We start from the raw sequence: 190301 nt of genomic DNA, 5'->3' as shown, positions 1-190301 counted from the left end.
CGCCGTGGCGTGATACCGCCACCCCTGCTCGAACAACGCGACAACCGCACCACGCTGCCCCTCGGTCAACGAACTACGAGGATGCAAAAAAGTACTCCCCAGAACAAGGAACTGAACTTCTCAGTCCAACTTCTGGGGAGCACTTCAGAGTTGGGGGTTTTCGCGTCTCGCGGACCGCCAAAGAAATACATACCCACCTGCGGGTTTCAGGAATATATTGAAAGAGTGACCAGGGGCTGCAGCGCCAGGTATGACGTCACGGACCGGCAGTCTGCCGGCCCCTCCTCCATCTCTTGCGTCACCGGACCATTCGAGATTCGGAGGACAGGATGAAGCGCTATCTGACACTGGGTTACGGCGTGCTGTGTTACGCGGTGTTCCTGGTCTCGTTCCTCTACGCGATCGGCTTCGTGGGCAACGTGGTGGTGCCCCGCACCGTCGACCACGGGATCGCCGCATCGGTCGGCGAGGCGGTGGTGGTCAATCTGGTGCTGCTCGGCCTGTTCGCGGGGCAACACAGCGTGATGGCGCGGCCGGCGTTCAAACAGATGTGGACCCGTTTCGTGCCGCAGTCCATCGAACGCAGCACCTACGTCCTGATGTCGAGTCTGCTGTTGGGCCTGCTGTTCTGGCAGTGGCGGACCATGCCACAGGTCGTTTGGCACGTCAGCGCGCCGGCCGGGCGCTACGCGCTGCTCACGCTGTTCTGGGCGGGCTGGGCGATCGTGCTGATGTCGACATTCATGATCAGCCACTTCGATCTGTTCGGGCTGCGCCAGGTGTACCTGGCGTGGCGCGGAAAACCCTACCGCGACTTGCCTTTCCGGACCACGCTGTTCTACCGGGTGGTGCGGCACCCGATCATGGTGGGATTCCTCATCGCCTTCTGGGCCACCCCGACGATGACCGCGGGGCATCTGATGTTCGCGCTCGCCACCACCGGATACATCCTGATCGCGATCCAGCTCGAGGAGCACGACCTGACTGCGAGTCTCGGTGACTCGTACCGGAATTACCGTGCCGAGGTACCCATGATGATCCCCGGGCTACACCACCACGGCGGTCACTCCGCCGGCCCGCACCACGCGGTCTGACTCCACGGGCGTGGGCCGCTAATTTCCTTGTCCCCCACGCCCGAACGCGGCGAAGTCCGGCACCGGATCGGTGCCGTTGATCAGGTGATCGCCCAGGATGCGCGCCTTGTACACCCGCGGGTTGTGCGAGGCCAGCGTGCGAGCGTTGCGCCAATGCCGGTCCAGGCCACGCTCTTCGGACACCCCGGATGCGCCGAGCGCGTCGAAGACGTTCGTGGTGGCACGCAGGGCCGCCGCGATGATCACCAGCTGCGCCTGGGCCACGGCCACCTCGGCCGCGATCAGCCTGCGCTGGGCACCGTCGGGGTCTCCGGCAATCCGGTCCAGCGCTTCGCCGGCCTTGGCAAGCGCGGCCTCTGCGGCGAACGCATCGGCGGACACCTCACCGATGACGGCCAGCAATTGCGCGTCCTGAGCGGGCACCTCGGTCAGCCCCTGCGGGTAGTTGCGCTTGCGGCCGACCAAGGCCGCCGATCCGTCCCGCAGTGCCGCCCTGGTGATTCCGGTCAGCACCGACAACATCGCCGTCTGATAGAAGTGCCCTTGATAGGCGAACCGCTCGGCGGCCGGGAACACGTCTCCGCGTTCGGCCCGCACTCGCTCATAGCGGGCGGTCCCGCTGGCCGTGGTGCGCTGGCCGAATCCGTCCCAGTCGTCGACCAAGGTGACCCCGGGACCATCGGCGCGCACCAGTGCGGTGAGCAGTTCGCCGTCGGCACCGCGACCGAGCACATCGAGCCAGTCGGCGTAAAGACTGCCGGTGGCATAGAATTTCGCGCCGGTCACCCGGTAGTGGTCCCCCTCGGCGGCGACGGTGGTGACCAGGTTGGCCAGTGTGACATTGTTGGCTTCCGTCCACCCGCCCCCGACGAACTCACCGGCGCGGAACCGATTGATCCAGGCGTCATTGGTATCCGATACCGGCGCATTCAGCCGGTCTTCGACGAAGGCCAGATGGTTACGCCAGATGTGCGAAACGTTGGCGTCGGCCTCGCCCAGATCCGCGAGCAGTAGGAACACCTGCTGCAGTGAGGCGCCGAAACCACCGCGATCCAACGGGATTCGCAATGTGCCGAACGCCGCTTCGTTGAGCAGGCTCACCTGTTCATGTGGGAAGGTGCGGGTGCGTTCGCGTTCCAGATTCGCCTCGGCGATCTTGGCGAAGACCGGGGCGAAGTGCGCTCGCAGGTCGTCGAGATCGGCGGTGGCGGTCTGTAGATAGTTTGTGGTGGAACTCATTTGGCGGATCCTTCGGAGTCGATGCGGTACGCGGACTGGTGTTCGACTGCGACATATCCCAGTCGGGCATACAGCAGATGCGCCTTGCTCGCGTTGTTGACATCGGTGCCCAGTGACGCGATCGACAGGCCGCGGCGCAGCGCCGCCAGCCAGATCTTGCGCAGCAAGAACTCACCGATACCGTGCTTACGCTGATCTGCGCGCACCCCGATGTAATCGGTGTGGGCGCTGCGTTCCTCGGCACCGCCGATCAGATGTGTGTAGGTCGAGCCCAGCACATACCCGACCACCTCGCCCGCTTGGTTGACCACCGCGTTACTGAAATCCGGTGTGAAAGAACGGCTCTCGATGTGGTGGGCGAAGCTCTCCGGCGTCTTGGACATGTTGCCGAAGTGTTCGAGGAACGTGTCGAACTGCAGGCTGCGCACCTGCTCGGCCAGGCCCCGCTCGATCACTTCCGGCCAACTCAGCAAGGTGAACCCGGGCAGCGTGAGGGCCTGCAGGTACTCGGCATCCTCGTCCTCCAGGGACTTGCGGGTCCGGATGAACCTGCCTTCTTCGGTGGCACCGCGTCGGATGAGGGCGTCGAGGGCGGTCTGCTGCGTGGGCCCGATGAAGCTGCGCAGGAACGCTTTCGGGATCGTGGCGGCTTCCCTTTCGAACCGGGCCAATACCGCCGTAACGGTGTCGTCGACGACGTAGTGCGCGGCGGCCGGGTCGAAGACGAAATCGGCCAGGAACTCCGGGGCCAGCCCGTGCGGCTCATGTAGTGCCGCATAACCCCTTACGCGCTGCGCTTCGTCGCGCACCACCACCAGCGCGCCGGGAAGGACGTCGTCGAATTGTTCAGCGATATCGCGAGAATCGGCCGCGAACTTGCGCCCACTGATGCCGACAGTGGTGGCCAGGAAATCGGCGATCTGCGGATGATCGATCGGCGTCGCGGGTGTCACCGTCCAGCTGGCGACGCTGCGTTCTGCTTCCAGTGTCATGGCGCCACCGGCTCCTTGTCTCGGCGCGGCTCGAGGTCGTCATCAGCACTCGACTGCTCAGCCCGGTCATCGAGCACTTCGAGGATGCCTTCGTCGATCAGCCGCTGCTGCTCGGACTCGGACAAGGTTTGGATAGAGCCGATCCGGCGCGCCACCTCGGGGCGGGTGCGCTTGAGGTACCAGTACCAGGCCAGCCCGGCCAGCAGGATTCCCCCGTAGATGAGCGGCAGGATGTTGAACGGGAACTTCGGTGCGGGGTAGAAGTTGCTGAAGATGACGTACCCGATGGCCAGTGTCGCGGCCACGGACACGATGAGCCGCAGCGGGGTGAGGGCCCGAATCTTGTACAGCCAGATCGGCGTTGCGACGACGACGAGAAGGTAACTGATCAGAAAGCCCCAGTTGGAGACGTAGCCGCCGTAGACGTCGAACACCACGCGGCCCGCCGAGCTCACGGTGGCCACCACCGAGAAGGCGAAGGACAGCACGCCGATGAAGGCGATGCCGACCCACGGCGTCTTGTACTTGGGATGCACCTTGGTCAACGCGGCCGGCAGCGCGCCCTCGTGGGCGAAGGTGAACAGCGACCGCGCCGCGGCGGTGGTCACCGCGGTGACGAACACGATGAACGCAATCGCAACGGTTCCGCTGACGAGCTGGTTCACCCAGTGCACGCCGGTGGAATCCGCGAGCTGCGGCAGGATCGCCTTGTCACCGTCGATGGAGTTGAAGTGCAGGATCTGCGGGTAGGTCGACACGACGTAGAGCACACCCAGTAGCAGCACCACCCGTAGCAGCGAGCGGGCGATATTGCGGTGTGCGTCTTTGGCTTCCGCGCCGAGCGAGGCGACGCTCTCGAAGCCGGCGTATGAACCGACGGCGGATACCGCGGCGATGAAGGTGGCACTGCTGCCCAGATGCGCCGGGTTCCACTGATCCCAATCGACGCGGAATCCGTATCCGAGATACGAGGCGACGATGATCACCAGAATCGACGCGATCGCGATCAGTTCGAAGACCAACTCGTACTTGGCTGCGATGGACGCACCGCGGAACGGCAGGTAGGTCCCGACGCCGACGATGACCACCACCAGCAGCAGACGGAACCACGTTGCCTGCGAACCCAATCCGATGGATTCCAGGAACGAGTCGAGGTAGACGACGCCGCCCAGGGTGCCGGTGGTGGCGAAGCCGATGTAACCGATCAGCAGGCTGAAACCGGCGGTGTAGGCGAACCCCGGCCCGAGCCCATTACCGGTGTAGGTGCCCAGTGAGCCGGATGACACGGTGCGCTTGGCCTGGAAGCTGATGGTGGTGGCGATCAGCACGGTGATGCCCAAGCCGACGAGCACCGCCCAGGTCGCTCCACTACCGGCGGCCACGAAAAGCGCGAAGGGCACCGACGCCAGCGCGACGCTGGGTGCGGCAGCCGCCAGGCCCTGTGCGAAGACCCCCCAGAATCCCAGCGCGTCTTTCTGCAACCCGTGGCCTTGCGCGGAGGCCAGTGCGCGGCCGGCCAGCTCTACGCGATTCGGTGCGGACACATTGCCTGCCTTTCCACCCTGCGTAATGCTTTGCCGCACAGGTATTTACCGATCCATTACCGTGATGTTCACTGTCCCGCAGTCACGGCCGATACGGCAGCGATCAAATCGACGGGATTCTTTGATGCCGGAACGCGGTACCGGGATGATCGTCGGGCAGCAGTGCGGACCCGCCGCCGAAAACTCGCTGGCGCAACGTCTGCGAATGGCCGGCCTCACGCGCCCGCCCCCGCCGGCGCAGTTCGGGGATCAGGTATTCGGCGACGTCGACGAAGCTGCCGGGGGTGATGTGATACGCGATGTTGAAGCCGTCGACGCCGGTGTGCTCCGCGTAACGTTCCAGGTCGTCGGCGACGGTACGGCCCGAGCCGACGAACAATGCGCCGCCGAAGCCGCCGAGCCCACCGGCATAGTCACGCAACGTAAGACGCTGGCGCGCATCGGGATCGGCGACGGCCGCCAGGATCGACCGGCTGGCGTCGGTGTCGAACTGCTCGATCGGCCGGTCCACCCCGTAGTCGGACCAGTCGACACCCGAGAGCGCCGACAACAGCACCAGACCGGCCTCGAGATCGTGGTAACCCGCCAGCTCGTCGGCCTTCGCCCGTGCCGCGGTATCGGTGCTGTCGGTGACGACCTCGATCGAGGTCAGAAATTTGATGGCGTCCGGGCGCCGCCCGTATTGCACTGCGCGGCGCCGGATATCGGTGATGTTGGCGCGCAACACATCTGGCCTGGGATCGCTGGCGAATACCAACTCGGCATTGCGCGCCGCGAATTCTCTTCCCGCCGACGATGTTCCGGCCTGGAACAGCACGGGAGTGCGTTGCGGGGACGGTTCGACCAGATGCGCACCCGGCACGCTGAAGTAGCGGCCTTGATGCCCGATGGGGTGGACCTTGTCGGCGTCGGTGTAGACACCGCGGTCACGGTCGCGCAGTATCGCGTCGGGTTCCCAGGACCCTTCCCACAGCTTGTAGGTGACCTCGAGGAATTCTTGCGCCATCGCGTACCGCTCATCGTGCGGGATCTGCCGGTCGCGTCCGATGATGTTGCGGGCCGCGCTGTCCAGTAGTGAGGTGACGATGTTCCACCCGATCCGCCCACCGGTGAGGTGGTCGAGCGTACTGAACTTGCGCGCCAACAGATATGGACTCTCATAGGTGGTGGAGACGGTGATGCCGAACCCGAGATGCTCGGTGGCGGCCGCCATCGCCGAGACGGCGAGCATGGGGTCGGTGACCGGTGTCTGTACCGCGCCGGTGAGCGCCGCCTGCGCGCTGCCACCGAAGACATCGAGCTGTCCGACCGCATCGGCGATGAAGAGCAGATCGAAGCCACCGGCCTCCAATAGCTGTGCGAGCTCCACCCAGTACCGGAGGTCGGTGTATCGAGACGTCTGGTCCTGCGGGTGACGCCACATACCGAAGTTGCCGTGCGACACCGTCGACATGGTGAAACCGGCGAGGACGAAAGGCTCCGTCATCGGGCACCCGGCGAAGAAAGCGACGGAGACCGAGTCGGGATCTCCAGCCCGAGATGCGACCGCAGGGTGGTGCCCGCGTATTCGTGGCGGAACAGGCCGCGCTTGCGCAGCAGCGGCACAACCTGATCGACGAACAACTCGACCTGACCGGGCAATCCCGAGTCCCGCAGGACGAAACCGTCTGCGGCGCCTTCGGTGAACCATTCCTCGAGCTCATCGGCTATCTGTTCCGGCGTGCCGACGACCCCGGCGCCCCAGCCGTTGACGGTGCGATACAGGAAGTCCCGCACCGTCGGGCTTTCCGCGGCCAGCGCGCGATATCCGGCCAGCGCGGTCTGGTGCGTCTGAGTGAATTCGGGAAATGCCGAGGCGGGCACGGGTCCGTCGAGATCGGCGCCGACAACGTCGACCTCGACCTCGAGCAACCAGGCGGCTTGATATTCGGGACTGAAGTACTCGTACTCGTCACGTTCGGCACGGCGCGCCTCGTCTTCGGTCGAGCCGATGACGTAGCGGAAGGACGGGGTGATCAGCGGTGGTCCCACACGACCGAGACGCCGCGCCTCTTGGTCGATCTGTCGATAGAACTCTTGCGCCCGGCCGCGATTGCCATGACTGGTGAAGATGACCTCGGCGTGCTTGGCCGCGAAAGTCCTTCCGGTAGTTGATGCTCCGGCCTGGAATATCACCGGCTGGCCCTGCGCGGAGCGCGAGGCACCCAACGGGCCTGTCACGTCGAAGTACTTTCCGTGATGGTCTGCCGCGCGAATCTTGTTGACGTCGTGGAACACCCCTGCTGCCCGGTCCTCGATGATCGTGTCCTCGCCCCAGCCATCCCACAGCTTGCGAACCACATCGAGCGCTTCTTCGGCGATCTGGTAGCGCTCGTCGTGATCGACCACGCCTTGCGCACTGAAATTGTCCGCCGCCGCGCGCGCGAAGCTGGTCACCAGATTCCAGCCGGCACGCCCACCACTGAGGTGATCGAGCGAAAGCAGTTGCCGCGCCAGGTGGAAAGGATGCTGCAGCGTCGCCGAGCCCGTGACCACCAATCCGATGTGGTCGGTTACCGACGACAACGCGGCCGTCGCGGTCAACGGTTCGAAATCCTCGGGAATCTTGTAGGCCCAGGTGGCCTGCGGCCCGTAGTTCAACCCGTCGGCGAAGAACAGCGCGTCGAAGGTACCTGCTTCCGCCGTCTGCGCGTGCTTGATGAGCCGGCGACGCACACCGGCAGTGCTGTTGTCCGCATCGGGATGCCGCCACGGTCCGGCAGATCGGGTGTTGCCGAAGGCGAGCAGATGAAGTTCTTTCGACACAGGGAGCAAGCTACGACTCGACGTGCCAGGCGCCCACAGTTGCGCTCAGAACGATGCGATGGGAACAACCCGCCGCGTCGATCAGTCGTGTGCTATTGCCGCTCAACGGGTTTGCCCTTGAGGACACGTCCCTGTGCGCCACGGTGTCCGAATACCGGGAATACGGGAATACCTTCCGGGGTTGGCCTGTTCGTGCGCGCTCTCGTCTATGCCCCCGACGCCCCTGCCAATCTCCGGTTCGACGAGGTGGCCGAACCTTCACCCACCGAGTCCCAGGCGCTGATCGACGTGCATGCGATTGCACTGAACTTCGGCGAGCTGCACTTCATCGACCAGATGCGCCGTCCGGGCGAAGTTCCGGGGTGGGACAGTGCCGGCGTCGTGGTTCGGGCCGCCGCCGACGGCTCGGGGCCTCAGGTGGGGGCACGCGTGGTCGGATTCGGCGGTGAGGCCGGCTGGGCGGAACGACGTGTCGTGTCGACCGACAATATGGCCGAGCTGCCCGAGTTCGTCGAGTTCGAGGATGCCGCCGCCCTTCCGGTGGCCGGCGTCACCGCACTGCAGGCACTGCGCGCTCTCGGCCCGGTCGTCGGCCGCCGGGTTTTGGTCACCGGTGCCTCCGGCGGGGTCGGACGGTTCGCCGTGCAACTGGCGGCTCGGGCCGGCGCCCATGTGGTCGCCGCGGTCGGAAGCGCACCCCGCGGCGAAGGCCTGGCGGAACTGGGCGCGGCCGAAGTGGTGGTCGGGCTCGATGCGGTAACCGAGCCGGTGTTCGGGGTGCTCGACAACGTCGGCGGCAAGCTCTTGGCACAGGCCTTCAGCCTGGTGTCCGACGGTGGCTCGGTGCAGTCCATCGGGATGGCCTCCAATGAGCCCACCACGATCAACTTCGAGGCCGAACGGCGCACCGGTGCTCGGAAACGCTTGGAGCCGTTCACAGTCCGGGCACCATTTCGCGCCGATCTGGATTACCTGCTGACGCTGCTGGCCGACTGCGAAATCGATGCGCAGATCGGACTGCGGGACTCGTGGGAGAACATCGCCGATGCCGCGCAGGCGTTGTTGGGGCGCACCGTCGCGGGCAAGGCCGTGCTGCGGGTCGTCTGACCTCTGGATTTGTGCACGATCATCCGCGGTCACCGCGGAAAATCGTGCACAAATTCACTACTTCTTGGGCTTGTCGCTCGCCGCATCGGAGGACAGCGCGGCCACGAAGGCTTCCTGCGGAACTTCCACCCGGCCAATGGTTTTCATGCGCTTCTTGCCCTCCTTCTGCTTCTCGAGCAGCTTGCGCTTACGGGTGATGTCACCGCCGTAGCACTTGGAGAGCACGTCCTTGCGGATGGCCCGAATATTCTCGCGCGCAATGATTCTCGACCCGATGGCAGCCTGCACCGGCACCTCGAACTGCTGGCGCGGGATCAGTTCCTTGAGCTTGGTGGTCATCTTGTTGCCGTATGCGGCCGCACCGTCCTTGTGCACGATGGCACTGAACGCGTCGACGGCCTCGCCCTGCAGCAGGATGTCGACCTTCACCAGGTCGGCTTCCTGCTCGCCGGCCTCTTCGTAATCGAGGCTGGCATAGCCGCGCGTGCGCGACTTCAGCGAGTCGAAGAAGTCGAAGATGATCTCACCGAGCGGCATCGTGTAGCGCAGCTCGACGCGCTCCGGGGACAGGTAGTCCATCCCGCCCAGCTCGCCGCGACGCTGCTGGCACAGCTCCATGATGGTGCCGATGAACTCGCTGGGCGCGATCACCGTCGTCTTCACGACGGGCTCAAAGACGCTGCGCACCTTGCCTTCTGGCCAGATGGACGGGTTCGTCACGATCAGCTCGCTGTTGTCGTCTTTGACCACGCGGTACACCACGTTGGGCGCCGTGGAGATGAGATCGAGGTTGAATTCCCGTTCCAGGCGCTCGCGGGTGATCTCCATGTGCAGCAGGCCCAGAAAGCCGCAGCGGAAACCGAAGCCGAGCGCCACGGAGGTTTCCGGCTCGTAGGTCAGCGCGGCGTCGTTGAGCTGCAGCTTGTCCAAGGCCTCGCGCAGCACGGGATAGTCCGAGCCATCCACGGGATACAGGCCTGAGTAGACCATCGGCCGCGGTTCGCGGTAGCCGGTCAGGGCCTCGGTCGCGCCGTGCCTGGCCGAGGTGACGGTGTCACCGACCTTGGACTGGCGGACGTCCTTCACGCCGGTGATCAGGTAGCCGACCTCACCGACGCCGAGACCGTCGGAGGCCTTCGGCTCCGGCGAGACGATGCCGACCTCGAGCAACTCGTGTGTCGCGCCCGTGGACATCATCTTGATCTTCTCGCGCGGGTTGAGCTTGCCGTCCACCACGCGCACGTAGGTGACCACACCGCGGTAGATGTCGTAGACCGAGTCGAAGATCATCGCCCGCGCGGGTGCGTCGGCGTCGCCGACGGGCGCCGGGATCAGTCGCACCACCTCGTCGAGAAGCTCGCGCACCCCCTCGCCCGTCTTGCCGGAGACGCGGAGCACATCGGACGGCTCGCAGCCGATGATGTGCGCGATCTCGCCGGCGTAGCGGTCCGGGTCGGCGGCGGGCAGATCGATCTTGTTGAGCACCGGGATGATGGTCAGGTCCCGGTCCAGTGCCAGGTACAGGTTGGCCAGCGTCTGCGCCTCGATGCCCTGTGCGGCGTCCACGAGCAGCACCGCGCCCTCGCAAGCCTCCAGCGCGCGGGACACCTCGTAGGTGAAGTCGACGTGGCCTGGGGTGTCGATGAGGTGCAGCACGAAATCCTCACCGTTCACCTGCCACGGCAGCCGCACGTTCTGGGCCTTGATGGTGATACCGCGCTCACGCTCGATGTCCATCCGGTCCAGGTACTGGGCCCGCATATCGCGGTCGGCGACGACACCGGTGATCCCCAGCATCCGGTCGGCCAACGTCGACTTGCCGTGGTCGATGTGGGCGATGATGCAGAAGTTCCGAATCTGCGCCGGCGCAGTGAACGTCTTGTCGGCGAAACTGCTGATGGGAATCTCCTGATAAAGGTCGGTCTGCGCACCGTCATATGCCGCGACGCGCAGCTACCAGGGTATCGAGCCTGGACCCCGGCGACTAAATCGCGGCCCGGAAACTCCCCTATGCTCGAACACATGGCGTCGCAGTGGAGGACGTTCCAGCGTCTGGCGGAACAACTGGTGTTCAACGAGGCGCCGCGACTCATCCGTAACTTGCAGCAGCCTGACGGGCTGTCACGGACCATCCAGCAGGGCATCCGGTTCGGTATCGAGGTGGGTCTGACGGCGCTCGGCGCTGTGCCGACGGAGTCGCAGGCGGCCATCACCGCGGGGCGCCCCGTCACCGAGAACATGGTCCCGACAGCCCACCGCGCCCGTCGCGTCGTCTATGCACCCGACCTGGACGGCCAGGCCGACCCTGGCGAGATCGTCTGGACCTGGGTCGTCTACGAAGACGACCCGACCCGCGGCAAGGACCGTCCCGTGCTGGTCGTGGGCCGCGACCGCACCACCCTGCTGGGGCTGATGCTGTCCAGCCAGGACCACCACCAGAGCGACCCCGACTGGGTGGGCATCGGATCGGGCAGCTGGGACTACGAAGGACGCGCCAGCTGGGTGCGCCTCGATCGTGTGCTCGACGTGCCGGAGGAAGGCATCCGCCGCGAGGGCGCGATCCTCGAACGCGAGAAGTTCGAGCTCATCGCCGCCCGCCTGCGGGCCGGCTACTCCTGGAGCTGAGCCCTCTACCGGGGCTGCCGCCACATCGGAATCAGGCTCGGTCCGCCGTTGGGCAGCTTCATCTCGCCGGTGACCTCGAACCCGAACCGCTCGTAGTACGGCACGTTCACCGGATTGCTCGACTCCAGGTAGGCGGGCGCGTGCTCGGCGTCGCAGCGGTCCAGCCCGGATCGCATCAGGGCCTGCCCGAAACCGCCGCCGCGCACCGTCGGGTCGCTACCGATCACCGCGAGATACCAGTGCGGCTCCTCCGGGTGATGCTTCTTCATCAACTCCGCGGCCGCCTGTCCGCGCAACACCGCGGTGCCGAACGTCAGCAGCATCATGGGCACGGCCCGCAGCTCGGCGCTGCGCGACTGCTGCCACTTGCCCGGCGGATCCCACAGTGCCGCCGCACCGATGCCGTCCGCCGACGAGGCGATCTCGACGCCACCGTGATCGAAGTGCTGGTACTTGGTGAGCGCCGCGAACAAGCGCGGCAATCGGCGCCGACGCAGTCCGTCGTCGGGAAGCATCCATTTCATGACGGGGTCGTCGGCGAATGCGCCGGCCAAGGTGTGCGATATGCCACCGATGTCGGAACGAGTGGCCGCCCGGGTCTGAATTTCACGCATGCCGCCAGCTTGCCCGAATTGTGCGCCGAAACCGGCGTGTCGCCGTACAGACTCCCCCGCTCGCGGGAAAAGCTAACCGCCTTGGGTGATGTAGTCCTGCAGGCGCTGCTGCTCGGTCTCGAGCTCTTCCATGCGGGTCTTGACGACGTCGCCGATGCTGACGATGCCGGCCAGCCGGCCGTCGTCGAGGACGGGTACGTGCCGCACCCGGTTCTGGGTCATCAGCACCACGAGGTGGTCGACGGTGTCGCGCGGCGTACAGGTCGCCAGGACGGTCGTCATGATCTCCGAAACCGGCTGGCCCAGTAGGCCACCGCCGCGCTTGTGCAGCTCACGCACCACGTCGCGTTCGGACACGATGCCGGCCAAGCCGTCCGGCCCGACCACCACCATGGCACCGATGTTCAGCGCCGAGAGGCTGGCCAACAATTGGGACACCGTGGTCTCCGGGGCGATGGTCGCTACCGCGGCACCCTTGTTACTCAGCACGTCCGCGATCCGCATCGCCCGCCTCCGATCGTGATCTCCCTCACACCATGGTAGTCGGCGCCGGACGGTACGACGGGAAAGTCAAGCGAGCCGGGTGATTTCCACGACGACATCCAGATCGGTGGACCCCTCGCCCGAGTAGATGCCCTTCAGCGGCGTGACGTCCGAATAGTCCCGTCCGACAGCGACGGTCACGTACTGCTCGTTGATCTCGACGTCGTTGGTCGGGTCGTAGTCCCACCAGCCGCCGGTCCAGGCCTGCACCCAGGCGTGACTCTGCCCTTCGATGGTGTCGCCGACCTCCGCCCGGCGCTGCGGGTGCAGGTAACCGGAGACATACCGGCCCGGAATCCCCATGCTGCGCAACAAGATCAGTGTGAGGTGCGCGAAGTCCTGACAGACGCCCTTGCCTTCGCGCAGCGCATCCAGTCCTGACGAGTGCACACCCGTGGTACCCGGGACGTAGTCCAGCTCGGTGTTGACCCAGTTCGCCGCGGCGATTACCGCTTCCTGCGGGTCGTAGTACTTCATGATCCGCTGACCGACGCGCTGCAGCCGCTTGCTGATGGGCGTGTACGCGGTCGGGACGAGGAGTTCGTCGAACCGGTCGCGGACGCCGGCACCCGCCAGGTCGTCCCAGGTGACCAGTTCCGCGGGCATTTCACCTTTGTCGGTTTCGACGACCGACGACGACGTCACCTCCAGCTCGGTGTGCGGCGCGTGCAGATCGAAGGCCGTCACCGCTGTGCCCCAGTAGTCGATGTACCGGTAGGAGCGGGTGGCCGGCGCGGTCTCCACCCGGTTGAGGACGACGTTCTGCCGCGAGTCCGAGCGCGGCGTCAACCGGGCCTCGTTGAACGACGCCGTCACCGGCGACTTGTAGGCATACCCGGTGGCATGGACAACTCTGAGCCGCCACATATCAGATTTCACCTTCTTCGATAACCGACACCGGGTGGCCCGCGTCCGTCCATGCGACCCACGGCGCCGCGTGAAAGTACTCCAGCGCCAATGCTTCTCCGATTTCCCGGCAGCTGCGCTGCAGACCCGCCAGACGATCCTCCAGGGAGTCCAACAGCAGGCCCGGCTGCAGGAACTCCAGCTCGCTGCGCGCCCGGCCCAGGAGGCGTTGCGCCTCACCGGTGGCACCAATGCGGTCGTGCGGCCTGTTGTGCAGCTCGTCCAGATGCCGCTCGGCCAGCCGCAGTGAATAGAACACCGACCGCGGAAACAGCCGGTCCAGCAACATGAATTCGACGACGCGGCCGGCGTCGAGCACACCGCGGTAGGTCCGCAGGTAGGTGTCGTGCGCGCCGGCCGAGCGCAGCACCGTCACCCATGCCGGCGACGACGCACTGTCACCGACGCGGGCCAGCAGCAGACGCACCGTCATGTCGACACGCTCGATCGCCCGGCCCAGCATCATGAAGCGGTAGCCGTCGTCGCGCGACAGCGTCGAGTCGGCCAGACCGGCGAACATCGCCGCCCGGCCTTCCACGAAGCTCAAGAACTCATGCGGCCCAAGCCTTCTCGCCGCCCGCTCGCGCTCGGCCAGGGCGTTGTAGGTGGTGTTGAGGCACTCCCACATCTCGGTGGACGTGACTTCGCGTGCGCCGCGGGCATTTTCGCGGGCCGCCGAGATCGACTCGACGATCGAATTCTGCCCGTCACCGCGGCCGAACGCGACCAGGTCGGTCAACGACCACATGTCCAGCGGGGCCGCCGGCGGCTCGATCCCGAGGACCCGCAACAACGTTCGCGATGCCAGGTCCGGGTCGACGCTCGAGTCCTCCAACAACTGGTGCACAGTGACGTCCAGGATGCGGGCGGTGTCGTCGGCCCGCTCGACGTAGCGGCCGATCCAGTACAGCGATTCCGCGTTGCGCGCCAACATCAGTACATCACCGCCTGTTGCTGTTGCTGCTGCTGTTGCTGGGCAGTTTGGACGGCCTGCTGCGGTGGTCCCTCGTCAGCGGCCTGGCCGGCCGACGGCAGGGAGCGGACGACTTCGGCGGCGCCGAGCTCGTGCGTGGCGGTCGAAGCCCGCGACGCCAGCACCCAGGTGTCCTTCGAGCCGCCACCCTGACTGGAGTTGACCACCAGCGAGCCCTCCGGCAGCGCTACGCGGGTCAGCCCGCCGGGCAGCACCCAGACGTCGTCACCGTCGTTGACCGCGAACGGCCGTAGATCGACGTGCCGCGGAGCCAGCTTGTCTCCGATCCGCGTCGGCACCGTCGACAGCTGCACCACCGGTTGGGCGATCCAGCCGCGCGGGTCGGCGCGGACCTTCTTCGAGATCGTGGCGATCTCCTTCTCCGAGGCGTCCGGCCCGAAGACGATGCCGTAGCCGCCGGAACCCTCGACCGGTTTGATCACCAGCTCGCGGATCCGGTCGAGCACTTCCTCGCACTCCTCTTCGAGCCAGCAGCGGTACGTGTCGACGTTCGCCAGCAGCGGCTTCTCGCCCAGGTAGTACTCGATGATGGTCGGCACGTACGTGTAGACCAGCTTGTCGTCGCCGACCCCGTTGCCTACCGCGCTGGAGATGACGACGTTGCCCGCCCGCGCCGCGTTGAGCAGGCCGGCGACGCCGAGCACGGTGTCGGGCCGGAACTGCATGGGGTCCAGATATATGTCGTCGATCCGCCGGTAGATGACGTCCACCTGGCGCTCGCCTTCGGTGGTCCGCATGTAGACGACGTTGTCGCGACAGAACAGGTCGCGGCCCTCGACGAGCTCGACGCCCATCTGCCGGGCCAGCAGCGAGTGCTCGAAGTAGGCGGAGTTGTAGACACCCGGGGTGAGAACCACCACGGTCGGGTCGGCTTCGTTGGACGCCGCCGCGTTGCGCAGCGCCCGCAGCAGGTGCGACGAGTAGTCGCCGACGGCCCGGACCCGGTGCGTGGCGAACAGGTTGGGGAAGACGCGGGCCATGGTGCGCCGGTTCTCCATCACGTAGGACACCCCCGACGGCGAGCGCAGGTTGTCCTCGAGCACCCGGAAGTCGCCCTTGTCGTCGCGAACCAGGTCGATGCCCGCGACGTGGATGCGGACGCCGTTGGGCGGGGCGATGCCGACCGCCTCGCGGTGGAAGTGCTCGCACGAGGTCACCAACCGGCGCGGGATCACCCCGTCACGCAGGATCTCCTGATCGCCGTAGACGTCGTCGAGGTACATCTCCAGCGCCTTGACCCGCTGCTTGATGCCCTTTTCGAGCTTCGCCCACTCGGCGGCCGCGATGACTCGGGGCACCAGGTCCAGCGGGAACGGCCGTTCCTGACCGGACAGCGAGAACGTGATGCCCTGATCGGTGAACGCGCGGCCGAGTGCTTCGGACCGAGCCGCCAACTCGGACGTGTCCGACGGCGCCAGCTCGGCGAAGACGCCTTTGTAGAGGCCGCGCACGACGCCCTGGGCGTCGAACATCTCGTCGTACGCCTCGGCATAACTGTCGACGTCGTCGTAGCCATTGAAGACGCCGTCGTAGCGATTCCCTGGGGTGGTTGGCCGCGACCGTACGGGTCCACTGCGCGATGTCCGTGGGCTCATGCCAGACATGCTGCATCAACCTGGCGGTTTCGGCAGGGCAAGTTGATATTCACCGATATGCTCAGGGTCGTCGCCAGCCAGTGCGCGCACTCCGCGCTTTGGGGTTTTCGCGTGGACGCTGGTAACCTGAACAGTCGCTGCCCGTTGACGGGCGAAGAGCGCAGACTTAAGACCGAGCATGCTCCTCCGGAGAACATGCCCAAAATGAGATTTAGAAGGAACGACACGCGTGGCCAACATCAAGTCGCAGGAAAAGCGCATCCGCACCAACGAGATTGCCCGTCTGCGTAACCAGTCGGTGAAGTCCGCGCTGCGTACCGCCATCCGCGGCTTCCGTGAGGCCGTCGACGCGGGCGAGAAGGACAAGGCCGGCGAGCTGCTCGCCGCCACCAACCGCAAGCTGGACAAGGCCGCCACCAAGGGTGTCATCCACAAGAACCAGGCCGCCAACAAGAAGTCGGCGCTGACCCTGGCCTTCAACAAGCTCTGAGCTCAGCCTCGTAGTTTTCGCGAAACCGCGGCCCGATGATCGGGCCGCGGTTTTGTTGTGTTCGCCTCAGTTGTCGGCCAGCTCGGCGACGCGACGCACCGCCGATTCCAGCGCGTAGTCGGCACTGGCCGCGGCGCCTTTGACGTCGGCGTTCAACGCCGCGACCACCCGCAGCGCCTCGGCCACGGTGTCCCGGGACCAGCGCCGGGCCTGCTTCTGTGCTTTCTGCACCCGCCACGGCGGCATGCCCAGCTCCCCCGCCAACCGGTACGGGTCCCCCGACTGTCCACCGACCCGCGCGATCGAATGCACCGCCTCGGCCAGCGCATCGGCCAGCACCACGTGCGGCACCCCGCCGGCCATCGCCCAGCGCAGCGCCTCGGCGACGCCGCTGACGTCACCCGAGACGGCCTTGTCGGCGATGTCGAAGCCGTTCACCTCCGCCTTGCCGGAGTGGTAGCGACGCACTGCGGCGACATCGATCTGACCACCGGTGTCGGCCACCAGCTGCGAGCAGGCAGCGGCGAGTTCGCGGATGTCTGAGCCGACCGAGTCGAGCACGGCGTTGATCGCGTCGTCGCTGACCTTCACCTTCAACGACCGGAATTCCTTGCGCACGAAGTCGGCGCGCTCGGCGGGCTTGGCGATCTTCGCGCACAGATGCACCTCGGCGCCAAGCTTTTTCAGCTGATCAGCCAGCGCCTTGGCGCGGCCGCCACCGGAATGCACGACGACGAGCATGGTGCCGCCGGGCAGGTCAGTCGCGGCATCGGCGATGAGAGCGACGGCGTCCTTGCCCGCTTCGGCGGCGGACTCCAGGACCACCACGCGTTCCTCGGCGAACAGCGACGGGCTCAGCAGTTCGGCGAGCTCACTGGTGGACACATCACCGGCCCTCAGCCGGTCGACCGGCACGTTGTCGTTGCCGGCCAGCTTGCGTGCAGCCCGCAACACGTCGGCCACGGCCCGCTCGACCAGCAGTTCCTCGTCGCCCAACACCAGATGCAACGCCTCGGTCGATCCACTCACCCGTTGATCGTTTCATGGCGAGCAGACAATCAGCGCAGTGCGGGTTGCCAAGTCTGCCTTAGGGTTGAAATGCGCGATTGCCGATGCCGCCGCATGCCCGGCACAGGTGGCTCCACTGGCTCCGAGAGGCGGTACCAACCATGGCTGGCATCGATGAGGAAACTCTCATTGCCGCAGTCGCGGACTGGCAATTGAATGAGGTTCGGATTCTTGAACCGGGAGCAACGACGCGGCAGCTCATTCCCGAAGCCTGGTGGCCCGTGGCCGAATCTACTGACCCCGACGAACGCAAACGCGCGGCCCTGGAATTGTGGAATGAGGACTTCCTCGCATTGATCCCCCACTATGCGCACGCGCTGCAGACTGCGCTCGTCGACGTTCGGGTGGCCAAGCACAGGTACTACAGCGCACCATCACTCGACTATGTCCTGCGCACCGACGAAGGCGAACTACGCGTATGGGCGGGCGACGATCCTCGAACCTTCGGAGACATCGACCCCCCACTCTTCGATGCTGTCCCCACACCAGTACAAACATTCCTGCGTCAGGTTCACGCCGGCTACGCCACATTCGACGGCGAAACCCACGGATTAGTTGCGCCTTCTGGCATGGTCACCCTCGCGGCACGCTGGTTTCAGGCGCCCGACACGAACGAGATCATCGAGTGGTTCGAAGACGTTCCGTTTCCCGGTACTCAGCGATTGCTGTTCCTCACCGGCAATGGAGATGACATCGCGCTCTATGTCTCACCAGACCTCCCACCAGGCCAGGCAATCACCTACTACGAACCTGACTTCGAAATCGCGCCGTTCGGTGAAGCTCTGGACGACTTCATCACCAGGCCGTTGGATAACTGAGCCATGACCAATCCCGGTCCGTAGCTGTGGAACCTGTGCTTGGACGCCCGCTGACCTACGCGCGCTCGCGAGGCTGACCTCAGGGTGATTTCTGAGCTGATTTTCCGCCGTGCAGTCAGGCTCGGGAGGCTGAACCCTCACACGCTCCAGGCCAACCGGAACTTCTCGGCCAGTTCGGTGTCGGACAGGTCGCCGTAGTTCTGCTGCTCGTAGCCACGCACGCCCAGGACGGCGTCGACGGCCGCGTCCCCGAGGATGTCGCGGACCACGGCGCTGGCGCGCAGCGCGTCGAGCACCTCGGTCTGCTTCGCCGGCAGCGTCGTCACGCCGGCGTGCTCGCGTTGTGCTTCCGTCAGGGACCCCGGGTCGACGGTCACTTCGGGTGGCAGCGGCAGTTCCCGGCTGATGCCGTCGAGCGCCAACCCGAGGATGGTCGCCGAGGCGAGGTACGGATTGGCCGACGGGTCGACGATCTTCACCTCGGCGTTGGCGCCGTAAGGATTTCCGGACGCGGCGCTGACGAACCGGACGGCGGCCTCCCGGTTCTCGGTGCCCCAACAGACGGTGGCACCCGACCAGCTCCCCGGTTGGATGCGCAGCCCCGACACGATTGAGCCACACAGGACACCCTGCGCACCGGGCAGACCGGCCAGCAGTCCCGCGACCGCCGACTCACCGGCCGCCGTCATCCCGCGGGCTCCCGAACCGCCGGAGAACACCGGCACCCCGTCGCGGCACAGCGAAAAGTGTTGATGCGCACCAGAACCCACGCTGCCGGCGAAAGGAACCGGCGACAGGCTGATGCGCAGACCATGGCGGCGGGCCACCCGGCTGATGATGATCCGGGCCAGCACCAGCTGGTCGGCGGCAGCCACCGGATCACGAGGCACCAGCGAGAATTCGAATTGGTTGGCCCCGTATTCGGGATGGAACTGTTCGATCGCCACGCCCGCGGCGGCGGACGCGTCCATCACGTCGCGGACAAATCCCTCGAATTCGAGCACGCCGGCCAGCCCGTACTGCGCCCACATCGCGGACGGCAGCTGAGCGCCATCAGGGCCGACGAGCACGAACTCGACCTCATGTCCGACGGTGGCCGTCGAACCGGCCGCTGCCAATCTTTGCGTAACTCGTTGCAGCACACCGCGACCGCAGTGCGGGTCGGGGTTGCCGTCCTGCGTGAAGAACGCGCCGGGCGCCCAAGCGAGTCCGTCACCGAGCATGCGGAGTCCCGCCAGGTCGACGCGTACCCGCCGATCCCCGACCACGCCAGTCTGGTCGCCGAACACGATGCCGGTCTGATCGATGGCGAACACATGCCACGTCGGGCTGGTGCCGAGCCCGTGTTCGGCGAATCCCGCCACCCGGTTCAGCGGAACCACCTTGACCTGCGTCAGTCCTGCGGCGTTGACCACCGTGCCGATCAGGGTCCCCACGCCGGCCGCTTCGAGCGCCGCAACCGCCGCTGCCACGGACCCGGCCGGATCGTCATTCACGTCAATAATTCTGCATCGCGCCGCGGGGGTTCATGGGCGTATCGCATTTCCTCGTCGCCGGCGCCACACGGCCACCAACAGCGCGCCTCCCACTGTCGTCGCGCCAAGCAGCAGCGCGCCACCCCAGCCCGACGGAACACTGACCGCCGCTCCCGGAACCGCGGCACTCCACCGCGCCACGTGCAACAGCCACCACAGTTCGGGTCCGGTGAACCTGATCAACAGCTGCGCCGCAGCGGGCCAGCACCACGCCATAGCCGCAGCCGCGGTGCCGAGGATCGTGATAGGCGGAATAACCGGAGCAACAAGGAGATTGGCTGCCACCGCGACCAGACTCAGACTGCCCGATATCGCCGCAACCAACGGCGCCGTGACGAGTTGCGCGGCGACGGCCACGCAAACGGCGTCAGCGATCAACTTCGGCCAGCCGCGACCCACCAGGCGGCGCGACCACCCCGGCGCGATGACCACGAGTCCCGCCGTCGCCACCACCGACAGCGCGAATCCGGCGTCCACCGCGAGCGCCGGCGAAATGACCATCAGTACCAGCACACTGGCCGACAACGCCGGGATGGCCTGCCGCCGTCGATGCACCAGCATCCCCATCAACATCACCGAACCCATTGCTGCGGCGCGCAATACGCTCGGCGACGGTTGCACGATGACGACGAACGCGAACAGCGTCACCGCAGCCAACCCGACAGCGATCCGAGGTCCGACCAGTGCCGCGCTCAGCAGCACCGCGCCGCACACGATCGTCACGTTCGCGCCCGACACCGCGGTCAGGTGCGTCAGCCCAGCGCGCCGGAACGCGGCCGCGGTGTCCGACTCGACCGCCGACACGTCGCCCAGCACGAGTCCCGGGAGCATCGCCGCCTGATCCGGCGGCAGCGACAGCCGTGCGGCCTCGCCGAATTCAGCCCGCATGTGTGCCGCCGCGCGCTGCCCGGTCGACGCCGTCCCGAATCGGGGCGCGCCCACCGCGGCCAGCACTGCCACCGACAGGTCCCGCCGCTTCGGCCGGATGACCCTGGCCCGGAACGCCATCGGGCGACCCACGCCGACCTCCGAATAGCCGATGGCCGGAGCGAAAACCATGACCCGACCGGATGATTCGGTGTCCTGGAGCCGCTGCAACGATGCTGTGAACATCAGCCGACCACCCTGGATGGTCTTCGGGGACTCGGCCGGCGTGACGGTCACCGTCACCGTCGTGCCGAACCTTGTCGCCAGAGGATGGGTGTCGACGGCGTGCACGCGCACCGTCGCGACGATCGCGAACGCCGCACCCACCGCCGCCACTGCGAGCACCGCGGGCCAGCGCACCGAACCCACCCACAGACCGACGCCCACGACGGCCGCCACCGCGACGACGACCGCTGCCAGCGCTGCCCACGGACCCCACCACACGCCGACCGCGGTCACCGTCCAGCACGTCAGTGCGGCCGGCACCAATCTCAGGTCGATGCCCGGGACGTCCGGCGCGGGAGCTCCCGTCACACCTTGACCAGCTCACGCAGTTTCTCCAGCCGACTCGGCCCGATGCCGTCGACCTCACCCAGCTGGTCAACGCTCGCGAACCGACCGTTGGCGGTACGCCACGCCACAATCGCTTTCGCCATGACGGGGCCGATACCGGGCAGGCCGTCGAGTTGCTCCTCTGTCGCGGTGTTCAGATCGACCGGCCCTTTGGGATCCTTGCCCCCATCGGGCGGCCCCTTCTCCGGCGCGGTGGACGTCGCGCCGGCCGAACTGCGCATCACCGCCGGCGCACCCACCGGCGCGGTGATGCCGACCAGAATCTGCTCGCCGTCGGCCACCTTGCGGGCCATGTTCAGGCCGACCAGGTCGGCACCGGCCAGCGCTCCCCCGGCGGCCGTCACCGCGTCGGCGATGCGAGCGCCGGCGGGAAGCGTCACCAAACCCGGCTTGTGCACCAGGCCCGCCACGCTGACCACGACGTCCTCGGCCTTCCCCGGTGGCGCAGGTGGCCCCGGCGCGGAGGACGAAACCATCTGCACCGGAGGCAGTTTCGCCGCGGTCACCGGCGGCTTGTCATCACCGAGCACCGCGATCACCGTCACCAGGACCGCGACCACGCCGACCACCGCGAGCGCGATCACCCCGGCGCGCCCAGGATCGGCCCGCACCGACGCGAGCCACCCTGGGCTGCCGGGTACCGCGTCGGGCAGCCAGCGTGACAGCGAGGTGTCGTCGTTCGCGTCGGATTCGCTGTCTGGATCCGTCGTGTCTCCCGGCTGTGCGGTCAGTCGCCGCTGGGTCCGGTCGATCGGTGTCTGCGTGACCATGTCCGCGACGTTAGGCACCGTCACCGACCAAGACGCCGCGAAAATGCGGCCGAATGCGCCGCCTGTGGATCAATCGCGTTCTGTGGATGAATCGTCCAACCACCCGTCAAAGGTACGCAGCCAGCGTCATCGTTGGCTTGCACAGTCGAGTAGTGACCTACGCATGTGCCACGGGGCCGCCGAAGCGACGATGGGTTCGGTATTCCATCCGTCGCAGCGGGGTCAAGCGTGCAGGCACTGACCCCGAATGCATCCAACGGTAGGCGGTGCTCCGCGATGACTCACTCAGTTCAAACCTCCGATGCCGGCCAGACCCCGCAGCACAGTGATGCCCCCCAGCACAGCGACATGTCCGCGAGCGCGGCAGTCCCGCCGGACCCTCGGCAGTTACGAGGGCAGCCCAGAGACGAACGCATCTTCTACGACGAATTGGTCCGCGTTGTCGACGGCAGCGCCGTGCCCCAGGTCGTGAAAAACCGCATCTACGACGAGTACTCGAGAGATCGAACCGGTTTCGCGCAGTGGCTCATGGCGAATACCAGCGCCCCTCGTGCACCGCAACGGTCCTCGCGGCGCACTGTGACGCACGTTGTGCGTGCGCTCCTGCTGGGACTGGCCGCCCTTCTGTTGGTTTCATTTTCAGCGACCGCGATAGACGGAATTGTCACCGGCAACTTCCGAGCCGCCACCCTGGTCGCGGCGGGAGTCTCATTGAGTGGTTGGCTATTGCTCGCCTGGGTCATCCGCAAGCGACGGCTTTCTATGTCGTCGATCTCGTCGCGGCTGAACGACTCACAAGACACAGAGGCTCGGTATCGCGATATCACCAGGATTCAGATCACCGAATACCTGAATGTCCTGTGGAACAAGCTCCACGCGGAATCACTTGCGGCCGAGGAGGAGAAGCGTCGCCGGGCCGAAGAAGAGTCCGCAGAAGTGGTGCTGTCGACGACAGAAGCGCCACGGCTCGTCGAGTTGGAGAGTCAGGATCCGGTCCGTGTCAGGGCCTTACGAGATCTGGACGAATTCATCAGGTCACACGTGACGTCCGCCATCGGAATCAGCGGACCTCGTGGCATCGGTAAGACGACCATCATGCGGGTGCTGTGCACGCGCCATCAAAACCATTGTGTGGGTGTGTATGTGCCGGCGCCGGTCAAGTACTCGCCGGCCGACTTCGTGCGGACGATCCATCAGCGCACGGCCGAAGAGATTCTTCAGGCCCACGGCGCAACGCGGCCCGAGCCACTATTGGCGCAGCGAAACCGCGTGCTATCCGTTCGAGTGATTGCCGCGATAGGGCTATTGGTCTGCGCCGCAGCCGTTTTCCTCCTCGAAGGCAACGTCTCGCTGAGTTGGCGGCAGGTGGAGCGATGGGGACTGGTCGCGGTGGCTATCGCGCTGGCGACCGTCTTGTTCCTGTCCTACAACACACTGCGGGTGCAGCGGCGCCGCGACAAGAGTCCCGTATCACTCGCCCGGGCAGAGCTGGAGCGGCTCGCCTGGAGCACCAGGACACAGACGTCGTCGAAGAATGCGTTGGCATTGCGCGGGCTGTCTCTCGAGGACAGCAGCATGACCGAACTGGTCGAACGGGAGGTTTCACATCTGCAGCGGGTGGACGCATTCCAGAAGTTCGCGGCGCTCTATCGCACGGTGAGTGACCGCACCATCGTCGTCGCCGTCGACGAGCTGGACAAGATCTCAACCCCGGAGGAAGCGATCGACGTGATCAACGGTCTGAAAGATCTGATGCACAGCGAAGGCATACATTTTCTGGTCTCCGTCTCCGAAGACGCCCTCGCGAGGTTCGCACTACGCGGCATCCCGTTGCGCGATGCGTTCGACTCGACCTTCGACGCGATCGCAGAGGTCGATCGGTTCAGCGTCGAGGACGCCAGCGAGCTGCTTGAGCGCCGGGTCGTGGGAATGCCGCAGGTGCTCGCCTATTACTGCCACGCACTCAGTGGTGGCATTCCGCGTGACCTCATCCGATTCAGCCGCCATTGCGTCGATGTCGGGCGTCAGACGCCGACAAGCACACCGACGTCGACTGTCGTCGCCGCGGTCGCTCGAGACCATGTCACGGGCCTGCTGAATGGCGGTGCGATCCGCGCACGACAGGACCGGTCGGATCACCTCCGATCTCTACTGGAAGTGCGAGACGCCGTACACAACGCGCCCGACGAGGCCCTGTTCGGACTGCTTGATCAGGCGGCGACGTTCTTGTGGAAGGAGCGGGTGCCCGACGAACGATTTGATCTCGTCCCCGCCCTGCCGGTGGTGTTGGGAGTCATCAGCGCAGCCGGCTGTTACTTCGGCCGTAGCTGGACGGCGGCGTCGTGGCGAGCAGAAGTTGCGAGCGGCAACGCGAAGCGAGTAACCAATGGCGCCGCTGCGTGCATGGCCGAGGCCAGTGTTGACACGACAGTCGCCATCGAGCACTTGGACTCGTTGCGGCAATCGCTGCGGCTAACGCCCCTCGACATGGCTGTTCGCTGATTGTGTCGCTGCCCTGACTGTCGCCACGGCGAGTGGGGCGGGACGGACAGCACGTGTCGAGATGCAACGAAGATTGACAAGACATGCCTGACTACTTTGGCAAAAGTCGGGCGTGCCGCGGGAGCCTGTCAATCTATCTTGCAAAAGCCGAGGTCAAGGTAGTCCATGTCGGACCGGTCAGAAGCGCGGCAAACGTATGGGAATCCGTTGCTTCGGCGAGGAGCGAGGCCGAGACGGGATCTGGTCAGCCTCGATGAGACAGCGGATGATCTGTGATTTGCAGTGCCCGTTGATAGCGCACTTCGTGAACGAGATGGTTACCGATGGAGTCGGTGCGTTGTGTGCCGTCGAAGCACCACCCCGTCGATTCGTAGAAGCGACGGGCACGGTCGTTCCCCGATAGAACCCACAGTGAGGCCATTTCATAGCCGAGACCACGCATGTACGCGCAACCAGCGGTCATGAGGCGGCATCCGATCCCGCCGCCCCACCTGGGCGGGTCGACGTAGATCGCCCAGATCTCTCCACCGCCTTGCAGATCCGCATCTCGGCAACGACCCGTGGTGACGTGACCGCAGATCGTGTCGCCGTCGACAGCGACCTGGGTGAAAGGACCTTGGGGGTTCATCTGTTCGAAGGCATACCGACGAGCCCTGTCTTCGGGTCGCAAGGCATCAAGGTAAGAAGCCGGAAGCAGGCCGCGGTAGCCGACTTGCCATGACCGCACGTGGGCCTCCGCAACAGCCATCGCGTCCGCAGCTACGGCTTCCCTGATGTTGACGGGCATGGGCAATCGTGACAGCACGGCTGCACTGGAATCAAAGGAATTTCATCGTTGAGACAGAACCTGATCTGTCTTGTTTCTCTAGAAACGAGAATTATTTGGCGGTGGTGGTCTAATCGCGGGTATGTCTGAGCTGGTTTTCGCAGATGTCTCGTCGGGCGCGTTGGAGGCCGGGCAGTCACGGGCGGTCAGCCCACTGGCCCGCGTCATCCTGCCGCGCCCGGGTGAGCCGCTCGACGTTCGCAAGGTCTATATAGAGGAATCGGAGACCAACGCGCGGCGGGCCCACGCGCCCACCCGGACGACGTTGGAGATCGGCGCCGAGTCCGAGGTCTCGTTCGCGACGTACTTCAACGCGTTCCCTGCCAGCTACTGGCGGCGCTGGTCGATCCTGGAATCGGTCGTGCTGCGCGTCGAGTTGACCGGCAGTGCCCGCGTCGACGTCTACCGCTCCAAGTCCACCGGCGCCCGGATCACCGTCGGCGGCGCCCCGATCCACAGCGCGACCGAGGGTGAGCCCGCGGTGCTCGAGTTCGAGATCGAGCTGACCCCGTTCGAGGACGGCGGCTGGATCTGGTTCGACATCACCACCGACGCGAAGTCCACGCTGCACCAGGCAGGCTGGTACGCGCCGATCGCCGCGCCCGGGAGGGCGAACATCGCCGTCGGCATCCCGACGTTCAACCGGCCGTCGGACGCCGTCAACGCACTCGCCGCACTGACCTCGGACCCCGCGGTCGACGAGGTGATCAGCGCCGTCATCGTCTCGGATCAGGGCACCAACAAGGCCAAGGATCATCCCGGGTTCGACGCTGCCGCGGCCCCGCTCGGCAATCGGCTGTCCATTCACAATCAGCCCAACCTCGGCGGGTCCGGCGGCTACAGCCGGGTCATGTACGAGGCGCTGAAGAACACCGACTGCGAACAGATCCTGTTCATGGACGACGACGTCCGCGTTGAACCCGACTCGATCCTGCGGGCGCTGGCATTCAACCGGTTCGCGAAGGTGCCCACGCTCGTCGGCGGCCAGATGCTCAACCTGCAGGAGCCCTCGCACCTGCACGTGATGGGTGAGATGGTCGACTCCGAGAACTTCATGTGGTCGGGAGCGGTCAACACCGAATACGACCACAACTTCGCCAAGTACCGGCTCAGTGACGAGGATGAGTACCGCAGCAGGCTCCTGCACCGTCGTATCGATGTCGACTTCAACGGCTGGTGGATGTGCATGATCCCGCGCCAGGTCGCCGAGGAGTTGGGTCAGCCGCTGCCGCTGTTCATCAAGTGGGACGACGTCGAATACGGGTTGCGCGCCGGGGAACACGGCTATCCGACGGTGACGCTGCCCGGTGCGGCGATCTGGCACATGGCCTGGAGTGACAAGGACGACGCCATCGACTGGCAGGCGTACTTCCACCTGCGCAACCGGCTCGTCGTCGCGGCCATGCACTGGGACGGCAACATTCGCGGACTGGTGGCCAGCCACTTCAAGGCGACGATCAAACACCTTATCTGCCTCGAGTATTCGACCGTCGCCATCCAGAACAAGGCGATGGACGATTTCCTGGCCGGGCCCGACCACATCTTCTCGATCCTGGAGTCCGCGTTACCCGACGTCCGCAGGTTGCGCGCACAGTACCCGGACGCGGTGGTGCTGGAGAGCGCGACGGCGCTGCCCGCGCCGTCGGACAAGAAGTGGCGCAGGAAGGTCACCATCCCGACCAACCCGCTGGCGATCGCGACTCGGCTGAGCCGCGGTGTCGTGCACCAGCTCAAGGCGCACGACCCCATCCATCACCAGCGTCCGCAGATCAACGTCGCGACGCAGGACGCGCGGTGGTTCTCGCTCTGCAAGGTCGACGGGGTGACCGTGACAACCGCCGACGGGCGCGGCGTGGTCTACCGTCAGCGCGACCGGGCCAAAATGTTCGCCCTGCTGCGCGAATCAGTCGGGCTCAGCATCCGTGTCAGCACCGCATTTCCAAGGATGCGCCGCACCTACCGCCACGCCCGACCTCGCCTCACAAGCCCCAATACCTGGCAGCAGGTTCTCGAGGCCAGCAAGCCCGTCTAGCTGAGACAAGTTCTGAGTCGGTCCACATTCTCTACAAATGAGACTGAGTGTCTTCGGCGCGCTACCTGCGCAATCGGTCGCTACTGACAGAATCGATCGGCGACTACGAAACGACGGGAGCTCTGCGGATGGCAACCGCCCCAACACCGACACTGGTGAACGCTCTTGATGGCACCACCCCGGTCTGGACCGTCGGCACACCAGAGTCGGACGCAGCGGTGGTATTTCTCCACGGCGTCCCCGGACCAGGCAGTGAGTGGAAGCCACTGCTCAGCGAGATCGGTACGTTCACCCGCGCCATCGCGCCCGATCTACCGGGATTCGGAAGCGCCACTACCCCAGAGGGTTTCACCTACACCTCAGACGAGTACGCCGCATTTATCGCGAACCTCCTCGACGACTTAGGTATCGCGACCGCGCACCTCGTCCTCCACGACTTCGGTGGTCCCTGGGGGCTGACCTGGGCTGCCCGCCATCCTGAGCGATTCGCCAGCGCCACCCTCATCAACACCGGCGCCTGGATCGATTATCGCTGGCATTTCGCAGCTCGCCTCTACCGCGCACCGGTGGTCGGGGAAATCTCGATGGCCACCGCCACCTACCGATCCTTCGCCTCACTCATGCGATACCGCTCCCGCCGACCGCTACCCGAGGCCTCGATACGCGCGATGTGGGACACCATGACCCCTACCACCCGTAAAACAGTTCTGCGCCTCTACCGCGCTATGCCCGATCCCGCCGGAGACGCTGGTGTCCTCGCCGCTGCGTTGCGTCCACTCGATCGCCCAGCGTTGGTGATCTGGGGTGCCACCGACTGGGGTCTTCCTGTCGCCCTCGCCGAACGCCAGCGCGAAGCTTTTCCTGGTGCTGACATCCACGTGCTTTCCGACTCCGGGCACTACCCACAATTCGATGATCCCGACCGTGTCAGTTCATTGGTGGTGCCATTCCTGCGCGCACGCGCGGCGGCCCCGAGGGACTGATCCGCGCGGCCTGAGATCAGAACTGATTCATCCCGTTTCTTTACATACGAGACACACCCCTACATGCCGAGCAAGAAGGTTCCAGGATTCGCCGTGTTTCGGCGCCCAGCCGCTGCCACCGTTGTTTCGACAGTCCCGAACGATTAGGTGGGTGCTAGGACTTGGGTGCCGTTCAGCATGGCTTGTGAATCACGTTGATAAATCGGGTCGTTGGGTTGGGTGGTCACACAGGTGACGGCCACGGTGTACAGCTTGGCGCCGACTGTGGGGGCAACAACGAGGGCGGTCACGGTTTGAGTGGGACCGCCTAGTGCCGCATCCACTGTGTAGTTGAGGGTGACGGCGGGGTACCCGCATACGACGGTGTTCTGCTGGCTCTTGAGCTGGGGGTTGGTGCGGTTCTTGGTAAGGGCCTTGTAGCTGCCGTCGAGCAGAAGTTGTGGCGTCTTTTGATTCGTCGAGTCCCCGACCACGGCAGTGAGCGCTGGCGCGTAGTTCCCGTGCTGAAGGCTTATGTTGCGCAGCACGATGGGTGCAGCGGCGTTGGTCAGCTCGGGCACAGAGTCCCATGAGGGCGGCTGCGGTACTCGGACGCCGGGGCTGTCCGCTGTTGGCGGGGCAGTGGCCCAGCGGTCCGCAGTCGCCGCCGGACAGGTGCCCGCGGCGGGATTGCTGGGCGGTGACGACACATTCCGTGTGGGTTGGCCGCACGAAGCCAAAGCCAACACCACCAGCGCGATGCTGGCGCCACGTACTGCAGACCGCGGGTGAGATTTCATGATTGACGATCCTTCCTAAATGTCCTCAATGGTGATGTGACTGACCGCCGGTAATACCTCGACATCGAGCAACCTGCCCTCGGTGTCAACGATCTCTGAAAATTGAAATTGACCCTCTGCGGATCGATCTCGGGAGTTGACCCACCCAGTGAGGTGTCGGGGCGTCTGTGTCGACTCCAATGGGCCCGGTCGGACGGTTCGAAGTGGCCCCAGCTGTTCTGGTGATTGCAGCCTCCGGTCGTTCGTCCGGAGCGGCAACCTACTTGAGATCAATCCGCGCGGAAAACACCGATCACGAGATGGACCCCACATCAGTTTCTAGGCCCTTAGACGATTGCGGGACCAGGATATTGACCTCGTCAGCGTCCTCTGGTGGCTTGGCGTAGATCCGAATCCTTGTTGGTCCGGCTTGGGCAAGCTGAGCGAGACCGCCACCGTCGCCGGGTTCATCGGTCAACGTTTGATTGATCGCGAGTTGCGGAGGGTCGGTAATGATGAGGTCGCGGTCAAAGATGAGCGTTCCCATACCGGTTGGGTCTGCGCCACGGTAGACCCGGACGTGAACGTTCTGGTTTCGGGACAGCGCTTCGTCGGTCGTCATGGTGTGCACCAGCACGCCGTAGTCGTTGTATGTGGTGACGCTGCCGTCGGCGCGTGGACCTCCGGGAGGGTCGACGGTCGACCAGGACGCTGCGTCGCGAATTTCGATGCAGTGGTAGTCCGGGAACACCTCGACATCGAGCAACGGCTCATTCGGTGTGGGGTCACCCATGTGTTTTCGATCCTGTTGTCGCGCTGACTATTAGCGTGGCCACCAATGTGATGGCTAACTGTGCCCAGTGTCGAATACCCCACAACGGCCGGTCGCCCGGCACATAGTCCCTCACGACGAATCCCCCCTACTTGCACCAGAATCGGCGTTCGGCAGCAATGACGAACTCTTGCAAGGGGTAGTCGGGAACCACGCCTGAGACCGAACGTCAGCGAACAGTGATCTCCCGCACAGTGAACGAAGGGATCTGCTGCACAAGCGCTTCGCCGATCACGCAGTCGAGATCGCCGACCGAGTCATCGACCAAACCACTGGATCAAGGCAGAGCTAACAAGCCCTTCCACATCACCTCAAGCGAGACAGCATCTGATCACTCCCGTTTCTCTAGAAACGGGAGTCAACGGACGTCGATTGCGGTGAGGTCGCAGAAGGCTCCGCCATACTGGCCCGGTGGGGACTAGGGGTTCAATGCAGTTTAGTTGCCGTCGATCGGACTGCGCGCGAGAAGCCTGCACGGGCCTATGAGGCAGATAATCCTCGCCGCAGGCTTGGCGTTGGCGGTCGCCATTCTGCTGACTCCCGTGTTGATCCGGCTGTTCACCCGGCGGGGGCTGGGCCAGCCGATCCGCGACGAGGCCCCGGAAAGCCACCAGCGTAAATGGGGCACGCCGACGATGGGCGGCCTGGCGATCCTCACCGCGATCTGGGCAAGCTACCTGACCACCACCCTGCTCGGGCTCGCATTCGGTGGTGAGGGGCCGACGGCATCGGGGCTGCTCGTCCTCGGACTCGCCACCGCGCTGGGTGCGGTCGGCTTCACCGACGACTACGTCAAGTTGCGACGCGCACGCAACCTCGGATTGAACAAGCGGGCCAAGAGTGTCGGCCAGCTCGTCGCGGCAGTCCTGTTCGGCGTGCTTGCGCTCCAGTTCCGCAACGCCGACGGTCTCACTCCCGGCAGCGCCAACTTGTCCTACGTCCGCGAAATCGCCGCATTCACAATGCCGCCCGTGGTGTTCGTGCTCTTCTGCATCGTCGTCGTCTCGGCATGGTCGAATGCCGTCAACCTCACTGACGGCCTGGACGGGCTCGCCGCAGGTGCCATGGCGATGGTGGCCGCCGTTTACGTGCTCATCACTGTCTGGCAGTTCCGAAACGCGTGTGCCCTCACTCCGGGACCCGGCTGCTATCACGTTCGGGACCCGCTAGATCTGGCCCTCGTTGCCGCGGCGACTGCCGGCGCCTGCATTGGGTTTCTCTGGTGGAATGCCGCACCCGCCAAGATCATCATGGGTGACACGGGCTCGCTGGCGCTGGGCGGCATCATCGCCGGATTGTCGGTGACCAGCCGCACCGAAATCCTGGCCGTCATCCTGGGCGCCCTGTTCGTCGCCGAGGTGTCCTCGGTCGTCATCCAGGTCATTTCGTTCCGCACCACCGGCCGACGAGTCTTCCGAAATTCCCCAATCCATCACCATTTCGAGCTGATCGGCTGGCCAGAGACCACACTGACCATTCGGTTCTGGCTGATCACCGCTATCGCGTGCGGCCTTGGAATTGCGCTCTTCTACAGCGAATGGCTGACGGCCGTCGGTGTCTGAATCCGAGCCGAGAGCGTGGCGTGCGAGGTGAGTCGATGACGGACGCTCTCGCTTCAGCCCCTCGCTCTTCGTTCATTCGGTACTGGGCAGCCGCCACGATCAGCTCGTTCGGCTCGGCGGTCACAGCGGTTGCGATGCCCGTGCTCGTGGTCCAACTACTTGGCGCGACCCCGTTTGAGGTCGGCGTCGTGAACGCGGCTCAATTCGTGCCCTACACCGTGTTCGGTTTCGTTGCCGGCGCATACACCGATCGGTGGAGACGAAAGCCGGTTTTGGTGTGGGCCAGCGTCGGGCGGGCACTGTCTCTGGGCGCGATTCCTGTCCTGTGGCTGATTGGTCACTTGCAGATATGGATGCTGGTTATCGCGCTGCTCGCGTTTGGTGCATTCTCAGTATTCGGATTCGCTGCCACTCAATCACTGCTGCCGCGCCTCGTGCCCCGGACGCGATTGGTCGCAGCGAACGCACGCCTGGACCAAGCTGATTCGGCCGCGCAGACGCTCGGACCAGCCATCGGCGGCGGCCTCGTCGGAATGTGTGGTGCCCCGGTGGCCATCGTCATCGACGCGGTCAGTTATCTCGTCGATGCTGCATTCAATGCGAGCATCCGCGTCCACGAACCCCGACCCGGCTCCCCCACGCGCGACCTCCGCCAAGAGATCTATGACGGTCTCCGGTGGACGTACCGCCACCGCGCCCTGGGCCCGTTGGCTTTGTCGACGCACATCTGGTTTTTCGCCAATGGTGCTGCGGTGACGGTGCTTTCGCTTCTTGCATTGCGCACGCTGGGATTGACTGCCTATGTGTTCGGGACGCTGCTGGCAGTTTTCGGTATCACCAGCCTGATCGGCGCATCCTTGGCACCGGCGTTCGGTGATCGGTTTGGATCAGGGCGGGTGGTCATCTCCGCACGCGTCGCCTACCCCGTCGCATGGCTGCTCATCACTCTTGCTCCCGCGACCGCTGGGGGCGAAGTGCTCTTGTTCGCCGCGTTGGGCGTTCTAGGATTTGCTGCTGGCATCGAGAACGCGAACGAGATGGGCTATTGGCAGGCACTCACACCCGACGAACTACTGGGTCGAGTCAACGCCACCAGAAGGTCGGTCAACCAGTCGATGGCTGCCTTGGGAGCCCTCATCGGCGGCCTCGGCGTTGGGCTGATCGGTGAGCGACACACCCTTGCAATAGCGATCGTCAGTTTCGTGACCGCCGCACTCGCCGTTGCGATATCGCCGCTGCGGCAGAAGGCCGACCACTTTGACGAAGAACGATGACCGTGCTCGGCCCGGAGGACTCCCTCCCGCACACCACCGCACGCATCCTGGTTACCGGCGCTTCCGGTGCAGGCAAAAGCACTCTGCGCGACACGATCAGCACTGCCTTGCGGCTTCCCACCGTGGAGATCGATTCGCTGCACCATGGACCCCACTGGACGCCACGGCCCAGCTTCGCCGCTGAGGTCGAGCAGTTCACCGCGGGACCGCGCTGGGTCATCGAATGGCAGTACTCGGAAGTGCGGGCCCTGCTGCTCGACCGCGCCGACACCCTCATCTGGCTAGACCACAACCGATGGACCGTCACCCAACGAGTCGTACGCCGCACAGTTCGACGACGCCGACACCGCACTGAACTATGGAATGGCAACTACGAGCCGCCGCTACGCACGATCTTCACCGACCGCGACCACATCGTTCGATGGTCCTGGCGCACCCACCGCCAACGCCAACACGAAGCACTCGCCGTAGCCGACCGAACAACTGGTCCTCTCGTCGTGCGCCTCGTCGGACAACGCCAAGTCGACGCTTGGGTACGAGGACCACTCCAAACACTGGCCGACCAAGCGCCACAGCCTGAATGACCGGTCTTCACGGGACAGGATCCTTCGCCGTCCAGATTCTCTACATTCGAGGCAAAGCACGACAGCTGGCATTCGGGGAGGAACCAGCATCAGCGAGACCAATGGACGCGACAGTAACTGGACGAGCGGCCTTTTTGAAGGTACCGCCTGGCATTACGCGCGCTTTCGTCCCAACTACCCAGCAGTCGTTATCAACGACCTGGTCCAGCAACTGCGCTTAGACGGCACCGGCCGTCTGCTCGACCTCGGCTGTGGGACCGGTCAACTCACATTGCCAATCTGCCCTGCATCTCGACAGCATGAGTCGTCCAGCCACCGGGACCCTCGAAGCCGGGTAGACACCTGCGGCATAGTGTCTAGCGAAAGCGCACAGCCCCAACGAGGAGGCCTCCATGACCGGCACACCGAATGAAGCCCGCCCACTCCGCGTCATCCAGTGGACCACCGGCAATATCGGCAAGCGGTCCCTGCACGCGATCATCGCCCGTGACGACATGGAGCTGGTCGGCGTCTACGCGTACGGTGCCGAGAAGGTCGGCGTCGACGCCGCCGAGCTGGCCGGCTGGCCCGAACCCACCGGCATCAAGGCCACCAATGACATCGAGGAGCTCGTCGCCCTCAAGCCCGACGCCTGCTGCTACAACCCGATCTGGCCCAGCGTGGACGAGCTGGTCCGGCTGCTCGAGTCCGGCATCAACGTCTGTTCCACCGCGGCCTGGATCACCGGTGGCAAGCAGTCCCCAGAGGACCTGGCGCGCATCCAGAAAGCCTGCGAGGCAGGCAATTCCACGATCTTCGGCAGCGGCGCGCACCCCGGCCTGACGAACATGATGGGCATGGTGCTGTCCAGCGCGTGCGAGAGCGTCGACGAAATCCGCATCACCGAGTCGGTCGACTGCGGCGTCTACGAATCGGCCGGCACCATGGCCGCGATGGGCTTCGGCAAGGACCCCGAGACACCGGGCCTGGCCGAGAGCGTGCGCCTGGAGAGCGAGGTGTTCGCCGAATCAGCCGCGATGATGGCCGACGCCATCGGCGCCGAGCTGGACCGGATCGACTTCGACGTCACATTCACCGCGGCCGACGAGGACTCCGACCTAGGTTTCATGCAGATCCCGAAAGGCACCGTCGCCAGTGTCTACGGGTATCACCGCGGCTGGGTCGGCGACAAGAATGTCGTCAGCGTCGGCTTCAACTGGATCATGGGCAACCACGTCACGCCGCCGAAGCCGGTGGCACACGGCCACGTGATCCAGGTGTTCGGTGTGCCCAACATGCGCACCGTGGTGTACTGCCTGCCGTCGAAGGACTGGAGCGAGGTGAGCCTGAACGGCCTGGGCATGATCTACACCGCGCTGCCGGCGACCAACGCAGTGCCGGCAGTGGTGGCCGCCGCGCCGGGCATCCTCACGCTCAAAGATCTGCCGCCGGTCACCGGACGGTTCGCCGGCTAGTCCAAAAGCACTCACAGCCGGTACATTTCGCGTGCCATCAGTGCATCCTCGATGTAGTCGGCGTGCGTGTGGTACGAGGGCTTCGCAGGGTGCTCTTCGGCCAGCCAATGCACCGCCTGGCTGATGGCCTGCTCCGTGTTGGCCAACCACTGGGGTGTGGTCGGCGCGTGCACGGTCAGGGCGTGGGTCCAGCCGAAGTTCAGGGTGTTGCTCATGATCGTCGCCTTTCAATGGGTTCCGCGGCGATGAGGTGCCGCGCTCACATTCAGCGTGCGGCGACAGCGACGCCAGAGCGCGAGTAGGCGAGTACCCGAAAACGAAAGGGCGGCGCCGTCGCCAATCCGCGTAGTCGGGTGCGGCCGCCCCGGTGGTCTTCCCGGACGCGTTCGAACCGGGTCACTGACCCGGGTGGCGCGACTCCTCGGTGTTGACGATCACGCCGACGGCCCCGGAGCCGACGTGCACTGCCAGCACCGGCCCCATGTCGGTCACCACGAGTGAATCGACCTGGGGCAGACGGGAAGTCAGCGCGGCGCCGATCGACGCGGCGTCATCGTGATTGTCGACGTGGTGCACGGCGATCGATGCGGGCCGGTCACCGACCAGGGCAACCACCCGCTCGATCATCGCGGCATGCGCTTTGGCCACGGTCCGAATCCGCTGATCCAGCACCAGCCGGCCATCAATATCCAACTGCAGCAACGGCTTCAGCGACAACGCGGTGCCCAGCCAGGAGGCGGCCGTGCCGATCCGGCCACTGCGGCGCAGGTTGTCCAGCCGATGCACGACGATGAATCCGTGCTGCCGGCCCGATTCCGAACGCGCCCCCGCCTCAACGGCATCCAGGTCGGCACCGGACGCCGCGGCCCGGGCCGCGGCCAGTGCGACGAACCCGACGCCCATGGCAGCTGACCGCGAATTGATCACGCGCACAGCAGGACCCAACTCGCGGCCCACTGCCGCGGCGGAACTGAACGTGCTCGACAGGCCGGCCGACAAATGCACCGCCACCACGCCATCGCCGCCGCTGTCGGCCAGGGCTTGCTGGTAGACGTCCATCAGATCCGCGGGCGACGCGCCCGAGGTGGACACGTGCGACCGGTCCTGGATGTCCTGCGGGATCGGATCGACCCCGTCCTGGTAATCGATGCCGTCCTGCAGCACGTGCAGCGAGACCACCCGAATATCCCAGCGCTTCAACTCTTCTGGATCAAGCCGGGCCGACGAATCGGTGACCACCACCACGGTCATGACTAGTCGTCAGTCCGCTGCGACACCACACCGGCCTCGGCCAGCCCCTTGAGCATGAGCTCGGCGACCGCACGATGCGCCTCGAAGTTCCAATGGATGCCGTCCGGATTCGCCCGGCCCGACATCACCTCGTCACCGACGGCGGCTTTCAGGTCGACGACCGGAACCTGGTGTGCGTCAGCCCAATCGGTGATCGCCGACACGGTGGCGTCGCGCCACCGGTGCGAGTTGCCGTAGGTCTCCGCGATGTGCACCGACGGGATCGTCGCCACGAACGGAATGCCTGGACGGTTGAAATCGATTGCCGCGCGGGTCTCTTCGAGGTATTCGGCGGTCAGGTGCGCGGGCAACGCGGGCCGCGCGATCGGCGACAGCCGGGGCTGCACCCAGCCATAGCCGTCCCGCACGATGCGACGCAGCCACGGCGGGCGCACGTAGCGGATCAGTTCCCGCAGCGCCGTCGGCAACGGCGACGGCAGCGAGTCCATACCGCTGGTCGCGAAGATCACGGCGCCGGCCTTGGGCAGCGCCGCCCACGACCGCGGATCCTGGGTCGCGGCCCACCACACGTCGCGGCAGGTCCAGCCGATCCGGCCGATCAGTTCCAGGTCCCAACCAAGTTGGGAGGCAACGATATTCGGCCAGATGCGCGGATCGTCGGACGGCAGACCGCCGGTCGGGCCGTAGTAGGACAGCGAGTCACAGAAGACGAGCAGTACGGGCCGAGTGTCAGAGGACATCATTGGCCACCTGAGCCGAGGCGTTCCACACGTCCAGACGCCACTTCACGGGGTCGTCGTCCGCCAGCCCGGCACTGTGCCCGGACAGCTGCACCCAGCTGGCGTTGCCCATGCCGCCGAGCACCGGCCAGTTGTCCACCGGCAGGTCCAGCAGGGCCGCGGTCAGCGCCGCGATCAGGCCGCCGTGCGCGACGAGCACAACCGGGCGGTCGACCTCGTCGACACCCCACTCGGGCAGATTGCGGAGCTGCTCGGCCACCACCGGCAGGCTACGGTTCGCCACGTCGACCCGGCTCTCGCCGTTGTGCGGCGCCCAGCGGGCGTCATCACGCCAGGCCAGCCGCGCACCGGGCGCGATGGCATCGACTTCGTGGTGGGTCAGGCCCTGCCAGTCCCCCAGGTGCGTCTCGCGCAGCCGCTCGTCGACCGACACCGACATGCCGGCCTGGTCGCCCAGCGTCGTCGCGGTGTCGAGAGCTCGGCGCAGATCAGAGGAGACGATCACCAGCGGCTGACGCTTTGCCAGCACCTCGGCCGCCGCCACCGCCTGCGCCCGGCCCAGATCGCTGAGGTCGGTGTCGAGCTGGCCCTGCATCCGGCTGGTGGCGTTGTACTCCGTCTGGCCGTGACGCAGCAGCAGGAGGCGACGGTTCCTCACTCGCCGTCCTCGTCGGACGCGTCGTCACCGTCCGGGTTCACCGGAAGCTCACCGTCCAGATCGACCTCGATGGCCGGGCAGTCCCGCCACAGCCGGTCCAGCGCGTAGTACTCGCGCTCTTCCTGGTGCTGGATGTGCACCACGATGTCGACGTAGTCGAGCAGCACCCAGCGGCCCTCGCGGGCGCCTTCGCGACGCGCCGGCTTGTGCCCTGCCCAGCGCATCTTCTCCTCGACCTCGTCGACGATGGCGTTGACCTGGCGGTCGTTGGACGCCGAGGCGATGACGAAGTAGTCGGTGATGACCAACTGCTCCGACACGTCGATGACGCTGATGTTCTCGCCGAGCTTGGCTGACGCCGCGCGGGCGGCGACCGTCGCCATGCTGAGGGCTTCGGGGGTGGCGGTCATGAGTTCTCCTGCTTGTTCGTGGCCTGATAAAGCCCACGTTTGGATACGTATTGGACGACGCCGTCGGGCACCAGGTACCAGATGGGCCGGTTGGCGTGGGCGCGGCGACGGCAGTCGCTCGACGAGATGGCCAGCGCGGGCACCTCGACCAGGCTCAGGGCGTCGGGCGGCAGTTCTTTCTGCGCGTCCTCGATGTGCTTGCCGTCGAGCTCGTAGCCGGGCCGGCTGACCCCGATGAACCGGGCGGTGGAGAACAGCTCCTCCCAGTTCTGCCAGGACAGGATCGAGGCGAGCGCGTCGGCGCCGGTGATGAAGAACAGGTCGGTGTCGGGGTTCTGCCTGGCCAGGTCCCGCAGGGTGTCCTTGGTGTAGGTTGGTCCGCCGCGGTCGATGTCGACGCGGCTGACCGAGAACCGCGGGTTGGCGGCCGTCGCGATGACCGTCATCAGGTACCGGTCCTCGGCGGCGGTGACGAGCCGGTCCCGCTTCTGCCAGGGCTGCCCGGTGGGTACGAACACCACTTCGTCGAGCTCGAACAGGTCGGCCACTTCACTGGCCGCGACGAGGTGCCCATGGTGGATGGGGTCAAACGTCCCACCCATCACTCCCAGCCTGCGTCGAGTCACGATTCGCCAGCTTACGGCAGTGTTCGGAGCCAACTCGGGGGCAGGACCTCGCCGACTAGACAGGCAGCAAGTTGTCGATCACCGACGCGAGCTGCTTGGCGGACCGGCATTCGTGCATGGTGATGACGTCCTGGTACTTGGCGGTGGCCGAGTCGCCGCTGCCCCACAGGTGCTTGGGCTCGGGGTTGAGCCAGTGCGCGTGGCGGCTGGCGCTCACCATGTGCGCCAGCAGGTCGGCCTGCGGGTTGCGGTAGTTGTTGCGGCCGTCGCCGAGCACCAGCAGGGCCGTGCGCGGCGAAAGCGCGTTGGGCCACTTGTCCAGGAACGAGACGAAGGCGTGCCCGTAGTCGGAGTGCCCGTCCCGGGTGTACACGGCGGCCTCGCGGGTGATCTTCTGCACCGCGACGGCGAGGTCGGCGTCGGGCCCGAACAGCTCGGTGACCTCATCGGTGGTGTCGATGAAGGCGAAGACCCGCACGCGCGAGAACTGCTGGCGCAGGGCATGCACCAGCATCAGGGTGAAGTGGCTGAAGCCCGCCACCGAGCCGGACACGTCGCACAGCACCACCAGCTCGGGGCGGGCCGGGTGCGGCTTCTTGAGGACGACGTCGATGGGCACGCCGCCGGTCGACATCGACTTGCGCAGTGTCTTGCGCAGGTCGATCTGGCCGGAGTGGGAGCGACGGCGGCGCGCCGCCAGTCGGGTGGCCAGCGTACGAGCCAGGGGCGCAACGACATTGCGCATCTGGCGCAGTTGTTCGCCTGACGCCCTGAGGAATTCGACGTTCTCGGCCAGCTGCGGGATGCCGTAGGTCTGCACGTGATCGCGGCCGATCTGCTCAGCGGTGCGCCGCTTGGTCTCGGATTCGACCATGTGCCGCAGCTGCGAAATACGCTTGGCAGCAATCGCTTTGGCGATCTGTTCCTGAGTGGGTGAGGGCTCGTCACCGTACGGCGCGAGCAGGCCGGCCAGCAGCTTGCCTTCCAGCTGGTCCAGCCCCATGGCCTTGAGCGCCTGATACGACGAGTAGGACGGGCCGCGGCTGGAGTTGTACTTGCCGTAGGCGTCGACGATCTGCGCGATCATCGCCATCAGCCGGTCGTCGAGGCTGGCCATGTCGGCGTCCGAGAGCAGGTCGATCAGTGCCGATCGCATCGCCTCGACATCCTCGGGCGGTATCCGGTCGGGCCGGTTCTCCGGGTCCTCATCGTCGTCGAGTTCCAGCACCGCCCGATCCCCCATGGCCGCGGGGAACCAGAGGTCGAACAGTGCGTTGTAGGTCTCGCGGTGGTCGGGGCGGCGCAGCACCGCGCAGGCCAGGCCTTCGCGCAGCACCTTGCGGTCACCCAGGCCCAGAGTGGCCATCACCCGTCCGGCGTCGACGGTCTCCGACGGCCCGACGTTGATGCCCACCTTGCGCAGGGCTTCGACGAACCCCACCAGGTGGCCCGGAATACCTTGCGGGGCAAGCGGTTGCGCTGGGGTTCGTGCGACGGCCATGGCAGCTTCCCTAGTTCAGCTTCAGCTCGCCGGCGGCACGCACCTGGTCGGATTGGTGCTTGAGCACCACGCCCAGCGTGGCGGCGATCATGGCGTCGTCCAGGGTGTCCATGCCCAGCGCCAGCACCGTGCGGCCCCAGTCGATGGTCTCGGCGACCGACGGCAGCTTCTTGAGCTGCATGCCGCGCAGCACGCCGATGATCCGCACCAGCTCGTCGGCGATCTTCTCCGGCAGCTCGGGTACCCGGGACAGCAGGATGCGCCGCTCCAGGTCGGGGTCGGGGAAATCGATGTGCAGGAACAGGCAGCGGCGCTTGAGCGCCTCGGACAGCTCGCGGGTGGCGTTCGAGGTCAGCACCACCAGCGGGGTCTGCTTGGCCTTGATGGTGCCGAGTTCGGGCACGGTGACGGCGAAGTCGGACAGGATCTCCAGCAGCAGGCCTTCGATCTCGATGTCGGCCTTGTCGGTCTCGTCGATCAGCAGCACGGTGGGTTCGGTGCGCCGGATCGCCGTCAGCAGTGGACGGCTCAGCAGGAATTCCTCGCTGAACACATCCAGCTTGGTCTGGTCCCAGTCGCCGGACTGCTGACCGGACTGGATGCGCAGGATCTGCTTGGCGTGGTTCCACTCGTACAGCGCGCGGGCTTCGTCGACACCCTCGTAGCACTGCAGCCGCACCAGCTCCGAACCGGTGCACTGGGCGATGGCCCGGGCCAGCTCGGTCTTGCCGACACCGGCCGGTCCTTCGATCAGCAGCGGCTTGCCCAGCCGGTCGGCCAGGAAAACCGCTGTGGCCGTTGCGGTATCGGGCAGGTATCCGGTTTCGGCGAGTCGCTTGGCGACGTCATCGATGTCCGCGAACAGCGGCACCGAACGAGCAGGTGTACTCAAGTTCTTCTCCTCTACGCGGGCCGGGTCTGGCCGTCGCCCCACACGATCCATTTGGTGGATGTCAGTTCCGGCAGCCCCATCGGGCCGCGGGCGTGCAGCTTCTGGGTCGAGATGCCGATCTCGGCGCCGAAGCCGAACTGCTCTCCGTCGGTGAACGCCGTCGACGCGTTGACCATCACCGCGGCCGAGTCCACCTGGTCCGAGAAGCGCTGGGCCGCAGCAAGGTTGGTCGTGACGATCGCTTCGGTGTGCCCGGTGCCGTACTCGTTGACGTGCGCGATGGCGCCGTCCACTCCGTCCACCACGGCGACCGCCATGTCCAGCGACAGGAACTCGGCGCGCAGCTCGTCCTCGCTCGGATCGAGGTGCACCGTCACTCCGGCGTCCTGCAGTGCGGTGACCAAACGGGGCAGCGCGGTGTCGGCGATGGCCCGGTCCACCAGCAGCGTCTCGGCCGAGTTGCACACGCTGGGGCGACGGGTCTTGGAGTTCAGCAGGATGCGCTCGGCCATGTCGAGATCGGCGGCTTCATGGACGTAGACGTGGCAGTTGCCGACGCCCGTCTCGATGGTCGGCACGGTGGCGTCGCGCACCACGGCGTCGATCAAGCCGGCGCCGCCGCGCGGGATCACCACGTCGACCAGACCGCGGGCCTGGATCAGGTGGGTGACGCTGGCCCGGTCCTCGCTCGGCAGCAGCTGGACCGCGTCCTCGGGCAGGCCCTCGGCGGCCAGTGCGGACCGCAATGCGGTGACCAAGGCCTGGTTCGACCGGGCCGCGGACGAGCTGCCGCGCAGCAGCGCCGCGTTGCCGGACTTCAGGGCCAGACCGAAGGCGTCGACCGTCACGTTGGGCCGGCCCTCGTACACCATGCCGACGACGCCCAGCGGCACCCGCTGCTGGCGGATCTGCAGACCGTTGGGCAGGGTGCTGCCGCGCAGCACCTCACCGACCGGGTCGGGCAGGCCGGCGACCTGGCGCAGCCCGGCGGCGATGCCGTCGACCCGCTGCTTGTTCAGGGCCAAGCGGTCGATCATCGCTTCGGCGGTGCCGGCGGCGCGCGCGGCCTCGACGTCTTCGGCGTTGGCGGCCAGCACCGTGTCTGCCGCGGCCAGCAGGGCGTCGGCCGCGGCGTGCAGCGCGCGGTTCTTGGTTTCGGTGGTCAGTGTGGCCAGCGCACGGGATGCGACCCGGGCCCGCCGGGCTGCGTCATGTACCTGCTGGCGCAGATCGGTGTCCGTAGCTGCGTGCACACTCATTAACCCAGGGTAACGAGGTATCCGCGGTTCAGCCCGGTCGGGGCTACCGTGGCCGGGTGACTCGGATCACTGTGGTGGGCAGCGTGAACATGGACCTGGTGTTCGGTCTGGCCGACCTCCCGGAACCGGGGCAGACGGTGCTGGCGTCGTCGCTGCATTCGGAGCCCGGTGGCAAGGGCGGCAATCAGGCCGTCGCCGCCGCCCGGGCCGGTGCCGACGTCCAGCTGGTCGCCGCGCTCGGGACCGACGCCACCGGCGCCGTATTGCGAAAGCACCTGCAGGACAACGGTGTCGGCCTCGACGGCGTCGTCAGCCTGCCGACCCCCAGCGGCACCGCGGCGATCATGGTCGGCCGCAGCGCCGAGAACATGATCGTGGTGGCGCCGGGCGCCAACGCGCACCTGACCCTGGACTCACGGCAGATTCGTGCGGTGGTCGCCGACTGCGAGGTGCTGTTGCTGCAGCTGGAAATCCCGCCTTCCACTGCGTTGGCCGCGGCGCGGACGGCCAAGGCGAGCGGCGCGACGGTCATGCTCAACGCTTCTCCCGCAGGCACCGACCCGGGTGCGCTTGCCGAGCTGGCCGCCGCCACCGACGTGGTGATCGTCAACGAGACCGAAGCCGCACGATGGCATTGGCCCGTCCCACATCTGGTGATCACCCGCGGCGCCGACGGCGCGGTGCATCGCACGCCCGATGGCGAAACCCACATCACGGCACCCGAGGTCGAGGCGATCGACACGACCGGCGCCGGCGACGTCTTCGCCGGGGTGCTGGCCGCGGGCTGGCGTGCGGACCCCCGGCACGCCCTCCTGCGGGCCGTGACGGCCGGCGCGCTCGCCACGCTGACCGCGGGAGCCGGCGATTGCGCACCGTACGACGAGGCCATCGAGGACGCGCTGGGCTCGGCTCCATAACTTGCGCGCGGATATACGCCGATTAGCTGATGATGTGCCGGCCGCGTCGCCGGATAGTCGATGCCATGACCACCGCAAGCGGCATGCCGAGCGTCTTCGACGCCGGGCTCCCGACCATCGACTACGCCGGCGCGCAGAGCCCCGACGAGGCGCAGGCAGTCATCCGCGAGGCGCGGGAGCAAGCGCCGATCGCGATGGGTCCGCATGGACCTGAAGTGCTGACCTACGACCTCGCACACGAGGTGCTGCGGGACCCGCGTTTCCGGATCCCGCAGGGCATGTTCCTGGTGGCTCAGGGCATCACCTCTGGCCCCGTGTGGGATCGCGCCAGCGCATCGATCATCAGCATCGACGGCCCCGAACACACGCGTCTGCGTCGCCTGGTGGCGACCGCCTTCAGCCGGCGCGCGATCGACCGACTACGCGCGACAGTCGTCGACGTCGTGAGCGACCTGGTCGACCGCCAGGTCGCACGTGGGCACTGCGACGTGGTGACCGATATCGCGCGGCAGTACCCCACCCCGGTCATCTGCGCGCTGCTCGGTGCCCCAGCCGAGGACTGGGCACAGTTGTCCGACTGGGTAGACGACTTCATGCAGGCCTTCGACTGGCATGTCGCCGAGCACGAGGCCGCGATCCTGACCGCCTGGGACGCGCTCGACGCCTACATCGACGACATGGTCGCCCGGCGCCGCGACAACCTCACCGATGACCTGATCTCTGATCTCATCCGCGCAGAGGAGGACGGTGACCGGCTGAGCGCCGACGAACTGCGGATGCTCTCCACCGGCCTGCTGGCGGCCGGCACCGACACCACCCGCAACCAGGTCGCCGCGTCGGTGCAGGTCTTGTGTGAAAACCCCGAACAATGGGCTCTGCTGGGTGCACATCCCGACCTGGCCGACCGCGCCGTCGAAGAGACCATGCGCCACTCCCCGATCGTCATCAGTTCCCTGCGGATGGCCCGCGAAGATGTCGAACTCGCCGGAATGCTGATCCCGGCAGGGACTTTCATGCAAGTGAATACCGGCGCGGCCAACCGCGACCCCGCTGTGTACGACGACCCCGACCGCCTCGACATCACCCGTCAGGGCGCCCCAGCGATGCAGACCTTCGGTGCCGGTATGCACTATTGCCTGGGCGTGCACCTGGCCAAGATGGAGCTGGCCGAAGCGCTCGCCCTGATGACCCAGCGCATGCCCAACGCCCGCGTGACCGGGCCGGTCCCGTGGAAGCCGTTGCTGGGACTGAGCGGACCGATCACCCTGCCCATCGCGTTCGACCGTGTCGATCAGTCGTGGCGGGCGGCTTCCTAGCAACATCACAGTTCCATTCGACAGCGGTCCGGTCACAATCGGATCGTGCTGGCGGGTCGCGCTCGCGCTGACCGCCCGAGGGCAACCACGCACTCTTGGTCTAAGCATCCACGCGTACGCATGCGCTGATGGCGTACCCGGAGCCGCCACGCCACGCCCCGCGAATTACGCATCACGGCCGATGGAGTGGGCAGCGCCGAGCGAGACAGTGGGAGTCACCACTTTCGAAGGAGCACTCCGATGAACCAAACACACACCGCCACAATGCAGTTCGGTATCACCACCACTCGCGCAGGACTCGCCCACTGGTGGACCGATGTCGAGCACGCCGTCGCGGCCGCCGTACACCGGGCATTCGCCTCGCCCACACCGGTTCCGGCGGCGCGGACCGTCCAACTCAGCTATCTGGAGCACGCGTGCATGGCGCGCGAGATGGATCGACTCTGAGCGCTCAAAAACCCGCATATCGGTGCCGCTACAGCAAATACTGCAGGTTGGCCATGCGTGGCCCTAGAATCTGACGTTCAAATGGACGACCACAAGGGAATCGCGGTGTCGCGGCGATTCTTCCTGCTCACGGTCGCCATCGCCGTCTTCTACGTGCCGCTCGCGCTCAACTACACGTGGCCGCTGTTCGCCCCCGGCATGTCGCGTTGGCAGGACACCGTCAACACCCTGATCAACGGTCGCGGCTACGCGGTCGGTGACGGGTCGGTCGAAGCGGTTCGCCATGGCGCCTATACCGAGCATCGCGTGGTCCTGATGGTCCACACCACACTGGCCGGACTTTCCTTGACGCTGGCCATGTTCCAGTTCTCGACGCGACTGCGCACCCGATGGCCGGCGATGCACCGGTGGACGGGCCGCGGGCATCTCGCACTGATGTCCGTCAGCATGTTGACCGCCTTGGTGTTCCTGTACTTCACGCCGCCGGCGCAGCACTTCATCGGGCCGGCATTCGAAACGCAGTTGCGCGCCTTGGCAATCGGCACGCTCGGCAGCGCCTGGTACGCGGTCTACGCGATCCGCCGCCGCGACGTGATCACCCACCGGGCCTGGATGACCTACGGCATCGCCCTGATGATGACGGCGCCGTTGCTGCGCGTGATCTGGATCGGGATTCAGCCGCTGATCCCGCAGCACGATCTGCTGACCAATATCGGGGTGGGCTCCATCGTGCTCGGCGTCGTCGCACCCGGCAGTGCCATTTTCGCTTTCATGCTGACCCAGCGTGCACAGTGCGACGCAGGGGTCGGTTCCGCTCCGATGTGGTCATACGGCGCTGCGATGGGACTGGCCGTTGTCGGATCGCTGGCCTACGCCGGCCTCGTCGTCCGGTTGCCGGCGCCGATCCCGCACTCCCTGGCGCTTTTCCATCTGGTGCCCGCCTGGATCGCCATCGCGCTCACCGCGCGCGGGGTGTTCCGCGCCCGCACCGGTGGCAACACCGTGCGCGAACGCCAGTGGCGCTGGCTCTTGTGGGGCTTCGCCGCCGCACCCACCGCAGCCAGCCTGTACGCGCAGATCGTGCCGCCGGCCTTCACCACGGCCGACGCCGTCCTCGCCGGTGCCATGGACGGCCCCGCCATCCCCATCACCGTCAGCTTCGCGCTGGTGGTGCACGCGGCGGCGCGGTCTCGGCGGCGGACCGACGACCTGGACGACGAACCCAACATGCTGGCCGCCGCCTGAGCGCCGGCAAGTTATCCACAGTGCGCGATTCATCCACAATCGGTGCCTGCCAGACGGTTTGAAGCGGTAGACCTCGGTAGAATCGAATGCATGTTCGAAGGATTGGTTGTCGAAACCAGGGAAGCCAACGACGCTTCCTTGGTCAACACGATGACCAGTGCCACGCGCGCCGAAGCCCAGAGCGCCGCCCGCCGATTGGCCGCCATCGCCGAACTCACTCATCGCCGCTGCGTCGACTACGAAGACCGCGATCTGTGGGCGTGCGACGGCTGGGATGCTGCGGCGTGCGAGATCGGCGCCGCCCTGACCATCAATCAGTGGCAGGCCGCCAGCCAGATGCAACTGGCCCTGACGCTGCGCGACCGACTCCCGCACGTCGGCGCCCTGTTAGCCCGTGGGGATCTGTCACTCGCGTTGGTCACCCTGATCTGCTGGCACACCGAGCTCGTGCAAGACCCCGCAACGCTCGCCCTCATCGACACCGCAATGGCCGGCTCCGCCCGCGAATGGGGACCGCTGTCGAAGGCCGACACGATCCGGCAGATCGACAGCTGGATCGAGAAGTTCGACCCTGCCGCAGTCCGCCGTACCCGCAACACCGTCCGCGGCCGCGACGTCGAGTTCGGCAAGCCCGGCGACCCAGCCGGCGTCACGTCCGTCTGGGCCCTACTGCTGGCCACCGACGCCGAACTACTCAAACGCACCCTCACCGCCATGGCTCACGAGGTCTGCGACGACGACCCGCGCCCCCTCGGCCAGCGGCGTGCCGACGCGCTGGGCGTCCTGGCCGCCCGCGGCGACCGCCTGCCCTGCCACTGCGCCAATCCCGACTGCCCTGCCGCCGGCGCCGATCCCCGCGCCGCTGCGGTCATCATTCATGTGCTGGCTGAGGTCGAGCCGCAACCGGTGAGCGATCCGCTGCTGGACACCCCCGAGTCCACATCGCCAGTCACTCCGGACACCCCTGTCGCGCAGGCACTGGCAACCCGGCCGGAACCTGAGCCCGTCGTCGACCAGACTGCCATCGGATTCCTCGCCGGCGGACCCGTCATCCCCGCCGTCCTGCTGGCCGACCTCGCCGCCCGCGGTGCCACAGTGAAAACTGTTACCCCACCACAGGTTCCGGCCGGCGGACAACCGCACTACCGACCGTCAACCACACTCGACAACTACGTCCGGATGCGGGACATGACATGCATGCACCCCGGCTGCGACCGCCCTGCTGTTGACTCCGACCTCGACCACACCATCCCGTGGCCTACCGGCGCGACCCATCCAGGCAACCTGACGCCCAAGTGCCGCAAGCACCACCTGGTCAAGACCTTCTACAACGGTGCCACCGGATGGCACACCCGCCAAAAGCCCGACGGCACCATCATCTGGACCGCGCCCACCGGACACACTTACACCACGGTGCCCGGCAGCCGAATCCTGTTCCCCGACAGACACTTCCCGACCCCGACGCCACCACCATCAGCTGCGGCAACCACGAGCGACCATCCCGGCCGCGACCTCATGATGCCCACCCGCCGCCGCACCCGCACCGACGACCGCACCCGGCGCACCCGTCGTGAACGCGCCCTCAATTGGGCCGAACTGCTGGAGCCGGAATCGACGCCCGAAGCCAAACTCCAACTCGCCGAACGACTCATCGACGGCGACAGCTCCCCACCGTTCTGATCGCGTCTGATCGCGCTACAGTTCAGTGCTCCGGAACGTTGCGCTCGATCTCGTCGAGCCAGATGCGTGCCGACATGTCCGACGGCGCCCGCCAGTCCCCGCGCGGGGACAGCGCTCCGCCCGCGGACACCTTCGGACCGTTCGGCAGCGCCGACCGTTTGAACTGGCTGAACGAGTAGAACCGCTGGACGAAGACTTTCAGCCAGTGCCGGATATCGGCCAGCGAGTAGGCCACCCGCTCGTCGACCGGGAAGCCTGCGGGCCAGTCACCGGCCGCGGCGTCCCGCCAGGCATGCCATGACAGGAACGCGATCTTCGATGGCCGGAAGCCGTACCTGAGCACTTGGTACAGCGAAAAGTCCTGCAGCGCATACGGTCCCACCTTGGCCTGGCTGCTCTGGACGTCGGCGCCGGGCACCAGTTCGGGGGTGATCTCAGTGTCCAGCACCGACTGCAACACGTCGTTGACGTCGTCGCCGAACTGGCCAGAGGAGATCACCCACCGGATCAGGTGCTGGATAAGGGTTTTCGGCACCCCGCCGTTGACGTTGTAGTGCGACATCTGGTCGCCGACACCATAGGTCGACCAGCCCAGGCCGAGCTCGGACAGGTCACCAGTCCCGAGGACGATACCGCCGCGCTGGTTGGCCAACCGGAACAGGAAGTCGGTGCGCAGCCCGGCCTGCACGTTCTCGAACGTCACGTCGTACACTGCCTCGCCGCGGGCGAAGGGATGCCCCATCTCGGCGAGCATCAGCCGCGCGGTGTCCCGAATATCCAACTCGGAGAACGTGACTCCGAGTGCCTTGGCCAGCGCGGTGGCGTTGCTCTTGGTGTGGTCACCGGTCGCGAAGCCCGGCATGGTGAAGGCCAGGATGTCGCTGCGCGGCCGGCCCTCCCGGTCCATGGCCCGGGCCGCAACGATCAGGGCGTGCGTGGAATCCAGCCCGCCGGACACGCCGATCACCACGGTCGGGAAGTTCAGCGCCCGCAGACGCTGCTCCAGACCCGACACCTGAATGTTGTAGGCCTCGTAGCAATCCTGTTGCAGGCGCTGCGGATCCGACGGCACGAACGGGAACCGCTCGATCTCACGGAGCAGGCCGATATCGCCCGCCGGCGGCGAGAGCGTGAATTCGATGCGCCGGAACCCCGAGGTCCGGTCGGCGTAGTGACGCCGGTTGTCGTCGAACGTGCCCATCCGCAGCCGTTCGGCGGCCAGCAGCTCGGTGTCGACGTCGGCGACCGACCGTCGTTCACCGCGCGGGAAACGCTCGGATTCGGCCAGCAGCACACCGTTTTCGTAGATCATGGTCTGCCCGTCCCAGGCCAGGTCCGTCGTCGACTCGCCCTCCCCCGCCGCCGCATAGACGTACGCCGCCAGGCACCGCGACGACGCCGAACGGGCGAGCAGTTTGCGGTCGTCGGCCCGGCCGATGGTGATCGGGCTGCCCGACAGGTTGGCCAGCACCGTCGCACCGGCCAGCGCGGCCGTCGCGCTCGGCGGCACCGGCACCCACATGTCTTCGCAGATCTCCACGTGCAGAACGAAGTTCGGCAGGTCGGCGGCAGCGAACAGCAGGTCGGGGCCGAACGGCACGTCGACCCCGCCGAGCCGGATGGTGCCCTCGACATCGTCACCGGCCGCCACCTGGCGCGCCTCGTAGAACTCGCGGTAGGTCGGCAGATACGACTTGGGCACCACGCCGAGGATCGACCCGCGGTGGATCACCACGGCGGTGTTGTAAATCCGGTGCCGGTGCCGCAGCGGCGCACCGACCACCAGAACGGGCAACAGCTCGACCGACGCCTCGACGATCGAGGCCAGCGCCTCGGTCACCGACTCCAGCAGCGCGTCCGACAGCAGGATGTCCTCGATCGAGTACCCCGACAGCGTCAGCTCGGGAAACACCGCCAGCGCCGCGTTGTCGTCATGGCAGTCCCGGGCCAGGCGCAGCACCGAGGCAGCGTTGGCCGCCGGGTCCGCGAGCGCAGTGTGGTGCGTGCACGCGGCCACCCGGACGAATCCGTGCCGGTAGGCGGAGTAGAAGTCCACGCCACGATTGTCGCACCGTCACGTCGCGTAACAGGGCAGACGGCCTACCCTCGATGACGTGCAGGCTCCTGAACTGGTCAATCTGCTGGCCGACCGGCGTATCGCCGTGCTGACCGGCGCCGGCATCTCCACCGATTCGGGCATCCCGGACTACCGCGGGCCGGACTCGCCGCCGAGCAATCCGATGACCATCCAGCAGTTTCTGTCCGGTCCGGCGTTCCGGCAGCGGTACTGGGCCCGCAACCACATCGGCTGGCTGCACATGGCCGCTCGCCGGCCCAACGCCGGCCACCGCGCCGTGGCCGCGCTGGAACGCGCGGGCCTGGTGACGGGCGTCATCACCCAGAACGTCGACCTGCTGCACACCAAGGCCGGTTCCCAGACGGTGGTGAACCTGCACGGCACCTACGCGCAGGTCATCTGCCTGAGCTGCGGGCACACCATGACGCGCGCGGAGCTGGCCGACGAACTGGAACGGCTCAATCCCGGATTCACCGAACGGGCCGAGGTCGGCAGTATCGGCGTGGCACCCGACGCCGACGCGATCGTCGAGGACACCGCCACGTTCCGGTACCTGGACTGTCCGCGCTGCGGCGGCATCCTCAAACCGGACATCGTGTACTTCGGCGACAGCGTCCCGAAAGACCGGGTGCAGCACGCCTACGCCCTGGTCGACGAGGCCGACGCACTGCTGGTCGCGGGCTCGTCACTGACGGTGTACTCGGGCTACCGCTTCGTCCGGCACGCGGCTGCCGCCGGCAAGGCCGTCGCGATCATCAACCGCGGCACCACCCGCGGGGACGACCTGGCCACCGTCAAGATCGACAGCGGATGTTCGGAAATCCTCGCCCTGCTGGCCAGTGAATTGCCGGCTCAGAACCTCTCCGGGTGCCAGTAGACATCCTCCGGCGTACCGGACAGCGCGTTGTCCACGGCCTGCCGGCCCTGCAGGTAGCCGTAGTCCTGGTTGGACGACTCGTAGCGCCACCCGCCAAACCGGCCCCGGCTGTAGAAGCCGTGTGCGCGTAGCCGCGCGTCGACCGTCCGCACGATGTCGTCACGCCCCAGCGTCGGCACCGGATAACCCATGTGGACTTCCTGCACGAAGCGGCTGACCACGTACTCCGACTCGGCGCCCAGCGCCCGCAACGACACCTCGGTCCGCCGCACCGCCTCGTCGCCCGTCAGCGACTGCCCCGGCAGCAGCGGCACCTCACACAGCACGTTCCAGCGTCCGTCGCCGGCATTGGCGGGGTCGTAGTTGTTCAGCATCGTGGCCCGGTACCACGGCACCCCGAGATCCGGGCAGTACAGCCAGGTCTTGTCGGCCAGCGCCTCCGGTGCCGGACCGCGGTAGCCCAGGCCGACCGCGTAGATACGACTGGCGCACAGGGTGTTTCGCTGGGCCGTCCCCTCAGCGCCGGCGCCACCGAGCCAGCCCCAGGCCGTGGTCAGCGGCGCAGAGCTGACGCAGTGCTCGTACGAGACGGTCGAGCCGTCGTCCAACGTGGCGCGCCGCCGGGAAACGTCGATGCCGACGACGCGGGTGTTCAGCCGTACCGTCCCGGGCGCCAGCATCCGGTCGTGCACTCCCTGCCACAGCGCGCCGGTGCCGCCGACCGGATACGGAAAACTGCCCGCGGGTCCGGTCGCCGACCCGGCCAAGCCGAGGCGTGGCACGTTCGGCGCGGCACTGCCGCTGCGCAGCGACGTCCATTCATGGTCGATCTGCTCGAGCGGGGCCGTCCACATCTTGTAGTTGTAGGGCCCGAAAAACTCGTCATAAAGTTTGCCACCGAAATTGTTCCGGTAATAGTCGGCGAGGTTGTGCAGCGGTGCGTCCGGGTACAGGTCGGTAGGCATCTCGGTGAGTTGCTGCTGGATGGGCGTGGGCACCAAGGCCTGCGGCCCGCTGCCGTCCAGCCACACCCAGCCGTTCCGGGCGACGTCGTTCATCTTGACCCCGGAACCCTCGACGGCCCGGTCGAACTCCGCGAAGTGGCTGTGCAGGACGTGGCCGCCAAGATCCCAGGTGAAACCATGTGCGTCGCGGACCGACGCCGCCATGCCCCCGACCTGATCGCCCGCGTCCACCACCAGGTGGTCGATGCCGAGTTCGGTCAGCCGGACGGCAGCGCCGAGCCCGGTCGGACCGGCTCCGACGATGAGAAATGTCGGCACAGGGTCAGAAATCGACGACCAGTCGGGCCGGCTCGAAACCTTCGGCGAACGTCCGGCGGCACAGGAAGCCGTAGTGCTCAGCGGAACTGCGCACCCAGGAGGCACTGACCTTTTCGCTGGCCTCGGCCTGCGAGACGTGCGACATCAGGGCTTCGATCTTCTTGTCCAGCGAGTCGGAGATGTCGACGAACGCCGTCGGGTTGAAGCCGATGGCCGACGGTCCGCCGTACGTCATGATCGACGAAACCCACCGCGCGGCACCGAGGGTGCAGCGGGAAACCACCCGGTGATCCTGGTGGCTGTCATTGGCCGTATGGGTGTAAACGATTGTGGCAGCAGACTTTTCGATCGCATCCTCGATGAGGTGCACCAACTCGAATTCCTGCAGCGAGACCCGGCAGTCACCGAAACCCTGGCCCCACAGCAGCTCGTGGACGCCCAGCACCTCCACCGCGCGGAGTTGCTCACGCACCCGCTCCTGGGAGTCGCCCGGCCCCTCTTCGCCGCGGGTCACCACCAACATGGTGACTCGGTCGCCGGCCGCTACATGCTTTGCCAGCGCGCCGCCGCAGCCCAGTTCGATGTCATCGGGATGCGCGCCGACCGCCAGCACCGACTGTCTCGCCATCGCCCCCTCAATTCTGTTTGCTGCGCAGGTGTCGAAGGCAGCATAACCCTAATTTAATAGGTAGGCCTTATCCAGCGGGCAAAACGTTTGATCGAGGCGTGGATTCTATCCAAATACACACAAAGTCGACGTCAAATTGCGACCAGGTCGTCCGCGTGCACCGCAGGTCGGCGCAGCTCCACGGGCAATTCGGGCGTGGACCGGCCGATGATGCCCGCGAGTTCGGAGTCGTCGTAGGCCACGACGCCGCGGGCCACGGCGTTGCCGTCAGGGCCGTGCAGCTCGACGACGTCGCCGCCGTGGAAGCGGCCCGAGACCGCGGTGATGCCGGCGGGCAGCAGAGATTTTCTTTGCCGGACGACGGCCCGCACCGCACCGGCGTCCAGGATCAGCGTCCCCGTCGTCTCCGCCGCATAGCGCACCCAGAACCGTCGCGCCGACATGCGCTCGGGGCGCGCGGCGAAGACCGTACCCACCGAGGCATCGGTCAGCGCGGCGGCGGCGTCACCGGCCGCGGCCAACAGGACCGGCACACCGGCATCGGCGGCCAGCAGTGCCGACGACAGTTTGGAAGCCATCCCGCCCGTGCCCAGCCGGCTGCCGCCGGTCGCGGACACGCCATCGAGGTCACCCGATGCGGCGACCTCGGGGATGAAGCGGGCGTCGCCCTTGCGCGGGTCGGAGTCGTACAAGCCGTCGATGTCGCTGAGCAGGACCAGCGCGTCGGCACCGACCAGCTGCGCCACCAGGGCCGACAGCCGGTCGTTGTCGCCGAACCGGATCTCGTTGGTCGCGACCGTGTCGTTCTCGTTGACGATGGCCACCGCGTGCAGCGCCCGCAGCCGGTCCAGCGTGCGCTGGGCGTTGTTGTGCTGCGCCCGCTGGGCGATGTCGTGCGCAGTCAGCAGCACCTGACCGACGGTGCGGTCATACCGGCCGAACGCCGCGCTCCACGCGTTGACCAGGGCCACCTGCCCCACGCTGGCCGCGGCCTGCTTGGTGGCCAGATCCGTCGGGCGCTTGGTCAGGCCGAGCGGCTCGATACCGGCGGCGATGGCACCCGAGGACACGATCACGACGTCCGAGCCGGCCTTCATCCGCTTCTCGATGGCATCGACGAGCGTGGCCAGCCGGCCCGCGTCGAACATGCCGTTGGGCGCGGTGAGCGCAGTGGTCCCGATCTTGACGACGACGCTGCGCGCGGTCCGCACGGCTTCCCGGTGCGCCGAGACTGCCGCGGAATTGGCTGTCACACTCAGTCCTCTGGGTCCTCGAGGTCCTCCGCCGAGCGACGACGCTCCTTGCGGGCCGCCTTGCGTTCCGCGGCGCCGATCCGGTCCGTCTGCTCCAGGCGGATGTCGGTGCCACGACCGGACAGCAGGGTGTCGACACCGGCGAGCGTCTGCGGCTCCCAGTCGAATGTGACGTCGCCGATGGTGACGGCACAGCCGGCACGAGCGCCCTTCTTCAGCAGCGCGTCCTCGACGCCCAAGCGAGCCAGCCGGTCGCCGAGGTAACCGACCGCCTCGTCGTTGTCGAAAGCTGTTTGCGCGATCCAGCGTTCGGGCCGCGTGCCACGCACGATGAAGCCGCCGAAGCCGTCCGATTCGACGGTGAAGCCGCTCTCGTTGACGGCCACCGGCCGGATGACCGGCCGCCTCGGCGCCACCACGGGCTGTGCGGCCCGGTACGCCGCGACCATGTCCCACAGAGCGAAGATCAACGGGCGCAAGCCATCTCGGCTGACCGTAGAGATCTCGTAGACGGGCCAGCCGTATTTCGCGGCGACCTCGTCCTTGACGAAATCGGCCAGTTCGCGAGCGTCGGGCACGTCGATCTTGTTGAGCACCACCGCACGGGGGCGCTCGGCCAGGTCGCCGAGCGTCGAATCCCCTTGCAGCGTCGGCGTATACGCGGCCAGCTCGGCCTCGAGCGCGTCGATGTCGGAGATCGGGTCACGGCCAGGCTCCAGCGTCGCGCAGTCCACCACGTGGACCAGCACCGCGCAGCGTTCGATGTGCCGCAGGAAGTCCAGTCCCAGGCCGCGACCGTCGGCTGCACCCGGGATCAGGCCGGGAACGTCAGCGACGGTAAACGTGTGGTCACCGGCGGACACCACACCCAGATTCGGAGCCAAAGTGGTAAACGGATAGTCGGCGATCTTGGGCTTGGCCGCCGAAATGGTTGATACCAGCGACGATTTACCGGCCGACGGGAACCCGACCAGGCCGACGTCGGCGACGGTCTTGAGTTCGAGGGTGAGGTCGCAGGTCTGGCCCTTCTCCCCCAGCAACGCGAAACCGGGCGCCTTGCGGGCCCGCGAGGCCAGTGCGGCGTTTCCCAGCCCGCCGCGGCCACCGGCGGCGGCCTCGAAGCGGGTGCCGTCGCCGACCAGGTCGGCCAGCATGCGGCCATGCTCATCGAGCACGACGGTGCCGTCGGGCACCCGCACCTCGAGATCCGCGCCTGCGGCACCTTCCCGGTTGCTACCGGCGCCGGGTTTACCGGACGGGGCATCGACGTGCGGGCGGAAGTGGAAGTCCAGCAGGGTGTGCACCTGCGGGTCGACGACCAGGACGATGCTGCCGCCCTTACCGCCGTTACCGCCGTCCGGCCCACCGAGCGGCTTGAACTTCTCTCGGTGTACCGATGCACAGCCATTGCCGCCGTTGCCGGCGCGCGCGTGGATCACCACACGGTCAACAAACCGGGGTGCCATCTGTCGTCCTCTCCATCACAAAAAGAAAAGCTGCCACGAGGCGAAACCTCGTGGCAGCTTCACACCTCGTGAAAAAAGGTTAGACCTCTGCCGGGACGATGTTGACCGTCTTGCGGCCGCGCTTGGTGCCGAACAGCACCGAGCCGGCAGCCGTCGCGAACAGGGTGTCGTCGCCACCGCGACCGACGTTCACGCCCGGGTGGAAGTGGGTGCCGCGCTGGCGGACGAGGATCTCGCCGGCCTTGACGACCTGGCCGCCGAAGCGCTTGACGCCGAGCCGCTGGGCGGCTGAGTCGCGACCGTTACGAGAGCTGGAAGCGCCCTTTTTATGTGCCATGTCTGTTCGCTCCCTCTTACTTGATGCCGGTGACCTTGACGACCGTCAGCTGCTGACGGTGGCCCTGGCGCTTGTGGTAGCCGGTCTTGTTCTTGAACTTGTGGATGCGGATCTTCGGGCCCTTGGTGTGCTCGAGCACCTCACCGGTGACAGCGACCTTGGCCAGGGCGTCGGCACCAGTGGTGACCTTCGCACCCTCGACCACGAGAGCGACCGGCAGCGACACCGAAGCGCCCTGCTCGACGTCGAGCTTCTCGATCTTGACCACGTCACCGACGGCAACCTTGTACTGCTTGCCACCAGTCTTGACGATTGCGTACGTGGCGTTATCGGCTGCCATCGTTGGTGTTCCTCTGTTCTTCGTTGCGTCTACTGCGGGGCGCGCGCCACCCGAAGGTTGCGAGCGCGGGTCTTAGGTTGGAGTGGCGCGGGGCATCCCCCGGCAGCTCCATGCCGCCGGTGTCAGCCAGGCGACAACTGGTCAAGGGTACGTGACCAGTTAATCGAGGGTCAAACCGCGTGGACCCTCACGGCATCAGTCATCGACACCTCCGACCGGTGGACCGGCGGGACGGGCCGCGGCGCGGCGCCGCTGACGGACGACGGGAGCCCGGGTGACGACCGATTGAGCAGGCTGATCAGCCTCTTCCTCGTCGTCCTCGTCCTCGTCATCGTCGTCATCATCTTCGTCGTCTTCGTCGTCGTCGTCGTCCTCGTCGTCCGAGTCCTCGTCGTTCTCGTCGTCCTCGTCGAGGTCCAGATCGTCGTCTTCGTCGTCTTCGTCGTCGCTGTCCTCGAAGTCCTCGTCGAGCTCGACTTCGAGTTCGTCCTCATCCGAGTCCTCGTCGTCCTCGGCCTCGGCCTCGTCGGAGTCGTCATCGTCAGCCTCGTCGGCGTCCAGGTCGTCATCGGCCTGGTCCAGTTCGGTCAGCGCCTCGGCAGACTCGACGGCGTCGTCCTCGACTGCCTCGTCGGCGATGTCCTCGGTGAGGTCTTCGTCGTCGACGTCGTCCTCGTGCTTGCCGTTCGCGGCAGCCATGGCCTTGAACATCGGGTGCTCACCCTGCGGATGCGGCGGCACCTTGACGACCTGCGGCTCTTCCTCGGGGCGCGGGGCGGCCTTCTTGGCGCGCTTGCTGCGGCGGCCACCGCCACCAGCGCCGGCACCACCGGCCGCCTCGGCCTTGCGGCCATTGGGCGACGCAGTGTCCACCGGGTCGACGTGCAGCATGATGCCGCGGCCGGCGCAGTGCGTACAGGTGGTGGAGAACGCCTCGATCAGACCGGTGCCGAGGCGCTTGCGCGTCAGCTGCACCAGACCGAGCGAAGTCACCTCGGACACCTGGTGCCGGGTCCGGTCTCGCGCCAATGCCTCGGTCAGGCGGCGCAGCACGAGGTCGCGGTTGGATTCGAGCACCATGTCGATGAAGTCGATCACCACGATGCCGCCGATATCGCGCAACCGGAGCTGGCGCACCGTCTCCTCGGCCGCCTCCAGGTTGTTGCGAGTGACCGTCTGCTCCAGGTTTCCGCCCGAACCGGTGAACTTGCCGGTGTTGACGTCGATGACCGTCATGGCTTCGGTCCGGTCGATCACCAGCGTGCCGCCCGAGGGCAGCCACACCTTCCGGTCCATGGCCTTGGCCAGCTGCTCATCGATGCGGTACACCGAGAACACGTCGGGGCCGGTGGCACCGCCCGCCGGCTCGTACTGCGACATCCGCGAAAGCAGTTCCGGCGCAACGGAATTGACATAGGTGCTGATGGTGTTCCAGGCCTCGTCGCCCGACACCACGAGCTTGGTGAAGTCCTCGTTGAACAGGTCGCGGATCACCTTGACCAGCACGTCAGGCTCTTCGTAGAGCGCCACGGCGGCACCGGCGGCCTTGGCCTTGGTCTGGGTGGCGGTCGTCTCGATCTCGGTCCAGCGTTCCTGCAACCGATTGACGTCCGAGCGGATGTCCTCTTCCTTCACGCCCTCGGACGCGGTGCGGATGATCACACCGGCGTCGGCAGGCACGACCTCCTTGAGGATCTCCTTGAGGCGCTGGCGCTCGGTGTCGGGCAGCTTGCGGCTGATCCCGGTCGAGGACGCGCCCGGCACGTACACCAGGTAGCGCCCGGCCAGCGAAATCTGCGTGGTCAGACGGGCGCCCTTGTGCCCGACCGGGTCCTTGCTGACCTGGACGACGACGTAGTCGCCGGGCTTGAGCGCCTGCTCGATCTTGCGGTTGTTGCCACCGAGGCCGGCAGCCTCCCAGTTGACCTCACCGGCGTAGAGCACACCGTTGCGGCCGCGGCCGATGTCGACGAACGCCGCTTCCATCGACGGCAGCACGTTCTGCACGATGCCGAGGTAGATGTTGCCGACCAAGCTGGCCGATGCGGCGGACGTCACGAAATGCTCGACCACGACGCCGTCTTCCAGCACGGCGATCTGGGTGTACCGGGCACCCTCGTGCGGCGGTTCGCTGCGGATCTTGTCGCGCACCACCATCACGCGCTCGACGGCTTCGCGGCGAGCCAGGAACTCGGCCTCGCTCAGGATCGGCGGACGGCGGCGGCCCGCGTCGCGGCCGTCACGACGGCGCTGACGCTTGGCCTCCAGCCGGGTGGACCCGGTGATGCCCTGGATTTCGTTGTTGTCCGACTTGGTGCGCGGGGCGCGCTCGTGGACGACGGTGTTGGGCGGATCGTCCGGCGAACCGGCCTCACCATCGGCATCGTCACCGCCGGCACCGCCCGACTTGCGGCGGCGGCGACGACGTCGACGGCGGCTGGCACCGTCGGACGCGTTCGCGTCGTCGTCACCGGAGTCGTCGTCGGCCTCGCCGTCGGTGTCCTCATCGCCCTCAGCCGAGGCGTCCTGCGCGTCGCCTTCGGCGTCCGCGTCGGTCGCGTCGTCACTGCTCTGTTCGCCCCTGCCACGGCCACGGCCACGGCGACCACGGCGGCGGCGCCGGTTGGCGGGCCGCTCGCCGTCGTCATCGATGCCGTCCTCGCCACCGTCATCGGCACCGTCGGCCGCGTCGTCGGCGTTGTCGTCGTCGGCGTCGACGAAGTCGTCGGGCTCGGGAGCGGGCGGCCGGAAGGTCACGGGCTGCGGGGCCACGAACAACGGCAGGTAGTCGGCGGGCTCGGCAGCGGGCGCCGGGACCGTCTCCAGCAGCAGCCGGGACTCGGGCTCGCCGGCGTCGGACTCCACGTCGGCGGCTTCGGCCTCCGTCTCACGGGCGATCTCGACGGCTGCTTCGGCGACGTCGACGGCTTCGACGGCGACTTCGGCGGGCACCTCATCGTTGGCTACGACAGGCACCTCGGCGGCGGGCGCCGCGGTCTCCGTGGCGTCGCCACTGAGACCCAGCAGGTCGCGGACGCGCTCGGCCTCCGCGCGGGTCACCGTGGACGCGGGGTTGCGGGGCCTACCGTCGACGCTGGCCAGCGTCTCGGTGATCTTCTTGCTGGTGGTCCCGATGATTCGGGCCAGCGAGAAAATCCGCAGGCGCTCTGGGAGCTCTATCGGCTCCGCTGCGCTGCTGGCGTCTTCGGATGGGGCATCAAGTCGGGCATCGTCGGCCACGTATTCTCCTCAAGCCCCCGGGCGCGTCGTGCGACGCGGCCACGCGAGGGCTTCTTGTATTGGCTCGGGGAACTTCTCCCGAGATTGTTGTGGTCTCGCACCTAGCGGCCCACAGGGGAGCCCTCGGTGCCTGGCTGAATGATGGCTGGACGGTCGGCGCCGCACCTGGATTTCTCCGGGTGGTCGCGTCGTCTAAGTCTTCATCCGGTAGCTCAGCTACCGGCGGCCCACAGTGTCAGTTACCGGGGAACCACAGAGCGATTTCGCGGGCCGCGGACTCCGGGGAATCCGAGCCGTGCACCAGGTTGTCCTGGGTGACCAGGGCCAGGTCACCACGGATGGTGCCGGTCGCGGCCTTCTCCACCGGATCGGTGCCGCCGGCGATCTGGCGGAATGCGGCGACGGCCCGCGGGCCCTCGACAATGGCAGCCACAACCGGGCCGGAGGTGATGAATTCCAGCAGGTCGCCGAAGAAGGGCTTGCCCTCGTGCTCGGCGTAGTGCTTGGTCGCCAGCTCCACGCTGACGGTCTTCAGCTCGAGAGCAGCGAAGGTCAGGCCCTTGCGCTCGATCCGGCTGATGATTTCGCCGATCAGGTTGCGCTGCACGCCGTCGGGCTTGATCAATACAAGGGTCTGCTCAGTCACGGCGGACAGCGTACCGGCCAGTAACTGAACCTTGCGATTCGGGCGGGGCTCACTGCTGGCCGGGCAGCAGTCCCCTGTCCTGGCGGCGCTTGACCTCGGACCGCAGATACAAGATCAACAACCAGACCAGCAGGAAGATGATGCCGACGATGCCGATGGTGACGTCGATGAACGCGCCGAGGATCAGCACGAACTGAATCCCGATGTTGACCGGCAGCGCCCACGACCGGCCCTGCATCCCCGACAGCAGGCCCAGCACGATCGCCATGCCGATGAGGTAGCCGCTGCTGACCGGCGTCAGGCCGCCGTGGAACACCGACACGACCGGCAGCGCCAGCAGCACCACGACGACTTCCAGGATCAGGGTGCCGGCCATCACGCCGCGGAAGCTCTTCCAGGGATCAGGCTGACTCGATTCGCGATCCGCTCCGCTGCTCGGTGCCGTCATGCCGGATCCTTTCCGAACAGGGTGCGGGCCGCACCGGCCGTCACGACCGAACCGGTGATCACCATGCCCGCGCCGGAGAAGCCGTCGGACGAGCCGTCGTTGCCCGATTCCTCCACCAACGCCGTCGCCGCCTCGATGGCGTCGGGCAGCGTCGCCGCAGTGACGACCCGCTCCGGGCCGAAGCGCTCTTCTGCCAGCGCGGCCAAGGATTCGACATCCATGGCCCGCGGCGAGCCGTTGTGCGTCACCACCAGCAGGTCGAACGCCGGCTCGAGGGCGGTCAGGATGCCGTCGACGTCCTTGTCTGCCATGACCGAGATGACGCCGACCAGGAACCGGAACTCGAACTCCGTGTCCAGCGCGTCGGCGAGGGCGGCGGCACCGGCCGGGTTGTGCGCGGCGTCGATGAATACCGTTGGGGCACTGCGCATCCGCTCCAGGCGACCAGGATTGGTCACCGAGGCGAAACCGGCCCGGACGGTGTCGATGTCGAGCTGACGGTCAGCGCCGGCGCCGAAGAACGCCTCCACCGCAGCCAGCGCCAGGACGGCGTTGTGCGCCTGATGCTCGCCGTGCAGCGGCAAGAAGATGTCGGTGTAGACGCCACCGAGGCCCTGCAGTTCCAGCACCTGCCCGCCGACGGCGACCTGACGGCCACGGACGGTGAACTCGGAGTCCTCGCGTGCCACCGCGGCGTCGGCCGTAACCGCCTGCGCCATCAGCACTTCCATGGCCTCAGCAGGCTGGCGGGCGATCACCGCGACAGTGCTGGGGTCGGTGCCGGTGGGCACCAGGTCGGGCTCCTGGCGGGCGATGATGCCCGCCTTCTCCCCCGCGATGGCGGCGATGGTGTCGCCGAGAAAATCGGTGTGGTCCAAGCCGATCGGGGTGATGACAGCGACCGGGGCGGCGACGACGTTGGTGGCATCCCACCGTCCGCCCAGCCCGGTTTCGACGACCGCGACGTCCACCGGGGCGTCGGCGAACGCGGCGAACGCCATCGCGGTGAGCACCTCGAACTTGCTCATCTTGGGGCCCGGCTCACCCAACTCGCCGGCTTCCGACTGCCGGTCGACGATCTCGACGAACGGCTCGATCTCGGTGTAGGTGGCGACGTATTGCGCTGGGCTGATGGGCTTTCCGTCGATCGCGATGCGTTCGGTGGCGGCCTGCAGGTGCGGGCTGGTGGTCCGGCCGGTACGCCTCGAAAACGCCGTCAGCAGCGCATCGATCATCCGGGTGACCGACGTCTTGCCGTTGGTGCCGGCCACGTGGATGCTCGGGTAGCCGCGCTGCGGCGAGCCGAGCATCTCCAGCAGCGCCTCGATACGCACGGTGCTCGGTTCGATCTTCGTTTCCGGCCACCGCTGGTCGAGCAGGTACTCGACCTGCAGCAGCTCGGCGATCTCGTCAGGCGTGGGCGCGATCATGCGGACGGCAGCCCGGCCAGGCGGGCGTTGATCCGGTCGACCTCTTCGGTCGCCAGCTGTTGCCGCGCCTTGATCTTGGCAACCACATCCTCCGGGGCCTTCGCGAGGAACGCCTCGTTACCCAATTTGCCTGCGGTCTGGGCGAGTTCCTTCTGCGCGGCGGCCAGGTCCTTCTCCAGCCGGCGGCGCTCGGCGGCGACGTCGACCGTGCCCGAGGTGTCGACCTCGACCACGACGGTGCCCTTGGACAACCGGACCTCCACTGCCGCGGAGGGGTTGAAGTCGTCAGCCGGCTCGGTCAGCCAGGCCAGGGACTTCACCGCGGCCACCTGGGCGTCCAGGTCCGCCTCGCTGATGCCCACCAGGCGAGCCGGCACCTTCTGCCGGTCGTTGAGACCCTGGTCACTGCGGAACCGGCGCACCTCGGTGATCAGCTTCTGCATGTCGGTGATGCGACCGGCGGAAACCTCATCGAGCTCGACGCCCGATGCCTGCGGCCACTGCGCGATGACCACCGACTCGCCACCGGTCAGCGACTTCCACAGCGCCTCGGTGACGAACGGCATCACGGGGTGCAGCAGCTTGAGCAGCACGTCGAGCACCGCGGCCAGCACGGCCTTGGTGTGCTCGGCACGCGAACCGCCTTCGAACAGTTGCGCTTTCGCGAGCTCCAGGTACCAGTCACAGAACTCGTCCCAGGCGAAGTGGTACAGCGCCTCGCAGGCTCGGCTGAACTCGTAGCGCTCCAGCGTGTTGTCGACCTCGACGCGGACCTCTTCGAGCCGGCCCAGAATCCAGCGGTCGGCATCGGTGAGCTCGGCAGCGTCCGGCAGCGCGGCCGGCGCGGCGCCGTTCATCATCGCGAAACGCGTTGCGTTGAACAGCTTGGTCGCGAAGTTGCGGGACGCGCGGGCGTGGTCCTCACCGATGGACAAATCGCCGCCGGGGCTGGCCCCGCGGGCCAGGGTGAAGCGCAGCGCGTCGGCGCCGAACATCTCGACCCAGTCCAGCGGGTCGATGCCGTTGCCCTTGGACTTGCTCATCTTCTGCCCGAACTGATCCCGGATCAGCCCGTGCAGGAAGACGTTCTCGAACGGCACCTTGGCGCCGCCCAGGATGGGGTCGTCGGCCACGAAGGTGCCGAACATCATCATCCGCGCCACCCAGAAGAACAGGATGTCGTAGCCGGTGACCAGAACCGTTGTCGGATAGAACTTTTCGAGTTCCGGCGTCTTCTCGGGCCAGCCCATGGTGGAGAACGGCCACAGCGCCGAGGAGAACCACGTATCCAGCACGTCGGGGTCCTGCTCCCAGCCCGCCGGCGGCTCCTCGTCGGGGCCGACGCAGACGGTCTCGCCGTCCGGTCCGTGCCAGATCGGGATGCGGTGTCCCCACCACAGCTGACGGGAGATGCACCAGTCGTGCATGTCGTCGACCCACGCGAACCAGCGCGGTTCCAGGCTGGTCGGGTGAATCACGGTGTCGCCGTTGCGGACTGCGTCACCGGCGGCCTTGGCCAGCGATTCCACCTTGACCCACCACTGCATGGACAGCCGCGGCTCGATGGCCTCGCCGCTGCGCTCGGAGTGCCCGACGCTGTGCAGGTACGGCCGCTTCTCGGCGACGATCCGGCCCTCGGCGGCCAGCTTCTCGCGCACCTTGACCCGGGCCTCGAAACGGTCGATGCCGTCGAATTCGGTTCCGGTACCGGCGATGGCGCCCTTGGTGTCCATGATGGTCGGCATCGCCAGGTTATGCCGCAGGCCGATCTCGAAGTCGTTCGGATCGTGTGCGGGCGTGACTTTGACTGCGCCGGTGCCGAATTCGGGGTCGACGTGCTCGTCGGCCACGATGATGATGTCGCGATCCAGGAAGGGGTGCGGCAGTGTGCTGCCGACCAGCGCGCGGTAGCGCTCGTCGTCGGGATGCACGGCGATGGCGGTGTCACCGAGCATCGTCTCGAGTCGCGTGGTGGCCACCACGATGTGGGGCTCCGCGTCGTCCATCGAGCCGTACCGGAACGAGACCAGCTCGCCCTCGACGTCGTCGTACTTGACCTCGAGGTCGGAGATCGCGGTCTCCAGGACCGGCGACCAGTTCACCAGCCGCTCGGCCCGGTAGATCAGTCCGGCGTCGAACAGCCGCTTGAAGATGGTGCGGACGGCGCGCGACAGGCCCTCGTCCATGGTGAAGCGGTCCCGGCTCCAGTCGACGCCGTCGCCGAGGCGGCGCATCTGGCCGCCGATGGTGCCGCCGGACTCGCGCTTCCACTCCCAGACCTTCTCCACGAAGCCCTCGCGGCCGAAGTCTTCCTTGGTTTGGCCGCCCGCGGCGAGCTGCTTCTCGACCAGGGTCTGCGTCGCGATGCCGGCGTGATCCATGCCCGGCAGCCACAGCACCTCGTAGCCCTGCATCCGCTTACGCCGGGTCAACGCATCCATCAGGGTGTGGTCGAGGGCGTGACCCATGTGCAGGCTGCCCGTGACGTTGGGCGGCGGCAGCACGATCGAGTACGGCGGCTTGTCGCTGGTCGGGTCGGCGGTGAAATACCCGGCGTCGACCCAGCCCTGGTACATGTCAGCTTCTACCGCGCTCGGATCCCACGATTTGGGCAGGTCATCGGCCGCAGTCACGGTCGCGGGATCAGGTGTATCGCTGGCAGTCACCGGCCAATTCTAGGTAAGCCCGGTGAGCAGACGTAAAAGTGCCCAGAAAGTGGACTTTCTGGGCACTTTTATGTCTGTCCTTCGGGAAGGCTGCGCCCTACTTGCGGCCACCCAACAGTCCGCCGAGGATTTCGCCGAGCGGGTTGTTCCCGGCCTTGCCGGAACCGCCGCCCAACGCCCCGCCCAGCACGTTGCCGAGGATGTCACCCAGCGGGTTGTTGTTGCCGCCGCCCGAGCCGCCGCCGCTGAGGGCGCCGCCGAGGATGTTGCCCAGCACGTCACCGAGCCCGCCACCGCCCTGCGCTTGCGGCTGCGCCTGCGGCTGGGCTTGGCCTCCGCCGCCCGCGAGTTGCTTGCCGATGTAGGCGAGCACGATGGGCGCCAGGATCGGCAGCAGCTTCTGGATCAGTCCGCTGTTGCCCGCTCCGCCGCCGGCCAGCGCCGACGCCACCTGATCGGTGCTGTTGCCGCCGAAGATTCGCGAGATGGCCTCGGCGCCGCCGTCCTGGTCGACCTGGTCGACGCTGACGCCGCCGTCGAGCAGGCCGCTGGCAGCCTGGCTGGTCGCGTCGCTCTCGATGGTCGCGGCCTGATCGGCGTCCTGCGCGTTGTGCTGCAGGCTACCCACCAGCAGCGGCACGAGCTGCTGGACGGCGCTGTTCACCTCGCCTTCATCAGCACCCAGCTGACTCGCAATCTGTTGCGTCGGAATCTGATTGAGCAGATCGTCAAGACCGGCCATGGCAAAGTCCCCCTTCGTCACCGAGATGTGTGATGTGCGTCGCTGCCGACACTAGCCCGGTCCGGCCGGCCGCACAGGAATTCGACGCCCGGTGCGCGAATCAGCGTCCCAGTGCTTCGGTTTCGAAGGTGACGCCGGCGGCCGGCAGCCGGGTCAGGAGCGCGTCGCCCATCGCCGCGGCCGGGGTGAGGACGCCGCGCAAGTCCGACAGCCGGTCGCGGTCGAGGGCCAGCGCCAGCCCGCTCTCCCCCAGCAGCACCGCGGTGGCCTTGTAGCCCGGGTCGCCCTGCTGCGCCATGACGGAGCGGTACCGGGCGCCGCTGGTGGTGCGCGTGTAGGTCTCGACGCGGTAGTAGCCGTTGTCCCGGGCCTGTTCGCTGGGCCCGGTGCCAGGCTTCGGGACCACACGGTCAACCAGGCCGCGCGGCAGCTTGTTGAAGAAGCGGCTGCCCAGGCCCATGACCGCCGCGTTGGCCGCGGTGCCCAGCGCCGAGGCCACGGGGGCGATCGGCGACGACCCCAGGCTCATGTTCTCCGAGTACCGGAACCGGCGGCCGTAATCCCAGTCCAACAGCGCGTTGGTGCGCCGCACGATGCGCGTGTTCGCGACAGCCATGACGAAAGCACCGGTCCAGGTCCCGGCGAGTTCCGGGGCGATGTCCCGGCCGCGGCGCCACGGGGTGTCGGATTGATGGCCGAGATCGGGCTCGGCGCCGCGATCGGTGGTCAGTGTGTACGGGTCCATCATGGTCCGACGCAGCTCCGCGTCGTCGGACGTCATGGTGAACAGCTCGAGCATCGACGCGACGGTGCCGCCCGACACTCCGCCGGAGAATCCGCGGAGCACGTAGTCGGTGTCGGTGAGCTCGCCGGCGCCGTCTGCCTGGGCGGCCTTGTACAGCGCGTAGACGGTGAGATCCGAAGGGATGGAATCGAATCCGCAGGAGTGCACAATGCGGGCCCCCGTATCGGCGGCCTGCTTGTAGTACAGGTCGATGCTCTCCCGGATGAACAGGCTCTCGCCGGTGAGGTCGGCGTAGTCGGTGCCGGCCGCGGCGCACGCCGCCACCAGCGGCAGGCCGTACTTCAGGTACGGCCCGACGGTCGTGACGACCACCTGGGTCCGGGCCGCCATCGCATCCAGGCTCTGCTGCGACGAAGCGTCGGCCTGGATCAGCCCCCAGTCCTTGCCCGCCGCGCCCAGGGAGTCCCGGACCACGGCGAGCTTGTCCATCGTGCGGCCCGCCAGCGCGATCCGCGCCGACCCGGCGTGCTGGGCCAGATACTGGGCGGTCAGTTTCCCGACGAAGCCGGTGGCGCCATAGAGGACGATGTCGAATTCGCGCTGCGGTGCGGTCATGCTGCCAACCTAACCGAGGGTCTCCGGCAGGTCGATGTGTTCCTTCAGCACGTGCTCGGACAGGAAGGCCGCCACCACCTGGTACCAGATCTTGGCGTGCTGCGGCGCGGCGATCCAATGCCCTTCGGACGGGTAGTAGAGGTAGCGGTGCGCCGTGCCGCCGGTGTCGTCGGCGGGCAGCCCTGACCGGGTCAGCAGGTCGTTCCACAACCGCAGGCCTTCACCGATCGGGACGCGATAGTCCTTGTCGCCGTGGATCACCAGCATCGGGGTCGTGATGTGCTCGACGTGGCGGTGCGGCGAATTGCGTTCGGCCATCTCGGGTGTCATCTCGCGGGCCCACCAGTAGGCGCCGTCGGTCGTCGGCCCGAATTGATCGAGCGCCCACAGGCTGGCATGGGTGACGATGGCGGCGAACCGGTCGGTGTGCCCGGCGATCCAGTTGGCCATGTAACCGCCGAACGAGCCGCCCATCGCCACGATCCGGCCGGCGTCGACCCGCGGGTGCTCGCAAGCGGCGTCGACAGCCGCCATCAGGTCGGTGAACGGCGCGAAACCCCAAGCACCCCAGCCACGTTGGATGAAGTCCTGACCGTATCCGGTGGACAGCGCCGGGTCGGGCATCAGCACCGCGTAACCCAGCGCGGTGAGCACCCAGGGATTCCACCGCCAGTGCCAGGTGTTCCAGCTGCCCAGCGGTCCGCCGTGCACCCACAGCAGCAGCGGCGCGGGAGTGTCGCCGGCCGGGAGCGTAAGCCAGGACCGGATGGGTGTACCGTCGTCCGCGGTTGCCGTCGCCTCGACCAATTCACCTGGCAATTCCGGGAATTCGACGCAGGGCAGCACGGTCACGGATCCGTCGGCGGCGACCCGGACAGGATGGGGCGGAGTCAGGTAACTGCTGCGGAGGGCGTACAGCGCACCATCTGCGACGGGCCGCACGTCGCTATAGGCGAAGTCGTCGTGGGTCAACTGGTTCACGTCGCCGGTGCCGGGCCGGACGCGGAAGATCGGCGCGCGGCCGTCGTCGTCCGCGGTCACCAGCAGTGTGGATCCGTCGTGCGACCACGTCACCGACGTCGGCCAGCGATCCCAGTGCGCGGTGAGCTCCACCCGCTCGCCGTCTAATACCTGGGTGCACAAGGTGATCCGCGGCGCTTGATCCGGCGTCGAGTGCATCTCCCGGATGAACGCGACCGTGCTGCCGTCGGGCGAGATCGCCGGGCTCCCCAGGTCGGCGACCGGGTCGTCGGCGATCACGGTGCGCTCCCCCGTACCGATGTCGATGCGGACCAGCACGCTGCGCAACGCGGCCCCCGGAGCGGGTAACTCCCACGACGCGACGGCAAAGCTCCCGTCCGCGCTGATATCGACGGTGGCCTCGTTCAGCGCCAGGCCCGGCTGCGGTGTGATGTCCTGGGCCGCACCGGATTCCATGCGGAGCAGGTGCGCATGATCCGGCCCCAGGTCGTGGTCCCAGTGCCGCACCGGGTAGCCGGTGTGCAGGATCGCCGACACCTTGTTGTCCTTGCGGAGGGTGCGTAGCCGCTTGTCGTCCTCGGGAGTACCGGCCGACGGGAGCATCGGCGCCGTCACCACCACGACGTCAGCCGAACGGGCCGCGTGCACTCCACTGACGCCGCCGGCCAACTCGAGAATCCGTTGTGCTTCACCGCCGTTCGCCGGTAATCGCCACACCGCCGCCGGCGGCTCCTCGTCGGAGTCGGTGGGTCGCGCCGCGACGAACAGCAGATCTCCGGCCGCCGTGAAGGTCGGCTGGGATTCCCCCTTGGCTCCATAGGTCAGCCGGCGCGCCACATGCCGGCCGTCCGGGTCGAGTTCCCAAGCCGCGGTGACATATTCGCTGCCCTTGTTGTTCAACTCGCTGATCATCGTGACCACGCGGCGGCCGTCGGGCGAGACGGCGAGCCCCGACACCCGGGGCAGAGAGAGGTAGGCGTCGAGATCGGCAAAAGGAGTTCCGGCCATACTCCGTTGGTATCACACGCCCCACGTCGAACTCGCGCAGTTAATTTCCGGCGGTCACCGATTCCGCTGTACAGACGTGGTCTCGACGCTCACCCGCCGACCGGTTGAGCTGGTGGGCTGCAACTCGCGGATGGGTAGCCCACCGTCGTCCACCAGGACGGAGCGCTCCTCGGCCGGGGCGAATGCGTGCCGCTCACCCCACTGACGCAACGCAACGACGACGGCGAACAGGTCCAATCCGGTGGGCGTGAGCTCGTAGATGTGCCGCCTGCCCGTCGGAGCCGGTTTTCGTTCCAGGATTCCGCGCTCGACGAGTCGCCGGAGCCGGTCGGTGAGGATGTTGCGCGCGATTCCCGTCGCCTGCTGGAAATCCCCGAAGGACCGGGCACCATCCATGGCATCGCGAACGATCAGCAGGCTCCAGCGGTCACCGACCAGATCGAGCGTGCGCGCGACGGGACACGTGGGGTCGGTCCACTCAACCTCGGACTGGGTCATCACGCCTCCACATTAGTTGCTAATTGAAACCAATGTGACGTAGCGTCGAATCAGTTGCAAATTGCCACCGATTGGACTTCATGTGACGCCTCGAAGCACCCGCCTGCTGTTCGCGACCATCTGCGGGGTGTCCGTCGCGACCATCTACTCGGCCCAGCCCATGCTCACGCAGATCGGCAGCGACCTTGGCGTATCGAGCGGCAACCTCGGCTGGATCGTCACGGCAGGGCAGCTCGGCTACCTCGCGGGATTGGGCCTACTGGTACCACTGGGCGACCTACGCGACCGGCGCACGCTCATCGTCGGACACCTGCTGCTCACCGCGGTTGGTGTCGTGATCGCCGGAACCGCGACGCACGCGTGGACCATGCTTGCCGGCGTAGCGATAGCCGGTCTGTTCTCGGTCGTCGTGCAGACGACGGTCGCCTACGCAGCGGCGTTGTCGGCACCGCAGGAGCGCGGACGCACCCTGGGCGTCGTGACCGCCGGCGTCGTCATCGGCATTCTCGGCGCTCGGACCGTCGCCGGCGCTCTCGCCACAGCCTGGGGCTGGCGCAGCGCCTACGCCGCACTCGCCGCACTGCTTGTCGTGCTCGCGGCGCTGGTCCCGACGCTCCTTCCGCCCGACCCACGCGCTGACCGCCCGGGCTATCGGCAGGCGCTGAGCGCGTCGCGCATGTTGTTCGGCGACCGGCTTTTCGTCTCACGTGGCCTGATCGCGTTCTTCTTGTTCGCGTCGTTCGGCACGCTCTGGAGCGGCCTCGCCCTCCCGCTCACAGCGTCGCCGTGGCATCTCAGCGCCGCTCAGATCGGCCTGTTCGGGATCGCGGGGCTGGCCGGGGCGCTGGGCGCCGGCCGCGCCGGCCGCTGGGCAGATGCCGGTTTCGCCAACGCGGTCACCGGGGCAGCCCTCGCACTCCTGGCCGCGTCATGGCTGGCGATCGCCCAGGCATCGTGGGGACTGTGGCTGCTCGTCGTCGGCGTGATCATTCTCGATTTCGCCGTCCAGGCTGTGCATGTCAGCAATCAGCACCTACTCACCGCCATCCACCCGAACCACGCCAGCAGTGTCATCGGCGGCTACATGCTCTTCTATTCTCTCGGCTCAGCCCTCGGCGCGGTCGGCACCACGGCCGTGTACTCGGCCGCCGGATGGATCGGGTCCAGCATTCTCGGTGCCGCCTTCGCGATCGGTGCGCTCGCGGTATGGACGGCCACGAGGCCGGTTTCATCATGTGACGGATCGCACCGGTCGGCCCCCAAGGCATCCCAGACAACGACAAAGGGTGTCGGACCGTATGGTCCGACACCCTTTGTTGTCTCGTGCGAGCGTTTGTGGCGCTCGTGAGGGGGTATTAGCCCCGACGACCGCAGACCGGCCACGCCCCGATGCCCTGGGTGCGCACCACATTCTCGGCAACCCGAATCTGCTCGTCCTTGCTGGCGGTGTGGGGCATGCCCGTGCCACCGTTGGCACGCCAGGTGCCCAGGTTGAACTGCAGCCCGCCGTAGTAGCCGTTGCCGGTGTTGATGGCCCAGTTGCCACCAGACTCACAGGCTGCAACGGCGTCCCAGTTGCGGCCGCCGTCCGCATTCGCGGTACCGGCACCGATGACCATGGGGGCAACTGCAACGGCCCCAGCAACGGCAACCAGTCCAAGCGTTGTGCGGATGTTCTTCACTTCGTTCCTCTCGCCGAGCGCGCGCCAAACATCGCCCGCGCATAGGCGGTGCGAACTACGGCCTGCCGGGCAGGCGTTAGGGGGGCTGAGTCGTGTCGTCTCGGTCAGACACGACAGCGGGGGCGGTTTGATCGGTCCGGGCTCAATGCCGGCGGACGCCACGGGCAACAGGCCATCTGCTCTGGTCCCACCGCGATCCCGCTCACACGCAGGTTCATGGTTTTTCAGTTATTTGCTCTCTTGGAGCAGTACGAGGACCGTAGCAAGAACTGACCCTGCGATGTCGAATCCATCCCAGCCAGATAACAGGCAGATCACGGCCCAACCTGAGAGGAACATAAGCAGGTCATGTGACATATAAAGCCCCGCTAACAAATAACAGTTCGGCAACATTCCGTGATAGAGGTCACCATGAAATTGTGGCCTGGCACACACAATTCAATTCACATTGGTCACAGTTGTCGCAGGTCAGCGGCACAATCCTGCGGCGTCGACAGTAAACCTCCGGCGTGTCGCCCGGTGGAATCTCCGCCCTTTCCGGCCCCAGTTCGCTACCGACGGGTGCGTCAAACCGCCATTGACTGGGTAGGACCGAGCAATACGGCCGCCAATCAGGACTTTTCACATTGACGCCGCAGCCCGTTCAGGACCCGTTAACCGGCCGTCACTCGCCCCATTCTCCCAAACACATTGCCCTGCAACAGGTTTAGAATTCGTCGTGCAATTGGGGTGATAATTGACCGGAATTGCGGCGCTTAATTTGCACATTATTCGCACATTGTCGAATTTCCATCAATTCGAATTCGCCACACAGCGAGAAATTAGAGAATGCGCAACCCGGCAACGGGCATTTGCTGAGACGCTCAGGCGAAATCGTCGGGGCTGTTGACGTTCACCAGCGCCCGCTGCCGATCCATCACCACCCGCTGGGTGTCGGCGGTGTCGACCAGTGCCCGCATGCTGCGTCGTCCGCGGGCTACCAACTCCTCCGCCCGAGTCGCCAGCGTGGTGCGGTAGATGCCTGCCAGATAGTGGTCCCGGCCATCCCAGGGCAGCACCACGTCGGCGTCGACCCGCGCCGCGTGCTCGGCAAGCTCGTCGATCAGATCAACGGTCAAGTAGGGCATGTCCACGGCGGACACGAACGCGCGCGGAAATCCGGCGTCGGCCGCCGCACGCAACCCGCGCGCGGTGGCCAACAACGGCCCGACGCCGGGCGTCGCGTCCCGCAGCACCTGGGCATCCAGGTCCGGCAGCGCCTGGCCACGGGCTGCGATCACGAACACCTGCGCACACCGCCCTCGCAAGGTGGCCACCACCTGTTCGACGAACGTGATCTCCCCCGCCGGCCCGTCGAACCGAACGGTGGCCTTGTCCCGCCCCATACGACGAGACGCCCCGCCGGCCAATACAACTGCGGCCAGCGGGGCGTCCTCGGTCAAAGCGTCGCTACTACTCGTCGACGGTCCAGGTGTCCTTGCCACGCAGCAAGGATTGCAGAGCGGCGGTGTCGTGCGCCTTGGAATCCATCGCCGTCTTCAGCTGCAGACGCGCTTCGTCGTCGTAGGTCGGCCGATTCACCTGACGGAAGATACCCATCACGGTGTGTTCCAGGTTCTGCTCCGACAGGCGCGACAGCGCGAAGGCGTAGGCGGGGTCGTCGAGGTTGGCGTTGTGCACCACGATGTCCGACGGGTCCACATCAGCGGTCTTGCCGATCTCCAGCCCGTAACCGGACTTGGTGACGCAGAACTCGCCCTGGGCACCGAAGACGATCGGCTGGCCGTGCACCAGGTTGATCAGCCGGTCCTCGGCGCCTTCCTTGCGCAGCGGGTCGAACGAGCCGTCGTTGAAGATCGGGCAGTCCTGCAGGATCTCGACGATGGCGGCACCACGGTGGGCAGCCGCGCCCTTCAGCACCTCGGTCAGGCCCTTGCGGTCGGAGTCCAGCGCCCGGCCGACGAACGTGGCCTCGGCACCCAGCGCCAGCGACACCGGGTTGAACGGCTGGTCCAGCGAGCCCATCGGGGTCGACTTGGTGACCTTGCCGACCTCGGAGGTCGGCGAGTACTGGCCCTTGGTCAGACCGTAGATCCGGTTGTTGAACAGCAGGATCGTGATGTTGATGTTGCGGCGCAGCGCGTGGATCAGGTGGTTACCACCGATCGACAGCGAGTCACCGTCACCGGTGACGACCCACACGGACAGGTCCGGACGCGCCAGCGCCAGGCCGGTCGCGATGGTCGGGGCACGACCGTGGATCGAGTGGAAGCCGTAGGTCTCCAGGTAGTACGGGAACCGGCTGGAGCAGCCGATGCCGCTGATGAACGCGATGTTCTCGCGGCGCAGGCCCAGCTCCGGCAGGAAGTTGCGGATGGTGTTGAGGATGACGTAATCGCCGCAGCCCGGGCACCAGCGCACTTCCTGATCGCTGGTGAAGTCCTTGCCCTTCTGCGGCTGGTCCGTGGTCGGAACCAGGGCATTCTTGCTGAGGGCTTCGGTCAGGCCCAGATCAGCACCGATCAGATCCGTCATGCGTTTGCTCCCACACCGGTCTCCACGGTGGCGGCCGCCAACCGTGCGAACTTGGCCTTGTCAGTTTCCTTTTCGCGCAGCGATCCGTCCAGCGCCGCGCCGATGATGCCTTCGACCTCGTCGGCCAGGAACGCCATGCCCTCGACCTTGGTCACCGACTGCACGTCGACCAGGAACTTGCCGCGCAGCAGCAGGGCCAGCTGACCGAGGTTCATCTCGGGCACGACGACCTTGTCGTACTTGCGCAGGACCTCTTCGAGGTTCGCCGGGAACGGGTTGAGGTGACGCAGCTGGGCGTGGGCCACCTTGATGCCGTTGCGCCGGGCGCGGCGGCACGCCTCGCCGATAGGACCGTACGAGCTGCCCCAGCCGAGCATCAGCAGTTCGGCCTCGCCGCTCGGGTCGTCGACCTCGAGGTCGGGCACCTTGATGCCGTCGATCTTGAGCTGGCGCAACCGGACCATGAGGTCGTGGTTCTTGGGCTCGTAGGAGATGTTGCCGGAGCCGTTGGCCGCTTCCAGACCACCGATGCGGTGCTCGAGTCCCGGCGTACCGGGGATGGCGAACTGGCGGCCCAAGGTCTCGGGGTCACGCGCGTACGGCTGGAACGGCTCGCCCGGCTTGGCGAACGTGTGCTCGATGGCCGGGTAGCTGGCGATGTCCGGGATGCGCCACGGCTCGGAGCCGTTGGCGATCGCGCCGTCCGACAGGATGATCACCGGGGTGTGGTAGCCGATGGCGATCCGCACCGCCTCCACCGCGATGTCGAAGCAGTCCGACGGGGAGCACGGGGCCAGCACCGCGACCGGCGACTCACCGTTGCGGCCGTAGAGCGCCTGCAGCAGGTCGGCCTGCTCGGTCTTGGTCGGCAGACCGGTCGACGGGCCACCGCGCTGCACGTCGATGACGATGAGCGGCAGCTCGGTCATCACCGCGAGGCCGATGGCCTCGGACTTCAGCGAGACGCCGGGACCCGAGGTGCTGGTCACGCCGAGCGCGCCACCGTACGAGGCGCCGATCGCCGAGCCGATGCCCGCGATCTCGTCCTCGGCCTGGAAGGTCATGACGTTGAAGTGCTTGTACTTGGACAGCTCGTGCAGGATGTCGCTGGCCGGGGTGATCGGGTAGGTGCCGAGCACCACCTGGACGTCGGCCAGCTGGCCGGCGGCGACGATGCCGTACGCGGTGGCGGTGTTACCGGAGATCTGGCGGTACTCGCCGGACTTGAGCTTGGCCGGGGCCACCTCGTAGGTGGTACCGAACGCCTCGGTGGTCTCGCCGTAGTTCCAGCCGGCCTTGAGCGCCAGCACGTTGGCCTCGGCGATCTCGGGCTTGCGGGCGAACTTCTCGCGGATGAAGGCCTCGCTGTGCTCCAGCTCGCGGCCGTACATCCAGGACAGCAGGCCGAGCCCGAACATGTTCTTGGCGCGCTGACCGTCCTTCTTGGTCGCGCCGATGGCCTCGACCGCGGCCAGGGTCAGCGTGGTCATCGCGACCGGGATGACGACGAACTCGGACAGTTCGTCGTTCTCGAGCGGGTTCTCGTCGTACCCGACCTTGGCCAGGTTGCGCTTGGTGAACTCGTCGGAGTTGGCGATGATCATGCCGCCGCGCGGCAGGTCGGCAACGTTGGCCTTGAGCGCGGCCGGGTTCATCGCGACCAGCACGTCGGGGCGGTCACCGGCGGTGAGGATGTCGTAGTCCGCGATCTGAATCTGGAACGACGACACACCGGGCAGGGTGCCCTGTGGTGCGCGGATCTCGGCGGGGTAATTCGGCTGCGTCGCAAGGTCATTGCCGAAGAGCGCGGCTTCCGAAGTGAACCGGTCACCGGTCAGCTGCATACCGTCACCGGAGTCACCGGCGAACCGGATGACGACCTTCTCGAGCTTCTGCCGCGAGGCCGCGCCGCTCCCGGCGCCAGTGCCGTTGTCGCCGTCGTTAAGACCCACGACGCCCGCCTTTCACACTCTGTTTCGGCAGCCCGTCGCACCGTGTCGGAGACGCCGCGGAGCGGTACTCACGATCACCAGCCCGGCGTCGCCAAATTTTTGATGTCACTGCTAGTACCGATTATTGCACTTCTCTTAGGGTGCACTCGCCAGGACGCGCCATTGCAGGTCTGATGACGACCACATGAATACGCACGTCAAATGGATTGCAGGCGCTTGACACCTGTCAAAATGTGGCTTTCATCACGTTCCACTCGGCGGAATTCCTAAGAAAGCAGTTACCGATCGGTAGCCGTCTGCGCTAGCGCTCGGCCGCGTCGGAAATACCCGGCGCCACAAGCGATTAGGCGTCAGTCCGGTTGGCCGTCTGGACGGGTGTCCAGACGGCGGCCATGCCACCGGAGGCGCAGCAGCATCAGCTGCCGGTGTGCCTGAAACCCCAACGACAGCGGGTCGGCCCAGGCGCGGCGACCCGGCGTACTACGACCGGTATCGGTATCCATACGGCCATTGTCCAGAAGCTGGGCAACCGCGCACGTCCCGCGACGGGGCGGCGACATGTCGGTCTGGTGAAGATTCGTGGCATTGCCCGGCCTGAACCGGCATCTACATCGCGTTCGGGGCGGTCACAAGCTCGCGACGACGGTGTCGATGACAACGAATGCAGCCACGGCAAACACGAGGTAGGCGAACCAATGCTGAAGACGCCGGGTATCCAGCCTGGCGCCGAGGTGGCCGGCGATCAGTGAACCGACAATCGCGGTGCCGACGAACACCGTGGCGATCGTCCAGTCGATGCTGGCGCCGCTCAGATGAGAGAAGACACCCGCCACCGAATTCGCGACGATGATGAGCAGCGAGGTTCCGATCGCGATGGGCATCTCCACGCCGAGCATCAGCACGAGCGCAGGAATGATCAGAAAGCCACCTCCGACGCCGAAGAGGCCCGTCAGAAGGCCGACGAGGAATCCCGCGGGGATGGATCTCGGGGCGCACCGGCGCCAGTTGATTCCTGAATCACCCACTGTGCACGCGGTGCCGGTGCCGTTGTTGTCCTGCAGCATCCGGATTCCGGCCAGCACCATCACCATCGCAAACCCGACGAGCAGCGCAGGTTGCGGCAGATGCCTGCCGATCGCGCTGCCGATGAACGTCGCCGGGATACCGGCCGCCGAGAAGACGGCGGCCAGCCGCCATTGGACGTGACCGGCACGAATCTTCGGCAGCACGCCCACCGCCGAGGCGATGCCCACAATCAGCAGCGACATCGGAATTGCCTGCTCGATGCCGAGCCCCAGTACGTAGACCAATGCCGGCACGGCCAGGATGGACCCGCCTCCGCCGAGTAGCCCCAGTAAGGCACCGATCACGCCGCCGAGGGCAAGCGCCAGAACGATGTTCACGGATTTTCACTCCGTTCCGATGAAGCGAGACACGGTGTCAGTTCGCCCGCCCAGCGACCCGGGCGCGCACGCCCTCCATGTCCAGCGTCTTTACCCGGGTGATCAGGTCCTCGAGAGCCGCGGCCGGCATCGCGCCGGGCTGGCGGTAGACCAGCATGCCGTCGCGGAATGCCATGATCGTTGGGATCGCCTGGATTTCGAGGGCAGCGGCGAGTTGCTGCTGGGCTTCGGTATCGACCTTGGCGTGCACCACATCGGGGTGCGACTGCGCCGAACGATCGAACACGGGGGCGAACGCGCGACACGGACCGCACCACGATGCCCAGAAATCGATGAGCACGATGGGGTTGTTGCTGATGGTCGCCTCGAAATCGGTAGCGGTCAGGTTTTTGATTGTCATTGCGATGTCCTTTCTTGGTGAGTCAATCACGTTGCTGGAGAATGCTTTTCAGATGATCGCGACTACCTTCACGCATTCTGGGTGGCTTCCGCCCAGGCGCCATACCCGCCCAGGATGTCGCTCACGTCGTTGAATCCGTTCCGCCGCAGCAGACTTGCCGCAACCGATGACCGGTATCCGCCCGCGCAGTACACGACAGTCGGCTTCGCGGGGTCCAGCTCACCGAGCCGGGCGGGCAGTTGCCCCACCGGGATGCTGATGGCGTTCGGGATGGCACCGGCCTCGACTTCGCCGGGGTTACGGACATCGACGATCTGCAGGTTCGTCAGCTCGGCAGCCCTTTGGTCAAAGGCCTTGGCAGTCAACCGCGATGCCACCTGGACATCGAGCCGGTGATCAACCAATGCCCGGTAGGGCTCCGCCACGTAGCCGATCACTCTGTCGAAGCCGATCCGGGCGAGCCGGGTCTTACCCTCGAGCTCCTGACCGGGGTCGGTGAACAGCACGATGTCGACGTCGGAAGGGAGAACCGAACCGGCGAACTCGGCGTAGCGACCTTGCAGGCCGATGTTCACCGCGCCATGCAGGTGGCCCAGGGCGAATTCCTCAGGGCCACGCCCGTCCACCAGGGCCGCTCCAGCGTCGATCGCCTTGCGGGCCTGGTCGTAAGTCAGGGGCGTCGGCATCTTGTTCTCGTCCAACAGTTCCCTGTCCTTGCGGTTCAGGATCGCGTCGTAGACGAAGTAACTCGGCGCGGGCGGCTGCCCCTCGGTGACGAGGTTCATGAACGAGGTTTTGTCCGGAGCGCGCAGCGCGTAGTTCGTCGCCTTCTGGTCACCGATTGACGACCACAGGTCGGTCGACAGATTCTTGCCGCATGCCGAGCCCGCACCATGTGCCGGATACACCCGGGTCGCGTCGGGCAGCGTCATCAACTTGTCGTGCAACGAGTCATACAGCATGTCCGCCAGTTCCTCTCGCATATAACCGATCGAGGCCAACAGGTCGGGGCGGCCGACATCGCCGATGAACAGCGTGTCCCCGGTCATGACGCCATAGGGCACTGGGTCATCGGCGTGCTCGTAGACCACCACGCTCATCGACTCGGGGGTGTGCCCGGGGGTATGACGGAATTCCAGCGTCACCTCGCCCAGCGAGTACCGCTCACCATCGGCGACACCCATCGACTCGAACTCGGTCTCGGCGACAGACGAGTAGACGATCTTGGCGCCGGTGGCCTTCGCGAGCTCGAGGTGCCCGGAGAGGAAGTCCGCGTGGAAGTGGGTCTCGATGACCAACTCGATGGTCAGCCCATGTGCTGTGGCATCGGCCAGATATCCGGCCACGTCGCGCTGCGGGTCCACAACGACTGCACGGCCGGTGGTTTCGTCACCGATCAGGTAGGACGCGTGCGACAGACAATCCAGGTAGTACTGCTGCAGGATCATCGCTGATCTTCTTTCTCCCAGTTGGATAGCACCATGTGCGCTATACCCCTACGGGTATATCAATATACCCCTGGGGGTATTCTATTCCCACCCGGTACGTTCCTCTAGAGGCTTAGGTCACCCATGCTGTCGGCCCTTCGCCTGCCGCACCTCGCGTCAAATGCCGTTCGGCTCGCTGATAGGCGTCACCTATCGGTGCATTTGAAATGCCGATTACCAACCGCCCGACTAACGGACAGGATCGCCGCTCGTGAGGATTACATTGGAGCGATGACCACCGTCAGGGACGGCCACGACGTCGACGCGACGTACGACGAACACGACGTTCAGGTCAGCGGCGCGAAACACGAAGCCGCCGGAGTCAAGGCCGTGCTGGTCAGCATGCAGCGCGCCATGGCACAGATGGGGCCGCTCCGCACCGCGGAGACGCTGAGCAAGATCAATCAGCGCCACGGCTTCGACTGCCCGGGCTGCGCGTGGCCCGAGGAACACGGCGGCCGCAAGATCGCCGAGTTCTGCGAGAACGGCGCCAAGGCCGTGGCCGAGGAAGCCACGCTGCGCCGCGTCACCCCGGAGTTCTTCGCCCGCCATTCGGTCGCCGATCTGGCCGCGCAACCCGAGTACTGGCTGTCCCAGCAGGGCCGGCTCACGCACCCAATGGTGTTGGCGCCCGGCGACACCCACTACCGCCCGATCGACTGGGACGACGCCTACGCGCTGATCGCCGACGAACTGAAGGCGCTCAGCTCCCCGGACGAGGCGCTGTTCTACACCTCCGGCCGCACCAGCAACGAGGCCGCGTTCCTCTACCAACTGCTCGCGCGCAGCTACGGCACCAACAATCTGCCGGACTGCTCGAACATGTGCCATGAATCGTCGGGCACCGCGCTGGTCGAGTCGATCGGCATCGGCAAGGGGTCGGTCACCGTCGACGATCTCATCCACGCCGACTGCATCGTCATCGCCGGGCAGAACCCGGGCACCAACCACCCCCGCATGCTGTCCACGCTGGAGAAGGCAAAGGCGAACGGCGCCAACATCATCGCCATCAACCCGCTGCCCGAGGCCGGGCTGATGCGGTTCAAGGATCCGCAGAAGGTGCACGGTGTCGTCGGCCACGGGGTACCCATCGCCGACGAGTTCGTGCAGATCCGGATCGGCGGCGACATGGCGCTGTTCGCCGGATTGGGCCGGCTGCTGTTGGAAGCCGACGACTTGGCACCGGGCACCGTGCTGGATCGCGACTTCATCGACCAGCACTGCGCCGGCTTCGACGAGTACGAAACCCGCACCCGCGCAGTCGAACTGGACGTCGTCTCCGAGGCCAGCGGAATCGGACGTGACCAGTTGCAACGGGTCGCCGACGCGCTGGTCCGGTCGGAGCGCACCATCATCTGCTGGGCGATGGGCCTGACCCAGCAGACGCATGCGGTGGCCACCATCGGCGAGGCCACCAACCTCTTGCTGATGCGCGGCATGATCGGAAAGCCCGGCGCGGGAGTGTGTCCCGTGCGCGGACACTCGAACGTGCAGGGTGACCGGACCATGGGTATCTGGGAGAAGATGCCCGAGCAGTTCCTGGCCGCGCTGGATACCCGCTTCGGCATCAGTTCCCCGCGCAAGCACGGCCTCGACACCGTGGACGCGATCCGGGCCATGCGCGACGGACAGGCCACGGTCTTCGTCGGGATGGGCGGGAACTTCGTCTCGGCCACTCCCGACACCGACGTCACCGCCGCGGCGATGCGCAATTGCGCTCTGACGGTGCAGATTTCGACGAAGCTCAACCGCAGCCACCTGATCCACGGGCGCACGGCGCTGATCTTGCCGACGCTCGGCCGCACCGACAAGGATTTCCAGGCGGGCGGCAAACAGGTGGTGTCGGTAGAGGATTCGATGTCGATGGTGCACCTGTCGCGCGGTGGCCTGACCCCACCCAGCGACCAGGTTCGCAGCGAGGTCGCCATCGTCTGCCAGCTGGGCCGGGCCCTGCTGGGCGCCGACCACCCGGTGCCGTGGGAATCGTTCAACGCCGACTACGACGGCATCCGCGACGCCATCGCCGACGTGGTCCCCGGGTGCACCGACTACAACGTGCGGGTCCGCCGGCCCGACGGCTTCCAGCTGCCCCACCCGCCCCGGGATTCCCGCGAATTCCCCACGCACACAGGCAAAGCCAACTTCTCGATCGAACCCGTGGAGTGGGTGCCGGTGCCCGAAGGCCGGCTGGTGCTGCAGACCCTGCGCAGCCACGACCAGTACAACACCACCATCTACGGCTTGGACGACCGCTATCGCGGCGTCAAAGGCGGCCGGCGCGTGGTGTTCGTCAACCCGGCCGACATCGCGGCCCTCGGGCTGCGGGACGGCAGCCGTGTCGACCTGGTCTCTGAATTCGACGGCCAAGAGCGCCGCGCGAAAGACTTTCTGGTGGTGCCCTATTCGACCCCCGCGGGTAATGCCGCGGCCTACTACCCGGAGACCAATCCGTTGATTCCGTTGGACCACACCGCCCGGAAATCCAATACCCCGGTATCCAAGGCAGTCGTGATCAGGCTTGTCCCAGGGGTCGAGCGCAGCGAGGGAGGATCGGACCAGCCATGGGCCGAGTAACCGCACGGCGCCGGGCCGAACACGTCACCGCGGGCGGCGCGGTCTCGCGCCCGGAAACCCTCGCGGTCGAGGAGCCCCTGGAAATCCGGGTCAACGGCAGTCCCCTCACCGTCACCATGCGGACGCCGGGGTCGGATGTCGAACTGGCCCAAGGGTTTCTGCTCACCGAGGGAGTGATCGCACGCCGTGACGACATCGCCCGCGTCGCCTACTGCCGTGGCGCCACCGAAGACGGGGCCAACACGTACAACGTGCTCGACGTGATGTTGGCACCGCATGTCCCGCCGCCGTCGGTCGACGTGACGCGCAACTTCTACACCACCTCGTCATGCGGCGTGTGCGGCAAGGCGTCGATCGATGCCGTCCGAACCGTCAGCCACTACTCCCCCGGCGACGACCCGACCAGCGTCACCTCCGACGCGCTCTCGGCCATGCCACAGGTACTGCGCCAGGCCCAGAAGGTGTTCAACAGCACCGGCGGACTGCACGGTGCCGCGCTGTTCAGCGCCGGCGGCGAGATGTTCGTCGCCCGTGAAGACATCGGCCGGCACAACGCGGTGGACAAGGTGATCGGGTGGGCGCTCGAGAACGACCGCATTCCGTTGACGGGCACCGTCCTGCTGGTCAGCGGGCGGGCGTCGTTCGAACTCACGCAGAAGGCCGTCATGGCCGGTATCCCGCTGCTGGCCGCCGTGTCCGCGCCGTCGTCGCTGGCGGTCGACCTGGCCAGCCAGGCCGGGCTCACCCTCGTGGCGTTCCTGCGCGGCGAGTCGATGAACGTCTACACCCGTCCGGACCGGGTGATCAGGTAAGGACTCCAAAAGGAAAAGCCCCCGCCGTGGCGGGGGCTTTTCCTTTTGGCGAACTAGGCGCTCTTGTCGCGACGCTCCGAGCGGGACGCCTTGCGCGGCACGATGGTCGGCAACACGTTGTCCTGAACGGTCTCCTTGGTGACGACCACCTTGGCGACGTCATCGCGGCTCGGGATGTCGAACATCACCGGCTGCAGGACCTCTTCCATGATGGCGCGCAGGCCACGGGCACCGGTGCCACGGTGGATGGCCTGGTCGGCGATCGCGTCGAGGGCCTCTTCGGTGAACTCCAGCTCAACCCCGTCCATCTCGAAGAGCCGGACGTACTGCTTGACCAGCGCGTTCTTCGGCGTGGACAGGATCGACACCAGCGATTCCTTGTCCAGGTTGGTCACCGACGCCACGACCGGGAGACGACCGATGAACTCGGGGATCAGACCGAATTTGATCAGGTCCTCGGGCAGCACCTCGGCGAAGTGGTCCTGGGTGTCGATCTCGGCCTTGGAGTGCACCTCGGCACCGAAGCCCAGGCCGCGCTTGCCGACCCGGTCGGACACGATCCGCTCCAGCCCGGCGAAGGCACCGGCCACGATGAACAGCACGTTGGTGGTGTCGATCTGGATGAACTCCTGGTGCGGGTGCTTGCGCCCGCCCTGCGGCGGCACCGACGCCTGCGTCCCCTCGAGGATCTTCAGCAGCGCCTGCTGCACGCCCTCACCGGACACGTCGCGCGTGATCGACGGGTTCTCGCTCTTGCGGGCGATCTTGTCGACCTCGTCGATGTAGATGATGCCGGTCTCGGCGCGCTTGACGTCGTAGTCAGCGGCCTGGATCAGCTTCAGCAGGATGTTCTCGACGTCCTCGCCGACGTAGCCGGCCTCGGTCAGCGCGGTCGCGTCCGCGATCGCGAACGGCACGTTGAGCATCTTGGCCAGGGTCTGCGCCAGGTAGGTCTTGCCGCAGCCGGTGGGTCCGAGCATCAGGATGTTCGACTTGGCGAGCTCGACCGGCTCAGACCGGGAGTCGCGCGACTTCTCCTGCGCCTGGATCCGCTTGTAGTGGTTGTAGACAGCCACCGCGAGCGTCTTCTTGGCGTTGTCCTGACCGATGACGTAGCCCTCGAGGAAGTCCCGGATCTCCTGAGGCTTGGGCAGCTCGTCGAGCTTGACGTCGTCAGCGTCGGCCAGCTCCTCTTCGATGATCTCGTTGCAGAGGTCGATGCACTCGTCGCAGATGTAGACGCCAGGTCCAGCAATCAGCTTCTTGACCTGCTTCTGGCTCTTTCCACAAAACGAGCACTTCAGCAGGTCACCGCCGTCTCCGATGCGCGCCATGGGGTGAGGCCCTACTTTCTCCGGTCGCCGTCAGTCGTTACACCAGATAGTGGGTTATTTCGGGTGTGAACCCGACGCTACCCGTTCGCTCCGTTGCGATGCGACCGAAAGGGGCGAATCGCTCCGGTGGTATTTATCCGTGTGCAGGAGAACATAGCCCGATCGGTGGCTTGCCACCCCTCGGCGCGCTGACCGTGATTCTGGCGTGTCTTCCCGGCGCCGGTTGGCGTTGGCTCGGCAGGCCTCTGATCAGGGCTGTTCACCTATCTGCAACCCTACCGTGTGCACATTGAGGCCGCCGACGCATTTCGCGGCCAGCGCAAGTCGACGACCGTCTGCCTACGCCTGTAGCCGCCCGCCCAGCTGGTCCACCGGCACCGACACCGTGAGTGGGCCACCGTTGCCCACCAGTTGACTTTCGCCGAAGAAGAACGTGACGGCCTCGTCGGTGAGCGCGAAGTCCCGGTACGAGTTGCGGTCCGGTTCGATCAGCGCCGCATTGCGCGCCTTCAACGCGCGCTGCACCACCGGCGTCAGGATCGCCACCGGATCGGAACCCGGCCCGAACAACGTGTCGATGGTGATCGACCCATCGGGCCCGTGGGTGAAGGTCCGGTACCGGATGTCCGGGTGCCCTTCGTGGGCGAAGCCCGTCGGATCCACGATCTTGAGCACCAAGGTTTGGGTTCGCGCCGAGCGGTACACCGTCGGCGTCACCGTCTCCGTGTACACCCGGCCGCGGCCGAACTTGTCCACCCAGCCGACGAACCCGTCACGGTCCTGGGCCAGAAAGTCCGCTACCGCCTGTTGGTCGGGATAGTCGACCGGGAAGGCCGCGGTCCGTTCGTACCCGGTACCCACCTCGTGGATCCGGCAGATGCCGGTGGCGTCGGCCGTCCCGCCCAGCGCACCGCACGACTGCTGCGCGGACACCGTCGGCGCCGCGCCCAGGAATGTCACTGTCGCGGCCAGGGCAAGAACCGAAAACCTCATGCCCCCATGGTTCGCCGATGCGCTTGGCGGATTCTTGGCCTGCCCCTACCCGAGTTCGACGGTGAACTCATGCGCGCCGATGCGGATGCGATCACCATCGAACAGATTGGTGTTGGCCTCGATCCGCGCGCCCTGTACGTACACGCCGTTGGCCGAGCGCAGGTCCACCATCACCGGCCCGGTGCCGGCATCGACGATGACGGCATGGTGCCGGCTGACGTCGGCCGCGTCGAGCACGATGTCGTTGTCGGCGAGGCGACCGATGCGGGTTGCCATCGCGCGCAAGGCAAACCATCGCCCGGTCGCGTCGCGCAGGCCTGCTCTGGACGAGGTCGACTGCGTGGAGCCCGGCCGGAGCCGGCCGATCGTGTGTACTGCCGTCGCTTGCGCGGCACCCTGCACGTCGAGTGGTTCCTGGCGCAGAATCCGTTGCTGCAGGGCAGTTATCGCCGTGCCGGGATCGATACCGAGGTCCTCGGCCAGGATCGCCTGCACCCGCCGGAACGCATCCAGCGCGTCCGCCTGCCTTTGACAGCTGTAGTAGGCGGTGATCAGCTGCGCCCACAGCGGTTCCCGGTAGGGATGTTCAGCGACCAGCGATTCCAGCGGCCCGATCACCAGAGATGCATGGCCACAAGCAATTTCAGCTTCCGCTCGGGCGGTCTCCACCGCAATCCGGTCGTCGACCAGCGCGGCGGCGACGGCGTCGACGAAGGCGAAGTCGGACAGATCACCGAGGACCGGGCCGCGCCACTGCGCCAACGCGGCCGACAGGTGGGTGCCCGCGGATGAGAACCGACCGGCCGCCGCGGCGCGCACACCGGCGACCTTTTCCTTCTCGAAACGCCCCAGGTCGGTTGCCTCCTCCGGCACATCGAGTCGATAGCCGGGCGGTGCGGCGGCCAGCGTCTCCCGCGGCATTCCGGACTCCGCCAGGACCTTTCGGAGATTGGAGATGTAGGAGTGCAATGCGGTGCGGGCGGCCGCGGCCGGCGACTGCTCCCACACAGCGTCGATCAACGCGTCCACCGACACCGGGCGACCGCGATTGAGTAACAGCATCGCGAACACTGCTCGCTGCTTGGGTGCGCCCAGCGAGACGACGTGGTCGTCGACGGCCATCCGCAGCGGGCCCAGAACGCCGAAATCGATTCCGGTCGGCCGCATGGGCCGAGGGTATCGGGTGCTATCGGCCGATGCGGGCTATTGCCAGTTCCGCGAACGTCTTCAGGGTGTCGCACCGCCACACGTAGCTGCCGGTCACGCGGTAGATCCGTTCACCCGTCAACAACACGGTGAGCGTCGTCGATGGAGGTGTGACGTTGGGTTCGTAGGTGCAGACCGCCTTCAGGCCCACGCCGTCGACCGCGGTGGCCCTGGGCCAGGCGGCCACCTCCTTGAATGTCGTTGCGGCGTCCCATGGGAACGCGTCGGCGAACCGGACATCGGACTCCAGGCTGCGTCGTGCCTGCGGCTCGTCTGATGACCGGTAGGCACAAGACAATTCGGGCAGCTGCACCCGAATCGGCGCGGCGGTGGCCGGACCTTCGAGAAAGACCGCGGCTTCGTCGGCGCTGACCCAGCTGCAGGCCTCGGTGCTCTCGTGGTCGTCGGCGAGCGCGACGGGCGACAGGGTGACCGCGACGGCCAGGGCCGCCAGGGCGGGCGCGAACCGCGTCATGACCGGTAGCCCTCACCGAAGGTCATGGCGTCGACGACGTGCCCGTCGTTCACCGTCGGGCCGAGCAGGACCCGCGTGGTGTTCGCGGCCGGGTCGTAGGCCATCAGCGCCTGCGACGGGCTGCATCCGGCCGTCGACTTCAGCACCAGCGAGCCGCCTGACGCACCGACGACGTCAATGTTGTTGCCGGCGCCTGGAACCTTGACGCGCTGGGTGTGACCATCGGCCGTCACCCGCGACAGGAACACCACGCCGCAGGCGCCGAGTGACTGCACGAACGTGCCGCTCGGCAGCTGCCAGAGGCCGACGTCGCCGTAGTCGCCTTCGAATCCGGGTTCATTCTTCGCGTTGTTGACGGCGGTGAGCGCGGTCGGCGCCGACCCGTCGATCGGCACCTTCCACAGCTGGCTGCTCGCGGACTTCTGCGCGGTACAACTGGCGACGAAATCCGTTGGCGCCAACCATCGGGTCGTCCGGCACACCGCGCCCGGCATCGGTACCGGCAGCACCCGCCCGACGGTCCCGTCGTTGCCCATGAGCACGAAGCTGTTGTCGGTCCGCGGCACCTCGTCATTGGCCCGGTTGGCCGTCGACAGCACAAGGGTGGTGCCGTCGGGGGTTTCCAGATAGTCGCCGCCGAATCGGCCGGCGCCGGCCAAATCATCGGTCGGATAGGTCAGCTGCACGTTGCCCGCCAGGTCGACACGTTGCAAGGTGCTGGGCTGGTCGTGGCTCGTCGATGACAACACGATCGCTTCACCGCCCGGCCGGCTGAACCGCGGGGAAGCACTCGACGGGAACGACGTCTGGCTGCCGGTGCGCAAGTCGACGACGATCACCGAGTCGCCGATTGTCAGCAGCGCGCGACCACCGTTGCCCGACCAGTCGACCAAGCGCGGGTGCCATCCTTTGTCCGTCGGCTCGAACGTGGTGATGGCGTACCGGTGACCGGCCGGATCGATCAGGAACAGGGTCTCGGCGGCCTTCCCAGGTGCCGGCGCGTCAGGGTCGGGGCGTTCGCCCGGGAGTCGTCCGGGGACCGGGTTCCAGGTGGCCAGGGTCCAGCCGTCGCCGACCTGATTCCACGGCACCGGCATCGAGGTGTCCGGGGTTGGATTCGCCTGGGCCACCGGCAATCCGGCCACCACGGACGCGACCAGCGCGGCAGCGGCCAGAGCGACGGAGGAACGGCGTGCGGGTCGGCTCATGACGGGTCCTGTTCGGGGTGGCCGGGATTCGTGGTCGCGTCACAGGGTGCGGCGGGCGCCTTGGCGGTTTCTTGGCGCGAGGCGGGCGGCCGACGAAGGGCGAAAACATACCTTTCGACGTAATCTTCCAAATGCGTCAATTAACCTTCTTGGCTGGGGCCCACTCCCCAGCTAGCGACGCTCTCATCCGAATACGCGAAGGACCTGCGCGATGAATCACTTCAGCCACGCCACGACAGCCACCCCACTCCGGCGGCTCCAAAGCCTGCCACTGGCAGGTGTCGTCGCGGCCGCCTGCGTCCTGGCGCCGAACGGCCAGCTCGCGACCCAGGCGCATGTTGTTGCCGTCAGCACCCCGCGGATTGAATCCCGGGCCATTCAGTTCGCGGCATTCGCCCAGGACATGGCCGCGCAACAGCAGCAGCTGCTCGACCAGATCACCAGCGCCGCAGCGACCAACACGTCCGCGGGGCCGGTTGCCCTGGCCGCCGTCGACCCGATCGCCACTGCGGGCAATGTTGTCGTCAACGTGCTCAACGTCCTCGCGCAGGCCGTGGTCGCGTCGGCCAAGAGCACCGTCCAATCAGTGGTGTCCATACCGCTGGTGATACTGAATCGCGCAGCCACCGATCCCCTGTACCTCCCGTGGGTGCCCATTGCGTTGGCGTCCTTCGTGCTCACGGCCCCGTTCCAGATCGTGGGGACGTTCGCGTACCAGATGGTCGCAAACCTGACAAAAGCGGTGACGACCCTGCTGCCGGCCGCCGCCGGCCCGGCACCCGCCGCGGCCGACAGCCCGGCACCCGCGACAGCCGACCCTGCACCGACCGCGGCCAACCCGGTCCAACAGGCCATCGACACCGTCAAGACGAGAGTGACCAGCGCGACCAACGCCGCCGGCTCGGCCTTGGCCGCCGCGCCGGCCGCGCTGACGTTCGGGCTGCAGCTGCCGTCGACACTCGCTCCGCTCGCGCCCGTCGCCGGTGCGGCATTCGCCGCCCTGTCCCCCGCGATCGCCGTCGCGAACTTCATCTCCGTGCTGGTGACGGGCAAGGCGCTGCCATTCAATGTGGTGAAGCCGCAGCTGTCGTCCATCTTGTCGTCTGCGGCGACCACCCCGCGCTCGACCGCCGCGACCGACAAGGCGTCGGAGCCGGACGCCCCCGCTGCCGGCACCACAGGCACGAACGACGCCGCCGGCGCCGACAAGCCGTCCACCAAGACCGAGAAGAAGGCCACCAAGACCGTGCAGAAGCCGCGGCGGACTTCTCCGGCGTCGACCGCAAGCACGACACCGACGGCGGGCACCGACGATTCGCCCACCAAGTCCGGTAGCGAGCCGGCGACGGCCACCAAGCCGGAGAAGCCCGACACCAAGCCCGACACCAAGCCCGAGAAGCCCGATACCAAGCCGGAGAAGTCCGAGAAGTCCGGCACCGACAATTCGTCGTCAGCGCAACACGATTCGACGACGGGCAAACCTGAACAGGTTGGCGGCCGCTGTGCGTTTACAGACCTAGGCCTTCTGGGCCGAGAGCTTCCGGTACTCGAGGACCGTGTCGATGATCCCGTATTCCTTGGCATCGGCCGCGGTGAGGATCTTGTCGCGGTCGGTGTCCTTGCGGACCTGCTCGGCAGTCCGGCCAGTGTGCCGCGCCAGCGTCTCCTCCATGAGGGTGCGCATGCGCTCGATCTCGGCGGCCTGGATTTCCAGGTCCGAGAACTGACCCTGGATGACGCCACCGAGCGACGGCTGGTGGATCAGCACGCGGGCGTTCGGCAGGGCCATGCGCTTGCCGGGCGTACCGGCGGCCAGCAGCACCGCGGCGGCCGACGCGGCCTGACCGAGGCAGACCGTCTGGATGTCGGCACGCACGTACTGCATGGTGTCGTAGATCGCCATCAGCGAGGTGAACGAGCCACCCGGCGAGTTGATGTACATCGTGATGTCGCGATCGGGGTCCTGCGACTCGAGCACCAGCAGCTGGGCCATCACGTCGTTGGCGGACACGTCGTCGACCTGGGCACCCAGGAAGATGATGCGCTCGTCGAACAGCTTGGCGTAGGGGTCGACGATGCGCTCGCCGGTGTGCGTGCGCTCCGTGAACTGCGGCAAGATGTAGCGCGCCTGCGGAGCCAGCTCCGGGTTCAGATGCTTGGAGATCACTTCGAGGCCCCCTTGCCGCCGTTGAGGTTTGCGCGGGTGATGATGTGGTCGACGAAGCCGTATTCCAGCGCTTCCTGCGCGGTGAACCAGCGGTCGCGGTCGGAGTCGGCCTCGATCTGCTCGATGCTCTTGCCGGTGAACTCCGCGTTCAGCCGGAACATCTCCTTCTTGATGACGTGGAACTGCTCGGCCTGGATGGCGATGTCCGACGCGCTACCGGTGACGCCACCGAGCGGCTGGTGCATCAGGACCCGGGCGTGCGGCAGGGCGTGGCGCTTGCCCTTGGCGCCGGCGGCCAGCAGGAACTCACCCATCGAGGCGGCCATGCCCATCGCATAGGTGGCGATGTCACAGTCCGACAGCTGCATGGTGTCGAAGATCGCCATGCCGGCGCTGATCGAGCCACCCGGCGAGTTGATGTACATGTGGATGTCTTTGGTCGGGTCTTCGGCCGTCAGCAGCAGGATCTGAGCGCACAGCCGGTTGGCGATGTCGTCGTCGACCTGCGAGCCCAGGAAGATGATGCGCTCGGCAAGCAAACGCTCATAGACCGAGTCCGTGAGGTTGAGCCCCGGTGCGCTTGAACGCATGTCAGTCACGACTGGATACCTGCTTTCTCGAGTTCGTTCACACGACACTAACCAACGGCCGACGGCCGCGAGTCCCCGACGCGGCCTAGTTCGCTCACAGCGTCACAGTCGCCGTAGAGCGGACGGTGCCGCAGGCATCACTGAAGACACCTGCGGCACCTGTACCACGATCAGACTTTGAGGACTCAGTCCTCGTCCTTCGACTTCTTGGCCTTCTTTTCCTTGGCCGGCTTCTCGTCCTTGGCCTCGGCAGCCTTGGCCTTCTTCGCCTTGGCGGGCTTCTCGTCCTTGGCTTCTTCAGCCGGAGCCTCGTCGGCAGCCTCAGCCGCAGCCTCGGTCTCGTCGGCGGCCTCGGCCTCAGCCTCAGCGGCGTCGGCGGCCGGGCCGAAGAATTCCGCGGTGTCGACCGCGTTGCCGTCGGTGTCGGTGACGGTGGCACCGCTGACGACAGCGGCGATGGTCATGCCGCGACGGATGTCGGCGAACATGGACGGCAGCTGGTTGTTCTGCTGCAGGATCTGGATCAGCTGCTGCGGCTCGATGCCGTACTGGCGGGCCATCAGGGCGATGCGCTCCATCAGGTCGCCCTGGCCGACCTTGACGTCCAGCTCATCGGCGATGGCGTCCATCAGCAGCTGGGTCTTGACGGCCTTCTCGGCGTTGGTGCGGGTGTCCGCGTCGAACTCTTCGCGGCTGCTGCCCTGCTCCTTGAGCTGCTCCTCGAACTTGGCCTCATCGTGGTCCAGTCCGTGGACCGCGTTGTGCACGGTCTCGTCGACGGTGGCCTGGACGATGGCCTCGGGCAGCGGCACCTCGATCTGCTCCAGCAGGGCCTCGACGGCCTTGTCGCGGATCTGCTCGGCCTGGCCGATCTGCTTCACCCGGCGAACCTGCTCGACGAGGCTGTTCTTGAGCTCGTCGATGGTGTCGAACTCGCTCGCCAGCTGGGCGAAGTCGTCGTCCGGCTCCGGCAGCTCGCGCTCCTTGACCGACTTGACGGTGACGGAGACCTGAGCTTCCTTGCCGGCGTGCTCGCCGGCGGCCAGGGTGGTCGGGAAGTCCTTGGACTCGCCGGCCTTCAGGCCGATGATGGCCTCGTCGAGGCCCTCGATCAGCTGACCGGAACCGATCTGGTGCGACAGGCCCTCGGTCTTGGCCTCGGGCACGTCCTCGCCGTCGACGGTGGCCGACAGGTCGATCGAGACGAAGTCGCCGTCAGCGGCGGCGCGCTCGACACCGGTCAGGGTGCCGAAGCGGGCGCGCAGGTTCTGCAGCTCGGCGTCGACCTCGTCGTCGCCGATGACGATCGGGTCGACCGAGATCTTGATGGCCTTCAGGTCCGGCAGAGCGATCTCCGGACGGACGTCGACCTCAGCGGTGAAGACCAGCTCGTCGTTGTCCTCGAGCTTGGTGATGTCGATCTCCGGCTGGCCCAGCGGCTTGACGTCGCCAGCGGTGACGGCCTCGCCGTAGCGGGCCGGGATGGCGCTGTTGACGACCTGCTCCAGCACCGCGCCGCGGCCGACACGGGCCTCGAGCAGCTTGGCCGGGGCCTTGCCGGGGCGGAAGCCGGGCAGGCGGACCTGCTTGGCCAGCTCCTTGTAGGCCTGGTCGAACTCGGGTTGAAGCTCGGTGAAGGGCACCTCCACGTTGATGCGAACCCGGGTGGGGCTCAACTGCTCCACGGTGCTCTTCACAGCGTTACTCCTTGTTTTTTGATACTTGTCATCAGTCGGTGGTCGGGGTGACAGGATTTGAACCTGCGGCCTTCCGCTCCCAAAGCGGATGCGCTACCAAGCTGCGCTACACCCCGTGCCTCGTCGCGGTCGCATTACCGCGGTCGAGATACTACGTCCTAGACACACGACAACCTCAATTGGATTGGCGGCCGCTGTCCCGGTACTGTCTGCCGGTACTGTGATCGCAGCAGTGCACGCGGGCGTAGCTCAATGGTAGAGCCCTAGTCTTCCAAACTAGCTACGCGGGTTCGATTCCCGTCGCCCGCTCCACCGGCGGCCCTGGTAGAGGCGTTACGGCGCCTCCGCCAGGGCGCAGACCTGGGACTTTGTACCCCGCCTGTACCCCGGTCGGGCTAGCTGCTAGTCCGTCTCACCGGCCCCATCGCAGCAGCAAGCCGCGCGGGTTGCACGTACAGGAAATCGATCAGCTGACCAACAAAGCGCTGCAACTCAGTGGCATCGTCGGTCGTTACCGGTTCGAACGCCTCACCATGCGCGCCCGCATTCCCGACCTTCCGGATGTGGTGCGCCCAGTCTCCGAAATTACGGAAGAGCGCACCTTCCTCTGCCATCTTCTCGATTCGGCTGTACAGGTCCCTCTGAGCCTTAGCGGTCTCACTGCCCTTTTCCGCGACAACCTGCGCGATGGCTGTTCGAAACATTGCGACCGCAGCATTCGGAGCTTCAACCGCGATGCAACGGGAACCTTCGTTGTATGCATCCGCTACCTCTGCCGGTACACCGGCGTCGGCAGGTACGTCGAAGCCAGGCATCGGCCACCAATACAGCCCCGTGGCCGCTCCTCCGTCGAGGGCCTCGATCACCACCGTGCTCTCTTTGCAGCCCTGGCATTCCAGGATCACCGCCCGCTCAACAACACGACGAGCTGCAAAGGAAATCTGCCGCCGCAGAATTTGGGTCAGTACCTGTGTGAACTGAGCTACTCGGCCGCAGCGACCACACTTTCCCGAAGGGTCAAGCGAGGTAGGCAGCGTGTCAGGATTCCGCTCGACGTCTTCCGCCGCCGCCTCATTGTCGCCCTCGGGTGCAATCGACTGACTCGCCATGTGCCGTTTGGCCTCTCGCATCGTAATGATCACGTGTGGGTGGACACTACAACCGGCGACCGACAAGACCCGCCTATTTGGGCTCGCGGCGTTATCACGTTGGCGGCGTGTCGGTTTCATGCTGGCTGTGAGACTCCTGTGACAGGAGTTACGCTGACGTCAATCGGTGCACTCTATACGCGGCGTGCCCGGTTGCATCGAACACCCGTTCCCCTACGTGGAATTGGCACAAGGGATGCACCCTTAAGGATGACGTTCGGAACTCCCCTGGGGATTCCGGGGAAGCGAGCTACAGGTGACAGAGACCGACAACACCCCGAAATCCAGCTGGCCTGAATCCGCGGAGAACCTGACACACACCCGCGATTGGTTCGGAGCGCCGGATCCCCGATTGCAGTGGATGGCAGACATGGCTGACACGACGACAGCAGGGATCGGCATCACGTTGGTGATAGCTGGCGGCGTGCTAAGCGGCACCGTTATCAGCGGCCCAGAGTTTTTCAAAAAATCCGGCGAACAATTCCGCAGCGGCTTCGACGAGGAAGACGCGAACGAAATCGGCGAACAACTGGCCGAGAGCTTCTACGACATCCCGGTAGATCAGATGAAGGCAGAAATCAAAGAACTCAGCGCAGCCTTCGAGAAGGGCGAACGTAGCGAGCCGCGTTGGCCGCTCGTGCGCCACATTCACCTCCAAGAAGCGCGCCTATCCATCCCCGGACAGGGGCACATGGAGCTGAACTACACGCGGGTGCTGCTGAGTCAAGTGATTGCCTGGTCCACAGGTACTCGGTCGTGGGGAAATCGCTAACCCCTCAAGCGAATGACATTGCCTCCCTGCTGAATTGGCGCTGAAACCGCCAAGGCACCCAGTGCGGCCATGTCGTCGGCGTGCGAGTCCTCGAAACAGGTGCGCGTAGACGTTCATGGTTGTGGTGACCTTCGCGTGGCCCATGCGACGGCTCAGCGCCAGCGGGCCGATACCGGCCGCAACAGACAAGCTCGCGTAGGTGTGGCGGAGCGAGTACACCGTTACGCCGTCCGGCAGGGTCGGCGGCGCCTGCCCCAAAGCGACCATCGCCTGCGCCGAGTTCTGCGCGGCTTGAAGCCGCGCGTCTGTGACCTCCTGCGTAATCCGGCCAAGCCCTTTGCACCCGTTGCGGTAGGTCAACCTGCCGCACCTCCGCGAGGACCCACGGGCCGTGACGCACGACGCACTGATGGGCATGATGCGGATGCTGTGGGTTGGGCAGTACGACCGACACGGCGACCTGCCGCAGTCCCCACTCCCTAATGTGCGACCGACCCTCGGCGGCTGCGCACCCGTTGATGCGCCTGGGATTTACCGCTAGCGGTAGATCTTCCTCAGGTCGTCGCCGAGCCGCCCCGCTGGCGAGCCGAGGCCAAGCAGATATCCCGCAACGAACCGGTAGCCGTATCCGGCATCGATGAGGTCTCTAATCGGCGGTTCGAACTTCGTCTTGAAGAAGGCGCCTCGTTGGTGATAGCCGTTGTAACCAGCAGACTCTAAATCGTCTAGGGCTTCGTGGATTTCGGCGGGCACGCCGGGGTCACGCTGGCCCGTTTCCAAGTTGATGGCATTCACCGCCGCCGCCCACCCCGCGATCTCTTCCTCCTTGTTTGCGGTCACGCCTAACCGCTGGCCGTCGGCGGCCCGCACCGCGTGTTCGAGCAAGTGCAGATCGGGCACATGCGCGAAAACGGGACCGCCGCGCGCGACGCGAGGGCTTCTGTTCGTCCCGATGTTGTGGTTCGCGCCATACGCGACGACCGCGGCGGGCTGGGCACCGAATTGGCTCTTGTTCGGGATGAACAGAGCGCGCCGCGGCCACGTGCTGTCCGCGTTGTCGCGAAGCCAGCTCGCGACGACGGCAGGTTCGGTCCCGAGCGGTGCCCATGCGTTCTCGATCGGCGGCATGTACAGAATTGTCCCAGCACCCTCCGACAAGGCCCGACGGAAATTCGCGCGTGTCGGTCGGTCGGGCTACGGCCCAAGCGGCAAAGACGGCGTGTTGGCCCGCAGAGATCCGCTCGACCCGCCACGCGAACCCGTGGAGCAGTTCGCGCCGGGATCTGCTGCGACTCGGCGCAAGTTGTCCAGAACCCATTCGTCGACCCTGACGGGGTATACCCGTCGTCGCGCAGATGACGTTGAACTGCGGCGGGTTCGTCGCTGTGAGCCTCTGAACCCGTCGCCGCAGCGCGGGCTTGATGCCACCTTCCACGTTGTGAACAAACGAATTTGCCCCATGCGGTGTATTCACTATTGACCGGCGGGCCAATTAATTACGTTTTCCAGTGCGCTGATTTCGCCCATTTCTGGGAGTTTCCTGCCAATTCAGTGCAAATTGCCGCAATGCCGTGTCAGCCGCGATTCTGAGCCAAAATATGCAGGTCAAAGCCAATCTGACCAACAAATCGGAAGACGCTGGCAAATATTTTTGCCAACCGAGTCGAGAGTTCACAGCGGCAGCGGTATAAATGCTCCGATGACCACGTCGATCACCCGATCAGACCGTCGAAACCGGCGGTCTATTGACGTGGGTTCAGAAGTTGCTGAGCGCACTTGGCGAGACCCGAAGCGATACCTGTGGCTACTGGTCCCGTCCGCCCCCGGCGCCGTGACCCTGTCCTGGCTGCTGGTGTGGACCACCCGGCTGCACGTCTTCTGGTGGACCGCACTGGTCGTGATTCTGGTCGTGGGGCCCGCCGCCGACCATCTGTTCGGACGGGAAACGCACGACCGCGCACCCGACCGCATCCTGGCGGCGCTGCAGCAGGACAAGTTCTACCGATTCGCCACCCACATGTTCCTGCCCACGCAGTACCTCGCGCTGGCTTTCGGCTGCTGGGTGTGGGCCGGCGGCGGCTGGGTCACGTTGACGTTCACCGACAAGCTGGGGCTGATGGTCGCGGTCGGCCTGTCCGGCGGCATCGCCAACAACGCCGCGCATGAATTGGGACACCGGCGCGACCGCGCCGAACGGTGGCTCAGCAAGTTGGCTCTCGCGCAGAGCTGGTACGGACAGTTCTACGTCGAGCACAACCGCGGGCACCACGTCCGCGTCGCGACGCCGGAAGACCCGGCCAGCGCCCGCTTCGGCGAAAACGTGTACTGCTTCGTCGTCCGGTCGGCGCTCGGCAGCACCCGCTCGGCCTGGCGGCTCGAAGCCAAACGCCTTGACCGGCAAGGCCATTCACGCTGGAGCCTGCGCAATGACGTCCTCAATGCCTGGCTGTTGAGCGTCGTCCTGTTCGCCGGGCTCGCTCTGTGGTTCCGGCCCGTGGTCCTGCCGTGGCTGTTCGGCCAGGCACTCATCGGCATCTTCCTGCTGGAAGGCATGAACTACCTGTCGCACTACGGGCTGCGCCGGCAGAAACTACCGTCGGGCCGCTACGAGCGACTGCGTGCCGAGCACAGCTGGAACAGCAACACGGTGATCATGAACGTGTTTCTGCTGCATCTGCAGCGCCACTCGGACCACCACACCGACCCGTCCCACCGCTACCAGGGGATTCGGCATGCCACGGAGGCACCGCAGCTGCCGAGCAACTACACCGCGATGCTGGTGCTGAGCCTCGTCCCGCAGTTGTGGCGCCGCGTCATGGATCCGCGCGTCCTCGCCATCTACGGCGGTGACGTCCGGCTGACCGCGCTGAGCCCGCGCCGGCTGAAACGGTTGCAGCTCGACGGCAGCTAGCGCTGCTTGCCGTACCCCTCGAACAGGTTCCAGGACTGACTGCCCCGCACCACGTGCAGGTAGTACGCGTAATTCGCGGTCGACATACCGATGGCGGCAAGACCGAATCCGATGGCACGGGCGAGGGAATCCGACACGTTGAGAACGACGAGTACCACCTCGACCGCGACGAAGATCCCGAGCAGCGTCAGCCCCTTGCGCCACATGCCCTTGACGAAGAAGTAGAGGGGGCCGAACAGGAACGCCAGGATGTTCGAGGTCAGCTTCACCCGCTCCATGAACGTCAGCGCCCGGTAGGCCGCCTTCGACTCGGGCGTCGAGTTCGGCAGGCCGTAGGTGTTGAAGAAATCGAACCGCTTCTGCCACGACGGGGACACCGTCAAACTGGGGAATTGCTGTGACACCTCATCGACATTAACGCCTGTGCAGTTTTGTTTGTGTGCTCGGGCGCCTAGCTGCTACCCGGAATCGGCCGCGCGACGCCGTTCGTCGTGCGAATGACATTGAACTGCGGCGGATTGGCGGGGGCTTCAGAACTCGCGGGCGCGGTCGCGGTCGCCGTAGGTGACGCGCTGGCGGTCGGCGCCGCGGTGCCCGGCTGGCTGGCAGGTGGCGTGTACTGCCTGGCGGGCGGCGTGTAGGTCGTCGGCGCCTGAGTGGTTTGTGTCGACGGGCCAGTCGGCGGTGCGGGCGGCGGGCTCGCGGGGGCGGTGGCCGTCGCGGTGGTGACCGGCGCCGGCGCGGGTGTCGCGGTTGCCGAAGACGACGAAGTGGCTGCAGGAGCCGAGGTAGCGGCCGGAGCCGACGTGGCGGCGCTCGTCGGGGCGGCCGGTTGATCAGGCGCGGGCGGCGGGATCTTGAATCCGGCAAGAGCCCCAATTCCTAGCAAGAGCAACAAGATGACGACTGCACCGACCCCGATGATCAACACCTTGCCGGTGTCGGTGTTGAACCATCGCGCCGGCGCTACTTCGGTATCGGTGTTTGCCATAGGTTCGGTCTCTGCACTTGTCATCAGTTGATCTCCTCCCAGCAGGGTGCCGGGAGCGTATCTCGCAAAGCAGCAGGTCGCGACTCGAGGCGAGACCATTTCCCCAGGTCGCAGGCATGTTCACAGGAACGTAACGAACGCACCCCGCGCCGAATGCAGCCGCACCCAAGCAATTTGCCAGCGCTTACGCAGGCGCCGTTTTACCGCGCCACCCTGAACACCGTCACCGGCCTGGTATGCGCGGGCCGACTGCCATCCGCGGTGAAGAGCGCGCCCCGTTCCAGCCGGCGCCGCATCGCGGCGAGCGGAATCGGCTCGGCTCCCGTACCGCCGGACAGGTGGAACAGCAGCTCGATCAGCGCGCAGACCTCGCCGGCCGTGCACCCGGCGCCGAACATCGCCGCGGCCGTCGCGGGGTCCGACAACAGCCGCTGCGACACCGTGGCCGCGGTGTCGCGGATCATCGCGTTGTGCCCGAACGGCAGGGCAGGCACGGCCTGCCCTTTGCGCACCACCAGCGCGTCGTCGCCGGCTTGTGCGCGCATCACATTCACCAGGGACACGGTGTGACCGCGCTCGTCGCGCAGCGGGTCGGACACCACGAGGGCCACGGTCGGCGGCCCGTCGATCGGCTCGGCATCGGCCCGGTCCCGCAGCGCTCGGTGTGCCGCGGCCACGACCGTCTCCCCCTTGGCGGCGTCGAGCACCACGCCGGGCAACGCCCAGTCCCCCTGATGCGGTTCGCGTTGCCTGCGCGCCAGGATGAGCCCCGGCTCCTCGCCGGGGCTCACCGCGAAGACGTCGACGCTCAGCCAGGTGGCCAGCGACTCAGCCATGACGCACGTCCTCCTCGCCGGCGGCGTATGCCGCCCAATCACGTCGCACGGTAGCGCGCACCTCGGCGAAGGACACGGGGTTGACGATGACGCCGTCCTCGAACACCGTCCGCATGGCGTCCGTCGCCTCTATGGCACCGGCAGCGCCCTGCACCAGGGTCAGCCGACCACGCTCGTCACGGACCACGGCCAACCGGCCCCGCGCGCTGCACTTGCCCGGATCGGTGACCGGTGCCTTCGCGATGTCCCGGCCGCGGCCGTCGACCTGTACCCAGGTGGCCTTCATCGCAATGGAGAAGGTGTCACGCGTGACGTATTGATATGTGTACGAACCGAATCCGAGCACCGGAGTGGTGGACACGTAGCCCTGCCCCATCAGGTTGGCGGTGATGGCGGCCGCCCGCTCGTGCGTGATCGAGTCGCCGTAGATGACGCCGATGTGCGGGTCCAGTTCCCGATATCCGGCAGCGTTGACCGTGCCGCCGAACACCTCCCACAGCAGGTTCACGACGCCCTTGTTCGCGGGGCTGCCGGCCGGCGCCTGCGGGTCGCCGCACAGGATGCGTTCGGGGTCACCACTGTCGGGGCGGATCACCACCTTGCCGTCACGCGCGGTGATCGCGTCTTTCAGCGTGGGCAGGATGCCGGTGCAGACGTGCCACAGGTCCCAGGTGTCGCTGACGATCGACACGATGCCGGTCGGATACAGGTCCAGCAGCCGGGCGAACGTGGCGACCTCGTCATCCTGGGTGCCGGCGCACATGACGCTGTGCTCGGTGGCCGGCACGCTGCCCCCGATGATCCCGGTTGAGCCCGGGTAGTTCCGGTCGATCCAGCCCAGCGCGGGCAGGCAGTCGGTCCCGGTGAACGCCAACAGGTGCGCGGCCCCCGATGCGGCGGCAGCCGCGCTGCCGGCCATGCCCCGGAAGGAGAAGTCGTGCCCCTGCCAGTCGACCGCGGCCGGGTCGGCGCCGCAGTCCCGCGCCCGAGTGTCCAGCAGAGCCCGGTTGCGCCACGCGGTGGTCGCCGACGTGATGGGCTGCCACAGCGCGGCCGACATCTCGGTCTCGATGTAGTTGGTCAGCCAGAAGAACTCGGGCGCGGTGTTCTCGACGGTCAGGTACGGGACGCCGACCGGCACGATGGTGCCCTCCGGCAGCGCCCGTACCCGCAGCGGCAGCCTGCCGTAGGCGTGCAGTTGCCGGATGTGCTCGGCGCCAACATCATTGGGCCCCAGCACCTGGGTGACGCGGTCGACGTAGGCCCGGCACACCTCGTCGATGTCAGCGGCGAAGAAGGCGCTCCACCGCTGGTTCAGGTCGCGCAGGTAGGCCTGCAGGCCGAAGAACGCGGTCCAGGTCACCCCGGGGATGCGGCTGCCGCGAGCGGTCAGGTTGGAGTAGACGTACTCGGTGCCGGCTGGGTACTGGCGGCGGTGGTCCAGCTTGTAGGCATCGGTGTCCATCAGGACATCCAGGGCCGCAATGGTTTCGGGCCGGTACGTGGTGGTGGCTTCGATGGTCATGATGAAGTCCTTCTGGTCAGATCAGCGTGGTCAGGGTGTGGGTGATGAACGGTTCCAGCGGTTGGACGTGCACGCCGCCGGGTGTGGCGCGGGAGTCGGTACTGGTGACCGAGGCGTAGCCGGCGAGGTTGTCCCGCCAGCGTCCGGTGAAGCAGCCGTGGCTGACCCACAGGTGCAGGGCCAGGTCGGGTCTGCTCGCGCGGATGGCATCAGCCAGCCCGGCGAAGGTGCCGCCACCGTCGCAGATGTCGTCGATCACCAGCAGGCGGCCGCGCTCCGGCAGACCTTCGGGAGCGACAAACCCTGACAGCTTCCCGGTGGCCGGATTCCGTTGCTTGCCAGCGACATACAGCGGCACACCCAAGCGGGATGCCACCTGTCCGGCACGGTCGCGGGCGCCCTTGTCGGGTGCGACGACACCGGCCCAGCTGGGGTGGTGCGCGGCGCCACAGCCGACCAGGTCGACGGATTCGATGACGGCGACGGCCGCTCCCCCGCGCCGGGCTTCGTCGGCCCAGACCGGGGAGTGCGGGTCCACCGTCACGATGTGCGCGACGCCGGTGGCGGCGGTGAGCCGGGCGGCGACGCGGGCGTCGTCGGTCGGGTCGTGATCACCGCGGGCCGACGGCAGGTACGGCGCGACCAGCACCGGGGCCTCCGCGGACTGGTTGCGATGGAACGCCGCCCATTGCCCGAGCGCGGCGTAATCGATGGCGCCGCAACGACTCCAGGCGACCGGGCGAAATCCCGCACCGAGCGGTGCCAGTTCACGGACTGCGGTGTCGCCGCCCGGGTAGCTGGTGACGATTCCGGGTGCGGTCGACAACACACCGCGTTCGATGTCGAAGACGTGGAATGTCAGGTTCATGACGACGACAGTAATAGATACGGACATTAATGTCCATATCTACGTGATGGCGGTCATCGGTAAGCTGCCTGCATGGAGTTCGTGCTCATCCTGATCGTCATCGCGGCCATCGGGTTCTTCCTGTTCAGCAGGCAGAGCAAGGCCAACAAGGCCGCCGCCCTGGCCAACGCGAAAGCCGATGCCCGGCGGGTCATCGAGATGCTCGGCGGCCAGGTGTTCAACCTGACCGGCACCGACGATGCCTCGCGCCAGGCCATGGCCGACGCATCCGAGCGCTACAACGCCGCGGCGTCGCAGATCGAGCAGGCCACCACGGCCCAGCAGGCGGCGTTCGCCAAGCAGAGTGCGATCGAGGGGCTGTACTACGTGCGCGCCGCCCGGACCGCGATGGGCATCGACCCCGGCCCGCCGCTGCAGGCACTGGCCGGCCAGCGCGGCGCGGGCGAGGTCACCGAAGACCGCCGAATCCAGTTCGACGGCAGGCAGATTCAGGCCTCACCGGGGCCGACGGCGGCGACGCCGAACTACTACCCCGGCGGACGGGTCGCCGGCCGCCCGGTGCCCGAGGGCTGGTACTCCGAGCCGTGGTGGAAGCCGGCGCTGGTGGCCGGTGCATGGGGCGTCGGCTCGGTGCTGCTGTTCGACGCACTCTTCGACGGCATGCACGGAGTCAATTACGGCGCACAGGGTTTCGAGTCCGGATACGGATCGGGATTCGACCAGGGCTACCAGCAGGGCCTCGACCAGAGCCAGTTCGCCGACTCCGGCCAGGGGCAGGACGTCAGCTGGAACGACAACAACGGCTGGGATGCCGGCGGCGGCAGCTGGGACTCCGGGAGCAGTGACTCCGGAGGCAGCAGCTGTGGCGGCGGTGGTTGCGGTGGCGGCTGCGGCGGTGGCGGCGACTAGCTCGCTGGTCCGTCACACCTGACAATCGGGGCACCAGAACAGGTTTCGCCCCTCCATCACCTCGGTGCGAATAGTGGCGCCGCACACGCGGCACGCCTCCCCCGCCCGCCGGTACACATAGGTGCGCGGCCGGTCCGCGGCGTAGGACGGCGCGCCGTGGTCATCTTCCGGACGCACGACGACGATCTTGCCGCGACGCACACCGACCTTCATGAGAGCGACGAGATCGGTCCACAGGTCGGCGAATTCGGACTCGGTCAGCGCCACGCCCGGCCGGTGCGGATCGATCCGGTGCCGGTACAGCAGCTCGCTGCGGTACACGTTGCCGACGCCGGCGATCACCGTCTGGTCCATCAGCATCGATCCGATTGACCTGCGGGACTTGCTGATTCGCGCCCAGACGAGTCCGGGGTCGGCATCGCGACGCAATGGGTCGGCGCCGAGCCGGGCCACGACATCGTCGACGCCGCCCTCGTCGATCAGCTCGCAGACGGTCGGGCCCCGCAGGTCGGTGCCGAATTCGGACCCGAGCATCCGCATGCGCACCTGCCCGACGGGTGCGGTCATCGGCAGCGGCTGTTCGGTGAACGTGCCGTACAGGCCGAGGTGGACGTGCACCACCGCGCCACCGTCGTAGTGGTGGAACAGGTGCTTGCCCCAGGCGTCGGCCTTACGCAGCACCCGGCCGCTGACGGCTGCCGCGGCACCGGAGAACCGGCCCTGCGGACTGCTGACCATCACCGGCGCCCGCCCGAAACGCTGCTGGTGCAGGCGGGCCAACCGGTGCAGGGTATGCCCCTCCGGCATGGGTCAGGCCTCGGATCAGGCCCCGGCGCCCGGAACCTCAGGAGCCACGTGCGTCTTCTCGTACTCGGCCAGGATGTCGATGCGGCGCTGGTGCCGCGCGGCCTCCGACCATTCGGCGGCCAGGAAGGCGTCGACGATGGCGAAGGCTTCCTCGGTGCTGTGCATACGGCCACCGATGCCCATCACCTGCGCGTTGTTGTGCTCGCGGGCCAGCTGCGCGGTCTCGACGCTCCAGGCCAGCGCACAGCGCACACCCGGCACCTTGTTGGCCGCGATCTGCTCGCCGTTGCCCGAGCCGCCGATCACGATGCCCAGGCTGCCCGGGTCGTCGACGGTGCGCTTGGCGGCGTCGATGCAGAACGCCGGGTAGTCGTCCTCGGCGTCGTAGGCGAAGGCACCGCAGTCGACGGCCTGGTGGCCATTGGCGGTGAGGTGGTCGAGCAGGGCCTGCTTGAGTTCGTATCCGGCGTGGTCGGCTCCGAGATATACGCGCATGGCGCACATTCTGGCAGAACAGCGGCCCCGGACAGAATCAGCCGGTTAGCCGGAGGCGATCTTCGTGTCGCGGTCGATGGCCTCGGTGATCTGCTTGATGATCTCGGCCTGGTCGGCGACGCCGTCGATGTTGATCTGCATGACGTACAGCCCGGTCCCGTCCTGGATGACGACGGTGTTCTGCGTGATGAGCTTCGTCACCCCGTTGGAATTCCAGGAACCGGCGATCTGGAACGACTTGTGGCCGTCGACAGTGCCCGGTGTGCCGGGGTCGGTGGCGGTGAATCCCGGCAGGTTGTTCAGCTCACCCGGCGCGAAGTCGAGAATCTTCTGGGCATCGGCGTTCGGGCCCAGCCGGGAGATCAACGCCGTGGCGCTGGGCCGGTACGCGCCGGCGCTCGGGCCGTTGTAGACGATCGACTCGTACGCGAAAGCCGGCGTCTGCGGTCCGGCGTCGACCCAGCCCGGGGGCATCGGCATCGTCACCACCGGTGCGCCGGGTTCATTGCGGTGGACCAGCGCCTCCGGAATGTTGTTGCTCTTCAGGTAGGTGGCGATGGTCTGGTAGTTGCCGGGTGTACCGACCAGCAGCGGCGGTGTCGGCTTGTGCGACGACGACGCCGGCTTGTCCACTCCGGAGCTCTGGCTGCTGGTTCCCGAGGCGTCCGAAGACCCACTCGAGTCGCCACCGGAATTCAAGAGGACGACGGCGATCAGCACGACCACGACGGCGGCGATGGAGCCACCGATCACCCAGATCTTGGTGGACTTGCCGCCCGAGGACTGGCCACGACCGGGCTGCGTCTTGCCGATGTCGGCCGCGAGTTGCGAGTACGACGGTGGCGGTCCGCCGGGGCGGCCCATGCCGGGCGCGGCGTGCGCGGCCGGGTCGGCCGGGATGACCGGCAGCACCACTGTCGGCGACACCGTCTCGTGAGTGGGCCGGACAAGCCGCTGCGGCGGCACAGGCGGCGGCCCCGGAGGGGTCGGCAGCGGCTGCCGATACGGCGGGGCCGACGGTGACGAATCCGGTTCCGGCCGAAACGGTTTCGGCGGCGGCAGCCTGACCGGATCGGTTGTTGGCGTGGGCGGCGGTGTCGGCTCCGGGCGAACCGACTCTGGCGTCGGCGTCGCCTCCGAGACCGGCTCCGAGACCGGCTCCGAGACCGGCTCCGAGACCGGCTCGGACGGTGGCTGCGGCACGGGTGGCGCAGGTGGCTCCGGAACCGGGGGCTGCGCAACGGGCTCCTGCGCGACGGGCTCCTGCACAACAGGTTCCGGCGCGACCGGTTCGGGCTCCGGCTCCTCGACGGGGTCGGGTTCGGCGACCGGGACCGGCGGTGCCGGAGGTGCCGAGAACTCGGCCGGGACCGGCGGCGGCGTCACCGGCTCGACCGGCGGCGGCGTCACCTCGGGAGCGGACGGCGTCTCGGCGGCCGGCGCCGCGGGCTCGGCCGGCTTGACCGTCGGCAGCCGCAACTCGGCGGTGCGCAGGTTCAGCGTCGGTGACTCGGTGACCAGTTCGGCCTGCCGTTCAAAGGCCCGCGCGAACTTGGTACAGGAATCGAATCGGTCATCGGGCGACTTGCCCATGGCCGTGATCAGCACGTCGTTCAGCGGCTCCAGCCATGGCTTCAGGTCGCTGGCCTTGGGCGGGGTCGCACTGAGGTGCTGGCTGATCACCGCGATCTGGTTGGTGTCCTGGTAGGGCGTCTGGCCGGTGAGCAACCGGTACGCGGTCGCGGCGAGCGCGTACTGGTCGGCGCGGCCGTCGATCTCGCCGCCCATCAACTGCTCTGGCGCCGAGTAGGAGACGGTGCCGATCGCCAGGTTGGCCGACGTCAGGCCAGTCACCTCACCGATCTGGCGGGCGATGCCGAAGTCGCTCAGCAGGATTCGCCGCTCGTCGGTGTCGATGTTGCTCAGCAGGATGTTGGCCGGCTTGATGTCGCGGTGCAGCAACCCACGCTGGTGCGCGTAGTCCAGGGCCGAGCTCATGGCCTTGACGATGGCGACCACGAGCTCCAGCGGCAGCCCGTTCGGGTACTCGTACTTGACCAGCTGCGCGGCGTCGGTGCCGTCGACGTAGTCCATCGTGATCCACAGCCGGCCCTCGAACTCGCCGCGGTCGTGCAGGCCGACGATGTGCGGATGCCACAGGCCCGCGGCGATATTGGCTTCGCGCTCGAACCGGATGCGGAATTCGTCGTTGGCGGAGGCGGTTTCCCGGAGCACCTTCATGGCGTCGAGGCGGGGCAGCCTGGGGTGCTGGACGAGGTACACATCGCCCATTCCCCCTGAGCCCAGCAACCGGCGCACGGTGTACCCGGCGAAGGTTGCGCCCGTCTCCAGCGACATCAGCGCATCCTACTCAAACCCGCACGTCGAAGGACGAAACTGTCCGTCGGCACGTCGCTCCCCACCAGTTGCATCGTTGTGGCTCATGTTTCGGATGTGTCTGACCACCGTAACGGCGTCCAGACGTTCCTTGCGGAACGCCGACGAGATTACCTGTGCCGACCCAGGCGAGCGTGACTAGCGGCCGATTGCGCTCAGTCGAATTCGGGAGCCTCGTTGCGGGAGCGCTTGAGCTCCCAGAAGTGCGGGTAGGACGCGAAAATCACCGACGCGTCCCACAGCTTGCCGGCCTCTTCACCGCGCGGGATACGCGACAGCACCGGACCGAAGAAGGCGACGCCATTGACGTGGATGGTCGGCGTCCCCACATCGGGGCCGACGGCGTCCATGCCGGCGTGGTGACTCTTGCGCAGCGCCTCGTCGAACTTGTCGCTGGTGGCCGCCTCCGCCAGCTCGGCAGGCAGCCCGAGTTCTTCGAGGGACTCGGCGATTACCTCGGGGAAGTTCTTGTTGCCCTGGTTGTGAATCCGGGTGCCCATCGCGGTGTACAGGGGCGCCAGCACGTCGGAACCGAGCGCTTCTTCAGCAGCGATCGCGACGCGCACCGGACCCCATGCCAGCTTCATCATCTCCTGGTACTGCTCGGGCAGGTCCCTGCCCTCGTTCAGCACGGCCAGGCTCATGACGTGAAACTGCACGTCGACATCCCGGACCTGCGCGACCTCGAGGATCCAGCGCGAGGTGATCCAGGCCCATGGGCACAGCGGATCGAACCAGAATCCCGCGACATCTTTGGTGACGGCAGAGTCGGCCATTCGTCTTTTCCTTTTGCGCTCGGTACAGATCCCGTTGCGAACAACTATGCCCGGCGTCCCTATGTTCCCGGTCACGGCTACCAGTTGTCCCCTAAGTTGGTGACGTGGCACTTCCGAACCTGACCCGCGACCAGGCCGCCGAGCGCGCCGCACTGGTGACCGTCGACAACTACCGCATCGATCTTGACCTCACCGACGGTGCCGGCGCACCGGGCGAGCGCACCTTCCGGTCGGTGACCACGGTGACGTTCAGCGCCCTGCCCGGCGCCAACACCGTCATCGACATCGCCGCCGACACCCTCCGCAGCGCGACCCTCAACGGGCTGCCCATCGACGTGTCCGCGTACGACGAATCAACGGGCGTGCAGCTGGCCGGGCTGGCCGAGCAGAACGTCGTCGTCGTCGACGCGGACTGCCGCTACTCCAACACCGGCGAGGGGCTGCACCGCTTCGTCGACCCCGTCGACGGTGAGGTCTACCTCTACTCGCAGTTCGAAACCGCCGACGCCAAGCGGATGTTCGCCTGCTTCGACCAGCCGGACCTCAAGGCCACCTTCGACGTGGCGGTGACCGCACCTGCGCACTGGCAGGTGATCTCGAACGGCGCGACGGTCAATGCCGAAGGCGGCAAGCACACCTTCGTGACCACCCCGAAGATGAGCACGTACCTGGCTGCGTTGATCGCCGGCCCCTACGCCCGGTGGGACGACGTCTACAGCGACGAGCACGGCGACATTCCGCTGGGCATCTTCTGCCGCGCGTCGCTGGCCGAGTACATGGACGCCGATCGGCTGTTCACCGAGACCAAGCAGGGATTCTCCTTCTACCACAACAACTTCGGCACGCCGTACGCGTTCGGCAAGTACGACCAGCTGTTCGTGCCGGAATTCAACGCCGGCGCCATGGAGAACGCGGGCGCGGTCACGTTCCTGGAGGACTACGTCTTCCGGTCCAAGGTCACGCGCTACTCGTACGAACGCCGCGCGGAGACCGTGCTGCACGAGATGGCCCACATGTGGTTCGGTGACCTGGTCACCATGCGCTGGTGGGATGACCTGTGGCTCAACGAATCCTTCGCCACGTTCGCCTCGGTGCTGTGCCAGGCCGAGGCCACCGAGTACAAGCAGGCCTGGACCACCTTCGCGAACGTGGAGAAGTCCTGGGCCTACCGGCAGGACCAGCTGCCGTCCACCCACCCGGTGGCCGCCGACATCCCCGACCTGGCGGCAGTCGAGGTGAACTTCGACGGCATCACCTACGCCAAGGGCGCCAGTGTGCTCAAGCAGCTGGTGGCCTACGTCGGGCTGGAGCCGTTCCTGTCCGGCCTGCGCGACTACTTCCGCGACCACGCCTACGACAACGCCACGTTCGCCGATCTGCTTGGCGCACTGGAGAAGTCGTCGGGCCGGGACCTGTCGGACTGGGGCCAGCAGTGGCTCAAGACCACGGGCCTGAACACGCTGCGGGCCGACTTCGACGTCGACGGTGCCGGCGCGTTCACCCGGTTCGCCATCACCCAGAGCGGTGCGGCACCCGGGGCCGGTGAGACCCGCGTGCACCGGCTGGCCGTCGGGCTGTACGACGACGACGGCTCCGGCAAGCTGGTCCGGGTACACCGCGAGGAACTCGACGTCGAGGGTCCGGTGACGGATGTCCCTGCCCTGGTGGGTCTTTCGCGCAGCAAGTTGATCCTGGTCAACGACGACGACCTGACCTACTGCTCGATGCGGCTCGATCCCGCGTCGCTGCAGACGGTGCTGAGCCGGATCGCCGACATCGAGGACCCGCTCCCCCGCACCCTGGCCTGGTCGGCGGCGTGGGAGATGACGCGCGAGGCCGAGATGAAGGCCCGCGAGTTCGTCGCACTGGTCATGAGTGGCCTGCACGCCGAGACCGAGGTGGGCGTCGCCCAGCGGCTGGTGCTGCAGGCACAGACCGCCCTCACCTCCTACGCCGATCCCGCATGGGCGGCCGAAATCGGTTGGGCCGCTTTCGGCGACGCGTTGCTGGACCTGGCGCGGGACTCGTCGCCGGGATCGGACCACCAGCTGGCGTACATCAACGCGTTGTGCACGTCGGTGCTGGCACCGAACCACATCGCGGTGCTGTCGACACTGCTGGACAACGAGCCCGCCGCGGTGAACATGGCGGGCCTGGTGATCGACACCGATCTGCGGTGGCGCATCGTCACCGCACTGGCCCGCGCGGGCGTCATCGACGCAGACGGCGTGGCGACGCCGTTCATCGACACCGAGGCCCAGCAGGATCCCACGGCGGCCGGTCAGCGCAACGCCGCTGCCGCGACCGCCGCCCGCCCGCAGGCAGCGGTGAAAGAGGCTGCGTGGCAGCAGGTCATCGAGGACGACACGCTGGCGAACATCACCACGCGCGCCATCGTCGGCGGCCTGGTCCAGCCCGGGCAGACCGAGCTGCTGGCACCATTCCGGGACCAGTACTTCGCGGCGATCTCCGGGGTGTGGGAGCGGCGCTCGAGCGAGGTGGCCCAGACCGTCGTCATCGGCCTGTACCCGGCGTGGGACATCAGCCAGGCCGGTCTCGATGCCGCCGACCGGTTCCTCTCCGACCCGGAGCTGCCGCCGGCCCTGCGCCGCCTGGTCGTGGAAGGCCGTGCGGGAGTGGAGCGTTCGCTGCGCGCGCGGGCCTTCGACATCAGCTGACGCGACTGCGGGAGCCGCACCTGGCCGACACAGGTCAGGTGCGGCCCTGCAGGATGCCTTCGATGTTGCGCTCCGCGAGCGCGGTGATGGTCATGTACGGGTTGCAACCGAGGTGCCCGGGCATGAGTGAGGCATCGTTGACGAACAGGTTGCGGTGGCCGTTCACCCGCCCGAAGGCGTCGGTGGCCTTGCCCCGCACACAGCCGCCCAGCGGGTGGACAGTGTTGGGCGCGAACACTTTTCCGCTGAACAGGTCATTGCGGTAGTCGACGCGGTTGGCCCGCACGATCTTGTCGAACACCTGCCTGGCCCTGGCCTCGTTGTTCGCGGCGAAGGCGTCGGTCCACTGGATGGTCGCGGTGTCGGACTGGCGGTCGTAGGTGATGTCGGCCCGGTCGCCGGTGTCGACCATGACGTAGTAGCCGAGCAGGTAGGTCTCGACCGGTAGCGGCATGGAGAACATGCTGGCGTACACCGGGTTGTCCGGGTCGTCGCGGCCGTCGATGTTGATCATGCCCATCAGGGATTGCGTGGTGCCTGCCGGATCGCTCTTGGCCAGGTTGTGTCCGACCATCAGGTCACCGTTGTTGCCGTAGCCCTTGCCGACCTGATCGTTGAGCCGGGCCAGGTCGCCGGTCTCCCGCGCCTTCAGCAGCAACTTGGTGGTGCCGAGCACGCCGGCCGCGAGATACAGCTGGTCACAACCGAATTCGGTCTTGGACAGCTCCTTGCCCCAGCGGTCGATCTCGCGGGTAGACACCACGAACTCACCCGAACGCTCCTGACGGATCGAGGTGACCTCGGTCAGCGGGCGCAGCGTGACGTGGCCCGTCTTGAGCGCTTCAGCGATGTAGGTCTGGTCGACGCTGCCGAACCGGCCGTAGTTGCTGCCGAACTGCTGCTCGAACGCCAGCGAGGACTGCGGCACCTGTCCGGCCGCTTCCTTGACCAGATAGTCGAAGGAGTAGGAGCTGCCGTTGTAGTCAACCTTGTAGCCGGCCGCCGCCGCGTACTTGCGGCCGACGCGGGCGTATTGGAAGCACGGGGTCTGCTCGAACCAGGGCATGTCGCGGTAACTGATCTTCAGCGCGGACTTGGCGCGTTCGACATAGGTGCGCAGGAACTCGTCGCCGCCGATGTCGGGGAACGCCTTGGCGACCTGGCGCGGCGTCGGGATGGCAGCGATGCCCGCATTGATCATCGAGCCGCCACCGACCGCCAAACCCCGGAAGACGTCGTGGGCACCGTGCGTCACCTTCTGGCAGATGCCGGCCTGGATCGGCTGGGGCGACGGCGCGTGCTCCGCCACCTGCTCCACGGTGAAGCCACCGAAGGAGGTGACCAGGCTCGGCGGCACCTTCGTGAACCAGCCGGCGCGGGTGTCGGCGGGCAGCATCTTGGAGAACCGCTTGCCGTCGTCGTCGGGCTTGTCCCACAGCCGGCCCTGTTCGATGACCAGCGTCTCGACGCCGGCCTGTCCCAGCCGCAGCGCCGACACCCCGCCGCCGTAGCCGCTGCCGATCACGATGGCCGAGAAGTGCTTCCGGGATTCGGTGCGGTCGCGCGATCGTTCGACGAGGACGCCCACACCGGCCACACCCGCGACGCCCACCACCGCCGCACCGCCGAGAAACTGGCGCCGGCTGATCGGGCTCATCGGTTGCCTGCCTCGACAGGACATGCGTCGGCGGCACGGGCCGCGCCGCAGCGCGGGACGTGTCGATGCCGGCCCTGCGTCACTGCCAAGATCGTCCTTCCGCCTAACCGTCCAGCTAACCCGAAGCCGGCCGCCTCCCGACGTTCCGAATAACGGATTCATCACAAAAATTACACGATGCCGCGGGGTTTCCGCCGCTCTGCGAGATCCGGCCGCCAGCGCGTCGACCAACCCGCGCGACGCCCGGTATGTCGCAGGTCACCCATATCCGTGTATGGCACTCTACCTGCAAGTTTATCGCCGACGACGCTGGACGGACGACCGGTGTCGCACTGCCGGGAGCGCGGCCGGGCAATTCGGCGGAATGCCCCCGCGCCCTGACCCTGCAGACAATTTGCTGGATAACGCTAAGAAAACGGACAAGAACTGGCGCTGGCAACCGTTGTGTATTTGCGCAAACGGCCGAATGCGGGTACGAATACGGGGTGTTGTCGGCATTGCGCGCGGGCCAGGAGGCGTCGCAGCCTCTCGCGCCCGCTGAGCCCGACGCATCCGAAGCGCCGAAGTCGAAATGGCGCGATCCCAAGCGCTACCTGTGGCTGTTGGGCCCCATCACTCCCGGAATGGTGGGCCTGTCCTGGCTGCTGGTGTGGCTGACGGGCATCGACGCCTTCTGGTGGGCCGGCTCGCTGCTGACGTTCGGCTTGGTCCCGCTGCTGGACCACATCGTGGGCCCCGAGGCCGAGACGACTCCCGGAGACCTGCGCCGTCTGGAAGACGACCCCTTCTACCGGATCGCCACCCACCTGTTCCTGCCGGCGCAGTACCTCTCGCTGATCTTCGCGTGCTGGCTCTGGGCCGGCGGCGGCTGGGTGACCATGTCGCCCGTCGACAAGCTGGGCCTCATGGCCGCGGTCGGGACGGTCGGCGGCATCGCGATCAACGCCGCCCACGAACTCGGCCACAAGCGCGGCATGTCCGAGCGCCGGCTCAGCAAGATCGCTCTGGCCCAGACCTGCTACGGCCACTTCTTCGTGGAGCACAACCGCGGCCACCACGTGCGGGTGGCCACTCCGGAGGATCCCGCCAGCTCACGGCTCGGCGAGAGCCTGTACGCCTTCATCGGCCGGTCGGTCGTCGGCAGCCTGCGGTCGGCGTGGCAGCTGGAGTCCGACCGCCTCGCCCGCGTCCGTAAGTCCAAGTGGTCGCTGCACAACGAGGTCCTCAACGCCTGGCTGATGACCGTCGTCCTGTTCGTCATCCTGGTGGCCTGGTTCGGCGTCACCGTCCTGCCCTGGCTGTTCGGTCAGGCCGTCATCGGCATCTTCCTGCTGGAGACCGTCAACTACCTGGAGCACTACGGCCTGCGGCGGCAGCAGCTGCCGAACGGCCGCTACGAGCGCGTGCGCGCCGGTCACAGCTGGAACAGCAACACCGTGATCGCCAATGTGTTCCTGTTCCACCTGCAGCGGCACTCCGATCACCACGCCAACCCGATGCGTCGGTACCAGGCGCTGTGCCATGCCGATGAGGCTCCGCAGCTGCCGGGCGGTTACGGCACCATGCTGCTGCTGGCCATCTGCCCGCCACTGTGGCGTCGGGTGATGGACCCGCGCGTGCTGGCGCACTACGACGGCGACATCAGCCTCACCGCGCTGCAGCCGGGATACGAAGCCCGCCTGCGCAAGCGCTACCCCGCCGCCGCGCAGGGATAGTCAGTCCGCCAAGGCTCGGCGGTTCGGGACTACCGACCGCATCATCGTCAGCAGGAGAGCGCCGCCCGCTTCGAGTTGAGCATCGGCGGCACGTCGATCGTCGCTGACCATCTCGACCGTTGTCTTCAAGCCGTCGAAGGCACCGACGAGGACGGTGGCGAGGAGCTCCGGGTCGACGGTGACGTCCATGTCGCTGCTGGACTGGCCGTCGCGGATGATGTTGGCCACAGTGTCGATCCAACTGCGGGTCAGTTCCGTCGCGAGGGTGCGGGTCTCGGGCATCTCGGCGAGGTTCTGCGTGAGGCGCGAGATGACCCAGGCATCCGGGTCGGCGCGGTGCAGTTCCAGCATGGCAGGTAGCAGCTCCTCGAGTCGTCCGCGTCCGGCGGGCACAGACGCCAGCCGCGCCTGCACTCGATCGAGCCATTGCGCGTGCTTCTCGGTGAGCACGGCGACGGCCAATGCTTCCTTGTTCTCGAAATGAAAGTAGACCGAGCCCTTGGTCATTCCGCTCGTTTCGACGACATCCGCCATCCGCGCGCGGTCGTAGCCCAGCTGCGCGAACACAGTGGCGGCTGCGTCGAGGATTCGCTGGCGGGACGTAGCGCCCTGCTCGGTCGGGCCGGCCGGCCGGCCGACGGGTCGACGAGCCGGCGCGCTGCGAGGTGGTGTTGCCATCGGCCCAGTATAGGTCTATTAATTAGACGAACGGGTCGGTTTAATTAAGGAGACAATGGTGAGCGCATATTTCAACCGACAGCGGGTGCTGGTCACCGGGGCGTCGTCGGGTATCGGGCGCGCGTTCGCGGCACGTATCGCCGCGGACGGTGGCGACCTGGTCTTGATCGCTCGCCGGGAGGTGCTCCTGCAGACACTGGCTGACGAGCTGCGCGAGCGGTTCGGCACCAGCGTGGAAGTCATCGCCGCGGACCTCAGCACCCCGGGCGCAGCGTCACGCATCGCGGACGTGCTCACCCAGCGTTCGATCGTCGTCGACGCGCTGGTCAACAACGCCGGCCTCGGAATCCATGGCGACCTGGCCGACGCCGGCCTCGGGGCGATCTCGAATCAGATCGCGGTGAACGTCACGGCATTGACCGAGCTCACAGCAATCTTGTTACCGGGCATGGTCACTCGCGGGCGGGGAGCCGTGGTCAACGTGGCGAGTACCGCCGCATTTCAGCCGGTACCTCACATGGCGGTATATGCCGCGACAAAAGCGTATGTACTCTCCTTCACCCGCGCCTTGTGGTCCGAGTCCCGCGGCACCGGCGTCCGGGTGTTGGCCGTGAGTCCGGGTGCAACCGACACCGAGTTCTTCGAAGTCGCCGGCGATGACGCGTCTTTCGGCTCCCGGCGTACGCCAGAGCAAGTCGTCAGCGCCACTCTTCGTGCACTCGAGTCCGACCATTCCGACATCGTCGACGGTGCGACAAACGCCTTGCTGGCACGCATCGCCGGCCGCCTCCCCATCAGATGGGCCATCGGACTGGCCGAACGCTCCGTCCGTCCGGAACTCGCTGCGGCCCGATCCAATTGAGCGCTTCGGGTGCGAACCATTGGTTCGCACCCGGCAGAGTGAATGAAATCAGGCGGGCGAGACGCCGGCGCTCAGCACGCGGACCGCGCTGATCAGGCCGTCCATCAGGTTGCCCTGCTTGAACGACGCGGCCGCCGCGGACACTCCCAGCGGAGCGGCCTCTTCGATACCGCGACCGCGGACCTCGGAGCCGTAGACGACCTCGATGGCCTTCTGGTTCGGCGAAACAGCCAGCAGCACCGCGTTGTTCGGCGTCGGCACGGTGGCCAGCACCTCACGTGCGGTGGCGGCGGTGTCCGCACCCAGGTCGCCGATGTAGACGGCGAATCGGGCGCCGGCAGCGCGCGAACCGTACTTCAGGGCGTCGTCGAGGAACACCAGGTCCTTGACCGGGAACGGGTAGTGCACCGACAGCTCACCGGGTTCGGTGACGCCGGAGATGCGGCCGCTGTACGTGACGGCGTAGCCGTACGGCAGGTTGGCCGGATCGATGTTTGCGACCTCGGTCTGGCTACCACTTGCCACTTGCGCCACCTCCCACAGTCAGGTGCGAGTCATGGCCACCGTGGCCGTGATCCGCGGGTTCCTCGGCCGCCCACAGGATCGGCGCGTGGGTCCACTTGTCGGTCATCTTGTAGGTGTCCGGGTGCGGACTCTTGCGCAACAAGAACAGCGCGCCAAGCACCAGCAGCAGCGCCAACGGCACCCCACCGAGCAGCGAATGAGTAAGTGCAATGCTCACGCGCAAACCGTATCAGTACGCAACCAGCTCACGCTGAGGACAGGGGCATTCCGCCGCCGGATTTCAGGCGGCACCTTCGCCGAGGTAGCGCACCCAGGCCGGATCGAGTTCTTTGACCGCCGACAGCAGCCGCCAGTGCTGCCCCTTGGGCGGCAGCGGCGCCGCATGCAGCGTCCAGCCGAGTTCGGTCAGCAGCCGGTCCGCCTTGCGGTGATTACACGGACCACAGGCCGCGACGCAGTTCTCCCACGAGTGCTCGCCGCCGCGGCTGCGTGGCACGACATGGTCGACGGTGTCGGCCTTGCCGCCGCAGTACGCGCAACGAAACCGGTCCCGGTGCATCAGCGCGGCCCTGGTCATGGGAATGCGGGCCCGATACGGGACCCGCACATAACTACGCAGCCGGATTACCGACGGAACGGCGACCGCACGGGTCGCCGAATGTATGACAGGACCCGTCGGATCGTCGTGCACCACGTCGGCTTTGCCGCACAGCACCATGATCACGGCGCGACGCATGGGCAGCGCGGTCAACGGTTCGTAGGTCGAGTTCAGCAGCAGGACACGGCGGCGGCCCCAGAGCGAGCCGACTGATCCCTCAGAGGGACTTGATTCGACTGCGTGCAGGGGTGATGACAGTGCTGTGCTCGGCACAGGCGAACCCACCGCGGCGCTGTGAAGTCTGTGGCCGCGGACCTTTCTCCGTTGCGACATACGTCCTCCGTGTTGACAGTCCACCATGGATCGGCAGAGATCGCACGAGAATTCCGGCGTGTTAGCTGGGCGATCCGGTGAACTTCGGGTGACGGAAGCGCCGCTGCAGGCTGGTAGACAATGGAACCGTGACTGATGTCCAACCGTCGTTCAACGACGAAGCGCAACGGTCGTTCTACGACGAAGTCGGTGGAGCTCAGACCTTCCAACTCCTCGTGTCGCGGTTCTACCAACTGGTCCGCGACGACGAGATCCTGCGCCCGCTGTATCCGGAGGATGACCTCGACGGCGCCGAACACCGGCTGCGGATGTTCCTCGAGCAGTACTGGGGCGGTCCCCGCACCTACGGTCAGGAACGCGGCCATCCCCGGCTGCGGATGCGGCACGCCCCGTTCCGGATCGGTTTCCTCGAGCGCGACGCCTGGCTGCGGTGCATGCACACCGCGCTCGCCTCGATCGACGCCGAGACCATCGATGCCGCGCACCGGCAGGCACTGCTCGACTACTTCGACATGGCCGCCCAGCACATGGTCAACTCGGCGTTCTGATGACAGCACCGCGGTGGTGGTCACGCGCGGTCTTCTATCAGCTCTACCCGCGATCGTTCGCCGACAGCGACGGTGACGGCGTCGGCGATCTCGATGGCGTGACGGCGCACCTGGACTATCTGCGGTCGCTCGGCGTCGACGCGCTGTGGCTCAACCCGGTGATGGTCTCCCCCATGGTCGATCACGGGTACGACGTCGCCGACCCGCGCGACGTCGATCCGCTGTTCGGCGGGATGGCGGCGCTCGATCGGTTGATCGCCGCCGCGCGGGCCGTGGACATCAAGGTCACGATGGACCTGGTCCCGAACCACACCAGCTCCGCGCATCCGTGGTTCCAGGCGGCCCTGGCCGCGGGTCCGGGCAGTCCGGAGCGGTCCCGCTATCACTTCCGGGACGGCCGCGGGCGCAGCGGCGATCTGCCGCCCAACAATTGGACATCGGTGTTCGGCGGTCCGGCGTGGACCCGGGTTTCCGCGGCCGACGGCCGGCCCGGCCAGTGGTACCTGCACCTGTTCGACGCCGCGCAGCCGGACCTGAATTGGGACAACCCGGAGATCTCGGCGGATCTGGAACGGACGCTGCGGTTCTGGCTGGACCGCGGCGTCGCCGGCTTCCGGATCGACGTGGCGCACGGGATGGCGAAACCGGCCGATCTGCCGGACATGGCCGATCGCGCCGCGGAATCCGACACCGCCATGCTGACGTCCGAGTCGAACGATCCGCGCTTCAACAACGACGGCGTGCACGCCATTCACCGCGACATCCGGACGGTGCTCGACGACTATCCCGACGCGGCCACCGTGGGCGAGGTCTGGGTGTTCGACAACGCCGATTTCGCGAAGTACCTGCGTCCCGACGAACTGCATCTGGGTTTCAATTTCCGTTTGGTACGAGCCGATTTCACCGCGCACGCCGTCCGTGAGGCGATCGAGAATTCCCTGGCCGCCGCCGAGCTGGCCGACTCGCCGCCCACCTGGACGCTGTCCAACCACGACGTCGAACGCGAGGTGAGCCGTTACGGCGATGGCGCACAGGGACTTTCCCGGGCCCGCGCGATGGCGCTGGTGATGTTGGCGCTGCCCGGCGCGGTATTCGTCTACAACGGCGAAGAACTCGGACTACCCAACGTCGACCTGCCCGACGACGTCCTGCAGGACCCGGTCTGGGAGCGTTCCGGCCACACCGAACGGGGCCGCGACGGCTGCCGGGTGCCCCTGCCCTGGTCCGGCGACACCGCGCCGTACGGATTCTCGTCTGCCGCGGATACCTGGTTGCCGATGCCCGCGGGTTGGGGACCGTTGACGGTTGACGCGCAGTGCACAGACCCGGAGTCGACGTTGTCGTTGTTCCGGCGGGCCATCGAATTGCGCCGGGACCGAACGGTTTTGGGCCGTTCGGTGCGGTGGCTACCGACCGCACCGGACCTGTTGGCATTCCAGTGCGAGGACGGCCTGGTCTGCCTGCTGAATGCGGGCAGCACCACGGTCGACCTACCCGCCGGCCAGGTGGTGCTCGCGAGTGGGCCGCTACCCGGCGGCCGAATGCCACCCGCCACCGCCGCCTGGCTGACTTACGATTAGCCCATGCCCGTCGACGCGACCCGTGTTGCGGTGCGATTGTCCGCACCGACCGGTGACGCGCGCGCCGACCGGTGGCGGGCGCACCGCGCGACGGTGCGGGAGGAGCTGATCGAGGCCACCCTTCGGGCAATCGACGAATACGGGCCCGACTTGTCGATCGACGACGTGGTGAAAACCGCCGGCGTGCCACGACCGAAGCTGTACCGCTTCTTCACCGACAAGGAGACGTTGTTCGCCGCCGTCGGTGACCGCATGCAGGAGCTGATCGTGCAGCGCGTCATTCCGTGCTTCCACGTCACCGCGACGGCACTGGAGCTCGTGCGTTCTGCGCTGGCCGGCTACATCGATCTGGTGGACGAGCGGCCCAACCTCTTTCGATTCGTCGTCGGTTCTCATTTCAGCGACGACCATTCCCGGACCAAGCTGCTGGAGAACGGCCGCAATCTGTCCAGCGCCATGACCGAAGTCCTCGCCGCGATGCTGCGCATGCACGGCGGCGACGCCGACCACCTGGAATACACGGCCGACGCGATCCTCGGCGCGGTGGCCCTCGGTGTGCTGCGGTGGCTCAACGAGCCGACGATCAGCAAAGACGAACTCATCGCGCAGCTGACCCCCGTGATCTGGGGTGCGGTGTCGGCGGCCGCCACTGCCCGCGGCGTCGTCATCGCACCCGACGAGCAGATGGCGTTGTTCGGCACCGCCGACTGAACCGTTACCGGTCGTCCTGACCTGCACCCAGGCAGCTCAGAAAACGTCATTATCCAAAACCCTTGCGCAATAGCGCATGCCGTCGTAACTTCGAACTACTAGAACTCGCGGTACTAGTTACTGAATGTTCGAGGAAAGGCTGGCGGCATGGCCGTACGCAGCAGGCAACACCCGACAACGACGTCGGAGCGGAACTCCCGGGCGCTCTACCCACGGACCCGACGAATCCGCTTCCGCTTCGGCGAGGACCCTGGCCGGAAGTACTTCGTCGCCGGGGACATGGTCTTCAGCCATTTCGTCGCCGGCCTCTCGGGGGCATTTCCTCCCGGCGAGGAAGGTTTCATCCGGTCGGTCCGCCGATTCGCCGACCGGATCACCGATCCCGACCTCAAGAAACGGGTCGCCGGCTTCATCGGCCAGGAATCCATGCACGGACAGGAACACCGGCACCTCAACGAGAAGCTGGTCGCGATGGGCTACCCCATCGCGTGGTGGGATTCAAAAGGGTTGAAGGACAGGCAGATACGGCTCGAAGACCGGTTGCCCGCGCACGTACATCTGGCGATGACGGCCGCCGCCGAGCACTACACCGCGGTGCTGGCCGAGCGGGTGTTGTCGAGCGACGAGCTGCAATCGATCCCCGCCGACGCCGAGGTGTGGCACCTGCTGAATTGGCATGCGCTGGAAGAACTCGAGCACAAATCGGTGGCCTTCGACGTGTACCGCGCCGTCGGCGGCACCGAGCGCACCCGCATCGCGGTGATGGCCGCGGTGTGCGGCCTGCTGCTGCCGGTGACGCTGATTTCGCTGGCGGCCTCGATCGGGTCTGATCCGGTGGCACGGCGCCGGCCCGACCGCCTGGCCCGCGAAGCGTACGAGCTGTTCACCGGCCCGATATTCAAAGGCCTGCTGCCCGATCTCGCGGTCTACCTGCGGCCTGGATTCCATCCAGACGATGTCGATACCAGCGCATTGGCCCTGCAGTGGCGGGACACCCTGTTCGGCGCCGACGGCGTCCTCGTCGACCACCTCAAATAGCCGAGACAACGGAAGGAATCGATCATGAGTGCTGAGCCGATCACCCCGCATGGGGTTGCTCTTCCCAAGGTCCGCCGGATGCGGTTCCGGTTCGGGGAACCCGAGCCCCTGCACCGCCACTTCGTCGAGGGCGACATTGTGTTCAGCCACCTGGTGGCCGTGCTGTCCGGCTCATTTCCGCCCGGCGAGGAGTCGTTCATCCGATCCGTCCGACGCTTCTCCGACCAGATCACCGACCCGGTGCTCAAGAAGCGCGTCGCCGGGTTCATCGGTCAGGAATCGGTGCACGGCCAGGAACATCGCAAGTTGAACACTCAGCTCGCCGACATGGGCTATCCGCTGGTGCGGTTCTTGTTGTTCGCGCCGACCAGCGTGCGGCAGAAGGTGGTGCTGCGCATCGAGCAGCTGATCCCGGCGAAGGTCCATCTGGCCATGACGGCCGCCGCGGAGCACTACACCGCGGTCCTGGGTGCGCGGGTGCTGTCCAACGACGAAATCCAGGCGATCCCAGGCGATCCCGAGGTCTGGCGGCTGCTGAACTGGCACGCCATGGAGGAGCTGGAGCACAAGTCCGTCGCCTTCGACGTCTACCGGTCGGTGGGCGGTTCCGAGCGCACCCGCATCGCGGTCATGTGGTTCATGTACTTCCTGACAATCCCGGTCGTCACGGCCGCGGTGGCACTGTCGATCCTGCTGGATCCGACCGCGTGGCGGCCGTTCAAGGTGCTCCGCCAGACCTACGGTGTGTTCCGCGGACCCCTGGTGCGCGGGATTCTTTCAGAGATTGCCGAGTATCTGCGGCCCGGCTTCCATCCGGACGATGTGCCCACCGATGAGCTGCTCGAACGCTGGCAGCACGACTTGTTCGGCGCCGGTGGCGAACTCGTCGGCTACGTCCGATAGCCGAGGACGGACATGACCGCGAGTACGAAGGTCGCACCGTCACCTACAGCCGAGCGGCACACGCCCGATCACGAAGTGGTGATCGTCGGCGCCGGGTTCGGTGGCATCGGCGCCGGTATCGCCCTGTACCGCAAGGGGATCCACGACTTCGTCATCGTCGACAAGTGGGACCATGTCGGCGGCACCTGGCATGCGAACACCTATCCCGGTGTGGCAGTGGACATCCCGTCTGTCATCTACAGCTTCTCCTACGAGCAGCGCGGCGGCTGGTCGCGCATCTTCGCTCCCGGCAGTGAGTTGCGGGACTACGCCGACGACATGGTGGACAAGTACGGCCTGCGCGACAAGTTGCGGCTGGGCACCACCGTGACCGGGGCGACGTTCGATGAGCGCAACAGCATGTGGCGATTGCGGACCGACGGCGGGGCCGAGATCACCGGCCGCCACGTCGTGATGGCGGTCGGCGGGCTGGAACGGCCGAAGCTGCCGGACATTCCCGGGCTGCAGGATTTCGGCGGGGTGCTGATGCACACCGCGCTGTGGGATCACGATGTCGCGTTGGCCGGGAAACGGGTGGCGGTGATCGGGACGGGCGCGACGTCACTTCAGCTCGTGCCGGCGATCGTCGACGAGGTGGCGCACCTCACCGTCTTTCAGCGCACCCCGATCTGGGTGTTTCCCAAGCCCGACAGCCAGATTCACGGTATCGCCCGCACGGTGCTGGAGTTCGGCCAATTGCGGTCGGCGCTGCGCGCAGTCGGGACCGTCGCGACCGAGATCGGGATGGGCGGCATGCTCACCGGCCCGAGCTGGCTGGTCGAAGCCACCCGCAAGCTCGCCGAGGCTCCCGTGCGGGCGTGGATGCGCAGCCAGATCACCGATCCGGCGACCCGCGAGAAGCTGATCCCCCGCTACGGCCTGGGCTGCAAACGGCCGTCGATGTCGAACGACTACTTGAAGACGTTCAATCGCAGTGACGTCAGCCTCGTCACCGACTCCATCGAGCGCATCACCGAGACCGGTGTGGTGACGGCCGACGGCGTCGAGCACGAGATCGACGTCCTCATCTGTGCGACCGGATTCAAACTGTGGGAAAGGGATTCCGTACCGCCCTTCCCCGTCGTCGGCCGCGACGGACTCGACGCCGCGGAGTTCTGGGCGGTCAATCGATTTCAGGCCTATCAAGGTGTCTCCGTACCCGGCTTCCCGAACATGTTCATGATCACCGGGCCCTACGGATTCGTCCTCGGGTCGTATCTGTGGATGATCGAGGCCACCGCCGCACATCTCAGTCGGGCCATCGCCGAAGCCAAGCGGCGCGGCGCCCGGGAGGTCGAGATCCGGCAGGACGTCCACGACGCCTACTTCCAGCACTGCCTCCAGCGTCAGGCGCGCAACGTCCTGTTCACGCCGACCTGCGCGGGGTCCAACACGTATTACATCGATTACCACGGTGATTCACCGTTCCGGCCGACGACGCACGGCGAGATGTACTGGCAGAACCGTCATTACCACCTCGACGTCTATCGGTATGGCGCGGGCACCGACAGTGTCGACGAAATAGCAGCCACCTCGAAGGAGGCCGGATGAAGATCAACAATCTGGAACCACAGCTCGTCGTCGTCACGGGCGCGGGCAGCGGCATCGGGCGTGCCACCGCCATCCGCTTCGCCAAACGCGGTGCGCACGTGGTGGTCTCCGATATCGACGCCGACTCGGCGGAGGCGACCGCGGCCATGATCAAAGGCGCCGGGCGCCGCGCGTCGGCCGCGCAGCTGGACGTCACCGATCCGGACGCGTGGGTGGCTTTCGCCGATGCCGTGCGTGCCGAGCAAGGCGTGCCCGACGTCGTTGTCAACAACGCCGGCATCGTCGTCAGCGGCCCGTTCCTCAAGCTGTCCGCCGCGGATTGGGACAAGCAGCTCAGCATCAATCTGATGGGTGTGGTGCACGGCTGCCGGGTGTTCGGTGCGCAGATGGCCGAGCGCGGCAGGGGCGGTCATATCGTCAACATCGCCTCGGCGGCGGCGTTCACGCCGACGCCGGTCATGGCGCCGTACTCGGTGTCCAAGGCGGGGGTCAAGATGCTCAGCGAATGCCTGCGCCTGGAGCTCAAGCCGTACGGCATCGGGGTCAGCGCCATCTGCCCCGGCGTGATCAACACGAACATCGGGGACCGGGCCGTCACCGTCGGTGTCGATCCCGCGCTCGTCGCGCAGGCCCAGCGCCTGACCAAACAGCTACAAGAGTTCGCCGAGATGCTGCCGTTCTCGCCGATGAGCCCCGACCTGGTGGCCCGGGCCGTGGTGCGGGCGGTCAGCTACGACCTCGCGGTGGTACCGGTGCGGGCGGAGGCGTGGCTGGGCTACGTCATGCACCGCGTCGCCCCGGGAATCAATCGCGTTATGGCGCAGCCATTCTCGTTCGACTTGGCCGAGAAACTCGTGGGGGCCGTGCTGGAGCGCGTGACCCCCGCGCCGACCGCGCCCGTCGCCGGCGCGGAAGCCATGGCGCGCCACTAGCCGGGCTCAGCACCACCCACGATCAGGCCCACCATGCTCTTCACCAGCGTGGTGACGCGCTTCGGCGGCGGCTCACCCGCGAGGAGGTGCCGCCGTACGGCGGCCAGTGGCAGATCCAGGAGGGCGAAGGCGATCTGATCCGCGGGCCGTCCGGTCTGTTTCGCCAGGCTCCGAACAGCACCGTCGAGGCGCTGTCGCGAATCGTCTTCAGCGGTGGCCAATTCCGCGCGGGCGGCCTCGCCCCATCCGTCGGGCTCGAATGCCCGAACGCCGGCCTGCAGCACGACAGCCGCCGGTAGGTGACCGCGGCACCAGTCGACCAACCACACTGCCGCGCGAACCGCGCTGTCGGGCGTGGGGTGATCCCCGAGGGCCTCCAGGTAGCCGCTTTGAAAGCCCGCCGTGGTGCGGAACCACAAGGCGGCCAACAACGCAGCCCGGTCGGGAAAGCGATGGTAGATCGACCCGCTCGGGGCCCCTACCTCGCGCGCCACCGCGTTCATCGTCAGCGCCCGCACTCCCCCGGCGGCGAACAGGCGTGCGGCCGCGTCCAGGAAATCGTCGGCGCTGTGCTGTGGAGCCCTACCCATGATCTAGAGAGTATGCTCTACTATTTATTAGAGTGTTCTCTCTAATAAATTTGGTTGGCACACCGAAAGGAAACTGGACATGAGCACACCCGACACAACCGTTGAAGTTGCCGAACGTCTCTACGCCGCTTTCGCCTCGCACGACAGGGCAGCCTTGGCGGCGCTGCTGCATCCCGACTTCACCGGACGGGTCAGCGAGGGCATGCCCTTCGGTCTCGGCGGAGCCGTGCACAGCCCCGAGCAGATGTTGCGCGATGTCTGGGGCGGCGCCTCCGCACACTGGGAAACCGCGCCATACCCAGACGAATTCGTCGCCGCGGGCGAGGATCGGGTCATCGTGCTCGGGTACTACCGCGGCCGTGGCCGGGCCAGCGGACACCGCTATGTGGCCGCGTTCGTCCACGACATCACCGTCCGCGACGGGAAGATCTCATCGCTGACCCAGATCACCGACACCAAGGCCTGGCACGACGCGCTTGCCGCCGGCTGACAACGTTAGAGTTCATGACTCTGGGACCGGCAACCCGAACGGAGTCACGATGCTCGTCGATCTGTCTCACACCATTCGTGCGGGGTTGGTGACCTACCCCGGGCTACCGGCTCCGTCGATCAGCGCCCACCTCACCCGTGAAGCGTCCCGCGACGTCTACGCCCCTGGCACCGAGTTCGCGATCGGCGCCATCACCATGGTCGGCAACACGGGTACCTACATCGACTCGCCGTTTCACCGCTACGCGGACGGCGCGGACCTGGCCGGCCTGGACCTGAACACCTTGGTGGACCTGCCCACGATCGTCGTCCACCGTCGGGACGTCGCGGCGCGGGCCGTCGAAGTCGCGGAGTTACCCGAGGACATCGAGGCCGGCTGTGCCGTGCTGATCGACACCGGCTGGGACCGGCATTTCGGCACCGAGGCCTACGCCGTTGACGCACCGTTCCTGTCCGAGGCCGCCACCGAACACCTGATGCGCCGCGGAGTGGCGCTGGTCGGCATCGACTCGGTGAACATCGACGACGCCAGCCCGGCGGCGGCCGGTCGGCGGCCCATCCATACTGCGCTGTTGGGCAACGGGATTCACGTCGTCGAACACCTCACCAACCTGGCCGCGCTGCCTGCCCGCGGCGCCCGCTTCACCGCCGTCCCGCCACGTGTCGAAGGATTCGGCACCTTCCCCGTCCGGGCGTACGCCACCATCCCCGACTGAGTCCTTCGGAGGGTTTCCAGGCGTGGCGACGGGGACTACCGTCGCGAACATGACGAGCTGGAAAGAATTCGCGGACGTCGCCCCGCAGATCGCGGCCACCTTCGTCCGCCGGCACACCGCCACCGGAAACCTGTGCATGCTGGGCACGCTGCGCTCGGATGGATTCCCGCGGATCAGCCCTATGGAACCGCGGTTCTTCGAAGACGAGCTGTGGCTCTCGGGCATGCCGCACACCACGAAATTCGATGACCTCGCCCGTGATCCACGCTTCTGCCTGCACACCGCAACGGTCGACACCCACGTCAGCGACGGCGACGCGAAGTTATGGGGTGTCGTGGAAGACGTGCAGGACAAGGCCCTGCATCGGCGGTTCGCCGAGGCGCTGTACGAGCAGACCGGCTTCGACATCCGCGGCCAGGAGTTCGAGCACTGCTATCGCGCCGACCTGATCGGGGCGTCTGCGGTCGAGGTGGGCGACGGGCACCTCGACATCACCGTATGGAAGCCCGGCAAATCCGAACGCGTCGTTCGCAAGCACTGATGTGCTTGGCCCTTAGGGCGACAACAGGATCGGGCCACCGCGGCGGCGGTACACCGAGCCGAACCGGGCGTCGATGCGCAGCCACGTCGGATGGACGCGAACGCGGACCACCTCGTTCTCCGGCAGCGGGTCGGGCACGAAACCCATGGCGGTCAAAGCGAATACGCAGCGCATCGGGATGCCGACCTCGACGTCGCCGGCGCTGACCCGCAGGACGTCCTGGTCCAGCAGCGACGGCGGCGGGCCCTGCGGCCCGCTGTGTTCCCGAGCCAATTCGACGCCGCGCTGAAACAACTCCAGCACCGCGTGGGCCGGCACGTCATCGAGGTGGCTGAAGCCGTTGTCCGGCGGCAGCGCACCACGCCAGGCCGAGTCCATCGAGAAGCCCGGATCGATCCGGCCCGACCCGGGCAGCTCGCGACCGAGCGCATCCGCTCCGGCGCACAGGTCGGACGGCGCCACCCGGCCGCTCACCACACGTGCGGCCAGCACCTCGAAACCCGTTGCCGCCCAAGCGACGATGACGCCCTCACCACGCGCCCGCAGCCGCACCACCGCAGCCTCGTCGAGGCGCAGCGCGCGCTCGACGAAGGTGCCCAGGTTCTCTGCCTGCGCCGTGTCGGCGAGCCAGATTCCGCGTTCGGTCACCGGGCAAAACGCTGGAGGTACTCGCGCTGATGCGGGGCGATGCGCACCAGCATCTGCCGTTCGATGTTGAACGTGGCCAGCTGGGTCTCCCCGATCACGGCCGGCTTGGAATCCGGATCGGCCTGCGCCGACCGCACCTCATACCCCAGCGTGAAGTCGCAGGCCCGCAGCCGGTTGGTCCAGATGGTCACCTGCAGCGGCGAATCGACAAGGCGCAGTTGGTCCTTGTACTTCACGTTGACTTCGGCGATCAGCAGTCCGGTGGTGGCGACGTCCTCGGCGAAGGGCTCGGTGAGAAACGGAACCCGCGCCTCCTCGAGGATGGTCACCATGGTGGCGTGGTTGACATGCTGATACATGTCGATGTCCGACCAGCGCACCGGCACCGGCGTCGTGAAGCGTTCAGTCACCCGCCCATCATCCCTGATTGCCCGTTCCCGTCGTTCGCGTGGTCATGCTGCGCAGCTGCCGGGCAGCCACCGACAGGGTCGCCAGGTCACGCACCTCGTCACCCAGGATCTCGGTCAGCGTCCGGCGGGCCCGCGTGACCCGCGAGCTGTTGGTCGACGCCCACTCGTGAATCTTCTGTTCGCCGGTCTCATCGGTCTCACCGACCGCAATCACGTCGATGCACAGCGCCCGGATCGATCCGTAGATGTCATCGCGAATCGCCAAGCGCGCCAAGGAATGCCAGCGATCGTTGCGGGTCAGCTCGGACACCGCGGTGAGCAGGTTGTCGATGCCCAGGTGGTCGGTCAGCGCGAAGTACGTGTCGGCCACCTCGGCGGGCTCCCGCTCGGCGATATCGGCGATGTCGATGACGTCCAGCAGGCTGTACTGGTACAGCCCGGTGGCCACCATGTAGGCCAGCTCCTTCGAGACACCGGCGGCCACGAACTGGGCGGCATCGGTTTCCGCGATGGCCTTGTCATCGCCACGCAGCCACTGCGCCATCTGCGGGGTGAGTGCCTCGACTTTCGCCGCGAACCGGTTGGCCTCGGCACCGACCGCCAGCGGCTGGGGCCGGTAGTTCAGCAGCCAACGGCCGGCCCGGTCGATCAGCCGGCGCAGGTCCAGCGTCATCCGGTCGGTGACGTCCACCGGGACGCCGGCCAGGCCGGCCGCCCGGATGTCCCGCCACACCTCGCCGACCCGGAAGATCTTGTCCACCGCGACATAGCTACGGACCGCGTCGACCGGCCCCACACCGACGTCTTCGGAGACGCGGTAGGCGTAGGTGATGCCTGCGGTGTCGACGAGGTCGTTCACCAGCATCGTGGTGATGATCTCCCGACGCAGCTGGTGCGACCGGATGTCCGAGGTGAACCGGTCCCGAAGTTCCTCCGGGAAGTAGTCCGGCAGCCGTCCGGCGAACACCTCCTGGTCGGGCAGGTCGCTGGCCAGCACGTCCTCCTTGAGCGCCAGCTTCACGTGCGCCATCAAGGTGGCCAGCTCCGGCGAGGTCAGTCCCAGACCGGTTTCCATCCGCCGACGGATCTCCTTGTCCGACGGCAGCGCCTCGAGCTCACGGTTCAGGCCACGTTCTTTCGACAGATGGCGGATCTGACTGGCGTGCACCGGCAGCAGACTGGCGGCGTTGGCGCGGCTGGTGCCCATCAGGTCGTTCTGCGAGATGTTGTCGGCGAGCACCAAGAGACCGACCTCGTCGGTCATCGACATCAACAGGTCGGTGCGCTCGGCGGCCGCAACCTTGCCCGCCGTCACCAGGGCATCGACCAGAATCTTGATGTTCACCTCGTGGTCCGAGCAGTCCACACCTGCCGAGTTGTCCATCGCGTCGGTGTTGATGTGGCCGCCGGCGAGATCGAATTCGATGCGGCCGCGCTGCGTCACGCCGAGGTTGCCGCCCTCGCCAACCACCCTGGTGCGCAACTGATTTCCGTTGACGCGGATGGCGTCGTTGGCACGGTCGCCGACGTCGGCGTCCGATTCGGTCTCGGCCTTGATGTAGGTGCCGATACCGCCGTTCCAGAACAGGTCTACGGGCGCCAGCAGGATCGACTTCATCAGCGCCGGCGGCGTGAGTTCGGTGACGTCGGCGGCGAGGCCGAGCACTGCGCGCACCTGCGGGCTGACCGGGATCGACTTCTGCTCACGGCTGTAGACACCGCCGCCCTCGCTGATGAGCGACTTGTCGTAGTCGTCCCAACTCGATCGGGGCAACTGGAACATCCGGTCGCGTTCGATCCACGATCGGGCCGAATCAGGATTCGGGTCCAGGAAGATGTGCCGGTGGTCGAAGGCCGCCACGAGCCGAATGTGCTTGGACAGCAACATGCCATTACCGAACACGTCACCGCTCATGTCGCCGACGCCGACGACGGTGAAGTCCTGGGTCTGGGTGTCATGCCCCATCTCCCGGAAGTGTCGCTTGACCGACTCCCAGGCGCCCTTGGCGGTGATGCCCATCGCCTTGTGGTCGTAGCCCACCGAACCACCCGAGGCGAACGCGTCGCCCAGCCAGAAGCCGTAGGACTTGGCGACGTCGTTGGCGATGTCGGAGAACGTGGCGGTGCCCTTGTCCGCGGCGACGACGAGGTAGGCATCGTCACCGTCGCGGCGCACCACCTGTGCCGGCGGGACGATGGCGCCGGTGGCCGTCTCGACGTTGTCGGTGACGTCGAGCAGGCCGGCGATGAACAGCCGGTAGCAGGCGACGCCCTCGCTGCGCAGCGCATCGCGATCGGTGGCCGCGTCACCCGTGAGCGCCGGCGGCGATTTGAGCACGAAGCCGCCCTTTGCGCCGACGGGGACGATGACGGCGTTCTTCACCGCCTGCGCCTTGACCAGGCCCAGGATTTCGGTGCGGAAGTCTTCCCGCCGGTCCGACCAGCGCAGGCCGCCGCGGGCCACGTTGCCGAACCGTAGGTGCACGCCTTCGACCCGCGGTGAGTACACGAAGATTTCGTATTTCGGCCTGGGCAAGGGCAATTCATCGATGAGCTGAGGATTGAGCTTGAACGACAACGCATTTCGCTGTCGCGCCGAGCCCTCGGCGGTGACGTAGTAGTTCGTGCGCAGGGTGGCCTGCACCAGCGCCGCGAACGCCCGCAGGACCCGGTCGGTGTCCAGGCTCACCAGCGCGTCGATGTCGGCGGCGACGGCAGCCGCGGCGGTCTGAGCGCGTTCGACGGCGTCTCCCCCGGCTGGGTCGAACACCGCCTCGAACAATTCGACGAGGGACCTCGCCGTGCCCGGGTTGTCCCGCAGCACCGTCTCGATATGCGACTGGCTGTACGGAAAACCGGCCTGCCGCAAGTACTTTGCGTAGGCCCGCAGGATCGTCACCTGCTGCCAGGTCAGTCCCGCACCCAGCACCAACTCGTTGAACCGGTCGACCTCCACCTTGCCCTGCCAGACGGCAGTGACCGCGTCGGCGAACCGGGTGGCGATGACCTCGCGCTCGGCCTCCGGTGCGTCGACAGTGGACTGGTGCGCCGAGATCTTGAACTGGTAGATCCACACCGGCATGCCGTCGCCGCGCACCACATTGAACGGCTGCTCCTCCAGCACCACCACGCCCGTGGACTGCAGCATCGGCAGCAGCTCACTGAGCGACGCAGAGCGGCCGGCCAGATACCAGGTGAGTTGCGCGGTGCGGTCCTCGTCGGCGGCCGGCTCGGGGTAGTCCAGCACGAGTTTGACGCTGTCGTCCTGCAGCTGATCGATGATGCTGATGGCGGCGATGGCCTTGACCGGCGTGAACGCCTGCTTGTACACCTCAGGGAACGCCACCGCATAGTGCTCGGCCTCGGCCCGGGTGATGGTGCCCGGCGTGACGGCGCCGATCAGCCGGTCGCCCCAAGTCCGGGCCGCCTCGGTCAGCAGGCTTTGAATCCGGGTCTCGTTCGCCGTGGAGGTATCGACACTCGCCGGGCTGGCGGTCTCACCCAAGCGCACAGTGAAATGCACGACAGCCCATGGTGATTCACTGACGCGCGCGGTGTACTCGATGCTCTCGCCACCGAGCTCGCGAACCAGGATGTCCTGCATGGCCAACCGGACGTCGGTGGTGTACCGGTCACGCGGCAGGTACACCAGGCACGACACGAAGTGAGCCAGCTTGTCGGCGCGCAGGAACAGCAGCGCACGCCGGCGAGAACCCAGGTCGATGACGGACTTGCCCATGTCCACCAGGTCGCGCGCGGTCAGCGAGAACAGTTCGGACCGCGGCACGGTCTGGATGATGTCGAGCATCAGCTGGCCGGGCCGGCTCGGGTCCCCGTTGGACAGCGCCAATGCCTCGTTGACCCGGCGCGAGATCAGCGGTATCTCAAGCACATTCGCGTTGCCCGCGGCGACGGTGAACTGTCCGATGAAGCGGTGTTCGCGGGCGGGCCCGTTCGGGCCCGCGCTCTCGCGGACCACCACGATGTACGGGTAGGCGCCGTAGCGCAGGTAGCTGGGCATGGTGGCCTGCGCGACCGCCAGCAGTTCGTCGTCGCCCGCCAGCGGTGGCAGCACGTCGGCGCGTAACTTGGCCACGCCCAGCCGGGTCGTCGGGTCAACCTGGGCCTGCCCGTTCTGCACCGTGCACTGCTGATAGCCGAGGAGCACGAAGTGCCCGTCGGCGAGCCAGCGCAGCAGGGCCGCCACATCGCGCCGGTCGTAGCCGGGGAACCGGCCGTTGTGGTCGGCGTCGAGTGCGTTGGCCAACCCGACGAGCGCGGCGTTCATCGCCGGGGTGTCGAGCTCCACCGCGCGGGTGTCGGTCAGGGCATGGGGCAGCACGGCCGCGGCGTCGGCGACTGCCTTGCCGTCACCGATGGTCGCCAACTGCACATGAAGCCAGGTCTCGTCGATGCCGTCGGCCGGTGCGCTGGGGTCACCCGCCGGGCCCATCGCGACGACCTCACCGGCCGAATCACGGCGCACCCGGAACTCGGGACTCATGATCGCGGTGTAGGCGACGCCGATGCGGTGCAGCAGCACCATGACGGAGTCCATCAGCAGGGCGCTGTGATCGGTCACGATCTGCAGCGCCGGACCGAAGCGACCGGGATCGTCGGCCGGGTAGATCGCGACCAGTGTCTCCCCCATCGACCGGCGATGGCCGAGGCGATAGTGCGCGGCCAGCAACTCCGGAGAAACCCGGGTCGCCAGCGCCACATCGATCGGGGCCGTGACCCCACCGTCGGCCGGAGAGCCGTCGTTGGGACCGCGGTAGGTCAGCAGATATGCCCGAGCGAGACCAGCGTTGCTGTCCGCGCCGGCGGACTGCGTTTGGCTGCCGATTCCGCCGCGATTTTCCGTCATCCGTCTTGCTCCTGACGTCGCACCGTCGTGCCGCAACCGGCACGTAGGAGCGACGTTAGTCGCGAGTCAGCTTGCGGTGGGTGACTCTGTGCGGACGCGCCGCTTCGATTCCAAGTCGTTCCACTTTGTTCTCTTCATAGGCACCGAAGTTGCCCTCGAACCAGAACCATTTGGACTCGTCCTCGTCATCGCCTTCCCAGGCGAGGATGTGGGTGCAGGTGCGATCCAGGAACCACCGGTCGTGGCTGATGACCACAGCACAGCCCGGGAACTGCTCGAGCGCGTTCTCCAGCGAAGACAGCGTTTCCACGTCCAGGTCGTTGGTCGGCTCGTCGAGCAGGATCAGGTTGCCGCCCTCCTTGAGGGTCAGCGCCAGGTTCAACCGGTTGCGCTCACCACCGGAGAGCACGCCCGCCGGCTTCTGCTGATCGGGGCCCTTGAAGCCGAACGCCGACACGTAGGCACGGGACGGGATTTCGTTCTGGCCGACCTCGATGTAGTCGAGCTTGTCGGAGACGACCTCCCAGACCGTCTTCTTCGGGTCGATGCCCGCCCGGCTCTGGTCGACGTACGACAACTTGACCGTGTCGCCGACCTTCACGTTGCCGTCGTCCGGCTCCTCGAGGCCGACGATCGTCTTGAACAGCGTGGACTTACCCACACCGTTCGGGCCGATGACGCCGACGATGCCGTTACGCGGCAGGGTGAACGACAGGTTCTTGATCAGGGTGCGGCCGTCGAAGCCCTTCTCCAGGTTGTCGACCTCGACCACGACGTTGCCCAGGCGCGGCGGCGTCGGAATCTGGATTTCCTCGAAGTCGAGCTTCCGCGTCTTCTCGGCCTCGGCAACCATCTCCTCGTAGCGTCCGAGGCGGGCCTTGTTCTTGGCCTGGCGGGCCTTGGCGCCCGAACGCACCCAGGCCAGCTCGTCCTTCAGCCGCTTCTGCAGCTTCTGGTCCTTCTTGCCCTGAACCTCGAGACGCTCGGCCTTCTTCTCCAGGTAGGTGGAGTAGTTGCCCTCGTACGGGTAGGCGCGGCCGCGGTCGAGCTCGAGGATCCACTCGGCGACGTTGTCCAGGAAGTACCGGTCGTGGGTGACGGCGAGGATCGCACCCTTGTAGTCGGCGAGGTGCTGTTCCAGCCACAGCACGCTCTCGGCGTCCAGGTGGTTGGTGGGCTCGTCGAGCAGCAGCAGGTCGGGCTTGCTCAGCAGGAGCCGGCACAGGGCGACGCGGCGGCGCTCACCACCGGACAGGTGGTTGACCGGCTCGTCGGGCGGCGGGCAGCGGAGGGCGTCCATGGCCTGCTCAAGCTGGGAGTCGATGTCCCAGGCGTCGGCGGCGTCCAGCTCCTCCTGCAGCCGGCCCATCTCTTCCATGAGCTCGTCGGTGTAATCGGTGGCCATCAGCTCGGCCACCTCGTTGTACCGGTTGAGCTTGCCCTTGATGGCCACGCCGGCTTCGACGTTCTCGCGCACGGTCTTGTCCTCGTCCAGCTGCGGCTCCTGCATCAGGATGCCGACGCTGGCGCCGGGCGCGATGAACGCGTCGCCGTTGTTGGCCTTGTCGAGGCCGGCCATGATCTTCAGAACGCTGGATTTACCGGCGCCGTTGGGGCCGACGACACCGATCTTCGCGCCGGGCAGGAAGTTCAGGGTGACGTCGTCGAGGATGACCTTGTCGCCGTGCGCCTTACGGACCTTGCGCATCGTGTAGATGAATTCGGCCATGCCGTCGTCATGCCTTTCGTTGGCTGTTCGTCGTAGCGTTCTCGTAGCGCGAGCCCCGGCTCACTGGATCTGGCGCGGTCCCGCGAAATCTCGCTGCCCATCCTAGGCAAGCCGCCAAATCGCCCGATGGCGCGGTCGGGGCGCCCCGCGGATGGCCCTGCGCGGCGCCCCGACCGAGGGCCCTACGCCGACAGCACCAGGTCGTCCGAATTCGCAGTCTCGGGCGGCTCCTCCTGCGGCTGTGCGTCGCCGGCCTCGACGTCGAGCGGGCTCGGCCGCCGGGGGTCGATCTTGACCTGGCACCGCCCCATATCCGGACCGACCGACGTCGCCCGCACCTCCATCGATGAGCGACGGTTGCCTTCCTTGTCCAGGTACTCGCTGGTGTAGATGTAGCCGACGACCACCACCGGGTCGCCCTTGAACAACCGGCCGGCCACGCCGTCGGCCACGCGGCCCCAGCAGTTCACCGTGACGTACAGCGAATTACCCGCTTCCCAGCCGTCCTCGGTCTTCTTCCGCGAATTGCTCGCCACGCGGAACGTCACGACATTGGTCTCCCCGGCCCGGCGTGGGACGACGTTGTTGACCACGTTGCCGACCACGGTGAAGGGTGTCTCGAACATGTGCTTCTCCATCCATTTCGGTGTTGCCGGCGTTCTCGTCGGCCTGTGCGTCCATTGACCCGCCAGGCACCGACAAAAGAACCGGCGCCGCTGCAATGGCGGCGCCGGTTGTGGATGATTCGCGAACTGTGGATAACCCGGGCTTGGGTGCACCGGCCCGAGTTACCCCGGGTTACTCGGCCTCGATGGCCTTCTTGGACTTGCGCCGCTGCAACTCACGGACGTCGAACTTGATCCAGCCGATCGAGTCGACGGTCGCCAGATCCGCCAGGATCGACCGCAGCTCGGCGAGGAAGGCCGTGCGCCGCTCCTCCAGATCGGGCGCCGCTTCGAGCAGCTTCTGGTCGGCGACCACCTGGCGCGCCGTCGTGAACAGCAGCGCCGACACCGACTCGTTGCTGCGAATCCGGCCCTGCGCGACGTACTGCCGGCCGACGCCGAGTGCCCGTTTCGTCAGATCCTTCTCACTGATCTCGGGCGGCGTACCCCGCAACACGTCGGCGACCAGTTCGTAGGCCTCCAGGAACGGCCGCAGCATGGCGCCGGCGATGATCGGGCGCTTGGCCCGCAGCATCGCGTAGATGGCCTCGCCACCCTCGGCCAGTTGCTGCTCGCAGTTGGCCTGCCACGACATCTCTTCCACGATGTGCTCGCGGAACCTGGCCGAGTCCGCGAAATAGAACTCGAACTTGAGTAGGTCGCGCAGCCGCATCACCTGCGACCAAAACGCCTCCACCGGATCGGATTCCGCCTTGGCCGCATGCGCCATGGCCAATTCGACGATGGCGGTTTCCAGGAACGCGTCGATGGTCGTGTTGCGGTAGAACGCGGCCTCGTGCTCGTCCTGCGACGCGATGTACCAGACCGGCTGGCGGCCGGTGTTCACCGCGGTGACCGGATGCCCGCCCGACATCGCGTCGAGCGCCGCCTGGACCCCTTCGGCCGTACGCAGCCGCAGCACCGAATTGGTCATCGGAATCTGTTTGCGCTCAAGGTAATCCAGCGCATCCTGCAGCGTGTGGTGCAGCTGGTCCAGTGTCAGCGCCAGGCCGCGAGTGGTCAGCAGCAGCGCCGACACCAGAGCAGTGGCGTTGACCGGCGTGGCCCGCAGGATGCGCCAGGCGACCTCGAAGGCCATCTTCTGCAGAGCGAGGCGCTTGACCGCGGGGTCGGTGGACACCGCGCCGTCCGGCGGACCCAGCTGCTCGCGCATCGACACCGCTTCAGGGAAGCGCACGTAGATCTTGCCGAAGTTCCGGTCGCCCTGCGCCTTGATGTAGTGGTACAGCCAGCTCAGACCTTCGGGGGTCTTCTCGCCGCCGCGGGCGTAGGCGGCGTACTCGGCGGTCTCGTGGAGCTGGTCGAAACTGATGGAGACGGGTTGCAGCAGGATGTCCTCACTGCGGCCGTCGAGGTAGGCGTCGGCGACGTAGGCCAGTAGACCGAGCTTGGGCGGCAACATCTTTCCGGTCCGCGAGCGGGTGCCCTCGATGGACCAGTTGAGGTTGAAGCGCTTTTCCACGATGTACCCGACGTACTCCTTGAGCACGTACTTGTACAACGGGTCGCCGGCGATGTTGCGCCGGATGAAGATGACGCCGGAGTGCCGGAAGATCGGCCCCATCAGACCGAACGCCAGGTTGATCCCGGCGAAGGTGTGCACCGGCGGCAGGCGGTTCTCCTGCATCGCCACCGGCACGATCACGCCGTCGAGGTACGACCGGTGCGAGAACAGCAGCACGGCCGGGTGCAGTTCCAGCGAGTGCCGCATGGCCTCGACCTGCTCGCGGTCATAGTCCACGTTGGGGTCGAAACCCCGGCTGAAAATGGCGCGCCCGACCTTGGGGATGAAGTCGACCGAGAACCGGCTCCAGCCCGTCGACAGTTCGTCGAGCATCTCGCCGGCCTTCTCGACCGTCGCGCCGGGGATCTTCTCCAGCCCGTCCCGGAACCGGGCCGATGCCAGCACCTCGGGCTTGACCAGCCGGGGTGACTTGTACTCGGGACCGAGCAGCCGCAGCTCCACGCGCTCGATGGCGAGCTGCGCCCGGCGCAGCACGAACCGGGCGAATTCCCTTGGGTTTTCGGCCGTCGTGGTGTCTTTCCACTGCTGCCGCAGCTGCCCGACGGTGGCGGGCTCACCGGCCACCACCCGGGCCCGCAGCGGGTCCTTGCGCAGGATGCGGCGCTGCAGCAGCTCCGGTGGCCGGTACCGGTCGCGGCCCGAGATCAGCGAGACGATCTTGGAACGCGTCGGCAGACCGGCGGGCACCCAGAACACCCGGACGGGCACCACGGACCGGCTGTCGTCGGCGCTGAGTAGTTCGACCAGGCGGGCCAACGTGCCGGGCGAGGGCTCCCCCTCGGTCGGCAGCCGGAGCACCTCGAGTCGGGTGTCCGGGTGCTGCTTGCGCTGGTGGGCCAGCCAGTCGTTCAGCAGGTCCCACTCGGCTGCCGAACCGACCGCGGTCAGCACCAGAGCGTCGTCGGTCGGGTCGAAGCTGGCGAGGTCGTCAGCGGTGTGCTTCACCGTCGGCCCTTGGCGCCGCGCGGAGCCTCGCCGCTGTCGTCGGGTGAATCGTCTGTGTCGGCAGGTTCCGGCGCGGCCCGGTGGTAGAGCGCGTTGTCGGGCACCTTGTCGTGCGGCCATTTTCGGAGGGTGTCGAGGTAGAGCTGACGCACCTCGTCGATGCGGTCGGACAGGTTGTCGAGGGTCCAGTCTTCGACCGAGATGGGCGGGAAGACGACGACGTCGACCTTGCCCGCATGGAAGGTCGACGAATCGCGGGCGGCGATCACCTCCGCATTGCGGATCACGATCGGCACGACGGGGATGCCGGCGGCCATGGCCATCCGGAACGGCCCCTTCTTGAACTCACCGACCTCGGTGGTGTCCAGACGGGTGCCCTCGGGGGCGATCAGGATCGAAAGGCCTTTACGTGCAAGGTCTTCCATCTTGTGCAGGCTCTCGATGGCCGAGGCGGGGTCGTCGCGGTCGATGAACGCGGCGTCCATCACCTTGCCAATGGTGCCCATGATCGGGTTGCTTTCGAGTTCCTTCTTGCCCACCGAGGTGAAGTTGTCGCTGACCAATGCGCCGGCGATCATCGGGTCGGCCTGGTTGCGGTGGTTGAAGATGAACACCGCCGGCCGCTGAGCCCGCAAGTTCTCGGCGCCGATCACGTTCAGGTCGATGCCGAGGGTCGTCATCAGCGCCTTGCTCCACGCCGAGGTGAAGAAGTTGACGCCCGTGCGCCGATTGCCGGTTAGCAGACCGAGACCCAGCGCACCGGCCGCGACCGGCGCCAGCGACGCAATGCCGGCGAAGGTCCGCAGCTGCGCGATAGGGCTGCTGCCACTGCGGCTGGAGAACTTCAGTACCGGCCAACCACGTTTGGCAGCAACAGATTCCAGCTTCGCTGCCGGATTGGTGGGCCGCGGGTTGCCGACCAGGTACATCAGCGCGACGTCTTCGTCACCGTCGGCGTAGAAGTAGCTCTTCGCCAGGTCGACAGCGTTATTGGCCGCGAAAGCCTGTGCGGCATTGGCCTTTCCAGGACCCCACAGTATCGGCCTGACCACCTCACCGGTGATGAGCCCGTACTCGTCCGTCTCGAACTTGTTGCACAGCACGTTCTTGATCCCGAGGAAGTTCGCCACCGGCTCCACCTGGACCGTCAGCGCCGACGAGCTCAGCACGACGGTGTGCCCGCGCGCCATGTGGGCACGGACCAGTTCGCGCATCTCGGGATAGATCCGCTTCTTGATGTGCTGGATGAACAACCGCTCGCCCAGCTCGTCGAGGTCGCTGAGCGAATTGCCGTGCAGCATCCGCGCTCCCCGGCCGATCAGGTCCTCGAACTCGGCGCGCCCCAGCTGGTGGTTCACCGCGGCCTGCACCATGCCGATGAATTCACCGACGCCCATCTGGCCGCGGCGCAACCGGTCCTGCGTCATGATCACACCGGTGAAACCGGCCACCAGGGTGCCGTCCATGTCGAAGAACGCACCGACCTCCGGCCCCTGCGGGCTGGCCAGGATCTCCGCCACCGAGCCCGGCAACCGGGAGTTGCGGAACTCTGCCGAGTACTCGTCGTCCGAACTCATTGTGCGGCACCCCCGTTCACTGCCGACTCGGCCTGTTCATCCGACAACTCGAACGACGCGGGGATGGCCCGCCCGTCCCCACCCAGGGCCAGAATCTCGTTGAACCCGTCCACCAGGCAGCGGGCCCACAGTTCGGGATCGTTGATCGAGGCCCGGTCGTAGCGGGTGCTGATGGTGACCCAGCCACTGCGGGAGATGAGTACCGCCATCATCGCGACACCGGGCAGCGGCCCTATTCCGTAGTGCCGCACGACCTTTGCGCCGGCGATGAAGGTATCGACCGGCGGGCCGGGAACGTTGCTGGCCTGCACATCGGAATTGACCACCGAGCCTGCCATGGACTCCAGCAGATTTTCCGGCACCAGGTTCAGCAGCGGCGCCACGACGCCGACCACCTCGATGGCGCGTTCCTCCCGCTTGCGGGTCATCTGGGCGCGCACCTTCTGGATGCGCTTGCGTGGGTCGACGACGCCGATGGGCGCGGCGATGTTGACACCCGCAAATCTGTTGCCACCGGCCGGATCCGAGTCGGAACGCACATTCACCGGCACCGCCATCGGCAGCGACGCCACCGGGATGCCCTTGGCCTCGTGATAGCGGCGCAGCGCACCGCACAAGGCGGCGAGGTAGGCGTCGTTGATGGAACCCTCGGCCGCCTTGGACGCCTTGTGCAGATCACTGAACTTGATGTCGATCGCCTCACTGCGCGACGCCAGACCACGCCGGCGCAGCACCGGCGACTGCGGCGCCGCGGGCGTCATCACCCGGCGGCTCGACCGGACGTAGTCGACCACCCCGCCGACCGCGTCGGCCGGGTCGCGCATCATGCGCCCGAGCAGACCCGCCGCGCCGCGCGTCGCATCGAGCACGTTGTTGGCGATGCCCTTGGGCAACGCGTTGATGCCTTGCAGCGTAAGGTCATTCGGCGACAGGTCTTCGGGGATCGGCAGCGGCGCCGAAGGCCGCGGCGCGGGATCACGCTCCAGGTCGTAGAGGTTCGCGAACATCTCCATGCTGCCGACGCCGTCGGTGACGGCGTGGCTCATGTGCACGATGTTGGCGGCGCCACCGCCCGGCAGCCCTTCGACCAACGTGGCCGTCCACAGCGGACGGGAGATGTCGAGCGGCGACTGCAGCGCCAGCTCGGCGAAATCGAAGACCTCACGCAGCGTGCCCGCACCCGGCGCGCGTACCCGGCGCACGTGGTAGTCGAGATTGAAATCGGGGTCGACCACCCAGCGCGCGGCGGCCGTCGGCAGGCTCGGCATCACGACTTTCTGCCGTAGCCGGATCGCCTTGCGGGAGGCCTGCTCGAACCCGGCCCGGTACCGCTCCCAATCCGGGGTGACATCCAGCAGTTCGACGCCCATGATGCCGGATCGGGTACGGGGATTGGCTTCCCCGCGATGCATCAACTGATCGACTGCACTCAACTCTTCGGGCAACCCGGCCGTGTCAAAGTCCGGCACGTCGCTCATGGCTGTCGCTCTCCTCCGTCGTTGCCCAGCGCTGGCCCCTAACGCTAGTCCGCTGCCGGGAACGGCGCGGCGCAATACCGCTGTTGCGGTGACCACCGCGAGGAGCCGCCGAGATAGACTTCCTGCGCATTGCCCCCGTGGCGCAACGGATAGCGCAGCGGATTTCTACTCCGTAGGTTGCAGGTTCGAATCCTGTCGGGGGCGCTTTGTGTCGGGTCCACCGCCGTCGTCCGACTCCGCCTCGATGACCGTCTGCGACGGCGCCGTCCGCTCCCACAGCACCGCGCCGACGCACGCCGTGATCACCCAGCCGGCGCCACTGATCCCGCACCACGTGAGCAGCGCCATCGCCACGCCGATGGGCCCGAAGTCGTCCCACCCGCGCAGCAGCGGCGGGAAGATCATCCGGGCCGCCAGCGGCAGGATGGTGCCCTCGATCACCACACCCGCGAAGCCCGCGAGCAGCAGGGCGGCCCGGCCCCGGCCGCCACCGCGCACCAGTAGCGCGGGCGTGATGGTCCAGAAGATCCAGACCGGGATCAGTGACACCGCGAAGAGCAGAACCTGGCTCCACCCGTGGTGCTCGGCGCCGAAGGCGATGCGTTCCCGCACCCCGATCATCGTCAGGTACAGCGCGAACCACGTCACTCCGCGCCACAGCTTGCCGCCCCAGGCGAAGGGCTCGCGGCGCCACGCCTTGGCAAAGATTCCGGCGATGGTCATCGACATCGGGATGCCCCAGACCAGGAAGCTCGCGACGCCGAAGAACGTCCAGTTGGACCGTAGGCCAGACGCGCGGCCGAAGGCGGCCCGTACGTGGTCGGTCAGCGGCGACACCAGGCCGAGCTGCCGGCTCACCACGACGCCGGGACTGGCGCTGTCGGCGAACCCGGTGAGATAGCTGAAGCCGATGATCGCCAACGGGATCACCGTGGTGAACAGCTGCACCGACACCACCGTGCCCAGGGTGCCGCCGTCGATCTCGTTGAAGCGGTTGACGACGGCGACGATGGGCCGCAGCTGGCGCATCTCGGCCAGCTGCCGGTACCGGTCTTCGACGCGTTGCCGCATCGCCGGCGAATCTGCGCCGTCGCTCATCATCCCCTCCTGTCGACCCGCGCATTGTGCCCGCTCAACGGCCGCCTCCGCGTCGAAACGGCATTCCAGCAGCGAAAGTTCGAGAACTCCCCGGCTGGAATGCCGCTTCGACCGACAGGTACGCGCAGAAATTTGTGCAACATATTGAGAATCTGGCAAAAATCCCATTTATGGAATTTGCCATCCATGAAGCCGCTCCGCACAACCATTTATACGGACTCGAAAATATCACCCTGAATTTCATCACCGATTCCGAGCGACCGCTGTGAGGCAGTTGCGTCGGCGATACAATCCAGACATCCGATACACGCCGACCCTTGAACCGTCAAGCCCATCGCAGATATAGTGGTCATGGATGCGTCATTCTGCACGGTCGCCCTCGCCACCGGCACGGTGGCGAGGCCTCGACATTTCGGTGGCAGTTTCAAAGCACCCCAACGGGTCTAGCACTCCGTCGCGCCCCGCCGGCGTGGCCGCAGCCGCTCCGCACCACCCGTTGTCAAGGCTCGTCACCAACATTGCGATAACGTCGATTCACGACGCCACCGCCGCTACAATTTGCCGGCTGTCTTGATGCGCCATTGCCGCCTCATCAGAGGCCCCCAAATTGATTTCAAGATCAAATACCGAACCCATCGCCGCGGGAATCAATTACGACCCGCAGTAGGGTGAGTCGTACCCCATTTCGAGCCTGCTGAAAATTCTTTCGCAAATGCACAATTAATTGCGGCCAGAATGGTTTTCACCGCGTCATCACGTCTTTACCATTATCGGTATTCACCATGGATCGAACGTCCATGTCATCACTCCGCGATGGAGGCATCAGATGCCCGTCCAAACTACGTATCCCGGGGTCTACATCGTCGAACAGATGTCGAGCTCGCATGTGATCTCAGGGGTGTCAACCTCGGTGACCGCATTCGTCGGGGCCGCCCGAAAGGGACCGGCGGATACCCCGACTGCCATCGGCAGCTTCGCCGACTTCGTACGAACATTCGGCGACCCCATCGACGCCACCGATCATCCGATGGGGTACGCCGTTTCGCATTTCTTCGCCAACGGTGGCAGCCAGGCGGTCGTCGTCCGCGCACTGGCATCAGATGCACTCCCCGCGTCCCGCGCCTTGGCCGCCGCCAACGGGGTCCAGGTCACCCTCACCGCGAAGAGCCGCGGCGCATGGGCGAACGGGACCGGGTCGGGAGCCACCCAAACCGGCATCTTTGTCAGAGTCACGGCCGCGAGCGTCAATCCCGATGATCGGTTCACCCTCACGATCAGCAGTTGGGCGGCCGGCGTCGGGGCCGCCTCGCTGCTTGCCCGCGAGACCTGGAGCGAGCTGTCGATGTCACCGAGTCATCCTCGCTTCATCACCACCGCCCTGGCCGGCAGCGCGCTTGTCTCCGCCGATGTATCCGGGACCGAAACCACCGCCTCCGCAGGCCATTCCACGAGCAAGAACGATCTCTCGGCCGGCGTCGTGGGCCTGGCCCACCGCACACTCCGGGTATCGATCGACCAGGGTGCGCCCCAGGATGTCGTCCTCTTTCCGACCGGCGCCGCGACCGATTCCCACGACACCACCGACCTCGTCGGGTTCCTCAACGCCGCAGGTCTGGCGGTGACAGCATCCGACGACGGCGGCAAACTCGTGCTCACCAGCAACACCAACGGCCCCGACAGCGCCGTGGTCGTCGGGCTCAGCGGCGCCCAGGACGCCAGCAGCCTGCTGACGATGGGCGTCGCCGCCGGTGGGACCGAAGTATCCGGCAGTGCCGCGGACCGTCCAGCGGCCGCCGCGGCCGCCGGACTCTCCAACGGCAGCGACGGCTCCAACGTCGACGCCAGTTCCATCGTCTCCGCCACCGAGGGCGAAGGCATGCTCGCCCTGGACGTGCTCAACTTCCCACGGTTCAACCTGCTGTGCCTGCCCGGAGTAACCACCGTCAACGTCGACGCCGTCAGCACCGCGCTGGCCTACTGCCAGACTCAATACGCGTTCCTGCTGGTTGATCCCGACCCCAGCGTCACTCCGGCCAGCGCCGTCAGCACTGCAGGGCTGTTTGCCGCCGCGGGGCAATACGGCGCACTGTATTGGCCGCGGCTGATCACCACGGCCTCGACGCCCGCAGGGCTACCACCGTCGGGCGCGCTCGCCGGCATCATGGCGCGCACCGACAGCCAACGCGGGGTGTGGAAGGCCCCTGCCGGTCTGGCCGCCGGGGTCGCGGGCGCGATCTCGACCGCCTATCCGACCAGCGACAAGACCTCTGGTGATCTGAACCCGTTCGGCGTCAACGTATTACGGAGTTTCCCCGGCGCCGGCCTGGTCGTCTGGGGATCACGAACGCTCGCCGGCTCGGACCTCCGCGGGGACCCATTCAAGTACGTTCCGATCCGCCGCCTCACCAACTACATCGAGGCCAGCCTCTACCTGGGCACCCAATTCGCGGTGTTCGAACCCAACGACCCGGTGCTCTGGGGCCAATTGCGGCTGGCTGTCGGCGCCTTCATGCGCGGGCTCTTCCGGCAGGGCGCCTTCCAGCAGTCCGAGTCCCAGGCCGAATCCGACAGCTACTTCGTCACCTGTGACAGCACCGTCAACCCCCAGTCGGAGATCGACGCCGGCCGCGTGAATGTCGTCGTCGGTTTCGCACCTCTGAAACCCGCCGAGTTCGTCGTCGTCACCATCACCCAGATCATCAATACCGGAGACTGACATGGCCGAGTTCACCGTCAACCCGAAGCGGCACGACCCCTACAAGACGCACATGTTCCGGGTGAAATGGGACGGTGTCTACGTCGCTGGGCTGTCCAAGATGTCGGCACTCACCCGCGCGACGGCGCCGGTCTCGCACCGGGTCGGCGGTGACCCTTCGCACGACCGGCGCAGCCCCGGGCTGACCACGTACTCGTCAGTCACCCTCGAACGCGGCGTCACCCACGACCCCGCATTCGAGGCCTGGGCGAACAAGGTGAGCAGCATCACCGCCCCGGGTATCTCTCTGCCCGACTTCCGAAAAGACATCACAGTCGACGTCTTCAATGAAGCCGGCCAACAGGTCATCAGCTATCACCTGTTCCGCTGCTGGGTGTCCGAATACACCGCCCTGCCCGCCATGGACGCGGCGACCGCCGCGACCGCGATCCAATCGATAAAGCTCGAGACCGAAGGCTGGGAGCGCGACACGTCGGTCACCGAACCCAAAGAGCTGAGCGTGTGATCCCGTGAGCACCGGCGCCGGTTGCACAGTCACCGCGCCGGCCGCAGACATCACGCTGCCGGCCGGGCACGCCGGCTTTCCGCTATCGCGGCTGAAACTGTTGCGCGACTTGGATGTTGCTGACGGAGAGCTCGCCCAGGCACTGGCGATACTGGATGCGTGCGGAGTCGACGACTCCTCAGCGCTCCCACTGGGCATCGTCGACCGCCTACTGCTGCGGGCACATCATGCGGTTCTCGGCGCCGATCTCGAACTGGTAGTCCCCTGCGCGGAGTGCGGAGCGCTCAACGAGCTACCACTAGGTCCGTCCGATGTGCCCGACTACGCACCGAGATCGGGATGGTGCGGCCCGGGCGCGGGTGTCCGGGAGCCCACCGCAACCGACCTGGCCGACCTGCCGACCGACCCCGAGGCCGCCGGCCGGATCCTGGCCGGGCGTTGCGCGCTGGGCCCCGCCGAGGATCCGCGCGACAGCGCAGCACTGGATTGGGCAGAACAGTCACTGTGCGGCGCGGTCGAATTCTCGTGTATCGAATGCGGTGCTCGGATAGCGGAATTCGTCGATGTGCAGCGCCTGGTCACCTCCGCGGTGGCCGCCGCGGTAGCCGAGGCCGACGTCGAAGTGCACCTCCTGGCATCCCAGTACGGCTGGGACTTGGCCAGCATCGAAGCACTTCCCGAAGCGCGGCGCAGACGGCTGGCGGCATTGGCCCGCAGCGAGGCCCGATGACCGTCATGTCCGGTGAAACCCGGAGCGTCGCGGTGCGGGGGCTGATCGCCCGCGCACAGCGTCCACCCGTGCGCCCAGGGTCCGGTGCGGCAGCCCCACAGCAGCCGGTCGCGCACGTCGCAGAGCAACTCACCGCGCCACCCGCCATCACCTCACCGGCCGACCACATCGTCCCGCCACCGCGGCCACCCGCCACACCGCGCCCCACCGAGCCGCCCATGGCACCACCCGCCGAGCCACCTCCGGCCGCCCACGCCGGTCGACACGACCGGCCTTCGCCCACACCGCGACAACCCCCGCCGCCACCGACTGTCAGCCCGCCGCCGCCACCGCCACCGCAGCCTGCGGCGACCACCCTCCACGTCATTCGCACACACGATGCCCCAGCGCCGGTCGTACCCCGCGGGCCGAAGCCCGCGGACCAACCGGGACGGCCGCCCGCGGCAGCACCGCCACCCATCCGCACCGACACGCCACCCGCGCCGCTTGCCATTCCCGCCGCCACGCACGTCACCCGCCGCGGCAGCCGCGAACCCGTCGCACCCGAGCCGCCGCCCACACCGATCGTCGCCTCGCGCGCCGAGACGCCCGCCGACGTCGCAGCCCCGCCCGCGGCAGTTCCGCCCGAATCTCCGCAACCCGCACCCGGTGTGCCCGCCGCACGGCCGCCGTCGGCCCCCGACCTTCCGCCGCCCGTGTCGATCGGCGAGATCCATGTGCACGTCACCTCACCGACCGAACCTGCAGCCGACCCGATGGCCCTCCTGGCGCCCTACGCCAACGGCCTGACCGCGCGACGGGCGGTACTGAGATGAGCGTGCTGCCGGCACCCGGGGCGGTGCTGTCCGGAGTGGACCTCGTCCTGCAGGCCATCGCCCGGGACGCCATTCCGACCACGGTCGGGGTCACCACCGGTCCCCTCGACCGGCCAGTGGGTGGCCCCCGGCTGAACTGGTTTCTCTACCGCATCACGCCGGCCGCGTCGCACCTCAACATGGAGCCGCCCCAGACCGGATGGACCACCCGGCGCGGACGTCCCCCACTCGCTCTGACGTTGCATTACCTGCTGTCCGCGGATCCCGGTGAGATGAGGGCCGACGGCAACGAGATCGAGAAGGTCCACGACGCACTCACCGCGGTGATGCAGGTGTTGCACGAGAACCCGATCGTGGGTCCGGACACCGTGATCACCACCCCGCCGAACCACACCGTCGGCGACATCGCCGACAAGCTGCGCAACCTCATCGAACCACTGCGAATCACGCTGGATCCCGTTCCGCTGGAGACCGTCACCGGGCTGTGGGCCAGCGGTCTGAAATCGCTGCGGGTATCGGTGGCCTACCAAGTGAGCTTGCTGTTGGTGCCGTCGCCAGTGCCGTTCACGCCGGGCCCGCCGGTGCGCGAACCCGTCGTGGCGGTCAGCCCCTCCGTCGGCCCGAACATCAGTGCCGTCGTACCGCCGATCACCGGCGGCGGGCACCCGGTCCTGATCGTGGTACGTGGCCTCGGTGATCAGATCCAGGTCCAACTGTCGCGCAGTACCGGCGATCCTGACGACCCGACCGACGGCCGTCCCAACCCGGCGACCACCCACAGCACCGGGCCGTGGCGGCTCACCGCCACGCCCTCGGCAGCCGGCCTATCGGTGACCCTGCCCAACAACCAGCTCGTTCCCGGCATGCGTGTCCTCACCGTCACAAACCTGGCGTCCGGGCTGCCGGCAGGGACGGCAGCCGCGGCCCTGACCGTCGCGCCGGCGGTACTCGGCGCCGCCGCACCCCTGCAAGCCGGCCAGCCCACCACCCTGCAGGTCGCACACGTGCTGCCCACCGGCACCGTGAACTTCCTCGGAATGTCGGTGCCGTACACCCCCGCCGCCGCATCCTCGATCACTGCCACGGTGCCCGCCGGTATCGGCGACTACGCCGGGCAGAGCATCGGTGTGTCCGTCACTTCCGGCACTGTGACAGGTCCGCCGACCGATCTGGCGGTGGCGCCATGACGACGGCACGCGTCGCACCGGACAGCACCGTCGCACCGGGCGCGTGCCCGACGGCACTACTGCACTACCGGGCACTGTTCCACGACGCCCTCGCCGGGCTCGCCGAAGACGGGAACCGCGGCACCGTCCGCGGATGGGCGGCGCCGCCGGACCGGGTCGCGGACGAATCCGACGTCCTCGCCGCCCTGTGCACCTCGGCGGTCGACGAGGCGCTGGTCGCCGCGGCCTGGTGGTCAGTGGCCGACCCTGGTCTGGCCACCGCCTTCGGACACCTGCACGACGATCTCGGCCGCCGCTACCCGAGCCTGGCGATCCTGCGCCTGTTGTTGGTGCACCACGGCCTGCAGATCCCGCTCGCGCTGCCCACCGATTCAGGCCTCGTCGCCGCCGGAGTCCTGCGCCCGGTGCCCGACGCCGAATCGCCACTGCGGCTGACCGCGACCGCGGCGCTGGCGCTCGACGGATACCGGCCGCCCGCCCAGCCGGCTGAACCGGTAACCCCCCGACTACGAGAATCCATCGCACGTGCCACCACGCTGCTGCAGGCCGGGCACCTGGTCTGCATCCGCTGCGGGGACAGCGAAGACGGCGCCGTCGTGGCAGCCGCCGTCGGCGCCGCGACTGCCCGGCACGTCGAATTCGTCGACGCCGCACCCGCATCGGCGCGTCCGGTGGCCGAGACCGAACTACTCGCGCAGCTCGGGCACGTGCTGCCGGTCGGCGACGGCAGCCACCCCGCGACCAAGCTGCGGCTGGCCGCCGCGGGCGCCGCTGTAGCCCCCGGCTGGCAGACCGTCGACGTCGCCCCGATCGACACCGACGGTGTGCACCGTGCCTGGCGGCGGGTACTCGGGCGCTCCGGGCTCGACACGTCGGCGGCCCGTGACCTCGCGGCGCGCATGCGCCTGCCTGAGGTCACCATCGACTCGCTGCACCACAGCGCACGCGCGGCGGCCGAGGTGGCGGGGCGCCACATTACTGTCGCCGACCTGCACAACGCCGTGCGCGCACACCCGCAGCACCGCATCGAAGGTCTCGCCCGGCTTTTGCCACCATCGGTGCACCTGCGCGATCTGGTATTCACCGACGAAACCCTGTCCGGCCTGCACGATATTCTCGCCCACGCCCGGCACAGCGCCGCCGTGACCAGCGCATGGCCTGGCGGCGCCGTCCGCGGCCGCGCCGTCATCGGCCTGTTCCACGGCCCGTCCGGCACCGGCAAGACCGCCGCAGCCGAAGCGCTCGCCGCCGAGCTGGATCGCGACCTCTGGATCGTCGATCTGGCCCGCGTGGTCAGCAAATGGCTCGGCGAAACCTCCCAGAATCTCGACCGGCTACTCACCGAATCGGCACGGGGCGGAGCGGTCCTGCTGTTCGACGAAGCCGAAGGCATCTTCGGCCGCCGCGGCGAGATCACCGACGCGCGCGACCGCTACGCCAACCTCGAAATCGACCACCTGCTGCAGCGCGTCGAACTGCACGAGGGACTGGTACTGCTCGCGACCAACCGGCCCGCCACGCTCGACGACGGTTTTCAGCGCCGCATCCGCGTCTCGGTGCGCTTCGACCTACCCGACATGCCGGCCCGCCAGGCCATCTGGGACACACTGCTGCCCGCGCCCGCCCGGGCCGACGACGTCGACCTGAGCACCGTCGCCGACGCCGAACTGTCCGGGGCGTGCATTCGCGCCGCGGCGCTCGCTGCCCTGGTCTTCGCCGCCGACGACGCAACCCCGGTCACGAATGCGCACCTCCTGCGCGCCGTCCGACACGAGATGGCCAAAAACGGCCGTACCTGGAGGCAACGATGACCCACCTGGACCGGCTCGACGTGACCGTGGACAGTGCGCCCGATCCGGGGTTGCTGCGCCCCACCATGGAGGCCGCCCTGCGCAACCGCGCCACGCCGCACGGCCCCGAGGCCACCATCGCCGCCAGCGTCGCCGCCGCAGTGCGTGCCGCCACTGGAGCGGAGTCCCGCCCGTGATGCGCGGCATGCTCATCTCGTTCTCCGACCCGGACATCGGGTTGGTGCCCACCTTCGTGCCCTTCCAATACAACCCGGCCGAGGTGACGCGTGTGCTCACGGTCAGCGCCGGCCCCCAGGGCGGGCCTGCGCTGCGGGTCGCGCAGGCCCCGGTCGAGAAATACACCATGAAGATCGAGCTCGACGGCATCGACGCCATCGATCGGCCCATCACGGGAGCCATGGGTGTCCAGCCCCTGTTGGCGACGCTGGAAGCGATGATGGAGCCGGCCGGCGCCGCCGGCGTGCTCGGCGCACTGGTCGGGGCGATCAGTGGGGCCGTGAGCTCGCTGACCGGAGGCGGCGCGTCGTCGGCACCGATCCCGGCACCCTCACTACCGCTGGTGGTGCTGGCCTGGAGCCCAGCCCGCATCGTGCCGGTGCGCGTCGACAGCTTCAGCGCACACGAAACGGGCTTCAACTCCCTGCTGCTGCCGGTGCAGGCCAGCGTCGACCTCAGCCTGACCGTGCTGCGTCCCGCCGATCTGCCCAGCGACGTCAAGATGGCCAACTTCCTGGCCAACGCCTATCAGGCCGCCCGCAGCGCACTGGCCATCGTGGGCGTCGCCCAAGGTGTGGAGCTGATGCTGTGACCACTTCGCGCTACGCCGGCCAGGCCACCGTCACCACACCCCAGGACGACGGCACCACCCGTGCGCTCGGAGTTCCGCGGATCGCGCCCGCTCTACCGGAAGCGCTGCGCTACACCGCACGCGCCGGCGACCGACTCGACCTGCTCGCCGCGACAGTCCTGGGCGACAGCACCGGTTGGTGGCGCATCGCCGACACCAACCCCTGGCAGGATGCACTCGCGGACACCGAACCCGGCACGACGATCGGCATGCCCAATGGCTGACACCAGTGTGACCGTCACCGTCAACGGAGCGCCCATTCCAGACGCCGACCTGACCCGGGTGCTGTCAATCGATGTGTCCGAAGCCATCGGCAGCCAAACCCAGGTGACCATCGTGGTCAGCGCCCAGGCCGACAGCACCAGCCATTGGACCAGCCCGCTGGACTCCCTGGTGGCCCCGTTCGCCCCGTTCCAGATTTCGCTGAGCCGTGGCTCGGACTCGCTGGTCGTGCCCGCCCGCGCCACCACCGCGTCGTGGAACCTCTCCGCGGGCGGGTCCTCCACCCTGACCATCGCCGGCCTGGACTCCAGCGCCGACCTCGACAAAGAGGACCGCGACCACGACTGGGGCGGAGTCAGCGACGCCGACATCGCGCGCACGCTGCTCGGCCCCGTCGCGACCCCACAGGTCGGCACCACCCCCGCGCCCGACGGCACCGACCGATTCACTCCACATCAGCGCGGCACCGACTGGTCCTACCTCAAGGCGCTGGCGGCCCGGAACGACTTCGACGTCTACCTCGAACAGCGCGACGGGCAACTCGTCGGCGTCTTCGACCACATCGATCCGATGGCGGCACCCGCAACCACCCTCAACCTCGGCCACGGCGAACACGGCGGCACCGCCAACGTGTCGGTACAGCTCGTCGCCGGGCAGAAAGTCAAATTCACCCACGGCGTCGACGGCTCGGGGAGCCAGCAGATCGCGGACAACGACGGCACCGGCAACGCGATGGGCACCCAGTCGCTGGGCGGGGCGGTGACGGTGCTGCGCGACCCCGGCGACCTGGCCGGCACCCAGCCGCCCGACGTCGCCGCGCGGGTCCTGGCCGAACACAGCGCGTTCGCCGCGTCGCTGTCGGTGTCCCTGTCGACGCCCAACATGCCGCTGGTGCGGGCCCGGCGCACGGTGCAAGTTCGGGGTCTCGGCGACCTCGTGTCGGGCCCGTGGCTGGTCAAGTCCGTGCGTCACACCGTCACACCCGGCGGGCACACCCAAAACCTGTCGCTGACGCGCAACGCGCTCGGCGACCCGGCGGCGTCGAGTGGCGGCGGCCTTGGTGCTGCCCTGTCCGCGGCGGTGTCATTGTGATCGCCTCGACCGGGGAGACGGTTCGCCATGAGTGACCGCTATCTGGGGAAGTTCGCCGGGGTCGTCCTGGACAACGACGACCCCTCGGGAATCGGCCGCCTCAACGTCCAGGTGCCCGACGTGCTCTCGGGCTCCACTGGCTGGTGCCTGCCCGCACTGCCGTACGCCGGGGACGGTGTCGGGCTGGCGATGGTGCCGCCGGTCGGGGCCCCGGTGTGGGTCGAATGGCCGGCCGGCGACCTGGGAAAACCGCCCGTGTGGTCCGGTGCGTACTGGACCAACGGCAACGGCGTCGCAGGCGCGGGTCCGGGCACCATCGTGCTCGTCACGCCCGGCGGCCACCGGGTCGAAGTGTCCGACGACAGCACCTCGATCACGCTGGCCGCATCAGGTGGAGCCAGTCTGACCCTCGACGACAACGGCATCACCCTCGACAACGGACAAGGCGCCACCCTCACGCTGCAGGGCAGCATCATCAGTCTCAACGGCGAGTCCTTCAAGGTCACGCAATGACGCGCCCCGGAGCCCACCGATGAGCGCGCCGCTGCTGACCACCAGCGCGACGATCACCTGTCCGCACGGCGGGCAGGGCACCATCGTGCCCTCGCAAATCGCGGTCACCGCCGGCGCCGAGGTCTGCACCGAAGCCGACTCGGTCGTCATCGCCGGCTGCCCCTTCACCGTGGGCCCCAATCCCAGCCCGTGTCTGTCGGTGAGCTGGAGCAGCACCTCGACCGCCGGTACCGCCGGCGGCGCTGCCGCGCTCACCACGAACAGCGTCGGCATGTGCATGAACGGAGCCAACGCACCCCAAGGACCCGTCGTCCTCGCGCCCGCTCAGACCGCAGCGACAGGAACATGATGATCACCCGAGCGCCGTGGCGCATCGCCGGACGCCGACTGGTGCCGGCCGACTATCTGCAACACCTGGACGACCTGGTGCGCACCGTCGTGTTGACCGGCCCCAACGAACGGCTGCACCACCCCGGCTTCGGCGCTGGCCTCGGCGCCTCGACCCTGTTCGAACCGCTGTCGCTGAGCCTCGAGCCCACTGTCGTCGCCCGCGTTCGCGGCAGCCTCATGGACGCCCTCGGCGACCGTATCCAAGTCCAGGACGTCCAGGTCGACATCAGCGACAGCACCTTGGCCGCACACATCAGCTACCGGCCGCTGCCCGCCGGTGAACCGCGGACGATAACCGCCGAGATCCCCAGGGTCGGGCCATGACGACGCCCCCTCCCGACCAGTACACACTGCCCCAGCAGCCCGCCGCCACTGCGGTGGAACGCCCCAAGGCGCTGTTCGGCAACATCAACAACGTCGTCGGACTGCGCGCCGGCACCGCGCGGCTCACCGCCGCCGGCCGGGTGATCGACGTGTGGCTCTTCGGTGCCCCGCCGGCCGCGCTGATCGACCCGGCTCTGTGGTCGTTGCGGCCGGCGCCGGGAGCACCCCGACCCGGCATCACCGCCGTCGCGGCGGTGCCAGCGACGACCGATGCCGACGGCACCCCGATCCCGGCGCACCTGACCCTGTCGCTCGAGGCAGTGCTGCCGGGGCGCGGGGTGTACCAACTGCGACTGGACCCCGCGGCGACCGCAGCGCTCGGCGTGCAGGTCGACCCGCTGCGCGTCTACCTGCCGCTGGGACTGCGCCCCGAATGCGGCGACCGCGGCGACTGCACCGAGGTGCCGCCGGCGCCGGCCAAGAACACCGCCCCCGATTACGACACCCTGGCCCGCGACTACCCCGCCCTTCGCGCGATGTTGATGGAGCGACTGACGTTCGAGGACCCTGCGGCCGACACCTCGGTGGCCGACTTCACCGTGACCCTCATCGAGCTGTTCGCCCACCTCGGAGACCTCCTGAACTACCGGCTGGACCGCGTCGCCACCGAGATGTGGCTGGCCACGGCGCGCCGCCGCGCCAACGTCACCCGCCTGGCCCGCACGGTCGACTACCCGGTGCAGCCCGCGATCAGCGCTGCCACCACCGTCCAGGTCGTCGTTGCTGACGTGGCCGGCAGCGATCCGCACGCCGACGTCCTCGCCGGAGACGTGGCCACCGACGCCGCAGCCGACGAGCCTGTCACCGCGGCAGCGACGTGCTTCACCCTGGAGACCCCGGCCAGGGTCTACCGCAGCCACGTCGAGGTCGCCCTTTACGACTGGACCGAAGACGATGCCGTAATCTCCGCCGGCGCGACGAGCGCGGTACTCGTCCGCCCTCCCCAATCCAGCGGGATACCGCTCGCCGACTGGTTACCGGTCGGCTCGCTGCTGGGCTTCGAGGTCGTCGCTGTCGACAACCTGCAGGCGCAGCGCGACTGGGCCGGCGCTGCCACCCCCACCGCAGCGCCAGAATGGCCACGTCCACCGCTGGCCAGCCGGCCCGCCCAGGTCGTGCGGGTCACTTCGGCCGTCGCGTTCACCGATCCCCTGCGACCGGCACTGCCACTGGTGCGGGTGTTCTGGGATGCCGCTGAGGCGCTGCGCACCGCGGTGCCGGCCAGCGTCGACGTGGCCGGCGGCATGCGGGTCGGGGTCGCCCGACTCGGCCTCATCAGCGCACATCACGGCCTGCCGGTCGACGGCCCGGCCACCCTCGTGCCCGTGGATCGTCTCACCGGCCGGATTGCCGACCCGGCGACCGAGCAGGTCAGCGACTACCTCATGGTCGCCGCGGGCCCCGAGGCTGCCCCGGGACTGTCCCACCGGCCAGGTGGCCGGCCGTGGCTGCTCCAGGTCAGCGTCACGCTGCCCAACAAGATGACAGTGCCGGCCACCCGGGTGACCAGCCTGCTGCGCGCCCCCGCCGGCGGCTTCTCGGTCGTCGTCGACGCGGACGACGAACTGCCCGCCCGGCTGCGCTTCCGCACCGGCGCACTGGGCCTGACCCCGCCCTCGGGCAGCGTGGTGACAGCCCGGTACCAGATCGGCGCGGGCCCTGCCGGCAACGCTGCGGCCAACGCCACCCACCGGCTGATCCGCAGCACCACCCCGGTCGGCGCACCCTGCGTGTGGCTCGACGTCGAAGACGCCACCACCGCCGTCGTGGCGGCCCGCAACATCACCCCCGGCCGGGGCGGCGTCGTGGCGACATCGCTGGACGACGTCCGTCGCGACGCCCCTCAGGCGTACACCGCCGTCCCCCGCCGCGCCGTGCTTGTCGGTGACCTGCCCACGTTCGCCATCGAGATACCCGGCGTCGAACGCGCCACCGCCACCCGGTCCTGGTCCGGTTCCTGGCCGGTGGGCGCCGTGGCCTACGAGTCCCGCGAAACCGACCTCGGTGAGACCGCCGACCCGGTGGCGGCCGCCGCACTGGCAAAGTCCGTGCAGTTGACCCTCGACGGTGTTCGGATGTGCGGAACCGAGGTCATCACCACGCCCGCCACCCCGGTCGGCATCCTGATCGCGTTGACGGTCTGCCTCTACCCCGGCAGCGACCCCGACTCCGCGCGAGCCGCGATCCTGGCCAGCCTCCGCCCCGGAACCCCTTCGGCCCCAGGCCTTTTCGCCCCGGGAGCGCATTTGATGGGCGCCAGCGTGTACCTGTCGACCGTCACCGCCACCGTGGCCGCCCTGCCCCAGGTCGACGCCGTGTCCGTGACCGAAGCACGACGGCTGACCGACCCGCCCGGGACCGTCAGCACCGTTCTGGTGATGGGCCGCACCGAGGTCGCCGTCTGCGACGACGATATGAACTTCCCCGACCGAGGCCGCATCGTGCTGAGCATCGAGGGAGGCCGCTGAGATGACCATGCCCACCCCGGACGCCGTGGTCACCCCTGAACTGCTGCCCGCCCGGCCCGACCCGCTGCCGGGCCTGACCAGGCTGCGCCGCCGCCTCGGCGACCGGCTCGCGCTGCGCGACGACCTGCTGGCCCGACTGGCCGACATGCCCGACCCGAGCCGCCCGCACGGCACGTTCGGCGACATCCTGGACGTCGCCGGCGACCCCACCCTGTTGCGGGTCGCCGGGCTGTGGGCCCGGGTCGCGGACTCGGTATGCGCGTACGCCGAGATGACCGCAGGCGAGGCCTATCTGGGGACCGCCCAGGACTGGACAGATCTGCGCCGCGTCGTCGAGCTGGTGGGCTACCGACCGGGCCAGCGCACTGCCGCACACGGCTGGATCCGCGCCGAGACCGCGCCGGGCGCAGCCCCGCTGATCCCGGCCGGTACCCCGGTGCAAGCGCCCGGCACGTCGTCGCATGCCGCGCAGATCTACGAGGTCGCCGCCGACACGCAGCTGCGCGCCGAATGGGCGCAACTGACCATCACGGGTGTGCCGATACCCAGCGCCCCCACCGGCAAGCAGCTGCGGTTCCTCGCCGATCCCGGCTTCATCGCGTCCGACCGGGTGGTCTTCGTCAGCGAAGGCGGGGCGCCGGTGTTCCCCACCATCTGGGATCTGTGGCTGGCGTGGTGGCTGATCCTGAGCGGCAGCAGCTATGTCGGCCTGACCGGCCAGGCCGTCCGCGGCCTGGCCCGGGTGACCAAACGCGCCGACGACCTCGGCGCCGCGCTCCTCACCTTCGACCGCCGACTGGATGCCCTGCTGCCCCAGACCAGCGGGATCAGCTACGCCGCCTACCGTGTGCGCACCGAGCTGCGGCTGCCGGCCCGGCTCGACAAGATCAGCTACGTCGACAGCTCCGGCGCCCCCAAGACCGCCAACGCGCCCTATCCCAGCGGCGAGCCCACCGCGCCCTATAACCAGAACTGGGTATTTGTCGACGACGCGCGTGAGGCCAGCGTCGGGCAGTACATCTTGCTGTACGCAGGCGCCTCGGGCCAGTGCCTGGTCACGACCATCAAATCCATCACCGCCACCGACTGGCACGTGGCGCCCGGCACCACTCGGAGGGTCGCCAAGATCGAACTCACCGATCCGCTGCCGAACATCCTCGTCGCGCCCGGGCTCTCGGTGCTGCTGACCGATTCCCGCCAGGTCGCTCAGCACTACGAGCTGCCTGCGCTCGCGGCGACGACGTCCACCGCACGAATTCACCCACGCCTGGACCAGCTGCCGGCGCGCCTTGCCATCCAAACCACCGCCGCCGACGGCAGCACCGGCTGGGAACTGTCGGGTTGCGCCGCCAGCGCCTCCGACACCCCGTCGGACCCTGGCGGCCAGCTGATCAGCCTCGCTGATGCCCGGCACGGGAAGGCCGACCGTGGCAAGGGCAGTGGCCACGCCACCGGGAACCTCGCTCCCATCCAGCACGGTGCCACGCACACTAGTCAGCTGACCCCGATGGGCGCCACCGCGGTGATCAGCGGTCCCGTCACCGGCGACGTGAGCGTCGACGGCACGGTGACGGACAGCCTCGTCGTCAACGTCGCCGGGGTGCGCTTCGACGAGGTGCCGAGTTTGTACCGGCGCGGGCCGGACGAGCCCGTCTACACCACCCGACTGGCCGCCGACGGCCGGCTGGCGGTCACGTTCGGCGACGGTGTCAACGGCGCGCTGCCCCGCGGGGCCATCGCTGCCCGGTGGCGGGTCGGCGGCGGCCTCGCGGGCGAACTCGACGGCGCAGACATCACCACGCTGTCCACCAGCATCAACGGCGTGCGCAAGATCGCCGGCGTCGGGCCGACGAGCGGCGCCGCCGACCAGGAGGATCCGTTACGGATGCGCCGGGCCGCCGCCGCGCGCATCCGCGCCCTCGACCGCGTCGTCGCACTACAGGATCTCGCCGATCTTTCGCTCACCGTCCCGGGCACCAGTCACAGCACCGCCTGGCGTGGCGCAGGTCCACCCGGCTGCCCATGCGGACGCTCCGGCCTGCACGTCGCTGTCCTTCGCAGCACCACCACCGGCATCCGGGCCCCGCTTCCCGCCGAGTTGCACGCCCTGAGCAAGTACCTCGACACGCGCCGTGACACCCGCGTCCCGCTCTGCGTCTGCGCGGCCCGTCCCAGCCCGATCACGGTGACCGCCGCCCTCGCTGTGGACCCGCGACGGGACCCGGCCGCGGTCAGCGCCGCTGTCCGCGCCGCGCTGCTCGACCCGGCCGGCCCGCTGGCTCCGCTGCCGCGCGACCTCGGTATCCCCCTGGACGGCAGCGACGTCATCGAGGTGGCCCAGCCCGTCACTGGCGTCGTCGGCATCGCTGCGCTGGCGATGACCGGCGCCGCGACAGCAGCGAGCTCGGGCGACCTCTCACTGGGGCGACTGCCGGCCCTGCCCTACGAGTTGCTCTACGTGGCCAGCGCGCAACTCGCCGGGAGCTCGGCATGACCGCCGCCGGCGGTGTGCCGTCCCGCCGCTTTCTGGCCATGCTGCCGCCGGCGCTGCTGGAATCGCCCGATGGCGAGCAGCCCCCGGTGTCGCTGGCCCTGCTCGCCGCGGTGGAAGAGCAGTGGCTCGAGCTGGCCGCCGACGTGGATCGCGTCCTCGACGACACGTTCCCCGACAGCGCCGCCGACTGGGCGCTCCCCTACCTCGGCCAGCTGCTCGGCCTGCCGCCCGACGCCGGGCGCGCCGAGATCGGCTCGGCGACCGCGCTGCGGCGCCGGCGCGGCACGCCCGGGGCCCTCGAGGACTTCGCCGAGGTGGTGGCCGGCTGGCCCACCCGCGTGACCGAAGGCTGGCAGACCACACTGTGGTGCCAGCAGCTCAGCCACCCGGCGCGCCACACCGCGTCGATCTCACTGCGCGCCGGTGAGCACCTCCTGGTGGGCAGCCAGCTCGATCAGGCACGGCGCAGCGTCACCCCGGGTGGATCCTTTCATCCAGCCGCCGCGACGGCGACGGTATTCCCTTGGCAGGTAAGGCGATTCGACGGTGTCGAAGTGTGCCCACTGACGACACCGCGACGGTTCGCCCTGCACCCGCTCGGCATCCCGGCACCGCTGTACCTGCGGCCCCAACCGCTGCAGATCGCCAGCGACGCCGAGGACGAGAACCCGCCCGGAACACCACCCACCGCGCGGCCCCCGCGGGCGCCCGGTGAGCTGCCGCTTCGCGCGACGTGGCGACTGATCGCGGCGCTTGGACCCGACGCCATCACCTATGGCACGGTATGGCGCCTCGCCGCGGACCACCCGCTGGCCGCGAACACTCCGGACGACCCGCCGCTGCTCACCCTCACCGTCGACGGAACCCCGCTGCCCTGGTCCTCGATCGCGCTCACCGGGCTACCCGACGCGGGCGCGCCCACTCCCGACCCGATGCAGGTACTGGTCGACCCGTCGCGGGGCACGCTGTCGGTGGGGTCCGGGTTGGCCGGCACCATCCGCGCCACTTTCTACCGGCCGCTGCCCGGTGCGATCGGCGCACTGGCGGCCACCGCTGAACCCGACGACGGCGCCGGCACAGTGATCATCGTCGACCCGACCGGAGCTGCTCCGGTCGCCGGCGAGATCGTCGTCACCGACCTGACGGCGGCCGTGAATGCCGCGCTGGCCCTGCCCCAGCCCGCCGTCCGCCCGCCGGACACCGCGGCGTCCCCGGACGTGGAGATCCGGTTGGCGACAAACGACCGCCTCGTCTCACCCGGGGTGATCATCGGCACCCCCGCCGCTACGCGCTGGCGCATTGTGGCTCCGGCCGGCCTCACCCCGGTGATCGTCGGCGACCTCGGATTCGAGCTCGACGGCACTGAGGTCGAGTTGGCCGGGTGCTACCTCGAGGGCAATCTCAGCGCCGGCGCCGACCTGGCCGGACTGACCCTGACATCGGTGACGATGAACGTCGCGGCCCGGCGCACGCTGACCGTCAGCCCGCAGGCCTGGACGGTGCGGTTGCAGGCGGGCCGGTCCCACCTGGGCGCCGTCCGCGCGGACCTGTCCGCGTTTCCCATCGTCCTGACCGACTGCACCGTCGACGGCGCCGGTGTTGCCCCGACGCCGTGCGGCGCGCCCAGTGCGGCACCGGCGCCGACTCCGGCGCTGGCCGCCGCGAATCAGTTCCCACCCCAGTTGCACACGCGCGGCTGCACCTTCGCTGGCGTCGTCGCCGTCGACGTCATCGACGCCACCGACTGCCTGTTCATCGATGGGCTGCACACGGTGGTGACGGCAACGGGCTGCCTGCGCTACTGCCACCTCGGCCCCCACGACCAGCCCCAGACTCATCCCACCGCGTATCTGTGCCTGACCGGGGCGCTACCCCCGCTCGGGTCGGTTGGTGCCGAGTCAGCCGGGTACCTGGCACCACTGCTGACATCACCGTCGGCCCACCGGGCCGACCCCGTGTTCAACAGCGCCAGCGATGGCGGCGAGATCGGCGCGTACCACCACGCCCGGCGTGGGCCGCTGGCCTTGAGGCTGACCCAGCGGCTGCCCGAGATGACGGTCCTGACAGTGCATCCACACCTGACCATCGCGTCCCCGGAGGAATAACGTGAGCGGCGACTACACCTCGGTGCCCCTGCGTCCCAACGGACCACAGTGGCTCTCGACGAAAATGCAGCAGGGCCGGGTACTCCTGGACGGCGACTGGAATCTCAACATCGACGCGGCCGAGCGGGAACGCGCCGGCCTGGCGGCAGCGGTCATCGGGGACGCCGGGGTCGCCGAGGGCAGCACCGCCTTCGAGATCAGCTTCGCCGCGGGCGGCGGACTGCAGATCGGCGCCGGTTCGATGTGGATCGGCGGGCTGCGTGCCGTCAACCCGGCGCCGCTGGCCTACGCCGCGCAAGAGGCGATCCCGGCCCTGCCTCAGGGCGGCCTCGCAGTCGTCTATCTCGATGCCGTCGTGCAGGAACTGCAGCCCGCCGAGGATCCCGTCGAACTGATCGACCCCGCGATGGACGGCGTCGACACGACGACGCGCACCCGGGTCGCCTGGAGGGTGCGCGTCGTACCGTCACCAGCATCCACGTGTGCAGGCGCAGCGACGGTGCTCCCGGCGGGACTGAGCACCGGACACCTCGATGTCGTGCGCACCGCGCCTGCGTTGCCGGTCGATCCATGTGCTCCGCCCGACGATCCACGCGGCAAATTGCCGGACGGTCTGTTGCGTGTCGAAGTGCTCGACTCCGGCACTGAAACGACGGCCCGCTTCGCGTGGTCCTACGAAAACGGCTCGGCCGCAGTCGCTGCCGTCGTCGCGGGCACCACGGCGACGCTGATGCCCTCGCCCTCGATCACGTTCGTGCCCAACGACCTGGTCGAGGTCAGCACGCTGGTCCGGCGTCTGGACCGCAAGGACAACGGCCCGCTGCTCACCGCCGTCGCGGTCAGCCCCGGTACCGCCGGAGACATGGTGACGCTGTCGGCCCCGGCACCTGTCGTCGGCACTCCCTCCGGGTTGTGCCTGCGCCGGTGGGATGGCCAGGTTGTCGGCGCGGCGGGCCAGGTGCCGGCCACGTGGCACGGCAGCGACGTCGGCGTCGCGTTCCACGCCCGGTCAGGTCAGTACCTGGCCGGCGACTCGTGGGCCGCGCGGATCCGGGGCAGCGCCGCCGACGCCGTCGAAACATTGACCGACGCGGTAGCCGACGGTACCGAGCACCACATCACGCCGCTCGCGGTCGTCAACCTGTCGACCATGACCGTCGTCTCCGACTGTCGTCCGACCTTCAACCCGCTCACCGACGCCCAGGCGTGCACCTGCACCGTCACCGTCTTTCCCGGCGACGACCTGCAAGCCGCGGCCGACAAGCTGCCCGATTCCGGCGGTGAGCTGTGCCTGGCCGCCGGCCGCTACGAGCTGGATTCGCCGATCGCGATCTTCGACAAGCGCCGCGTCGTGGTGACCGGTGTCGGCCCCGCGACCGTCATCTCCATCAGCGGCTACGAATCGGTGCTGCAGTTCACCGAGTGCCGTGACATCACCGTCGAGCGCATCCGTGCCGAGGCCGGCACCGGCGCCAATACCGCCGGGCGAATCGGCGGTCCCCAGTTGTTCGGCACGCTGGCCTTCCTCGGGTGCACCGACGTCACGGTGCGCGATTGCGAACTGGTCTGTCCGGACAATGTGCGCCGGACCCAGTCCGCGATCTACAGCGCCCCGTCGGACAAGGCCGACAACCGCCGGAACCACTTCACCGGCAACCGGCTGCAGATCGGTGACCAGCAAATCGGCATCCTCGTCGTGTCCAGCGACGAAACCACCGTCGACGGTAACGAACTTCGGATCGCACCCGCCCCTGACCGCCGCACTGACGTACTGCTGCCGCTGTTGGCCCGCGAGCTCGGCCGGTACATCAGCGCGAAAGTCCAGATGCCGGCAGCGGAGGCCGAACGGCCACCCGCCGCCGCGGCACCGGACGTCGCGGGTGCCGACGTCCGAGGTGCTCGGATCGTTCGGCTGGCCAACGGAGCCAGCTTCTCCCTGTCGGGCCCACCACAGCTCCATCACATCGCCGACCAGTTCAGCACCCTGATCGGCGCGAAAGCCCTGACCAGGCTCACCCCCAGCCAGGGCCTGAACAAGTTCGTCCGCCGCGCGACCCAAGCCCCCGATTCGTTGGCGCTGTCGGTGGCCAACAGCCGCTTCTTCGCCGCGATCTCCCGACAGTCCCGGTCGATGGCGCAGGGCATCGTCGTGGCGGGTGACAGCGCCGAGCTGGTGCGCATCCACGACAATCTGGTCGCGGGAGCGATCGAGGGCATCCACGTCGGACTGAGCTCCACCGACGGCGGCAACATCAACGCCGGTGAGGTGACGGTCAGCCGCAATGTCGTCAGATGCGTCGTTCCGTTCTATTGGAACCGGTCCCGGCACGCGATCTACGTCGGCAGCGTCAACCGGCTCACGATCCACGACAACAGTGCGTCGCTGGTGCGGGTCGGCGGCAGCACCGACATCGCGCAGTTCGCCGCCACCCCGGTCGACGCGGTGCGCATCTTCGGCCGGGTCGGTCCCTGGGTCAGTGTGCGGGGGCTAAGTCTCACCGGCGGCTTCCGCTGCGGTGTCCGGGTCACCCAAACGGGCACCGCCACCAGCGGGTCGCGGCTGCGCTACGTCAGTGACGTCCTCAATTCCGGCGGGAACGGACCGGCGCTGCTGCCTACCCCGTTCCCGTACCAGCACGAGCGGTGCGTGCCCTAGGCACCGTCGACGTTGTAGTCCTCTTGGTAGTTCTCGGTCAGGAGGCGCAGCTCTTCACCGGTACGCCGCTGTAAGCACGCCAGCACCATCGTCAACGGGCATTCCTGCTCGCCGCCGCGAAACACGATGATCGGCAACCGGTAGTACACGCTGTCGGAGCGATCGAGGTCGATGTCCCAGACCGCGTCGTCGACGTTGAGCAGCAGAACCAAGCCGATGTGACGGGCCGCGGCATCGGCGACAGCGCGCTGGTCGAGCGTCATGATCGCGTCCGCTGACGGGTAGCGCTGCAGCAGGAACGCTTCCAGACGGTCGAGTGACGCGACGTCCACGTCGAGTTCGGCGCCCATCATCGCGTAGAGCTCGTCGCGGACCTCCAAATCCAGAGCCAGCCAGGTCTGGAATTCATCGCGCGAGTGCATGCGGAACGGCGCCGGGTTCACGCCAACGATTGTCGCACCGCCTTCGCGATCAGCGGGTGACCGGCGGCGGGATGCGATCCAACAGTTTCGCGCCCGAACGGTGCGGGCCGCGCAGCTCGATCGTGATCCCGGCGTCTCCGAGCATCTTTTTCAGCGGGCCGCTCGGCTCACAATCGATGAAAATCCACGTCATCGACCACCGCCGGCGTTTGACCAGGTGGCGGTCCGCGGCGACCTCGTCGATGATGTCCTTGCTGGCGTACACGGTGCCGCCGTCGTAGGCCTTGACCTCGGCGCCTTCCTTCGGCGGATTGAACAGATCGATGCGCCGGGTACCCAAGTCGCCCGGCAGGTCGTTGATCGTTTTCTCGCTCTCCGCCCACTTCCCCCGAACCCGTTCGGCTTCGACGATCTTGTTCGCCTTGTTGGCCTTGTCGACATTGCTCTCGTAAATGGCCTCCCACACCGGGAATTCCTTCGTACCCCCGGTCAGCTCGTACATCTCCCGGCGGATTCTCTTGTGTTCGTCGCTGCCGGGCTCGTGTTTACGCAGTTCCGTCAGCAGCTCGTTGTACTTCTTGCGATTGCGGGGAGCTACATCGCGCTGGGCCACCCCGCTGCTGGGCGAGAGGTCGCCGATATCCAACGCCCCCTGATGCTCGGCCAGCTGTTGCTCGAGGCTGTCGAGTTTGGCCTCCGCGTCGGTGCGCGCGTGGGGCTCCATCTTCTTCATCGCGTCCATGTGGTCGGCGATCAGCTTGTTCAGTTTCTGCACTTCCAGCTGGGCGTCGAACAGCGGCTTGTTGGTGGGGTCCAGCGTCTTCTTGCCGATCAGATCGGCAATCCACTTGAGCGCCAACCGAACCCGCCCGGAGAACCCCTGGTACTTCTGCATCGTGCGCAGGGTGTCGGCGTGCATCCGCACCGTGGACGGCAGCGCGTCCGGGCTGACCCGCAGCCGGATGTTGGTGACCAGCCCGGTGTCGGGGTCGGGATCCCAGTCGGCCTGCACGAAATCGCCCTCGAGGGTGGGGTCGACGACCATCAGTTCGCGCAGGTCGGGCGGCAGGGCCTCGCGTAACTCCTGAGGGGTGGCCCGCCGCTCGCCGATCGGCTTGGTGGTGGCGGCTGGATCGGTGGGTTTGGTGTCGGACTTGTCTTTCTCGTCGGGACCGGCCTTCTCGTCGGGACCGGCCTTCTCGTCGGGACCGGCCTTCTTTTCGGGCTCTGATGGTTTGGGTGCTTCGTGGCCGGCGTTCGGGTCGGATTCGGGCACCGGCGGCTTGATGTCGAGTGCGCCCGCCCCGCGTTCGGGCTCGCCGCGGGACCCGCTCTCGCCCGGCTTCGTGGTGCCACCGGATTCGGTTTCGGAGTGGGCGGCAGGTGCCGGCGTGCCGCCCTTGGCCGCCGCCGCGTCGCGGGCCTTGGCCTTGGCCCGCGCCCCGATCGCCTCGCCGGCGATGAACATGCCGTTGTTCTGGACCGCCGACGAGATCGCGGACGCGCGCTGACGCCGCGCTTCAGCGTGCGTCATCGCGCCGGATTCCTCCTGCGCGCTGATCGTCATCATCTGGTCGATGAACGACACGTCACCCCAGATGACGCCCGCACCGCCGATGACCTTGTTCGCCAACTCGGCGCCCTTGACCAGCGACTCGGCGCCCTCTACGGCCTTGGCCGCTTCTGCCAACTTGGACTCGGTCGCACCGGCCTCCTCCAAGATCGTGAAGGCGCGGCCGAATTTGGCCACCCGGAAGCCCGCGACCAACTGCCCCGCAGCGCCCATGCCACCCAGCAGCCCGAGCACATCACTGACGGTGGAGGCATCCAAATAGAGCTTGCCGGCTTCCCATCTCTGGATGAGCCGCGCCGCCGCGGCGGCCGCGCCGATCAACGCCGCCGCGGTGCCGGCCGAAGCCACGATGAGCCCGATCGCAGCCAGCACTGTCACCAGGTCATCGATGCGCTTCTCTGCCACGGCCCAGTCCACCGGTGCGCTCTCGGCGTTCATCGTGGCCGGTGCATCGGCCTCCAAACCCAGGCCGGCCGTGCGGACCGCGATGTTGCCGCGCCCATAGGACGCCTTCCCGCCGAACTTGTCCAGCGCGGCCTGGAAAGCCTTGCTGGGGGTGGCGCCGCGCCCTTCATACGCACCCGCGCCGTCGATGTTGGTCACGTCGTTGATCAGCCAGCGATAGTCGTCGCCGTCCTTGGGCATCGGTCCCGCGGCCAACAACAGCGGGTACTGCTGACCGCTCACCTCGGAGATCAACGCGGCGTTGACCCGGACCGACGGCGGTAGGTCGGTGCTGGCCCCGGCGGTGCGCTTGTCCTCGTACCGGTTGTACAAGCTGATCAGGCGGTCGAGCGTCTCGACGTCGTGGCTCAACGTGTAGTCCGACAGGTTGGGGTAGTCGTGGCGGAACTTCTCCAGCTCCTCGTTCTTGGCCTTACGCCGGGCCGTCAGCACATCCAGCGGCGAACCGGTCAGGTTCATCTTCGCCTTCTGCATGAGGCTTTCGAGATATTCGAGCTTCGACTGATTGCCGTCTTTCCGGGCGATGTCGATCTGGGCCTGCAGTTCGGCGAGTTGCGCCGCCGGTTCGTCCAGCGCCTCGTTGAGCGCGGTGGTCATGTCGGTGACCTCGACGACGTGCCCGGCGACGGCCGGCGGCCTGATGACTTCCTTTCCTTCGCTGTCCTCGCGGATCGCCGGCGTCGCGATGGTTCTGATGAGGAAGATGCCCTTTTCCTTCAGTGGCACCTCTTGTTGCTCGGTGGGTTGACCGAACAATTCGGCCAGCCACTTCAGCGATGCGCCCAGCGCCGTGACCAGCAGTGACACCGGAGCCAATGAGATGGTGGTCAGGTTGGCGACGTCGCTGTTGAGCCGTTCGGCGACCGTCGAACCGCCGGAGGCACCCAGTCGCTTGTTGGCGCGCTTGGTGTCCTTCCACCAATCCTCGAACTCACGGGTGAACTCCCGGTTGGCGCCGCCCATCCCGGTGACGTCGGTGCCGGCGCCGGCCTTGGCATGGGTGAATTCGTCGACGCGCTCTTCGAGGGTCTTCTCCGGCGCGGCGTTGGCGTCGGCAGCGGCGTGCGACGGGTCTTTCTTGATCTGTGCCTTGGCGTACTCGGTGATGTCGAACTTCTCCCACCGGTACCGAATGTCGTTGCCGACCTGCGTGATCACCTGGGAGGCGAAGCTGTAGTTGCCGTTGGCGGACCACTGCACCTTGGCGGTGAAGGTCGGGTCCGAGTCGACGGTCACCAACTTCGGTCCTTCGACGGTGACGGGCCACGGGGGCGCGTTCGGCGCCTTGCCGTCGCCGCGGCCTTCGATCGGGCTGCGGTACACCGACGGCACCGTGCCGTTGCCCTTGCCGCTGCCGCCCGAGACCAGGTACTTCGGCACGAAATAGATGATGCGAGCCCCGGGCACTTTCGCCACCATGTCGCGCACCTGATCCGGCGCCGACAGCATCCCCATGAGGTCGACGTTCTCCACCTTGGCCGGGGGTGCGGGCGCGGCGGGGGCGCTCTTCGGATCGCTCTGGTCAGCGGACTTCTGGCGTTCCTCGAGCGCCTTCTTCTTCTCATCGGCGGTCAGCTCGCGCTGCCCGATGACGCTTCGGAGCTCATGGCCGTCGGCGTCGGCCTCGTGTCGGAGGTGGTCGTAGTCGTCGCCGCGGACCTGAAGTGCCGTGAGCGAACCGTCGGCCGCGAGCTCGTACACACCTGGGTAGAAAGTGACCTTGACGTCGGGCTTCATCGGCACCTTCGGCCCCAGGGCAGAGCCGTTGGTCCCGTAGACCTTGACGAACTTCGGATGCAGCCCGACGTACACCCACGGCGTCTTGGTCCCGGCAAACCCCGCCAGCACCTTGGCGGCGTCGTCCATCCCGGCCGCGAACACCTGGAGCCGCTCCCACGGCAGATCCTCCGGTTTCGTGGCGGCATTGGGGTCGGGTTGGCCGACGATCGTCGGCTCGCCGATATCGACGATGACGTCTCGGAACACCCGGGCCGGCCCGGGCTTGGCGTCCGCGACGTGTGCCAGCTCGTGCTGCAGTAACCGCGCGCCGGACGCGGTGTCGGGCCGATACTCACCGCTGCCGAAGAAGACGTGACTGCCGATGGTGAAGGCGTGTGCCCGCACAGACGACGCCAGCTGGGCGGCGTGGTCATCGGTGTGGATACGGACATGGCCGAGATCGGTATCCAGGGCCTGACCAAAGTGGGCCGTCTGTTCGGCCGCGAGCGGCCGGCCGTAACCCGCGCGCGCGGCGATCGCGGTCGGGGTGCCCGCCGGCAGATACGGGTGCCGCCGGGGCCGCGGGACGCCTGAACTATGCGCGCCCGCGCGATTGAATGTCGATATCTGGGCATCGGCTGCCCGCGCTGTGGCACGGCGTTCCGCGGGTTCACCGGGTTCGGACAGCAGCCGCCGCGGGATCGCTGGCGCCTTCGATTGATGCTGGTGCGTCGGCGCCGGCGCGGCCATCGTCAGCTCACCCATACGGGCCCCCAGCTCTAGTCCGTCCCAGACGGCACCTCGGGGGAAATTATCCCCGAATTCGCTGCTCTACGAGCCGATATCCGCTCAATTCTTCACCGCGGACGCGCATCTTCCGCCCACAAATGCCGAAACGGCATTCCAGCAGGGAAAGTTCGAGAACTCCCCTGCTGGAATGCCGTTTCGGCAGTGGGTCAGACGGACTTGGTGATGCCGTAGTAGGCGACGATGTCGTCGGTGTCGGTGGTCGAGCTGGTCAGCACCGCGTAGGACCGCAGGAAGGACTGGCCGACGCAGCCGTCGACCTTGACGTGCGTGTCCTTGAGCGTGATGCGCACGGGCGCGGCCTTGAAGGACTTCTTGTCGACGGGTACCTGGGTGACCGTGCCGGGCTTCGGGTGGATTTCCACGGTGCCCGACATGGGGACGCTCACGCCCGTGGGCAGCAACCCGGCCAGCGTCGACCCCGAGGTAGCGATACCGATGGAGCCGACCAGACGCACCTGGCCCAGCTCGATACCGCAGCCGATCTGGTAGCCCGCCTCCAGCGTGCCGCCGGCGAGGGTGGTCTTGCCCTTGCCGGTCACTGTTCCGGTGAACGTGCCGCCCACGAGATATTCGCGCGAGCTGACCGCTGTCGTGAGAGGTGCGACGGGCAGCTCGGTCTCGTTCTTGGCCACCACGGTGAGAGTCCAGCCGTCGGGCGTCGTGACCGTCGCCGGCTCTTCCGAGGCCACGATGCCGGTGTCCGGCGGCGGGCCCTCGTCACCGGCAGGCGCGGGGTCGGCGAACGCAGTGGTCGCTGCCCCCAACGGGAGCAACATGCTCACAGCAGCAACCACAGCAAAACGCTTCAACATGTACTCCGAACGCCTCTCAACACGAACAGCAAAGCAATCACACAGTTGTTTCGCAGAAATGATCTCGGGTAAAGGTTTTGACTCACGTGAGTCGAAACACAGGCCATAGGCTGGGGTGGTGTCCGATCTCGTACTGACGCAGGTCATCGACCGCGTCGCGCTCATCACCGTCAACGATCCCGAGCGCCGCAACGCGGTGACCGCGGAAATGTCTGCCGGCCTGCGGGCCGCGATCAACGCCGCTGAGGCCGATCATGGTGTGCACGCCGTGGTCGTGACGGGCGCCGGCAAGGCCTTCTGTGCCGGCGCCGACCTGACCGCGCTCGGTGCCGCCACGGTGAACGGTCTGCGGGTGATCTACGACGGCTTCCTCGCCGTGGCCGACTGCACGCTGCCGACGATCGCCGCGGTGAACGGCCCGGCCGTCGGGGCGGGGCTGAACCTTGCGCTCGCCGCCGACGTCCGGATCGCCGGGCCCGGCGCGGTCTTCGACCCACGGTTCCAGAAGCTCGGGATTCACCCGGGCGGCGGCGCGACCTGGATGCTGCAGCGCGCCATCGGTCCGCAGGCGGCACGGGCGGCGCTGCTGTTCGGCATGAGGTTCGACGCCGACGCCGCCGTGCGGCACGGCCTGGCGCTGGAGGTCGCCGACGACCCCGTCGCCGCGGCACTGGCGCTGGCCGCCGGTCCGGCATCGGCACCCCGCGAGGTGGTGCTGGCCACCAAGGCGTCGATGCGCGCGACTGACCATCCCGGCGTCCTGGACAACGAGCAGCACGCCAAGGCGGTCGACATCGAGATCGCCCCGCAGGCGGCATCGATCGAATCACCGGAGTTCGCCGCGCGATTGGCCGCCGCCAAGCAGCGCTGACTACCCGTCGAGCAGCGCCAGTTCGGGCGTCTCGATGAGGGCCCGCAACTCACCGAGGAACGCCGCTGCCCCGGCTCCGTCGGCGATCCGGTGGTCGAAGGCACAGGTGAGCGTCATGGTCGGCCGCGCCACCACCTCGCCGTCGCGAACCACGGCACGGGGCTTGAGCGTCCCCATCCCGAGGATCGCCGCCTCCGGATAGTTGATGACGGGTACCCCTTCATCCAGACCGAGAGCCCCGAAGTTCGACACGGTGAACGTCGAGCCGTGCAACTGGGCGGGTTTCAGCGTGCCCTCGCGGGCGGAGCGGATCAGCCCGTCCACCGCCCAGGCCAGTTCCCGGGTGGACAGGCGTTCTGCGTCCCGCACCACCGGCACCAGCAATCCACGCGAGGTCGCGACGCCGATGCCCAGGTGCACCGATTCGTGAAGATGCACGCCCGCACCGTGTTCGGCCGGCACCCAGGTGGCGTTGAACTCGCGGTGGTGCCGCAGCGCGATGGCGAGCAGTCGCAGCGTCAACACGAACGGTGTGACGGTGCCGTCGGCGACGGCCAAGGTGTCGCGAACCCGGAGCAATTCGAAACAGTCCACCTGCACCGAGGCATGCGCATCCGGTATCTCCTTGCGTGACACCGACATCCGGCGTGCCATCTCGGCGTGTACGCCGGTCACGGGAACCAGGTCGGCGTCGACGGTCTGGTGCGCCGAGGCCAGCACGTCCTGACGCGTGACGATGCCGTCCGGTCCGGACGGCGCCACCTCGGTCAAGTCCACGTGCAGTTCGGCCGCCAGCTTGCGCACCCGCGGTTTGGCCCGGGGACGGCGCCGGGTGGTATCGAGTTCAGCGTCCGCGCCGTATCCGACCAGCACGGGTTTGCGTTCGGGTGCTTTGGCTTTCGGCTCGGCTGTGGGCTCAGCTTGTGGCTCGGGTGCAGGTTCCGCCACCACCGGCGCATCGGTGGCGATGCGGACCAGCACAGCGCCCACGGCGAGCGTCTGCCCTTCTGCCCCACCGAGTTCGGTCACCACACCGGCGTACGGGCTGGGTATCTCCACGGCCGCCTTGTTGGTCTCCACGGTGCACAGGACCTGGTTGAGCTCGACGGTGTCCCCCACCGCCACTGCCCAGGAGGTGATGGTGGCGTCCTCCAAGCCTTCACCGAGGTCGGGTACCAGGAAGTCGCGTGTCGCCGTCATGGCTGGCTCATCGCCTGGTGTACGCAGTCCAACAGCCGGTCCACTCCGGGCAGCCACAGTTTCTCCAGCCGGGCCGGCGGGTAGGGAGTGTCAAAGCCGGTGGCGCGCAACACGGGTGCCTCCAGGTCGTAGAAGAGCTCCTCGGAGATTCGGGCGGCCAGTTCGGCACCGTACCCCAGGGTGCGCGGCCCTTCGTGCATGATCACCGCGCGCCCGGTTTTGCGGATCGAGGCTGCGATGGTGTCGAAGTCGAGCGGGTTCAGCGACCGCAGGTCGATGACTTCCAGGTCGTGGCCGTCAGCCAGATCGGCTGCGGCCAGCGCAGTGTCGACGAGTGAGCCGTAGGTGATGACGGTGACGTCCCGCCCGGTGCGCCGCACCGCGGCCCGCCCGATAGGAGGCGCCGGCCCGCTGGTGTCCAACTCCCCCTTGGTCCAGTACCGGCGTTTGGGCTCCAGGAAGATCACCGGGTCACGAGACGAGATGGCCTCGCGCAACAGCCAATACGCGTCCGACGGCGTCGACGGAATCACGACCTTGAGCCCGGCGGTGTGCAGCCAGTACGACTCCGTGGATTCCGAATGGTGTTCCACCGCACCGATACCGCCGAACGATGGGATGCGGATGGTCACCTGCATGTCGACATCGCCATGGGTGCGCATCCGGTACTTCGCGAGATGGCTGACGATCTGATCGAACGCCGGGGCGGCGAATCCGTCGAACTGGATTTCGGGTACCGGCACCATGCCGCGGATCGCCATGCCGATGGCGATCCCCACGATCGCCGACTCCGCCAGCGGGGTATCGAAACACCGTGCTTCCCCGAAGGTTTCGTGCAGGCCATCGGTGACCCGGAACACCCCGCCCAGCTGGGCGACGTCCTCGCCGAAGACCAGCACCCGGTCGTCGGCGGCCATCGCGTCGTGCAGGGCGCGGTTGATGGCCTGCACCATGGAAACCGTGGTCGCCGTGGGCGATCCGGTTGGCGGCCTCGGCTCGTCGGGCTCCGCGTCACCGGACCACGACGGTCGCTCGATGATCTGCGTCATGTCAACCCTCCCAATCCAGTTCGGCCAACAGCGCGTCACGCTGCCGGGCCAGTTCGGGTGTGATGTCGGCGTAGACGTTGTCGAACATGTCCGCGACGTCGAAGTCCGGTGCGGACAGGACAGACTCACGCAGATCAGCGCGCAGTCGGCGCGAGCGGTTCTCCACGTGCTCCTGCAGTCGTGGGGTCCACACCCCGACGGTTTCCAGGTAGGCCCGATAGCGCGCGATGGGATCGCGTGCCTCCCAGTGCTTCAGCTCGTCAGGGTCGCGGTAGCGGGTCGGGTCATCGGAGGTGGTGTGCGGCCCCATCCGGTAGGTGACGGCCTCGATCAGCGTCGGACCGCCACCGGCGCGGGCGCGCTGCGCCGCCTCCGACACCACCGCGTAGCAGGCCAGTACGTCGTTGCCGTCGACCCGGATTCCGGGCATGCCGTAGCCGATGGCGCGGTGCGCGATCGACGGTCCCGCCTGCTGGTGACGCACCGGCACCGAGATGGCCCATTGGTTGTTCTGCACGAAGAACACACACGGCGCCGACGTGACGGCGGCGATGTTGAGCGCCTCGTGCATATCGCCTTCGGAGGTGCCACCGTCGCCGACGAACGCCACGGTCACCGAGTCCTCCCCGAGCCGTTGCGCGGCCATCGCCGCGCCGACCGCGTGCAGGCCATGCGTGCCGATATCTATCGATATTGGCGCACAGTGCTTTTCGGTGAATCCCAGGCCGCCATGCCAGCGGCCCCGCCACACGGCGCTGATCTGGGCCGCCGTGATGCCGCGGACCAGCAGAGCGCCGAGTTCTCGGTACTGCGGGAACAGCCAGTCGGTCTTGCGCAGGCAGGCCGCCGCGCCGACCTGCGCGGCTTCCTGGCCGCGGCACGAGGCGAACAGTGCGAGCTCGCCCTGACGTTGCAGATTGACGAATTCGCCGTCCAGGTCGCGGGTGACGACCATCTCCTCGTAGAGCCAGCCCAGCGTTTCGGGCGGCAGGTCGCGGCGGTACCGCGCGTCGGAGGTGGGTGCGCCGTCGGGCGCGATGAGTTGCACGGGTTCAAGGTCCACCCGGTTGTCCAGGCCAAGGACCGACACATCAGCCATACCGCCTCCTTTCGGTGACGGCATGTTCGGCCGTCAGTCCGCGAGAAGCTCAGCGCGGTGGCGACCAGGGCAATCCCCGGGTGATGGGGGTCGCCGGCCGATGCCGGGGTGTGGCATCAGTCGGACGATCCGCTCTGCTCGCCGCAGTGCTGGGGCATCACCGCCATTATGCGCCCGAACCTGATCCGGCCGTGGTCATCGCAGGTAACGGAGTGCATACGTGTCGTGGCGGGGACACGACCGGCGAATCCGGACAGCCGCTTGTCCGCCGAACGTATGAAACACCTGGATTGCTGACCGTTTGCCAAGTCGATTCGCGCGCTCGGCCGGAGATCGTCGTCCGAACGTGCTAAAACCAATACGCCAGCATCGTAAATGTGCGGGGAGGCGAGGGAATGACGGGGCGTTCACCGCAGGTAAACACCGATGTTCAACTGGTAATTCGTCCAATAGTCGGGGGTACGGCCCGTACCTCTGCAGGGCGTTCCAGCAAAGGAATCGCCAACGTCTCCGCGATGGCCTCCACGGGAGTGCCGATGCCATCTCAATTGTTCGCTGCATCTGCTCCCGGTGCGACGTATCGTGGCCGGGCCGCCGCATCCGGGTAACGGAAGACGGTCAGGCCAACCATGGGTGACACGGCGGACGCCGCCCGGCGCAATTTCCTGAGTCAGGCGATGCTGCTCAGCCTGGTGCTGCGCAATGGCGGCAGCTTGGTGGTGTACGCCGTCATGGTCACCACCGAGTATTCGGTCAGCGCGGTCGGCACTGCTTTCGCGATGGCGGCCGGCACCTGGGCCACCTATCGGCTGATCACGCATTCCGCGACAGCACGCGTCTTCGCAGTCGACTACGCCGTCACCATCGTCGCCTGCCTGACCATCCCGATGCTGGCGTCCGACGTCCATGTCCACCTGTCCACCTTCAGCCTGGTGGCCATTGCCGGGACAGCGATCATCAGCTTCACCGTCTTCTCGCCCTGGGTCAATGTCGTGCTCACCCTCGGGGTGGCCGCTGCGTACGCGCTCGGCACCACAGCTTTCGGGTGGGGCCACGTCGGCCGCAACATTGCCGTCTATTTCGTGGTGCTGTGGCTGGCGGCGACGTTGAACCGCGTTCTCATGTTGCGGGTCACCGATTCGGTCGACGCCGCGCGCGCGGACCGGCATGCCGCCGAACTGCAACACGAGGTCAACGCGGCCGTCCGGGAGTACGACCGGGAACGGCTGCGGCTGCTGCACGACACTGTCGCCTCCACCCTGCTGATCGTGGGCACCGGCAGCGCCGTATCGCCGACGCGTATCGCAACGCAGGCGCGCCGCGATCTCGAAGTCTTCGACGATCGGTCGTGGGCACCGACTCCGCCCGCCGATCTTGTTGCGGCGCTGCGTGACAACATCGCACACGTCACCACCCCGGTCACCTTGGCGGGACCAACCCAGATGTGGCTGGATGGTGCCACCGCGACGATCGTCGCCGCCGCGGCACGAGAAGCCCTCACCAACGTGGACCGGCATGCCGCCGCAGCTGTCGTCGCCGTCACGATCCAGCCCGGCCTGGTGCGCATCGCCGACGACGGCTGCGGATTCGACGCCACGCAACCAACCCATGGATACGGACTGGCCAACTCGATCGCCGCCCGCATGCGGCGGCTCGGCGGCGAATCGGTGGTGACGACTGCACCGGGGCGCGGCACCACCGTTGAATTACGTTGGCCCACATCCACTCCCGTGGTGAATCCAGCCGATCCGGAGCGGATGATCGAACGCGCCCGCACCGGATACAGCCTGATGTTGACCGCCTATGCCATCGCCAACCTACTGGCGATGGCCCCCACCGCGATGCACTCGACCGCACACCCCAAGCTGCAGTTGGCATTGATCGCCGTAGCCGCGGCCATCACGCTCTCGACCGTGGTACGTCGCCTCGGCGTGCCCGGTCTGCCAACCCGTGCGGGCATTGCCGCCTTGCTGGTTGTTTCGCTGGCGCAATCGGCGTCCCTGCCGGTTGCACAACTCGACACCGACGTGCAATGGATGCAGGGCGCGATCGGCTGGTGCGCGCTCCCCCTGTTGCTCAACGAGAGGCTCCGCTACAGCATCAGCGCCCTGGTCCTGTGTTGGACCATCCCGATCGGCTACGCCGCCGTTCACGACCTCTCGATGCACAACATCGTCGACATCGGGTACGGCACGGTGAGCATCCTCCTGATCCAGCTGTGCGGCCTGTTCTTCGACAACCTCATCAGAGGCGCCGCCGCCGACGCGGCCACTGAAACCGGTGCGCGCAAGCAACTTCTGACCGCGAACCGTATTGCCGATGCGGTTCAGGCCGAGTACCTGCGCCGCTACGCTGATCTGGCCGAGACGATCCGTCCGCTGTTGGTGAGCCTCGCCGACGGCGCTCCGCTGGACGCCGCTGTCCAACAGCACGCACAGAAGGAATACCAGCGGCTGCGAACGCTTTTCGACCAATCGTCGATATTTCAGCATGTCCTGTTGCGCGAGCTGCGTCCGCACATAGACGCCGCCCAGGATCGCGGCGTCGCGGTAGCCATCAACGTCGACGGCGCGCTACCCACCGTCGACGAAGCCGCAGCACGGCGGATCGCGCACCTGCTCGACCTCGCCCTCGCCGCGACCACCACCGCCGCTCGCATCACCGTGACCGGCGAATCGACTGGCGCGGAGATCAGCGTCGTATGTCACGGCGCCAAAGCCGCCGAAATCCCGACCGAGATTGACGTCGGCGCCAACGATGGATTCGACGTCACCACTCTCGACGACACCGTATGGATCACCTTCCAGCTCCAGCTCCGCAGAAAGACCAGCCAGCCATGACCTCGCCGGCCACCCCGCCTGAGCCCCTGGCCATCGCCGTCGTCGATGACCACGACGTCATCCACACCGGCATCGCCGCATGGTGTGCAAAGGCCGACCCGCCGATCCGCGTCGTATCCGACCATCCCGACGCCGAATCCTTCCTTGCCCTGTATCCCAAGGCCGGTACCGAACTGGCCGCAGTCATCCTCGACCTCGAATTACGCAGCCGCCAGCCCGATTTCGACGCCGTCACCGCCATCGTCGACGCCGGTCACGCGGTGATCGTGTATTCGCACCTGGAGAACGCCGAGGTCATTCTGCGCTGCCTGTCCATCGGGGTGGTCACCTATCTGGCCAAGAGCGAAGGTCAGAGCCAGCTGATCGAGGCCATCCGCGCGGCCAGCACCCACGAGCCGTACATCGGTCCCCGGATGGCCGCGGCAATCTGCTCGGACACTGATTCCGGCCGCCCCGGCCTCACCCATCGCGAACGCGAAGTGCTCAAGGCCTGGTTTCAGACCGAGAGCAAGGACATCGTGGCCAAGCGCCTGCACCTGGCCCCGACCACCGTCCGGACCCACCTGCAACGCGTCCGGGCCAAATACGCCGCAGCGGGGCGCCCGGCGGCCACCAAGGCCCAACTCGTCGCTCGCGCGGTGCAAGACGGCATCCTCAGCGTCGAGGAGCTCTAGTCCCTTCGCGAACAGACGTAAAACTGTCCCTTTTCATTGAAATAGGGACAGTTTTACGTCTGCTCGCGGAGAAGCGGTTACGGGGCGAGCGCGACGATCCGCTCGGCGCGGCGGAGCACCGGCATGTCGACCATCAGACCGTCGTACTGGAACACCCCGCGCTCGCGGGTCGCGGCATCGAGTACCGCACGCGCCCAGGCGATTTCCTTCTCGGTCGGGGCGTAGCCGGAGCGGATCACCGCGACCTGCGTCGGGTGGATGGCGACCTTGGCGTCGAATCCGACGGCCACGGCATCGTCGACCTCGGCGCGTAGGCCGTCCAGGTTCTTGATGTTCAGATAGACCGAGTCCAGCGCGAGCTTGCCGAAAGCCTTGGCTGCCAACAGCGATTGCGACCGGACGTGCTTTGCGACATCGCGGTAGCTGTCGTCGGGCCACCGATTGGCGGTGCCGCCCAGTGCCGCGAACAGATCTTCGGCACCCCACATGACGGCGTAGGTGTTGTCGACCCGGGCGGTCTCGGTGACGGCGAGCGCGCCGAGCGGGGTCTCCACCAGCACCACCACATCCAGCGGAGCCAGCGCCCGAACCTGTTCGGCTGATTCGGTTTTGGCCAGCATCACCGTGGTGTACGGGGTGCGGGCCAGCGCCTCCAGGTCCAACGGGTGATCGGCGGTGTCCGACGGATTCAGCCGCACCACCGTGCGGGCCGGGTCCAGCGGGGTATCGATCAGCGCCTGACGAGCGGCCGGCCGGTCTTTCGCGGCGCAGCCGTCTTCCAGGTCCAGGATCACCACATCAGCTGCCGCCGCTGCCTTTTCGAATCGCTCGGGCCGGTCGGCCGGGCAGAACAACCAGGCGGGACCGGGTGCCTGCAGCGCCATCAGACCGCGTCCGCCGGGCGCTTGCGGACCATCGTCTTGCGCGACGCCGTGGCGACGACGTCGCCGTGCTGGTTGCGGCCGGTGTGGGCGAACGTCACAATGCCCTCCCCCGGCCGGCTCTTGGATTCGCGCTTGTCGATCACTTCGGTCTCCGCGTACAGCGTGTCGCCGTGGAAAAGCGGCCTGGGGAACGCGATGTCGGAGAATCCGAGGTTCCCGACGATCGTGCCCTGCGTCAGCTGCGCGACGGACAGACCCACCAGCGTCGACAACGTGAACATCGAATTCACCAGCCGCGCATGGAACGGTGGCAACGCGTCGGAGAACGCGGCGTCCAGGTGCAGCGCCTGGGTGTTCATGGTGAGCGTGGTGAACAGCACGTTGTCGGCCTCGGTGATGGTGCGGCCGGGTCGATGTTTGTAGATGACGCCCGGCTCGAACTCCTCGAACCAGAGCCCGCGCTGCTCGACGATCCGCTTCTCGGTCACAGCCCGGCCTCACGCGCGATCAGCATCAGCTGCACTTCCGTTGTACCTTCACCGATTTCGAGGATCTTCGAATCGCGGTAGTGCCGGGCCACCGGGTACTCGTTCATGAAGCCGTAGCCGCCGAACACCTGGGTGGCGTCACGGGCGTTGTCCATCGCGGCCTCGCTGGCGATCATCTTGGCAATGCAGGCCGCCTTCTTGAACGGCTTGTCTGCCAGCATGAGTGCCGCGGCGTCGTAGTACGCGGTGCGGGCGACGTGTGCGCGGGCTTCCATCCGGGCGATCTTGAAGGCGATGGCCTGGTAGCCACCGATCTTGCGGCCGAACGCTTCCCGCTCCTTCGAGTACTTCACGCACTCGTCGACGCAGCCCTGCGCGACACCGACCGACAGCGCGGCGATGGCGATGCGGCCCTCGTCGAGGATCCGGAGGAAGTTGGCGTAGCCGCGGCCACGGTCGCCGAGCAGGTTCTCGGCCGGCACCCGCACATCGTCGAAGCTCAGCGGGTGGGTGTCCGAGGCGTTCCAGCCGACCTTGTCGTAGGCGGGTTCGGCCGTGAAGCCCGGGGTCGGCACCGGCACCAGGATCGCCGAAATCTCCTTGTGCCCGCCGGGCAATTCGCCGGTGACCGCGGTGACCGTGACGAGCTTGGTGATGTCAGTGCCGGAGTTGGTGATGAACTGCTTGGAGCCGTTGATCACCCAGCTGTCGCCGTCCAGCTTGGCGGTGGTCTTGGTGGCGCCGGCATCGCTGCCGCCGCCGGCCTCGGTCAGACCGAAGGCGCCCAACGCCTTTCCACTGGCCAACTGGGGCAGCCATTCCTGCTTCTGCGCCTCGGTGCCGAAGCGGTACACCGGCATGGCGCCCAGCCCGACGCCCGCCTCCAGCGTGATGGCGACGCTCTGGTCGACCTTGCCCAGTTCTTCCAGGGCCAGGCACAGGGCGAAGTAGTCGCCGCCCATGCCGCCGTACTCCTCGGGGAAAGGCAGGCCGAACAGGCCCATGTCGGCCATGCCGTCGATCACCTTGTACGGGAAGGTGTGGTCCTTGTCGTGCTGAGCCGATACCGGCGCGACGACGGTCTGCGCGAATTCCCGAACCGTCTTGGCCAGTTCGGCATAGTGGTCCGGCAGGGTGCCGGTGGAAAGAAAGTCGCTCACTTGGTCTCCTCGGTTGCAGCGATAATCCGGGCCAGCGGCTGGCCCACTTTGACCTGATCGCCCACGGCGACAAGCAATTCCACGGTGCCGCCGACCGGCGACGACAACGCGTGTTCCATCTTCATGGCCTCGACGGTGACCACGACGTCACCAGTGCCGACCGTCGCACCGTCCTCGACGCCGACGGCGACAACAGATCCGGGCATCGGGCTGACGATCTCGGCGTCCCCGCTGTGTTCGTCATCGGCACGGACCGGGGCTTCGCGCACGTCCTCGATCACGATCGTGCGGCCGGCACCGGCCAGCCACAGCCGGTGATCCTCGACGGCGGTCAGGTATTCGGTGCGCAGACCGTCGACCGTGACGATCAGGCGGTCACCGTCAAACGACGCTGCCACACTCCGCAGTTCGCCGTCTTCGATGCGTGCCGTGGCGGCCGCGGGCGTGCCGGTGAGGTGGACGTGGTCGGTGCGCTCGCCGGCCCGCAGCCGGATCGTGGTAGCAGCGTGCTCCCCGACCCGCCAGCCGGACGGCGTGGCCCACAGCTCGCCCGCGTCCGCCCAGCTGTGCAGCCAGCGGTACGCGGCAGCGGCGATGAACTCGTCGTCCCCCGCCTGGGCGGCGACGTAGTCGCCGGTACGGCGGTCCAGCAGACCGGTGTCGAGGCGTCCGGCGATGACGTCCTCATCGGCCAGCAGGAAGCGCAGGAAGTCGATGTTGGTACCGACACCCAGCACGGCGGTATCGGCCAGCGCCCGATCCAGTCCACGACGCGCCGACTCCCGATCCGGGCCGTACGCGATGATCTTCGACAACATCGGGTCGTAGTCGCTACCGATCACCGAGCCGGCCCGGATGCCGGAATCCACTCGGGCATCGGCAGGTTCGGCCAGCGCCAGCACGGTGCCGCCCGTCGGCAGGAAATCGCGCGCCGGGTCTTCGGCGTACACGCGGGCTTCGATGGCGTGCCCGGTCATGGTGATGTCGTCCTGAGCCACCGGTAGGGCGTCACCAGCTGCCACCCGCACCTGCAGCTCGACCAGGTCGATGCCCGTGACCAGCTCGGTGACGGGGTGCTCCACCTGCAGGCGGGTGTTCATCTCCATGAAGAAGAACTCGTCGGGCCGGTCCGCCGAGACGATGAACTCGACGGTGCCCGCGCCGCGGTAGTCGACGCTGCGGGCGGTGTCGCAGGCGGCCGCACCGATCCGCGCGCGGGTCGCCTCGTCCAACACCGGCGACGGGGCCTCTTCGATGACCTTCTGGTGCCGGCGCTGCAGGCTGCACTCGCGCTCGCCCAGATGCACGACGTTGCCGTGGCTGTCCGCGACGACCTGAACCTCGATGTGCCTGGGGTTCAACACGAATCGCTCCAGGAACAAGGTGTCGTCGCCGAATGCCGACGCGGCCTCACGGCGGGCCGAGGCCAGCGCGGCCGGCAGCTCCGCGGCGGCATGCACCACCCGCATGCCCTTGCCGCCGCCACCGGCGGACGGCTTCACCAGGACCGGGAACCCCACCTCGGGGGCGCCGGCGATGAGGTCCTCGTCGGTCAGGCCGGGACGCGAGATACCGGGAACCACGGGCACACCGAAGGCCGACACCGCCGCCTTGGCGGTGATCTTGTCGCCCATGGTGCCGATGGCCTTGGCCGGCGGCCCGATGAAGACGATGCCCGCGTCGTGCAACGCGGCGGCGAATTCGGCGTTCTCCGAAAGGAATCCGTACCCCGGGTGCACGGCCTGGGCACCGGTGCGCCGGGCCGCGGTCACGATGGCCTCGATGCTCAGGTAGCTCTGCCGAGCCGGAGCAGGGCCGATGTTCACGGCGACGTCGGCCTCGAGCACGTGCCGGGCGCCGGCGTCGGCGTCGCTGAACACCGCGACCGAACGAATACCCATGGCCCGCAACGTCCGAATGACGCGGACCGCGATCTCGCCACGATTGGCAACCAAGACGGTGTCGAAGGTCTTCATCTCACATCCTGAAAACGCCGTAGGACACAGGCTCAAGCGGAGCCTGCGCGACAACTGAAAGGGCCAGTCCCACCACGGTTCTGGTGTCGGCAGGGTCGATGACGCCGTCGTCCCAGAGCCGGGCCGTCGAGTAGTACGGGTTGCCCTGATCCTCGTACTGCTGACGGATCGGCGCCTTGATCGCCTCTTCCTCCTCCGGCGTCAGATCACCGCGCACGGTGGCCAGCACCGAGGCGGCCTGTTCGCCGCCCATCACCGAGATGCGCGCGTTGGGCCACATCCACAGGAACCGAGGGGAATACGCGCGGCCGCACATCGAGTAGTTGCCGGCGCCATAGGAGCCGCCGATGACGACGGTCAGCTTCGGCACCCGGGCACACGCGACGGCGGTGACCATCTTGGCGCCGTGCTTGGCGATGCCGCCGGCCTCGTAATCGCGACCCACCATGAAGCCGGAGATGTTCTGCAGGAACAGCAGCGGCACCGACCGCTTGTCACACAGCTCGATGAAATGTGCACCCTTCTGGGCGGATTCGCCGAAGAGCACGCCGTTGTTGGCGATGATGCCCACCGGGTGGCCGTGGATGCGGGCGAAGCCGGTCACCAGCGTGGTGCCGTACTCGGCCTTGAATTCGGTGAATTCGCCGCCGTCGACGATGCGGGTGATCACCTCGTGCACGTCGTACGGCACCTTCGAGTCGATCGGCACGACGTCGTAGAGCTCGGTCTGGTCGCAGACCGCGTCCACGACCGGGGCGACGTCCCACGGCGTCTCCGAGCGCGGGCCGAACGTCGCGGCGATCCGGCGGACGATGCGCAGTGCGTCACGGTCGTCGTGGGCCAGGTGGTCGGTGACACCGGAAATCTTGGAGTGCAGGTCGCCACCGCCGAGGTCCTCGGCCGAAACCACCTCTCCGGTAGCGGCTTTCACCAGGGGCGGGCCACCCAGGAAGATGGTGCCCTGGTTACGGACGATAACGGCCTCGTCGCTCATCGCGGGGACGTACGCGCCACCGGCGGTGCAGGAGCCGAGCACCGCGGCGATCTGCGGGATGCCGCGCGCCGACATGTTGGCCTGGTTGAAGAAGATTCGGCCGAAATGCTCGCGGTCGGGGAACACCTCGTCCTGGCGGGGCAGGAACGCGCCGCCGGAGTCCACCAGATACACGCACGGCAGCTGGTTCTGGCTGGCGATCTCCTGTGCCCGCAGGTGCTTCTTGACCGTGATCGGGTAGTACGTGCCGCCTTTCACCGTCGCGTCATTGGCGACGATCATGCATTCGCGGCCCGAGACGCGGCCGATGCCGGCGATCATCCCGGCGCCCGGGCATTCGTCGTCGTACATGCCGTTGGCGGCCAGCGGCGCGATCTCCAGGAACGGGCTGCCGGGATCGAGGAGTCCGTTGACCCGGTCGCGCGGCAGGAGCTTGCCGCGACCGACGTGGCGCTCACGTGAACGCTCCGATCCTCCGAGCGCGGCGGTGGCCAGCTTGTCCTTCAGATCAGCCACCAATGCCAGGTGCTGCTCGCGATGCGATACCCGTTGGGAAACGCTCGACGCCATCATCGCTCCATTCGGTTGAGTTAATGGCGAATAACCGAACGCGATGTTAGTCTTCGTTAACTGAGTTGTCCAGACCGGGTTGGAGGTGTCGATGACGGCATCAGAGGCAGACGCCGAAACACCGCGCAGCCGCGCCAAATCCGACCGGCGCAGCCAACTCGTCGCCGCCGCCGAACGGCTCATCGCCGAACGCGGCTATCTGGCAGTCCGGCTCGAGGACATCGGCTCCGCGGCCGGCATCAGCGGACCCGCGATCTACCGGCACTTCCCCAACAAGGAAGCGCTCCTGGTGGAGCTGCTGGTCAGCGTCAGCGCCCGGCTGCACGCCGGCGGACGTGCCGTGGTCGCCGGATGCGACGATCCGGCCGACGCACTGAGCGGCCTCATCGAGTTCCACCTCGACTTCGCCCTCAACGAATCCGATCTGATTCGCATCCAGGACCGCGACCTGAACAACCTGCCCGACGCCGCCAAGCGGCAGGTGCGCCGGTCGCAGCGCCAGTACGTCGAGATCTGGGTGGCCGTGTTGCGTCGGCTCGACCCGTCCCGCAGCGAAGCCGACGCCCGGACCATGGCGCACGCCGCCTTCGGGCTGCTGAACTCGACCCCGCACAGTGTCACCGCGGGCGGCGCCCGCAAGCAGGAGGAATCCTCGCGCGCCGTGCTGCGCGCCATGACCGTCGCCGCACTGGCCCCGCACCGCTGACCCGGTCCCCCGCACCGCTGACCCGGCCCTCCGCAACGTCCCCGCGGCCCGGCGCGCGCCGCAGGTACCCTGCAAACATGAGGTGGCCATGACCGGATCGCGCGACGACGGGCTGGACGCCACCAGGAAACTCCCGGCCATGCAGACGGCCGGCTACCAGACCGACGCCTTCACCGATCCCTACGGTGTCGCCGCACCGCCGAAGGTCCGCCGCCACAAGTGGCTGTTCCCGCTGGCCGGAGCATTGCTGGTCCTGGCTCTCTGCATGGTGATCGCAGTCGTCATCGTCAACAGTTCCGAGCAACAGACCCTGGTGGCGCCACCGCCGCTGCCCGTGCCGACGCAGGACCCGATGTCGTCGTCGACGACTGCGACGACCACCACGACGCCCGAAAGCACTGAGCCCAGCGAAGCCGTCAGTCCCCCGGCCGCGGCCGCGCCATCGGATGCCGAAAGCGGTGACACCGAGGCCGTGCTGTACGCCGTGATCGGCAACGGCCGCGCCGTGAGCATCACCTACGTCGACACCGGCGGGGTGCTGCAGACGGAGTTCAATGTGGCACTGCCGTGGACCAAGGAAGTCCAGCTGAACCGGCCGGCGGCACGCTCGGCCAGCGTCAGCATCGTCAACGCCGGACGCGGCATCGCCTGCACCATCTCGGTCGACGGCACCCAGATTCAGCAGCGCGAAGGCGCCGGCCTCACGGTGTGCCGGCAATCAGCCAAACGCGGCCGCGGACACGGTCACTAGCGCCGGGCCGGCACCTTCACCAGCAGCATGCCCACCAGTCCGATGGCCAGGACGGTGCACAGGCCACCCAGGCCCGCGCGGGTCGTCGCGAAAATGTCGATGAACATCGAGAACAACCACGGCGACAGCACATGCGCCGCCCGGCCGGTGGTGGTGTACAGCCCGAAGGCCACGCCTTCCTTGCCGTCCGCGGAGATACGCAACATCAGGTTCCGCGACGCCGACTGGGTGGGGCCGACGAACAGGCACAGCGTCAGACCGCAGATCCAGAACGCCATCGGTCCGGACAGGAACATCAACGTGATGCCGACCGTCACCATCGCGGTCAACGAGGCGACGATGACGCGCTTGGAACCGATCCGGTCGTCGAGCATTCCGCCGAGCACCGCGCCGAGCCCCGCGATGGTGAACGCAGCGGCGCCGAACAGCGGCACACTCGTCGGCGCCAGCCCGTAGACGCTGACCCCCACCACCGGGCCGAAGATCGAAATGCCGGTCAGGCCGTCGCGGAAGACCGCGCTGGAGAGCAAGTAGTAGACGACGTTGCGGTCGCGCTTCCATTCGCCGACCACCTCGGTCCACAACCTGCGGTAGGCGCCGAAGAACCCGACGGCCGGGGTGCCGTCGTGCGGCGGCGACTTCACCGTCAGCAGTAGCGGCAGCGCGAAGATGACGAACCACGCCGCCGCCACCAGGACCGCGTACCGGTCCGGTTTGCCGTCCGCGTTCGGGATACTCAGGAGGCCGAGGGTGTCGCCGCTGCCGGCCTTGAATCCCACGAAGACCAGGAGCAGCAGTACGACGCTGCCGAAAAACCCTGCGGCCAAGCCGAATCCGGAGATCCGGCCCGAGGTCGTCGGCGTCGACAACTGCCGCAGCATGGCGTTGTACGGGACGGTCGCGAGGTCCATGCACGCCGCGGTGGCGGCGAGGAGTGCCAGGCCGATCCACAGGTAGTGGTAGTCGGGCTTGATGAACGTCATCGACGCCGTCAGCACCACCACGGCGCCCGTCAGCGCGGCGAGCGCTCGGCGCCGCCGGTACGCGGCGTCGACCATCACGCCCGTCACCGGCGCCAGAAACGCCACCGCGATGCCGGCCACCAGCACCGCGCGCCCGAGCCAGCTCTCCGGCGTCGTCGAGCCGGGCAGCCCTTTGCCGACCTCTGAGATGAGGTAGATGTTGAAACCGAAGGTCGTCACGATCGCGTTCACGCCCGTGGCGCCGCTGTCCCACAGCGCCCAGGCAGCGACGCGACCCCGGCCGACGGGCGGGATACCCGCCCCGGGGCTGCTCATGCCGCCACTCTATTGGTCCCTACGATTGCAGCCATGCCTGTACCCGCTCCCAGTCCCGACGCCCGCGCCGTCGTCACCGGCGCCTCTCAGAACATCGGTGAAGCGCTGGCCACCGAACTCGCCGCCCGCGGCCACCATCTGATCATCACGGCTCGTCGCGCGGAGGTGCTGGCCGAGGTCGCCCAGCGCATCACCGACCGGTACGGCGTCACCGTCGAGGTCCGGGCCTGCGACCTGACCGACCCGGCCGACCGCGACAAGCTCTGCGACGAGCTGGCCCAGCGCAACATCTCCATCCTGTGCGCCAACGCCGGCACCGCGACGTTCGGCACCGTCGCCGAGCTGCCCGTCGAGGGCGAGAAGGCGCAGGTGCAGCTCAACGTCCAGGGCGTGCACGACCTGGTGCTCGCCGTCCTGCCCGGCATGATCTCGCGTCACGGCGGCGGCATCCTGATCTCCGGTTCGGCCGCGGGCAACTCGCCCATCCCGAACAACGCGACCTACGCCGCGTCCAAGGCGTTCGCCAACACCTTCAGCGAATCGCTGCGCGGTGAGCTCAAGCCGCACGGCGTCAACGTCACGCTGCTGGCGCCCGGGCCGGTGCGCACCGAGCTGCCCGACCCGTCCGAGCAGTCACTGGTCGAGCGGCTGATCCCCGACTTCCTCTGGATCGACACCGAGTACACCGCCCGGGTCTCGCTGGACGGCCTGGAGCGCAACAAGATGCGCGTCGTGCCCGGTCTGACGTCCAAGGCCATGTCGGCCGCGAGCGGTTACGCCCCGCGCTCGATCGTCGCGCCGATCGTCGGCGCCGTCTACAAGAAGCTCGGCGGTTCGTAGGCCTTTACCGTCGGCGGGTCGTGCCGAACAGACTGCGGGTGATCTCGCGGCCGGCCACGGTCGCCGCGGACCGCAGGAAGCTCTTGAAGGCGGTGCTCTGCAGCACCTCGGAGACCATGCCGGGCCCCTCGGCCTCGACCTCGACGCGGCCGGACGCGGTGAGGTCGGGCTCTTCGGCCGGCGCGGGAGCGGGTGCTGCCGGGTCGCCGGTCGGGGCGGCGCCACCAGCCGCCGCCGGCTGCGCGGACAGGTGCTCGTAGGCCGAGTCGCGGTCGACGGTGGCTCCGTACGTCGCTTGCAACGGACTGGCCTTGGCCGCCGCGGCGATGGCGTCGGGGCCGATCGTGCCCATCAGTGATCGCGGCGCCCGCAGGCGGGTCCAGGCCACCGGGGTCGGCGCACCGACCTCGGAGAGCACCGTGACGACCGCCTCGCCGATGCCGAGCGACGTCAGCGCCGACTCCAGGTCGTAGACGGACGTCTTCGGGTACGTCCGGACCGTCTTCGTCAGGGCCTTCTGGTCATCCGGGGTGAACGCCCGGATCGCGTGCTGGACGCGCGCGCCCAGCTGGCTGAGCACGTCGTTGGGGATGTCGGTGGGCAACTGCGTGCAGAAGAAGACGCCGACGCCCTTGGAGCGGATCAGTTTCACCGTCTGCTCGACCTGGTCCAGGAACGCCTTGGACGCGTCGGCGAACAACAGGTGCGCCTCGTCGAAGAAGAAGACCAGCTTCGGCTTGTCGGCGTCACCGATCTCGGGCAGCGTCGTGAACAGGTCGGCCAGCACCCACATCAGGAACGTCGAGAACAACACCGGCCGCGCGGCCTGGCTGCCCAGCTCCAGCAGCGTGATGATGCCGCGCCCCTGCGGGTCCAGCCGCATCAGGTCCTCGGGCTTGAGCTCGGGCAATCCGAAGAAGGTGTCTCCGCCCTCGGCCTCCAGGTTGATCAGCGCACGCAAGATGACGCCCGCAGTGGCCGGCGACACCGCGCCGAGCGCCTTGAGCTCCTCTTTGCCTTCATCACTGGTCAGGAACTGGATGACGCCACGCAGATCCTTCAGATCATCGAGCAGCAGGCGCTTCTGGTCTGCCCAGTGGAAGATCAGGCCGAGAGTCGACTCCTGGGTCTGGTTGAGTCCCAGCACTTTCGACAGCAGGATCGGCCCGAAGCTGGTGACGGTCGCTCGCACCGGGACGCCGACGCCCGTCGTCCCCAGGGACAGGAACTCGACGGGGAACGCGCTCGGCGTCCAGTCGTCGCCGGTGTCGGTGGCGCGCTGAGCGGTCTTGTCGTTGGCTGCGCCGGGCTGCGCGAGCCCCGACAGGTCGCCCTTGACGTCGGCCATCACGACGGGCACCCCGGCCGTCGACAGTTGCTCGGCGATGACCTGGAGTGTCTTGGTCTTGCCGGTGCCGGTCGCGCCGGCGATCAGGCCGTGGCGGTTGATGGTGGCCAGTGGAATCTTGACCTGAGCACTCGGGTCGACGGTCCCGTCGACGACGACCGCGCCCAGGTTCAGCGCCTGGCCGGTGACGGCGTAACCAGCGGCGATCTGCTGCGCGGGGGATGCATTCGATGCTGTCGTCATGCGCCTGACCATACTTCGTCGGATCCCTGGTGGCCGGGTATGGACACCCCGTTGATGGGCTGGGAATAGTCTGGAACACCGTGCGTGACGAACTTGTATGGATCGATTGCGAGATGACGGGGCTGGATCTCAAGTCCGACCGGCTCATCGAGATCGCGGCATTGGTCACCGACAGCGACCTGAACGTGCTGGGCGAAGGCGTGGACGTAGTGATCCACACCGACGATGCCGCACTCGACGGTATGGCTGACGTGGTGATGAAGATGCACACCCGCTCGGGCCTGATCAACGAGGTGCGGACCTCCTCCGTCACCCTCGAAGAAGCCGAGCAGATGGTGCTGGACTACATCCGCAGCCACATCGGGCAGGCCAAAACCGCTCCCCTGGCCGGTAATTCGATTGCCACCGACCGCGGCTTCATCGCGCGGGACATGCCGCGCCTCGACGAGTTTCTGCACTACCGGATGATCGACGTCAGCTCGATCAAGGAACTGTGCCGCCGCTGGTACCCGCGCATCTACTTCGGGCAGCCGGACAAGGGGCTCGCGCACCGCGCACTGGCCGACATCCACGAGTCCATCCGCGAGTTGAAGTACTACCGCGGCACCGCGTTCGTGCCCGCACCCGGTCCGTCTACCAGCGAAATCGCCGCGGTCGCGGGCGAGCTGGGCCCGCCGACGAACGATTCGGCGGTAACCGATTCGGCTTAGCGGGCCGAAGGCGCTAATATCTACGACGCTGCTAGCGCCGAAAGGTCCGCAGCAATGGTGGCTGTAGTTCAGCTGGTAGAGCACCAGGTTGTGATCCTGGGTGTCGCGGGTTCAAGTCCCGTCAGCCACCCCGAGGTAGAACATCGCCTCACCTGCACACGCGGGTGGGGCGATGTTTGTTTTCCGGGGGTCACCCGCCCTGCTGGCACAGTGGTGAACGTGGGTGACGCCGTTGAGTTGCGAGCAGTCTGTCTCGAAGGACCCCGAGTTCGCCTGCGCAAAGCCCGAGACGGCGACGCCGAAGGCCTGATCGAAACACAGACCGACGAACGGGTGCGCCGGTACCTCGGCGGCCCACGGCCCGTCAACGACGTTCGCGCCGTGCTCGAATCGGTCGGGGCGGCAACGCTATTGGAAGACCCCGGCTGCTACATCGCGACGGCCGCGGATTCCGACGAAATGTTGGGGACCGTGACGCTGAGTCGCCGTCGCACCGACGTTCCCGGTCATCTGGACACCGGTGACGACGAGCTCGAGCTGAGCTATGTCTTCCGGCCGCACGCGTGGGGTCAGGGCTATGCGAGCGAAGCTGCACGGCTGCTGCTGGAGTACGCAGCCGGCGAGCTGGGCGACCAACCTGTCGTGATCGTCACCCAGACCGCCAACCGCGCCTCACTTCGACTGGCTGAGCGCCTCGGGTTCAGTATCGTCGGGACCTTCGAGCAGTACGACGCCGAACAGGCGCTGGCGACCGCCCAGCTGGCCACGTTCCTACCTACCGAGGCTTAGGCTCAGCCGGGCAACTGGTCCAGGAAGCCGTGCACCGACCGGATGCGGCCGTCCGCGTCGGTCGCCAGCACGTCGAACCCGACGATCGGCGGCTGCTCCCCCGCAGGCCCCAGACCCCATTGGAAGCGGGCCTGGTTGTGGTGGCTGTCGGGTCCGCTGACGAGCGAGAAGACGAACCCGGGGAATTGGGTGTGCACCGCGCCGATCACGCCGGAAATGGCGTCACGGCCGCTGACGTCGGCCATCGGATCGGTGTAGGACGCCTCAGGTGTCCAATGGTCACCGAGCAAGGCGCTGCGCTCGGCGGGGTCGGTGGCATTCCACGTCTTCAGGTACGCGGTGACGATGTCGTTCATGCTGACCTCTTTCGCATCGGGGTTGGTCAGCTCAAAGCTTGGCTGCGTCGACGCGGCAAGTCGATTACGTCAGAGGTAACGATGTTCTGCCGCTTGGGTTTTCATCACCACCGCCGCCACGGCGCGTCGCCTGGTCGGCGTTGATCCTGCGGCGACGGCGCAAGAGTTCGAGTACGCAACGCCGCGGACGCGGGATCAACGCAAGGGCCTAGCAATTCACCCGTGGATCGACCAGTACGACGAAAGCCCCCTCCCGAAGGAGGGGGCTTTCGCTTCTGTGCGCCGTCAGGGTTTCGAACCCCGGACCCGCTGATTAAGAGTCAGCTGCTCTACCAACTGAGCTAACGGCGCGCGAGAGAGACCTTAACAGCCCGATGGCCGCAGGGTGAAATCGTATGGTCAGCGCCGTATTCGAGCCCCGCAACCAGGCTGCGCAACAGGACAAGATGGCTCAGTCATCACTGCCACTGCCCGCGGTCGTGTCCAACATCACATAGGACGACGGGGCGGCTCGGGCGCCACCACGGAAGTGCGCCGAATGCCACTGCACCGCAGGCCAACACAGCCCAATCCCGGCCGGCCAGTAGCCAAGTAACACCTGTCACGATGTTGTATACAGCCATCATCGTCAATAGCGGCCAACGCTAGGAAACCGCAAGAAATCAACTAGACCTGCAATTTTATGTCAGGAGACGCGCAAATAGAGTTAGCTGAAACCGCGTATGATGGTGTAGAAATGTAGGTGACGACGCCTGAAGGGAGTTAGCTGATGACACCCATCGCCGTTGCCGCCTACGCAGCGCCCGACGCCGACGTTGCGACAGCAGCCGACGACACCCTGGTCATCGTCCATAACTGCACCCGACTCGGTCGGGTCGCGAATCCTCCGCGCAGCTGGCTGCCAGGCTGGCTGACACCGCGTCGCGGGAACTAGAAAGTCGGGCTATCCGCGGATCTTGCGGATAACCACCACCAGCAGGACAACGCCGAGTCCGGCGAACGATGCGATGACCGCCGGCTTGGAAGCGATCGCGATGGCCTTGGCCTTCGCGTCGTCAGCCAGGCGCTGGGGATTTGCCCGCTCGGCGAGAGCGTCCACCGTCAACGCCAACTGATCGCGTGCACGATCGATTTCCTGCTTGATCTGGTCAGGATTCCGGTCAGCCACTTCAGCCCTCCAGCTCGCGTTGCACCTTGGCGCTCTACCCTAGAGCAGCTTGCCGTAACAGCAACGCTTGGCCGACAGAAGGGACATCCCGGTGGCACCGACCCCGCGACTCGAAGTGGGCGCCAAAGCCCCCGCATTCAGCCTGCCCGACGCCGACGGCAACACCGTGAAGCTGTCGGACTACAAGGGCCGCAAGGTCATCGTCTACTTCTACCCGGCGGCGTCGACCCCGGGTTGCACCAAGCAGGCCTGCGATTTCCGCGACAGCCTGGCCGAACTCAACGAGGCCGGCCTCGACGTCATCGGCATCTCCCCCGACAAGCCCGAGAAGCTCGCCAAGTTCCGCGACAACGAGGGCCTGACGTTCCCGCTGCTGTCGGACCCCGACCGCAAGGTGCTCACCGCCTACGGCGCCTTCGGCGAGAAGACGATGTACGGCAAGACCGTGCAGGGCGTCATCCGCTCGACGTTCCTCATCGACGAGCAGGGCAACGTCGAGGTCGCGCAGTACAACGTCAAAGCGACGGGCCACGTGGCGAAGCTGCGACGGGACCTGTCCGTCTGACCATCCGCTTCATCGTCGGTTCCCAGCTCGGCGAGCCCCGAGCCAGGAGCCGCGTAGCGGCCCGCCCAACCACGTGTGACAGCCGAGTGGCCATTCGGACAATCGTTGTCTTTACCCGTGTTCTGCAAACAGCCTCAGAACCGTTCAGGTGCAAGACTTTTGGCGTGACGCACAACATTCACATCCGCACCGTCGACAGCAGCATTCGCTACCCCCAGGCACTGAGCTATGGCGAGAAGGACCAGATTCTCTGGGTCCAGATCGGCGACGACGCCGACCATTCAGACACCATCTACTTCAGCCCGTCCTACTGGCAGCAGTACTCCGTGGACCCCCACAGTGAAGACCCGCTCGATCTGGACTTCGACGAGGACGACGACGAAGAGGACGAAGACGACGACGAGTAGAACTCCGCTGCCCGGGGGGACGACGTTTCGTGCCCCCGGCCACACCGGATCGGCGGGGTGACGACTTCGGTCACCCTGCCGCCCCTCTCTGGCACACTCAACCCGTGGCCGCGCCCGACGTCCGTTTCCGCCGCCTCGCCGAGCAGGTGGCCGACGACTTACGCCGGCGCATCCTCAGCGGCGACCTCGCCGATGGCAGCGTGCTGCCCACGGAAGACGAACTGCTGGTCGAGTTCCCGATCAGTAAGCCGTCGCTGCGCGAGGCCATCCGAATCCTGGACGCCGAAGGGCTGCTCAGTGTCCGCCGCGGCAAGCTCGGTGGCTCGGTGGTGCACCGGCCCAGCTCGAGCAACGTGGCGTACACCATGGGTCTGGTACTCGGCGCGAATCAGGTGAGCCTCGGCGACGTCGGCTCCGCGCTGCAGCAGGTGGAGCCGGCCTGCGCGGCGTTGTGTGCGCAGCGCGCTGACCGCAAGAGCGAAGTGGTGCCGGTCCTTCGGCAGATCCACGCCGAGTCGGTCGATTCGGTCGAGGATCTGGTGCTGGTCACTTCCGCCAGTCGGCGCTTCCACGAGGCGCTGGTGCAGCACTGCGGCAACGAGACGATGATCATCCTCGCCGGCGCACTGGAGGCGCTCTGGTCGTCGCATGAACTGAGCTGGTCACGGCAGTTCACCGATCACGCCAGCATTCCCGTGGACGAGCGCAAGGCCG

General features: G+C 67.2%; 168 protein-coding genes and 5 tRNA genes (1 of these 173 only partly in view). 72 read left to right on the top strand and 101 right to left on the bottom strand.

Annotated elements, in window-relative coordinates:
* The first annotated feature begins 329 nt into the window (after positions 1–329).
* Positions 330–1094 carry a methanethiol S-methyltransferase gene (gene mddA / locus AC1U2B_RS25770; RefSeq protein WP_480219024.1) on the top strand — a complete coding sequence of 255 codons (765 nt, stop codon included), beginning with the start codon at positions 330–332 and terminating at the stop codon, positions 1092–1094.
* 18 nt (positions 1095–1112) lie between these two features.
* Here the strand turns inward: mddA and AC1U2B_RS25765 are convergent, their stop codons facing one another.
* The 5 genes from AC1U2B_RS25765 to AC1U2B_RS25745 all read right to left on the bottom strand — a co-directional run bounded on the left by AC1U2B_RS25765 (position 1113) and on the right by AC1U2B_RS25745 (position 7674).
* Positions 1113–2333, bottom strand: coding sequence for an acyl-CoA dehydrogenase family protein (locus AC1U2B_RS25765; RefSeq protein WP_480219023.1), 1221 nt, complete (start codon positions 2331–2333; stop codon positions 1113–1115).
* Positions 2330–3325, bottom strand: a complete 996-nt coding sequence (locus tag AC1U2B_RS25760; RefSeq protein WP_480219022.1) for a GNAT family N-acetyltransferase — start codon at positions 3323–3325, stop codon at positions 2330–2332. Before AC1U2B_RS25760 ends, AC1U2B_RS25765 begins: the two co-directional genes overlap by 4 nt.
* Positions 3322–4869 carry an APC family permease gene (locus AC1U2B_RS25755; RefSeq protein WP_480219021.1) on the bottom strand — a complete coding sequence of 516 codons (1548 nt, stop codon included), beginning with the start codon at positions 4867–4869 and terminating at the stop codon, positions 3322–3324. The genes AC1U2B_RS25760 and AC1U2B_RS25755 overlap by 4 nt, the downstream gene beginning before the upstream one ends.
* Positions 4870–4972: 103 nt before the next feature.
* Positions 4973–6355, bottom strand: a complete 1383-nt coding sequence (locus tag AC1U2B_RS25750; RefSeq protein WP_480219020.1) for an LLM class flavin-dependent oxidoreductase — start codon at positions 6353–6355, stop codon at positions 4973–4975.
* A complete protein-coding gene (locus AC1U2B_RS25745; RefSeq protein WP_480219019.1) occupies positions 6352–7674 on the bottom strand; it encodes an NtaA/DmoA family FMN-dependent monooxygenase in 1323 nt (440 codons plus the stop codon). The genes AC1U2B_RS25750 and AC1U2B_RS25745 overlap by 4 nt, the downstream gene beginning before the upstream one ends.
* Before the next feature lie 192 nt (positions 7675–7866).
* On the opposite strand from AC1U2B_RS25745, the gene AC1U2B_RS25740 reads away from it, so the two are divergent.
* Positions 7867–8781, top strand: a complete 915-nt coding sequence (locus AC1U2B_RS25740; protein WP_480219018.1) for a zinc-binding dehydrogenase — start codon at positions 7867–7869, stop codon at positions 8779–8781.
* Positions 8782–8838: 57 nt separating this feature from the next.
* Here the strand turns inward: AC1U2B_RS25740 and lepA are convergent, their stop codons facing one another.
* Positions 8839–10734, bottom strand: a complete 1896-nt coding sequence (gene lepA / locus AC1U2B_RS25735; protein ID WP_480219028.1) for a translation elongation factor 4 — start codon at positions 10732–10734, stop codon at positions 8839–8841.
* Between the two features lie 57 nt (positions 10735–10791).
* On the opposite strand from lepA, the gene AC1U2B_RS25730 reads away from it, so the two are divergent.
* A complete protein-coding gene (locus AC1U2B_RS25730) occupies positions 10792–11406 on the top strand; it encodes a type II toxin-antitoxin system PemK/MazF family toxin (RefSeq protein WP_480219017.1) in 615 nt (204 codons plus the stop codon).
* Between the two features lie 5 nt (positions 11407–11411).
* Here AC1U2B_RS25730 and AC1U2B_RS25725 read toward each other — a convergent pair whose 3' ends face one another.
* From AC1U2B_RS25725 to AC1U2B_RS25705, 5 genes are all read right to left on the bottom strand, one after another.
* Positions 11412–12020, bottom strand: a complete 609-nt coding sequence (locus tag AC1U2B_RS25725; RefSeq protein WP_480219016.1) for a GNAT family N-acetyltransferase — start codon at positions 12018–12020, stop codon at positions 11412–11414.
* 72 nt (positions 12021–12092) lie between these two features.
* Entirely contained in the window at positions 12093–12524 is a 432-nt protein-coding gene (locus AC1U2B_RS25720) for a CBS domain-containing protein (RefSeq protein WP_043394196.1), read from the bottom strand.
* A 66-nt stretch (positions 12525–12590) separates the two neighbouring features.
* Entirely contained in the window at positions 12591–13430 is an 840-nt protein-coding gene (locus AC1U2B_RS25715; protein WP_043394198.1) for a transglutaminase family protein, read from the bottom strand.
* A gap of 1 nt (position 13431) precedes the next feature.
* Positions 13432–14403, bottom strand: a complete 972-nt coding sequence (locus AC1U2B_RS25710) for an alpha-E domain-containing protein (RefSeq protein ID WP_020102144.1) — start codon at positions 14401–14403, stop codon at positions 13432–13434.
* On the bottom strand, positions 14403–15935 hold the full coding sequence (locus AC1U2B_RS25705) for a circularly permuted type 2 ATP-grasp protein (protein WP_377042187.1): 1533 nt from the start codon (positions 15933–15935) through the stop codon (positions 14403–14405). Before AC1U2B_RS25705 ends, AC1U2B_RS25710 begins: the two co-directional genes overlap by 1 nt.
* A gap of 352 nt (positions 15936–16287) precedes the next feature.
* Between AC1U2B_RS25705 and rpsT the strand changes: the two genes are divergently transcribed.
* Positions 16288–16548 carry a 30S ribosomal protein S20 gene (gene rpsT, locus AC1U2B_RS25700; RefSeq protein WP_043394204.1) on the top strand — a complete coding sequence of 87 codons (261 nt, stop codon included), beginning with the start codon at positions 16288–16290 and terminating at the stop codon, positions 16546–16548.
* A gap of 66 nt (positions 16549–16614) precedes the next feature.
* Here the strand turns inward: rpsT and holA are convergent, their stop codons facing one another.
* Positions 16615–17577: a DNA polymerase III subunit delta gene (holA, locus tag AC1U2B_RS25695; protein ID WP_480219015.1), complete on the bottom strand. Its 963-nt coding sequence runs from the start codon at positions 17575–17577 to the stop codon at positions 16615–16617.
* Positions 17578–17717: 140 nt separating this feature from the next.
* On the opposite strand from holA, the gene AC1U2B_RS25690 reads away from it, so the two are divergent.
* Positions 17718–18434 (top strand): hypothetical protein, encoded by a 717-nt coding sequence (locus tag AC1U2B_RS25690; RefSeq protein WP_480219014.1) that lies wholly within the window; start codon positions 17718–17720, stop codon positions 18432–18434.
* A gap of 137 nt (positions 18435–18571) precedes the next feature.
* Here AC1U2B_RS25690 and AC1U2B_RS25685 read toward each other — a convergent pair whose 3' ends face one another.
* Genes AC1U2B_RS25685 through AC1U2B_RS25675 form a run of 3 tightly spaced genes read right to left on the bottom strand, consistent with a single transcriptional unit; the run spans position 18572 to position 22239 of the window.
* Complete coding sequence (locus tag AC1U2B_RS25685) at positions 18572–19930, bottom strand: type I glutamate--ammonia ligase (RefSeq protein ID WP_480219013.1); 1359 nt, start codon at positions 19928–19930, stop codon at positions 18572–18574.
* Positions 19931–19960: 30 nt separating this feature from the next.
* A complete protein-coding gene (locus AC1U2B_RS25680; protein WP_480219012.1) occupies positions 19961–21430 on the bottom strand; it encodes a ComEC/Rec2 family competence protein in 1470 nt (489 codons plus the stop codon).
* Positions 21427–22239: a ComEA family DNA-binding protein gene (locus tag AC1U2B_RS25675; RefSeq protein ID WP_480219011.1), complete on the bottom strand. Its 813-nt coding sequence runs from the start codon at positions 22237–22239 to the stop codon at positions 21427–21429. The genes AC1U2B_RS25680 and AC1U2B_RS25675 overlap by 4 nt, the downstream gene beginning before the upstream one ends.
* Before the next feature lie 348 nt (positions 22240–22587).
* Between AC1U2B_RS25675 and AC1U2B_RS25670 the strand changes: the two genes are divergently transcribed.
* Complete coding sequence (locus AC1U2B_RS25670) at positions 22588–24741, top strand: P-loop NTPase fold protein (RefSeq protein ID WP_480219010.1); 2154 nt, start codon at positions 22588–22590, stop codon at positions 24739–24741.
* A gap of 244 nt (positions 24742–24985) precedes the next feature.
* On the opposite strand, the gene AC1U2B_RS25665 is transcribed toward AC1U2B_RS25670, so the two are convergent.
* Complete coding sequence (locus AC1U2B_RS25665) at positions 24986–25528, bottom strand: GNAT family N-acetyltransferase (RefSeq protein WP_480219009.1); 543 nt, start codon at positions 25526–25528, stop codon at positions 24986–24988.
* Between the two features lie 121 nt (positions 25529–25649).
* On the opposite strand from AC1U2B_RS25665, the gene AC1U2B_RS25660 reads away from it, so the two are divergent.
* On the top strand, positions 25650–27599 hold the full coding sequence (locus AC1U2B_RS25660) for a glycosyltransferase (protein WP_480219008.1): 1950 nt from the start codon (positions 25650–25652) through the stop codon (positions 27597–27599).
* A 128-nt stretch (positions 27600–27727) separates the two neighbouring features.
* Positions 27728–28582, top strand: coding sequence for an alpha/beta fold hydrolase (locus AC1U2B_RS25655; protein ID WP_480219007.1), 855 nt, complete (start codon positions 27728–27730; stop codon positions 28580–28582).
* 143 nt (positions 28583–28725) lie between these two features.
* Here the strand turns inward: AC1U2B_RS25655 and AC1U2B_RS25650 are convergent, their stop codons facing one another.
* Positions 28726–29142, bottom strand: a complete 417-nt coding sequence (locus AC1U2B_RS25650) for a hypothetical protein (RefSeq protein ID WP_480219006.1) — start codon at positions 29140–29142, stop codon at positions 28726–28728.
* 511 nt (positions 29143–29653) lie between these two features.
* Positions 29654–30133, bottom strand: coding sequence for a hypothetical protein (locus tag AC1U2B_RS25645; RefSeq protein WP_480219005.1), 480 nt, complete (start codon positions 30131–30133; stop codon positions 29654–29656).
* Positions 30134–30654: 521 nt separating this feature from the next.
* Between AC1U2B_RS25645 and mraY the strand changes: the two genes are divergently transcribed.
* The 4 genes from mraY (at position 30655) to AC1U2B_RS25625 (ending at position 35046) form a co-directional block, all read left to right on the top strand.
* Positions 30655–31734 (top strand): phospho-N-acetylmuramoyl-pentapeptide-transferase, encoded by a 1080-nt coding sequence (gene mraY / locus AC1U2B_RS25640; protein ID WP_480219004.1) that lies wholly within the window; start codon positions 30655–30657, stop codon positions 31732–31734.
* 35 nt (positions 31735–31769) lie between these two features.
* Positions 31770–33008: an MFS transporter gene (locus tag AC1U2B_RS25635; RefSeq protein ID WP_480219003.1), complete on the top strand. Its 1239-nt coding sequence runs from the start codon at positions 31770–31772 to the stop codon at positions 33006–33008.
* Complete coding sequence (locus tag AC1U2B_RS25630) at positions 33005–33592, top strand: P-loop NTPase family protein (protein ID WP_480219002.1); 588 nt, start codon at positions 33005–33007, stop codon at positions 33590–33592. The genes AC1U2B_RS25635 and AC1U2B_RS25630 overlap by 4 nt, the downstream gene beginning before the upstream one ends.
* A 392-nt stretch (positions 33593–33984) precedes the next feature.
* Positions 33985–35046 carry an NAD(P)H-dependent amine dehydrogenase family protein gene (locus AC1U2B_RS25625; protein WP_480219001.1) on the top strand — a complete coding sequence of 354 codons (1062 nt, stop codon included), beginning with the start codon at positions 33985–33987 and terminating at the stop codon, positions 35044–35046.
* A gap of 11 nt (positions 35047–35057) precedes the next feature.
* Here AC1U2B_RS25625 and AC1U2B_RS25620 read toward each other — a convergent pair whose 3' ends face one another.
* The 9 genes from AC1U2B_RS25620 to AC1U2B_RS25580 all read right to left on the bottom strand — a co-directional run bounded on the left by AC1U2B_RS25620 (position 35058) and on the right by AC1U2B_RS25580 (position 42383).
* The gene (locus tag AC1U2B_RS25620; RefSeq protein WP_480219000.1) at positions 35058–35261 is read right to left on the bottom strand and encodes a hypothetical protein; all 204 of its coding nucleotides are present in this window, start codon (positions 35259–35261) and stop codon (positions 35058–35060) included.
* A 181-nt stretch (positions 35262–35442) separates the two neighbouring features.
* Positions 35443–36297, bottom strand: a complete 855-nt coding sequence (locus AC1U2B_RS25615) for a DegV family protein (protein WP_480218999.1) — start codon at positions 36295–36297, stop codon at positions 35443–35445.
* Between the two features lie 2 nt (positions 36298–36299).
* Positions 36300–37037 (bottom strand): diglucosylglycerate octanoyltransferase, encoded by a 738-nt coding sequence (octT, locus tag AC1U2B_RS25610; protein WP_043394225.1) that lies wholly within the window; start codon positions 37035–37037, stop codon positions 36300–36302.
* Positions 37027–37695: a glucosyl-3-phosphoglycerate phosphatase gene (gene gpgP, locus AC1U2B_RS25605; RefSeq protein WP_480218998.1), complete on the bottom strand. Its 669-nt coding sequence runs from the start codon at positions 37693–37695 to the stop codon at positions 37027–37029. The genes octT and gpgP overlap by 11 nt, the downstream gene beginning before the upstream one ends.
* Entirely contained in the window at positions 37692–38105 is a 414-nt protein-coding gene (rsfS, locus tag AC1U2B_RS25600) for a ribosome silencing factor (protein ID WP_418002862.1), read from the bottom strand. Before rsfS ends, gpgP begins: the two co-directional genes overlap by 4 nt.
* Positions 38102–38716, bottom strand: a complete 615-nt coding sequence (gene nadD, locus AC1U2B_RS25595; protein WP_318259802.1) for a nicotinate-nucleotide adenylyltransferase — start codon at positions 38714–38716, stop codon at positions 38102–38104. Before nadD ends, rsfS begins: the two co-directional genes overlap by 4 nt.
* 70 nt (positions 38717–38786) lie before the next feature.
* Complete coding sequence (locus AC1U2B_RS25590) at positions 38787–40232, bottom strand: vWA domain-containing protein (RefSeq protein ID WP_043394233.1); 1446 nt, start codon at positions 40230–40232, stop codon at positions 38787–38789.
* Positions 40233–40242: 10 nt separating this feature from the next.
* Positions 40243–41124 carry an AAA family ATPase gene (locus tag AC1U2B_RS25585; RefSeq protein WP_043394622.1) on the bottom strand — a complete coding sequence of 294 codons (882 nt, stop codon included), beginning with the start codon at positions 41122–41124 and terminating at the stop codon, positions 40243–40245.
* Positions 41125–41135: 11 nt separating this feature from the next.
* Positions 41136–42383, bottom strand: coding sequence for a glutamate-5-semialdehyde dehydrogenase (locus AC1U2B_RS25580; protein WP_043394234.1), 1248 nt, complete (start codon positions 42381–42383; stop codon positions 41136–41138).
* Between the two features lie 56 nt (positions 42384–42439).
* On the opposite strand from AC1U2B_RS25580, the gene AC1U2B_RS25575 reads away from it, so the two are divergent.
* The 5 genes from AC1U2B_RS25575 (at position 42440) to AC1U2B_RS25555 (ending at position 47988) form a co-directional block, all read left to right on the top strand.
* Positions 42440–43300 carry a ribokinase gene (locus AC1U2B_RS25575; RefSeq protein WP_480218997.1) on the top strand — a complete coding sequence of 287 codons (861 nt, stop codon included), beginning with the start codon at positions 42440–42442 and terminating at the stop codon, positions 43298–43300.
* 65 nt (positions 43301–43365) lie between these two features.
* The gene (locus AC1U2B_RS25570) at positions 43366–44616 is read left to right on the top strand and encodes a cytochrome P450 (protein WP_480218996.1); all 1251 of its coding nucleotides are present in this window, start codon (positions 43366–43368) and stop codon (positions 44614–44616) included.
* Positions 44617–44856: 240 nt separating this feature from the next.
* Positions 44857–45063 carry a hypothetical protein gene (locus AC1U2B_RS25565; protein WP_480218995.1) on the top strand — a complete coding sequence of 69 codons (207 nt, stop codon included), beginning with the start codon at positions 44857–44859 and terminating at the stop codon, positions 45061–45063.
* An 81-nt stretch (positions 45064–45144) separates the two neighbouring features.
* Positions 45145–46308, top strand: coding sequence for a DUF2306 domain-containing protein (locus tag AC1U2B_RS25560; protein ID WP_480218994.1), 1164 nt, complete (start codon positions 45145–45147; stop codon positions 46306–46308).
* A gap of 90 nt (positions 46309–46398) precedes the next feature.
* Positions 46399–47988 (top strand): HNH endonuclease signature motif containing protein, encoded by a 1590-nt coding sequence (locus AC1U2B_RS25555; RefSeq protein WP_480218993.1) that lies wholly within the window; start codon positions 46399–46401, stop codon positions 47986–47988.
* 22 nt (positions 47989–48010) lie between these two features.
* Here the strand turns inward: AC1U2B_RS25555 and AC1U2B_RS25550 are convergent, their stop codons facing one another.
* Positions 48011–50044, bottom strand: a complete 2034-nt coding sequence (locus tag AC1U2B_RS25550) for an NAD(+) synthase (protein WP_480218992.1) — start codon at positions 50042–50044, stop codon at positions 48011–48013.
* A gap of 58 nt (positions 50045–50102) precedes the next feature.
* Here AC1U2B_RS25550 and AC1U2B_RS25545 point away from each other — a divergent pair, with 58 nt between their 5' ends.
* Complete coding sequence (locus tag AC1U2B_RS25545) at positions 50103–50942, top strand: NAD-dependent protein deacetylase (RefSeq protein ID WP_480218991.1); 840 nt, start codon at positions 50103–50105, stop codon at positions 50940–50942.
* On the opposite strand, the gene AC1U2B_RS25540 is transcribed toward AC1U2B_RS25545, so the two are convergent.
* The 15 genes from AC1U2B_RS25540 to AC1U2B_RS25470 form a co-directional block, all read right to left on the bottom strand.
* Entirely contained in the window at positions 50918–52225 is a 1308-nt protein-coding gene (locus AC1U2B_RS25540; protein WP_480218990.1) for a protoporphyrinogen/coproporphyrinogen oxidase, read from the bottom strand. The genes AC1U2B_RS25545 and AC1U2B_RS25540 overlap by 25 nt on opposite strands.
* A gap of 4 nt (positions 52226–52229) precedes the next feature.
* Entirely contained in the window at positions 52230–52853 is a 624-nt protein-coding gene (locus AC1U2B_RS25535; protein WP_043394250.1) for a PIG-L deacetylase family protein, read from the bottom strand.
* 131 nt (positions 52854–52984) lie between these two features.
* Complete coding sequence (gene proB, locus AC1U2B_RS25530; protein ID WP_260940349.1) at positions 52985–54106, bottom strand: glutamate 5-kinase; 1122 nt, start codon at positions 54104–54106, stop codon at positions 52985–52987.
* A 2-nt stretch (positions 54107–54108) separates the two neighbouring features.
* Positions 54109–55572, bottom strand: a complete 1464-nt coding sequence (gene obgE, locus AC1U2B_RS25525) for a GTPase ObgE (RefSeq protein WP_043394254.1) — start codon at positions 55570–55572, stop codon at positions 54109–54111.
* Positions 55573–55651: 79 nt separating this feature from the next.
* On the bottom strand, positions 55652–55909 hold the full coding sequence (rpmA, locus tag AC1U2B_RS25520) for a 50S ribosomal protein L27 (RefSeq protein ID WP_043394256.1): 258 nt from the start codon (positions 55907–55909) through the stop codon (positions 55652–55654).
* 16 nt (positions 55910–55925) lie between these two features.
* Positions 55926–56249 (bottom strand): 50S ribosomal protein L21, encoded by a 324-nt coding sequence (rplU, locus tag AC1U2B_RS25515; protein ID WP_043394258.1) that lies wholly within the window; start codon positions 56247–56249, stop codon positions 55926–55928.
* Positions 56250–56444: 195 nt separating this feature from the next.
* Positions 56445–59489: a ribonuclease E gene (gene rne, locus AC1U2B_RS25510; protein WP_480218989.1), complete on the bottom strand. Its 3045-nt coding sequence runs from the start codon at positions 59487–59489 to the stop codon at positions 56445–56447.
* A 235-nt stretch (positions 59490–59724) separates the two neighbouring features.
* Positions 59725–60135 carry a nucleoside-diphosphate kinase gene (gene ndk, locus AC1U2B_RS25505; protein WP_043394263.1) on the bottom strand — a complete coding sequence of 137 codons (411 nt, stop codon included), beginning with the start codon at positions 60133–60135 and terminating at the stop codon, positions 59725–59727.
* Between the two features lie 49 nt (positions 60136–60184).
* A complete protein-coding gene (locus AC1U2B_RS25500; protein WP_480218988.1) occupies positions 60185–60583 on the bottom strand; it encodes a DUF4233 domain-containing protein in 399 nt (132 codons plus the stop codon).
* Positions 60580–62013 (bottom strand): bifunctional tetrahydrofolate synthase/dihydrofolate synthase, encoded by a 1434-nt coding sequence (gene folC / locus AC1U2B_RS25495; RefSeq protein WP_043394267.1) that lies wholly within the window; start codon positions 62011–62013, stop codon positions 60580–60582. Before folC ends, AC1U2B_RS25500 begins: the two co-directional genes overlap by 4 nt.
* Positions 62010–64679, bottom strand: a complete 2670-nt coding sequence (locus AC1U2B_RS25490; protein ID WP_480218987.1) for a valine--tRNA ligase — start codon at positions 64677–64679, stop codon at positions 62010–62012. Before AC1U2B_RS25490 ends, folC begins: the two co-directional genes overlap by 4 nt.
* A gap of 97 nt (positions 64680–64776) precedes the next feature.
* A complete protein-coding gene (locus tag AC1U2B_RS25485; RefSeq protein ID WP_260940342.1) occupies positions 64777–65421 on the bottom strand; it encodes a DUF937 domain-containing protein in 645 nt (214 codons plus the stop codon).
* Between the two features lie 100 nt (positions 65422–65521).
* Positions 65522–66781: a saccharopine dehydrogenase family protein gene (locus tag AC1U2B_RS25480; RefSeq protein ID WP_480218986.1), complete on the bottom strand. Its 1260-nt coding sequence runs from the start codon at positions 66779–66781 to the stop codon at positions 65522–65524.
* A 9-nt stretch (positions 66782–66790) separates the two neighbouring features.
* Entirely contained in the window at positions 66791–68770 is a 1980-nt protein-coding gene (locus AC1U2B_RS25475; protein WP_480218985.1) for a S9 family peptidase, read from the bottom strand.
* A gap of 54 nt (positions 68771–68824) precedes the next feature.
* Positions 68825–69268 carry a winged helix-turn-helix transcriptional regulator gene (locus tag AC1U2B_RS25470; protein WP_480219027.1) on the bottom strand — a complete coding sequence of 148 codons (444 nt, stop codon included), beginning with the start codon at positions 69266–69268 and terminating at the stop codon, positions 68825–68827.
* Positions 69269–69350: 82 nt separating this feature from the next.
* Here AC1U2B_RS25470 and AC1U2B_RS25465 point away from each other — a divergent pair, with 82 nt between their 5' ends.
* A complete protein-coding gene (locus AC1U2B_RS25465; protein ID WP_480218984.1) occupies positions 69351–70616 on the top strand; it encodes an MFS transporter in 1266 nt (421 codons plus the stop codon).
* Positions 70617–70623: 7 nt separating this feature from the next.
* Here the strand turns inward: AC1U2B_RS25465 and AC1U2B_RS25460 are convergent, their stop codons facing one another.
* The 8 genes from AC1U2B_RS25460 to AC1U2B_RS25425 all read right to left on the bottom strand — a co-directional run bounded on the left by AC1U2B_RS25460 (position 70624) and on the right by AC1U2B_RS25425 (position 78688).
* On the bottom strand, positions 70624–70950 hold the full coding sequence (locus AC1U2B_RS25460) for a transglycosylase family protein (protein ID WP_308204146.1): 327 nt from the start codon (positions 70948–70950) through the stop codon (positions 70624–70626).
* A gap of 863 nt (positions 70951–71813) precedes the next feature.
* On the bottom strand, positions 71814–72392 hold the full coding sequence (gene mobA / locus AC1U2B_RS25455; RefSeq protein ID WP_480218983.1) for a molybdenum cofactor guanylyltransferase: 579 nt from the start codon (positions 72390–72392) through the stop codon (positions 71814–71816).
* Between the two features lie 10 nt (positions 72393–72402).
* Positions 72403–73485, bottom strand: a complete 1083-nt coding sequence (locus tag AC1U2B_RS25450) for a 2-oxoacid:ferredoxin oxidoreductase subunit beta (protein WP_043394284.1) — start codon at positions 73483–73485, stop codon at positions 72403–72405.
* Positions 73482–75437: a 2-oxoacid:acceptor oxidoreductase subunit alpha gene (locus tag AC1U2B_RS25445; RefSeq protein ID WP_260940336.1), complete on the bottom strand. Its 1956-nt coding sequence runs from the start codon at positions 75435–75437 to the stop codon at positions 73482–73484. The genes AC1U2B_RS25450 and AC1U2B_RS25445 overlap by 4 nt, the downstream gene beginning before the upstream one ends.
* Positions 75438–75787: 350 nt before the next feature.
* Positions 75788–75940, bottom strand: coding sequence for a hypothetical protein (locus AC1U2B_RS25440; protein WP_155910649.1), 153 nt, complete (start codon positions 75938–75940; stop codon positions 75788–75790).
* Between the two features lie 123 nt (positions 75941–76063).
* Entirely contained in the window at positions 76064–76840 is a 777-nt protein-coding gene (locus tag AC1U2B_RS25435) for a sulfite exporter TauE/SafE family protein (RefSeq protein WP_480218982.1), read from the bottom strand.
* A gap of 37 nt (positions 76841–76877) precedes the next feature.
* Positions 76878–77240 (bottom strand): thioredoxin, encoded by a 363-nt coding sequence (gene trxA / locus AC1U2B_RS25430; protein ID WP_480218981.1) that lies wholly within the window; start codon positions 77238–77240, stop codon positions 76878–76880.
* A 68-nt stretch (positions 77241–77308) separates the two neighbouring features.
* Positions 77309–78688: an MBL fold metallo-hydrolase gene (locus AC1U2B_RS25425; protein ID WP_480218980.1), complete on the bottom strand. Its 1380-nt coding sequence runs from the start codon at positions 78686–78688 to the stop codon at positions 77309–77311.
* A gap of 270 nt (positions 78689–78958) precedes the next feature.
* On the opposite strand from AC1U2B_RS25425, the gene AC1U2B_RS25420 reads away from it, so the two are divergent.
* Both AC1U2B_RS25420 and fdhD read left to right on the top strand, forming a co-directional pair.
* Positions 78959–81301, top strand: a complete 2343-nt coding sequence (locus AC1U2B_RS25420; RefSeq protein WP_480218979.1) for an FdhF/YdeP family oxidoreductase — start codon at positions 78959–78961, stop codon at positions 81299–81301.
* Complete coding sequence (gene fdhD / locus AC1U2B_RS25415; RefSeq protein WP_043394297.1) at positions 81289–82113, top strand: formate dehydrogenase accessory sulfurtransferase FdhD; 825 nt, start codon at positions 81289–81291, stop codon at positions 82111–82113. Before AC1U2B_RS25420 ends, fdhD begins: the two co-directional genes overlap by 13 nt.
* Before the next feature lie 53 nt (positions 82114–82166).
* Here fdhD and clpX read toward each other — a convergent pair whose 3' ends face one another.
* The 10 genes from clpX to AC1U2B_RS25365 all read right to left on the bottom strand — a co-directional run bounded on the left by clpX (position 82167) and on the right by AC1U2B_RS25365 (position 91899).
* Positions 82167–83447: an ATP-dependent Clp protease ATP-binding subunit ClpX gene (gene clpX / locus AC1U2B_RS25410; protein ID WP_043394298.1), complete on the bottom strand. Its 1281-nt coding sequence runs from the start codon at positions 83445–83447 to the stop codon at positions 82167–82169.
* Positions 83448–83786: 339 nt separating this feature from the next.
* Positions 83787–84440, bottom strand: a complete 654-nt coding sequence (locus AC1U2B_RS25405; RefSeq protein ID WP_480218978.1) for an RsiV family protein — start codon at positions 84438–84440, stop codon at positions 83787–83789.
* 45 nt (positions 84441–84485) lie between these two features.
* Positions 84486–85607, bottom strand: a complete 1122-nt coding sequence (locus AC1U2B_RS25400) for a BTAD domain-containing putative transcriptional regulator (RefSeq protein ID WP_480218977.1) — start codon at positions 85605–85607, stop codon at positions 84486–84488.
* A gap of 19 nt (positions 85608–85626) precedes the next feature.
* Positions 85627–86121, bottom strand: a complete 495-nt coding sequence (locus AC1U2B_RS25395; protein WP_480218976.1) for a hypothetical protein — start codon at positions 86119–86121, stop codon at positions 85627–85629.
* A complete protein-coding gene (locus AC1U2B_RS25390) occupies positions 86118–87329 on the bottom strand; it encodes a hypothetical protein (RefSeq protein ID WP_480218975.1) in 1212 nt (403 codons plus the stop codon). Before AC1U2B_RS25390 ends, AC1U2B_RS25395 begins: the two co-directional genes overlap by 4 nt.
* 378 nt (positions 87330–87707) lie before the next feature.
* Positions 87708–88808, bottom strand: a complete 1101-nt coding sequence (locus AC1U2B_RS25385; RefSeq protein WP_480218974.1) for a hypothetical protein — start codon at positions 88806–88808, stop codon at positions 87708–87710.
* Between the two features lie 37 nt (positions 88809–88845).
* A complete protein-coding gene (locus tag AC1U2B_RS25380) occupies positions 88846–89496 on the bottom strand; it encodes an ATP-dependent Clp protease proteolytic subunit (protein WP_043394308.1) in 651 nt (216 codons plus the stop codon).
* Entirely contained in the window at positions 89493–90086 is a 594-nt protein-coding gene (locus AC1U2B_RS25375; RefSeq protein ID WP_043394310.1) for an ATP-dependent Clp protease proteolytic subunit, read from the bottom strand. The genes AC1U2B_RS25380 and AC1U2B_RS25375 overlap by 4 nt, the downstream gene beginning before the upstream one ends.
* A gap of 185 nt (positions 90087–90271) precedes the next feature.
* A complete protein-coding gene (gene tig, locus AC1U2B_RS25370; RefSeq protein ID WP_480218973.1) occupies positions 90272–91783 on the bottom strand; it encodes a trigger factor in 1512 nt (503 codons plus the stop codon).
* 39 nt (positions 91784–91822) lie between these two features.
* A tRNA-Pro gene (locus tag AC1U2B_RS25365) sits at positions 91823–91899 on the bottom strand.
* Positions 91900–92021: 122 nt separating this feature from the next.
* Here AC1U2B_RS25365 and AC1U2B_RS25360 point away from each other — a divergent pair.
* Positions 92022–92095: transfer RNA gene (locus AC1U2B_RS25360), tRNA-Gly, on the top strand.
* A gap of 83 nt (positions 92096–92178) precedes the next feature.
* On the opposite strand, the gene AC1U2B_RS25355 is transcribed toward AC1U2B_RS25360, so the two are convergent.
* The gene (locus AC1U2B_RS25355) at positions 92179–92925 is read right to left on the bottom strand and encodes a DUF4145 domain-containing protein (protein WP_480218972.1); all 747 of its coding nucleotides are present in this window, start codon (positions 92923–92925) and stop codon (positions 92179–92181) included.
* 262 nt (positions 92926–93187) lie between these two features.
* On the opposite strand from AC1U2B_RS25355, the gene AC1U2B_RS25350 reads away from it, so the two are divergent.
* Entirely contained in the window at positions 93188–93703 is a 516-nt protein-coding gene (locus AC1U2B_RS25350) for a GvpU-like protein (RefSeq protein ID WP_480218971.1), read from the top strand.
* Positions 93704–94240: 537 nt separating this feature from the next.
* Here AC1U2B_RS25350 and AC1U2B_RS25345 read toward each other — a convergent pair.
* Positions 94241–94831 (bottom strand): hypothetical protein, encoded by a 591-nt coding sequence (locus AC1U2B_RS25345; protein WP_480218970.1) that lies wholly within the window; start codon positions 94829–94831, stop codon positions 94241–94243.
* A 622-nt stretch (positions 94832–95453) separates the two neighbouring features.
* On the opposite strand from AC1U2B_RS25345, the gene AC1U2B_RS25340 reads away from it, so the two are divergent.
* On the top strand, positions 95454–96614 hold the full coding sequence (locus AC1U2B_RS25340; protein WP_480218969.1) for an alkane 1-monooxygenase: 1161 nt from the start codon (positions 95454–95456) through the stop codon (positions 96612–96614).
* Here the strand turns inward: AC1U2B_RS25340 and AC1U2B_RS25335 are convergent.
* Entirely contained in the window at positions 96611–97018 is a 408-nt protein-coding gene (locus tag AC1U2B_RS25335) for a DUF2628 domain-containing protein (protein WP_480218968.1), read from the bottom strand. The two genes, AC1U2B_RS25340 and AC1U2B_RS25335, sit on opposite strands and share 4 nt — an antisense overlap.
* 87 nt (positions 97019–97105) lie before the next feature.
* Here AC1U2B_RS25335 and AC1U2B_RS25330 point away from each other — a divergent pair, with 87 nt between their 5' ends.
* A complete protein-coding gene (locus AC1U2B_RS25330; RefSeq protein WP_480218967.1) occupies positions 97106–97255 on the top strand; it encodes a hypothetical protein in 150 nt (49 codons plus the stop codon).
* Positions 97256–97270: 15 nt separating this feature from the next.
* The gene (locus tag AC1U2B_RS25325) at positions 97271–97450 is read left to right on the top strand and encodes a hypothetical protein (protein WP_480218966.1); all 180 of its coding nucleotides are present in this window, start codon (positions 97271–97273) and stop codon (positions 97448–97450) included.
* Positions 97451–97805: 355 nt separating this feature from the next.
* Here the strand turns inward: AC1U2B_RS25325 and AC1U2B_RS25320 are convergent, their stop codons facing one another.
* From AC1U2B_RS25320 to AC1U2B_RS25310, 3 genes are read right to left on the bottom strand one after another with little or no spacing between them, the layout of a single operon-like run.
* Entirely contained in the window at positions 97806–98441 is a 636-nt protein-coding gene (locus tag AC1U2B_RS25320; RefSeq protein ID WP_480218965.1) for an NUDIX hydrolase, read from the bottom strand.
* Entirely contained in the window at positions 98434–99966 is a 1533-nt protein-coding gene (locus AC1U2B_RS25315) for a nicotinate phosphoribosyltransferase (RefSeq protein ID WP_480218964.1), read from the bottom strand. Before AC1U2B_RS25315 ends, AC1U2B_RS25320 begins: the two co-directional genes overlap by 8 nt.
* A 16-nt stretch (positions 99967–99982) precedes the next feature.
* Complete coding sequence (locus AC1U2B_RS25310; RefSeq protein WP_480218963.1) at positions 99983–100834, bottom strand: phosphoribosyltransferase family protein; 852 nt, start codon at positions 100832–100834, stop codon at positions 99983–99985.
* Between the two features lie 72 nt (positions 100835–100906).
* On the opposite strand from AC1U2B_RS25310, the gene AC1U2B_RS25305 reads away from it, so the two are divergent.
* Positions 100907–101743: a hypothetical protein gene (locus AC1U2B_RS25305; RefSeq protein ID WP_043394319.1), complete on the top strand. Its 837-nt coding sequence runs from the start codon at positions 100907–100909 to the stop codon at positions 101741–101743.
* Positions 101744–101755: 12 nt separating this feature from the next.
* On the opposite strand, the gene AC1U2B_RS25300 is transcribed toward AC1U2B_RS25305, so the two are convergent.
* The 4 genes from AC1U2B_RS25300 to AC1U2B_RS25285 form a co-directional block, all read right to left on the bottom strand.
* Positions 101756–102550, bottom strand: coding sequence for an Fpg/Nei family DNA glycosylase (locus AC1U2B_RS25300; RefSeq protein WP_480218962.1), 795 nt, complete (start codon positions 102548–102550; stop codon positions 101756–101758).
* Positions 102551–102565: 15 nt separating this feature from the next.
* A complete protein-coding gene (locus AC1U2B_RS25295; protein WP_043394633.1) occupies positions 102566–103045 on the bottom strand; it encodes a ribose-5-phosphate isomerase in 480 nt (159 codons plus the stop codon).
* Positions 103046–103090: 45 nt separating this feature from the next.
* The gene (locus AC1U2B_RS25290) at positions 103091–105403 is read right to left on the bottom strand and encodes an LpqN/LpqT family lipoprotein (protein ID WP_480218961.1); all 2313 of its coding nucleotides are present in this window, start codon (positions 105401–105403) and stop codon (positions 103091–103093) included.
* Positions 105404–105597: 194 nt separating this feature from the next.
* Positions 105598–106218 (bottom strand): mycothiol-dependent nitroreductase Rv2466c family protein, encoded by a 621-nt coding sequence (locus AC1U2B_RS25285; RefSeq protein ID WP_043394324.1) that lies wholly within the window; start codon positions 106216–106218, stop codon positions 105598–105600.
* Positions 106219–106322: 104 nt separating this feature from the next.
* Here AC1U2B_RS25285 and pepN point away from each other — a divergent pair, with 104 nt between their 5' ends.
* A complete protein-coding gene (pepN, locus tag AC1U2B_RS25280; RefSeq protein ID WP_480218960.1) occupies positions 106323–108896 on the top strand; it encodes an aminopeptidase N in 2574 nt (857 codons plus the stop codon).
* A gap of 34 nt (positions 108897–108930) precedes the next feature.
* On the opposite strand, the gene AC1U2B_RS25275 is transcribed toward pepN, so the two are convergent.
* On the bottom strand, positions 108931–110553 hold the full coding sequence (locus AC1U2B_RS25275; protein ID WP_480218959.1) for a GMC oxidoreductase: 1623 nt from the start codon (positions 110551–110553) through the stop codon (positions 108931–108933).
* Positions 110554–111038: 485 nt separating this feature from the next.
* On the opposite strand from AC1U2B_RS25275, the gene AC1U2B_RS25270 reads away from it, so the two are divergent.
* Positions 111039–112268: an alkane 1-monooxygenase gene (locus tag AC1U2B_RS25270; RefSeq protein ID WP_480218958.1), complete on the top strand. Its 1230-nt coding sequence runs from the start codon at positions 111039–111041 to the stop codon at positions 112266–112268.
* Here the strand turns inward: AC1U2B_RS25270 and AC1U2B_RS25265 are convergent, their stop codons facing one another.
* The gene (locus tag AC1U2B_RS25265) at positions 112269–112946 is read right to left on the bottom strand and encodes a TetR family transcriptional regulator (protein WP_480218957.1); all 678 of its coding nucleotides are present in this window, start codon (positions 112944–112946) and stop codon (positions 112269–112271) included.
* A gap of 55 nt (positions 112947–113001) precedes the next feature.
* Between AC1U2B_RS25265 and AC1U2B_RS25260 the strand changes: the two genes are divergently transcribed.
* The gene (locus tag AC1U2B_RS25260) at positions 113002–113808 is read left to right on the top strand and encodes an SDR family NAD(P)-dependent oxidoreductase (protein WP_480218956.1); all 807 of its coding nucleotides are present in this window, start codon (positions 113002–113004) and stop codon (positions 113806–113808) included.
* Positions 113809–113856: 48 nt separating this feature from the next.
* Here the strand turns inward: AC1U2B_RS25260 and AC1U2B_RS25255 are convergent, their stop codons facing one another.
* From AC1U2B_RS25255 to AC1U2B_RS25245, 3 genes are all read right to left on the bottom strand, one after another.
* Positions 113857–114333: a DUF5130 domain-containing protein gene (locus tag AC1U2B_RS25255; RefSeq protein WP_043984350.1), complete on the bottom strand. Its 477-nt coding sequence runs from the start codon at positions 114331–114333 to the stop codon at positions 113857–113859.
* Complete coding sequence (gene ctaJ / locus AC1U2B_RS25250) at positions 114320–114550, bottom strand: aa3-type cytochrome oxidase subunit CtaJ (RefSeq protein ID WP_029105398.1); 231 nt, start codon at positions 114548–114550, stop codon at positions 114320–114322. Before ctaJ ends, AC1U2B_RS25255 begins: the two co-directional genes overlap by 14 nt.
* Before the next feature lie 63 nt (positions 114551–114613).
* On the bottom strand, positions 114614–115264 hold the full coding sequence (locus AC1U2B_RS25245) for an HNH endonuclease (RefSeq protein ID WP_480218955.1): 651 nt from the start codon (positions 115262–115264) through the stop codon (positions 114614–114616).
* A gap of 128 nt (positions 115265–115392) precedes the next feature.
* Between AC1U2B_RS25245 and AC1U2B_RS25240 the strand changes: the two genes are divergently transcribed.
* The 7 genes from AC1U2B_RS25240 to AC1U2B_RS25210 all read left to right on the top strand — a co-directional run bounded on the left by AC1U2B_RS25240 (position 115393) and on the right by AC1U2B_RS25210 (position 122566).
* The gene (locus tag AC1U2B_RS25240) at positions 115393–115812 is read left to right on the top strand and encodes a globin (protein ID WP_480218954.1); all 420 of its coding nucleotides are present in this window, start codon (positions 115393–115395) and stop codon (positions 115810–115812) included.
* Entirely contained in the window at positions 115812–117392 is a 1581-nt protein-coding gene (locus AC1U2B_RS25235; RefSeq protein ID WP_480218953.1) for a glycoside hydrolase family 13 protein, read from the top strand. The genes AC1U2B_RS25240 and AC1U2B_RS25235 overlap by 1 nt, the downstream gene beginning before the upstream one ends.
* A 3-nt stretch (positions 117393–117395) precedes the next feature.
* The gene (locus AC1U2B_RS25230; protein WP_260971948.1) at positions 117396–118103 is read left to right on the top strand and encodes a TetR/AcrR family transcriptional regulator; all 708 of its coding nucleotides are present in this window, start codon (positions 117396–117398) and stop codon (positions 118101–118103) included.
* Between the two features lie 147 nt (positions 118104–118250).
* Entirely contained in the window at positions 118251–119141 is an 891-nt protein-coding gene (locus AC1U2B_RS25225; RefSeq protein ID WP_480218952.1) for a metal-dependent hydrolase, read from the top strand.
* Positions 119142–119165: 24 nt separating this feature from the next.
* Positions 119166–120044 carry a metal-dependent hydrolase gene (locus AC1U2B_RS25220; protein WP_480218951.1) on the top strand — a complete coding sequence of 293 codons (879 nt, stop codon included), beginning with the start codon at positions 119166–119168 and terminating at the stop codon, positions 120042–120044.
* Positions 120045–120056: 12 nt separating this feature from the next.
* Positions 120057–121634 (top strand): flavin-containing monooxygenase, encoded by a 1578-nt coding sequence (locus AC1U2B_RS25215; protein ID WP_480218950.1) that lies wholly within the window; start codon positions 120057–120059, stop codon positions 121632–121634.
* Positions 121631–122566 (top strand): SDR family NAD(P)-dependent oxidoreductase, encoded by a 936-nt coding sequence (locus AC1U2B_RS25210; protein WP_480218949.1) that lies wholly within the window; start codon positions 121631–121633, stop codon positions 122564–122566. Before AC1U2B_RS25215 ends, AC1U2B_RS25210 begins: the two co-directional genes overlap by 4 nt.
* On the opposite strand, the gene AC1U2B_RS25205 is transcribed toward AC1U2B_RS25210, so the two are convergent.
* Positions 122563–123156: a TetR/AcrR family transcriptional regulator gene (locus AC1U2B_RS25205; protein WP_480218948.1), complete on the bottom strand. Its 594-nt coding sequence runs from the start codon at positions 123154–123156 to the stop codon at positions 122563–122565. The genes AC1U2B_RS25210 and AC1U2B_RS25205 overlap by 4 nt on opposite strands.
* Before the next feature lie 79 nt (positions 123157–123235).
* On the opposite strand from AC1U2B_RS25205, the gene AC1U2B_RS25200 reads away from it, so the two are divergent.
* From AC1U2B_RS25200 to AC1U2B_RS25190, 3 genes are read left to right on the top strand one after another with little or no spacing between them, the layout of a single operon-like run.
* Positions 123236–123646 carry a nuclear transport factor 2 family protein gene (locus AC1U2B_RS25200; RefSeq protein ID WP_480218947.1) on the top strand — a complete coding sequence of 137 codons (411 nt, stop codon included), beginning with the start codon at positions 123236–123238 and terminating at the stop codon, positions 123644–123646.
* A gap of 49 nt (positions 123647–123695) precedes the next feature.
* The gene (locus tag AC1U2B_RS25195; protein ID WP_480218946.1) at positions 123696–124361 is read left to right on the top strand and encodes a cyclase family protein; all 666 of its coding nucleotides are present in this window, start codon (positions 123696–123698) and stop codon (positions 124359–124361) included.
* Positions 124362–124410: 49 nt separating this feature from the next.
* Positions 124411–124902: a pyridoxamine 5'-phosphate oxidase family protein gene (locus tag AC1U2B_RS25190; protein WP_480218945.1), complete on the top strand. Its 492-nt coding sequence runs from the start codon at positions 124411–124413 to the stop codon at positions 124900–124902.
* 12 nt (positions 124903–124914) lie between these two features.
* Here AC1U2B_RS25190 and AC1U2B_RS25185 read toward each other — a convergent pair whose 3' ends face one another.
* The 8 genes from AC1U2B_RS25185 to AC1U2B_RS25150 form a co-directional block, all read right to left on the bottom strand.
* The gene (locus AC1U2B_RS25185) at positions 124915–125550 is read right to left on the bottom strand and encodes a DUF8010 domain-containing protein (protein WP_480218944.1); all 636 of its coding nucleotides are present in this window, start codon (positions 125548–125550) and stop codon (positions 124915–124917) included.
* Positions 125547–125960, bottom strand: a complete 414-nt coding sequence (locus AC1U2B_RS25180) for an acyl-CoA thioesterase (RefSeq protein WP_020102240.1) — start codon at positions 125958–125960, stop codon at positions 125547–125549. The genes AC1U2B_RS25185 and AC1U2B_RS25180 overlap by 4 nt, the downstream gene beginning before the upstream one ends.
* A 7-nt stretch (positions 125961–125967) precedes the next feature.
* Positions 125968–130827, bottom strand: a complete 4860-nt coding sequence (locus AC1U2B_RS25175) for an NAD-glutamate dehydrogenase (protein ID WP_480218943.1) — start codon at positions 130825–130827, stop codon at positions 125968–125970.
* A 55-nt stretch (positions 130828–130882) separates the two neighbouring features.
* Positions 130883–132556 carry an energy-dependent translational throttle protein EttA gene (gene ettA / locus AC1U2B_RS25170; RefSeq protein ID WP_480218942.1) on the bottom strand — a complete coding sequence of 558 codons (1674 nt, stop codon included), beginning with the start codon at positions 132554–132556 and terminating at the stop codon, positions 130883–130885.
* Positions 132557–132738: 182 nt separating this feature from the next.
* The gene (gene ssb / locus AC1U2B_RS25165; RefSeq protein WP_480218941.1) at positions 132739–133182 is read right to left on the bottom strand and encodes a single-stranded DNA-binding protein; all 444 of its coding nucleotides are present in this window, start codon (positions 133180–133182) and stop codon (positions 132739–132741) included.
* A gap of 172 nt (positions 133183–133354) precedes the next feature.
* Positions 133355–135712: a glycerol-3-phosphate 1-O-acyltransferase gene (locus tag AC1U2B_RS25160; protein WP_480218940.1), complete on the bottom strand. Its 2358-nt coding sequence runs from the start codon at positions 135710–135712 to the stop codon at positions 133355–133357.
* A complete protein-coding gene (locus AC1U2B_RS25155) occupies positions 135709–137289 on the bottom strand; it encodes an HAD-IB family hydrolase (RefSeq protein WP_480218939.1) in 1581 nt (526 codons plus the stop codon). Before AC1U2B_RS25155 ends, AC1U2B_RS25160 begins: the two co-directional genes overlap by 4 nt.
* The gene (locus tag AC1U2B_RS25150; RefSeq protein WP_480218938.1) at positions 137286–138767 is read right to left on the bottom strand and encodes a wax ester/triacylglycerol synthase family O-acyltransferase; all 1482 of its coding nucleotides are present in this window, start codon (positions 138765–138767) and stop codon (positions 137286–137288) included. The genes AC1U2B_RS25155 and AC1U2B_RS25150 overlap by 4 nt, the downstream gene beginning before the upstream one ends.
* A gap of 131 nt (positions 138768–138898) precedes the next feature.
* On the opposite strand from AC1U2B_RS25150, the gene AC1U2B_RS25145 reads away from it, so the two are divergent.
* The 19 genes from AC1U2B_RS25145 to AC1U2B_RS25055 all read left to right on the top strand — a co-directional run bounded on the left by AC1U2B_RS25145 (position 138899) and on the right by AC1U2B_RS25055 (position 160800).
* Positions 138899–138971, top strand: a tRNA-Arg gene (locus AC1U2B_RS25145).
* 4 nt (positions 138972–138975) lie between these two features.
* Complete coding sequence (locus AC1U2B_RS25140; protein ID WP_480218937.1) at positions 138976–139668, top strand: hypothetical protein; 693 nt, start codon at positions 138976–138978, stop codon at positions 139666–139668.
* Between the two features lie 1023 nt (positions 139669–140691).
* Positions 140692–142581, top strand: a complete 1890-nt coding sequence (locus AC1U2B_RS25135) for a phage tail sheath subtilisin-like domain-containing protein (protein ID WP_480218936.1) — start codon at positions 140692–140694, stop codon at positions 142579–142581.
* A gap of 1 nt (position 142582) precedes the next feature.
* A complete protein-coding gene (locus AC1U2B_RS25130; RefSeq protein ID WP_346414330.1) occupies positions 142583–143086 on the top strand; it encodes a phage tail protein in 504 nt (167 codons plus the stop codon).
* Between the two features lie 4 nt (positions 143087–143090).
* Positions 143091–143816, top strand: a complete 726-nt coding sequence (locus tag AC1U2B_RS25125) for a hypothetical protein (RefSeq protein ID WP_480218935.1) — start codon at positions 143091–143093, stop codon at positions 143814–143816.
* Positions 143813–144631, top strand: coding sequence for a hypothetical protein (locus AC1U2B_RS25120; protein WP_480218934.1), 819 nt, complete (start codon positions 143813–143815; stop codon positions 144629–144631). Before AC1U2B_RS25125 ends, AC1U2B_RS25120 begins: the two co-directional genes overlap by 4 nt.
* Positions 144628–145818, top strand: coding sequence for a Pvc16 family protein (locus AC1U2B_RS25115; protein ID WP_480218933.1), 1191 nt, complete (start codon positions 144628–144630; stop codon positions 145816–145818). Before AC1U2B_RS25120 ends, AC1U2B_RS25115 begins: the two co-directional genes overlap by 4 nt.
* Complete coding sequence (locus AC1U2B_RS25110) at positions 145815–147629, top strand: ATP-binding protein (RefSeq protein WP_480218932.1); 1815 nt, start codon at positions 145815–145817, stop codon at positions 147627–147629. Before AC1U2B_RS25115 ends, AC1U2B_RS25110 begins: the two co-directional genes overlap by 4 nt.
* The gene (locus tag AC1U2B_RS25105; protein ID WP_480218931.1) at positions 147626–147805 is read left to right on the top strand and encodes a hypothetical protein; all 180 of its coding nucleotides are present in this window, start codon (positions 147626–147628) and stop codon (positions 147803–147805) included. The genes AC1U2B_RS25110 and AC1U2B_RS25105 overlap by 4 nt, the downstream gene beginning before the upstream one ends.
* A complete protein-coding gene (locus AC1U2B_RS25100) occupies positions 147802–148437 on the top strand; it encodes a hypothetical protein (RefSeq protein ID WP_480218930.1) in 636 nt (211 codons plus the stop codon). The genes AC1U2B_RS25105 and AC1U2B_RS25100 overlap by 4 nt, the downstream gene beginning before the upstream one ends.
* On the top strand, positions 148434–148700 hold the full coding sequence (locus tag AC1U2B_RS25095; RefSeq protein ID WP_480218929.1) for a LysM peptidoglycan-binding domain-containing protein: 267 nt from the start codon (positions 148434–148436) through the stop codon (positions 148698–148700). Before AC1U2B_RS25100 ends, AC1U2B_RS25095 begins: the two co-directional genes overlap by 4 nt.
* Positions 148693–149790, top strand: a complete 1098-nt coding sequence (locus AC1U2B_RS25090; RefSeq protein ID WP_480218928.1) for a contractile injection system protein, VgrG/Pvc8 family — start codon at positions 148693–148695, stop codon at positions 149788–149790. The genes AC1U2B_RS25095 and AC1U2B_RS25090 overlap by 8 nt, the downstream gene beginning before the upstream one ends.
* A gap of 27 nt (positions 149791–149817) precedes the next feature.
* Complete coding sequence (locus tag AC1U2B_RS25085) at positions 149818–150303, top strand: phage baseplate assembly protein V (protein WP_480218927.1); 486 nt, start codon at positions 149818–149820, stop codon at positions 150301–150303.
* 19 nt (positions 150304–150322) lie between these two features.
* Entirely contained in the window at positions 150323–150652 is a 330-nt protein-coding gene (locus AC1U2B_RS25080) for a hypothetical protein (RefSeq protein ID WP_480218926.1), read from the top strand.
* Positions 150649–151017, top strand: coding sequence for a hypothetical protein (locus tag AC1U2B_RS25075; protein ID WP_480218925.1), 369 nt, complete (start codon positions 150649–150651; stop codon positions 151015–151017). The genes AC1U2B_RS25080 and AC1U2B_RS25075 overlap by 4 nt, the downstream gene beginning before the upstream one ends.
* The gene (locus AC1U2B_RS25070) at positions 151014–153545 is read left to right on the top strand and encodes a baseplate J/gp47 family protein (protein ID WP_480218924.1); all 2532 of its coding nucleotides are present in this window, start codon (positions 151014–151016) and stop codon (positions 153543–153545) included. The genes AC1U2B_RS25075 and AC1U2B_RS25070 overlap by 4 nt, the downstream gene beginning before the upstream one ends.
* Before the next feature lies 1 nt (position 153546).
* Positions 153547–156039 carry a baseplate J/gp47 family protein gene (locus AC1U2B_RS25065; protein WP_480218923.1) on the top strand — a complete coding sequence of 831 codons (2493 nt, stop codon included), beginning with the start codon at positions 153547–153549 and terminating at the stop codon, positions 156037–156039.
* Positions 156036–158144, top strand: coding sequence for a phage tail protein (locus AC1U2B_RS25060; RefSeq protein ID WP_480218922.1), 2109 nt, complete (start codon positions 156036–156038; stop codon positions 158142–158144). Before AC1U2B_RS25065 ends, AC1U2B_RS25060 begins: the two co-directional genes overlap by 4 nt.
* 1 nt (position 158145) lies before the next feature.
* The gene (locus AC1U2B_RS25055; RefSeq protein WP_480218921.1) at positions 158146–160800 is read left to right on the top strand and encodes a hypothetical protein; all 2655 of its coding nucleotides are present in this window, start codon (positions 158146–158148) and stop codon (positions 160798–160800) included.
* Here AC1U2B_RS25055 and AC1U2B_RS25050 read toward each other — a convergent pair.
* The 3 genes from AC1U2B_RS25050 to AC1U2B_RS25040 all read right to left on the bottom strand — a co-directional run bounded on the left by AC1U2B_RS25050 (position 160797) and on the right by AC1U2B_RS25040 (position 166601).
* Positions 160797–161243: a hypothetical protein gene (locus AC1U2B_RS25050; RefSeq protein ID WP_480218920.1), complete on the bottom strand. Its 447-nt coding sequence runs from the start codon at positions 161241–161243 to the stop codon at positions 160797–160799. The genes AC1U2B_RS25055 and AC1U2B_RS25050 overlap by 4 nt on opposite strands.
* A 28-nt stretch (positions 161244–161271) precedes the next feature.
* The gene (locus AC1U2B_RS25045; RefSeq protein WP_480218919.1) at positions 161272–165744 is read right to left on the bottom strand and encodes an eCIS core domain-containing protein; all 4473 of its coding nucleotides are present in this window, start codon (positions 165742–165744) and stop codon (positions 161272–161274) included.
* Positions 165745–165935: 191 nt separating this feature from the next.
* The gene (locus tag AC1U2B_RS25040) at positions 165936–166601 is read right to left on the bottom strand and encodes an MspA family porin (protein WP_480218918.1); all 666 of its coding nucleotides are present in this window, start codon (positions 166599–166601) and stop codon (positions 165936–165938) included.
* 118 nt (positions 166602–166719) lie between these two features.
* On the opposite strand from AC1U2B_RS25040, the gene AC1U2B_RS25035 reads away from it, so the two are divergent.
* Complete coding sequence (locus tag AC1U2B_RS25035) at positions 166720–167472, top strand: enoyl-CoA hydratase (RefSeq protein ID WP_071288057.1); 753 nt, start codon at positions 166720–166722, stop codon at positions 167470–167472.
* Here AC1U2B_RS25035 and AC1U2B_RS25030 read toward each other — a convergent pair whose 3' ends face one another.
* From AC1U2B_RS25030 to pdhA, 3 genes are read right to left on the bottom strand one after another with little or no spacing between them, the layout of a single operon-like run.
* Positions 167473–168672, bottom strand: a complete 1200-nt coding sequence (locus AC1U2B_RS25030) for a dihydrolipoamide acetyltransferase family protein (protein ID WP_480218917.1) — start codon at positions 168670–168672, stop codon at positions 167473–167475.
* Positions 168669–169721 carry an alpha-ketoacid dehydrogenase subunit beta gene (locus tag AC1U2B_RS25025; protein ID WP_480218916.1) on the bottom strand — a complete coding sequence of 351 codons (1053 nt, stop codon included), beginning with the start codon at positions 169719–169721 and terminating at the stop codon, positions 168669–168671. The genes AC1U2B_RS25030 and AC1U2B_RS25025 overlap by 4 nt, the downstream gene beginning before the upstream one ends.
* Position 169722: 1 nt before the next feature.
* The gene (gene pdhA / locus AC1U2B_RS25020) at positions 169723–170820 is read right to left on the bottom strand and encodes a pyruvate dehydrogenase (acetyl-transferring) E1 component subunit alpha (protein ID WP_480218915.1); all 1098 of its coding nucleotides are present in this window, start codon (positions 170818–170820) and stop codon (positions 169723–169725) included.
* 629 nt (positions 170821–171449) lie between these two features.
* Between pdhA and AC1U2B_RS25015 the strand changes: the two genes are divergently transcribed.
* Positions 171450–173660, top strand: coding sequence for a sensor histidine kinase (locus AC1U2B_RS25015; RefSeq protein ID WP_480218914.1), 2211 nt, complete (start codon positions 171450–171452; stop codon positions 173658–173660).
* Positions 173657–174334 carry a response regulator transcription factor gene (locus tag AC1U2B_RS25010; RefSeq protein ID WP_480218913.1) on the top strand — a complete coding sequence of 226 codons (678 nt, stop codon included), beginning with the start codon at positions 173657–173659 and terminating at the stop codon, positions 174332–174334. The genes AC1U2B_RS25015 and AC1U2B_RS25010 overlap by 4 nt, the downstream gene beginning before the upstream one ends.
* A gap of 77 nt (positions 174335–174411) precedes the next feature.
* On the opposite strand, the gene AC1U2B_RS25005 is transcribed toward AC1U2B_RS25010, so the two are convergent.
* From AC1U2B_RS25005 to AC1U2B_RS24985, 5 genes are read right to left on the bottom strand one after another with little or no spacing between them, the layout of a single operon-like run.
* A complete protein-coding gene (locus tag AC1U2B_RS25005; protein ID WP_480218912.1) occupies positions 174412–175218 on the bottom strand; it encodes an HpcH/HpaI aldolase/citrate lyase family protein in 807 nt (268 codons plus the stop codon).
* Positions 175218–175706, bottom strand: a complete 489-nt coding sequence (locus tag AC1U2B_RS25000; RefSeq protein WP_480218911.1) for a MaoC family dehydratase — start codon at positions 175704–175706, stop codon at positions 175218–175220. Before AC1U2B_RS25000 ends, AC1U2B_RS25005 begins: the two co-directional genes overlap by 1 nt.
* Positions 175703–176866: an acyl-CoA dehydrogenase family protein gene (locus tag AC1U2B_RS24995; protein WP_043394387.1), complete on the bottom strand. Its 1164-nt coding sequence runs from the start codon at positions 176864–176866 to the stop codon at positions 175703–175705. The genes AC1U2B_RS25000 and AC1U2B_RS24995 overlap by 4 nt, the downstream gene beginning before the upstream one ends.
* Complete coding sequence (locus AC1U2B_RS24990; RefSeq protein WP_480218910.1) at positions 176863–178842, bottom strand: acetyl/propionyl/methylcrotonyl-CoA carboxylase subunit alpha; 1980 nt, start codon at positions 178840–178842, stop codon at positions 176863–176865. The genes AC1U2B_RS24995 and AC1U2B_RS24990 overlap by 4 nt, the downstream gene beginning before the upstream one ends.
* A gap of 1 nt (position 178843) precedes the next feature.
* The gene (locus tag AC1U2B_RS24985) at positions 178844–180406 is read right to left on the bottom strand and encodes a carboxyl transferase domain-containing protein (protein ID WP_480218909.1); all 1563 of its coding nucleotides are present in this window, start codon (positions 180404–180406) and stop codon (positions 178844–178846) included.
* A 91-nt stretch (positions 180407–180497) separates the two neighbouring features.
* Between AC1U2B_RS24985 and AC1U2B_RS24980 the strand changes: the two genes are divergently transcribed.
* Complete coding sequence (locus tag AC1U2B_RS24980) at positions 180498–181112, top strand: SACE_7040 family transcriptional regulator (RefSeq protein WP_480218908.1); 615 nt, start codon at positions 180498–180500, stop codon at positions 181110–181112.
* A gap of 88 nt (positions 181113–181200) precedes the next feature.
* The gene (locus AC1U2B_RS24975) at positions 181201–181863 is read left to right on the top strand and encodes an MmpS family transport accessory protein (protein WP_480218907.1); all 663 of its coding nucleotides are present in this window, start codon (positions 181201–181203) and stop codon (positions 181861–181863) included.
* Here the strand turns inward: AC1U2B_RS24975 and AC1U2B_RS24970 are convergent.
* On the bottom strand, positions 181860–183161 hold the full coding sequence (locus tag AC1U2B_RS24970) for an MFS transporter (protein ID WP_480218906.1): 1302 nt from the start codon (positions 183159–183161) through the stop codon (positions 181860–181862). The genes AC1U2B_RS24975 and AC1U2B_RS24970 overlap by 4 nt on opposite strands.
* 33 nt (positions 183162–183194) lie before the next feature.
* Here AC1U2B_RS24970 and cmrA point away from each other — a divergent pair, with 33 nt between their 5' ends.
* Positions 183195–184001, top strand: a complete 807-nt coding sequence (gene cmrA / locus AC1U2B_RS24965; RefSeq protein ID WP_043394393.1) for a mycolate reductase — start codon at positions 183195–183197, stop codon at positions 183999–184001.
* A 4-nt stretch (positions 184002–184005) separates the two neighbouring features.
* On the opposite strand, the gene AC1U2B_RS24960 is transcribed toward cmrA, so the two are convergent.
* Positions 184006–185592, bottom strand: a complete 1587-nt coding sequence (locus AC1U2B_RS24960; protein WP_480218905.1) for a helicase HerA-like domain-containing protein — start codon at positions 185590–185592, stop codon at positions 184006–184008.
* Between the two features lie 80 nt (positions 185593–185672).
* Between AC1U2B_RS24960 and orn the strand changes: the two genes are divergently transcribed.
* The 3 genes from orn to AC1U2B_RS24945 all read left to right on the top strand — a co-directional run bounded on the left by orn (position 185673) and on the right by AC1U2B_RS24945 (position 187091).
* Positions 185673–186302: an oligoribonuclease gene (orn, locus tag AC1U2B_RS24955; protein WP_043984324.1), complete on the top strand. Its 630-nt coding sequence runs from the start codon at positions 185673–185675 to the stop codon at positions 186300–186302.
* Between the two features lie 57 nt (positions 186303–186359).
* Positions 186360–186432 (top strand) — tRNA-His (locus tag AC1U2B_RS24950).
* An 89-nt stretch (positions 186433–186521) separates the two neighbouring features.
* Positions 186522–187091, top strand: a complete 570-nt coding sequence (locus AC1U2B_RS24945) for a GNAT family N-acetyltransferase (RefSeq protein WP_480218904.1) — start codon at positions 186522–186524, stop codon at positions 187089–187091.
* Between the two features lie 2 nt (positions 187092–187093).
* Here AC1U2B_RS24945 and AC1U2B_RS24940 read toward each other — a convergent pair whose 3' ends face one another.
* Complete coding sequence (locus tag AC1U2B_RS24940; RefSeq protein ID WP_043984322.1) at positions 187094–187447, bottom strand: nuclear transport factor 2 family protein; 354 nt, start codon at positions 187445–187447, stop codon at positions 187094–187096.
* A gap of 278 nt (positions 187448–187725) precedes the next feature.
* Positions 187726–187798: transfer RNA gene (locus AC1U2B_RS24935), tRNA-Lys, on the bottom strand.
* 418 nt (positions 187799–188216) lie between these two features.
* Here AC1U2B_RS24935 and AC1U2B_RS24930 point away from each other — a divergent pair.
* Complete coding sequence (locus AC1U2B_RS24930) at positions 188217–188381, top strand: hypothetical protein (RefSeq protein WP_480218903.1); 165 nt, start codon at positions 188217–188219, stop codon at positions 188379–188381.
* Positions 188382–188390: 9 nt separating this feature from the next.
* Here AC1U2B_RS24930 and AC1U2B_RS24925 read toward each other — a convergent pair whose 3' ends face one another.
* Positions 188391–188615, bottom strand: coding sequence for a DUF3618 domain-containing protein (locus tag AC1U2B_RS24925; RefSeq protein WP_480218902.1), 225 nt, complete (start codon positions 188613–188615; stop codon positions 188391–188393).
* Positions 188616–188706: 91 nt separating this feature from the next.
* Here AC1U2B_RS24925 and bcp point away from each other — a divergent pair, with 91 nt between their 5' ends.
* The 3 genes from bcp to AC1U2B_RS24910 all read left to right on the top strand — a co-directional run.
* A complete protein-coding gene (bcp, locus tag AC1U2B_RS24920) occupies positions 188707–189180 on the top strand; it encodes a thioredoxin-dependent thiol peroxidase (protein ID WP_480218901.1) in 474 nt (157 codons plus the stop codon).
* A 164-nt stretch (positions 189181–189344) separates the two neighbouring features.
* Positions 189345–189587 carry a hypothetical protein gene (locus tag AC1U2B_RS24915; protein ID WP_480218900.1) on the top strand — a complete coding sequence of 81 codons (243 nt, stop codon included), beginning with the start codon at positions 189345–189347 and terminating at the stop codon, positions 189585–189587.
* Positions 189588–189691: 104 nt separating this feature from the next.
* Positions 189692–190301: the 5' portion of a FadR/GntR family transcriptional regulator gene (locus AC1U2B_RS24910; protein ID WP_480218899.1), read on the top strand. The gene runs 161 nt beyond the window's last position; only the first 610 of its 771 coding nucleotides appear in the window; the start codon lies at positions 189692–189694; its stop codon lies beyond the right edge, outside the window.

The organism is Mycolicibacterium sp. P4_G11, assembly GCF_056555145.1.
This window is presented reverse-complemented; position numbering and strand designations above follow the sequence as displayed.

Coding starts and splice junctions, on each gene's coding strand:
- pdhA (WP_480218915.1), bottom strand. CDS start 170,820: ATGGCTGATGTGTCGGTCCTTGGCCTGGACAACCGGGTGGACCTTGAA.
- AC1U2B_RS25715 (WP_043394198.1), bottom strand. CDS start 13,430: ATGTGGCGGCTCAGAGTTGTCCATGCCACCGGGTATGCCTACAAGTCG.
- AC1U2B_RS25210 (WP_480218949.1), top strand. CDS start 121,631: ATGAAGATCAACAATCTGGAACCACAGCTCGTCGTCGTCACGGGCGCG.
- AC1U2B_RS25560 (WP_480218994.1), top strand. CDS start 45,145: ATGGACGACCACAAGGGAATCGCGGTGTCGCGGCGATTCTTCCTGCTC.
- AC1U2B_RS25450 (WP_043394284.1), bottom strand. CDS start 73,485: ATGACGGATCTGATCGGTGCTGATCTGGGCCTGACCGAAGCCCTCAGC.
- fdhD (WP_043394297.1), top strand. CDS start 81,289: ATGGGCCGAGTAACCGCACGGCGCCGGGCCGAACACGTCACCGCGGGC.
- AC1U2B_RS25220 (WP_480218951.1), top strand. CDS start 119,166: ATGAGTGCTGAGCCGATCACCCCGCATGGGGTTGCTCTTCCCAAGGTC.
- AC1U2B_RS25205 (WP_480218948.1), bottom strand. CDS start 123,156: ATGGGTAGGGCTCCACAGCACAGCGCCGACGATTTCCTGGACGCGGCC.
- AC1U2B_RS25615 (WP_480218999.1), bottom strand. CDS start 36,297: ATGACCGTGGTGGTGGTCACCGATTCGTCGGCCCGGCTTGATCCAGAA.
- AC1U2B_RS25765 (WP_480219023.1), bottom strand. CDS start 2,333: ATGAGTTCCACCACAAACTATCTACAGACCGCCACCGCCGATCTCGAC.
- AC1U2B_RS25405 (WP_480218978.1), bottom strand. CDS start 84,440: ATGAGGTTTTCGGTTCTTGCCCTGGCCGCGACAGTGACATTCCTGGGC.
- AC1U2B_RS24970 (WP_480218906.1), bottom strand. CDS start 183,161: ATGAGCAGCCCCGGGGCGGGTATCCCGCCCGTCGGCCGGGGTCGCGTC.
- AC1U2B_RS25675 (WP_480219011.1), bottom strand. CDS start 22,239: ATGGTCACGCAGACACCGATCGACCGGACCCAGCGGCGACTGACCGCA.
- AC1U2B_RS24930 (WP_480218903.1), top strand. CDS start 188,217: ATGACACCCATCGCCGTTGCCGCCTACGCAGCGCCCGACGCCGACGTT.
- AC1U2B_RS25130 (WP_346414330.1), top strand. CDS start 142,583: ATGGCCGAGTTCACCGTCAACCCGAAGCGGCACGACCCCTACAAGACG.
- AC1U2B_RS24985 (WP_480218909.1), bottom strand. CDS start 180,406: ATGGCGTCGAGCGTTTCCCAACGGGTATCGCATCGCGAGCAGCACCTG.
- AC1U2B_RS25045 (WP_480218919.1), bottom strand. CDS start 165,744: ATGGGTGAGCTGACGATGGCCGCGCCGGCGCCGACGCACCAGCATCAA.
- AC1U2B_RS25425 (WP_480218980.1), bottom strand. CDS start 78,688: ATGATCCTGCAGCAGTACTACCTGGATTGTCTGTCGCACGCGTCCTAC.
- AC1U2B_RS25305 (WP_043394319.1), top strand. CDS start 100,907: ATGGAGTTCGTGCTCATCCTGATCGTCATCGCGGCCATCGGGTTCTTC.
- AC1U2B_RS25110 (WP_480218932.1), top strand. CDS start 145,815: ATGACGACGGCACGCGTCGCACCGGACAGCACCGTCGCACCGGGCGCG.
- AC1U2B_RS25725 (WP_480219016.1), bottom strand. CDS start 12,020: ATGCGTGAAATTCAGACCCGGGCGGCCACTCGTTCCGACATCGGTGGC.
- AC1U2B_RS25565 (WP_480218995.1), top strand. CDS start 44,857: ATGAACCAAACACACACCGCCACAATGCAGTTCGGTATCACCACCACT.
- AC1U2B_RS24990 (WP_480218910.1), bottom strand. CDS start 178,842: ATGAAGACCTTCGACACCGTCTTGGTTGCCAATCGTGGCGAGATCGCG.
- rsfS (WP_418002862.1), bottom strand. CDS start 38,105: ATGACCGCCACCCCCGAAGCCCTCAGCATGGCGACGGTCGCCGCCCGC.
- AC1U2B_RS25040 (WP_480218918.1), bottom strand. CDS start 166,601: ATGTTGAAGCGTTTTGCTGTGGTTGCTGCTGTGAGCATGTTGCTCCCG.
- AC1U2B_RS25320 (WP_480218965.1), bottom strand. CDS start 98,441: ATGGCTGAGTCGCTGGCCACCTGGCTGAGCGTCGACGTCTTCGCGGTG.
- AC1U2B_RS25390 (WP_480218975.1), bottom strand. CDS start 87,329: ATGAGCCGACCCGCACGCCGTTCCTCCGTCGCTCTGGCCGCTGCCGCG.
- AC1U2B_RS25070 (WP_480218924.1), top strand. CDS start 151,014: ATGACGACGCCCCCTCCCGACCAGTACACACTGCCCCAGCAGCCCGCC.
- AC1U2B_RS24975 (WP_480218907.1), top strand. CDS start 181,201: ATGACCGGATCGCGCGACGACGGGCTGGACGCCACCAGGAAACTCCCG.
- AC1U2B_RS25760 (WP_480219022.1), bottom strand. CDS start 3,325: ATGACACTGGAAGCAGAACGCAGCGTCGCCAGCTGGACGGTGACACCC.
- AC1U2B_RS25690 (WP_480219014.1), top strand. CDS start 17,718: ATGGCTGGCATCGATGAGGAAACTCTCATTGCCGCAGTCGCGGACTGG.
- AC1U2B_RS25535 (WP_043394250.1), bottom strand. CDS start 52,853: ATGGCGAGACAGTCGGTGCTGGCGGTCGGCGCGCATCCCGATGACATC.
- AC1U2B_RS25115 (WP_480218933.1), top strand. CDS start 144,628: ATGAGCGTGCTGCCGGCACCCGGGGCGGTGCTGTCCGGAGTGGACCTC.
- AC1U2B_RS25345 (WP_480218970.1), bottom strand. CDS start 94,831: ATGCCGCCGATCGAGAACGCATGGGCACCGCTCGGGACCGAACCTGCC.
- AC1U2B_RS25235 (WP_480218953.1), top strand. CDS start 115,812: ATGACAGCACCGCGGTGGTGGTCACGCGCGGTCTTCTATCAGCTCTAC.
- AC1U2B_RS25120 (WP_480218934.1), top strand. CDS start 143,813: ATGACCGTCATGTCCGGTGAAACCCGGAGCGTCGCGGTGCGGGGGCTG.
- AC1U2B_RS25080 (WP_480218926.1), top strand. CDS start 150,323: ATGAGCGCGCCGCTGCTGACCACCAGCGCGACGATCACCTGTCCGCAC.
- AC1U2B_RS25310 (WP_480218963.1), bottom strand. CDS start 100,834: ATGAACCTGACATTCCACGTCTTCGACATCGAACGCGGTGTGTTGTCG.
- AC1U2B_RS25150 (WP_480218938.1), bottom strand. CDS start 138,767: ATGAGCGACGTGCCGGACTTTGACACGGCCGGGTTGCCCGAAGAGTTG.
- AC1U2B_RS25275 (WP_480218959.1), bottom strand. CDS start 110,553: ATGAGCCCGATCAGCCGGCGCCAGTTTCTCGGCGGTGCGGCGGTGGTG.
- folC (WP_043394267.1), bottom strand. CDS start 62,013: ATGATCGCGCCCACGCCTGACGAGATCGCCGAGCTGCTGCAGGTCGAG.
- AC1U2B_RS25655 (WP_480219007.1), top strand. CDS start 27,728: ATGGCAACCGCCCCAACACCGACACTGGTGAACGCTCTTGATGGCACC.
- AC1U2B_RS25670 (WP_480219010.1), top strand. CDS start 22,588: ATGTCCGCGAGCGCGGCAGTCCCGCCGGACCCTCGGCAGTTACGAGGG.
- clpX (WP_043394298.1), bottom strand. CDS start 83,447: ATGGCGCGCATCGGAGACGGCGGTGACCTGCTGAAGTGCTCGTTTTGT.
- AC1U2B_RS25265 (WP_480218957.1), bottom strand. CDS start 112,946: ATGGCAACACCACCTCGCAGCGCGCCGGCTCGTCGACCCGTCGGCCGG.
- AC1U2B_RS25395 (WP_480218976.1), bottom strand. CDS start 86,121: ATGACGCGGTTCGCGCCCGCCCTGGCGGCCCTGGCCGTCGCGGTCACC.
- AC1U2B_RS25230 (WP_260971948.1), top strand. CDS start 117,396: ATGCCCGTCGACGCGACCCGTGTTGCGGTGCGATTGTCCGCACCGACC.
- AC1U2B_RS25720 (WP_043394196.1), bottom strand. CDS start 12,524: ATGCGGATCGCGGACGTGCTGAGTAACAAGGGTGCCGCGGTAGCGACC.
- AC1U2B_RS25645 (WP_480219005.1), bottom strand. CDS start 30,133: ATGGGTGACCCCACACCGAATGAGCCGTTGCTCGATGTCGAGGTGTTC.
- AC1U2B_RS25015 (WP_480218914.1), top strand. CDS start 171,450: ATGGGTGACACGGCGGACGCCGCCCGGCGCAATTTCCTGAGTCAGGCG.
- AC1U2B_RS25485 (WP_260940342.1), bottom strand. CDS start 65,421: ATGGCCGGTCTTGACGATCTGCTCAATCAGATTCCGACGCAACAGATT.
- AC1U2B_RS25215 (WP_480218950.1), top strand. CDS start 120,057: ATGACCGCGAGTACGAAGGTCGCACCGTCACCTACAGCCGAGCGGCAC.
- AC1U2B_RS25010 (WP_480218913.1), top strand. CDS start 173,657: ATGACCTCGCCGGCCACCCCGCCTGAGCCCCTGGCCATCGCCGTCGTC.
- AC1U2B_RS25475 (WP_480218985.1), bottom strand. CDS start 68,770: ATGGCCGGAACTCCTTTTGCCGATCTCGACGCCTACCTCTCTCTGCCC.
- AC1U2B_RS25290 (WP_480218961.1), bottom strand. CDS start 105,403: ATGTCGCTGGAGACGGGCGCAACCTTCGCCGGGTACACCGTGCGCCGG.
- AC1U2B_RS25295 (WP_043394633.1), bottom strand. CDS start 103,045: ATGCGCGTATATCTCGGAGCCGACCACGCCGGATACGAACTCAAGCAG.
- AC1U2B_RS25580 (WP_043394234.1), bottom strand. CDS start 42,383: ATGAGTGTGCACGCAGCTACGGACACCGATCTGCGCCAGCAGGTACAT.
- AC1U2B_RS25025 (WP_480218916.1), bottom strand. CDS start 169,721: ATGACGCAGATCATCGAGCGACCGTCGTGGTCCGGTGACGCGGAGCCC.
- AC1U2B_RS25075 (WP_480218925.1), top strand. CDS start 150,649: ATGATGATCACCCGAGCGCCGTGGCGCATCGCCGGACGCCGACTGGTG.
- AC1U2B_RS25625 (WP_480219001.1), top strand. CDS start 33,985: ATGACCGGCACACCGAATGAAGCCCGCCCACTCCGCGTCATCCAGTGG.
- AC1U2B_RS25730 (WP_480219017.1), top strand. CDS start 10,792: ATGCTCGAACACATGGCGTCGCAGTGGAGGACGTTCCAGCGTCTGGCG.
- AC1U2B_RS25750 (WP_480219020.1), bottom strand. CDS start 6,355: ATGACGGAGCCTTTCGTCCTCGCCGGTTTCACCATGTCGACGGTGTCG.
- AC1U2B_RS25260 (WP_480218956.1), top strand. CDS start 113,002: ATGGTGAGCGCATATTTCAACCGACAGCGGGTGCTGGTCACCGGGGCG.
- AC1U2B_RS25705 (WP_377042187.1), bottom strand. CDS start 15,935: ATGTTCGACGCCCAGGGCGTCGTGCGCGGCCTCTACAAAGGCGTCTTC.
- AC1U2B_RS25620 (WP_480219000.1), bottom strand. CDS start 35,261: ATGAGCAACACCCTGAACTTCGGCTGGACCCACGCCCTGACCGTGCAC.
- AC1U2B_RS25005 (WP_480218912.1), bottom strand. CDS start 175,218: ATGGCGCTGCAGGCACCCGGTCCCGCCTGGTTGTTCTGCCCGGCCGAC.
- AC1U2B_RS25635 (WP_480219003.1), top strand. CDS start 31,770: ATGACGGACGCTCTCGCTTCAGCCCCTCGCTCTTCGTTCATTCGGTAC.
- AC1U2B_RS25570 (WP_480218996.1), top strand. CDS start 43,366: ATGACCACCGCAAGCGGCATGCCGAGCGTCTTCGACGCCGGGCTCCCG.
- AC1U2B_RS25375 (WP_043394310.1), bottom strand. CDS start 90,086: ATGCGTTCAAGCGCACCGGGGCTCAACCTCACGGACTCGGTCTATGAG.
- AC1U2B_RS25500 (WP_480218988.1), bottom strand. CDS start 60,583: ATGACGGCACCGAGCAGCGGAGCGGATCGCGAATCGAGTCAGCCTGAT.
- AC1U2B_RS25065 (WP_480218923.1), top strand. CDS start 153,547: ATGACCATGCCCACCCCGGACGCCGTGGTCACCCCTGAACTGCTGCCC.
- AC1U2B_RS25315 (WP_480218964.1), bottom strand. CDS start 99,966: ATGACCATCGAAGCCACCACCACGTACCGGCCCGAAACCATTGCGGCC.
- AC1U2B_RS25300 (WP_480218962.1), bottom strand. CDS start 102,550: ATGCCGGAGGGGCATACCCTGCACCGGTTGGCCCGCCTGCACCAGCAG.
- AC1U2B_RS25480 (WP_480218986.1), bottom strand. CDS start 66,781: ATGACCGCACCGCAGCGCGAATTCGACATCGTCCTCTATGGCGCCACC.
- AC1U2B_RS25440 (WP_155910649.1), bottom strand. CDS start 75,940: ATGGATACCGATACCGGTCGTAGTACGCCGGGTCGCCGCGCCTGGGCC.
- ettA (WP_480218942.1), bottom strand. CDS start 132,556: ATGGCCGAATTCATCTACACGATGCGCAAGGTCCGTAAGGCGCACGGC.
- AC1U2B_RS25710 (WP_020102144.1), bottom strand. CDS start 14,403: ATGTTGGCGCGCAACGCGGAATCGCTGTACTGGATCGGCCGCTACGTC.
- AC1U2B_RS25195 (WP_480218946.1), top strand. CDS start 123,696: ATGCTCGTCGATCTGTCTCACACCATTCGTGCGGGGTTGGTGACCTAC.
- AC1U2B_RS25085 (WP_480218927.1), top strand. CDS start 149,818: ATGAGTGACCGCTATCTGGGGAAGTTCGCCGGGGTCGTCCTGGACAAC.
- AC1U2B_RS25030 (WP_480218917.1), bottom strand. CDS start 168,672: ATGACGGCGACACGCGACTTCCTGGTACCCGACCTCGGTGAAGGCTTG.
- AC1U2B_RS25400 (WP_480218977.1), bottom strand. CDS start 85,607: ATGCGGCCGACCGGAATCGATTTCGGCGTTCTGGGCCCGCTGCGGATG.
- cmrA (WP_043394393.1), top strand. CDS start 183,195: ATGCCTGTACCCGCTCCCAGTCCCGACGCCCGCGCCGTCGTCACCGGC.
- AC1U2B_RS25135 (WP_480218936.1), top strand. CDS start 140,692: ATGCCCGTCCAAACTACGTATCCCGGGGTCTACATCGTCGAACAGATG.
- rplU (WP_043394258.1), bottom strand. CDS start 56,249: ATGGCAGCCGATAACGCCACGTACGCAATCGTCAAGACTGGTGGCAAG.
- AC1U2B_RS25175 (WP_480218943.1), bottom strand. CDS start 130,827: ATGACGGAAAATCGCGGCGGAATCGGCAGCCAAACGCAGTCCGCCGGC.
- octT (WP_043394225.1), bottom strand. CDS start 37,037: ATGTCCTCTGACACTCGGCCCGTACTGCTCGTCTTCTGTGACTCGCTG.
- trxA (WP_480218981.1), bottom strand. CDS start 77,240: ATGACAATCAAAAACCTGACCGCTACCGATTTCGAGGCGACCATCAGC.
- AC1U2B_RS24960 (WP_480218905.1), bottom strand. CDS start 185,592: ATGACGACAGCATCGAATGCATCCCCCGCGCAGCAGATCGCCGCTGGT.
- AC1U2B_RS25665 (WP_480219009.1), bottom strand. CDS start 25,528: ATGCCCGTCAACATCAGGGAAGCCGTAGCTGCGGACGCGATGGCTGTT.
- AC1U2B_RS25555 (WP_480218993.1), top strand. CDS start 46,399: ATGTTCGAAGGATTGGTTGTCGAAACCAGGGAAGCCAACGACGCTTCC.
- AC1U2B_RS24940 (WP_043984322.1), bottom strand. CDS start 187,447: ATGAACGACATCGTCACCGCGTACCTGAAGACGTGGAATGCCACCGAC.
- rpmA (WP_043394256.1), bottom strand. CDS start 55,909: ATGGCACATAAAAAGGGCGCTTCCAGCTCTCGTAACGGTCGCGACTCA.
- AC1U2B_RS25245 (WP_480218955.1), bottom strand. CDS start 115,264: ATGTCGCAACGGAGAAAGGTCCGCGGCCACAGACTTCACAGCGCCGCG.
- mddA (WP_480219024.1), top strand. CDS start 330: ATGAAGCGCTATCTGACACTGGGTTACGGCGTGCTGTGTTACGCGGTG.
- AC1U2B_RS25470 (WP_480219027.1), bottom strand. CDS start 69,268: ATGACCCAGTCCGAGGTTGAGTGGACCGACCCCACGTGTCCCGTCGCG.
- AC1U2B_RS25090 (WP_480218928.1), top strand. CDS start 148,693: ATGGCTGACACCAGTGTGACCGTCACCGTCAACGGAGCGCCCATTCCA.
- AC1U2B_RS24980 (WP_480218908.1), top strand. CDS start 180,498: ATGACGGCATCAGAGGCAGACGCCGAAACACCGCGCAGCCGCGCCAAA.
- mraY (WP_480219004.1), top strand. CDS start 30,655: ATGAGGCAGATAATCCTCGCCGCAGGCTTGGCGTTGGCGGTCGCCATT.
- AC1U2B_RS25285 (WP_043394324.1), bottom strand. CDS start 106,218: ATGGCCGACTCTGCCGTCACCAAAGATGTCGCGGGATTCTGGTTCGAT.
- ssb (WP_480218941.1), bottom strand. CDS start 133,182: ATGTTCGAGACACCCTTCACCGTGGTCGGCAACGTGGTCAACAACGTC.
- AC1U2B_RS25060 (WP_480218922.1), top strand. CDS start 156,036: ATGACCGCCGCCGGCGGTGTGCCGTCCCGCCGCTTTCTGGCCATGCTG.
- AC1U2B_RS25660 (WP_480219008.1), top strand. CDS start 25,650: ATGTCTGAGCTGGTTTTCGCAGATGTCTCGTCGGGCGCGTTGGAGGCC.
- AC1U2B_RS25225 (WP_480218952.1), top strand. CDS start 118,251: ATGGCCGTACGCAGCAGGCAACACCCGACAACGACGTCGGAGCGGAAC.
- AC1U2B_RS25590 (WP_043394233.1), bottom strand. CDS start 40,232: ATGGCCGTCGCACGAACCCCAGCGCAACCGCTTGCCCCGCAAGGTATT.
- AC1U2B_RS25105 (WP_480218931.1), top strand. CDS start 147,626: ATGACCCACCTGGACCGGCTCGACGTGACCGTGGACAGTGCGCCCGAT.
- AC1U2B_RS25200 (WP_480218947.1), top strand. CDS start 123,236: ATGAGCACACCCGACACAACCGTTGAAGTTGCCGAACGTCTCTACGCC.
- obgE (WP_043394254.1), bottom strand. CDS start 55,572: ATGGCACCCCGGTTTGTTGACCGTGTGGTGATCCACGCGCGCGCCGGC.
- AC1U2B_RS25155 (WP_480218939.1), bottom strand. CDS start 137,289: ATGAGTTCGGACGACGAGTACTCGGCAGAGTTCCGCAACTCCCGGTTG.
- AC1U2B_RS25420 (WP_480218979.1), top strand. CDS start 78,959: ATGACCACCGTCAGGGACGGCCACGACGTCGACGCGACGTACGACGAA.
- AC1U2B_RS25630 (WP_480219002.1), top strand. CDS start 33,005: ATGACCGTGCTCGGCCCGGAGGACTCCCTCCCGCACACCACCGCACGC.
- AC1U2B_RS25190 (WP_480218945.1), top strand. CDS start 124,411: ATGACGAGCTGGAAAGAATTCGCGGACGTCGCCCCGCAGATCGCGGCC.